The sequence below is a fragment of the Pseudomonas sp. HAR-UPW-AIA-41 genome (genome assembly GCF_002304225.1).
In the GTDB taxonomy this organism is placed as follows: domain Bacteria; phylum Pseudomonadota; class Gammaproteobacteria; order Pseudomonadales; family Pseudomonadaceae; genus Aquipseudomonas.
Genome location: NZ_NSLB01000002.1, coordinates 391959 through 614339, shown reverse-complemented (window position 1 = coordinate 614339; position 222381 = coordinate 391959). Strand labels below are relative to the sequence as shown.

Annotated in this window: 221 protein-coding genes, 1 other RNA gene and 1 pseudogene (1 of these 223 cut by a window edge); 132 read left to right on the top strand and 91 right to left on the bottom strand. The window is 62.6% G+C overall.

The annotated features are described in order from the left end of the window. A partial coding sequence (gene xseA, locus CK486_RS07205; RefSeq protein ID WP_095939599.1) for an exodeoxyribonuclease VII large subunit occupies positions 1-926 on the bottom strand: 926 nt, incomplete at its 3' end. 100 nt (positions 927-1026) lie between these two features. On the opposite strand from xseA, the gene CK486_RS07200 reads away from it, so the two are divergent. The 5 genes from CK486_RS07200 to tadA all read left to right on the top strand — a co-directional run bounded on the left by CK486_RS07200 (position 1027) and on the right by tadA (position 6793). Next, positions 1027-1575, top strand: a complete 549-nt coding sequence (locus CK486_RS07200; protein WP_095939598.1) for a sugar ABC transporter ATPase — start codon at positions 1027-1029, stop codon at positions 1573-1575. A 103-nt stretch (positions 1576-1678) separates the two neighbouring features. After that, positions 1679-3148: an IMP dehydrogenase gene (gene guaB, locus CK486_RS07195; protein ID WP_095939597.1), complete on the top strand. Its 1470-nt coding sequence runs from the start codon at positions 1679-1681 to the stop codon at positions 3146-3148. A 77-nt stretch (positions 3149-3225) separates the two neighbouring features. After that, complete coding sequence (guaA, locus tag CK486_RS07190) at positions 3226-4806, top strand: glutamine-hydrolyzing GMP synthase (protein ID WP_095939596.1); 1581 nt, start codon at positions 3226-3228, stop codon at positions 4804-4806. Positions 4807-4940: 134 nt separating this feature from the next. Continuing rightward, a complete protein-coding gene (locus tag CK486_RS07185; protein WP_095939595.1) occupies positions 4941-6311 on the top strand; it encodes a multicopper oxidase family protein in 1371 nt (456 codons plus the stop codon). Further along, positions 6311-6793, top strand: coding sequence for a tRNA adenosine(34) deaminase TadA (tadA, locus tag CK486_RS07180; protein WP_095939594.1), 483 nt, complete (start codon positions 6311-6313; stop codon positions 6791-6793). Before CK486_RS07185 ends, tadA begins: the two co-directional genes overlap by 1 nt. A 4-nt stretch (positions 6794-6797) precedes the next feature. Here tadA and CK486_RS18055 read toward each other — a convergent pair whose 3' ends face one another. The 6 genes from CK486_RS18055 to CK486_RS07155 form a co-directional block, all read right to left on the bottom strand. Next, positions 6798-6974: a hypothetical protein gene (locus tag CK486_RS18055; RefSeq protein WP_176481661.1), complete on the bottom strand. Its 177-nt coding sequence runs from the start codon at positions 6972-6974 to the stop codon at positions 6798-6800. Between the two features lie 191 nt (positions 6975-7165). Further along, positions 7166-8617, bottom strand: a complete 1452-nt coding sequence (gene pyk / locus CK486_RS07175) for a pyruvate kinase (protein WP_095939593.1) — start codon at positions 8615-8617, stop codon at positions 7166-7168. Positions 8618-8697: 80 nt separating this feature from the next. Then, on the bottom strand, positions 8698-9615 hold the full coding sequence (locus CK486_RS07170; RefSeq protein ID WP_095939592.1) for a universal stress protein: 918 nt from the start codon (positions 9613-9615) through the stop codon (positions 8698-8700). Positions 9616-9730: 115 nt separating this feature from the next. Then, positions 9731-10525 (bottom strand): tetratricopeptide repeat protein, encoded by a 795-nt coding sequence (locus tag CK486_RS07165; RefSeq protein WP_095939591.1) that lies wholly within the window; start codon positions 10523-10525, stop codon positions 9731-9733. A gap of 82 nt (positions 10526-10607) precedes the next feature. Next, a complete protein-coding gene (locus tag CK486_RS07160) occupies positions 10608-11561 on the bottom strand; it encodes a hypothetical protein (protein ID WP_095939590.1) in 954 nt (317 codons plus the stop codon). Positions 11562-11681: 120 nt separating this feature from the next. Then, positions 11682-12287, bottom strand: coding sequence for a TetR/AcrR family transcriptional regulator (locus CK486_RS07155; RefSeq protein ID WP_095939589.1), 606 nt, complete (start codon positions 12285-12287; stop codon positions 11682-11684). Between the two features lie 112 nt (positions 12288-12399). Between CK486_RS07155 and CK486_RS07150 the strand changes: the two genes are divergently transcribed. The 3 genes from CK486_RS07150 to CK486_RS07140 all read left to right on the top strand — a co-directional run bounded on the left by CK486_RS07150 (position 12400) and on the right by CK486_RS07140 (position 13675). Continuing rightward, positions 12400-12771, top strand: a complete 372-nt coding sequence (locus CK486_RS07150; RefSeq protein ID WP_095939588.1) for a tol-pal system YbgF family protein — start codon at positions 12400-12402, stop codon at positions 12769-12771. Positions 12772-12836: 65 nt separating this feature from the next. Beyond that, positions 12837-13259: a DUF4124 domain-containing protein gene (locus CK486_RS07145; protein ID WP_095939587.1), complete on the top strand. Its 423-nt coding sequence runs from the start codon at positions 12837-12839 to the stop codon at positions 13257-13259. Positions 13260-13318: 59 nt separating this feature from the next. Further along, the gene (locus CK486_RS07140; RefSeq protein WP_095939586.1) at positions 13319-13675 is read left to right on the top strand and encodes a PilZ domain-containing protein; all 357 of its coding nucleotides are present in this window, start codon (positions 13319-13321) and stop codon (positions 13673-13675) included. 60 nt (positions 13676-13735) lie between these two features. Here CK486_RS07140 and CK486_RS07135 read toward each other — a convergent pair whose 3' ends face one another. Further along, positions 13736-15856, bottom strand: a complete 2121-nt coding sequence (locus CK486_RS07135; protein WP_095939585.1) for a methyl-accepting chemotaxis protein — start codon at positions 15854-15856, stop codon at positions 13736-13738. Positions 15857-16027: 171 nt separating this feature from the next. Between CK486_RS07135 and CK486_RS07130 the strand changes: the two genes are divergently transcribed. Continuing rightward, positions 16028-16837 carry a M48 family metallopeptidase gene (locus CK486_RS07130; protein WP_095939584.1) on the top strand — a complete coding sequence of 270 codons (810 nt, stop codon included), beginning with the start codon at positions 16028-16030 and terminating at the stop codon, positions 16835-16837. Between the two features lie 35 nt (positions 16838-16872). On the opposite strand, the gene CK486_RS07125 is transcribed toward CK486_RS07130, so the two are convergent. From CK486_RS07125 to CK486_RS07110, 4 genes are all read right to left on the bottom strand, one after another. Beyond that, positions 16873-17316, bottom strand: a complete 444-nt coding sequence (locus CK486_RS07125; RefSeq protein ID WP_095939583.1) for a ketosteroid isomerase-related protein — start codon at positions 17314-17316, stop codon at positions 16873-16875. Positions 17317-17418: 102 nt separating this feature from the next. Then, complete coding sequence (locus tag CK486_RS07120) at positions 17419-18000, bottom strand: TMEM165/GDT1 family protein (RefSeq protein WP_095939582.1); 582 nt, start codon at positions 17998-18000, stop codon at positions 17419-17421. 241 nt (positions 18001-18241) lie between these two features. After that, positions 18242-19240, bottom strand: coding sequence for a class I SAM-dependent methyltransferase (locus tag CK486_RS07115; protein WP_095939581.1), 999 nt, complete (start codon positions 19238-19240; stop codon positions 18242-18244). 35 nt (positions 19241-19275) lie between these two features. Further along, positions 19276-20244 carry a 2-hydroxyacid dehydrogenase gene (locus CK486_RS07110; protein WP_095939580.1) on the bottom strand — a complete coding sequence of 323 codons (969 nt, stop codon included), beginning with the start codon at positions 20242-20244 and terminating at the stop codon, positions 19276-19278. 95 nt (positions 20245-20339) lie between these two features. On the opposite strand from CK486_RS07110, the gene CK486_RS07105 reads away from it, so the two are divergent. Further along, positions 20340-20966 carry a LysE family transporter gene (locus tag CK486_RS07105; protein ID WP_095939579.1) on the top strand — a complete coding sequence of 209 codons (627 nt, stop codon included), beginning with the start codon at positions 20340-20342 and terminating at the stop codon, positions 20964-20966. A 135-nt stretch (positions 20967-21101) separates the two neighbouring features. Then, the gene (locus CK486_RS07100; protein WP_095939578.1) at positions 21102-21386 is read left to right on the top strand and encodes a hypothetical protein; all 285 of its coding nucleotides are present in this window, start codon (positions 21102-21104) and stop codon (positions 21384-21386) included. Positions 21387-21471: 85 nt separating this feature from the next. On the opposite strand, the gene CK486_RS07095 is transcribed toward CK486_RS07100, so the two are convergent. Continuing rightward, complete coding sequence (locus tag CK486_RS07095) at positions 21472-22626, bottom strand: 1-acyl-sn-glycerol-3-phosphate acyltransferase (RefSeq protein WP_095939577.1); 1155 nt, start codon at positions 22624-22626, stop codon at positions 21472-21474. Positions 22627-22764: 138 nt separating this feature from the next. Between CK486_RS07095 and CK486_RS07090 the strand changes: the two genes are divergently transcribed. Then, entirely contained in the window at positions 22765-22947 is a 183-nt protein-coding gene (locus CK486_RS07090) for a CPXCG motif-containing cysteine-rich protein (RefSeq protein ID WP_095939576.1), read from the top strand. Further along, positions 22947-23207, top strand: a complete 261-nt coding sequence (locus CK486_RS07085; protein WP_095939626.1) for a putative signal transducing protein — start codon at positions 22947-22949, stop codon at positions 23205-23207. The genes CK486_RS07090 and CK486_RS07085 overlap by 1 nt, the downstream gene beginning before the upstream one ends. 36 nt (positions 23208-23243) lie before the next feature. On the opposite strand, the pseudogene CK486_RS07080 reads toward CK486_RS07085, so the two are convergent. From CK486_RS07080 to CK486_RS07050, 7 genes and pseudogenes are all read right to left on the bottom strand, one after another. Beyond that, a pseudogene (locus CK486_RS07080) lies at positions 23244-24560 on the bottom strand (DUF58 domain-containing protein); the annotation flags it as partial. 7 nt (positions 24561-24567) lie between these two features. Next, entirely contained in the window at positions 24568-25689 is a 1122-nt protein-coding gene (locus tag CK486_RS07075) for a MoxR family ATPase (RefSeq protein WP_095939575.1), read from the bottom strand. After that, the gene (locus CK486_RS07070) at positions 25686-26918 is read right to left on the bottom strand and encodes a DUF4350 domain-containing protein (RefSeq protein WP_095939574.1); all 1233 of its coding nucleotides are present in this window, start codon (positions 26916-26918) and stop codon (positions 25686-25688) included. Before CK486_RS07070 ends, CK486_RS07075 begins: the two co-directional genes overlap by 4 nt. Next, entirely contained in the window at positions 26915-28498 is a 1584-nt protein-coding gene (locus tag CK486_RS07065; protein WP_095939573.1) for a DUF4129 domain-containing protein, read from the bottom strand. Before CK486_RS07065 ends, CK486_RS07070 begins: the two co-directional genes overlap by 4 nt. Next, entirely contained in the window at positions 28485-29462 is a 978-nt protein-coding gene (locus tag CK486_RS07060) for a stage II sporulation protein M (RefSeq protein WP_095939572.1), read from the bottom strand. Before CK486_RS07060 ends, CK486_RS07065 begins: the two co-directional genes overlap by 14 nt. Beyond that, the gene (locus tag CK486_RS07055; RefSeq protein WP_095939571.1) at positions 29459-30178 is read right to left on the bottom strand and encodes an RDD family protein; all 720 of its coding nucleotides are present in this window, start codon (positions 30176-30178) and stop codon (positions 29459-29461) included. Before CK486_RS07055 ends, CK486_RS07060 begins: the two co-directional genes overlap by 4 nt. Before the next feature lie 78 nt (positions 30179-30256). Further along, positions 30257-31021 carry a hypothetical protein gene (locus tag CK486_RS07050; RefSeq protein WP_095939570.1) on the bottom strand — a complete coding sequence of 255 codons (765 nt, stop codon included), beginning with the start codon at positions 31019-31021 and terminating at the stop codon, positions 30257-30259. Positions 31022-31184: 163 nt separating this feature from the next. On the opposite strand from CK486_RS07050, the gene sbcB reads away from it, so the two are divergent. Next, on the top strand, positions 31185-32606 hold the full coding sequence (gene sbcB / locus CK486_RS07045; RefSeq protein ID WP_095939569.1) for an exodeoxyribonuclease I: 1422 nt from the start codon (positions 31185-31187) through the stop codon (positions 32604-32606). 57 nt (positions 32607-32663) lie between these two features. Here the strand turns inward: sbcB and mvaT are convergent, their stop codons facing one another. Continuing rightward, positions 32664-33038, bottom strand: coding sequence for a histone-like nucleoid-structuring protein MvaT (mvaT, locus tag CK486_RS07040; RefSeq protein ID WP_095939568.1), 375 nt, complete (start codon positions 33036-33038; stop codon positions 32664-32666). A gap of 220 nt (positions 33039-33258) precedes the next feature. Here mvaT and purU point away from each other — a divergent pair, with 220 nt between their 5' ends. Genes purU through CK486_RS07025 form a run of 3 tightly spaced genes read left to right on the top strand, consistent with a single transcriptional unit; the run spans position 33259 to position 34757 of the window. Continuing rightward, on the top strand, positions 33259-34110 hold the full coding sequence (purU, locus tag CK486_RS07035; RefSeq protein ID WP_095939567.1) for a formyltetrahydrofolate deformylase: 852 nt from the start codon (positions 33259-33261) through the stop codon (positions 34108-34110). Positions 34111-34140: 30 nt separating this feature from the next. Continuing rightward, on the top strand, positions 34141-34569 hold the full coding sequence (locus CK486_RS07030) for a CBS domain-containing protein (RefSeq protein WP_095939566.1): 429 nt from the start codon (positions 34141-34143) through the stop codon (positions 34567-34569). After that, on the top strand, positions 34569-34757 hold the full coding sequence (locus CK486_RS07025) for a hypothetical protein (protein WP_095939565.1): 189 nt from the start codon (positions 34569-34571) through the stop codon (positions 34755-34757). Before CK486_RS07030 ends, CK486_RS07025 begins: the two co-directional genes overlap by 1 nt. Here the strand turns inward: CK486_RS07025 and CK486_RS07020 are convergent, their stop codons facing one another. Both CK486_RS07020 and CK486_RS07015 read right to left on the bottom strand, forming a co-directional pair. Further along, entirely contained in the window at positions 34758-34973 is a 216-nt protein-coding gene (locus CK486_RS07020) for a TIGR02450 family Trp-rich protein (RefSeq protein ID WP_095939625.1), read from the bottom strand. Between the two features lie 8 nt (positions 34974-34981). After that, positions 34982-35965, bottom strand: a complete 984-nt coding sequence (locus CK486_RS07015; protein ID WP_095939564.1) for an NAD(P)/FAD-dependent oxidoreductase — start codon at positions 35963-35965, stop codon at positions 34982-34984. Between the two features lie 186 nt (positions 35966-36151). On the opposite strand from CK486_RS07015, the gene CK486_RS07010 reads away from it, so the two are divergent. After that, the gene (locus tag CK486_RS07010; protein ID WP_095939563.1) at positions 36152-37060 is read left to right on the top strand and encodes a TIGR01777 family oxidoreductase; all 909 of its coding nucleotides are present in this window, start codon (positions 36152-36154) and stop codon (positions 37058-37060) included. Between the two features lie 8 nt (positions 37061-37068). Further along, positions 37069-38094 (top strand): ferrochelatase, encoded by a 1026-nt coding sequence (gene hemH, locus CK486_RS07005; protein WP_095939562.1) that lies wholly within the window; start codon positions 37069-37071, stop codon positions 38092-38094. A gap of 15 nt (positions 38095-38109) precedes the next feature. On the opposite strand, the gene CK486_RS07000 is transcribed toward hemH, so the two are convergent. Both CK486_RS07000 and CK486_RS06995 read right to left on the bottom strand, forming a co-directional pair. Further along, a complete protein-coding gene (locus CK486_RS07000) occupies positions 38110-39651 on the bottom strand; it encodes an AmpG family muropeptide MFS transporter (RefSeq protein WP_095939561.1) in 1542 nt (513 codons plus the stop codon). 54 nt (positions 39652-39705) lie between these two features. Then, the gene (locus CK486_RS06995; RefSeq protein ID WP_095939560.1) at positions 39706-40080 is read right to left on the bottom strand and encodes an MGMT family protein; all 375 of its coding nucleotides are present in this window, start codon (positions 40078-40080) and stop codon (positions 39706-39708) included. On the opposite strand from CK486_RS06995, the gene CK486_RS06990 reads away from it, so the two are divergent. Further along, positions 40079-41071: a DUF481 domain-containing protein gene (locus CK486_RS06990; RefSeq protein WP_095939559.1), complete on the top strand. Its 993-nt coding sequence runs from the start codon at positions 40079-40081 to the stop codon at positions 41069-41071. The two genes, CK486_RS06995 and CK486_RS06990, sit on opposite strands and share 2 nt — an antisense overlap. A gap of 71 nt (positions 41072-41142) precedes the next feature. On the opposite strand, the gene CK486_RS06985 is transcribed toward CK486_RS06990, so the two are convergent. Continuing rightward, complete coding sequence (locus CK486_RS06985) at positions 41143-41901, bottom strand: SDR family oxidoreductase (protein ID WP_095939558.1); 759 nt, start codon at positions 41899-41901, stop codon at positions 41143-41145. A gap of 104 nt (positions 41902-42005) precedes the next feature. On the opposite strand from CK486_RS06985, the gene CK486_RS06980 reads away from it, so the two are divergent. From CK486_RS06980 to groL, 4 genes are all read left to right on the top strand, one after another. Beyond that, positions 42006-42737, top strand: a complete 732-nt coding sequence (locus tag CK486_RS06980) for a HugZ family protein (RefSeq protein WP_095939557.1) — start codon at positions 42006-42008, stop codon at positions 42735-42737. Between the two features lie 63 nt (positions 42738-42800). After that, positions 42801-43253, top strand: a complete 453-nt coding sequence (locus CK486_RS06975; RefSeq protein ID WP_095939556.1) for an FxsA family protein — start codon at positions 42801-42803, stop codon at positions 43251-43253. A 199-nt stretch (positions 43254-43452) separates the two neighbouring features. Continuing rightward, on the top strand, positions 43453-43746 hold the full coding sequence (locus CK486_RS06970) for a co-chaperone GroES (protein ID WP_095939555.1): 294 nt from the start codon (positions 43453-43455) through the stop codon (positions 43744-43746). 52 nt (positions 43747-43798) lie between these two features. After that, complete coding sequence (groL, locus tag CK486_RS06965) at positions 43799-45439, top strand: chaperonin GroEL (protein WP_095939554.1); 1641 nt, start codon at positions 43799-43801, stop codon at positions 45437-45439. A gap of 80 nt (positions 45440-45519) precedes the next feature. Here groL and CK486_RS06960 read toward each other — a convergent pair whose 3' ends face one another. The 3 genes from CK486_RS06960 to CK486_RS06950 form a co-directional block, all read right to left on the bottom strand. After that, positions 45520-46269: a phosphatase PAP2 family protein gene (locus tag CK486_RS06960; protein ID WP_095939553.1), complete on the bottom strand. Its 750-nt coding sequence runs from the start codon at positions 46267-46269 to the stop codon at positions 45520-45522. Beyond that, complete coding sequence (locus tag CK486_RS06955) at positions 46266-48260, bottom strand: LTA synthase family protein (protein WP_095939552.1); 1995 nt, start codon at positions 48258-48260, stop codon at positions 46266-46268. The genes CK486_RS06960 and CK486_RS06955 overlap by 4 nt, the downstream gene beginning before the upstream one ends. Before the next feature lie 167 nt (positions 48261-48427). Beyond that, on the bottom strand, positions 48428-48715 hold the full coding sequence (locus CK486_RS06950; RefSeq protein WP_095939551.1) for a PA4642 family protein: 288 nt from the start codon (positions 48713-48715) through the stop codon (positions 48428-48430). Between the two features lie 165 nt (positions 48716-48880). Between CK486_RS06950 and dauA the strand changes: the two genes are divergently transcribed. After that, positions 48881-50593, top strand: coding sequence for a C4-dicarboxylic acid transporter DauA (gene dauA, locus CK486_RS06945; RefSeq protein WP_095939624.1), 1713 nt, complete (start codon positions 48881-48883; stop codon positions 50591-50593). A gap of 31 nt (positions 50594-50624) precedes the next feature. Here the strand turns inward: dauA and CK486_RS06940 are convergent, their stop codons facing one another. Beyond that, a complete protein-coding gene (locus CK486_RS06940; protein ID WP_095939550.1) occupies positions 50625-51113 on the bottom strand; it encodes a WbuC family cupin fold metalloprotein in 489 nt (162 codons plus the stop codon). Next, the gene (locus tag CK486_RS06935) at positions 51114-51671 is read right to left on the bottom strand and encodes a hypoxanthine-guanine phosphoribosyltransferase (RefSeq protein ID WP_095939549.1); all 558 of its coding nucleotides are present in this window, start codon (positions 51669-51671) and stop codon (positions 51114-51116) included. Positions 51672-51899: 228 nt separating this feature from the next. Between CK486_RS06935 and upp the strand changes: the two genes are divergently transcribed. Together upp and CK486_RS06925 are read left to right on the top strand one after the other, a co-directional pair. Then, the gene (gene upp, locus CK486_RS06930) at positions 51900-52538 is read left to right on the top strand and encodes a uracil phosphoribosyltransferase (RefSeq protein WP_095939548.1); all 639 of its coding nucleotides are present in this window, start codon (positions 51900-51902) and stop codon (positions 52536-52538) included. Position 52539: 1 nt separating this feature from the next. Beyond that, positions 52540-53796 (top strand): uracil-xanthine permease family protein, encoded by a 1257-nt coding sequence (locus tag CK486_RS06925; protein WP_095939547.1) that lies wholly within the window; start codon positions 52540-52542, stop codon positions 53794-53796. Between the two features lie 58 nt (positions 53797-53854). Here CK486_RS06925 and CK486_RS06920 read toward each other — a convergent pair whose 3' ends face one another. Next, complete coding sequence (locus tag CK486_RS06920; RefSeq protein ID WP_095939546.1) at positions 53855-55030, bottom strand: acetyl-CoA C-acyltransferase; 1176 nt, start codon at positions 55028-55030, stop codon at positions 53855-53857. Between the two features lie 195 nt (positions 55031-55225). On the opposite strand from CK486_RS06920, the gene CK486_RS06915 reads away from it, so the two are divergent. The 3 genes from CK486_RS06915 to CK486_RS06905 all read left to right on the top strand — a co-directional run bounded on the left by CK486_RS06915 (position 55226) and on the right by CK486_RS06905 (position 60507). Next, positions 55226-56908, top strand: a complete 1683-nt coding sequence (locus CK486_RS06915; RefSeq protein ID WP_095939545.1) for a fatty acid--CoA ligase — start codon at positions 55226-55228, stop codon at positions 56906-56908. Between the two features lie 233 nt (positions 56909-57141). Next, a complete protein-coding gene (locus CK486_RS06910; RefSeq protein WP_095939544.1) occupies positions 57142-59100 on the top strand; it encodes a DUF1302 domain-containing protein in 1959 nt (652 codons plus the stop codon). 57 nt (positions 59101-59157) lie between these two features. Continuing rightward, a complete protein-coding gene (locus CK486_RS06905) occupies positions 59158-60507 on the top strand; it encodes a DUF1329 domain-containing protein (protein ID WP_371915489.1) in 1350 nt (449 codons plus the stop codon). A 404-nt stretch (positions 60508-60911) separates the two neighbouring features. Here the strand turns inward: CK486_RS06905 and CK486_RS06900 are convergent, their stop codons facing one another. The 4 genes from CK486_RS06900 to CK486_RS06885 form a co-directional block, all read right to left on the bottom strand. After that, positions 60912-61817, bottom strand: coding sequence for an acyltransferase (locus tag CK486_RS06900; protein WP_095939542.1), 906 nt, complete (start codon positions 61815-61817; stop codon positions 60912-60914). Between the two features lie 122 nt (positions 61818-61939). Next, complete coding sequence (gene pta, locus CK486_RS06895) at positions 61940-64030, bottom strand: phosphate acetyltransferase (RefSeq protein ID WP_095939541.1); 2091 nt, start codon at positions 64028-64030, stop codon at positions 61940-61942. Positions 64031-64047: 17 nt separating this feature from the next. Then, positions 64048-65235 carry an acetate kinase gene (locus CK486_RS06890; RefSeq protein WP_095939540.1) on the bottom strand — a complete coding sequence of 396 codons (1188 nt, stop codon included), beginning with the start codon at positions 65233-65235 and terminating at the stop codon, positions 64048-64050. After that, a complete protein-coding gene (locus tag CK486_RS06885) occupies positions 65235-65477 on the bottom strand; it encodes a DUF3565 domain-containing protein (RefSeq protein ID WP_256574378.1) in 243 nt (80 codons plus the stop codon). Before CK486_RS06885 ends, CK486_RS06890 begins: the two co-directional genes overlap by 1 nt. Positions 65478-65521: 44 nt before the next feature. On the opposite strand from CK486_RS06885, the gene CK486_RS06880 reads away from it, so the two are divergent. Both CK486_RS06880 and CK486_RS06875 read left to right on the top strand, forming a co-directional pair. Then, positions 65522-66007, top strand: coding sequence for a peptidylprolyl isomerase (locus tag CK486_RS06880; RefSeq protein ID WP_095939538.1), 486 nt, complete (start codon positions 65522-65524; stop codon positions 66005-66007). 85 nt (positions 66008-66092) lie between these two features. Then, a complete protein-coding gene (locus tag CK486_RS06875) occupies positions 66093-66581 on the top strand; it encodes a glutathione peroxidase (protein WP_095939537.1) in 489 nt (162 codons plus the stop codon). An 18-nt stretch (positions 66582-66599) separates the two neighbouring features. Here CK486_RS06875 and CK486_RS06870 read toward each other — a convergent pair whose 3' ends face one another. Next, positions 66600-67472 carry a helix-turn-helix domain-containing protein gene (locus tag CK486_RS06870; protein ID WP_095939536.1) on the bottom strand — a complete coding sequence of 291 codons (873 nt, stop codon included), beginning with the start codon at positions 67470-67472 and terminating at the stop codon, positions 66600-66602. A 139-nt stretch (positions 67473-67611) separates the two neighbouring features. Here CK486_RS06870 and CK486_RS06865 point away from each other — a divergent pair, with 139 nt between their 5' ends. Beyond that, positions 67612-68511 (top strand): DMT family transporter, encoded by a 900-nt coding sequence (locus tag CK486_RS06865; RefSeq protein ID WP_095939535.1) that lies wholly within the window; start codon positions 67612-67614, stop codon positions 68509-68511. Here the strand turns inward: CK486_RS06865 and CK486_RS06860 are convergent. The 3 genes from CK486_RS06860 to yaaA all read right to left on the bottom strand — a co-directional run bounded on the left by CK486_RS06860 (position 68499) and on the right by yaaA (position 70596). Then, positions 68499-68891 (bottom strand): ABZJ_00895 family protein, encoded by a 393-nt coding sequence (locus tag CK486_RS06860; protein ID WP_095939534.1) that lies wholly within the window; start codon positions 68889-68891, stop codon positions 68499-68501. The genes CK486_RS06865 and CK486_RS06860 overlap by 13 nt on opposite strands. After that, on the bottom strand, positions 68888-69724 hold the full coding sequence (locus CK486_RS06855; protein WP_095939533.1) for an SDR family oxidoreductase: 837 nt from the start codon (positions 69722-69724) through the stop codon (positions 68888-68890). The genes CK486_RS06860 and CK486_RS06855 overlap by 4 nt, the downstream gene beginning before the upstream one ends. Positions 69725-69816: 92 nt before the next feature. Beyond that, positions 69817-70596 (bottom strand): peroxide stress protein YaaA, encoded by a 780-nt coding sequence (gene yaaA / locus CK486_RS06850; RefSeq protein ID WP_095939532.1) that lies wholly within the window; start codon positions 70594-70596, stop codon positions 69817-69819. Between the two features lie 474 nt (positions 70597-71070). On the opposite strand from yaaA, the gene CK486_RS06845 reads away from it, so the two are divergent. The 5 genes from CK486_RS06845 to moaE all read left to right on the top strand — a co-directional run bounded on the left by CK486_RS06845 (position 71071) and on the right by moaE (position 73903). After that, positions 71071-72462 carry a PhoH family protein gene (locus tag CK486_RS06845; protein ID WP_095939531.1) on the top strand — a complete coding sequence of 464 codons (1392 nt, stop codon included), beginning with the start codon at positions 71071-71073 and terminating at the stop codon, positions 72460-72462. A 119-nt stretch (positions 72463-72581) separates the two neighbouring features. Continuing rightward, on the top strand, positions 72582-73058 hold the full coding sequence (gene moaC, locus CK486_RS06840) for a cyclic pyranopterin monophosphate synthase MoaC (protein ID WP_095939530.1): 477 nt from the start codon (positions 72582-72584) through the stop codon (positions 73056-73058). Beyond that, a complete protein-coding gene (locus tag CK486_RS06835) occupies positions 73055-73303 on the top strand; it encodes a MoaD/ThiS family protein (protein ID WP_095939529.1) in 249 nt (82 codons plus the stop codon). Before moaC ends, CK486_RS06835 begins: the two co-directional genes overlap by 4 nt. 62 nt (positions 73304-73365) lie before the next feature. Further along, a non-coding RNA gene (locus CK486_RS06830) (sX9 sRNA) lies at positions 73366-73441 on the top strand. Between the two features lie 6 nt (positions 73442-73447). Beyond that, positions 73448-73903, top strand: coding sequence for a molybdopterin synthase catalytic subunit MoaE (gene moaE, locus CK486_RS06825; RefSeq protein ID WP_095939528.1), 456 nt, complete (start codon positions 73448-73450; stop codon positions 73901-73903). A gap of 12 nt (positions 73904-73915) precedes the next feature. On the opposite strand, the gene CK486_RS06820 is transcribed toward moaE, so the two are convergent. After that, entirely contained in the window at positions 73916-75127 is a 1212-nt protein-coding gene (locus CK486_RS06820) for a CaiB/BaiF CoA transferase family protein (RefSeq protein ID WP_371915482.1), read from the bottom strand. Between the two features lie 85 nt (positions 75128-75212). On the opposite strand from CK486_RS06820, the gene CK486_RS06815 reads away from it, so the two are divergent. The 3 genes from CK486_RS06815 to CK486_RS06805 all read left to right on the top strand — a co-directional run bounded on the left by CK486_RS06815 (position 75213) and on the right by CK486_RS06805 (position 78418). Further along, the gene (locus CK486_RS06815; RefSeq protein ID WP_095939526.1) at positions 75213-75752 is read left to right on the top strand and encodes a YaeQ family protein; all 540 of its coding nucleotides are present in this window, start codon (positions 75213-75215) and stop codon (positions 75750-75752) included. A gap of 77 nt (positions 75753-75829) precedes the next feature. Beyond that, entirely contained in the window at positions 75830-77545 is a 1716-nt protein-coding gene (gene recJ / locus CK486_RS06810) for a single-stranded-DNA-specific exonuclease RecJ (protein ID WP_095939525.1), read from the top strand. Positions 77546-77629: 84 nt separating this feature from the next. Beyond that, entirely contained in the window at positions 77630-78418 is a 789-nt protein-coding gene (locus CK486_RS06805; protein ID WP_095939524.1) for a hypothetical protein, read from the top strand. A 3-nt stretch (positions 78419-78421) separates the two neighbouring features. Here the strand turns inward: CK486_RS06805 and CK486_RS06800 are convergent, their stop codons facing one another. Beyond that, positions 78422-79117, bottom strand: a complete 696-nt coding sequence (locus CK486_RS06800; protein WP_256574375.1) for a transglutaminase-like cysteine peptidase — start codon at positions 79115-79117, stop codon at positions 78422-78424. Positions 79118-79388: 271 nt separating this feature from the next. Between CK486_RS06800 and prfB the strand changes: the two genes are divergently transcribed. The 8 genes from prfB to CK486_RS06760 all read left to right on the top strand — a co-directional run bounded on the left by prfB (position 79389) and on the right by CK486_RS06760 (position 86965). After that, positions 79389-80484 (top strand): peptide chain release factor 2 gene (prfB, locus tag CK486_RS06795; protein WP_095939523.1). Its coding sequence is split into 2 segments (ribosomal slippage): positions 79389-79460 and positions 79462-80484, totalling 1095 coding nucleotides; the frame shifts between segments, so codons are not numbered across the junction. Between the two features lie 78 nt (positions 80485-80562). Then, positions 80563-82065: a lysine--tRNA ligase gene (lysS, locus tag CK486_RS06790; RefSeq protein ID WP_095939522.1), complete on the top strand. Its 1503-nt coding sequence runs from the start codon at positions 80563-80565 to the stop codon at positions 82063-82065. A 150-nt stretch (positions 82066-82215) separates the two neighbouring features. Continuing rightward, on the top strand, positions 82216-82920 hold the full coding sequence (locus tag CK486_RS06785; RefSeq protein ID WP_095939521.1) for a TetR/AcrR family transcriptional regulator: 705 nt from the start codon (positions 82216-82218) through the stop codon (positions 82918-82920). A gap of 102 nt (positions 82921-83022) precedes the next feature. Then, positions 83023-83574 (top strand): hypothetical protein, encoded by a 552-nt coding sequence (locus CK486_RS06780; RefSeq protein ID WP_095939520.1) that lies wholly within the window; start codon positions 83023-83025, stop codon positions 83572-83574. 7 nt (positions 83575-83581) lie between these two features. Then, the gene (locus tag CK486_RS06775; RefSeq protein ID WP_095939519.1) at positions 83582-84871 is read left to right on the top strand and encodes a flavohemoglobin expression-modulating QEGLA motif protein; all 1290 of its coding nucleotides are present in this window, start codon (positions 83582-83584) and stop codon (positions 84869-84871) included. Between the two features lie 112 nt (positions 84872-84983). After that, a complete protein-coding gene (locus tag CK486_RS06770; RefSeq protein ID WP_095939518.1) occupies positions 84984-85730 on the top strand; it encodes a TIGR00266 family protein in 747 nt (248 codons plus the stop codon). Next, positions 85730-86611: an alpha/beta hydrolase gene (locus CK486_RS06765; protein WP_095939517.1), complete on the top strand. Its 882-nt coding sequence runs from the start codon at positions 85730-85732 to the stop codon at positions 86609-86611. Before CK486_RS06770 ends, CK486_RS06765 begins: the two co-directional genes overlap by 1 nt. Positions 86612-86635: 24 nt before the next feature. Further along, positions 86636-86965 (top strand): hypothetical protein, encoded by a 330-nt coding sequence (locus tag CK486_RS06760; protein WP_095939516.1) that lies wholly within the window; start codon positions 86636-86638, stop codon positions 86963-86965. A 4-nt stretch (positions 86966-86969) separates the two neighbouring features. Here the strand turns inward: CK486_RS06760 and CK486_RS06755 are convergent, their stop codons facing one another. Then, positions 86970-87302 carry a pilin assembly protein gene (locus CK486_RS06755; protein WP_095939515.1) on the bottom strand — a complete coding sequence of 111 codons (333 nt, stop codon included), beginning with the start codon at positions 87300-87302 and terminating at the stop codon, positions 86970-86972. A gap of 139 nt (positions 87303-87441) precedes the next feature. Between CK486_RS06755 and ppc the strand changes: the two genes are divergently transcribed. The 5 genes from ppc to CK486_RS06730 all read left to right on the top strand — a co-directional run bounded on the left by ppc (position 87442) and on the right by CK486_RS06730 (position 93002). Beyond that, the gene (gene ppc / locus CK486_RS06750) at positions 87442-90078 is read left to right on the top strand and encodes a phosphoenolpyruvate carboxylase (RefSeq protein ID WP_095939514.1); all 2637 of its coding nucleotides are present in this window, start codon (positions 87442-87444) and stop codon (positions 90076-90078) included. Positions 90079-90240: 162 nt separating this feature from the next. Continuing rightward, complete coding sequence (gene adk / locus CK486_RS06745) at positions 90241-90888, top strand: adenylate kinase (RefSeq protein ID WP_095939513.1); 648 nt, start codon at positions 90241-90243, stop codon at positions 90886-90888. Positions 90889-91026: 138 nt separating this feature from the next. After that, entirely contained in the window at positions 91027-91710 is a 684-nt protein-coding gene (tsaB, locus tag CK486_RS06740; RefSeq protein ID WP_095939512.1) for a tRNA (adenosine(37)-N6)-threonylcarbamoyltransferase complex dimerization subunit type 1 TsaB, read from the top strand. A 93-nt stretch (positions 91711-91803) separates the two neighbouring features. Beyond that, entirely contained in the window at positions 91804-92145 is a 342-nt protein-coding gene (locus CK486_RS06735) for a hypothetical protein (RefSeq protein WP_095939511.1), read from the top strand. Then, positions 92145-93002 carry a DUF72 domain-containing protein gene (locus CK486_RS06730; RefSeq protein ID WP_095939510.1) on the top strand — a complete coding sequence of 286 codons (858 nt, stop codon included), beginning with the start codon at positions 92145-92147 and terminating at the stop codon, positions 93000-93002. The genes CK486_RS06735 and CK486_RS06730 overlap by 1 nt, the downstream gene beginning before the upstream one ends. Before the next feature lie 18 nt (positions 93003-93020). Here the strand turns inward: CK486_RS06730 and CK486_RS06725 are convergent, their stop codons facing one another. Next, positions 93021-93797 (bottom strand): hypothetical protein, encoded by a 777-nt coding sequence (locus CK486_RS06725; RefSeq protein WP_141248890.1) that lies wholly within the window; start codon positions 93795-93797, stop codon positions 93021-93023. 132 nt (positions 93798-93929) lie between these two features. Here CK486_RS06725 and CK486_RS06720 point away from each other — a divergent pair, with 132 nt between their 5' ends. Next, a complete protein-coding gene (locus tag CK486_RS06720; RefSeq protein WP_371915488.1) occupies positions 93930-94676 on the top strand; it encodes a class I SAM-dependent methyltransferase in 747 nt (248 codons plus the stop codon). Here the strand turns inward: CK486_RS06720 and CK486_RS06715 are convergent, their stop codons facing one another. After that, complete coding sequence (locus tag CK486_RS06715) at positions 94677-95318, bottom strand: TetR/AcrR family transcriptional regulator (protein WP_095939508.1); 642 nt, start codon at positions 95316-95318, stop codon at positions 94677-94679. It abuts the gene before it with no gap. Positions 95319-95410: 92 nt separating this feature from the next. On the opposite strand from CK486_RS06715, the gene CK486_RS06710 reads away from it, so the two are divergent. Together CK486_RS06710 and CK486_RS06705 are read left to right on the top strand one after the other, a co-directional pair. After that, positions 95411-96514, top strand: coding sequence for an efflux RND transporter periplasmic adaptor subunit (locus tag CK486_RS06710; RefSeq protein ID WP_095939507.1), 1104 nt, complete (start codon positions 95411-95413; stop codon positions 96512-96514). Between the two features lie 5 nt (positions 96515-96519). Continuing rightward, the gene (locus tag CK486_RS06705) at positions 96520-99582 is read left to right on the top strand and encodes an efflux RND transporter permease subunit (protein ID WP_095939506.1); all 3063 of its coding nucleotides are present in this window, start codon (positions 96520-96522) and stop codon (positions 99580-99582) included. 53 nt (positions 99583-99635) lie between these two features. Here CK486_RS06705 and CK486_RS06700 read toward each other — a convergent pair whose 3' ends face one another. Genes CK486_RS06700 through plsB form a run of 3 tightly spaced genes read right to left on the bottom strand, consistent with a single transcriptional unit; the run spans position 99636 to position 103297 of the window. Next, entirely contained in the window at positions 99636-100313 is a 678-nt protein-coding gene (locus CK486_RS06700) for a DUF4197 domain-containing protein (RefSeq protein ID WP_095939505.1), read from the bottom strand. A gap of 29 nt (positions 100314-100342) precedes the next feature. Next, the gene (locus tag CK486_RS06695; protein WP_095939504.1) at positions 100343-100747 is read right to left on the bottom strand and encodes a YbaY family lipoprotein; all 405 of its coding nucleotides are present in this window, start codon (positions 100745-100747) and stop codon (positions 100343-100345) included. A 60-nt stretch (positions 100748-100807) separates the two neighbouring features. After that, on the bottom strand, positions 100808-103297 hold the full coding sequence (plsB, locus tag CK486_RS06690) for a glycerol-3-phosphate 1-O-acyltransferase PlsB (protein WP_095939503.1): 2490 nt from the start codon (positions 103295-103297) through the stop codon (positions 100808-100810). Positions 103298-103528: 231 nt separating this feature from the next. On the opposite strand from plsB, the gene CK486_RS06685 reads away from it, so the two are divergent. The 4 genes from CK486_RS06685 (at position 103529) to CK486_RS06670 (ending at position 107496) form a co-directional block, all read left to right on the top strand. Continuing rightward, positions 103529-104452 (top strand): ABC transporter ATP-binding protein, encoded by a 924-nt coding sequence (locus CK486_RS06685; RefSeq protein ID WP_095939502.1) that lies wholly within the window; start codon positions 103529-103531, stop codon positions 104450-104452. After that, a complete protein-coding gene (locus CK486_RS06680; RefSeq protein ID WP_095939501.1) occupies positions 104449-105183 on the top strand; it encodes an ABC transporter permease subunit in 735 nt (244 codons plus the stop codon). The genes CK486_RS06685 and CK486_RS06680 overlap by 4 nt, the downstream gene beginning before the upstream one ends. Positions 105184-105185: 2 nt before the next feature. Next, on the top strand, positions 105186-107015 hold the full coding sequence (locus tag CK486_RS06675; protein ID WP_095939500.1) for a Gldg family protein: 1830 nt from the start codon (positions 105186-105188) through the stop codon (positions 107013-107015). A 271-nt stretch (positions 107016-107286) separates the two neighbouring features. Beyond that, on the top strand, positions 107287-107496 hold the full coding sequence (locus tag CK486_RS06670; RefSeq protein ID WP_095939499.1) for a cold-shock protein: 210 nt from the start codon (positions 107287-107289) through the stop codon (positions 107494-107496). A 54-nt stretch (positions 107497-107550) separates the two neighbouring features. Here CK486_RS06670 and CK486_RS06665 read toward each other — a convergent pair whose 3' ends face one another. From CK486_RS06665 to CK486_RS06640, 6 genes are all read right to left on the bottom strand, one after another. Next, entirely contained in the window at positions 107551-108630 is a 1080-nt protein-coding gene (locus CK486_RS06665) for an NAD(P)-dependent alcohol dehydrogenase (protein ID WP_095939498.1), read from the bottom strand. Positions 108631-108787: 157 nt separating this feature from the next. Further along, positions 108788-109159, bottom strand: coding sequence for a hypothetical protein (locus CK486_RS06660; protein WP_095939497.1), 372 nt, complete (start codon positions 109157-109159; stop codon positions 108788-108790). Between the two features lie 3 nt (positions 109160-109162). After that, positions 109163-109987 carry a putative RNA methyltransferase gene (locus CK486_RS06655; protein WP_095939496.1) on the bottom strand — a complete coding sequence of 275 codons (825 nt, stop codon included), beginning with the start codon at positions 109985-109987 and terminating at the stop codon, positions 109163-109165. After that, on the bottom strand, positions 109984-111135 hold the full coding sequence (gene dapE, locus CK486_RS06650) for a succinyl-diaminopimelate desuccinylase (RefSeq protein WP_095939495.1): 1152 nt from the start codon (positions 111133-111135) through the stop codon (positions 109984-109986). Before dapE ends, CK486_RS06655 begins: the two co-directional genes overlap by 4 nt. Before the next feature lie 107 nt (positions 111136-111242). Next, positions 111243-113816 (bottom strand): glycosyltransferase, encoded by a 2574-nt coding sequence (locus CK486_RS06645; protein WP_095939494.1) that lies wholly within the window; start codon positions 113814-113816, stop codon positions 111243-111245. Positions 113817-113935: 119 nt separating this feature from the next. After that, positions 113936-115090, bottom strand: a complete 1155-nt coding sequence (locus CK486_RS06640; protein WP_095939493.1) for an iron-containing alcohol dehydrogenase — start codon at positions 115088-115090, stop codon at positions 113936-113938. 132 nt (positions 115091-115222) lie between these two features. On the opposite strand from CK486_RS06640, the gene tcdA reads away from it, so the two are divergent. Beyond that, positions 115223-116032, top strand: a complete 810-nt coding sequence (gene tcdA, locus CK486_RS06635; protein ID WP_095939492.1) for a tRNA cyclic N6-threonylcarbamoyladenosine(37) synthase TcdA — start codon at positions 115223-115225, stop codon at positions 116030-116032. Here the strand turns inward: tcdA and CK486_RS06630 are convergent. The 7 genes from CK486_RS06630 to map all read right to left on the bottom strand — a co-directional run bounded on the left by CK486_RS06630 (position 116029) and on the right by map (position 123982). Next, on the bottom strand, positions 116029-116433 hold the full coding sequence (locus tag CK486_RS06630; protein WP_095939491.1) for a SufE family protein: 405 nt from the start codon (positions 116431-116433) through the stop codon (positions 116029-116031). The two genes, tcdA and CK486_RS06630, sit on opposite strands and share 4 nt — an antisense overlap. After that, a complete protein-coding gene (locus CK486_RS06625) occupies positions 116430-117635 on the bottom strand; it encodes an aminotransferase class V-fold PLP-dependent enzyme (protein ID WP_095939490.1) in 1206 nt (401 codons plus the stop codon). The genes CK486_RS06630 and CK486_RS06625 overlap by 4 nt, the downstream gene beginning before the upstream one ends. Before the next feature lie 221 nt (positions 117636-117856). Further along, on the bottom strand, positions 117857-118894 hold the full coding sequence (gene dapD, locus CK486_RS06620; RefSeq protein ID WP_095939489.1) for a 2,3,4,5-tetrahydropyridine-2,6-dicarboxylate N-succinyltransferase: 1038 nt from the start codon (positions 118892-118894) through the stop codon (positions 117857-117859). A 28-nt stretch (positions 118895-118922) separates the two neighbouring features. Beyond that, the gene (locus tag CK486_RS06615) at positions 118923-119270 is read right to left on the bottom strand and encodes an ArsC family reductase (protein ID WP_095939488.1); all 348 of its coding nucleotides are present in this window, start codon (positions 119268-119270) and stop codon (positions 118923-118925) included. Then, positions 119267-120469 carry a succinyldiaminopimelate transaminase gene (gene dapC / locus CK486_RS06610; RefSeq protein WP_095939487.1) on the bottom strand — a complete coding sequence of 401 codons (1203 nt, stop codon included), beginning with the start codon at positions 120467-120469 and terminating at the stop codon, positions 119267-119269. Before dapC ends, CK486_RS06615 begins: the two co-directional genes overlap by 4 nt. Before the next feature lie 21 nt (positions 120470-120490). Then, positions 120491-123190 (bottom strand): [protein-PII] uridylyltransferase, encoded by a 2700-nt coding sequence (locus CK486_RS06605; RefSeq protein WP_095939486.1) that lies wholly within the window; start codon positions 123188-123190, stop codon positions 120491-120493. A 9-nt stretch (positions 123191-123199) separates the two neighbouring features. Continuing rightward, positions 123200-123982 (bottom strand): type I methionyl aminopeptidase, encoded by a 783-nt coding sequence (gene map / locus CK486_RS06600; RefSeq protein ID WP_095939485.1) that lies wholly within the window; start codon positions 123980-123982, stop codon positions 123200-123202. Positions 123983-124258: 276 nt separating this feature from the next. On the opposite strand from map, the gene rpsB reads away from it, so the two are divergent. From rpsB to ispD, 23 genes are all read left to right on the top strand, one after another. Beyond that, on the top strand, positions 124259-124999 hold the full coding sequence (gene rpsB, locus CK486_RS06595) for a 30S ribosomal protein S2 (protein ID WP_095939484.1): 741 nt from the start codon (positions 124259-124261) through the stop codon (positions 124997-124999). A gap of 129 nt (positions 125000-125128) precedes the next feature. Further along, the gene (gene tsf / locus CK486_RS06590; protein WP_095939483.1) at positions 125129-125998 is read left to right on the top strand and encodes a translation elongation factor Ts; all 870 of its coding nucleotides are present in this window, start codon (positions 125129-125131) and stop codon (positions 125996-125998) included. 180 nt (positions 125999-126178) lie between these two features. After that, a complete protein-coding gene (gene pyrH / locus CK486_RS06585; protein WP_095939482.1) occupies positions 126179-126922 on the top strand; it encodes a UMP kinase in 744 nt (247 codons plus the stop codon). After that, positions 126919-127476, top strand: a complete 558-nt coding sequence (frr, locus tag CK486_RS06580; RefSeq protein WP_095939481.1) for a ribosome recycling factor — start codon at positions 126919-126921, stop codon at positions 127474-127476. Before pyrH ends, frr begins: the two co-directional genes overlap by 4 nt. A gap of 14 nt (positions 127477-127490) precedes the next feature. Continuing rightward, positions 127491-128252 (top strand): polyprenyl diphosphate synthase, encoded by a 762-nt coding sequence (uppS, locus tag CK486_RS06575; RefSeq protein WP_095939480.1) that lies wholly within the window; start codon positions 127491-127493, stop codon positions 128250-128252. Further along, positions 128246-129061, top strand: a complete 816-nt coding sequence (locus CK486_RS06570; protein ID WP_095939479.1) for a phosphatidate cytidylyltransferase — start codon at positions 128246-128248, stop codon at positions 129059-129061. Before uppS ends, CK486_RS06570 begins: the two co-directional genes overlap by 7 nt. Continuing rightward, positions 129058-130245, top strand: coding sequence for a 1-deoxy-D-xylulose-5-phosphate reductoisomerase (ispC, locus tag CK486_RS06565; RefSeq protein ID WP_176481660.1), 1188 nt, complete (start codon positions 129058-129060; stop codon positions 130243-130245). Before CK486_RS06570 ends, ispC begins: the two co-directional genes overlap by 4 nt. 14 nt (positions 130246-130259) lie before the next feature. Continuing rightward, on the top strand, positions 130260-131612 hold the full coding sequence (rseP, locus tag CK486_RS06560) for a sigma E protease regulator RseP (protein ID WP_095939478.1): 1353 nt from the start codon (positions 130260-130262) through the stop codon (positions 131610-131612). Positions 131613-131688: 76 nt separating this feature from the next. Continuing rightward, positions 131689-134073 carry an outer membrane protein assembly factor BamA gene (bamA, locus tag CK486_RS06555; protein WP_095939477.1) on the top strand — a complete coding sequence of 795 codons (2385 nt, stop codon included), beginning with the start codon at positions 131689-131691 and terminating at the stop codon, positions 134071-134073. Between the two features lie 45 nt (positions 134074-134118). Further along, positions 134119-134622: an OmpH family outer membrane protein gene (locus CK486_RS06550; RefSeq protein WP_095939476.1), complete on the top strand. Its 504-nt coding sequence runs from the start codon at positions 134119-134121 to the stop codon at positions 134620-134622. A gap of 2 nt (positions 134623-134624) precedes the next feature. Further along, positions 134625-135683: a UDP-3-O-(3-hydroxymyristoyl)glucosamine N-acyltransferase gene (lpxD, locus tag CK486_RS06545; protein ID WP_371915481.1), complete on the top strand. Its 1059-nt coding sequence runs from the start codon at positions 134625-134627 to the stop codon at positions 135681-135683. A gap of 46 nt (positions 135684-135729) precedes the next feature. Continuing rightward, positions 135730-136170 (top strand): 3-hydroxyacyl-ACP dehydratase FabZ, encoded by a 441-nt coding sequence (fabZ, locus tag CK486_RS06540; protein WP_095939475.1) that lies wholly within the window; start codon positions 135730-135732, stop codon positions 136168-136170. After that, on the top strand, positions 136167-136943 hold the full coding sequence (gene lpxA / locus CK486_RS06535) for an acyl-ACP--UDP-N-acetylglucosamine O-acyltransferase (protein ID WP_095939474.1): 777 nt from the start codon (positions 136167-136169) through the stop codon (positions 136941-136943). The genes fabZ and lpxA overlap by 4 nt, the downstream gene beginning before the upstream one ends. A 7-nt stretch (positions 136944-136950) precedes the next feature. After that, positions 136951-138078 (top strand): lipid-A-disaccharide synthase, encoded by a 1128-nt coding sequence (gene lpxB / locus CK486_RS06530; protein ID WP_095939473.1) that lies wholly within the window; start codon positions 136951-136953, stop codon positions 138076-138078. Next, a complete protein-coding gene (rnhB, locus tag CK486_RS06525; protein WP_095939472.1) occupies positions 138078-138680 on the top strand; it encodes a ribonuclease HII in 603 nt (200 codons plus the stop codon). The genes lpxB and rnhB overlap by 1 nt, the downstream gene beginning before the upstream one ends. Before the next feature lie 69 nt (positions 138681-138749). Further along, complete coding sequence (dnaE, locus tag CK486_RS06520; protein ID WP_095939471.1) at positions 138750-142271, top strand: DNA polymerase III subunit alpha; 3522 nt, start codon at positions 138750-138752, stop codon at positions 142269-142271. A 118-nt stretch (positions 142272-142389) separates the two neighbouring features. Beyond that, positions 142390-143340 carry an acetyl-CoA carboxylase carboxyltransferase subunit alpha gene (locus tag CK486_RS06515; protein WP_095939470.1) on the top strand — a complete coding sequence of 317 codons (951 nt, stop codon included), beginning with the start codon at positions 142390-142392 and terminating at the stop codon, positions 143338-143340. Positions 143341-143398: 58 nt separating this feature from the next. Then, positions 143399-144718, top strand: coding sequence for a tRNA lysidine(34) synthetase TilS (gene tilS / locus CK486_RS06510; protein ID WP_095939469.1), 1320 nt, complete (start codon positions 143399-143401; stop codon positions 144716-144718). Positions 144719-144873: 155 nt separating this feature from the next. After that, positions 144874-146502, top strand: coding sequence for a CTP synthase (locus CK486_RS06505; protein ID WP_095939468.1), 1629 nt, complete (start codon positions 144874-144876; stop codon positions 146500-146502). Positions 146503-146512: 10 nt separating this feature from the next. Next, on the top strand, positions 146513-147358 hold the full coding sequence (kdsA, locus tag CK486_RS06500; protein WP_095939467.1) for a 3-deoxy-8-phosphooctulonate synthase: 846 nt from the start codon (positions 146513-146515) through the stop codon (positions 147356-147358). Between the two features lie 43 nt (positions 147359-147401). Beyond that, positions 147402-148691, top strand: coding sequence for a phosphopyruvate hydratase (gene eno / locus CK486_RS06495; RefSeq protein WP_095939466.1), 1290 nt, complete (start codon positions 147402-147404; stop codon positions 148689-148691). 187 nt (positions 148692-148878) lie between these two features. Beyond that, complete coding sequence (gene ftsB / locus CK486_RS06490) at positions 148879-149160, top strand: cell division protein FtsB (protein WP_095939465.1); 282 nt, start codon at positions 148879-148881, stop codon at positions 149158-149160. Then, positions 149157-149867 carry a 2-C-methyl-D-erythritol 4-phosphate cytidylyltransferase gene (gene ispD, locus CK486_RS06485; protein WP_095939464.1) on the top strand — a complete coding sequence of 237 codons (711 nt, stop codon included), beginning with the start codon at positions 149157-149159 and terminating at the stop codon, positions 149865-149867. The genes ftsB and ispD overlap by 4 nt, the downstream gene beginning before the upstream one ends. Positions 149868-149869: 2 nt before the next feature. On the opposite strand, the gene CK486_RS06480 is transcribed toward ispD, so the two are convergent. After that, on the bottom strand, positions 149870-150763 hold the full coding sequence (locus CK486_RS06480; RefSeq protein WP_095939463.1) for a LysR family transcriptional regulator: 894 nt from the start codon (positions 150761-150763) through the stop codon (positions 149870-149872). Between the two features lie 105 nt (positions 150764-150868). On the opposite strand from CK486_RS06480, the gene CK486_RS06475 reads away from it, so the two are divergent. The 8 genes from CK486_RS06475 to rpoS all read left to right on the top strand — a co-directional run bounded on the left by CK486_RS06475 (position 150869) and on the right by rpoS (position 157856). Further along, the gene (locus CK486_RS06475) at positions 150869-151981 is read left to right on the top strand and encodes an S-(hydroxymethyl)glutathione dehydrogenase/class III alcohol dehydrogenase (RefSeq protein WP_095939462.1); all 1113 of its coding nucleotides are present in this window, start codon (positions 150869-150871) and stop codon (positions 151979-151981) included. 9 nt (positions 151982-151990) lie between these two features. Then, positions 151991-152836 carry an S-formylglutathione hydrolase gene (gene fghA / locus CK486_RS06470; RefSeq protein WP_095939461.1) on the top strand — a complete coding sequence of 282 codons (846 nt, stop codon included), beginning with the start codon at positions 151991-151993 and terminating at the stop codon, positions 152834-152836. 58 nt (positions 152837-152894) lie between these two features. Further along, positions 152895-153368 carry a 2-C-methyl-D-erythritol 2,4-cyclodiphosphate synthase gene (gene ispF, locus CK486_RS06465; RefSeq protein ID WP_095939621.1) on the top strand — a complete coding sequence of 158 codons (474 nt, stop codon included), beginning with the start codon at positions 152895-152897 and terminating at the stop codon, positions 153366-153368. Then, positions 153365-154423: a tRNA pseudouridine(13) synthase TruD gene (gene truD, locus CK486_RS06460; RefSeq protein ID WP_095939460.1), complete on the top strand. Its 1059-nt coding sequence runs from the start codon at positions 153365-153367 to the stop codon at positions 154421-154423. The genes ispF and truD overlap by 4 nt, the downstream gene beginning before the upstream one ends. After that, a complete protein-coding gene (surE, locus tag CK486_RS06455) occupies positions 154411-155160 on the top strand; it encodes a 5'/3'-nucleotidase SurE (protein WP_095939459.1) in 750 nt (249 codons plus the stop codon). Before truD ends, surE begins: the two co-directional genes overlap by 13 nt. Positions 155161-155198: 38 nt before the next feature. Continuing rightward, entirely contained in the window at positions 155199-155834 is a 636-nt protein-coding gene (locus tag CK486_RS06450) for a protein-L-isoaspartate(D-aspartate) O-methyltransferase (RefSeq protein ID WP_176481665.1), read from the top strand. Between the two features lie 95 nt (positions 155835-155929). Further along, positions 155930-156754 (top strand): peptidoglycan DD-metalloendopeptidase family protein, encoded by an 825-nt coding sequence (locus CK486_RS06445; RefSeq protein ID WP_371915487.1) that lies wholly within the window; start codon positions 155930-155932, stop codon positions 156752-156754. A gap of 100 nt (positions 156755-156854) precedes the next feature. Continuing rightward, positions 156855-157856, top strand: a complete 1002-nt coding sequence (rpoS, locus tag CK486_RS06440) for an RNA polymerase sigma factor RpoS (RefSeq protein WP_095939457.1) — start codon at positions 156855-156857, stop codon at positions 157854-157856. 118 nt (positions 157857-157974) lie between these two features. On the opposite strand, the gene CK486_RS06435 is transcribed toward rpoS, so the two are convergent. Next, the gene (locus CK486_RS06435) at positions 157975-159498 is read right to left on the bottom strand and encodes a fumarate hydratase (protein WP_095939456.1); all 1524 of its coding nucleotides are present in this window, start codon (positions 159496-159498) and stop codon (positions 157975-157977) included. Positions 159499-159681: 183 nt separating this feature from the next. Between CK486_RS06435 and CK486_RS06430 the strand changes: the two genes are divergently transcribed. After that, positions 159682-160632, top strand: a complete 951-nt coding sequence (locus CK486_RS06430; RefSeq protein WP_095939455.1) for an iron-sulfur-binding ferredoxin reductase — start codon at positions 159682-159684, stop codon at positions 160630-160632. After that, a complete protein-coding gene (locus CK486_RS06425) occupies positions 160632-161402 on the top strand; it encodes an enoyl-CoA hydratase (RefSeq protein WP_095939454.1) in 771 nt (256 codons plus the stop codon). The genes CK486_RS06430 and CK486_RS06425 overlap by 1 nt, the downstream gene beginning before the upstream one ends. Positions 161403-161413: 11 nt before the next feature. Here CK486_RS06425 and mltF read toward each other — a convergent pair whose 3' ends face one another. Continuing rightward, positions 161414-162868 (bottom strand): membrane-bound lytic murein transglycosylase MltF, encoded by a 1455-nt coding sequence (gene mltF / locus CK486_RS06420; protein WP_095939453.1) that lies wholly within the window; start codon positions 162866-162868, stop codon positions 161414-161416. Positions 162869-163083: 215 nt separating this feature from the next. Here mltF and purL point away from each other — a divergent pair, with 215 nt between their 5' ends. The 3 genes from purL to CK486_RS06405 all read left to right on the top strand — a co-directional run bounded on the left by purL (position 163084) and on the right by CK486_RS06405 (position 167756). Further along, a complete protein-coding gene (gene purL, locus CK486_RS06415) occupies positions 163084-166980 on the top strand; it encodes a phosphoribosylformylglycinamidine synthase (protein ID WP_095939452.1) in 3897 nt (1298 codons plus the stop codon). Next, positions 166916-167281: a CDGSH iron-sulfur domain-containing protein gene (locus tag CK486_RS06410; protein WP_371915480.1), complete on the top strand. Its 366-nt coding sequence runs from the start codon at positions 166916-166918 to the stop codon at positions 167279-167281. Before purL ends, CK486_RS06410 begins: the two co-directional genes overlap by 65 nt. Before the next feature lie 157 nt (positions 167282-167438). Further along, positions 167439-167756, top strand: a complete 318-nt coding sequence (locus CK486_RS06405; protein ID WP_095939450.1) for a YqfO family protein — start codon at positions 167439-167441, stop codon at positions 167754-167756. 58 nt (positions 167757-167814) lie between these two features. On the opposite strand, the gene CK486_RS06400 is transcribed toward CK486_RS06405, so the two are convergent. The 3 genes from CK486_RS06400 to CK486_RS06390 all read right to left on the bottom strand — a co-directional run bounded on the left by CK486_RS06400 (position 167815) and on the right by CK486_RS06390 (position 169261). Beyond that, complete coding sequence (locus CK486_RS06400) at positions 167815-168318, bottom strand: murein L,D-transpeptidase family protein (protein ID WP_095939449.1); 504 nt, start codon at positions 168316-168318, stop codon at positions 167815-167817. 36 nt (positions 168319-168354) lie between these two features. After that, entirely contained in the window at positions 168355-168909 is a 555-nt protein-coding gene (locus tag CK486_RS06395; protein ID WP_095939448.1) for an NUDIX hydrolase, read from the bottom strand. Between the two features lie 79 nt (positions 168910-168988). Continuing rightward, positions 168989-169261, bottom strand: coding sequence for a hypothetical protein (locus tag CK486_RS06390; protein ID WP_095939447.1), 273 nt, complete (start codon positions 169259-169261; stop codon positions 168989-168991). A 157-nt stretch (positions 169262-169418) separates the two neighbouring features. On the opposite strand from CK486_RS06390, the gene CK486_RS06385 reads away from it, so the two are divergent. From CK486_RS06385 to CK486_RS06365, 5 genes are read left to right on the top strand one after another with little or no spacing between them, the layout of a single operon-like run. Next, on the top strand, positions 169419-170021 hold the full coding sequence (locus tag CK486_RS06385) for a CoA pyrophosphatase (protein ID WP_095939446.1): 603 nt from the start codon (positions 169419-169421) through the stop codon (positions 170019-170021). Between the two features lie 22 nt (positions 170022-170043). Continuing rightward, a complete protein-coding gene (locus CK486_RS06380) occupies positions 170044-170565 on the top strand; it encodes a gamma carbonic anhydrase family protein (RefSeq protein ID WP_095939445.1) in 522 nt (173 codons plus the stop codon). Beyond that, on the top strand, positions 170562-170759 hold the full coding sequence (locus CK486_RS06375; protein ID WP_095939444.1) for a DUF1289 domain-containing protein: 198 nt from the start codon (positions 170562-170564) through the stop codon (positions 170757-170759). Before CK486_RS06380 ends, CK486_RS06375 begins: the two co-directional genes overlap by 4 nt. 30 nt (positions 170760-170789) lie before the next feature. Beyond that, positions 170790-171971 carry a formate-dependent phosphoribosylglycinamide formyltransferase gene (gene purT / locus CK486_RS06370; RefSeq protein ID WP_095939443.1) on the top strand — a complete coding sequence of 394 codons (1182 nt, stop codon included), beginning with the start codon at positions 170790-170792 and terminating at the stop codon, positions 171969-171971. After that, on the top strand, positions 171968-172708 hold the full coding sequence (locus CK486_RS06365; RefSeq protein ID WP_095939442.1) for an SGNH/GDSL hydrolase family protein: 741 nt from the start codon (positions 171968-171970) through the stop codon (positions 172706-172708). Before purT ends, CK486_RS06365 begins: the two co-directional genes overlap by 4 nt. Before the next feature lie 12 nt (positions 172709-172720). Here CK486_RS06365 and CK486_RS06360 read toward each other — a convergent pair whose 3' ends face one another. Then, on the bottom strand, positions 172721-173521 hold the full coding sequence (locus CK486_RS06360; RefSeq protein WP_095939441.1) for an inner membrane protein YpjD: 801 nt from the start codon (positions 173519-173521) through the stop codon (positions 172721-172723). Positions 173522-173662: 141 nt separating this feature from the next. Between CK486_RS06360 and ffh the strand changes: the two genes are divergently transcribed. The 6 genes from ffh (at position 173663) to CK486_RS06330 (ending at position 177703) form a co-directional block, all read left to right on the top strand. Further along, positions 173663-175039, top strand: a complete 1377-nt coding sequence (ffh, locus tag CK486_RS06355; RefSeq protein WP_095939440.1) for a signal recognition particle protein — start codon at positions 173663-173665, stop codon at positions 175037-175039. A gap of 161 nt (positions 175040-175200) precedes the next feature. Continuing rightward, on the top strand, positions 175201-175446 hold the full coding sequence (rpsP, locus tag CK486_RS06350) for a 30S ribosomal protein S16 (protein ID WP_095939439.1): 246 nt from the start codon (positions 175201-175203) through the stop codon (positions 175444-175446). A gap of 3 nt (positions 175447-175449) precedes the next feature. Then, positions 175450-175986, top strand: a complete 537-nt coding sequence (rimM, locus tag CK486_RS06345; protein ID WP_095939438.1) for a ribosome maturation factor RimM — start codon at positions 175450-175452, stop codon at positions 175984-175986. 5 nt (positions 175987-175991) lie between these two features. Further along, positions 175992-176735: a tRNA (guanosine(37)-N1)-methyltransferase TrmD gene (gene trmD, locus CK486_RS06340; protein WP_095939437.1), complete on the top strand. Its 744-nt coding sequence runs from the start codon at positions 175992-175994 to the stop codon at positions 176733-176735. A 41-nt stretch (positions 176736-176776) separates the two neighbouring features. Then, complete coding sequence (rplS, locus tag CK486_RS06335) at positions 176777-177127, top strand: 50S ribosomal protein L19 (protein ID WP_095939436.1); 351 nt, start codon at positions 176777-176779, stop codon at positions 177125-177127. A gap of 147 nt (positions 177128-177274) precedes the next feature. After that, positions 177275-177703: an acyl-CoA thioesterase gene (locus CK486_RS06330; RefSeq protein ID WP_095939435.1), complete on the top strand. Its 429-nt coding sequence runs from the start codon at positions 177275-177277 to the stop codon at positions 177701-177703. Between the two features lie 53 nt (positions 177704-177756). Here CK486_RS06330 and CK486_RS06325 read toward each other — a convergent pair whose 3' ends face one another. Then, positions 177757-178437, bottom strand: a complete 681-nt coding sequence (locus CK486_RS06325; RefSeq protein WP_095939434.1) for a hypothetical protein — start codon at positions 178435-178437, stop codon at positions 177757-177759. Between the two features lie 232 nt (positions 178438-178669). Here CK486_RS06325 and xerD point away from each other — a divergent pair, with 232 nt between their 5' ends. The 4 genes from xerD to thrC all read left to right on the top strand — a co-directional run bounded on the left by xerD (position 178670) and on the right by thrC (position 183237). Next, on the top strand, positions 178670-179566 hold the full coding sequence (gene xerD, locus CK486_RS06320; protein ID WP_095939433.1) for a site-specific tyrosine recombinase XerD: 897 nt from the start codon (positions 178670-178672) through the stop codon (positions 179564-179566). Positions 179567-179659: 93 nt separating this feature from the next. Beyond that, positions 179660-180394 (top strand): DsbC family protein, encoded by a 735-nt coding sequence (locus CK486_RS06315; RefSeq protein ID WP_095939432.1) that lies wholly within the window; start codon positions 179660-179662, stop codon positions 180392-180394. A gap of 114 nt (positions 180395-180508) precedes the next feature. Further along, on the top strand, positions 180509-181813 hold the full coding sequence (locus CK486_RS06310) for a homoserine dehydrogenase (protein WP_095939619.1): 1305 nt from the start codon (positions 180509-180511) through the stop codon (positions 181811-181813). Between the two features lie 14 nt (positions 181814-181827). After that, positions 181828-183237, top strand: coding sequence for a threonine synthase (thrC, locus tag CK486_RS06305; RefSeq protein WP_095939431.1), 1410 nt, complete (start codon positions 181828-181830; stop codon positions 183235-183237). Between the two features lie 65 nt (positions 183238-183302). On the opposite strand, the gene CK486_RS06300 is transcribed toward thrC, so the two are convergent. Further along, positions 183303-184253, bottom strand: coding sequence for a GlxA family transcriptional regulator (locus CK486_RS06300; RefSeq protein WP_095939430.1), 951 nt, complete (start codon positions 184251-184253; stop codon positions 183303-183305). 115 nt (positions 184254-184368) lie between these two features. Between CK486_RS06300 and CK486_RS06295 the strand changes: the two genes are divergently transcribed. From CK486_RS06295 to CK486_RS06285, 3 genes are all read left to right on the top strand, one after another. Continuing rightward, complete coding sequence (locus tag CK486_RS06295; protein ID WP_095939429.1) at positions 184369-184845, top strand: nuclear transport factor 2 family protein; 477 nt, start codon at positions 184369-184371, stop codon at positions 184843-184845. A gap of 60 nt (positions 184846-184905) precedes the next feature. After that, the gene (locus tag CK486_RS06290; RefSeq protein ID WP_095939428.1) at positions 184906-185223 is read left to right on the top strand and encodes a GIY-YIG nuclease family protein; all 318 of its coding nucleotides are present in this window, start codon (positions 184906-184908) and stop codon (positions 185221-185223) included. Positions 185224-185294: 71 nt separating this feature from the next. Then, complete coding sequence (locus tag CK486_RS06285) at positions 185295-186230, top strand: glutathione S-transferase family protein (RefSeq protein WP_095939427.1); 936 nt, start codon at positions 185295-185297, stop codon at positions 186228-186230. Here CK486_RS06285 and CK486_RS06280 read toward each other — a convergent pair whose 3' ends face one another. The 6 genes from CK486_RS06280 to CK486_RS06255 all read right to left on the bottom strand — a co-directional run bounded on the left by CK486_RS06280 (position 186231) and on the right by CK486_RS06255 (position 191914). Next, complete coding sequence (locus CK486_RS06280) at positions 186231-187061, bottom strand: DUF4344 domain-containing metallopeptidase (protein ID WP_095939426.1); 831 nt, start codon at positions 187059-187061, stop codon at positions 186231-186233. Then, positions 187058-187876, bottom strand: coding sequence for a hypothetical protein (locus CK486_RS06275; protein ID WP_176481664.1), 819 nt, complete (start codon positions 187874-187876; stop codon positions 187058-187060). The genes CK486_RS06280 and CK486_RS06275 overlap by 4 nt, the downstream gene beginning before the upstream one ends. Positions 187877-187907: 31 nt before the next feature. Beyond that, positions 187908-188915 carry a nucleoid-associated protein YejK gene (gene yejK, locus CK486_RS06270; RefSeq protein ID WP_095939424.1) on the bottom strand — a complete coding sequence of 336 codons (1008 nt, stop codon included), beginning with the start codon at positions 188913-188915 and terminating at the stop codon, positions 187908-187910. A gap of 39 nt (positions 188916-188954) precedes the next feature. Further along, positions 188955-189839 (bottom strand): hypothetical protein, encoded by an 885-nt coding sequence (locus CK486_RS06265; protein ID WP_141248889.1) that lies wholly within the window; start codon positions 189837-189839, stop codon positions 188955-188957. Positions 189840-189876: 37 nt separating this feature from the next. Beyond that, positions 189877-191430 carry a glycosyl hydrolase family 17 protein gene (locus tag CK486_RS06260; RefSeq protein WP_095939422.1) on the bottom strand — a complete coding sequence of 518 codons (1554 nt, stop codon included), beginning with the start codon at positions 191428-191430 and terminating at the stop codon, positions 189877-189879. Between the two features lie 259 nt (positions 191431-191689). Continuing rightward, the gene (locus CK486_RS06255) at positions 191690-191914 is read right to left on the bottom strand and encodes a DUF2061 domain-containing protein (protein ID WP_095939421.1); all 225 of its coding nucleotides are present in this window, start codon (positions 191912-191914) and stop codon (positions 191690-191692) included. 175 nt (positions 191915-192089) lie between these two features. On the opposite strand from CK486_RS06255, the gene CK486_RS06250 reads away from it, so the two are divergent. The 7 genes from CK486_RS06250 (at position 192090) to CK486_RS06220 (ending at position 199358) form a co-directional block, all read left to right on the top strand. Beyond that, positions 192090-193331, top strand: a complete 1242-nt coding sequence (locus CK486_RS06250) for an HD-GYP domain-containing protein (RefSeq protein ID WP_095939420.1) — start codon at positions 192090-192092, stop codon at positions 193329-193331. A 210-nt stretch (positions 193332-193541) separates the two neighbouring features. After that, entirely contained in the window at positions 193542-193853 is a 312-nt protein-coding gene (locus CK486_RS06245; RefSeq protein ID WP_095939419.1) for a DUF485 domain-containing protein, read from the top strand. After that, on the top strand, positions 193850-195508 hold the full coding sequence (locus tag CK486_RS06240) for a cation acetate symporter (RefSeq protein ID WP_095939418.1): 1659 nt from the start codon (positions 193850-193852) through the stop codon (positions 195506-195508). Before CK486_RS06245 ends, CK486_RS06240 begins: the two co-directional genes overlap by 4 nt. A gap of 116 nt (positions 195509-195624) precedes the next feature. Beyond that, entirely contained in the window at positions 195625-197523 is a 1899-nt protein-coding gene (locus CK486_RS06235) for a bifunctional diguanylate cyclase/phosphodiesterase (RefSeq protein WP_095939417.1), read from the top strand. 99 nt (positions 197524-197622) lie between these two features. After that, the gene (locus tag CK486_RS06230; protein WP_095939416.1) at positions 197623-198432 is read left to right on the top strand and encodes an SDR family oxidoreductase; all 810 of its coding nucleotides are present in this window, start codon (positions 197623-197625) and stop codon (positions 198430-198432) included. 168 nt (positions 198433-198600) lie between these two features. After that, entirely contained in the window at positions 198601-199029 is a 429-nt protein-coding gene (locus CK486_RS06225; RefSeq protein WP_095939415.1) for a hypothetical protein, read from the top strand. Further along, the gene (locus CK486_RS06220) at positions 199026-199358 is read left to right on the top strand and encodes a YnfA family protein (RefSeq protein ID WP_095939414.1); all 333 of its coding nucleotides are present in this window, start codon (positions 199026-199028) and stop codon (positions 199356-199358) included. Before CK486_RS06225 ends, CK486_RS06220 begins: the two co-directional genes overlap by 4 nt. Here CK486_RS06220 and CK486_RS06215 read toward each other — a convergent pair. The 5 genes from CK486_RS06215 to CK486_RS06195 form a co-directional block, all read right to left on the bottom strand. Further along, positions 199343-199597 carry a YheU family protein gene (locus tag CK486_RS06215; RefSeq protein ID WP_095939413.1) on the bottom strand — a complete coding sequence of 85 codons (255 nt, stop codon included), beginning with the start codon at positions 199595-199597 and terminating at the stop codon, positions 199343-199345. The two genes, CK486_RS06220 and CK486_RS06215, sit on opposite strands and share 16 nt — an antisense overlap. Before the next feature lie 39 nt (positions 199598-199636). Continuing rightward, positions 199637-202381 (bottom strand): hybrid sensor histidine kinase/response regulator, encoded by a 2745-nt coding sequence (locus tag CK486_RS06210; protein ID WP_095939412.1) that lies wholly within the window; start codon positions 202379-202381, stop codon positions 199637-199639. A 105-nt stretch (positions 202382-202486) separates the two neighbouring features. Then, positions 202487-203041: a peptidylprolyl isomerase gene (locus CK486_RS06205; RefSeq protein WP_095939411.1), complete on the bottom strand. Its 555-nt coding sequence runs from the start codon at positions 203039-203041 to the stop codon at positions 202487-202489. 10 nt (positions 203042-203051) lie between these two features. Next, on the bottom strand, positions 203052-203846 hold the full coding sequence (locus CK486_RS06200) for an alpha/beta fold hydrolase (RefSeq protein WP_095939410.1): 795 nt from the start codon (positions 203844-203846) through the stop codon (positions 203052-203054). A 9-nt stretch (positions 203847-203855) separates the two neighbouring features. Next, complete coding sequence (locus CK486_RS06195; RefSeq protein WP_095939409.1) at positions 203856-204776, bottom strand: LysR family transcriptional regulator; 921 nt, start codon at positions 204774-204776, stop codon at positions 203856-203858. Between the two features lie 74 nt (positions 204777-204850). Between CK486_RS06195 and CK486_RS06190 the strand changes: the two genes are divergently transcribed. From CK486_RS06190 to rarD, 3 genes are all read left to right on the top strand, one after another. Next, the gene (locus tag CK486_RS06190; protein ID WP_095939408.1) at positions 204851-205174 is read left to right on the top strand and encodes a 3-phosphoglycerate kinase; all 324 of its coding nucleotides are present in this window, start codon (positions 204851-204853) and stop codon (positions 205172-205174) included. A 112-nt stretch (positions 205175-205286) separates the two neighbouring features. Then, positions 205287-205886, top strand: a complete 600-nt coding sequence (locus CK486_RS06185; RefSeq protein ID WP_095939407.1) for an FMN-dependent NADH-azoreductase — start codon at positions 205287-205289, stop codon at positions 205884-205886. A gap of 162 nt (positions 205887-206048) precedes the next feature. Further along, entirely contained in the window at positions 206049-206948 is a 900-nt protein-coding gene (gene rarD / locus CK486_RS06180) for an EamA family transporter RarD (RefSeq protein ID WP_095939406.1), read from the top strand. A gap of 3 nt (positions 206949-206951) precedes the next feature. On the opposite strand, the gene CK486_RS06175 is transcribed toward rarD, so the two are convergent. Both CK486_RS06175 and CK486_RS06170 read right to left on the bottom strand, forming a co-directional pair. Next, positions 206952-208676, bottom strand: a complete 1725-nt coding sequence (locus CK486_RS06175) for a GspE/PulE family protein (RefSeq protein ID WP_095939405.1) — start codon at positions 208674-208676, stop codon at positions 206952-206954. Positions 208677-208771: 95 nt separating this feature from the next. Next, entirely contained in the window at positions 208772-209245 is a 474-nt protein-coding gene (locus tag CK486_RS06170; RefSeq protein WP_095939404.1) for an anti-virulence regulator CigR family protein, read from the bottom strand. A gap of 136 nt (positions 209246-209381) precedes the next feature. Between CK486_RS06170 and CK486_RS06165 the strand changes: the two genes are divergently transcribed. Beyond that, entirely contained in the window at positions 209382-210728 is a 1347-nt protein-coding gene (locus CK486_RS06165; protein ID WP_095939618.1) for a DEAD/DEAH box helicase, read from the top strand. A 75-nt stretch (positions 210729-210803) separates the two neighbouring features. Here CK486_RS06165 and CK486_RS06160 read toward each other — a convergent pair whose 3' ends face one another. Then, a complete protein-coding gene (locus CK486_RS06160) occupies positions 210804-211784 on the bottom strand; it encodes a zinc-dependent alcohol dehydrogenase family protein (RefSeq protein WP_095939403.1) in 981 nt (326 codons plus the stop codon). A 109-nt stretch (positions 211785-211893) separates the two neighbouring features. Between CK486_RS06160 and CK486_RS06155 the strand changes: the two genes are divergently transcribed. After that, positions 211894-212619 (top strand): ABC transporter substrate-binding protein, encoded by a 726-nt coding sequence (locus tag CK486_RS06155; protein ID WP_095939402.1) that lies wholly within the window; start codon positions 211894-211896, stop codon positions 212617-212619. 123 nt (positions 212620-212742) lie between these two features. After that, positions 212743-214032 (top strand): phospholipase, encoded by a 1290-nt coding sequence (locus CK486_RS06150; RefSeq protein WP_095939401.1) that lies wholly within the window; start codon positions 212743-212745, stop codon positions 214030-214032. A gap of 9 nt (positions 214033-214041) precedes the next feature. Here the strand turns inward: CK486_RS06150 and CK486_RS06145 are convergent, their stop codons facing one another. After that, entirely contained in the window at positions 214042-214494 is a 453-nt protein-coding gene (locus CK486_RS06145; RefSeq protein WP_095939400.1) for a hotdog fold domain-containing protein, read from the bottom strand. An 81-nt stretch (positions 214495-214575) separates the two neighbouring features. Here CK486_RS06145 and CK486_RS06140 point away from each other — a divergent pair, with 81 nt between their 5' ends. Beyond that, entirely contained in the window at positions 214576-215196 is a 621-nt protein-coding gene (locus CK486_RS06140; protein ID WP_095939399.1) for a TetR/AcrR family transcriptional regulator, read from the top strand. Here the strand turns inward: CK486_RS06140 and CK486_RS06135 are convergent. From CK486_RS06135 to CK486_RS06120, 4 genes are all read right to left on the bottom strand, one after another. Beyond that, positions 215153-216226, bottom strand: a complete 1074-nt coding sequence (locus tag CK486_RS06135) for a GGDEF domain-containing protein (RefSeq protein ID WP_141248888.1) — start codon at positions 216224-216226, stop codon at positions 215153-215155. The two genes, CK486_RS06140 and CK486_RS06135, sit on opposite strands and share 44 nt — an antisense overlap. A gap of 301 nt (positions 216227-216527) precedes the next feature. Further along, positions 216528-219068, bottom strand: a complete 2541-nt coding sequence (locus CK486_RS06130; protein ID WP_095939397.1) for a penicillin acylase family protein — start codon at positions 219066-219068, stop codon at positions 216528-216530. Between the two features lie 124 nt (positions 219069-219192). Beyond that, positions 219193-219390: an SEC-C metal-binding domain-containing protein gene (locus tag CK486_RS06125; protein WP_095939396.1), complete on the bottom strand. Its 198-nt coding sequence runs from the start codon at positions 219388-219390 to the stop codon at positions 219193-219195. A gap of 5 nt (positions 219391-219395) precedes the next feature. Next, positions 219396-219893 (bottom strand): LEA type 2 family protein, encoded by a 498-nt coding sequence (locus CK486_RS06120; RefSeq protein ID WP_095939395.1) that lies wholly within the window; start codon positions 219891-219893, stop codon positions 219396-219398. Between the two features lie 179 nt (positions 219894-220072). On the opposite strand from CK486_RS06120, the gene CK486_RS06115 reads away from it, so the two are divergent. Then, complete coding sequence (locus CK486_RS06115; protein ID WP_095939394.1) at positions 220073-220636, top strand: hypothetical protein; 564 nt, start codon at positions 220073-220075, stop codon at positions 220634-220636. Between the two features lie 10 nt (positions 220637-220646). Here CK486_RS06115 and CK486_RS06110 read toward each other — a convergent pair whose 3' ends face one another. Beyond that, positions 220647-221123: a YchJ family protein gene (locus CK486_RS06110; RefSeq protein ID WP_095939393.1), complete on the bottom strand. Its 477-nt coding sequence runs from the start codon at positions 221121-221123 to the stop codon at positions 220647-220649. Between the two features lies 1 nt (position 221124). Then, the gene (locus CK486_RS06105) at positions 221125-221622 is read right to left on the bottom strand and encodes a DUF6231 family protein (RefSeq protein ID WP_095939392.1); all 498 of its coding nucleotides are present in this window, start codon (positions 221620-221622) and stop codon (positions 221125-221127) included. 127 nt (positions 221623-221749) lie between these two features. Between CK486_RS06105 and CK486_RS06100 the strand changes: the two genes are divergently transcribed. Continuing rightward, positions 221750-222381, top strand: partial view of an OmpA family protein gene (locus tag CK486_RS06100; protein WP_095939391.1) — the 5' portion only. 61 nt of this gene lie beyond the right edge of the window; only the first 632 of its 693 coding nucleotides appear in the window; it begins with the start codon at positions 221750-221752; its stop codon lies off the right edge, out of view.

Genomic DNA, 222381 nt, shown 5'->3' with positions numbered 1-222381 from the left:
CGCAGGCGGCGGGTCAGACCGTCCAGGCGCAGGCGCTGGTGGGCGAGCGTGTTCTGGATGCGCAGGATCAGCCGGCGGCGCAGGCTGTCCAGGCGCCGCTGCAGGTCGGAGCTGTCCGGCGCCAGCAGCTCGGCGGCGGCCGAGGGCGTGGGCGCACGCACGTCGGCGACAAAGTCGCTGATCGACACGTCCGTCTCATGGCCCACGGCGCTGACGATGGGGGTGACGCAGGCCGCCACGGCGCGGGCCACGGATTCTTCGTTGAAGCACCAGAGGTCTTCCAGCGAGCCGCCACCGCGGGCCAGGATCAGGGCGTCTAAGCCCTGGCGGTCGGCCAGCTCAAGCGCGCGCACAATCTGCGCGGTGGCCTCGCGGCCCTGCACGGCGGTGGGGATCAGGGTCAGCGCCACCTGCGGCGCGCGGCGGCGGAACACGCTGATGATGTCGCGGATCACTGCGCCGGTCGGTGAGCTGATGATGCCGATGCGTTGCGGGTGGGCGGGCAGGGGAATCTTCTGCTCGGCGCTGAACAGCCCTTCGCCGGCCAGCTTTTCCTTCAGTGCCTCGAAGGCCAGGCGCAGGGCGCCATCGCCGGCCGGCTCCACCATGTCGAGAATCAGCTGGTAGTCGCCGCGCCCCTCGAACAGCGAGACCTTGCCACGCACCTTCACCGCCAGGCCGTCGCGCAGGGCCTGACGCACCCGCGTGGCGTTCTGCCGGAACAGCGCGCAGCGCACCTGCGCCTGGCTGTCCTTGAGGGTGAAGTACAGATGGCCGGAGGCGGGCTTGGCCAGATTGGAAATTTCGCCCTCGACCCAGACCTGGGCGAACACGTCTTCCAGCAGCAGGCGTGCGCGCCCGTTGAGCTGGCTGACGCTGAGCACGTCGCGGTCGAGGTTGAGGCGCTGGAAGGGGTCTTTGATCATGCCGGCATCATAGCGGTTTGCCCGGCGCGGCCAAAGCCGCGACTGACGCTGCGCTGCCGGGCGATTAAACTGACGTCATTCTTTTTGCAGCATGACGGCCATGAGCGAGCAGCAGAGCATCATCGTTCCGCAGATTTCCACCTTCCCGGATGCCGAAGGCAAGGCGCGCCAGGTGCTGCGCTGGTTGCACAAACGCCAGCTGGTGGCAGCGGAACTGACTACCTGCGGGCGTCTGGGTAACCGCATGGCCTATGCCATCGCAGAAGGTGCCCGGCAGCTGCCGCATGCAGAGCGCCTGCCGTACGGCCACCCGTGCAACGGTCTTGAGGTTGTTACCAAGCGCTGTATCTACACGCCCACGCGGGCGTTTCTCGAAGAGGCCGGGTGTCCGCAGTGCCGCCAGGAGATTGGTGAGGCCCTGTTCGACAGCCTGGAGGAGTGGATGCCGCAGCAGACCGATACCTTTGTCTGTCCGGAGTGCGGCTTCGAGGACGATATCAACGGCTTCCTCTTTCTCCAGCCCTGCGGCTTTTCCAATCTGGCCTTTATCTTCAACAACTGGCCGGCCAAATGTTTCAGCCCGGCCCTGCTGGCCGAGTTCGCCCGGCGCCTGGGCTATCCGGTGCGTCTGGTGACGGTGGATTGCTAGCAACGGATAAACATCGGCAACCGCTGGCGTGTTGCCATTGAGCGAAGGCGGGGCGCTGGGTATAATGCCGCGCTTCTTATTTTTCCCGCTTGGGAGCCCCGCCATGCTGCGTATCAGCCAAGAAGCACTGACCTTCGACGATGTTCTCCTGATCCCCGGTTATTCCGAGGTCCTGCCGAAAGACGTCAGCCTGAAAACCCGTCTGACCCGTGGCATCGAGCTCAACATTCCGCTGCTCTCTGCCGCCATGGATACCGTTACCGAAGCCCGTCTGGCCATTGCCATGGCCCAGGAAGGCGGCATCGGCATCATCCACAAGAACATGACCATCGAGCAGCAGGCTGCCGAGGTGCGCAAGGTCAAGAAGTTCGAGGCCGGTGTGGTCACCGACCCGATCACCATTGATGCCGACGCCACCGTGCGCGACCTGTTCGAGCTGACCCGCCAGAACAACATCTCCGGTGTACCGGTGCTGTCCGATGGCGACCTGGTCGGCATCGTCACCTCCCGTGACGTGCGTTTCGAGAGCCGGCTGGACGCCAAGGTGCGCGAAGTGATGACGCCCAAAGAGCGTCTGGTCACCGTCGCCGAAGGCGCCGACAAGGACACCGTGCGTGCCCTGCTGCACAAGCACCGTATCGAGCGCGTACTGATCGTCGACGACGCCTTCACCCTCAAGGGCATGATGACCGTCAACGACATCGAGAAGGCCAAGGCCTACCCGCTGGCCAGCAAGGACGAGCAGGGCCGCCTGCGCGTCGGCGCCGCCGTCGGTACCGGTGCCGATACCGGTGACCGCGTTGCCGCACTGGTAGCGGCCGGCGTTGACGTGATCATCGTTGACACCGCTCACGGCCACTCCAAGGGCGTGATCGACCGCGTGCGCTGGGTCAAGCAGAACTTCCCGCAGGTGCAGGTCATCGGCGGCAACATCGCCACTGGCGACGCGGCCCGTGCTCTGGCTGAGGCCGGCGCAGACGGCGTGAAGGTCGGTATCGGCCCGGGCTCCATCTGCACCACCCGTATCGTTGCCGGCGTCGGCGTGCCGCAGATCAGTGCCGTGGCCAATGTGGCTGCCGCGCTGGAAGGGACCGGCGTACCGCTGATTGCCGACGGTGGCATCCGTTTCTCCGGCGACCTGTCCAAGGCCATCGCTGCCGGCGCTTCCGCGGTGATGATCGGCTCCATGCTGGCCGGTACCGAAGAAGCACCGGGTGAGGTCGAGCTGTTCCAGGGCCGTTCCTACAAGGCCTACCGCGGCATGGGCTCGCTGGGCGCCATGGCTCAGGCTCAGGGTTCTTCCGACCGTTACTTCCAGGACTCCTCGGCCGGTGCCGAGAAGCTGGTGCCGGAAGGCATCGAAGGCCGCGTGCCGTACAAGGGCGCGATGAGCGCCATCGTGCACCAGCTGATGGGTGGCCTGCGTGCTTCCATGGGCTACACCGGTTGCGCCACCGTTGACGAGATGCGCAGCAAGCCGCAGTTCGTGCGCATCACCGGCGCCGGTATGGCCGAGTCGCACGTGCACGATGTGCAGATCACCAAGGAAGCCCCGAACTACCGCGTGGGCTAAGGTCCATTGCATTGACTCGACACGGGGCTGACTGATCAGCCCCGTGTCATTTGTGAATTCCGCTACGAGAGACGGCCATGGCCCATCATGACATTCACGCCCACCGCATCCTGATTCTGGATTTCGGTTCCCAGTACACCCAGCTGATCGCCCGCCGCGTGCGCGAGATCGGTGTGTATTGCGAGATCCACCCGTTCGACATGGACGATGCGGCCATTCGCGCCTTCGCCCCGCGCGGCATCATCCTCGCCGGTGGCCCTGAGTCGGTGCATGAGGCCGGCAGCCCGCGCGCGCCGCAGGCGGTGTTCGATCTGGGCATCCCGCTGTTCGGTATCTGCTATGGCATGCAGACCATGGCCGAGCAACTGGGCGGCAAGGTGGAAGGTTCCAACCTGCGTGAGTTCGGTTATGCCCGCGTCGATGTGGTCGGCAAGGCCCGCCTGCTCGACGGCATCGAAGACCATGTGGACGCCGACGGCGTGCTGGGTCTGGACGTGTGGATGAGCCACGGCGACAAGGTCACTGCCATGCCCGCCGGCTTCCACATCCTTGCCAGCACCCCGAGCTGCCCGATCGCCGCCATGGCTGATGACAGCCGCGCCTACTACGGCGTGCAGTTCCACCCTGAGGTGACCCACACCAAGCAGGGCGGTCGCATCCTCTCCCGTTTCATTCTGGATATTTGCGGCTGCGAAGCGCTGTGGACTCCGGCCAACATCGTCGAAGACGCCATCGCCACCGTGCGTGCCCAGGTGGGCAACTCCAAGGTGCTGCTGGGCCTGTCCGGCGGCGTGGATTCCTCGGTGGTTGCGGCGCTGCTGCACCGCGCCATTGGCGACCAGCTGACCTGCGTGTTCGTCGACAACGGCCTGCTGCGCCATCAGGAAGGCGATCAGGTGATGGCCATGTTCGCCGAGAACATGGGCGTCAAGGTGATCCGCGCCAACGCCGAGGAGCTGTTCCTCGGTCGTCTGGCCGGCGTTGCCGATCCGGAAGAGAAGCGCAAGATCATTGGTCGCACCTTCATCGAGGTGTTCGATGACGAGGCCACCAAACTCAAGGACGTGAAGTTCCTCGCCCAGGGCACCATCTACCCGGATGTGATCGAGTCGGCCGGCGCCAAGACCGGCAAGGCCCACGTGATCAAGTCCCACCACAACGTCGGTGGTCTGCCGGAGGACATGCAGTTCTCCCTGGTCGAGCCGCTGCGCGAGCTGTTCAAGGACGAGGTGCGCAAGATCGGTCTGGAGCTGGGTCTGCCCTACGACATGGTCTACCGCCACCCGTTCCCGGGCCCTGGCCTGGGCGTGCGCATCCTCGGCGAAGTGAAGAAGGAATACGCCGACCTGCTGCGTCTGGCCGACCACATCTTCATCGAAGAGCTGCGCAACTTCGACTGGTACCACAAGACCAGCCAGGCTTTCGTGGTGTTCCAGCCGGTGAAATCGGTTGGCGTGGTCGGCGACGGCCGTCGCTACGCCTGGGTCGTCGCCCTGCGCGCCGTGGAAACCATCGACTTCATGACCGCACGCTGGGCGCACCTGCCCTACGAGCTGCTGGAGAAGGTGTCCAACCGCATCATCAACGAGATCGAAGGCATCTCCCGCGTCACCTACGACGTGTCGAGCAAGCCGCCGGCGACCATCGAGTGGGAGTAATCCCGCTTAACGGTTGAACCGCCACAAGGGCAGCGCAAGCTGCCCTTGTCGTATGCGCCTGCGGCAATCTGCGACTCGTCGCCTTGCCTTGATAATGAGAAGATGTCGCAAATACTGTGTCGTTGGGGATGAGGATGGCATTTACCCGCAGGCAGATACTGGCCGGTCTGGCCGGGCTCGGTGTGGTTGGCCTCGGCGCCGGTGGCGTGCGCTACTGGCTGGGCCGCCCGGAGAATGTGGCCAGCCATGACTATGAGCTGATCGCGGCGCCGCTGGATGTCGAGCTGGTGCCGGGGCACAGGACTACGGCCTGGGCCTATGGCGGTCAGGTGCCGGGCCTTGAATTGCGCTGTCGCCAGGGCGAGCGCCTGCGCGTGCGCTTCATCAACAGGCTGGACGTGCCCACCACCATTCACTGGCATGGTATCCGCCTGCCCATCGAGATGGATGGCGTGCCCTATGTATCGCAGGCGCCGGTATTGCCGGGCGAGTTCTTCGATTACAACTTCATCTGCCCGGACGCCGGCAGCTACTGGTATCACCCGCATACCGCCAGCGCAGAACAGCTCGGTCGCGGGCTGGTTGGCCCGCTGATCGTCGAGGAGGCTGAGGCCAGTGGCTTTTCCCACGAGCGTACGCTGTGCCTGAAAACCTGGGCGGTGGACGGGGAGGGGGCCTTTACCCCGTTCAGCGTGCCGCGCGAAGCGGCCCGTGGCGGCACGCCGGGGCGCCTGTCGAGCATCAATGGCCAGCACAATCCGCGAATCGCCCTGCCGGCCGGTCAGATTGTGCGTCTGCGTCTGCTCAATCTGGACAGCACCATCACCTACCGTCTGAACCTGCCGGGTGCCGAAGTGCGCATCTATGCGCTGGACGGCAACCCCATCCCGCCGCGCCCGCTGGGCAAGGAGTACTGGCTGGGGCCAGGCATGCGTATTGATCTGGCGCTTCGCGTGCCGGCCGCAGGCCATGAGCTGTCCCTGCGCAATGGGCCGCTGCGTCTGGCGACCCTGGTTGGCGATGCCTCGTCGTCTGCTGGCGCTGACTGGCCCGCCGCGCTGCCGGCCAACCCAGTTGCCGAGCCGGACCTCGAAAGTGCGCAGACGCTGAAGTTCAATTTCGAGTGGGCGGCGATGCTCTCGGAGAACATCGAGCAGGGCGCCGCTTACAAACTCTGGCAGATCAATGGCCAGGCCTGGGACATTCAGGACAAGGGCTGTGCCGACAGGCCCATTGCCACGCTGAAGCTCGGTGGGCACTACATCTTCGAGCTGCGCAACCTGACCCAGTACCAGCATCCGATCCACCTGCACGGCATGACCTTCAAGGTGCTGGATTCCGACCGACGCTCGATCGAGCCGTACTTCACCGACACCTACCTGCTGGGCAAGAACGAGACGGCGCGCATCGCTTTTGTCGCCGATAATCCGGGGGTGTGGATGTTCCACTGCCATGTGATCGATCACATGGAAACCGGCCTCATGGCCGCCATTGCGGTGGTGTAATGCGTAAACCCATGATCATCGACCGCTCGCGCGACGAGCACTTCATGCAGCTGGCGCTGGAGCAGGCCAAGCTGGGCGCGCTGCGTGGCGAGGTGCCGGTGGGTGCGGTGGTGGTTCATGAGGGGGAGGTGGTTGGCAGCGGCTTCAACTGCCCTATCTCGACCAGCGACCCCAGCGCCCACGCCGAGATGGTCGCCATCCGCGCGGCCGCAGCCAAACTCGACAATTACCGCCTGCCAGGCAGCACCCTGTACGTGACCCTGGAGCCCTGCAGCATGTGCGCCGGGCTGATCGTGCATTCGCGCATCGCCCGGGTTGTCTTTGGAACGACTGAGCCCAAGGCCGGGGTCGCGGTCAGCCGTGGGCAGTTTTTCCAGCAGGACTTCCTCAATCATCGTGTGCTGATTGAGGGGGGCGTACTGGCAGAGGTCTGTAGCAGTCTGCTCAGCGACTTCTTCAGGGCGCGCCGTCAGAAGGCATGAGAGTTCAGGCCAGTTCAACAACCTCAACCTCATCGTCACACAGCAGCATGCCACAAGAGTAACGCAGGGTGCGCTCGCCATAGCGGATCAGCAGCGGGTCCCGAGTCATGATGTAAGCGCCGTTCTGCAGGAGCAGATCCACATATGCGCGCAGGGCGAGAAATTGTCGATGTTCGCTCATGGGCTGTGCGCTCACATGCGTCAATAGGCCATGTGCTTCCGGGCGGGTTCGTCTCCGCGATGTCCTGATCTCTCCTGCGGTAACCATAGCGCGACTGGATCTGCCAGTGCATTTCACCGACTGGCGGTCGCTTCATGTATTCCAATCGCATAAAAAACCCGCCAGTTGGCGGGTTTTAGAGGCAGTTTTACTTAGACCATTGGATCGCCGACGTGCAGGATCTTCATGGTGTTGGTGCCACCGGTGCCGTGGTAGCTGTCTCCCTTGGTCAGGATCACCCAGTCACCCGGCTCGACCACGCCACGCTTTAGCAGCTCGTCCACCGCCGCTTGGCTGACCTTATCTGCCGGAAGGGTGGCAGGGTCGAATGGCACGGTGTAGACGCCGCGGAACAGCGCCACGCGGGCTTGTGCCTCGCGGTGCGGGGTGAAGGCGTAGATCGGAATCGACGAACGGATGCGCGACATGATCAGCGGGCTGTAGCCGCTTTCGGTCAGGCTGATGATCGCTTTCACGCCCGGGAAATGGTTGGCGGTGTACATGGTGGCCAGGGCCACGCTCTCGTCACAGCGCTCGAAGGTCCGGCCAATGCGGTGGCTGGATTTCTGGCTGATCGGGTGCTTTTCAGCGCCCAGGCAGACACGGGCCATGGCCTGTACGGCTTCCACCGGGTACTCGCCGGCGGCACTTTCGGCCGAGAGCATCACCGCGTCGGTGTAGTCCAGCGCGGCGTTGGCCACGTCGGAGACTTCGGCGCGGGTCGGCATCGGGCTGTGGATCATCGATTCCATCATCTGCGTGGCGGTAATCACCGCTTTGTTCAGACGGCGGGCGTGAGCGATGATTTTTTTCTGGATGCCGACCAGCTCGGCATCGCCGACCTCCACGCCTAGATCGCCACGGGCCACCATGACGGCATCGCTGGCGCGGATCAGGCCGTCCAAGGTGGCGTCGTCGGCCACCGCTTCGGCGCGCTCGATCTTCGCCACCAGCCAGGCGCTGCTGCCGGCTTCATCGCGCAGGCGGCGGGCCAGCTGCATGTCGGCGGCATCGCGCGGGAAGGACACGGCCAGGTAGTCCAGCTCCATCTCGGCGGCCAGCTTGATGTCAGCCATGTCTTTTTCGGTCAGGGCCGGTGCGGTCAGGCCTCCACCACGACGGTTGATGCCCTTGTTGTCGGACAGCGGGCCGCCGATGGTCACGCGGCAGTGCAGTTCATCGGCACCCTTGAGCTCAACCTGCATGACCACGCGGCCGTCGTCCAGCAGTAGCTCGTCGCCGACATTGCAGTCCTGGATCAGTGCCGGGTAGTCGATGCCGACCACCTGCTGATTGCCGGCGGTGCGCGAGTGGCTGGAGGACAGGCGGAACAGGTCGCCTTCCTTCAGCTCGATGCGCTTGCCTTCGAACTTGGCGATGCGGATCTTCGGCCCCTGCAGGTCGCCGAGCAGGGCCACATGACGACCGTGCTTGGCGGCCAGATCGCGCACCAGTTGGGCGCGGGCCTTGTGGTCTTCCGCTGAGCCGTGGGAGAAGTTAAGACGGGCCACGTCGATGCCGGCGAGAATCAGCTGCTCGAGGACCTCCGGTGAACTGCTGGCTGGGCCGAGGGTGGCGACGATCTTGGTACGGCGGAACGACATGCTTGGGCTTCCCGATCTTGAAGGATGCGAGAGGCTACTACGGGCTTTGGCTGTAGTCATGCACGGCCTTCACTACCTGCTCAAACCTCGGCAAAGGCCGGTGGTTTCATCACCAGCAGATCGCAATCCACGGCTTCCAGCACGCGTTCGGCGGTGTGGCCGATTAGGGCGCTGTCGAGCTGGCTGCGCGAGACTGCACCCATCACCAGCAGATCGATGTGCTGGGTGCTGACGAATTCGGGAATCACCTGCTCGGCAAAGCCGCTGAGCAGGTGGGTGCTGGCCGGTGCCAGGTTGTAGTGGCTGCACAGGTTGATGAGTGCTTCGCGGTGGGCCTTTTCGGTCTGCGCGACATAGCCGGGGTAGTCGATCACCAGCTCGGCGTCGAACATTAGGCTGTGCGGCAGCGGGGCGAAACAATGCACGTAGCTGGCTTCGAGGCCGAGTTTTTCGCTCAGCTCGCGACTGGCCAGGATCAGTTCATGCTCCAGCGCGGCGGGCTTGTCGGCGCTGTGGGTGGGGTCGAGGGCGGCACACAGGCGTTTGGGCTGCTGGCCTTCGCGCTGAACCAGCCAAACCGGTACCGGGCAGTGGCGCAGCAACTGCCAGCTGGAGTTGCCCAGCAGGAGACGGCTGAGCAGGCCATGATGGCGTGCCGATTTGAGTACCAGATCGGGCTGCAGCTGCTCGACCCGCTCCAGCACATGGCTGACCAGGGTTTGCCCCCAGCGCAGGCAGCAACTGACGTTCAGGCCTTCATCGCGCAGTGGCGCGGCCAACTGCTCCAGGCGTTCCTGCAACTGCTTGAGATACGTGTCGCGTGCCTGCAGGGCTATTTCCGGCGCCAGCAGCAGTGTCTGCTCGAACCCCGGGTGATGCTCGGCCAGCAGTAGCTCGATGGCTGCGCCGGTTTGCTGGGCCAGCCAGCGGGCGCGCAGCAAGGCAGGTTGTTCTTCGCGGTGCGGGGTGATGACGACCAGTAGCTGGCGCAGTTGCATGGGGGCGTTCTCCTTGATCCTTTGCCAAGAGTGCAGCCCGCAGGCACACCGGCGTGTTGATCCGGGTCAGGAGAAGGCTGCGCCGCTCAGCATAGCGCGGCGCAGCGGGCTGCGGTTACTGGCTGTTGAGCCCGGCATTGAGGTGGCGTGAGGCCTTGCCGGCCAGATCGCTGTCGGGGAACTGCACCAGCAGGCGCCGCAGGTAGCCGATGCCCTTGTCGCGGTTGCGTTGCGGATTGTCCGGTGCCAGGTACATCAGACCGAGCTGGTACAGCGCTTTTTCCTTGATGTCCTTCGGTACGCCCGGATCGGCCACGGCCAGCATGTACAGCTGCTCGGCTTCACCGACTCGGTCCTTGAGTACGGCACGGCGCGACAGCAGGGTCATGTCCGGATCAAGGCTGGGCTTGTACAGGTCGAGAGTCTGTTGTGGCTTCCAGTTCGCCAGCAGTTCGCGGGAGTTCTTCTGCACCGGTTCTTCTGCTCGCTTGCGCAGCATGATGATGCGCGCTTCGGCGCGTGTGGCGGCCTGGGTCTGGGGGAATTCGTTGAGCACCTGATAGAGGTAGTTCAGCGCCTTGGTGTCGTTGCGCTGATCGTTGTAGCGGCTCATATAAATCAGGCCAATCTGGTACAGGGCAATTGCCCGCACTTCGTTGCTCAGCTTGCTGTCGTGATAGCCGGCCAGGTAGGTCTCTTCTGCCTGTTCGCTGTGGGCATCGCGGATGGCCATGGCGCTGAAGGTCAGCAGATCGCCTTCGTCCTCGATGGCGGCGACCATGCGGTTGTTCTTCATGGTCTTGTAGTCCACCACTTCGTGCGTGGCGACCTGAGCAATGAACAGCGGGGTGGTTGGCGAGCAGCCGGCGAGCAGGGTCAGGGCCAGCAGACAGAGGCAGGCGTTGCGCATGGAAGCTCCGGGGCAGGTAATCGGCCGCCCGAGTCTAGCAGTCGGGCGAACCTTGCGGTCCGCCCGGTGAATCGATCCCAACCTAGGTTGGCTGGGCCCCCTGCAGGTATGTGGCCGAGGTCGACTGGGAAAGCATTAGCGGTCGCAGGATGGCGTGCAGCGGCTTGCCGGGACGCAGAAGCCAGGCACAGACAGTCAGACCGCAGGCCAGCCCCAGTGGGTAGGCAAGTAGATGCAGGCCCAGGTTTTGCGGCGCGTAGAAACCTTCATGCCAGATCACCGCACCGGCGCCGAGTAGTTCGGCCCAGGTAGCTACGGCGATGGCGCAGAGCGCGGCGCCGCCTAGGCCGATGACGAAGACACCAGCCAGATAACTGCTGATGATCTTGCCCAGGCCGGGTGCTGTGAGACCTTGTGCACGGGCATCGCCCTGCAGCCAGCGGACGAACAGCCAGATGAAGGGAGGGATAAGCCAGAGGCCATCCGTCAGCAGGGTGGTGATCACACTGGCGCTGTTCTCGGTCGTGCTGAAGTTCAGGGCGAAATGCGTGATGGCGGCCAGTGTGCCGTTGTCCGTCGCCGCACCGGGCGTCCAGGCTGGACTGCCAGCGAGTAGGTCGCGATCGTAGAGGAATCGGTCGTAACCCAGGCCGTCCCAGCCATAGAGCAGAATAAAGAACATGCCGAAATAGCCTGCGATCCAGTTCAGCTGGGCGGCCAGTTCGCCGCCTTGCTTGATCAGTTTCAGACCGACCCAGAAACCCAGCATGCCCTGCGTAATGTTAGTGATGCCGAAGGCCAGGATCAGCCAGATAGGGATGTCTGAAAGGTCTTGAGCAGCTTGCATTGTCTCCCAGCTGGGATGTCGCAATAGCAGCAGTAGCCCTGTGGGTGCCCAAAACAGGCTGAGGAAAATCAGGGTTGAGGCCCAGAACTGGCTGTCCAGGGGATTTTCACGGCGGGCCAGTTGGCGCCCGCAGGCCACGGCCAGGCTGGCTCCCCAGGCGTAACCCCAGAACACATCGACTTGCACCATTATTGTTGTTCTCCGCAGTAAGTAATGGGTGCCACCTGACGTGGCATTAAAAGAATGACATGTCATTCCGTTTTTGCTTGCAGAGCCAAAGTTGGGCAGTTGCTGGTGAGTAGGAATTGATTAGCGGGCTAGGCCCAGTAGCATCAGTGGTACGCCCTGCTCGATCCAGCGTCGGGCCATGGCGTTTGGATCTTCACTGAAACAGATCTCTCGGATGCCTTCGAGTATCACTGCATTGATGGCGCGGGCGGCAATCTCGCTGTCGTTTTCCCGCAGGAAACCCTTGGCTTGTCCATTGTCCAGGTAGGCGCGTGTCAGACGTGCGAGGCTGCCCATGGCTACATGAAAGCGCTGCTGCAGCTCGGGGTCTACTGCAGGCGTTTCGAACAGAAGTATGCGTCCACGCCTGGGGTCAGCGGCGAACAGGCTGAACATGCCGCCAGCAATACGGAAAAGTTGCTCTCGGTAGGCAGCCAGGCTGTCTGTGGTTGGTGGCTCACCACGCATTACATCAGCCAGTTGAGCCGTGGTTTCGGCAATCAGTGCATCGAAGATTGCCCGCTTGCTGGCAAAGTAGCGGTAGCAGGTGCCATGACCAATGCCCAAAAGCTGGGCGATGTCAGCGATACCGGCGGCGTGATAGCCCTTCGTGGCAAACACCTCCAGAGCGGCGGCGAGGATATCCTGGCGGCGCTGGTCGGCACGCTGTTGGCGGGCGCTGGTCATGGCGATGCTCGTTGGGGCGGGGAGTCGATTGTGCCCGGCTTTTAAGGTGAGTGCAGCCCTACTTCAGCTTTGTGCACTGGAGTCGATACAGGATTATTCGGAGGATTTTCCCATGCGCATGATTTCACTGATTCTTAGCCTGACGCTGCTGGCAGGATGCAGCCGCATTACCGCCGATTACCACCTTGATAGTGCTTACAAGGCTTATGAGAAGGGTGAGTGTGGCCGGGCGCTGCTTGAGTTATCGCAGGCGGAGCGCAACATCCGTTCCAGACCATACTTGCAGCCGGAGATTTCCCTGTTGCGTGGCCAGTGTCTGGAGCGTGACAAGCTTTATGTCGATGCCGCGCAGACCTACCGCTTCGTGCTGCAGAACTATCCGCGCAGCGAGTATGCCTTCCGTGCGCAGGCCCGTCTGGATACGTTGGAGCAACTGGGTCATCTGCGCGAACCTGCGGCTAAGCCTGTAGCGATCGGTCTCTAGTGGTTTGATTCGCGATGACCATGCGAGTCGTGGCGGGTTAGGCTGAAGACCTGACAGGAGGTCTTATGCGCACTCTATTGTTTCTTCTCATGCTGCCGGCGCTGGCGTCCGCGCAGATCTACCGCTGGACCGACGAGCACGGTCAGGTGCATTTCTCGGAAAAACCTCAGGCGCCAAGTGCTGAGCAGGTCGAGGTTCGTCCTCAAGTAGTGGAGCGCGATGCGGCTACCCGGGCCCGCGAAGAACGCTTGGAAAAATTGCACTCTGCGCGCCGTGCCGAACAGCAGCAGGCTGCTGAAAAAAGCGCGAAGTTGCGTGCTGAGCAGGAACAGCAATGCTCGCACCTGCGCAAGCGTCTTGCGCAATTGGAGGAGGGCGGGCGCTTCTATCGCCGTGGCGTGGATGGCAGCACGGAGTACGTTAGCGATGCTGAGGTTGTAGCCACGCGCGACCAGCTACGCGGCCAAGTGGCTGCCGCTTGTCCATAAGTTTGGCTGCTGGCTAATTGCCAGCCATACTGAGAGTTCACACTTCTTGTCAGGTTGCTATGAAAAGCCAGCGTCGCATTGAGCGCCATCAGCTGCCGTATTACCTGAAGGTCTTCAACCGTATTACCGATAAGCCAATGGGCTATATCGGTAATATCTCATTGGATGGCCTCATGTTGATTAGCCAGTTGCCGATGTTGGTTGGCGCACGTTTTGAAATGCGTCTGAAGATTCCGGGTACGGATGGTGTGCATGTCATCGACTTTGCTGCCACCTGCCAATGGTCCCGTGAGGATGTCACTCCCGGCAGTTATGACTCGGGCTTTGCCCTGGTCGCGCCGCCAGTGGAGTTCGTAGAATTGGTCGATGCGTTGCGCTTCTATTTCAGCTTCCACCATCTTGCAGCATCAGCCTGATTTATAGTTTTTCAGCGCAACAAAAAGGCCCCTTGCGGGGCCTTTTTGCATTTGCGTGTTTCAGACCTTGAACTGATTGATCAGTCGGCGCTGCTGTTCGGCCAGCTTGGTCAGTTCCGAGCTGGCGGCGCTGGCCTCGTCGGCGCCGCCGGCCACTTCCTGAGCCACCATGCCGATATTGGTGACGTTGCGGTTGATGTCCTCGGCTACCGCACTTTGCTCTTCGGCGGCGGTGGCGATATGGGTGTTCATCTCGCTGATTACCGATACGGCTTGCGTGATGGTCTCCAGAGCCTCGGCCGCCTGACGCGCATGCTGCACGCTGTCGTCGGTCTTCTCCTGGCTTTCCTGCATCACCTTCACCACTTCGCGGGTGCCGTGTTGCAGTTGCTGGATCATGGTCTGGATTTCTTCGGTGGCCTGCTGGGTCTTTTGCGCCAGGTTGCGCACCTCGTCGGCCACCACGGCAAAGCCGCGGCCCTGTTCGCCTGCGCGGGCCGCCTCGATGGCGGCGTTTAGCGCCAGCAGGTTGGTTTGCTCGGCAATACCGCGAATGGCGACAAGAATGGCGTTGATGTTTTCACTGTCCTTGGCCAGGTTCTGCACCACACCCACCGCACGGCCAATTTCGCTGGCCAGGCCGGCAATGGAGGCTGCCGTGCTGTGCACCACCTGCTTACCATGGTTGGCGGCGGCATCGGCGTTGTTGGCGGCATCGGCTGCATGGGTGGCGCTGCGCGATACTTCCTGGGCTGTGGCCGACATTTCCTGCACGGCCGTGGCCACTTGTTCGATTTCCGAGAGCTGGCGCTGAACACCCTGATTGGTGCGAATGGCGATATCGGCAGTATTTTCCGAAGAGTCACTGACCTTCTGTACGGAGGCCACTACCTGGCTGATCATGGTCTGTAGCTTGCCGAGGAAGGTGTTGAAGCCGCTGGCAATTGAGCCCAGCTCGTCGGCGCGGGACACCTCCAGCCTATGCGTGAGGTCACCCTCGCCCTTGGCAATGTCATCCAGCATATGGACCATTTCCTTGAGCGGCTTGGCGATGCCATAACCCACGAGCCAGATAATCAGCAGACCGATGGCTGCAATGGTGAGCCCGACCAGCATCATGCCTAGAGTACTGTCACGGCTTTGGCTGGCCAGTTCACTCTGCAGTTGTTGGAGATCTGCCATCACGGCGGCAACCGGCAGGCGCAACAGCAATACCCAGCGAGTACTACTACCGGCGACGTCAAAAGGCAGGTAAAGCTCTATGTGGCCAGCCTGCTCGTCTGTATCAATCAATGGCTCTGTGCCGTTGAGCTTTCCAAGGTTGGCCTTTTCGTTGGTGTCCAGTACCCGGTCTGCGGGTTCGCCGAGCATCTTGCTGTCTTTTGTGTAGGCGACCAGTCGCTGCTTGGCGGAGATCAGCATCATGTCGCCGGCCCCATCATAGAGGCTCTTGTTGGCGTTGATGAGAAACTCCTGAATGAAACCCAGGGCCAGGCTATTGCCTACGCTGCCTTTGAACTCGCCATTCACCAGAACAGGGGCGTTGAAGGAGGCTACCAGTACTTTCTTGCCACCGTAGTCATAAGAGCCAGGATCGGTCATGCAGGGCTGCTTGGTTTCTCGAGGGCAGAGGTAATACTCGCCTTCACGAATGCCAGTAGGCAGCAACTTCTGGCTTTCAAGCTGAGAGGCCTGCAAGGGTTCAAGCTTTATGGCATTACCATCGCGATACCACCAAGGCATAAACCGGCCAGTCTCGTCATAGCCGTTTTCTTTCTGGTTTTTGTAGAGGTCATCATCCTGATCGAAGGCATTAGGTTCCCAGCCAATATAGAAGTCGATGAGCTTCGGGTTCTGGCGCAGGTAATCACCTGTGAGGGCTGAGAGCTCTTCGCGACTCATGCTAAGTCCCTGACCGAGCATTGCGTTGGTATTGGCGAGAGCTTTGGACATGGCCATGGGGTACTCGAACTCACGCTGCAAGCGCCCTACCTGCCCTTCAGCGAGAGTTATCAGACGTTCCTTGATCAGGTGGTCAAGCAGTGTGCCAGTACGCTCCTGCACCAATGCCTGGGTACGGCTAGTGGACATCAGCGAGTACAGCACCAGGGCGATGACCACCGCTAGGATGCTGGCGCCAGCAAGAACGGCTACGGAAAACTGAATCGATCGGAACTTCATGGTGACTCCGCAAGTCGCAGGTAGGCCTGTTTCCGTGATGTCGGCCAGGATGGCAATTTCCTTAATCTCTTACTTAGCAAAGATGCAGATCGTGCGACACGCAAGCTCAGCTTGATGGGGTTTGCGCGCTTGCCTAGGATTGCTGGCCTCATGTGGCCAAGGAGTGATGCAATGAGTGGTGTGTGGCGTATGGCTCTGGTGGCGTCTCTGGTCACCCTTAGCGCCTGTCAGGCGGTGAATACCACCCAGGGTGGCGCGGTGGGTGTCGACCGCAAGCAGTACATGTTCAGCATGGTGTCGACCGAGCAGGTCAACCAGCAGTATGCCCAGGCGTACCGGCAGACGGTGCAGAAGGCCGCCAGCGAGGGCGTGCTGGAACGTGGCACGGCCGACAGCCGGCGCCTGAATGCGATTGCCCAGCGCCTGATTGCTCAGGCACCGGTGTTTCGGGCCGATGCCGCGCAGTGGCAGTGGGAAGTCAATCTGGTCGACAGCCCGGAGTTGAACGCCAACTGTGGCCCAGGCGGCAAGATCATTTTCTACAGCGGCCTGATCGACAAACTGAGGCTGAGTGACGATGAAATCGCTGCCGTGATGGGGCACGAGATTGCCCACGCCTTGCGTGAGCACGGCCGCGAAGCGATGTCCAAGGCTTATGGTGTGCAGATGGCCACCCAACTGGGCGGCGCTCTCGGTTTTGGCGATGCCATGCAGGTGGCCAACGTCGGGGTCGAGTACCTGATGACCCTGCCCAACAGTCGCGGCAATGAGAACGAGGCCGACCTGATCGGCCTCGAACTGGCAGCACGCGCCGGCTACGACCCGAACGCGGCGATCAGTCTGTGGCAGAAGATGGCGCAAGCCAACGCGGGGGCGCCGCCCGAGTTCATGAGCACGCACCCGTCATCCAGCTCGCGTATCAGTGCCCTGCAGGCGGCTATTCCAAAGGTGATGCCGCTGTATCAGCAGGCGCGTCGCTGAGAGTGGCCCGGCAGCTCAGGCTGCCGGGCGCTTCCTCAAGGCAGGGCTTTCTCGGCGAAGGGGCGGGTTTCCAGTCCCAGCTGGCTGCGGAAGCTTTCCATATCAAACATGGTGCAGATTTCCTGTATTTCGCCCACCGAATTGAGCGTCCAGAAGGCCATGGCCGAGATGCTCAGCACCCGGTCACTGGCCGGGTAGCCCAGCGCCGGTTTTTCCAGGGTGCCGATCAGGGTGCTCCAGGTGACCACCTTGTTGCCTTCGGCCAGACACTCCTCAACCACAACTTCCAGGTCGGGCATGGCGCTGCGGATTTCCTCGACCATGGCGCAGTAGTCGCTGCCGTTCAGCGGACGGCCCATGAACGAGCTTTTGTAGAGGAAATCCTTGCTGTGCAGGCGTTCGGCCAGGGCTAGGCGGCCCTTGTTCCATGACAGGTCGATATGCTGGCGTACGGTGCGTTTCATGTCATCCAGTGACATTTGCAGCTCCTTGCTGAGGCGAATTAATACTGAACCTCAGATCTTAGCAGTCCTTGTGGGGAGCAGTGCACCCGGGCAAAGGTTTTGCCCGGGTGCTTCACATCACAGCGCGACAATGCCCATCGCCTGGCAGGCGGCATAGACCGCCAGACCGGCAAAGCACAGGGCGGCCAGGCGGTGGATCAGGGTCATGGGCAGACGATCAGCGGCGAAGTGTCCGGCCAGTACCACCGGCACGTTGGCGATCAGCATGCCCAGCGTGGTGCCTGCGACTACCATCGCCAGTTGCTGGTATTGCGCGGCCAGCATGACCGTGGCGATTTGCGTCTTGTCGCCCATCTCGGCAAGGAAGAAGGCAATCAGGGTGGTGACGAACGGGCCGTAGCGCTTGAGCTTGGACTCCTCATCATCGTCGAGCTTGTCCGGGATAAGGGTCCAGACCGCTACGGCGGCAAAGCTGGCGGCGAGAATCCAGCTGAGGGTGGTCTGGCTGAACAGACCGGCGACCCAGTGGCCGACGGCGCCGGCAGCGAAGTGGTTGGCCAGGGTGGCGATGACGATGCCCCAGATGATCGGCCAGGGGCGGCGGAAGCGGGCAGCCAGGACCAGTGCGAGCAATTGCGTCTTGTCGCCGATTTCGGCGAGCGCAACGATACCGGTGGAAACGGCGAAGGATTCGAGCATCGGGGATTCCTCAGGGGCGGGTTCGACGACTGGCTATGACACGTACTACCTTCCCGCCCCGGGTGAGGTGTGCGTGTCATAGGTCTTGTCAAACCACAGGCCTGGATCAGGCCGGAGGTCGCAGGCGCCATGCTCTGTGGAGCAAGTGTGTTGACGCGTGCCGGGTGAGCGGGCGCTCACGGGAGACTACTCCCCTAGGACGCGCGCATTGTGCCTTTGCCTGTTCTTTATGGCAAGCCACTCAGCCTTTGCGGGCACGGTAGATGCGAAAACCCTCGGCTTCGGCCAGAGTCTGGCAGGTGCCCAGGTGTTCTTCGATCAGCGGCGGGTAGCGCAGGAAACTGTTGGCTACGATACGCAGTTCACCGCCCGGCAGCAGGTGGCGGGCGGCCTCGCGCAGCAGGGTTTCACTGGCGGCATAGCTGGTGTGCACGCCGCTGTGGAACGGCGGGTTGGTGATGATGGCGCTGAGCCCGCCGGGCGCGCCGTGAATACCATCGCTGGCCAGTACTTCCGCCTCCAGACCGTTGGCAGCCAGGGTCAGGCGGCTGGCTGCCAGAGCGAAGGCGTCGACATCCAGCAGGGTCAGCTGGCTCTGCGGGTAGCGCCGCTTGAGCACGCTGCCGAGGATGCCGGCACCGCTGCCGAAATCCAGCAGATGGCCTGTTGGCAGGTTGTTCAGATGCTCCAGCAGCAGAGCGGTGCCGCGATCCAGGCGACCATGGCTGAACACGCCGGGCAGGGTGATCACTTCCAGTGGGCCGTCACTCAGCGGCAGGCTGATGCGCTCGGCCAGTTGTTCCAGTTGTGGTACGGCGGGCGCGTTGTCGACCTGTACCTGCCAGAGCTGGCAGTGGCGGGCACTGTCGAGCTTGCGTGGCTTACCGAAACGCTGCAGCTGCTTGGCGGCCCGCTCGATGCCGGCACGTTTTTCACCGACCAGATAAAGCAGGGCGCCGGGCAGGCGCGCGGCTAGGCTGTCGAGCAGGTAGTCGGTCAGCTCGCGGGATTTCGGCAGGAACAGCACGGCGCTGGCAAAGGAACTGGCCGGCGCTGTGGTGCCAAACTCGCTGCGCCCGGCAAAGCGCTGTTCAAGCCCGGCCTGCTCGCCGGCATGCCAGCTCCAGCCATGGGCGGCGGGCAACTTGCCGAGCAGATCATCGGCCGGCAAACCAGCGAGCAGAACCGGGCCCTGAAACAGTTCGGCCTGACGCAGCAACACTTCGCTTCGCGGATCCATGGGCGCTCCTGAAAAAGGCGACAAGGCTAACCGGATCAGCCCGGCGTGACCACCCGCCGGGGCTGCCCGGCGAAGAAAGCGGTGGCGTTTTCGGCCAGTTGCCCGACGATGCGCTGCCGGGCTTCGCGGCTGCCCCAGGCCGAGTGCGGGGTAATCAGCAGATTCGGAATGTCTCCGGCCAGCAGTGGGTTGTCGGTCGTGGGCGGCTCGACGCTCAGCACATCCAGCGCGGCCGCGCCCAGTCGTCCTTCGCGCAGGGCATCGGCCACGGCCTGTTCGTCGAGCAGGGCGCCTCGGGCAGTGTTGATCAGCCATGCATGCGGCGGCAGCAGGTCGAGGTGCTGACGGTTGATCAGTTGCGCGGTGGCCGGTGTCAGCGGGCAATGCAGGGACAGCACGTCCAGCTGCGGCAGTAGCTCGCTCAGCGGCAATCGATCGGACCGCGGCGGCCGCCCGGGTAGCTGGCCCAGCAGCACGCGCATGCCGAAGGCTTCGGCCAGCCGCGCCACGGCGCTGCCCAGCTCGCCGGCGCCGAGAATGCCGAGAGTCTTGCCGCTGAGTTCGCTGATGGGGAAGTCCAGCAGGCAGAACTGGCTGGCCTGCTGCCAGCGCCCGGCCTGCACCGCGTGGTGATAATCGGGCAGCCGGGTGGCCAGAGCCAGCATGAGCATCAGCGTGTGCTGGGCGACCGAGGGCGTGCCGTAGCCCTGGCTGTTGCACACGGTAATGCCGAGGCGCTGTGCGGCGTGCAGGTCGACATTGTTGGTGCCGGTGGCGGCCACCAGAATTAGTTTGAGGTCCGGCAGAGCCGCCAGGGTTTCGGCAGTCAGCGGCACTTTGTTGCTGATGGCCACCTGTGCGCCCTGCAGGCGTTCGACTACCTGTCCGGCATGGCTGGCGTCGTGCGGGGTCAGGCCGGTGAAGGCCTGCTGCAGTGGGGTCAGATCGAGATCCCCCAGATCGAGAGAAGCGCAGTCGAGAAAGACGGCATGACGACTGTTCATGGGTAGCTGTACCTGTTGTGGGACGCCCGCAGAGGGTAAGGTGGCGAGCCTAACAAAGTCCTGTGTAGTGAGTCCCGAAGTCTGGCGGAGGTGGTATGTACTGGACGGAATTTCTGACGGTGGCCCTGATTCACCTGCTGGCGGTGGCCAGTCCGGGGCCGGATTTTGCCGTGGTGCTCAAGGAAAGTGTCGCCCATGGCCGGCGCGCCGGGTTGTTCACGGCCTGGGGCGTGGGCACGGGGATTCTCCTGCACGTGGCCTACTCGCTGCTGGGCATAGGTCTGCTGGTATCGCAGTCGGTGCTGCTGTTCAACCTGCTCAAGTACCTGGCGGCGGCGTATCTGGTGTACATCGGCATCCGCGCCTTGCGCGCGAGGCCAGCGCCCGAATTGGCGCTGCCTGAGGCCGATGGCGTGCTGCGTACGGCGCGGGCGGCCTTCGTCTCCGGTTTTGTTACCAATGGCCTGAATCCCAAGGCCACGCTGTTCTTCCTCTCGCTGTTTACCGTGGTGATCAATCCGCACACGCCGCTGACGGTACAGGCAGGATATGGACTGTATCTGGCCGTGGCCACGGCGCTGTGGTTCACCCTGGTGGCCCTGCTGTTCAGTCATGACCGCGTGCGCCGTGGTTTTGCAAGGCTGGGGCACTGGTTCGACCGGTTGATGGGCGGTGTGCTGTTGCTGCTCGGGGTCAAGATCGCCTTCAGCGAGCTGCGCTGAAGGCCGTGCGTTCGTCGGAATGGCCATACAACCTGTACGCGAATCGGTAGACTGCGCCGCCATTGAGAGGTCGCCGGGTGATGCCGGTGATGCAGTCGTGACGGTTGGGTGCGTAACGCCCCGGTGGAGGTTGTGATGTCGCTGCAGGCGTTGTATCTGAGCTGTCTGGCCCATCCGGCGCAGGCACTCAACAGTCTGGCCCTGTTCTTTGCCATTGCCGGCAGCTGGTTGCTACTGGCTACCCGGATGCGCGAGCAGCGCGCGCAGGCCCGCCTGAGTGCCGCCGGTGCCCTCGAAGACATTGAGGACGATGGCGAACTGGACGACGCGACGCTGCGGCTCAACCGTTTCTTCAACCGGTTCGGCCTGGTGGCGCTGAGCGGCGCGCTGTGCCTGTCCTGGTACAGCACTCTTCTCTGAGCTAAAGCTCGGTAAGCAAAAACGGCGAACCCAGGTTCGCCGTTTTGCATTTCAGGCCGGCCTGTTTCAGGCGGCCGGTTGGCCATCAGGCCTGAAGCAGCCGGTAGTGATTGGCTACCGGTCTGGCGTACTGGCCGATCAGATAGGGCTGATCTTCCGGCGGGCAGGCCTGCAGGCGTTGCTGCCACTGCTGCTGCGCTGTGGTCAGCTCCGCAGCGTTGAACAAATCCTCGGCACGGGGCACCGCCAGTGAGCTGTCGCGTTCCGCCCACTGGGCATAGGCCAGGTAGTGCACCGGGAACAGCCGGTAGCTGGCGAGAATCTGTGCATCCACCGCGAGTGCCAGTTGCTTGGCATCGGCGCTGGGCTGGCGGATTTCACTGCCGAAGCTCACGTGCACGCGGCCTTTGTGACCGGTGATGCCCAGGGCGATGCTGAGGTCGTCCTCGCCTTCGGCCTTCTGGTAGTCACCCGTCTCGGCGCGAATGCGCAGCTCGCGGGCCTTGGCCAGATCGCAGGGGTCGTATTCGTAGCTGATCGATACCGGAATCAGGTGCAGCTCGGCCAGAGCCTGCTCGAATGGCTGCTCCTTGTTGGCCATGTGGAACATCTTGAGGATGGCCGAGTCGGTGCGGTCGTCGCCGTCCTTGGCCCGGCCTTCGGCCTGGGCAATCCACACGGACTGCTGCTCGTTGCGGATCGAGTGGTTGATGTAGGCCGATAGCAGTTGATAAGCGGCCAGTTTCTCGCGCCTTCCGCTGACCGAACGCTGCACGATGAAGCTCTTGTTGAGGCGCATCAGGTCGCCGACGAAGGGCTTCTGCAGCAGGTTGTCACCGATGGCGATGCGCGGCGTCGGCTGGCCGGCATGGTACAGCGCATAGTTGACGAAGGCCGGGTCCATCACGATGTCGCGGTGATTGGCGATGTACAGGTAGGGGCGGCCACTCTGCAGCTGTTCCAGACCGGAGTAGCTGATGCCGTCGCTGGCGCGCTCGATCACGCGGTCGACATAGGGCTCCAGTTTGCTCTGCAGGTCATCGACACTGTTGATGCCGGCGACTTCTCGGCGCAGCCGATGGGCTATAACAGGTTTCAGCAGCCAGCCCAGCGGGCCGGCCAGGCGCGGGAAGCGAAAGCGCAGCAAGGTCTGCAGAAAGGCTGGGTCAGCCAGCAGGCGGGCCAGTACGGCGGCTACTTCGTCATCGCGGTAAGGACGGATGGATTCGAAATCGACCATCGGGATCTCATGTTATGCCGGAAGAAGGGCGCCCCTTGGGGCTGCCGGGTACATCAGTTGACCGCCGATTATAGGCGCAAGTCACACCTGAATCGGTTGGCGTTTTGTCGCGGTGGCGGGGGATTCTCGGAGGCTATGATGCTGGAAACTGAGTGCTATCAGTGTCCCTATTGCGGTGAGCAGGTCGAGGCGCTGCTGGATCTGTCCGCCGGTGAACAGTGCTACTACGAGGACTGTCCGGTGTGCTGCCGGCCGATTCTGTTCCAGCTGTGGACTGACGGCCAGAGCTGGCAGCTGCAGGTACGCCGGGAGGATGACTGATGCAGCGCATTTACGAGCCGCAGGATCTGCTGGAGGCCGAGCTGCTGTGCGCCATGCTGGGCAGTGAGGGCGTCGAGGTGCATCTGGTCGGGCGTGATCTGCTCGGTGCGGTCGGCGAACTGCCGGTGGGCGGTCTGCTCGGGCTGCTGGTGGACGATGCCGAGGCCGATCGGGCCCGGCAACTGATCGTCAGCTACAACAGCGCCTCGCCGCTGCCCGGCGAGGTACCGCTGCAGGGGCCGGATGTGCTGATCTGCTGAGGCTGCTATCCCTGCTAGAGCGTCAAAGGACGCCGGCTTTTTCCACGCCAGATACTGGCTCACCAGCTGCGGCCCCAGCTCGCCGGGGCGGGCGTCGAGCACCGGCAGATTGTGCGCCTGCAGGCGTTCGTGCAGGGCGTCGCGGGCCTGCAGGTAGTCGAGGGTGCCGCAGTAGCCGATGGCATCCTGATAATTCTGTACCGGTTGCTGGCGCAGCCGGTCGAGGACCTCTTCACGCAGGCTGGTGATCAGCAGGCGGTGCTGTCGGGCGATGCGCTTGCAGGCACCGAGCAGCTCGCTGTCATCCTCGTCGCGCAGGTTGGTCACCAGCACCACCAGGGCGCGGCGGCGCTGCCGGGCCAGCAACTGGTCGACGGCGGCGGCATAGTCGGCCGGGCGTTGGGTGCTCTGCAGGTCGTACACGCCGTTGAGCAGATGGCCGATCTGGGCCTGGCCCTTGGCCGGGGCAATGAAACGCGGCTGGTCGCTGGCGAAGGTTGCCAGCCCCACCGCATCGCCCTGGCGCAGCGCGACATAGGCCAGCAGCAGGCAGGCGTTGAGGGCGTGGTCGAAATGAGCCAGATCACCATCCTGGCTGCGCATGCGCCGGCCGCAGTCGAGCAGGAAGATGATCTGCTGGTCCCGCTCGTCCTGATACTCGCGGGCGATTGGCGTACGTTTGCGGGCAGTGGCCTTCCAATCGATCTGGCGCAGGGTGTCGCCATCGCGGAACTCGCGCAGCTGGTGAAACTCCAGACCCAGGCCGCGGCGTGGCCGCTGGCGCACACCGAGCTGGCTGAGCCAGTCGTCCACTGCCATCAGCTGACCGCCGTAGACGCGGGCAAAGTCCGGGTAAACGCGGGTTTCACCGCTTATCGGCAGGTAACGCCGGGCCTGCCACAGGCCGAGCGGGCTGGGCAGCAGCAATTCGCAGCGCTGGAACAGGAAATGACCGCGGCGGGTCGGGCGCAGGCGGTAACCGCACTCGGTGTGTTCGCCCGGGTGCAGGGCAATGCGCTGCGGCAGGGCGTCGAACTGCATGCCGGCCGGCACATGATCGAACAGCTCGATGGCCAGCGGCCGCTCGAAGCGGTGATGCAGGGTCAGACGCACTTCGCTCCAGCGGCCCAGCGGCAGGTTACCCGGCAGCTGACGCCGCACCTCGGGAGTCGGCAGGCGCCGTAGCCACAGGGCGTCCACGCCGGCAATCGCCAGCAGGCACAGCAGCAGGCCCCAGCTCAGGGCGTGCAGTTGGCGCGGGTAGCCAATAGCCAGCGCCTCCAGGGTGCCAAGACCGATGGCCAGGGCGAACTGGATGGCGAGCAGAGCGAGCAGCAGACGCGAGGGTTTCATCCGGGGCTTACATCCGTGGCGCCGGAATCTGTTCGATCAGCTGTTGCAGCACCTGATCCACCGACAGGCCTTCGATATCCAGCTCCGGTGCCAGGCGCACGCGGTGGCGCAGCACCGCCAGGGCGCAGGCCTTGACGTCATCCGGAATGACGAAGTCGCCGCCGCGCAGCAGGGCGCGGGCGCGGGCACCACGCACCAGTGCGATGGAAGCGCGTGGCCCGGCGCCTAGGGCCAGGCCCGGCCAGGTGCGGGTGGCGCGGGCCAGACGCACGGCGTAGTCGAGCACCTGCTGGTCGCAGGCCAGTTCGCTGGCGATCTTCTGCAGGGCCAGCACGTCGCGTGGCTGCAACAGGGTGCGCAGGCTGGCCACCTCCAGCATGTCGGCCTTGGCCGAGCGGGTGACCTGACGCACCAGCTCCAGCTCTTCGTCGGCTTCCGGGTAGTCCATGCGCAGCTTGAGCATGAAACGGTCGAGCTCGGCTTCCGGCAGCGGGTAGGTGCCTTCCTGCTCGATGGGGTTCTGCGTCGCCAGTACCAGGAAGGGTTGCGGCACCGGCAGCGGGCGGCCCTCCAGAGTGACCTGGCGCTCCTGCATCACTTCCAGCAGGGCGGCCTGGGTCTTGGCCGGCGCGCGGTTGATTTCGTCGGCCAGCAGCAGGTGGGTGAATACCGGGCCCTTGCGCAGTTTGAACTGCTCGCTGGCCAGGTCATACACGGCGTGACCGGTGACGTCGCTGGGCATCAGGTCGGGGGTGAACTGGATGCGCGCGAACTCGCCGCCAAAGCACTTGGCCAGGGCTCTGACCAGCAGCGTCTTGCCCAGTCCGGGAACGCCTTCAAGGAGCACATGGCCGCCGGCCAGCAGGGCGGTGAGTACATCGTCGATCACCGCGCTCTGGCCGACCACTGCCTTCTTCAGCTCCAGGCGCAGGGCCTGGGCCAACTGACTGGCGCGTTGGCGCTGGGCATTGCCGGCGCTCACCGCCGCTGCCGGAGTCGCCTGGGCTGCCGGCGCTGGTGCAGGCGCAGGTGCTGCCGGAGCGGCAGGGGGCGTCGTGTCGGCGCTGTCGGCTACCGGCGTGGCGGCGGGCTCTTCGGCGACAGGTTGTGGCTGGATATCTTCGCTCATAGGGCATTCCTGAGGGTTTGCAGGTGCGCGACCTGGCGGGTGAATTCACTGGCGGAGCGTTGTGTCGGCTGTGCCGGCCGCATGGCCTTGGCCACGGCGCTGGCGGGCAGGCGTGTCAGTTGTCCCAGTACACGCCATTGTTCGGCCACCGGCAGGCGTTCGAAGCCGGGATGGCGGCGCCGTGCGCGGCGCTGAATGTCGCGTTGCAGGCTTTGCAGCAGGTGGGCCTGACCATGGTGGCGGAGCAGGAAGGCGGCGCTGGCGCGCAGATGCTCTTCCAGTTGGCGGCGGCTGCGGCTGGCAACTTCGGCCAGAGGGCCGTGGCGCAGGCCGACATGCCAGAGACCGAAGAGGATCAGCAGGGCCAGTGTGGCCAGCGCCAGCGGAAAGTTGCGCAGCAGCAGGCTGAGCAGGTCGTCGCGGTCGGCGCGGTAAAGCAGCGTCACGGCGGTGTCCTGGGTCAGGTACCAGAGCAGCCAGGCATGGTCGTACTCGCCGATTTCGTCGTTCTGCCACAGCCAGGCATCGGTCAGGACGGTGACCAGACCGTCGCCGTGGCTGAGCTGCAGCATGTGTGTGGCGCCGTCGCTGTTGGCCCAGGCGTGAGCGCGGTTCTGGCTGTCGTACAGGTGGAAGTCGGTATCGAAGTCCAGGTAGGCCGGCGCTTTTTCGTTTTCCAGATAGAGCTTGGTCAGTTGCGGGTAGTCATGCTCCGGTGAGCGTGCCGGCTTGCGCAGGCGCTGGCGAGGCACAGCTTGCTGGGCATCTTCAGCATCTTCAGCGCTCTCGCTGTCGTCCTGCTGATCGAGGTCTTCGCTGAGCAACTGCTGGATGCCGAGCTGGTCGAGCATCAGGTCACCGCTGCGCTGCTTGTCTTCGTCCCAGATTTCCTCGGCAACGAAGATCAGGTGCCCGCCCTTGGCTGTCCACTCCAGCACGCGCCTGCTTTGTCCGGGCGTCATGCGGTTACGGCTGCCCAGCATAATGAGGGTGTGACCGTTACTGGGCAGGGTTTTCAACTCGTCCAGGCCATCGGCGCGCTGCACTTGCAGCTTCTGCTGACGGAGGAACAGTTCCGCGGCCAGATAGGGGTTGGCCCGTGCCTCCGGGGCGGGGCCGTGATTGATCAGCTTGTCGTAGGGCTGCAGCTGTTGCAGCAGGTAGATGACAAGCAGGCCGCCGCCAAGCAACAGTGCGCAGCCGAGAATGAACAGCGCACGGCGACTCATGGGCGAGCCTCCGCATGGGGGAACAGCCGGCGCCAGGCATCGCACAGGGCAGGTTTGAGTTTGGCCGGCGGCAGACGGTGGCCGTAGGCCAGGTTCTGCCAGTGCCGAGTCAGTACGCTGCTGAACTGGCTGAGGGCATCCTGCTCAAGCCCCTGGATGAGCTGCAGCACTTCGCCTTCGGTGTGCGAGCTTTTCAGGGGCAGGCGGAACTCATGCAGCAGGCGTGACAGCAGGGCACGGTAGAGCAATCCCAGGGCTTCGCGAGGCTGGCTGTCCCACAGCGCTTCGACACTGCTGGCGACATCCGCCGGCAGACTTTCCGGCGCCACTTCCAGACCGAACAGCTGCGTGGGTGCCACTTCGCGATGGCGGCGGGGCAGATTAAGGCGGCCGGCAAAGGTCTGCAGCCATTCACGGTAGCGCCACAGCAGCAGCGCCATGATAAGCAGCAGCGCTGACCAGAGCAGCACTTCAAAGATCAGCGCGATGGTATCCAGGCTGTCCCAGAGCTTCACCAGCTTGGCGAATGCTTCCAGCAGTTCCATAAAGGCCTTGGCATCACCCTCGCTTTCAGGCTTGTCCGGCGCTTCTTCGCCAAAGCGCCACTCGGTGACGGTTTCCCGGTGGCTGAAGGGCGGCTGATCGAGCAGTTGGGTAATGGCCTGGTTGGCGGCCTGGCTGGTCAGCGGCTGATTGAGCAGGCGCTCGGCATTGGGGCCGAAGCTGTCCAGACGCGGCACCGGGCATTGCCTGCTTTCGGCGGCCATGGCGGTTTGCGGCAGCTGGCTGAGCAGCAGGCCGCAGCCGAGCAGCAGGGCATAGGCCACGCCGGTCAGGCGCTGGCGCAGGCGGCGGAATACCAGCTCGATGTCCCAGGCTTCCAGAGCGGTGCGTCGGTTGAGGTAGAGGGTGAAGCCACAGGCCACGTAGATCGGTTCCCAGACCACCAGCACCAGGGCATAGAGCAGGTTGCTCAGATGCTCCAGCCACAGACCCTCGCCATCGTCGGGGGCGATCAGTTGTTTCCAGTCCAGGTCGATCTGCAGTTGCTGCGGAATCAGCAGGTAGAGCAGGGCCAGCAGGCCGAGGGTCAGCGCGCTTTCGATATGCACGCCAACCACCGTGAGCCAGGTGGCGGCACTGCCATCGCGCTGACCGAGGACGATCAGGCGCTGGCTGCGTGCCTTGCCGCCGAGACCTTCGAGCTGCAGGACCGGCAGGTCGAAACTGCGCGTCGGGCTGAAGCGGCGCCAGGTCAGGCTGGCCAGCAGTTGCGGGCGCAGCAGGCGGGGCATAGCGCGCAGGCTGGCCTTGAGCCCTGGCGTATCGCCAAACAGGGCGTGAGAGAGGATGTGCAGGGGCAGGCGCTCGTACAGCGGTTTCAGCCACCAGAACAGAAACAGTGCCCAGCTGGGGTGTTGCCACAGCATCAGGCTGAGCAGCGCAAACAGCGGCAGGGTCAGCATTGCCCAGCTGGCCATCAGCAGTGGCGCATGCCGGCGCGCCAGCAGGGTGCCGAGGTCGAGCGCCTCCCAGGCGCTGCGCGGGCGGATGGCGACGCTGGCGTCAGTCAGGCGCATGCTGACGCCCCGCAAAGATGCAGTAGCTGGCCACCAGCAGCCACAGGGCTGCGCCCACCACCAGTTTGACCTGGGCGCTGGTGTAGGTCATCGATGACCAGTAGGCCTCGATGAAGGCGGCAATCAGCAGGAACAGGATCACTCCGGCGACCAGCTTCACCGCTTCTGTGGCGGCCAGACGCAGGGCTTCGCTGCGGCTGTGCCGGCCGGGGGCGAGCAGCGCCCAGCCCAGCTGGAGACCGGCGGCTCCGGCGAAGGTGATGGCGGTCAGCTCAAAGGCACCATGACCGATGACGAACGACCAGAAGGTCGAGCCGTAGCCGATTTCGCTCAGGTGACCGGCCACGGCGCCGATCATCAGACCGTTGAAAAACAGGAAGAACAAGCTGCCCAGACCGAACAGCAGGCCGCTGGCGAAGGTCTGAAAGGCGATGCCTATGTTGTTCATGATGTAGAAGCCGAACATCTGCCAGTCATCGCCGGAGTTGCGTTCGCTGAAGTGGCCGAGTCGGCGGGCTTCCGGGTCATACATCGACTCCATCTGCTCGACCTGCTCCGGGTCAACCACGCTGTAGACCAGTTCGGGGAACAGATAGACCAGCACGCCCATGCCGATCAGGCTGCCGTAGAACAGCAGGCTGGCCACGGCGATGCTGCGCCACTGCTGGCGGATGGTCTGCGGCAGACCATTGAAGAGGAAGGCCAGCAACTGGCCGCCCAGGTGGCTGTGCTGACGATAGAGCTGCTGGTGACCGCGCTGGGCCAGTTGCTGCAGGCGCTCGATCAGGTGGCTGCTGTAGCCGCGTTCCTGAGCCAGAGCCAGGTGCTGGCAGACACGGCGGTATTCCGCGCAGTAACTGTTCTGTCCCTGATCTTCGGTCTTGCGCCGCTCCAGTTGCAGCAGGCGCTGCTCGAACTGGACCCAGTCATCCTGCCATTGCTGTTCGAACTGCTGCTGTTTCATGACGCCCCCAGCAAGCCGCGGGCGATGCCATTGAGGCGTGCCTCGGCCTGTTCCGGCAGCACTTGCAACGGTTCGGCCAGGAGGCCGGCAAGTTCTTCACGGCGCGCCTGAGAGAGGCTGCCGGCGCGTTCGGCAAAGGCCAGGATGGCGCGTTGCTCCTGCAGATCAAGGCGCATCGGTGGGCGCTCGGGTTCGGCATCCGGCAGATTGGGCCGGGGTTCGGCCTGTTCGCGATACACCACCAGGGTGCCGGCGGCGATATCGCCCAGGCGTTTGAAGGCAGGGTGGGCCAGGCTGCTCAGCAGACCCAGACAGTAGGCAAAGGGCAGCATGTCGACGAAGCGCAGCAGGTTGCGCAGCAGTGATGTGCCCCAACTGATGGGGGTGCCGTCGTCATGTACCACGCGTAGGCCGAGCATTTGCTTGCCGGGCGAGCGCCCCTGATTGAGCACCTCGAACAGCACCATGTACCACCAGTTGACCAGAAACATCACGATCAGCAGCAGGCCATTGCCAAGGTTGCCCAGCAGGCTCAGCACCAGACCGAGCACCAGCAGCAGGGCGCCACGGATGAGCAGGTCGAGGGTGAAGGCCAGTGCGCGCGGGATGACGCCGGCCGGACGCAACAGCAGGTCGATACCTTCCGGGGTTTCCACGTGATGGCGGTTGTCCAGCAACATGGAGGTGGGCAGCGTGGGCGGAAGGGAAGGCGACATGGGCACTGCTTTTGGCGAAAACCCGATGCTAGCCAGCCGCGGGCGGGAGGACAAGCGGGCCTTGCGGCCCGCCGGCGATTAGTTGGAGAGTGGCAGCACGCCGAAGATGGTGCGGTACAGCACGCCGATGGTCACGATCATCAGTGGCAGGGTCCAGATCAGGCCGATGCCAAGCGGGATCATGCTCAGCAGCATGATCAGCATGAGCACAAAGAACAGGCCGAAGACCTTGAACCAGTGCTGGCTGATGGCCTTGCGCGAGGCTTCCAGCGCCTGCCAGGGCGACAGGCCGCGCTCGACCACCAGCGGGATGGCCAGCAGGTAGGCAATGCTCAGGTAGATACCGGGGATCAGTAGCAGAAGCATGCCCAAGTACACCAGCAGAGTCATGACCAGTGCGGTGATGATCAGCGGTACGGCGCGGCCGAAGTGGCTGAAAATCTCGTTGAAACTCAGTGGCTGGCCCGCGGCACGGCGAATGCCGATCATCATCAGACCGGCCATGAAGGGGTAGGTCAGTACCGTGATCACCAGAGTGCTGACGATCTGGCTGGTGATCATCATGCCCATACTGTCTTCTCCGCCTGCCAGGCCGAGCAGGGCTGTACCCATGCCAAGGACGAAGGCAATGACGAACATGGCGATGTAGAAGACGATGAAACCGCCCAGGATGATGCCCTTGGTACCTTTGAGCAGTCCCCAGGACTCGCTGATCAGGCCGCCGATGCTGAAGTCATAACCACGGCTGAGCGCTTCTTCGATGCTCGGTACCTGGCTGTTGTGCTGTTCCTGCAGGGCGCTGCTGGGAGCGGCGTAAGGGTTTTGCGCGAGGGTGTCGCTCATGATGACCATCCTTGGTTGAGGGAAGCCTGCATGCTAGTGGCGGCTTGCCGGCGTCGGCAAGTGCTGTTCACGGGTTTGTGCATCCGGTCAGGTTTAGGTGCGGGTTATGCGGCCTGCTAGACTGCCGCCTCGCCGCCCAGGTCTCGGGCCATAAGGAGCCACTGTGACTGCAAGTCTGTTCTGGTACGACTTTGAAACCACCGGGATCAACCCCCGCTGCGACCGGCCGATGCAGGTAGCCGGCATTCGTACCGATGAGAATCTCAATGAAATCGGCGAGCCGCTGAATCTCTACTGCCGCTTATCTCCAGACATCCTGCCCCATCCGCAGGCCTGCCTGGTCACCGGGATCGGCCCGCAGGTGATTGCCGAGCGCGGCCTGCCGGAGGCCGAGTTCATGGCCCGTCTGCATGCCGAGATGGTGGTGCCGGGAACCTGCACGGCCGGTTACAACAGCCTGCGCTTTGATGATGAGGTGACGCGCTACAGCCTCTACCGCAACTTCTACGATCCCTATGGTCGTGAGTGGCAGGGTGGTAACAGTCGCTGGGATCTGATCGATCTGCTGCGCTGTGCTTATGCGCTTCGCCCCGAGGGTATCGAATGGCCGCTGGTCGATGGCCGTGTCAGCCTGCGTCTGGAGCTGCTGACCCAGGCCAATGGCCTGGAGCATGGCCAGGCCCACGATGCGCTGTCCGATGTGCGCGCCACCATTGCCCTGGCGCGGCTGGTGCGTGAGCGGCAACCCAAGCTGTATGACTTCATCTACAAGCTGCGCAGCAAGCATGAGGTGCAGAAGCAGATTCGCCTGCTGGAGCCGCTGGTGCATGTGTCCGGTCGCTTTGCCGGCGAGCGCAGTTATCTGTCGGTCGTGCTGCCGCTGGCCTGGCATCCGACCAACCGCAATGCCCTGATCGTCTGTGATCTGCAGGCTGATCCCGCGCCGCTGCTGGAACTCGATGGTGAGGCGTTGCGCCAGCGCCTGTATACCCGGCGTGATGATCTGGCGGTAGGCGAGTTGCCGGTGCCGCTGAAGCTGGTGCATATCAACCGCTGTCCGGTGCTGGCGCCCCTCTCTGTCCTGCGCGAGCAGGATCAGCAGCGACTGGCGTTGGATATGGCGCTTTATCAGCAGCGTCGTGAACTGCTGCGTGAGCAGCAGGCGATATGGCTGGACAAGTTACCGCAGGTATATGCCGGTAGTGAGTTTGCTGCCAGTGAAGATCCCGAACAGCAACTCTATGACGGTTTTATTGGCGACCGTGACCGTCGTTTGTGTGAGCGTGTGCGTCAGGCCAGTGCCGAGCAGTTGGCCAGCGAAGTCTGGCCTTTCGGTGATGTGCGTTTACCGGAGCTATTGTTCCGTTATCGTGCGCGTAACTTTCCCCACACCCTGAGTGCGGCGGAGAGTGAACAGTGGCGGCAGTTCTGCCTGGCTCGTCTGCAGCAACCAGAGTTGGGTGCACCCTTGCTCTATGCCGAATTTGAACAGACAGTCGAAAAACTCTGGGCGGACTGTGCTCCGGAGCAACAGCAGTTATTGGCAGCCTGGCGCGAGTATGCCCGGCAATTGGTTTCTGCCTGATTTATTAGCAGGCATAAAAAACGCCAGCATAGGCTGGCGTTTTGCTGCGGCGGTGAATTAACCCAGCAGGGTCATCCAGCCTTCCACGGTGTCATTGCCCCACTTGGCTTTCCACTCTTTCAGAGTCTTGTGATTGCCGCCTTTGGTTTCAATCACTTCGCCAGTGTTGGGGTTTTTGTATTGCTTGACCTTGCGTGCGCGCTTGCTGCCAGTTGCCTTAGCGGCGCGCGGCGCCTTGCTGCTGCGGGATTCCGGGTCGAGCAGGGCGATAATGTCGCGCAGCGACTTCTGGTATTCAGCCATCAGGCCACGCAGTTTGCCTTCAAACTCCAGTTCTTTTTGCAGTTTGTCGTCTTGCGACAGGCTCTTCAGACGCTCTTGCAGTTCTTTGATGGCTTCTTCGGTAGCGCGGTATTCATTGATCAGCGACATGTATGCACCTAATGATTAGATGGAGGGTGGTCAAGTGTTATGCATGGTAGTCAGGCTTTAGTGCTCTGTAAATTCCTTACATCAACTTTTATAGAGCTCGCATGAAGTTAATGTCGTATTAACAGAAATTAATGTTGCAGGAATTATCCGAGAACGGTGCTGCACAAAATTCCGGGGCTGGCTAGAATGGCCGCCTTGCTGATGAGTCTGGAGTTTGTGCATGCGCACTTTTCGTTTGGTGATTGCCTGTCCTGATCGCGTGGGTATTGTCGCCAAGGTCAGTAACTTTCTTGCCACCTATAACGGCTGGATTACCGAGGCCAGTCATCACTCGGATAATCAGAGTGGCTGGTTCTTCATGCGTCACGAAATTCGTGCTGACTCGCTGCCGTTCGATCTGGATGGTTTTCGACAGGCCTTTGCACCGATTGCCAAGGAGTTCGCCATGCAGTGGCGGGTGACCGATTCGGCGGTACAGAAGCGCGTGGTGCTGATGGCCAGCAAGGAATCGCACTGCCTGGCTGACCTGCTGCACCGCTGGCACAGTGGTGAGCTGGATTGCGAGATTCCCTGCGTGATCTCCAACCATAACGACCTGCGCAGCATGGTCGAGTGGCATGGCATCCCGTATTTCCATGTTCCGGTTGATCCGCAGAACAAGCAGCCGGCCTTCGACGAGGTCAGTCGTCTGATCGGCGAGCATGCCGCCGATTGTGTGGTGCTGGCGCGTTACATGCAGATTCTCCCGCCGTCACTGTGTCGCGACTATGCGCAGCGTGTCATCAACATTCACCACAGCTTCCTGCCGTCCTTCGTCGGTGCCAAGCCCTATCACCAGGCTTCGTTGCGCGGGGTCAAGCTGATCGGTGCCACCTGTCACTATGTGACCGATGAGCTGGACGCCGGGCCGATCATCGAGCAGGACGTGGTGCGTGTGACCCATCGCGACAGCATCGAGGATATGGTTCGTCTGGGTAAGGACGTCGAGAAAATGGCGCTGTCGCGTGGCCTGCGCTATCACTTGGAGGATCGTGTGCTGGTACACGATAACAAGACGGTGGTGTTCGACTGACGCCGGCCCGTTTCTACGTGGAGGTGCATCATGCTCAAGTCGCTCAAGGTCCGGGACTATATGTCGACCCATTTGCCGACCTTACGCGCCGAGCAGGATGTTTTCGTGGCGGTGGATCGTATGCTCGATCATCGCACCTCTGGGCTGGCGGTACTGGATTCGCACGGTTGTTTGATCGGCTATCTGTCTGACGGTGATTGTCTGCGTGCGATTCTGACAGGCCTCTATCACGAGGAGGCGGGCGGCCAGGTTGGTAGTTGTATGACGGTCGAGGTCGAGACCGTTTCGGCGCAAAGCAGCATTCTCGATGTGGCTGAACGCTTTAGTCGCCAGCATCGCCGCCGCCTACCGGTGCTTGAGGATGGGCGCTATGTCGGCGAGATCAGCCGGCATGATGTGTTGCGGGCAATGCGCCAGTTTGCCGAGCATGACCGCCATCAACCGGATGTCGTGTACTGATGGCCGGCCCTCTGGACAAGGCCGCTGCACAGGCGCCTGCCACCCTGGGGGAGGGATGTCTGAGCCGTTATGATCTGGATGCGCTGAACGCCGGGGCCGGCACCGAGTTCAGCGATGCGGCTGAACTCTGGCGGCAACTGCAGGCTCAGGAAGAGCCCATGCAGGTTCCGTCACCGAAGCAGGACTGATCACTTCCAGCCGATTTGCCAGCGTTCGCTGTCGCGTAAATCACGCCAGTCAATCAGCTCGCTGCGCCGGCTCAGCACCGCCTGCAATTCCACCTGCAGCAGTTCACCTTCCTCGCTACGCAGCAGCTCGCAGACCAGAAAGTGCTTTTCGCGGTTCTGCGGCTGGCGCGCGGTCCATTTGGAGAGCAGCAGCTTTTCCGGATTGAAGCGGTTGATGGTCGTTTTCACCGTTGCTCCAGCAACTTGCGTGCGGCCTCCTGGCCGCTCAGCCAGGCACCTTCGACACGGCCGGATAGGCACCAGTCCCCGCAGGCATATATCCCCAGATCGCTGTCGGCCAGGGCGCCCCACTCATGGGCCTGAGTCGGGCGGGCATAGAGCCAGCGATGGGCGAGACTCAGGCTGGGGGCGGGTACCGCGCAGCCGATCAGTTCGGCAAAGGCGCCGCGCAGTTGATCAACCACCGCCTCCTTGCTGCTGTCGACATGCTGGCGCGTCCAGCCGCTGGTGGCGTGCAGGACCCAGCAATCCAGCGGGTGCTGGCGGCCGGGCTTGCTGTTGTTGCGCGCCAGCCACTGCAGCGGGCTGTCTTCGACAAAGCAGGCCTGTAACGGGGTTTCCAGTGGCTGGGCAAAGCCAAGCGCCACGGCCCAGGTCGGTTCCATCGGCACGCTGGCGGCAACCGCCGCCAGCTTGGGCGCGGCGCTCAGCAGGGTACTGGCCTGTGGGGCCGGTGTGGCCACTATCACATGGCTGAAGGGGCCGTGGTTGTTGCCTTCGGTGTCCAGCAGGGTCCAGTGCTGCTCGCCGCGGAATACCTCGCTGATGCGGCAGCTGAAGTGGACCTGATGACCGCCCAGCAGGGCACGGGTCAGGGCGCTCATCCGCGGCGTGGCCGTCCAGCGCTCCTGCTCGTCAGCGGACAGCGCGAGCGCTCCGTTGCGCGATTGATACAGCGCGGGGTGCCAGCTATCGACCCAGCCGTGCTGACGCCACTGCTGCACGGCTTCGGCGAAGCGACGGTCGCGGGCGGTGAAATACTGTGCACCCAGATCAAGCGAGCCGGCATCGCTGCGCTTGCTGGCCATGCGTCCGCCGCTGCCGCGGCTCTTGTCGAAAAGCACGACCGGCAAGCCAGCTGCACTCAGGGCCTGAGCCGCTGACAGCCCGGCAATTCCGGTGCCGATGATGGCGATTGGGGTGTTCATGAATGACCTCGCAATCTGTCGTCCAAGCGAATTGTTTAGACGCTACCTGTACAATTCGTATTTAATGTACAGGAATTTGCGGCTCAGGTGGCTGCCTTCCAGTAATGACGCCGTCGTGCCTGGCAAGAGACACAGGGGCGTCAATACTCAGACTAGTGCCAGTTCACGCCATGCGAGGAGGATGCCATGCATATCTTGCTGACCGGTGGTAGCGGGTTGATTGGCCGGGCGCTGTGCCGTCACTGGCTGGCGGCCGGCCATCGTCTGACGGTGTGGAGTCGCACGCCTGAGCGTATCCCGGCGCTGTGCGGCAGTGCGGTGCGCGGGATTGCCGAGCTGCGTGAACTGGATCAGGACGTGCCGGATACGGTGGTCAACCTGGCCGGAGCGCCGATTGCCGACCGGCCCTGGACGCGCAAACGTAAGGCGTTGCTGTGGGCCAGCCGGATTCAGCTGACCGAGCAACTGCTGGCCTGGCTGGAGGCTCTGCCGCAGCGGCCGCAGGTTCTGCTGTCAGGCTCGGCGGTGGGGTGGTACGGCGATGGTGGCGAGCGGGAGCTGGATGAGCAGCATTCACCAGTCAGCGAGGACTTCGCCAGCCAGCTCTGTGGGGCCTGGGAGGAAACCGCGTTGCGGGCTGAAGCGCTGGGCCTGCGCGTGGTGCTGCTGCGAACCGGTCTGGTGCTGGCGGCCGACGGCGGTTTCCTGCAGCGCCTGCTGCCGCCGTTTCGCCTTGGCCTAGGCGGGCCGATCGGATCGGGCCGGCAGTGGATGCCATGGATACATCTGCAGGATGAAATCGCCCTGATCGATTTTCTCTTGCACCACCCGCAGGCGCGCGGTCCTTATAATGCCTGCGCGCCGCAGCTGGTACGTAACAAGGCTTTTGCCCAGGCACTGGGGCATGTGTTGCACCGTCCGGCCGTCCTGCCACTGCCGGGTTTGCTTCTGCGTGTCGGCTTGGGCGAGTTGTCGGTGCTGCTGCTGGGGGGGCAGCGCGCGGTGCCGCGGCGCCTGCTGGAAGCGGGCTTCAGGTTTTCGTTTGCCGATCTGGACAGTGCCCTGGATGATCTCCTCGGGCCATCACTGAATTAGGAAATTGCATGACTCAACAGGCGTTGTTGCTGGTCAATCTGGGTTCGCCGGCTTCCACCGAGGTGGCCGATGTGAGGCGCTACCTCAACCAGTTCCTGATGGATCCCTATGTCATTGATCTGCCTTGGCCGGTGCGCCGTCTGCTGGTGTCGCTGATTCTGATCAAGCGCCCGGCGGCCTCGGCCCATGCCTACCAGTCGATCTGGTGGGAGGAGGGCTCGCCGCTGGTAGTGCTCAGCCGCCAGCTGTGCGAAGCGATCAAACCGCACTGGTCGCAGGGCCCGGTGGAGCTGGCGATGCGCTATGGCGAGCCGTCCATTGAGTCGAGCCTCAAGCGCCTGGCTGTCCAGGGTATTCGCCAGGTGACCTTTGCTCCCCTGTACCCACAGTTTGCCGACAGCACCACGACCACGGCGCTGGTGGAGGCACAGCGGGTGATTGCTGCGCACCAGTTACCCCTGGAACTGTCCATCGTTGCGCCGTTCTACGACCAGCCGGAGTATCTGGATGCGCTGGCCGAGAGCGCGCGTCCCTATCTGCAGCAGGGGTTCGATCACTTGCTGATGAGCTATCACGGTCTGCCGGAGCGCCATCTGCACAAGACCGATCTCACGGGCAGTCATTGCCTGAAGGGCGCCGACTGTTGCCAGAAAGCCACGGGGGCAGTGCTGGACAGCTGCTACCGGGCCCAGTGCTACCGGGTCAGTGAGGGTTTTGCAGAGCGCACGGGGCTGGCGCCTCAGCAGTGGTCGGTGGCGTTCCAGTCACGCCTGGGACGGGCCAAGTGGATCGAGCCCTATACCGAGGCGCGTCTGGACGAGCTGGCCGCGCAGGGCGTCAAGAAACTGCTGGTGATGTGTCCGGCGTTTGTTGCCGACTGCATCGAGACTCTGGAAGAAATCGGTCAGCGCGGCAAGGAGCAGTTCGTTGCCGCGGGTGGTGAGGATCTGGTGCTTGTGCCCTGTCTGAATACCCATGAGTCATGGGTCAGGGCTCTGGCCGCGATCTGTAAGCGGGCCCCGCAGCCGGCCTGAGTCAGGGATCAGACGTTAGGCGCTGTGCTCGCCATTACTGGCGGGTGCAGCGGGTTCGGGAGCAGCTTCGGCCGGCTGGCGCCACTGCCAGAGAATCAGCAGCAGGGTCGGGATGCCGAGCAGTGCGGTGACCATGAAGAACTGGCTGTAGCCGAGTTTTTCCACCATGGCACCGGAGTAGCCGCCAATCAGACGCGGCAGCAGCAACATGATGGAGCTGAGCAGGGCGTACTGGGTGGCAGAGAACTTCAGACTGGTCAGGCTCGACAGGTAGGCGACGAAAGCCGCCGTGGCCAGACCGGAGCTGAAGTTGTCGCAGCCGATGGTGAGCACCAGCATGTCGACGTTGGCGCCCATGCCCGCCATCAGCGCAAACAGGATATTGGTGGCTGCCGAAGCCACGCCGCCGATGAACAGGATCGGCAGGATACCGAAGCGCACGATCAGCACGCCGCCCAGACCGGCGCCGAACAGGGTCATGAGCAGGCCAAACAGCTTGCTGATGCTGGCGATCTGTTCCTTGGTGTAGCCCAGGTCGATATAGAAGACGTTGGCCATCACGCCCATCACGGTGTCGGACAGGCGGTAGGTGGCGATCAGCCCGAGCAACGCCAGCGCCTGCCAGCGATAGCGCACCACAAAGTCGTTGACCGGAGTGAGTACCGGGGCCAGGCCGCGACGGCCGAGGCTGGACAGGCACAGGGCGGTCAGTATCCCGTACAGCAGGGCGCGCAGGAAGGCGCGGTCTTCCAGCAGCAGTTGCTGAAGGTCGAAGTCGCTGCTGAACAGCTCGCTGCGCAGTAGCTGGGTGAAGAAGGCCGGCAGAGAGACCAGCAGGATGATCAGTACCAGCACCGATACCAGTTGGTGGGTCAGGCCGTAGCGGGCGGCGGCGCGCTGGGTACGCAGGGAAACTGCCGGCTCGCGCATCCACAGGCAGGTCAGCAGACCGGGCAGCATCAACAGGGCAAACAGCGCGTAAGTGCCAGCCCAGGCGCCATAGGAGTAATTGCTGCCGGTGGAGCCGAACCAGCCCGCGAAATAGAGCGCGCCGGCTGTGGCCAGCAGGGCGGAAACCCGGTAGCCCGCCATATAGCTGGCGGCGAGGGCGGCTTGATGGGTGTCGTCGGCGATTTCCAGGCGGTAGGCATCGACCGCGATGTCCTGAGTGGCCGAGGCGAAGGCCACCACCACGGCCACGGCAATCAGCCAGGACAGGTGTTCAAGCGGATCAATCAGGGCCATACCCAGCAGGCCGCCGGCTACCAGCACCTGCGAAAGGATCAACCATGAACGGCGGCGCCCCAGACGGCCGAGCACCGGGAGCCGCCACTGGTCGAGCATGGGCGACCAGACCCATTTGAAGGCATAGGCCAGGCCAATCAGGCTGGCGTAGCCAATGGTCTGATGCGACACGCCGGCTTCGCGCAGCCATACCGAGAGGGTGGAAAACACCAGCATGTACGGCAGGCCCGCAGCGAAGCCCAGAATGAGCAGCACCAGAGTGGCCGGGTTGGCATAGGTGGCGAGGGCGGCGCGCCAGGAACGACGGGGCATGGGATTCACGGGCCAGCGGCAGAACAAAGGGCGCACTCTAACCGCTGGGGATACTCAGCGCCACCCGTGGCGACGCATGTCCACCCGTTCGTTGTGGATGCTCACACCTTCATCCCTGAGGCGGGCGCGCTGCTCGTCTCCGGCAGGGCTGCCAGCCGGCAGGCTCAGCCGGCCACCGGCCGCGACCACGCGATGCCAGGGCAGGGTTGTGTCTTCGGGCAGTTGGCTGAGGGTGCGGCCGACCCAGCGAGCCGCTCTGCCCAGTCCGGCGCGAGCCGCCAGTTCGCCGTAGCTGGTGACCTGGCCCGCCGGAATTTGTGCAAGAGCCAGATACAGCGCGTCGCGGCGCTGGGCGGTGCTTGCTGTCACCGTGGTGGCGAGGGCATCCTTGCGCGCTGAAATTTTGCTGGAATCGTGGTCGATAAGCATGCGTGGAATTCTGTTGTTGCTGGGCTTGTGTCTCTCGGGAGCGCTGTGGGCCGACACCGTGTGGTTGGATAACGGCGACCGTCTGACCGGCAAGATCGTGCTGATGGACGGCGGCAAGCTGGTACTGAAAACCCGTTATGCCGGGCAGGTGACCATCGACTGGAAGGATATTGACACGCTGCGCTCGGAAAAACCGCTACTGGTCAAACGCAACCTCACCGAAACCCTGGTCAGCGAACGCCTGGAGGCGGCAGGTTCGGGCATGGTCCGGGTGGTCAATGGCAAGGAAGTGGTCATGCCACTGGCAGAGGTTCATCAGTTGATTCCGCCGCGCCCGCTGCTTGAGGACCGGGTCTGGGAGGGTAACCTGGATGCCAAGCTTGATCTGGAGCGCAACGAGGACGAAACCGACGAGTTCAAAATCAAGGGCGATACGCGGATCAGCCACGGCCTGTGGCGCCATGTGGCCAGTGGTCAGCTGGAGCATGAGACCAAGAATGGCGCAAAGAAGGACGACAACTGGGAAGTCGAATACGACCTCGACCGCTTCATTACGGATAACTGGTACTGGCGGACCAGCTATGACCAGCAAGAGGATGAATTTGAGGATATCTACCGGCAGCAGCTTTACGGCGCGGGCCCCGGTTATCGCTTCTGGGACAACGAGCTGGGGCGTTTCGAGCTGATTGGCCAGTTCAACCGGGCCAAGCTGGACTCGCGCTTTGGTGATGCGGCCTTTGATTTGTGGTCGGCCGAGATGGACTACAAGCGCCTGCTGTGGGGAACACGTGTCGAGTTCTACAGCAAGGCTGAGCTGCAGGTGCCAACCATTGAGGTAATCGACTACATCATCGATGCCGAAGCGGGTCTGCGTTACCGGGTCAACGAATGGGCCAGGCTGTCATTGCTCTATGAGCTGGATCAGTTGCGCGGGCTGGGGCAGACCCAGTCGGAGCGGCGTTACCTCATCGGTCTGGGGGTGGGCTGGTAATTTCGGTCATGAAAAGCCGAGCATGAAAAAGCCCCGCCTGAGCGGGGCTTTTTCATGCTGACAGGCTGCCGTTACAGGCGCAGGCCGCCGTCCAGCTCCAGGATGCGACCGGTGTAGTAGTCGTTCTCGAGGATGTAGGCCACCGAGTGGGCGATCTCGGCCGGCTTGCCCATGCGGCGCAGCGGGATGCCGGCGGTCATCTTCTCCAGAGCTTCCGGCTTCATGCTGCCGGTCATCTCGGTTTCGATGAAGCCCGGAGCAACACCGGCGACGCGGATGCCGTAGCGTGCCAGCTCCTTGGCCCAGACCACGGTGTCGGCGGCTACGCCGGCCTTGGCCGCGGAGTAGTTGGCCTGACCCATGTTGCCGGCGCGGGAGATGGAGGAGATGTTGATAATGGCGCCCTGATTCTTCAGCTCGATCATCTTGGCCGCCACTTCGCGGGTGCAGAGGAACACGCCGGTCAGGTTCACGTCGATCACCGACTGCCACTGGGCCAGGCTCATCTTGCTGATTTCGCCGTCCTTGACCTTGATGGTCAGACCGTCGCGCAGAATACCGGCATTGTTGACCAGGCCGTTGATGGCGCCGAAGTCGGCGGCGACCTGAGCAACCATGTGGGTTACCTGCTCTTCGTTGGCTACGTTGCACAGGTAGGCACGGGCATCGCCACCGGCGGCCTTGCAGGCGGCTACGGCTTCGTCGAGTTTTTCCTGATTGAGGTCAACCAGCGCCAGCTTGGCGCCCTTGGCGGCCAGGTATTCGCCCATGGCGCGGCCGAGACCCTGGCAACCACCGGTGATGATGATGACTTTATCTTTCAATTGCATGGTTAAATCCCCCACAAACATCTACGAAGAGCCTTGCCGGTGTCCGTGGATAATCAGGCGAACACCCGTCCGTTTATGACGGATTCTGGTCAAGGAGTCACAAGGTGAGCATTAAGCCGGCCAAGCATGCCCGAGAATTGCTGCTCAAGGAATACCGCGGCGTGCTCTCGACCCATTCCAAGGCCATGCCGGGTTTCCCTTTCGGATCGGTGGTGCCCTATTGCCTGGACGCGCAAGGCTGCCCGCTGATCCTGATCAGCCGCATCGCCCAGCACACCCATAACCTGCAGCAGGATGCCAAGTGTTCGTTGCTGGTCGGCGAGCGCGGTGCTGCCGATGTGCAGGCCGCCGGGCGTCTGACTCTGTTGGCCGAAGCGCGGAAGCTGACGGATGAGGCAGCCATCGAGGCTGCCGCTGCACGTTATTACCGCTTTTTTCCGCAGTCGCGTGACTACCACCGCGCCCATGACTTCGACTTCTGGCGGCTTGAACCGGTGCGCTGGCGCTTTATCGGTGGCTTTGGGGCGATTCACTGGCTGGAGCAGGTGGCCCTGGCCAATCCCTTTGCCGGAGAGAGCGAGGCGAGCATGGTCGAGCATATGAATGCTGATCACGCTGCCGCGCTGGCCCATTACGTGGCCCTGGCCAGCTTGCCGATGGATCAACCGGCCGAGCTGGTCGGTATCGACAGTGAAGGTTTCCACCTGCGGATCGGGGAATCGTTGTACTGGCTGCCCTTCGCAACATCCTGCAATAGCCCGCTGGAAGTGCGCCAGGCCTTGGTAGCACTGGCCCGCGCCGAAGTCTGGCCGACCGGCGGCGCTGTCGAGGGTTGAACTTCGTCGGTGCTGCCGCCATCTGCTGAATACCGCTAGCCGTTGTGGCCCAAGGAAATCCTGATGCGCTTCTTTCTTTTTCTGCTGTTGCTGTTCCCGGTCATCGAACTGGCCGTGCTGATTCAGGTGGGTAGTGCCATTGGCGTACTGCCGACCCTGCTGCTGGTCATAGGTACGGCCATTCTCGGCAGCGTGCTGCTGCGCGTAGCGGGCCTGGCTACAGCCTGGCGTGCCCGAGAGCGTCTGGCGCGTGGCGAGCTGCCTGAGCAGGAAATGCTCGAGGGGCTGCTGATTGCTGTCGGCGGCGGTCTGCTGCTGTTGCCGGGCTTCATCAGTGATGCCTTCGGCCTGCTGTGCCTGCTGCCTGTCACCCGGCGCCTGCTGATCGGCAACCTGCGCCAGCGCATGATTGCCCAGGCCGAGCGTCAGCGTGCCTTCTTCGATGATCCGCAGGCGCGTTACGGACAGACCCGGCCGAACGTGATCGAAGGCGAGTTTCAGCGCCGGGACGACTGAGCACTGTGCGAAATTTTTTTCGCTTTGCCCTTGAAATGCCTTCATGCGCCCTTATGTAGCTGTCACCGCAAGGTTTCTGCCATGTCGGCAGATCAGACTTCTGCGGTAGGCATTGCCTGCCGCTCCCGGCCCAGCCGGACTTTACTAACCCGCCGGTGCAGGCACCGGCCGTTTAACCACCTCCAAGGAGAGATCGACAATGAAGCTTCGTCCTCTGCATGACCGCGTCGTGATTCGTCGCAGCGAAGAAGAAACCAAAACCGCTGGTGGCATCGTGCTGCCGGGTTCCGCTGCCGAGAAGCCGAATCAGGGTGAAGTCGTTGCTGTTGGCACCGGTCGCGTGCTGGACAACGGCGAAGTCCGTCCGATGGCCGTCAAGGTCGGTGACAAAGTGGTGTTTGGCCCGTACTCCGGCAGCAACACCATCAAGGTTGATGGCGAAGACCTGCTGGTAATGGCCGAGAACGAAATTCTCGCTGTTCTGGAAGCCTAAGCGCCTCCCGCTCCGTTTCCTGACTTAACGAATTCCATAGAGGTTCAAGAACATGGCTGCTAAAGAAGTCAAATTTGGCGATTCCGCTCGCAAGAAGATGCTGGTTGGCGTGAACATCCTGGCTGACGCCGTTAAAGCCACCCTCGGCCCGAAAGGCCGTAACGTGGTGCTGGACAAGAGCTTCGGTGCTCCGACCATCACCAAGGACGGCGTGTCCGTGGCCAAGGAAATCGAACTGAAAGACAAGTTCGAGAACATGGGCGCCCAACTGGTCAAAGACGTGGCCTCCAAGGCCAACGATGCTGCCGGTGACGGCACCACCACCGCCACCGTACTGGCCCAGGCCATCGTCAACGAAGGTCTGAAGTCGGTCGCTGCCGGCATGAACCCGATGGATCTGAAGCGCGGTATCGACAAGGCTACCGTTGCCATCGTTGCCCAGATCAAGGAACTGGCCAAGCCGTGCGCTGACACCAAGGCCATTGCTCAGGTCGGCACCATCTCCGCCAACTCCGACAGCTCCATCGGCGACATCATTGCCGAAGCCATGGAAAAAGTCGGCAAGGAAGGCGTGATCACCGTTGAAGAAGGCTCGGGCCTGGAAAACGAACTGTCCGTCGTAGAAGGCATGCAGTTCGACCGCGGCTACCTGTCCCCGTACTTCATCAACAAGCCGGACACCATGGTGGCCGAGCTCGACGGCCCGCTGATCCTGCTGGTCGACAAGAAGATCTCCAACATCCGCGAAATGCTGCCGGTGCTGGAAGCCGTTGCCAAAGCCGGCCGTCCGCTGTTGATCGTGGCTGAAGACGTGGAAGGCGAAGCCCTGGCCACTCTGGTGGTCAACAACATGCGCGGCATCGTCAAAGTTGCCGCCGTCAAGGCTCCGGGCTTCGGCGACCGCCGCAAGGCCATGCTGCAGGACATCGCCATCCTCACCGGCGGTACCGTGATCAGCGAAGAAGTCGGCCTGTCCCTGGAAGGTGCCGGTCTGGAGCATCTGGGCAACGCCAAGCGCGTGGTCATCAACAAGGAAAACACCACCATCATCGACGGTGCCGGCCAGCAGGCTGACATCGAAGCCCGCGTGGCGCAGATCCGCAAGCAGGTTGAAGAAACCTCTTCCGACTACGACAAAGAGAAGCTGCAAGAGCGTCTGGCCAAGCTGGCCGGCGGTGTTGCCGTGATCAAGGTTGGCGCTGCCACCGAAGTTGAGATGAAAGAGAAGAAAGCCCGCGTTGAAGACGCCCTGCACGCGACCCGCGCAGCCGTTGAAGAAGGCGTGGTACCTGGCGGTGGTGTGGCTCTGGTGCGTGCCCTGCAGGCTATCGACAGCCTGAAAGGCGACAACGAAGACCAGAACGTCGGTATCGCTCTGCTGCGCCGTGCCGTTGAAGCTCCGCTGCGCCAGATCGTGGCCAACGCCGGTGGCGAGCCGAGCGTGGTGGTCGACAAGGTCAAGCAGGGTTCGGGCAACTTCGGCTTCAACGCCGCGACCGATACCTATGGCGACATGATCGAGATGGGTATCCTCGATCCGGCCAAGGTAACCCGCACTGCACTGCAGGCCGCGGCTTCCATCGGTGGTCTGATGATCACCACCGAAGCCATGGTTGCCGAGATCGTGGAAGACAAGCCGGCTGCCGGCATGCCTGACATGGGCGGCATGGGCGGCATGGGCGGCATGATGTAAGCCACCCGGCACCCGTTGTAACGAAAAAGCCCCGCCAAGTGCGGGGCTTTTTCATGGGCACTGTTTGGCCCTGTGCTGTATCAGGGTAGTTGCGGGGTACTCAGAGCAACGGCTGGGGCCGTTTGGCTAAGCACTGGGCGGCGGTACAGCAGCAGGTGGTAGCAGCCGAGACAGATCAGCCAGCAGAACACGGCAGTCCACAGATTGTGTGAGAGGAAATGTGCGCCCTGAATCATGCGTGACAGGGAAAACACTCCGCCCAGCAGCAGTGCGCTGACCAGTGCGGCACGGGCACGGTGTGGCTGACGGTCGCGCCAGACGAAGAAGAAGGCAAACAGGGTAAAGCCGGCGGCGGCATGACCGCCCGGCCAGCAGCGGCCACCGTTCTCGACTGCCGGAGCACGTGGGCCGAGCAACTCGCTGAACTGCTCCACGCCGCCGAACTCGCTGAGACTCCAAGGGCAGTGCATGCGCGTGAGGCTCTTCAACGGATTGACGAAGCTGGTGGATAGCGCCATGGCCAGTACCAGATAGCCCAGCCGACGGCGCCAGGGGCGCAGGCGTTGCAGGCACAGGCTGCCGAGAAAACCGGCAATCACCAGTACGCCGATGACGATCACCAGCTGTTTGGCCCTGTCATGCAGCCAGTCCTCGATAAAGGCGCTGTGGCGGCCGATAAATCCGTCACCCGGAACATAGAACAGTTCTGCCAGAGCAAAGTCCAGCCGGGTGAAGGCGGGTAAGAGCATCAGCAGTCCCAGGCCAATGGGCAGGCCGATAAATACCCAGCGGTTATAGGGGCGACTGGTTGCGTGGCAGGACTGACTCATGAGCGGGCCTTGGTGCAATGCGTCTGATTGCCTGGGCAGTGCTGGGTTATGTGCTGGTCCGGTGGACTTCCCTGCCAGCTCAGCAGGTGCTGGCGAAAGGCATGACTGGCGGCCTGAAAGTAGCCGATATCACGTTGTAGCAGAGGATCGCTGCGGTCCACGCGGCGCTCAATGCTTTTGCCCAGAGCATCGTCGTGGCGGCGCATGCCCTGGCGCGGGCTGAGAATGGCCAGATCCTTGCCGTCGAACAGCCCGAGGTGCTGGTAGTTGCCGATCAGGACACGTGGCTGCAGCTGACTGGCCTGCAACAGGTTACGGCCGTAGAAGGTCGAGACGTAATCCTGATTGAGTAGGCCGAGCAGTGTCGGTGCCAGGTCGATCTGGCTGGCCAGCTGTGCATCCTCCCGCGCGGCAATGTACTGCGGGGCATAGATGAACAGCGGGATGTGGTAGTTGGCCACCGGCAGGTCTTCGCTCCCTGCGCTGCCGGCACAGTGATCGGCGATGAAGACGAACAGCGTGTCGTTGAACCAGGGCTTCTGCCTGGCCTTGGCGAGGAAGTCGCCGATGGCCCAGTCGGTATATTTCACCGCGCCTTCGCGGCCGTCTCCCGAGGGAATGTCGATGCGCCCGTCCGGGTAGGTATAGGGGCGGTGATTGGAGGTCGTCATCAGCTGCAGCAGGAACGGCTTGCCGGCGGCGTGGTCGGCATCCGCCAGCTTCAGCGTCTGCTCGTACAGATCCTCATCGGCCATGCCCCAGGCATTCTTGAAGTGGATCTCGGACTCCTCGACGTTGCTCTGGTCGACGACCCGGTAGCCGTTACCGCGAAAGAAGGCGCCCATGTTGTCGAAGTAGCTGCGCCCGCCGTAGACGAACACACTGTCATAGCCTTTGGCGCTGAGCTGCTGGCCGAGGCTGGCATAACCACTTTCTCGGCCGATGCGCTTGACGATGGAGCGCCCGGGGGTGGGCGGGATGGCCAGGGTGATGGCTTCAAGACCACGGTCGGTCCGGGTGCCAGTGGCATAGAGGTTGGTGAAGGTCAGGCTTTCGCGGCGCAGCTGGTCCAGGTTGGGCGTCAGGCCGCGGCTGTCGCCAAAGCTGCCGAGGTACTTGGCCGAGAGACTTTCAATGGTGACCAGCACGATATTCAGCGGGCGCGGCTGGCCGGGGTTGTCGATATCTCGGCGGATATCCAGCGGGTCTGTGCTGAGGAAACGGCTGTTGGGCTCGGCCACTTCGGCGCGCAGCTGGCGGCCAGCCTCATCTGCCGGCAGGCTGCTGTAGAACTGATCGTAATCCAGCTCGTTGTTACGGAAGGCAGCGAAAAACTGGTAGGGGCCGTTGCTCGCCAGCTCGTGCTGGTAGGTATTGCCGCCCTGGCCCCGGGGTATCTCCTGATCCAGAAACAGCAGGGCGCTTGTAGCCATGCCGGCCAGCAAGGCGATGCTGCGCAGGCGTGCGCCGCGTGATGCACCAGGCGCCTGAAGAATGGCCTGCAGCGGTTTGTGCAGGGCCCAGGTCAGGCTGGCGCTGAGCAGAGCCAGCAGGGTCAGCAGGCTGTTCACGGGATAGGACTCGCGAATGTTCTGGATCACCTCGTCGGAGTAGACCAGGTAGTCCACGGCAATGAAGTTGAAGCGAACGCCGAACTCATCCCAGAACAGCCACTCCGCCACAGCGCTGAACAGCATGACGAAGATCGTGACGCCCAGCAGAGCCTGCAGCCACAGCTGGTGGCCGCGTCGTTGCCACAGCCGGGCCGGGCATAGCGCCAGATACAGCCCCAGTGGCAGCAGTGCGTAGCTGAGAAAGGCCAGGTCATAGAGCAGGCCGATGCCGAACAGGCGCAGAACATCGCCGGCACTGGCGCTGGCTTCTGGCCAGTGGGTGAGCAGCAACAGGCTGCGGCTCAAAAAGAAAACCGTCAGCCACAGGCCGCCGATGAGTAGCAGGTAACGGGCAGAAGCGTTGCGCAGGGCGGGCATGATCAATTCCGCGATCGATGAGGATGGCGGAATTGTCCTAGGCCGGACGTCGGTTACTCGTGAAGAAAATGTGGAAAAAACGTCAAAGCGGTGCTTTTTTTACCGACGCGAAGGGCAGAAACAGACAACCCGGCCGGAGCCGGGTTGTCGGGTGTTGCGCGTTTGTATCAGGCGCGGGCGGCGTTGATCACTTCAATGTAGGGCTCTGCCAGGCGCTGATTCTGTATCAGCGCGACGAAGTCTTCGCCTTTGGCATTGCGGGCATTGAGGTCATAGCCGGCGGCTTTGAAAAAGCCGAGGAAGCGCTCGAAGTCGTCGATGCGCAGGCCGCGGTAGGCCTTGATCAGTTTGTGCAGGGACGGAGGCGTGTCGTCGGCCGGTTCGACGGTCAGAAACAGCTGGATCGCCTCGTCACTGATCTCTTCGCCGATGACCTGCTTCTTGTCTTTACGCATTGCCCATTTCTCCACGGCTAGCACGTTTTGGCCGCGCACTTTACCACGACCAAGGTCGAAGGCGGCAGCCTGCCCGCGCCGGAGCGTGGCTCTTATACTGGCGGCACGGCCAAGGAGAGTGAAGTGAGCAAGCAGCGAGTTGTGAACCGGTTGCGGGCAGGGCGCATGTTGCCACCGCTGTTTTCCGCCTGGCGTCAGTGCTGGCGTGCCGGGTACTCCATGCGCCACCTGCGTGGTGATCTGACGGCCGGGCTGACGGTGGGCATCATCGCCATTCCGCTGGCCATGGCGCTGGCGATTGCCGTGGGGGTGCCGCCGCAGCATGGCCTGTATACCGTGCTGGTGGCCGCGCCGCTGATCGCCCTGTGCGGCGGCTCGCGCTTCAACATCAGCGGCCCGACTGCGGCCTTTGTCGTCATCCTCCTGCCGATTACCCAGCAGCATGGCATTGGTGGGCTGCTGCTGTGCAGCATGTTGGCCGGGATGATTCTGATTGCCCTTGGCTGGGCGAGGGCAGGGCGGCTGATCGAGTTCATCCCTTATCCGGTGACGCTGGGCTTTACCGCCGGTATCGGCGTGGTCATCGCCATTTTGCAGATCAAGGATTTCTTCGGCCTCAGCGTGCCGGCCAGCTCGGCTCATGTGCTGGATCAGCTGGGGCTGCTGTGGCAGGCGCTGCCAAGCCTGCAGCCGGGCGATAGCCTGGTGGCGCTGGCCACGCTGGCGGTTCTGTTGCTCTGGCCGCGCCTGGTGCCGAAGGTGCCGGGGCATCTGGTGGCCCTGTTGGCGGGCTGTCTGCTGGGGCTCTGGCTGGACCGGCTGGGGCTACCGGTGGCAACCCTGGGGGAGCGGTTCAGCTACAGCCTGGGCGGAGAGAATCTGCCGGGCATTCCGCCGTTCCTGCCGTCCTTTGCCTGGCCCTGGCAGCTGGCCAATGCCCAGGGGCAGCCGATCGGCCTGTCGTTTGAGCTGGTGCGCCAGTTGCTGCCTTCAGCCCTGGCGATAGCCATGCTTGGCGCGATCGAATCGCTGCTCTGCGCTGTGGTTGCCGACGGTATGGCCGACAGCAAGCATGATCCCAATGCCGAGCTGGTCGGGCAGGGCATCGGTAATCTGCTGGCCCCGTTGCTGGGGGCCATTACCGCCACGGCAGCCATTGCCCGCACGGCAGCCAGTGTGCGCGCCGGGGCCTTTTCTCCGCTGGCGGCCATGGTGCATGCCGGTGTGGTGCTGCTGGCCATGCTGGTGCTGGCGCCCTGGTTCAGTTACCTGCCGATGTCGGCCCTGGCGGCGCTGCTGCTGATGGTGGCGTGGAACATGAGCGAGCCGGCGCATGTCTGGCACACCCTGCGCATTGCCCCGCGTCATGACGTACTGGTGCTGCTGGTCTGCCTGCTGCTGACCGTGTTGTTCGACATGGTCCTGGCGGTCGGGGTGGGTCTGCTGCTGGCGGCGGGCCTGTTTATCAAACGCATGAGCGAGCTGACCGATACTGCTGCGCTGACAGGGGCCTCGCATGGGGCGCTGGTCGATCTGCCGCCGCAGGTGGCGGTGTACGCGATTCGCGGGCCGCTGTTCTTTGGTGCGGCGGAGAAGGCGCTGAGCGTGCTGCGCCGCTTCAATCCCGAGGTGCGCGTGGTGATTGTCGAGATGAGTGCGGTGCCGCTGCTGGATATGACTGCGCTGGCAGCGCTGGAAAACGTTTTGCGTGACTACCGCGCCCGTGGGATTGCCCTGATCCTCTGCGGCCCGTCCTCGCGGGTGCGGCTGAAATTGCGCCGCGCCGGTATTCTGCGGTCGCAGCGGCAATTGGCCTATGTGCGTGATCTGCCGCAGGCCCGCGCCAGGGCATTGCGCTGGCTGGGCGAGGCGAGTTGAGCAGATATCTGAACCGAGGGTTGCAGAGCGCTTAGCGGGCGGTTTGATCGTCGAAGCAGGCACGCATCCAGTCGCGGTAACTGGCCGCTTCCGCAGAACCTTCGGCGGGCGCCCAACTGGCGAATTCGCCATCGCCCAGTGGCCGGTAGGGACCGGCCTTGCACTCGAACAGCACGGCGTCAGGGCTCAGCACCACCAGAGCGTGGAACTGGCCGGGCGCCAGGTCCACGCCACTGCATTCACCACCGGCCTGCAGCACCCGTGTCGCTTCAAGGTCGCCCTGCTCGCTGAACAGCAGCAGGCCGAAGCGGCCCTGCAGGGCAATCAGGGTTTCCGCTTTGTCGGCGCTCAGGTGGCGGTGCGGCGGGATGTAGGTGTCCGGCTGCATGCCCACCAGCATGCGGTGGCAGGGCTCGCTCATCTCATGCAGGTTGTGGTGCTGGCGTTGCCGGGGGCTGACGCCAGCGGCCTGGGTCAGTTCGGCAAACAGGGCCTGGTCGAGAAAGCGCGTGCTGGCCACTTACAGGCCCTTGACTGCGTAGATCCCGGCGGCATTGCGCCAGTAACCCTTGTAGTCCATGCCGTAACCGAAGATGAAACGGTCTTCGCAGGGTAGGCCGACATAGTCTGCCTTGAGGTCCGGGCGGGCCTTGCGGTCGTGGGTCTTGTCGATCAGTACCGCGGTGTGCACGGCGCTGGCGCCGGCATGCTTGCAGAAGTCGATGATGGCGGCCAGGGTGTGGCCTTCGTCGAGGATGTCATCGATGATCAGCACTTCGCGGTCGATGAACGACACTTCCGGCTTGGCCTTCCAGAACAGCTCGCCGCCAGTGGTTTCACTGCGGTAGCGGGTGGCGTGCAGGTAGGAAAGTTCCAGCGGGAAATCCAGCAAAGGCAGCAGCTTGCCGGCGAAGATCAGGCCGCCGTTCATCACGCAGAACACCACCGGGTTGCGCTCGGCCAGCTCGCCGTTGATGGCTTTGGCGACCTGGGTGATCGCCGTTTCGACCTGATCGTTGCTGTACAGGCAGTCGGCTTCGGCCATTACCTGGCGGATGTGGGCGAGATCGGCGGACATGGCAGGTTCTCCTGATGGAAGGGCGCGGCTTGACCGAGCCGTCAATAAAAGGCGGCAAAGGTACTGATATGGCCGGTTGGCGGCAAGCTCCGTGTGTCCGAAGGCTGCCCGAAACGGGTAGAATCCTGACGCCTTGATCAGCTTGTGTGTCGAACCGTATCGCCGGCCGCTCTGATGGCATAGCCAGTGCTTTAATCAAACGCAACTTTTCCCGTCGGAGAACCTGCCATGCCCGTGCGCGAAATTCGCCACCCTCTGATCCGCCACAAACTGGGGCTGATGCGCCGTGCCGATATCAGCACCAAGAACTTTCGCGAGCTGGCCCAGGAGGTCGGTGCGTTGCTGACCTACGAAGCCACGGCTGACCTGCCGCTGGAGTCGTACGAGATTACCGGCTGGGCCGGCCCGGTGGCTGTCGAGAAGATTGCCGGCAAGAAGATCACCGTGGTGCCCATCCTGCGTGCGGGTATCGGCATGCTCGATGGTGTGCTCAGCCTGATTCCGGGGGCCAAGGTCAGTGCCGTGGGTGTAGCGCGCAATGAAGAAACCCTGCAGGCCCATACCTATCTGGAGAAGCTGGCACCGGAGATCGACGAGCGCCTGGCGCTGATCATCGACCCCATGCTGGCCACTGGCGGCTCCATGGTGGCGACCATCGACCTGCTGAAGAAGGCTGGCTGCAGGGAAATCCGCGCCATGGTGCTGGTGGCCGCCCCCGAGGGCATTGCCGCAGTCGAGGCCGCGCACCCGGATGTGATGCTGTTTACCGCTTCGGTCGATCAGGGACTGAACGAGCACGGTTATATCCTCCCGGGCCTGGGCGATGCCGGTGACAAGATTTTCGGCACCCAGCAGAAGGATGCCTGAGATGCAGTCAGCAGACGGTTTCAATGATCCACTCTGGCGCCAACTGCTGTCTGGGGCGCAGATGCTGTTTGTGGCCTTCGGCGCCCTGGTGCTGATGCCGCTGATTACCGGCATGGACCCGAACGTGGCGCTGTTTACCGCCGGTGTCGGCACTTTGCTGTTCCAGTCGGTGACCGGGCGTCAGGTGCCGGTGTTCCTGGCCTCGAGCTTTGCCTTTATCGCGCCGATCATCGCTGCCAAGGCCAGCTTCGGCCTGCCGGCGGTGTTGGGCGGTGTGGTCGCTGCTGGTCTTGTGTATGTACTGCTCGGCGGGCTGGTCAAGCTCAAGGGGCCGGCCTTCATCGACCGCTTGCTGCCGCCGGTGGTGATCGCTCCGGTGATCATTTCCATTGGTCTGGCGCTGTCACCGGTGGCGGTGAACATGGCCATGGGCAAGTCCGGCGATGGCGCGGCGCAACTGGTGCCCTACAGCACGGCCATGCTGATTTCCATGCCGGCGCTGATCACCACCGTGCTGGTGGCTGTGCTGGGCAAGGGGATTTTCCGGCTGGTGCCGATTCTGGCCGGTATTGCCGTGGGCTGCACCCTGGCGCTGTTGCTGGGTGTGATCGACACGGCGGCAATTGCGGCCGCGCCCTGGCTGGCGCTGCCCAACTTCGTCGCGCCCGAGCTGCACTGGGGGGCGATTCTTTACATGTTGCCGGTAGCGCTGGCTCCGGCCATCGAGCATATCGGCGGCGTGGTGGCTGTAGGGGGCGTGACCGGCAAGAACTACCTCAAGCAGCCGGGGCTGCACCGCACGCTGCTGGGTGATGGTCTGGCCACCTCGGCCGCCGGTCTGTTCGGCGGGCCGCCCAATACCACCTATGCCGAAGTGACCGGGGCGGTCATGCTGACCAAGAACTACAACCCGAAGATCATGACCTGGGCGGCGCTGTTTGCCATCGGTCTGGCCTTCGTCGGCAAGTTCGGCGCGGCGCTGCAGAGCATTCCGGTGCCGGTGATGGGCGGCATTCTCTGTCTGCTGTTCGGCTCAATCGCCGTGGTGGGGCTCAATACCCTGATCCGTCATCAGGTGGACCTGTCCGAGGCACGCAACCTGATCATCGTCTCGGTGACGCTGGTGTTCGGCATCGGCGGCATGGTCATCGGCGGGCAGGAGTTCGCCCTGTCGGGGATTTCCCTCTGTGCGCTGGCGGCACTGTTGCTGAACGGTTTGCTGCCGGGTGGCAATGCCTGGAAACGGGCGCAGGAGTAAATGTTCGCTAAATGAAAAAGCCCGGCCGAAGCCGGGCTTTTTTGTACTCAGTCGGGCGTCAGATCAGCTCGATGGCCACCGCAGTGGCTTCGCCGCCACCGATGCACAGCGAGGCTACGCCGCGCTTGCCGCCGGTGTTCTTCAGGGCGTGGATCAGGGTCAGGATGATCCGCGAGCCGGTGGAGCCGACCGGGTGGCCCTGGGCGCAGGCGCCGCCGTAGACGTTGACCTTGGCGTGATCCAGACCGTGCTCACGCATGGCCAGCATGGTAACCATGGCAAAGGCTTCGTTGATCTCGAACAGGTCGACCTCGTCCTTGTTCCAGCCGGTCTTCTTGAGCAGGTTCGTCATGGCGCCGATCGGGGCGATGGTGAACTCGCTCGGGTCCTGGCTCTGGGTGGCGTGGCCGACGATACGTGCCAGCGGCTTGAGGCCGCGCTTGGCTGCTTCTTCGGCAGTCATCAGCACCAGGGCGCTGGCACCGTCGGAGATGGAGCTGGCGTTGGCTGCGGTGATGGTGCCATCCTTGCGGAAGGCCGGACGCAGGGTCGGGATCTTGTCCAGGTTGGCGGTCAGCGGCTGCTCGTCGTCCTTGACCACCACCTCGCCCTTGCGGCTGGTGACGGTGACAGGGACGATTTCGGCGTTCAGGGCGCCGCTCTGGATGGCATTCTGGGCGCGCTTGAGCGATTCGATGGCGTAGGCGTCCATCTCCTCACGGGTGATGCCGTACTTGTCAGCAGTTTCCTGGGCGAAGGACCCCATCAGGCGGCCGGTGCGGGCATCTTCCAGACCGTCGAGGAACATGTGGTCCTTGATCTCGCCGTGGCCCATGCGCAGGCCGGTACGGGCTTTTTCGATGATGTAGGGGGCGTTGGACATACTTTCCATGCCGCCGGCGACCATCACGCTGTTGCTGCCGGCCTTGAGCAGGTCGTGCGCCAGCATCACGGCCTTCATGCCCGAACCGCACAGCTTGTTGATGGTGGTGCAGCCGGTGGCGGCTGGCAGGCCGGCATTCAGCGATGCCTGGCGGGCCGGACCCTGCTTGAGGCCGGCCGGCAGCACGCAGCCCATGATCACTTCTTCCACATCGGCACCGGCAATGCCGGCGCGGGCCACGGCCTCACGAATGGCGATGGCGCCCAGGTCAACGGCGGATACGCCGGACAGGCTGCCCTGGAAACCGCCCATGGGGGTGCGGGCGCCGCTGACGATAACGATATCGGACATCTGAAATTCCTCGACGGGTGACAGGCCGTGACTGGCCGGATAAGCCGATTCTACCGTGTGACCGGATAACACCAAAGAGTCACGCCGCAAATCATCCTTTGGGGCGATGGATGAGGCGGTTCAAGGCTCTAGAGTGCGCTTCAGTGCCATTCATCACCCGTGCAGTCCATAACTAGAAACCTCACAGGTATCGCCATGCTCAAGACCAAGATCCTTCCCGCCGCCGACAACGCCTACCAGTACCCGCTGCTGATCAAGCGTCTGTTGATGTCCGGGGCGCGCTACGAGAAGACCCGCGAGATCGTTTACCGCGATCAGCTGCGCTACAGCTACGCCACCTTCAACGAGCGTGTGGCGCGCCTGGCCAACGTGCTAAGTGCGGCCGGGGTGAAGGCGGGGGATACCGTGGCGGTGATGGACTGGGACAGCCACCGCTATCTGGAATGCATGTTTGCCATTCCCATGCTCGGCGCCGTGCTGCACACCATCAATATCCGCCTGTCGCCGGATCAGATTCTCTACACCATGAACCACGCCGAAGATAAGTTCGTGCTGGTCAACAGCGAGTTCGTGCCGCTGTACAAGGGCATTGAGGGCCACCTGACTACGGTGGAGAAAACCCTTCTGCTCACTGACACCGCGGACAAGACGGCCGAGCTGCCCAATCTGGTCGGCGAGTACGAGAGTCTGCTGGCAGGCGCCAGTCCGAGCTATGACTTCCCCGACTTCGATGAGAACTCGGTGGCCACCACCTTCTACACCACCGGCACCACCGGCAATCCCAAGGGTGTTTACTTCACCCATCGTCAGCTGGTGCTGCACACCCTGTCGATGGCCACTGTGGTCGGCAGCCTGGACAGCATCCGCCTGATGGGCACCGATGATGTCTACATGCCCATCACCCCGATGTTCCATGTACATGCTTGGGGCATGCCGTACGTGGCCACCATGCTGGGTATCAAGCAGGTGTACCCGGGGCGTTACGATCCGGAACTGCTGGTCAAACTGTGGCGTGACGAGAAGGTGACGTTCTCCCATTGCGTGCCGACCATCCTGCAGATGGTGATGAATGCCAAGGCGGCCGAGGGTGTGGATTTCGGTGGCTGGAAGCTGATCATCGGCGGCAGCGCTTTGAACAGTTCGCTCTACAAGGCGGCCAAGGCGCGCGGTATCCAGCTGACCGCGGCCTACGGCATGTCCGAGACCTGTCCGCTGATTTCCTGTGCGCACATGAACGAAGAGTTGCTGGCCGGCAACGAGGACGAGCGCATCACCTACCGCATCAAGGCCGGCGTGCCGGTACCGCTGGTGGATGCTGCGATCATGGATGCCAATGGCCAGATGCTGCCGGTGGATGGCGAGACTCAGGGCGAACTGGTATTGCGCGCGCCTTGGCTGACGCAAGGCTATTTCCGTGAGCCGCAGAAAGGCGCCGAACTCTGGGAGCACGGCTGGATGCACACCGGTGACGTCGCCACCCTCGACACCATGGGCTTTATCGATATCCGCGACCGTATCAAGGATGTGATCAAGACCGGTGGCGAGTGGATTTCCTCGCTGGAGCTGGAAGACCTGATCAGTCGCCATCCGGCAGTGAAGGAAGTGGCGGTGGTCGGCATCGCCGATCCGCAGTGGGGCGAACGTCCGTTTGCCCTGCTGGTGCTGCGTGATGGTCAGGCGCTGGATGCCAAAGGACTGAAGGAGCACCTCAAGCCTTTCGTCGAGGAAGGGCATATCAACAAGTGGGCGATACCCACTCAGATTGCCGTTGTTACCGATATTCCCAAGACCAGTGTCGGCAAGCTGGACAAGAAGCGCATCCGCGTGGATATCGGCCAGTGGCAGGCGGCTAATAGCCCGTTTTTGTCCACGCTGTAAGCGGCCTGCGGGGTAATCGCAGCGAGAACTTGCAGGTCATGCAGCGCTTGGCCTGCTAATTGCGTGATTCAAACGATTGTCTGAAGTTCGGCAGGGGAGCGTTACCGGCGCGAGTGCCCGGCTCAGACAGGCTGGTGGGTTGAAATCATACTTTTGGGGGATCAGGCGGCTGGCACTGCTGGCTATAGTCCGTCCCACATCCATAACAACAAGCAACACATGGAGTAGCGTCGATGACTGCAATCAAACAGACCTGGCGTCTGGCCAAGCTGCCGCTGGCCGTAAGCCTGGCTTCCACCCTGGCCGCACCGGCCTTCGCGGTAACCTTCAACGTAGGCGAAATTGAAGGCTCTTTCGATTCTTCGATGTCGGTAGGCGCCAGCTGGTCGATGCGCGATGCTGATCCAGATTTGATTGGCAAGAACAACGGTGGCGATGGCCTTTCGCAGACCTCCGACGATGCTCACTTGAACTTCAAGCGCAATGAGACTTTCTCGAAGATCTTCAAAGGTATCCACGATCTGGAGCTCAAGTACGGCGACAGCGGCGTATTTGTCCGCGGTAAGTACTGGTATGACTTCGAGCTGAAGGATGAGAGCCGTCCATTCAAGGATATCGACGACAGCAACCGCAAGCAGGCCGCTCAGGCCTCCGGTGCTGAAATCCTCGACGCCTTCGTCTATCACAACTATGCCATCGCCGAGCAGCCGGGCTCCGTACGTCTGGGCAAACAGGTGGTCAGCTGGGGTGAGAGCACCTTTATTCAGAACAGCATCAACGCGATCAACCCGATCGATGTGGCCGCCTTCCGCCGTCCTGGTGCCGAAATCAAGGAAGGTCTGATTCCGGTCAATATGTTCTATGTGTCCCAGAGCTTGACCGACAACCTATCCGCCGAAGCCTTCTATCAGCTGGAGTGGGATCAGACCGTGGTGGATAACTGCGGCACCTTCTTTGCTCAGGCAGATATTGCGGCAGATGGTTGTACCCAGAATTTGAATGTGTTGAGTCCTGCACCGTTGGCGCTGCTGCAGAATCCTTTGCTGGGACCAGGCTTAAGGGCTTTGGGGGTCAACTTCAGCGGTACTTCTGAGGGTGTCATGGTTCCGCGTAGTGGGGATCGTGATGCGCGTGATAGCGGTCAGTTCGGCTTGGCACTTCGCTATTTTGCTGAGCAGTTGGACACCGAGTTTGGTGCCTATGCAATGAACTATCACAGTCGTGCGCCTATTTTCAGTGCTCAGGCTGGTCCGCAAGCAAAATACCTACAGACAGCCGGCGCCATTGGTGCTCCGGGTGGCGGCTTCGATATCACTGATGCCTGTATTGCTGCTGTTGGGGCTGGTGGAGCTGCTGCCTGTACTCAGGGTGTGGCTTTCTCGAATATTGCGGCTGCAAGTAATTATTTCATGGAGTATCCGGAGGATATTCGCCTTTATGGTCTGAGCTTCTCCACGACATTGCCTACCGGCACTGCATGGTCGGGTGAAGTCAGTTATCGCCCCAATGCTCCGGTACAGTTGAACTCGACGGATATTCTGTATGCCGGTCTGCGTGGTCTGGCTCAATTCGGGGGTGGTTTGGCTGCAACGAATTTCTTCTCGATTCTCGGCCCAACCAACCCTGCACAGGTTCCCGGCTCTACTGTGCATGGCTATAACCGCAAGGAAATTACCCAGTTCCAGACTACCTTTACCCATTTCTTCGATCAGGTTATGGGCGCTTCGCGTCTGACTCTGGTGGGAGAGGCTGGTGTGACTCACATTGGCGGGCTGGAGGACACTTCCAAAGCTCGCTATGGTCGTGACCCGATCTTTGGTCCTGGCCCGATGGGGGTCGCCGGTGTTTGCCAGGCTCTCAACGGGGCAGGAGAAAATCAGGGCAAGTACTGTGAAGATGACGGCTTTGCCACCAGCACTTCCTGGGGATACCGTGCTCGCGCCATTCTGGACTACAACGACGTATTTGCCGGTGTAAACCTCAAGCCGAGTGTGTCTTGGTCGCATGACGTCGACGGTTATGGCCCTAACGGCCTGTTCAACGAAGGCGCCAAGGCGGTCAGTTTCGGTGTCGATGCCGACTACCTGAACACCTACACAGCCAGTCTGTCTTACACCGATTTCTTCGGTGGTAAGTACAACACCCTGATCGACCGCGACTTCCTGGCGCTAAGCCTCGGCGTCAGCTTCTAAGCACACGGAACGTACTGAATTAAGGAATTGCTACAGATGAAAATTCACAAGCAATTGATGCAAGCCTCCGGCGCTCTGGCGCTGAGTCTGCTGGCGACCAGCGTGATGGCGGCGGTTTCGGCTGATGAAGCGGCCAAGCTGGGTACTACCCTGACTCCGATCGGTGCCGAGAAGGCCGGTAATGCCGATGGCTCCATTCCGGAGTGGACTGGCGGTCTGCCGACCAATGCCGGTGCTGTGGATGCCAAGGGCTTTCTGGCTGATCCGTTTGCCAGCGAGCAGCCGAAGTTCACCATCACCGCGCAGAACGTTGCCCAGTACAAGGACAAGCTGACCCCCGGTCAGCAGGCTATGTTTCAGCGTTACCCGGACACCTTCAAGATGCCGGTCTACCCGACCCATCGCACCGCGACTGTTCCGGCCAGTGTTCTGGAAGCCACCAAGAAGAACGCCACCAATACCAAACTGGTAGAAGGTGGTAACGGTCTGGAAAACTTTGAAGTAGCCAACCCGTTCCCGATTCCGCAGAACGGTCTGGAAGCGATCTGGAACCACATCACCCGCTACCGTGGCGGCAGTGTGCAGCGTCTGGTGACTCAGGCCACTCCACAGCAGAACGGTTCCTACTCGCTGGTGTACTTCCAGGACGAGTTCACCTTCCGTACCAACCTGACCGACTACAACCCGGCTCAGGCAAGCAACGTGCTGTTCTACTTCAAGCAGCAGGTGACGGCGCCTTCGCGTCTGGCAGGTAACGTTCTGCTGGTGCACGAAACCTTGAACCAGGTGAAGGAACCGCGTCTGGCGTGGCTGTACAACGCCGGTCAGCGCCGCGTGCGCCGCGCTCCGCAGGTGTCCTATGACGGCCCGGGTACTGCTTCCGATGGTCTGCGCACTTCCGACAACTTCGACATGTACAACGGTGCTCCGGACCGTTACGAGTGGAAGTTGAACGGCAAGAAGGAAATCTACATTCCTTACAACAGCTACAAGCTGGACTCGCCGTCCCTCAAGTACGACGACATCATCAAAGCTGGTCACATCAATCAGGACCTGACTCGTTACGAGCTGCACCGCGTGTGGCACGTGACTGCGACCCTGAAAGCCGGCGAGCGTCACATCTACGCCAAGCGTGACTTCTACCTGGATGAAGACACCTGGCAAGCTGCTGCCATCGATCATTACGACGGTCGTGGCACTCTGTGGCGCGTAGCTGAAGCCCACTCGCAGTACTACTACAACAAGCAAGTACCGTGGTACACCCTCGAGTCGCTGAATGACCTGCTGTCCGGTCGTTACCTGGCTCTGGGTATGAAGAACGAAGAGAAACAGTCTTATAACTTTGATTACAAGGCTGCTTCCTCCGACTTCACCCCGGCTGCTCTGCGTCAGGCTGGCGTGCGTTAATTAGCCAGCAGGCGGCTCTCAAGGCCGCCTGTTCCAGTCTTAGGGAGCTTGCTCCAGCCAAAAGGCCCGCATCGTGAGATGCGGGCCTTTTTGTTATGCGCTTGGGTTGTGTAACACCGGACTTATGTCGGTAAAGCTGTCCGCAGCTGGGTGCTTTGGGAAGGCCAGCGATGCAAATTGTTCCGAAAAGCTATTGGTCATTTGGATTGAGGAACGATGCGGCCAAGCCAAACGACGCTAGCTGCCAAGCTGGAGGGCTTCGCTGAGCTCAGCGTCAGCCAGCAGCTGTCGTGAATTATGGTGCAGCCTTGGCAACTCGATATTGGCTTATGTCTGCGCTGCGACTTTGGTGACGTGAGGCGAGGGGGCAGCCGCCGCGCCAGAGCGTCGGCTGCCGGGGAGGATCAGGTGGAGGGGAACTGCTGCTTCAGGGCCTCGAGTTGGGCATCCTTCTGCTCCCACAGCTGATTGACCCACTGCTGGAATTCCAGGCGATAGGCATCGTCCTGGTCGTAGTTCTTACCGATAAAGCTGGTCGGAATGGCCATTTTCTCGAAACGTACCACCACGCTTTTGACCTGGCCGCTCAGCAGATCCCAGAAGCTCGGGCGGCCCTGGGGATAGTGGATGGTGACATTCACCAGCGCATGCAGTTGCTCACCCATGGCATCCAGCACAAAGGCGATACCGCCGGCCTTGGGCTTGAGCAGATGCTGGAACGGTGAGTTCTGCTGCTGATGCTTGCTTGGCGTGAAGCGGGTGCCTTCAAGGAAGTTGAATACCGAGACTGGGTTGGTCTTGTAGCGCTCGCAGGCTTTGCGTGTGGTGGCCAGGTCCTGGCCGCGCTTTTCCGGATACTTGGCGAGGTATTCCTTGCTGTAGCGCTTCATGAACGGGAATTCCAGCGCCCACCAGCACAGCCCGATCACCGGAACCCAGATCAGTTCCTGCTTGAGGAAGAACTTGAGCAGGGGCATGCGCCGGTTGAGCAGGTACTGCAGAGCGAGGATGTCCACCCAGCTCTGGTGGTTGCTGGTCACCAGGTAGGAGTGACGCATGTCCAGACCTTCCATGCCCTGAACGTCCCAGCGGGTCGGGTAGACCAGGTTCATCCAGAATTTGTTGACGCTGATCCAGCTCTCGCCAATGCCGTGCATTACATAGCGCAGCAGACGTTGGATGGCCGGAATGGGCAGGAGCAGCTTGAGCAGTGCGACGGCGAAAAGCGGGCCGCAGTGAGCCAGGGTGTTGAGGGCCAGCATGAGGCCGGCGAGGACCCCGCGCAGCGGGGCAGGCAGGAAGCTGAGCATGAGTGAAACAGGTCTCCAAGTGGCTGAGGCGGTGTTGCCGGAGTCTTGAATGGTTAGGTTAACAGTTGTGCACTGAGCTGTAAGCCCCGCCGCCTGCGTGACTTGGCGGTCGGCGGAGCATTTCAGTGTGTGCTGTCGGCCTGGATGGCCGTCAGAGCAATGGTGAAAACGATATCGTCCACCAGCGCTCCCCGCGACAAGTCGTTAACGGGTTTGCGCAGCCCTTGCAGCATGGGGCCGACGCTGATGCACTCGGCGCTGCGCTGCACGGCCTTGTAGGTGGTGTTGCCGGTGTTCAGGTCTGGGAACACGAACACCGTGGCGCGGCCGGCCACCGGACTGTTCGGCGCCTTTTGCCGACCCACGCTCTCGATGGCCGCCGCGTCGTACTGCAGCGGGCCGTCGATGGCCAGCGCTGGGTTGCGCTCGCGGGCAATGCGCGTCGCATTGCGCACCTTCTCGACTTCTTCTCCGCTGCCGGAGTCGCCGGTGGAGTAGCTGATCATGGCCACCCGCGGCGTTACGCCGAAGGCCTGGGCCGATGCCGCACTCTGCAGGGCGATCTCCGCCAGCTCCTCGGCATTCGGGTCGGGGTTCACGGCGCAGTCGCCATAGACCAGAACCTGCTCTGGCAGCAGCATGAAGAACACCGACGACACCAGGTTGTAGCCCGGTGCGGTCTTGATCAGCTGCAGGGCTGGGCGGATGGTATTGGCCGTGGTGTGGATGGCGCCGGAGACCAGGCCGTCCACCTCATCGAGTGCCAGCATCATCGTGCCCAGTACCACGGTGTCTTCCAGCTGTGCGCTGGCCATGGGGGCGTTGAGGCCCTTGCCTTTGCGCAGCTCGACCATGGGTTCGACATAGCGACCGCGGATCACGTCCGGGTCGAGGATTTCCAGTCCGGCGGGCAGTTCGATGCCCTGCGCCTTGGCCACGTTGTGCACATCTTCCGGCTTGGCCAGCAACACGCAGCGGGCAATGCCGCGCGCCTGACAGATGGCAGCAGCCTGTACGGTGCGCGGCTCGCTGCCTTCGGGCAGAACGATGCGCTTATTGGCGGCCTGAGCACGTTGTACCAGCTGGTAGCGGAATGCCGGCGGTGACAGGCGCAGTTCGCGCGGTGTGCCGCAGCGGCTGCGCAGCCAGGGCAGGTCGACCTGGCTGGCGACGAACTCGGTCACCCGTTCGGCCCGCTCGCGGTCGTCGATGGGGATTTCCTTGTTCATCCGGTTGAGGTTGGTGGCCGTGTCATACGAGCCGGTGGCTACCGTCAGCACGGGCAGGCCACTGGCCAGGGCGCCGCGGCAGAGCTCCATGATCCGTGGGTCCGGCGGGAAGTCGCTGCACAGCAGCAGGCCGGCCAGAGGGACGCCGTTCATGGCGGCCAGGCTGGCGGCGAGGATGATGTCGTCCCGGTCACCGGGGGTGACCACCAGTACGCCAGGCTTGAGCAGGTGCACACTGTTGGGCACGGCCCGTGCGCATAGCACGATGCGCTCCACCCGGCGCTGTTCGTAATCGCCGGCGTTGAGTACTTCGGCATGCAGCAGGTCGGCGACGTCGCGGGTGCGCGGCGCGTTCAGTGCCTCCTGCCAGGGAATGCAGCCGAGCAGGCGGAAGTCATCGTTCTTGAGCAGCGAGGAGTGTTCGCGCAGCTCCTGCACGAAGGCCTCGGTGCCCCCGGCATGGCGCACCTTGTTGATAATCACGCCCAGCACCTTGGGGGCCTGGGGGCCGCCGAACATCTGGGCCTGAATCTCGATGCGGTCGGCCAGCTCGGTCAGGGTCTCCTGCTCGGGGGCGGAAACCAGAATGATCTCGGCATCCAGGCTGCGCGCCAGATGCACGTTGACCCGGGCGGCGTAGCTGGCCTGGCGGGTCGGCACCATGCCTTCGACGATAACCACATCCTTGTCGGCGGCGACCTGTTGGAACTGGCTGACAACTTTCTCCAGCAGTTCATCCAGCTCGCCGTCGCCGAGCATGTGCTCGACCTCGCTGAGCGGCAGCGGTGCCGGTGCGCACAGACCATGGGTGCGCGCCACCAGTTCGCTGGAGCGCTCAGGCCCCAAGTCGCCAGGGTGCAGCTGGGCCACCGGTTTGTAGAAACCGACGCGCAGGCCGGCCTGTTGCAGGGCGCGGATCAGCCCCAGGCTGATCGACGTCAGACCGACACCGAAACCGGTGGGGGCGATGAAAAAGGTATGCACGCTAACTCCTTGGCGTTTCAGTTCGGCAGCAGGGCGAGGGTGTCGAGGGCGATCTGCCGTTCCTCATTGGTCGGTACCACCAGTATGCGTGGGTGGCCCTCGGCCTCAATGGCGCCGCTGACACCGCGCACGCAGCGGGCATTGGCATCCGGGTCGAGTCTCAGATTAAGCAGTTGCAGGTGGGCGACCGTCTTGCTGCGGATCAATGCCGAGTTTTCACCGATGCCGCCGGTGAACAGCAGGCCGTCCAGACGTGGCAGGGCGCAGGCCATGGCCGCCAGCGATTTGGCCAGGCGGTAGCAGAACACCTCGATGGCCAGGGTCGCGCCGGCATGTCCCTGCTCGCGGGCCTGCTCGAGGCTGCGCATGTCGTTGGACAGGCCGGAAAGCCCCTTGAGGCCGCTTTCATGATTGAGCAGTTTGTCGATGCGCGGCAGATCCCAGCCCAGCGTGCGGGCCAGATGACCATGCAGGTTGGGGTCGACGTCGCCGCTGCGGGTGCCCATCACCAGCCCTTCCAGCGGCGTCAGGCCCATGCTGGTGTCGCGGCTCTGGCCGTTGACCACTGCGCAGGTCGAGCAGCCGTTGCCGAGGTGGGCCACCAGCCAGCAGCTGTCGTCATAGGCCAGGCCGGCCATCTCGGCCGCGCGCTGGCTGACGTAGCGGTGGCTGGTGCCGTGGAAACCATAGCGGCGGATGCCCTGTTCGCGGTACAGCGACTCGGGCAGGGCATAGCGGAAGGCATGTTCCGGCAGACTCTGGTGGAAGGCCGTGTCGAAGACCGCCACCTGCGGTAGCTCGGGGAACACTGCCAGGGCCGCTTCGATTCCCTGCAGGTTGGCCGGGTTGTGCAGTGGCGCAAGTACGGCCGCGCTGCCGATGGCTTCAAGCACCGCGCCATCGATGCGGCAGGCGCTGGTGAACTGCTCGCCGCCGTGTACCACGCGGTGGCCAATGCCATGCAGGGCGCCTCCCGCGGCCTGTTGCACCCGTGGCAGCAGTTGGGCGAGGGCGGTCCGGTGGTCGGCGCCGGGAATCATCAGGCTGTCCTTGGCATCGCCTTGCTGCCAGCGCAGCTCGGCTTCGGGGCTGCCGAGACGTTCGGCCAGCCCCTGCAGGGTGGCTGTGCCGTGGTCCTCATTGATCAGGGCAAACTTGATCGACGAGCTGCCGCAGTTGATTACCAGAATATTGCGACTGGCCATCAGGCCTCCTTGTCAGATGATTGGGCGCACCAGCCGCAGGCAAAGGGCTGGCCGATACTGGCCTGGCGTTGCTGGGCGTCCAGAACCCAGGCGCGGTTCTGCCAGGGCGGCTGATGGCGCTGGTGCTGAGTATGCCCGCAAGACAGCTCGGCTACCCAGTGGCCGTCTTCATCCTGATGCCAGCCGAGTAGCCGGCTGAGCTTCCGTCCGTCTGTGTTCGGGTCGCTTTCGCCCGGTCGCAGCGCTACACTGCGGGCTCTTTTTTCTCTATCCAAAGGTTTCAACCATGCAGATTGCGGCCAACAAGGCGGTTTCCATCGACTATACCCTGACCAACGATGCCGGTGAGGTGATCGACAGCTCCGCTGGTGGCGCGCCGCTGGTGTACCTGCACGGTGCCCGCAACATCATCGCCGGTCTGGAGAAGGCGCTGGAAGGCAAGCAGGTTGGCGATGAGCTGGACGTGGCCGTTGAGCCGGAAGAAGCCTACGGCGAGTACAGCGCCGAGCTGGTTGCCGTGCTCAACCGCAGCATGTTCGAAGGCGTGGATGAGCTGGAAATCGGCATGCAGTTCCATGCCTCCGGCCCGGATGGCGGCATGCAGATCGTGACCATCCGTGATCTGGAAGGCGACGACGTGACTGTCGACGGCAACCACCCCCTGGCGGGTCAGCGCCTGAACTTCAAGGTCAAGGTTGTTGCCGTGCGTGAAGCCAGTGCCGAAGAAATCGCCCATGGCCACATCCATGGCGAAGGTGGTCACCACCACTGATGGGTTTGGCCTTTTGCTAGGCTGATAAGAAAAGGCGCCCGCTGGGCGCCTTTTCCGTCCCGGTTGTTTTCACAAGGAGTGACTCATGAGCATGTTTCATGAACTGATCCTGCAAGGCCTGGATGGCCAGGAGCTGCCGCTGGCTCCGCTGGCAGGTCAGGTGGTACTGGTGGTCAACGTGGCCTCCAAGTGTGGTCTGACCCCGCAGTACACCGGTCTGGAAGCGCTCTACCAGCGCTACCGTGCCCGTGGTTTCAGCGTGCTGGGGCTGCCGTGCAATCAGTTTGCCGGGCAGGAGCCTGGCAGCGAAGCGGAGATCGCCCAGTTCTGTAGCCTGAATTACGGCGTGACCTTCCCCATGAGCGCCAAGCTCGAGGTCAACGGTCCGGAGCGCCACCAGCTCTACACCCTGCTGGCCGGTGAGGGCGCCGAGTTTCCCGGTGATATCACCTGGAACTTCGAGAAGTTTTTGCTGGGGCCGGATGGCCGCGTGCTGGCGCGCTTTTCGCCGCGCACGGCGCCTGATGATGCCGCGCTGCTGCAAGCCATTGAAGGTGCGCTGGACAAGCTCTGAGCCGCTCTCTCTAGTGGCTTAGTCCCGCCTGGCGGCGCGGTACTGGCTCGGTGTTGCACCGAAGTGCTGACGGAAGCGGTTGCTGAAGTGACTGGCACTGGCAAAGCCACAGGTCAGGGCAATATCACCCAGTTCCAGAGCGCTGCCGGCCAGCAGTTCGGTCGCCCGCTGCAGGCGGCGCATTAGCACGTAGCGGTGCGGCGGCAGACCGAAGCTGACGGTAAACATGCGGGCGAAGTGATAGCCCGACAGCGCTGCCTGCTCGGCCAGCTCGGTTAGCCCCAGCGGCTTTTCCAGATGTGCCTCGATATATTCCTGCAAACGGCGTCGCGTCTGTGGCGCCAGCCCCCCTTTGAGCTGCAGTCCGTCTTTGCGGCCGACCTGGGTCAGTAGTGCCTGATCGAGGATGGCCTGACCGAGGCTGCTGCACAGCAGGCGCTCGCCCGGTTCCTGCCAGTCGAGCAGTGCCAGCTGGCGAAAACGGCTGGCCTGCTGTGGGTCTTCGATAAAGGTGCGTTCCTGCAGCTGCAGTTCGCGCGGCTCGCGGTCGAGCAACTGCACGGCGCCGAGGGCAAACGGCTGCGGGCTCACATACAGGTGGACAAAGCGCAGTTCGCCGTTCACCACCCAGGCCGACTGGTGCTCGGCCGGCAGGATGCACAACCGCTGCGGCGCGCCTTTGAGTTGTGGCAGGTCGCGGCGAAAGGTGCCGTAGCCGCCTTCCAGATAACAGCCAAAGGTGTGGTGTCCGGGCGCGTTGTACTGGGTGGCGTCATGGGCATTGCGCCACTGCGCCAGTGCCATTCCGTCGGCCAGCTGTACGCAGCGCTCCAGTTGCGCGCGTGAGCGGCGGAGCGCCTGAAAGACCTGGTGTTGCAGTGACTGACTCATGCCGGCCTGCCCGAAAGAGACTGGCTTGCATGCTAACCCTAGGCGCCGCCGGCTCCCAGTCTCCGGCATGCAAATGCGCAAGATTGTGCAAACGTCGCCCGGCGGCAGGCGAGACACTTAAGGCTCTGAGGAGGCCTGCATGAATCTGTTTCTCTACCTGCTGACCGTGCTGATCTGGGGCACCACCTGGATCGCCATCACCTGGCAATTGGGGCTGGTGCCGCCGGAGGTGTCGATCGTCTACCGCTTCGCCCTGGCCGCACTGGTGCTGTTTGCCGGTCTGCTCGTCAGTGGGCGCCTGCAACGTCTCGACCGGCGCGCACAGGGCCTGTGTCTGGCGCAGGGCTTGTGCCTGTTCTGTGTCAACTTTGTCTGTTTCTACCATGCCAGTCAGTGGATCCCCAGCGGCCTGATCGCCGTGGTGTTTTCCACCGCCACCCTGTGGAATGCGCTGAATGCCCGCCTTTTTTTCGGCCAGCGCCTGGCGCTCAATGTGCTCGCGGGCGGGGGCTGTGGTCTGCTCGGCCTGGCCTTGCTGTTCTGGCCGGAACTGATCGGCCATGACGCCTCGCCTCAGACCTGGCTGGGGCTCGGGTTGGCTTTGCTTGGCACCTTGAGTTTTTCCGTCGGCAATCTGCTTTCCAGCCTGCAGCAGAAAGCCGGCTGGCGACCGCTGAGTACCAACGCCTACGGCATGCTCTATGGCGCTCTGCTGCTGGCAGGCTATTGCCTCGTGCAGGGCGTGCCCTTTGTCTTCGACGGCAGCCTGCGTTATGTCGGGGCCTTGCTCTACCTGGCCATTCCCGGCTCGGTGATCGGCTTTACCGCTTACCTGACGCTGGTCGGTCGCCTCGGGCCGGAGAAGGCGGCCTATTGCACGGTGCTGTTTCCGCTGGTGGCGCTGAATATCTCGGCCTGGCTGGAGGGCTATCAGTGGACGGCGCCGGCGTTGACCGGTCTCGTGCTGGTGATGCTGGGCAACTGGCTGGTGTTCCGCAAGCCGCGTACACCGCTGGTCAAAACTGCTCAGCCGGTCTGAGGCAGCCAGTGGCGGATCAGCCTGGGCGTGAAGCACAGCGCCAGCAGGGTCGGATAGCTCAGGGCGTGCAGGACAAACAGCAGCTGGCCCATGTGGCCCGGTTCGTCCTTTAGCATCATCAGGCCGAACAGGCCGAGGTAGAGCAACCCCAGAATCAGACCGTAAAGGCCGACCAGACGCCAGCGCTCGGCCAGTGTCGGAAGGCGCTTCTCCCGGCGGGCGAAGATCAGGCTGACTCCCAGTGCCACCAGTGTGGCCACCAGCAGGGTGGCGCTGACGCCGCCGAGCTTGAGCAGCGCGCGCACCAGCAGATTGAGCAGCATGACGGCGAGCACGGCGCCGCCGGCGTAGTAGCGCAGGGCGAGGGGAGCGCTGTTCATGGCGCCAGCTGCCGGTTGAGGCCGAAGCGTTTCATCAGCACCTTCTCCAGCAGTGCCTTGGGCAACAGGGCGGTCAGTAGCGGCAAGGCCCGGCTGCCATTGCCGATGCGCAGCAGGCGCGGGCGCTTGCGTTGTTGCACGGCGGCCAGCAGTACGGCGGCGAACTCGCTTGCAGGAGTCGGATGGTCCTGTGAGGCATTGGCGCGGGCGCGGATGCCCTCGCGCAGCGGCCACCAGGCCGAGCTTTCGGCGATCAGCGCTTCGGCTTCGCGGCTGGCGTTGCTGCCGAAACTGGATGCGATGGCACCCGGCTGCACCTCCATCACTTCGATGGCAAAGGGCGCTAGCTCCATGCGCAGGGCGTCGGAGAGAGCGTGCACCGCAGCCTTGGAGGCGCAATAGGCACCGGCGAATGGGGTGACCATGACGCCCGAGACACTGCCGATATTCACCACCAGGCCACGACTGGCGCGCAGCAATGGGAAGCAGGCGCGGGTCAGTTCGATGAGGCTGAAGACATTGGTTTCGAACTGCCGGCGCAGGGCCTCGGCGCCGCCGTCCAGCAGCGGGCCCATGGCGCCGTAGCCGGCATTGTTGATCAGCACATCCAGGCGTCCGACCTCCTGCTCCAGCCGTGCGCTGGCGCGCTGTACGGCAGCGGCATCGTTGACGTCCAGCTCAACCGCGACAAAACCGGCGGCGCTGAGCGTGGCCAGATCCTGCGCCTTGCGCGCGCAGGCCCACACGCGGTAACCCGCGGCCTGAAAGGCATCGGCGAGTGCGCGGCCGATGCCGCTGGAGCATCCGGTGATAAAGGCGACGGGCTGACTCATGGGAACTCCTTGTCTGAGAGAGGCGCTGATCGTACGGCTGCATCCTAACGGGCGGATCGGCGGTTGTACTGGCCGGCAAGGCCAACAGCCTGTCAGTCCTGCGGCTGGTCGCGCAGAAAGACCAGGCTGTCCGGCTTGGACTGCTCGGCGCTGTAGCGATAGCCCTGGTAGTCGAATGCCTTAAGGTCATCGGGGTTGCTCAGGCGTTCCTTGATCACGTAGCGGGCCATCAGGCCGCGGGCCTTCTTGGCATAGAAGCTGATGATCTTGTACTGGCCGTTTTTCAGGTCCTTGAACTCGGTATCGATTATCCGGGCGTTGAGGGTCTTGCGCTTGACCGCCGAGAAGTACTCGTTGGAGGCGAGGTTGAGCAGGATGTTGTCACCCTGCTCGGCCATGGCTTCGTTAAGCCACTGGCTGATGCGCTCGCCCCAGAATTCGTAGAGGTTCTTGCCGCGGGCGTTGCTCAGCTTGGTGCCCATTTCCAGCCGGTAGGGTTGCATCAGGTCCAGTGGCCGCAGCACACCGTAGAGGCCGGAGAGCATGCGCAGGTGGCGCTGGGCAAAGTCGAAGTCCGCCTCGTTGAAATCCTCGGCGTTGAGGCCGGTGTACACATCGCCCTTGAAGGCCAGCAGCGCCTGCTTGGCGTTGGCCGGGGTGAACTCCGGAGTCCAGCTGCCATAACGGGCAGCGTTGAGGCCGGCGAGCTTGTCGGACAGGTCCATCAGTTCACTGATCTGCGCCGGGCTCAGTTCGCGCAGGCGCTCGATCAGTTCGCTGGCCTGTCCCAGGTGCGCTGGCAGGGTAAAGCGCGGTGTTACCGGCGGGGTGTCGTAGTCAAGCGTCTTGGCGGGGGAAATCACCAGCAGCATCAGTCGGTCTCCTCTGGACGAGTGGCGATTGTAGTGGTGGCCGGGGGATGGACTCCACCTATGAAGCCGATTGGTGATTCCGGCTGGCGGTAGCGGGGACTGTGCGTCAGGGCGTCTGCGGAGAAGGGGGAAGCGGGACTTTGAAGGTGGCATTACAGCGGGGAGGACTTCCGACTTTAACGACGCAAGGGGGCGCCGCCAAGCGCTATCGGTCAGCTGATGAAAAAAAGCCGGCGGGCCTGAAAAAGACGTTTTTTCTTCATCATTAATGCGTTATTAACAAAGCTAGACCGCCGAAACCTGCATCACAGGTGGCGCGTTTTTCTCGCCTTCTGTGTGCATGGCCGGATAGCACATCCGGTGGGTGGCCTCCCCTGGTGGAGCGCCCTTGGGACGTTTCACCATCCAGTCCAATGAGCTGCTGCCGAGTGGCCGTGGTGCCCCGGACAGCGGTCCTGCAGAGGTGATCGCGATATGGTTGACCATGGACGTTCCAATCCCGGCAAACCGATCCTCTACGTGCTCGACACCAATGTGCTGATTCACGACCCGAATGCCTTGCTGAATTTTCAGGAGCATCACGTGGTCATTCCGATGACCGTGCTGGAGGAACTGGACAAGCTCAAGACCGGCAAGCACACCGTGGCTGCCGAGTGCCGTCAGGCCATCCGCCTGATCGATCAGGTGCTCGGTGGCGCCTCGCCGGAAGAGGTGGAAAGCGGCGTGCCCATCAGTCGCGGCAAGAGCGCGGCCAAGGGCAGCCTGTCGATCCTGATGAACAAGCGTGCCGAGCCGATCACCTGGCTGCCGGAAGACCTCAACGACAACAAGATCATCAACCAGCTGGTGGACCTGCGCAGCCGTCATCCGGGTACCGATGTGGTGCTGGTGACCAAGGACATCAACATGCGCCTGAAGGCGCGCGCCTGCGGCATCTTCGCCGAGGACTACCACACCGACCAGCTGGTGGACGACGTGGCCCTGCTGTCGCGCGGCTACCACACGCTCACGGGCTCGTTCTGGGATAGGGTGAGCAAGGTCGAGACCCGCCAGGGCCACGGCCGTACCTGGCACATGGTGCCGCGCAGCAGTGAGCTGCCGGTGGTGCACATGAATGAATTCATCATCGACGGTCAGGGCTTCGTGGGCTGGGTCAAGGGTGTCACGGACAAGGAGCTGACCATCCTCGACATGCATCAGGAGCCGCTGCTGCATCAGGAGGCCTGGGGACTCAGGCCGCGCGACATCTATCAGTCGCTGGCGCTGTATGCGCTGCTCGATCCGGACATTCACCTGGTCAACCTGTCCGGTGCCGCCGGTTCCGGCAAGACCATCCTGGCGCTGGCTGCTGCCATCGAGCAGACCATGGTCAGCAAACGCTACCGGCGCATCATCGCCACCCGCAGTGTGCAGGGCCTGGATGAGGACATCGGTTTCCTGCCCGGTACCGAGGCGGAGAAGATGGAGCCCTGGCTCGGTGCCATCACCGACAACCTGGAGGCGCTGCATTCGGATGATGAGTCGACCCATGGCAGTGTCGACTACATCCTGCAGAAGGTGCCGCTGCAGTTTAAGTCGCTCAACTACATCCGCGGGCGCAGCTTCCAGCAGAGTCTGATCCTGATCGACGAGTGCCAGAACCTCACCCCGCACCAGATGAAAACCATCATCACCCGCGCCGGCAGCGGCTCCAAGGTGGTCTGCCTGGGCAACCTGGCGCAGATCGATACTCCCTACCTCTCAGCGACCAGCTCCGGTCTGACCTACCTCACCGAACGCTTCAAGGACTTCCCGCACGGTGTGCACATCACCCTGCAAGGGGTGCCGCGCTCTGTGCTGGCCGAGTACGCCGAAGCGCACATGTAAGCCAGCCGGCCGGGCGCACGCAGCGCCCGGCCGCTTTGTCTGATGGGCCATCATTCAGGCCTGCTCACCGCGTGGGCGCGGGTTACAATCGGCTCACCTCTCTTGTTGTGGATACTGCTGTGCTGACCCATCTCGATGCCCAGGGCCGGGCGAATATGGTCGATGTGACCGAGAAGGCCGTGACCGCCCGTGAAGCCACTGCCGAGGCGTGCGTGCGCATGCTGCCGGCAACCCTGCAACTGATTCAGGACGGCGGTCATCCCAAAGGGGATGTGTTTGCCGTGGCGCGGATTGCCGGTATTCAGGCGGCGAAGAAAACCCATGAACTGATTCCGCTGTGCCATCCGTTGCTGCTGACCAGCGTCAAGGTCGAGCTGCAGGCCGAGGGCAGCGACACCGTACGCATTCGCGCCACTTGCCGGCTGGCCGGACAGACCGGCGTAGAGATGGAGGCGCTGACGGCCGCCAGCGTCGCCGCACTGACCATCTACGACATGTGCAAGGCGGTCGACCGCGGCATGACCATCGAGGGCGTGCGTCTGCTGGAAAAGCAGGGCGGCAAGAGCGGCCACTACCGGCGCGAGGAGCAGGCATGATCCATGTGCAGTACTTCGCCCGTTACCGCGAGACGCTGGGTATCGGCGGCGAGCAGTTGGCCTGGCAGGCGGGACTGGCGACCCTGGAGGCACTGCGCGAGCACCTGCTGGCGCGCGGCGGCGTCTGGGCCGTGCTGGCCGAGCAGAACCTGATGTGCGCACGCAATCAGGAACTCTGTGGGCTGGACACCGAACTGGCCGATGGCGATGAGGTGGCCTTCTTCCCCACCGTTACCGGCGGCTGAAAAATTATCCTGAAAGCTACTGCGCGTGTGTGATCTCGAGTTGGGCGGTGCTCGGAATCCTCATGTACTAGCTGTACATTCCGGTTCCTATGCTCCGTCCGCCCCGAGCTGACACCCGCTCGCTACGCTTTGAGGACAATTTTGATGAGCATTCGAGTTCAGGTCGAAACCTTCGATGCCGGTGCCGAGCTCAATCGTCTGCACGCGGCCAATCTGGGCATTGGTGCGGTGGTCAGCTTCGTCGGCTACGTGCGTGATTTCAATGATGGCCAGCCGGTGGCCGGCATGCTGCTTGAGCACTATCCAGGCATGACCGAGAAGGCACTGGCGAAGATCGAGGCCGAGGCCCGCGAGCGCTGGCCGTTGCTGACGGTGGAGATCATCCACCGGGTCGGGGCGCTGGAGCCGGGCGAGCCCATCGTTTTTGTCGGCACCAGCAGCGCCCATCGTCAGGCCGCGTTCGACGCCTGCACCTTCATCATGGATTACCTCAAGACCCGTGCGCCGTTCTGGAAGAAGGAACAGACGCCCGAGGGCGAGCGCTGGGTCGAGGGGCGCGGCAGTGACCAGCAGGCCGCGCAGCGCTGGGAGAAGTCCTGAGGCGTCGCCCGGTCAGATCGCGCCGCTGTTTCTGAGAGCGGCGATCTGCTCGGTGGAATAGCCAAGCCGGCCCAGCACCTGATCGTTGTGCTCGCCCAGTTTGGGCCCCGTCCATTCCACACCGCCCGGCGTTTCCGACAGTTTGGGTACTATGCCCGGCATCTTGAACGGTTTGCCGTCCGGCAGTTTGGCGGCGAGGAACATCTCGCGGGCGAGGAATTGCGGGTCGGCGAACATGTCTTCGGCCGAGTAGATGCGACTGGCCGGCACCTCGGCCCGCAGCAGCGTGGCTTCAACCTCGGCCAGCGGCAGGCTGCCGGCCCAGCGGTCGATAATGCCGTACAGCTCATCGCGACGGGCATCGCGGCCGGCGTTGTCGGCGAGGTCAGGTGCATCGGCCAGATCGTCCCGGCCAATCGCCCGCATGAAGCGCTGGAAGATGGCATCGCCATTGGCGCCGATCTGGATATGTTTGCCGTCGGCGCAGGTGTGGATGGAGGAGGGCGTGATGCCGGGCATGATGTTGCCGGTTCTTTCCCGTATGAATCCGAACACGTCGAACTCCGGCACCATGGACTCCATCATGGCGAAAATCGCCTCGTACAGCGCCACGTCCACCACCTGGCCCTGGCCGCCGTTGACCTCGCGATGGCGCAGCGCCATCAACGCGCCAATCACGCCCCAGAGGGCGGCGATGGAGTCGCCGATGCTGATGCCGGTGCGCACCGGCGGGCGGTCCTCGAAGCCGGTGATGTAACGCAGACCGCCCATGGACTCGCCCACCGCGCCGAAGCCCGGCTGGTCTTTCAGCGGGCCGCTCTGGCCGAAGCCGGACAGGCGCACCATCACCAGCTTCGGGTTCAGTGCGTGCAGCACATCCCAGCCCAGTCCGAGTTTTTCCAGCACGCCGGGGCGGAAGTTCTCGATCAGGATGTCGGCCTCGGCGAGCAGCTTCTTCAGTACCTCGCGGCCTTCGTCATGCTTGAGGTTGAGGGTGATCGACTGCTTGTTGCGCGCCTGCACGAACCACCACAGCGAGGTGCCTTCGTACAGCTTGCGCCACTTGCGCAGCGGGTCGCCGCCATCGGGTGACTCCACCTTGACCACCTCGGCGCCGAATTCGGCGCAGATGCGCGAGGCAAAGGGGCCGGCGATCAGTGTGCCGAGTTCGACCACTTTCAGGCCGGCGAGAGGTTTGCTGGGCGGAGACATACGGGCTTCCATCAGTCTGGCAATGGCCGCGACTCTAACCCGCAGGCGGCCTATCGGGTAGACTGGCGGCCTTTTTCGCCAGCCAAGAAGTCTGCCCATGGCCCTGCAAGCCACGCCCTATAAAGTCGAACTGAACCTCACCGACCTTGACCGCAGTGTTTACGAGAACCTGCGTTTCACCGTGGCCAAACACCCGTCGGAGACCGAGGAGCGTCTGGCCGTGCGCCTGATCGCTTACGCCCTGTTCTATCACGAGCAACTGGCTTTCGGCCGCGGCCTGTCCGATGTCGACGAGCCGGCGCTGTGGGAGAAAAGCCTGGACGACCGCGTGCTGCACTGGATCGAAGTCGGTCAGCCGGATGCCGAGCGCATCACCTGGTGCTCGCGGCGTACCGAGAAGTTCAGCCTGGTGGCCTACGGCAACCTGCGGGTGTGGCAGACCAAGGTGCTCGACACCGTGCGCAGCCTGAAGAACATCAATGTGGTCGGCGTCGAGCAGGAGGGGCTGGCTGACCTGGCCCGCGATCTGCCGCGCTCGATCAGCTGGAGCGTGATGATCAGTGATGGCGAGCTCTTTGTGACCGACGAACGTGGTCAGCACGAGATTCGCCTGGAGTGGCTGGCCGGCGCGCGCTGAGCCCTGTTGTTCCTTCGTGGCCGCCAGCCCCAAGGTGGCCGCCTGATTTGCCTCGCCAGCTCAAGACCCGGATTGCCATGCGTATCGAAAATCGCCCCTTGCCTGCCACCTTGCCCCAGCTGGGCGATCTGCCGCCGCTGCTGACCCGTCTGTATGCCGCCCGAGGTGTGCAGTCGATTGAGGAGCTCGACAAGGGGCTGGCCCGGCTGATTCCGTACCGTCAGCTCAAGGGGATCGAGGCTGCGGTGGCGCTGCTGGTCGAGGCGCTGGAGCAGTGTCAGCGCATCCTCTTTGTCGGTGACTTCGACGCCGATGGCGCTACCGCCAGCTCGGTTGGCGTGCTGGGGCTGCGCATGCTTGGAGCGGCCCATGTTGATTATCTGGTGCCCAACCGCTTCGAGTATGGCTATGGCCTGACCCCGGAGATCGTTGCCGTGGCGCTGCAGCGCCAGCCGGATCTGCTGGTCACCGTGGACAACGGCATTTCCAGTGTCGAAGGCGTGGCGGCAGCCAAGGCGGCCGGGCTCAAGGTGCTGGTCACCGACCATCACCTGCCGGGTGCTGAGCTTCCGGTAGCCGATGCCATCGTCAACCCGAACCAGCCTGGCTGCGAGTTTCCCAGCAAGTCGCTGGCCGGGGTCGGGGTGATCTTCTATGTGCTGCTGGCACTGCGCGCGCGGCTGCGCGAGCTGGACTGGTTTGCTCGTACAGGCCTTGCCGAGCCCAATCTTGCCGAACTACTGGATCTGGTGGCGCTGGGCAGCGTGGCCGACGTGGTGCCGCTGGATGCCAATAACCGCATTTTGGTGCATCAGGGCCTGGCGCGTATTCGCAAGGGATTTGCCCGGCCGGGGCTGAAGGCCATCCTGGAAGTCGCCGGCAAGCAGGCGGCGCGGATTTCCTCGACCGATCTCGGCTTTATTCTCGGTCCGCGGCTGAACGCGGCGGGCCGCTTGGATGACATGAGTCTGGGCATCGAATGTCTGCTGACGGACGATGCGGCGCTGGCCGCCGACATGGCCCAGCAGCTGGATGCGCTGAATCAGGACCGCAAGGCCATCGAGCAGGGCATGCAGCGCGAGGCGCTGGCCCAGCTCAAGGACCTGCCGCTGGACAGCCTGCCGTTCGGCCTGTGCCTGTTCGAGCCGGACTGGCATCAGGGGGTGATCGGTATCCTCGCTTCGCGCCTCAAGGAGCGCTATCACCGCCCGACCATCGCCTTCGCCGATGCGGGGGATGGGCTGCTAAAGGGCTCGGCGCGCTCGATTGCCGGTTTCCATATCCGTGATGCGCTGGACGCGGTGGCCGCCCGCCATCCGGGTCTGATCAGCAAGTTCGGCGGGCATGCCATGGCCGCCGGTCTGTCATTGCCGCAGGAGCACTTCGGCGCCTTTGCCGCGGCCTTCGATGCCGAGGTGCGCCGTCAGTTGCAGGAAGAGGATCTGGCCGGAAGATTGCTGTCTGATGGTCAGCTCGCGGTCGAGGAGTTCAATCTGGAGCTGGCCCGGGCGCTGCGCCATGCCGGGCCCTGGGGCCAGCATTTCCCCGAGCCGCTGTTCCACGGCGTGTTTCAGATCGTCCAGCAGCGCCTGGTCGGTGAAAAGCACCTCAAGCTGACGCTCAGGACCGAATGCGGTAGCCAGACGCTCGATGGCATTGCCTTCAATATCGATCGTGAGCAGTGGCCCAACCCGACGGTGCGCTGGGTCGAGCTGGCCTACAAGCTCGATCTCAACGAGTTTCGCGGGCAGGAAAGCGTGCAGTTGCTGGTGATGCACCTGCAGCCCGGCTGATAGTTTGGTGTAGACCAAATAGGCCTTTGTTTGTGGCAAGCTTGTCCGTCATCGCCTTGGTGCGTTAACGGATAGGGAGCCCGCATGCTGGTCAAGTTCAGTCAAACGCTGTCGTTGATTCTTTTAACTCTCTTGCTGAGTGAGGCGCGAGCCGATGGTGAGGCGCCATTGCGTGCACTGCAGCAGGCGGAGTTGGCCATGTTTCGCGCGGGTACAGATCTGTTCGTGCATCGCGGCGAAGATCGCAGCGCTCCCCAGGCTGCGCTAGTCGAGGCAGATCTCGGTGTGCTGCAGGCAAGCCTTGTCGAGCTCCAGGGTGTACCTGAAGTGCAGGCCCAGCTAGCGGAGCTGATGCCGCTGCAGCAGCGTTTCAGTCAGCGGGTTCGCGAAACCTTGGCCTACGATCCGCTGGATCCTGACTTGCCATGGGAATTCAACTTTGAATTCAGCAAGGTGCAGCGTGAGTTGTGGATGGCGCTGCAAGACCTTCGCGTCAGCTTATTGCAGGTTCAGAAAACGCCTCTCACAACGGATCAGCTGGCTTTATTGGAGCTTCCCTGCAAGGTTCAGGCATTGGCTGAACGCTATGTGGCGCGGGCCTATATTGGTGACATCGAAACTCTGGCGGATCAGCAGCAGTTGTACATCAATCAGGATCTTGATCAGTTGGCGCATGGGATTGATAGCGCGCTGGCAGACCTGGGCGCGCGACTGATCGCAGCGGATCAGCAAGCCAAGCTGAAGCAGGTGAGTATTCGCTGGAAGTTTATTTATGGGCCGTTGCGGGATTACTCAAAGGATATGGCGCCGTTGATGGTTGAGCGCCATTCCCGTGAGATCGTGAAGCAGTTGGGTGAGTTGCAGGCGATTTGAGATTCAGCTGCGGGGTGGCTGAGGGATGCTTAGAGAGCCATCGCTCAGGGCGCGTTCGCGGACTTCGCTCCAGAAGACAATCTGGTTGCTGTCGCTCTTGGCTTTACGCTGGGGCGAGCTGGCGAGGTAGATGCCCTGATCGTTGAAGGCGTAGACCGGTAGCAGGTCGCGCCGTGCCGAGGCTGGCTCGATGCTGTCCTGCAGGCTGTCCAGCAGTTGCGGCTGACTGGTGCCGGGGGCGTAGTAGGCCAGCACCATGTGCGCTTGGTTGTGTTTGAGGTCCTTGACGTACGTCAGGCGCAGGCGTTCGCTGGGAATGCCCATCTGGGTCAGGCCAAAGAACTTGGCAATGGCGTAGTCTTCGCAGTCTCCTTGGCCTCGACTCAGGGCTTCGCTCGGCGTGGCCCAGTAGTCCTTGCTTTGCCACACCTGTTGATCGCTGGCGTAGGTCAGGGCGCGATTGATAAAACGATTGACCTGCTCAAGCTTCTGCTGCTCATCCAGCCCCTGACCATGTTTGATCAGGTTATGCCAGCTGTCTAAACGTCCTGATGCAATGGATTGTTCCAGGTCGATTTGCCCATTGCCGGCATGAGCCAGCTTGCCGCCATCGGGTAGAGCAAAAACAATCGCCATCACCAGAGGCAGGTAGTGCCGGTGACGTCGAGCGGGTTTGCATGTGTGCTTCGATGCGGTCAAGACTGCAGCCCTGTTATCGTTATGTCGGGACTCGACCCAGGCGCGCTGGCCTGAATGTCAAATTTTTAGCAGTTTGTTCCTTGGCGCCAGTGCTGATTGCAAGAAGTGTGCGCAACTCGCCAAAAAGCGCTGTGCGATTTGAGTGGGGTGCAGTCAGTGCGTCCGGGCGACGCAAGGTGCTGTCAGGGCGTGTGCTGCGGCTGCCAGGTGCTGGCAACTTCGGTATACTCGCGGGCTTTTCACAAAGTTTTGCCTGAGAGCGCTGCCCGCCATGGAAATCAATCCGATCCTCAACAGCATCAAGGACCTGTCCGAACGCACCCAGACCATTCGGGGGTATCTTTGACTACGATCACAAGCATGATCGTCTGGTCGAAGTAAACCGCGAGCTGGAAGACGCCAGCGTCTGGAACAAGCCCGAGTACGCGCAGAGCCTGGGCCGCGAGCGCGCGATGCTGGCGCAGATCGTCGAAACCATCGATGACCTGACCGGCAGCCTGGCTGATTCCCGCGACCTGCTGGAAATGGCCGCCGAAGAGAACGATGAAGGTGCTGTGAACGACATCGTTGCCGAAGTCGAGCGCCTGCGCGAAATCCTCGAGAAGCTGGAGTTCCGCCGCATGTTCAGCGGCGAGATGGATCAGAACAACTGCTACCTGGACATCCAGGCCGGTTCCGGCGGCACCGAGGCTCAGGACTGGGCCAACATCCTGCTGCGCATGTACCTGCGCTGGGCCGACAAGCGCGGCTTCGACGCCGAGATCGTCGAACTGTCCGAGGGCGAAGTGGCCGGCATCAAGAGTGCCACCGTGCATGTGCGCGGCGAATATGCCTTCGGCTGGTTGCGCACCGAGATCGGCGTGCACCGTCTGGTGCGCAAGAGTCCGTTCGACTCCGGTAACCGTCGCCACACCTCGTTCTCTGCGGTGTTCGCCTCGCCGGAAATCGATGACAACATCGATATCGAGATCAACCCGGCCGATCTGCGCATCGACACCTATCGCTCCTCAGGTGCCGGTGGTCAGCACGTTAACACCACCGACTCGGCAGTGCGGATCACCCACGTGCCGACCAATACTGTGGTGAGCTGCCAGAACCAGCGCTCCCAGCACGCCAACAAGGACACCGCCATGAAGATGCTGCGGGCCAAGTTGTACGAGCTGGAAATGATGAAGCGCAACGCGGCGGCCCAGGCTCTGGAAGAAACCAAGTCGGACATCGGCTGGGGGCACCAGATCCGTTCCTACGTGCTCGATGACTCGCGCATCAAGGATCTGCGTACTGGCGTCGAACGTAGTGATTGCCAGAAGGTGCTCGATGGCGACCTCGATGGCTACCTCGAGGCCAGCCTGAAACAGGGCCTGTGATACGCACACGCGGTGGTGGGCACTGACCCGCTGCCGCCAGTAACCTTTCTGATTTTGACGCCAGGCAGATAGACCACCATGAGCGAACAACCGCTGAACGAGCACGCGATCCACGAGGAAGAGAACAAGCTGATTGCCCAGCGCAAGGAAAAACTTGCCGCCGTGCGCGAGCAGGGCAATGCCTTCCCCAATGACTTCCGTCGTGACAACTACTGCGCCGACCTGCAGAAGACCTACGCCGACAAGACCAAGGAAGAGCTGGAAGCTGCAGCCATTCCGGTCAAGGTTGCCGGTCGCCTGATGCTCAACCGCGGCGCGTTCATGGTCCTGCAGGACATGACCGGTCGCATTCAGGTCTACGTCAACCGCAAGACCCTGCCGGCCGAGACGCTGGAAGCGGTGAAAACCTGGGACCTGGGCGATATCCTCGCCGCCGAAGGCACCCTGGCCCGTTCCGGCAAGGGCGATCTGTACGTGGAAATGACCAACGTGCGCCTGCTGACCAAGTCGCTGCGCCCGCTGCCGGACAAGTTCCACGGCCTGACCGATACCGAGCAGCGCTACCGTCAGCGCTATGTCGACCTGATCATGAACGAGGAGGTGCGCGAGACCTTCCGCGTGCGTTCCCAGGTGATCGCCCATATTCGTCAGTTCCTCCGCGAGCGTGATTTCCTCGAAGTGGAAACGCCGATGCTGCAGACCATTCCGGGTGGTGCCGCGGCCAAGCCGTTCGAGACCCACCACAACGCGCTGGACATGCCGATGTTCCTGCGTATTGCCCCGGAGCTGTACCTCAAGCGTCTTGTGGTCGGTGGTTTCGAGCGTGTCTTCGAGATCAACCGCAACTTCCGTAACGAGGGCGTGTCGACCCGGCACAACCCCGAGTTCACCATGCTCGAGTTCTACCAGGCGTATGCCGATTACGAAGACAACATGGACCTGACCGAGGAGCTGTTCCGCGAACTGGCTCAGGCCGTGCTGGGCACCACCGATGTGCCCTATGGCGACAAGGTGTTCCACTTCGGCGAGCCTTTTGCGCGTCTGTCGGTGTTCGACTCGATCCTCAAGTACAACCCGGACATCACCGCCGAAGACCTCAACGATGTCGAGAAGGCCCGTGCCATCGCCAAGAAGGCCGGTGCCAAGCTGCTTGGCCATGAGGGCCTGGGCAAGCTGCAGGTGATGATTTTCGAGGAACTGGTCGAGCACAAGCTGGAGCAGCCGCACTTCATTACCGAGTACCCCTTCGAGGTGTCGCCGCTGGCGCGTCGTAACGACAAGAACCCGAACGTCACCGATCGTTTCGAGCTGTTCATCGGCGGTCGCGAAATTGCCAACGCCTACTCCGAGCTCAACGATGCCGAAGACCAGGCCGAACGCTTCCATGCCCAGGTGGCTGACAAGGATGCCGGCGACGACGAAGCCATGCATTTTGATGCCGACTTCGTGCGGGCCCTGGAATACGGCATGCCGCCAACCGCCGGTGAGGGCATCGGTATCGACCGTCTGGTCATGCTGCTGACCAATTCGCCGTCGATCCGCGACGTGATTCTGTTCCCGCACATGCGCCCGGAAGTCTGAATCGACTGATGCAGAAGCCGCCTTCGGGCGGCTTTTTCTTGCCGGAAATGTGAGCTTACATAGCGCCAGTGTCACTGTTTGCTAGGTTTGAGATACAAGCGGTGCTTTTAGCACTGATGTACAAATGAGGTTCCCGTGTCTCCCAAGTCCATGAATCAACCCGAGACGGCCGCCCAGGTAGCCAGTGCGGTTGCCGAGAGTGTCCAGTATCAGGGCCGTAAGGCCAGCCGGCAGGGCAGTGAACTGCGCCGTCAGAATATTCTCGAAGCCGCCCTGCGCCTGATCGTGCGCGACGGCGTGCGTGCCGTGCGGCACCGGGCGGTGGCGGCCGAAGCGGATGTGCCGCTGTCTGCCACCACCTATTACTTCAAGGACATTAATGACCTGATCACCGACGCCTTCGCGCTTTTCGTCGAACGCAGTGCCGAAGGGCAGGCCAGGTTCTGGGGCAGCATGGAGGAAGAGCTGCAGCGCATGGCCGAGCGCCTCAAACGTGATGTCAAGGAGCGCCGGGCGGTGACCGATGAGATGGTCGAGCTGGCCATCCTCTATGTTCAGCGCCAGCTGCAGGACAACCGCGAGCAACTGCTGGCCGAGCAGGCCTTCCGTCAGGAGGCCCTGCTCAATCCCGGTCTGCGCGAACTGGCTCTTGCGCACCGGCAGATTCTTTCCCAGGGGGCCGCGCACTTTTTCTCGGTGCTGGGCTCGGTGGAGCCCGAGGGTGATGCCACACTGTTGACGGCATTGATTCTGCAGATGGAATATCAGGGACTGCTGGATGGCGTGGAGCAGCTGGATGTGGCTGCCATGCGCATGCAACTGCGCCGTTATCTGTACCTGGCCATGGGGCTTTGATGGCGATCTGACATAATTCTGTTACATGTCCAGACTAGGGTGTGCGGTTTTCTGCTGTCGGGCTCACAGGCGCCTGACGGCTTTCATCACAAGGAGAGCGTAATGAAAGTCTGGCGTGTACTGGTCGCCTTGTCCTTCCTGCTGCTGAGTGGTTGCCTGGTCAGCTTCAAGGACCCCATTCCGCCGAATGAGGCCGCGCCCATTCCGCTGTTGGGTGAGTGGACGCGCACCGATGAGTGGGGCGATCAGCTGTTCCTCGATATCACCCGCGCCGGCAACAATCAGTACAAGGCGCTGGCCTATGTCGGCAGCCCGGAAAACCTCAAGAGCCATGAGGAGTATGGCTTTACTGTTGTCCATCACGGGCGTCGTTGGTACCTCTCGGCCGGCCTGCCCAAGGTGCTGGGCGGCAATTTTGCCATCGCGGGCTTCGAGCTGACCAAAGACGGCGAGCTGGTGCTGTACAACCTCGATGTCGACCGCATTCTGCAGGAACTGGAGGCCGGTGGTCTGCAGGGCGAAGTGGTGGACACCCCGCACGGTGACGGCGCGCTGATCAACAGCTCGCTGGAGCAGGTGTTGGGCTACCTGGATGACCCGGCCAATTCCGACGTATTCGTCGAAGTGGCGCGCTACCAGCGCGCCGGCGAGTGAGGCTGCGATGACCCGGCGCAAGACCAGCGAGGATTATCACCAGATCATTCGCGCCCTGTCCGACCGTATCGTCGCCGCGCAGACGCCAATCCGCGTGCTGGATGCGATCAAGTGGGATGACGGTGTGCGTCAGGCCTTCATCCGTGGCAAGGGACGGAAGATGCCGGTGGTCGACCGTGCCTATTACGAAGGCCGGCCGCTGGCCTTCGATTCGGCCGCGAAGAAGCTGGAATTCCAGAATATCGAGCGCGATATCACCCGCCAGCTCGGTCAGTTCAACCCGGTCGGGCAGATCATGCGGCGCATGTGCAAGGAATACCGCATGGTGATCCGCATGCTCGAGGCACGCGGCACCGAGGATTTCGGCCTGATCTCTCAGGAGCTTTACGGCGCGGCCTCGGATGCCTTCCATGCCGGTGATCCGACCCTGGCTGATCTGGGCCTGATGCTATCGGACTACCTGAACAACATCGCCAACCGCGGCGACCTCAAGGATGAAGCCAAGACTCTCACTGCACCGCAGGCCGTCGAATTGCTGCAGGCGCGGCTGGCCGGAGTGTTCGGTGACGAGACTGTGCGCGTGTTCCCGTCCGACGGCATCGTGGCGGATGCGGCGGCCGGCGCCGACTACATCAAGATCCGCCAGGACGCTATGTTCAATGAGCGGGACGTGCGCGCGCTGGAAGTGCATGAAGGTCTGGTGCATGTTGGTACCACGCTCAACGGACTGAATCAGCCGATCTGTACCTTTCTGGCCAAGGGGCCGCCCTCGTCAACCGTTACCCAGGAGGGGCTGGCGATCCTGATGGAGGTGATTGCCTTTGCCTCCTACCCGACCCGCCTGCGCAAGCTGACCAACCGCACCCGTGCCATCCATATGGCCGAGGAGGGCGCCGATTTCCTGCAGGTGTACGAGTTCTACCGCGAGCAGGGCTTCACCCTTGAGGACAGCTACAGCAACGCCAGCCGTGCCTTCCGTGGTTCGTTGCCGAACGGGCTGCCCTTCACCAAGGACCTGTCCTACCTCAAGGGCTTCATCCTGATCTACAACTACATCCAGCTGGCGGTGCGCAAGGGCAAGCTGGAGCAGATCCCCCTGCTGTTCTGCGGCAAGACCACCCTGGAAGACATGCGCACCCTGCGTCAGCTGGTCGACGAGGGGCTGGTGGCGCCACCCAAGTACCTGCCGCCGCAGTTTCGCGACCTCAACGCGCTGTCGGCCTGGATGTGTTTCTCCAACTTCCTCAACCACCTCAGCCTGGATCGCATCGAAGCGGACTACGCGAATATTCTCTGACTCGGGTCGGGCTTCGCTGCGCTCTACTGCAACCTGCAGGCCTGTAACGAGTCGTAGGTTGGGTTGAGTCGCGCCGCGACGAAGCCCAACGCCGCCAGCCAAGGAGCCCAGCATGCCCAGCCATCAACTCGACTACGAAATCCTCGGCGCATCGGCGCAGACCGTGGAAATCATCCTCGACCCCGGCGAGACGGTGATCGCCGAGGCCGGTGTGATGAATTACATGACCGAGGGCATCCGTTTCGAAGCGCGTATGGGCGACGGTTCCGAGGGCGGGGTACTGGGCAAACTATGGGGCATGGGCAAACGCCTGATGACCGGTGAATCGCTGTTCATGACCCATTTCAGCAATGCCGGTGCCGGGCGTGCGCGGGTCGGTTTTGCCGCTCCCTATCCTGGCAGCGTGGTGCCGGTCATGCTCAGCGAGGTTGGTGGTTCGCTGATCTGTCAGAAAGATGCGTTTCTCTGCGCCGCCTATGGCACGCAGATCGGCATCAGTTTCAACAAGCGTATTGGTGCCGGCTTCTTCGGTGGTGAGGGTTTTATCCTGCAGAAACTCGAAGGCGACGGACTGGCCTTTGTGCATGCCGGTGGCACGGTGATCCGCAAGGAACTGAACAACGAGACCCTTCGTCTGGATACCGGCTGTCTGGTGGCTTTCACCAGTGGCATCGACTACGACATCGGCCTGGCCGGTGGCCTCAAGAGCATGCTGTTCGGCGGCGAGGGCATCCTTCTGGCCACGCTCAAGGGCACCGGCACGGTATGGATCCAGAGCCTGCCGTTTTCCCGTCTGGCCGAGCGTATCTACGACGCTACCGTCAAGGCGCGTGAGGAAGTCCGCGCCGGCGGCCAGTAATGCGTGCGCTGCTTCTGGCGGCTCTGTTGCTGGTGCAGGGCTGCAGCAGCCTGCTGTTTTACCCGCAGCCTGGCCTGCCCATCACACCGGCCAAGGCGGGCCTCGCCTATCGCGATATCTCGCTGACGGCTGCCGACGGTACGCGCCTGCATGCCTGGTGGCTGCCGGCCAAGGCCGGCGTGCCGGTGAAGGGTACCGTGCTGCACCTGCATGGCAATGGCGGCAATCTGGCCTGGCACCTTGGGGGCAGTTACTGGTTGCCGGAACAGGGCTACCAGGTGCTGCTGCTGGATTACCGCGGCTATGGTCTGTCCGCCGGCGAGCCAGACCTGCCGGCGGTGTATGAGGACATCGAGGCCGCTTTTGCCTGGCTTGAAAAGGCGCCGGACGTGCAGGGCAAGCCGCTGGTGGTGCTCGGGCAGAGTCTGGGCGGGGCTTTGGCCTGCCACTACCTGGCGGAGCATCCGCAGCGCCGGGCCCAGGTTCAGGCGCTGGTACTCGATGGCGTGCCGGCCAGTTACCGGGGCGTGGCCCGGCACATGCTGGCGGGCAGCTGGCTGACCTGGCCGCTGCAGGCGCCGCTGGCCGCACTGGTGCCGGATGATGACAGCGCCCTGCAGGCCATGCCGCAGCTTGAGGGGTTGCCCAAACTGATCTACCACAGCCTGGATGATCAGGTGGTGCCTCTTGCCAACGGCGTGCAGCTGTATCAGGCTGCGCCACCGCCACGGGTGCTCCAGCCGACCCGTGGTGAGCATGTGCAGACCTTCAACGAGCCCGTGTGGCGTGAAGTGCTGCTGCGCTTTCTCGATGACCCGCACGGTTTCACTGGCTTGCGGCGTCTGGCAGAAGCGCCCGCACCCGAGAATCCCCAGCCCTGAAAACCTTTATGCAGTAAGAACGCCATGAGCCAAGAACGCGATGTTATTCCCCTGATCCTTACCGGCCTGGGCACCATTGTGGTGACCGTGCTGACCCTCTGGTACTACGGCTATGTGCATTTCGCCAAGGAGGAGGATGCTCTGCTGCTGGCCGACTTCACCATGCTCAAGAGCATTCCGGGTGAGGACTACAAACTATCCCTGAAGCCGGCCAAGCAGGTCGCCCAGTGCATCGACGGCGTACTGGTGCTGTTTGATACCGAGCAGAAGGGCCTTTCCGGCGTGCTGGTCGATAACCGCAAGCAGGCCGTGCGTTGCGCCGGGCAGGAAGTGCCGCAGGCGGTCAAACCCTGAGCCGTTAGCCGCCGTTCTCGCGCATGGCCTGCCGGTGCTTGTGGGGCAGCGCGAGAAAGCGCGGTGTGGCGCCAATGTCCTCGTATTGCGGATCGCCCTGTTCGTCGATGGCGATCACCCGGCTGCCCTTGACATAGGGGAAGCTCGCCGCCAGTTCCTCCAGCGCCGCCCCCACCAGTTCGCCCAGTAGCTCCTCGGCGCTGCGCAGCGGATACATCTCCGTCAGTGCCGCCAGGCGCGCACTGGCCTCCGGGTCCAGACGCAGCTGATAGCGTGTGGGCGCCAGTTGTTCGGTGGCATGGCTCTGCCAGTGCCGGGCAAGTTCGCGAATCTTCATATATACCTCGATACAGGCCTTTCTCAGCGCAGGCTGCTTGTTTGCGCGGGGCTGTATTACCAGCCTAGTTCGCCCTATGGCGGCAGGCGGGCGGACTGACCAGCGTGCTGGCTTGTCGTTATCAGCGAGGTGATGACTCATGGCGGAAATCGATCCACGCTTGCGCGAGGATGTGCACCTGTTGGGCGAGTTGCTCGGTGAGGCCATTGCAACCCAGTTCGGCGCCGAGTTCGTGGCCGAAATCGAGCGCATCCGCAAGGGCGCCAAGGCTGCCCGGCGTGGTTCGAGCGAGGGCAGCGAGCAGCTGCACAGCAGTCTGGCCAATTTGGAAGAGGACGAACTGCTGCCGGTGGCCCGGGCCTTCGGTCAGTTCCTCAACCTGGCCAATATCGCCGAGCAGCACCACAGCATTCGCCGCCGCCGTGCGCAGGACCCGCTGCCCTTTCCGAACCGTGCGCTGGGTGAGCTGCTGCAGCGCCTGTTGACGGGCGGGCACAGTGCTGAGGCCCTGGCCCGGCAGCTCGCCCGGCTGGATATCGAGCTGGTGCTGACCGCCCATCCCACCGAGGTGGCGCGGCGTACGCTGATCCAGAAATACGATGGCATTGCCGCCGCCCTGGCTGACAAGGATCACGCCGATCTTTTGCCCGATGAACGCGAGCAGCTCCTGCAGCGCCTGCGTCGGCTGATTGCCGAGGCTTGGCATACCGACGAGATTCGCCGCAGCCGACCGACACCGGTGGATGAAGCCAAGTGGGGCTTTGCGGTGATCGAGCATTCGCTGTGGCAGGCGCTGCCAGACTTTCTCCGCCATGTAGACGGGCAGTTGCAGGCCGCCACCGGCTTGCGCCTGCCCCTGTCCGCCGCGCCGGTACGTTTTGCCAGCTGGATGGGTGGTGACCGCGACGGCAATCCGAATGTCACGGCGACGGTGACCCGCGAGGTGTTGCTGCTGGCGCGCTGGATGGCGGCCGATCTGTATCTGCGTGATATCGAACAGCTGGCGGCTGATCTCTCGATGCAGGCAGCGAGCAAGGAGTTGCGGGCGCTCAGCGAGGAGTCTGCCGAGCCCTATCGCTTTGTGCTAAAACAGCTGCGCGAGCGTCTGCGTGCCACCCGGCGCTGGGCCGAGCAGGCGCTGGAGCATGATGTGGCACCGGGGCCACTGGTGCTGGTCGACAATCTTGAACTGCTGGAGCCGCTGGAGCTGTGTTACCACTCGCTGCATGAGTGCGGTCTGGGTGTGATCGCCGAAGGCAATTTGCTCGATACCATTCGCCGGGCGGCTACCTTTGGTCTGTTTCTGCAGCGTCTGGATATTCGTCAGGACTCCAGCCGGCATGCGGCGGCCCTGGACGAAATCACCGACTATCTGGGGCTGGGACATTACACCGAGTGGGATGAGCCCACCCGGGTGGCTTTTCTCCAGCGCGAACTGGACAGCCGCCGGCCGCTGTTGCCGTCAACCCATCGGCCCTCCGCGGACACCGCCGAAGTGCTGGCGACCTGTCGTGTGGTGGCGCAGGCGCCGGCGGCCAGCATCGGTTCCTACGTGATCTCCATGGCGGGCGCCGCTTCCGATGTGCTGGCGGTACAACTGCTGCTGAAAGAGGCCGGCGTGCAGCGTTCGCTGCGGGTGGTGCCGCTGTTCGAGACGCTGGCCGATCTGGACAATGCTGCGCCGACGCTGATGCAGCTGCTGGCATTGCCGGGCTATCGCGCCCGCCTGCAGGGGCCGCAGGAAGTGATGATCGGTTATTCCGATTCGGCCAAGGATGCCGGTACCACGGCGGCCGCCTGGGCTCAGTACCGGGCGCAGGAGCGGCTGGTGGCCATCTGCGCCGCCGAGGGCATCGAGTTGCTGCTGTTTCACGGGCGTGGCGGCTCTATCGGTCGCGGTGGTGCGCCGGCCCATGCGGCGATTCTGTCGCAGCCGCCGGGCTCGGTGGCCGGTCGCTTCCGCACCACCGAGCAGGGCGAGATGATTCGCTTCAAGTTCGGCCTGCCGGCACTGGCCGAGCAGAACCTCAATCTGTACCTGGCGGCCGTGCTGGAGGCGACACTGCTGCCGCCTCCGGCGCCCCAACCCGCATGGCGCGAAGCCATGGACCGTCTGGCGGCCGATGGCGTTGCGGCTTACCGCGCGGTGGTGCGTGAGCATCCGCAGTTCGTCGAGTATTTCCGTCAGGCCACGCCCGAGCAGGAGCTGGGTCGTCTGCCGCTGGGCAGCCGGCCGGCCAAGCGCCGCGAGGGGGGCGTGGATAGCCTGCGGGCTATTCCGTGGATCTTCGCCTGGACCCAGACGCGCCTGATGCTGCCGGCCTGGCTGGGTTGGGAAACGGCCTTGCAGCAGGCGCTGGCCCGCGGTGAGCAGGCGCTGCTGAGCGAGATGCGCGCGCACTGGCCGTTCTTCCGTACCCGCATCGATATGCTGGAGATGGTGCTGGCCAAGGCCGACGCCGGTATTGCCGGCCTATACGACCTGCGCCTGGTGAGTGATGAGCTGCGACCGCTGGGGCAACATCTTCGCGACTTATTGTCGCAGTCGGTGGCTGTGGTGCTGGGTCTGACTGGTCAGTCGCAGCTGCTTTCGCACAGTCCGGAGACGCGCGAATCGATCAGTGTGCGTGATGCTTATCTGGATCCGCTGCATCTGCTGCAAGTCGAGCTGCTGGCCCGTTCCAGAGCCTTCGCCGGTACTGTGCCGGCGTCGCTGGAGCAGGCGTTGCTGGTCTCGGTGGCGGGCATTGCGGCAGGGCTGCGCAATACCGGCTAGGCTGGCACAGATGCGACTTTCGGCGGCTTGTCTGGCCACCGGGTGCTGTGTATGGTGGTCACCTTTTTTCAGCAATGCGACATGCGCCGCTGAACCTATTTCCGCAGATTGGCCCGCCGCGGCGAATCTCACCCCGATTTACACCAGCTTGAGGAGTTAGACATGCGCGTGATCCTGCTCGGGGCGCCCGGTGCCGGCAAAGGTACCCAGGCTCGCTTCATTACCGAGAAGTTCGGCATTCCGCAGATTTCCACGGGCGACATGCTGCGCGCAGCGGTCAAGGCCGGCACTCCGCTGGGCCTGCAGGTCAAAGACGTGATGGCCAGCGGTGGTCTGGTTTCCGATGACCTGATCATTGCCCTGATCAAGGAACGCCTGACCCAGCCGGATTGCGCTAACGGTTTCCTGTTCGACGGTTTCCCGCGCACCATTCCTCAGGCAGAAGCCCTGCAGCAGGCCGGTGTGGCACTGGATGCGGTGCTGGAAATCGCCGTGGAAGACGAGGAAATCGTTCAGCGTATTTCCGGCCGTCGCGTTCATGAGGCCTCCGGTCGTGTCTACCACGTCATCCACAACGCACCGAAAGTGGCTGGCAAGGATGATGTGACTGGTGAAGACCTGATCCAGCGTCCGGACGACAGCGAAGAAACCGTGCGCAAGCGTCTGGCGCTCTACCATGAGCAGACCAAGCCGCTGGTCGACTTCTACTCCAAGCTGTCTGCCGCCACTGGCTCGCCCAAGTGCAGCAAGGTGGAAGGTGTGGGTTCGGTGGAAGAAATCACTGCCAAGGTACTGGCCGCGCTCAGCTGAGTTCGCCCGTGCTTCAGCCAACGGCCCGCTTGCGGGCCGTTGGCGTTTCCGCGTGGCGGATAATCCCGCCAAACAGCCGGCTTGCCGGGTTAAAATCGGCGCCTTTCCCTGCCGCTGCCCCGATATGAGCACTTTCACATGACCACTCTGCTGGCCCTGGATACCGCCACCGAAGCCTGTTCCGTTGCCCTGTTGCATGACGGGCGCGTGTACAGCCATTACGAGGTGATTCCACGCCTGCATGCCCAGCGCCTGCTGCCAATGATCCAGCAACTGCTCGGTGAGGCCGGTGTTGCCCTGAGTGCGCTGGATGGCATCGCCTTCGGCCGCGGGCCGGGTGCCTTCACCGGCGTGCGCATTGCCATCGGTGTGGTTCAGGGCCTGGCGTTTGCCCTCGAGCGTCCGGTACTGCCGATCTCCGATCTGGCTGTACTGGCGCAGCGTGCCCACCGCGAACAGGGCGCTGAACGCGTGGCGGTAGCCATCGATGCGCGGATGGATGAGGTCTACTGGGGCTGCTACGCCCTGGATGAGGGGGAAATGCGTCTGTGTGGCACTGAGGCGGTACTGCTTCCCGAGCGCGCCGAGCTGCCGCGTCAGGCGCAGCCGGCTGACTGGTTTGCCGCCGGAACCGGCTGGGGCACCTTTGCCGGTCGCCTGCCGCAAGGGCTGGCCGGTAGTGCACCAGCTCTGCTGCCGCATGCCGAGGATCTGCTGGCGCTGGCACTGCCGGCCTGGCGGCGTGGCGAGGCGGTGGCGGCCGAGCAGGCTCAGCCGGTTTACTTGCGTGATAATGTGGCGACGCCCAAGGCGCCGCGCTAGGCCTGTGAGGTTGGCCGGCTGTCATCTGCCGATTGTCAGTCGTGCGTGCCTTGACTAGATTTTCCTGACCACCCCGAGGTTGTTATAACCGTCATGCGTATCGACTCGCCACTGCAAGGCTACAGCGCCGAACGCAGCCCCCGTCCCGGGGCGGCGAGTACGGCCCTGCGCGAGAGTCAGCGCGAGGTGGAGCTGCGCGGCGATGTACCGGCCAGTCCGTCCGCCAGTCAGGGTTTCGAGGCACTCCCGCAGCCCCGTAAGGTGCAGGCCAGCACTGCCGGCAGTGAGAACCTGCCCGCGCGCAGCCAGGCTTATGCCTACCAGCAGCCGGTTGGCGGCCGGGTAGGCCAGGCGCTGGCCAGTTACACCAGCACCGCCAATCTGGTACGCGATACCGATGCGCCGGAAGTGCTCGGGCTCGATCTGTACGCCTGATGCTGCCGTATTTTCTTGGCTGCCCGTCGTGGAGCGAGGCCGCCTGGCGCGGTTCGCTGTATCCCGCCGACATGCCGGCAGCGGCGAGCCTGGCGACCTACTGTCAGGTCTTCAATGCGGTCGAGGGCAACACCACCTTCTATGCCCGCCCGGCGCCGGCGACCCTGTCGCGCTGGGCCGGGCAGATGCCTGCGCACTTTCATTTCTGCGCCAAGCTACCGCGCGAGATCAGTCACAGCCTGAGCCTGTTCGAGCAGGACGCAGCTCTTGCCGATTTCCTGCAATTGCTTGCGCCGCTGGGCGAACGGGTGGCTCCGTTGTGGCTGCAACTGCCGGCCAGTTTCGGTCCTTCACGTCTGAGCGAGCTGGCGTACTTGCTGGAGCAGCTGGGCGCCCGGCCGGTGGCGGTCGAGGTGCGCCATGCGCAGTTCTTCGACCGTGGCGAGTCCGAGCGAGCGCTTAACCGGCTGCTGCTGGAGCGCGGCGTCGAGCGTATCTGTCTGGATTCACGGGCGCTGTTCAGTTGCACGGATGACAGTCCGGCCATCCGCCATGCCCAGAGCAAGAAGCCGCGCCTGCCGCTGCGCCCGGCGGCATTCAGCGAGTTCCCCCAGTTGCGCTTCATCGGCCATCCGCTGCTGGAGGCCAGTCTGCCGTTTCTGCAGCCCTGGCTGGACAAGGTCGCGCAGTGGATAGAGGCGGACAAGCAGCCACACGTGTTCCTGCATACCCCGGATAACCACCGCGCCCCGGAACTGGCCTGCCTGTTTCATCGGCAGCTGCAGCAGCGCTTGCCGGGCCTGGTGGATTTGCCCGAGCTGCCGGGAGCGCGGCAAGATCAGCTGGCGCTGCTATAGCCGTCGGCTAAGTGCCTGCTAGCGCTGGGCCAGCAACAGGTCGGCAGCCAGCCCCTGGCGGCCGTCGCTGAAATTGAAACTGCCCAGTTGGGCGATGCGGTCGTAGGCGCCCAGCGCCAGGTCGGTGTCGCGGCTGTTCAGGCTGATACTGCTGACCCCCGCCTGTTGCAGACTGATCTGCTGCTGTTGGCCGCCCTGGCTGAAACGCAGCAGGCTGAGGCGGCTGAACACCGCATCCAGTTGGTCGATCTGGCCGTCGCGGTTGTCGTCGTAGCGGGCCAGTTCGGCAAAGCCGTTGGCGGCGCCGTTCTGGTCACCGAACAGCTCGCGGCCGTCGTCGATGCGGCCGTTGCCATTGCGGTCGAGGGCGAGCAGGGCATCGTCGCCAGCCGGGGCGCTGATCCGATCGCGGCGTCCATCGGCATCCAGATCGAAGCTCACAGCGTCCAGAAGACCACGGGTGCGCAGGCCGTTGCTGGCCAGGTCGAGCACCAGCGGGTCGCTCTGCTTGGGCGGCTCGCTGCTGACATTCAGCTCCAGAGAGCGTTGCTCCAGGGTTTGTTCTGCCCGCACCACTGCCTCGGTGGCGGCGGCCGGCAGTTCTCCGTCCAGACTGACGCTGGCCGCCTCGGCGCTTTCGACGGCGACGGGCTCCACCGGCTCGGCATCCGGCATCAGGGTACGGCGCAAGATCTGGTAGTCGATAGATTCGGCAACGGCCTGATCCAGGCTGCTCTGCAGGTCGCGCGCCGGACTTGCCTGGGTGCTGCGCGGGGCGTGAGTGACATCAAACATGGCGTGTCCTGCTGGTGGCTCTGGCACAATTGCGCCGCATTGGTCTGGTCATCGGCTGGGCATGGCTTTTTTTGAGTGTTTTTTGAGCAGATGGCAGAGATGAGCGACGAACGGCAGGCGGCTTCGCTGCGCATGGATTCCCTGGCGCCCCAGCACGATCAGGCGGCCCGGCAATGGGCGCTGCGCCTGGGGCTGAGACTGCAGGGCGAGGCCGATTTCGCCCTGCAGCTGGGCGAGGCCGGCCTGCAGCTACTGGAACTCGGCCCTGGGGCGCCGGGTCCGGTACGGGTGGACTTTGTCGAGGGCGCGGTGGCACACCGGCGCCAGTTTGGCGGTGGCAGTGGGCAGATGATCGCCAAGGCCGTGGGGGTGCAGTCCGGTGTGCGGCCGGCGGTGCTGGATGCCACGGCCGGTCTCGGTCGCGATGCCTTCGTGCTGGCCAGTCTGGGCTGCGAGATGACTCTGATCGAGCGCCAACCGCTGATCGCCGCCCTGCTCGAAGACGGCCTGGCCCGCGCTCAGCGTGATGCCGAGGTGGCGCCGATTGCCGCGCGCATGCGCCTGTTGTGCGGCAATGCCATCGCGCTGATGCAGCAGTGGCAGGGCGAGGCGCCGCAGGTGATCTACCTTGACCCCATGTTTCCCCATCGCGACAAGAGCGCGCTGGTGAAGAAGGAGATGCGCCTGTTCCGGCCCTTTGTCGGTGATGATCTGGATGCCCCGGAGTTACTGTCGGCCGCCCTGCAACTGGCCAGCCACCGGGTGGTGGTCAAGCGCCCGCGCAAGGCGCCGGCCATCGAAGGCAGCAAGCCGGGCTATGTGCTGGAGGGTAAATCCAGTCGTTACGACATCTACCCGAAGAAGGCGCTCAAGGCCTGATCAGGGGCCGGTGCGGTAAGCGCGCAGGAACAGCTGCACAACCTCGGCCACATGGCTGGCCTCTTCCTCGGCGGTCGGTGCGTTGCAGCAGCCCACCAGCAGGCGGAAATTGCAGCCGCCCTTGAGCAGGCTGAGGAAGTGCTCGGCGGCGTTGTGTGGGTTGTCGATGCGCAACTTGCCCTGACTGTCGGCCTTGCGCAGCAGGCCTTCGAGTTCATGCAGCACGCGCTGCGGGCCGGCGTTGAAGAACAGCTGGCCGAGAGTCGGGTCGGTGGTGGCCAGGGTCACCATGACCCGCAGCAGCTCGATGGATTCGCGGCTGTTGACCAGCTGTACGAAGCCGCGACCGATATTCAGCAGCACCTTTTCCAGTGACGCGCCGTCCGGCAGGTCGAAGAACAGCTCGGGCAGCTGCTCCTCGCACTTGGACTTCACCGCGGCCGAGAACAGCGTCTCCTTGTCGGTGAAGTGGTTGTACACCGTCAGCTTGGAAACCCCGGCTTCAGCGGCGATGGCGTCCATACTGCTGCCTTCATAGCCATTGCGCATGAACAGGGTTTTTGCCGCTTCGAGGATGGCCAATCGCTTGGCTTGATCCTTCGGACGACCCGGGCCGGTACTCGGCAATCTTTTGTCAGACATTTTCTAGGAAATACTGGACTGGTGAGTTTGCTATTTTTACTATACCCGGCAGTATAAATATTCAAAACCTTGTTTGTGAAAAGGTCACCATCATGTTGCGTCGAGCCTTGCCTGTTGCCCTGCCGTTTCTCCTGATTGCCAGTCTGACCGCCTGTGGCGGCGGCGATAAAGTCGAGCCCCCTGCACGTCCGGCGCTGGTGGTGCAGCCGATTCCGGCAGGGGATGCGGTGGACACCTACCCGGGCGAGGTGCGTGCGCGGCTGGAGCCGGAACTGGCTTTCCGCATTGCCGGCAAGATCAGCAAGCGTCTGGTCGAAGTGGGCGAGCGCGTGAAGAAGGACCAGCCGCTGGCCGAGCTGGACCCCGAGGACGTCCGTCTGCAGCTGGAGGCCATCCGTGCGCAGGTCGCCGCCGCTGAGGCCAACCTGCAACTGGTGCGTGCCGAGCGCGACCGTTACAAGACGCTGCTGGCCCGGCAGATGGTCAGCCGCTCGCAGTATGACAATGCCGAAAACCTCTACCGCGCCGGCGAGGCACGCCTAAAGCAGGTCAGGGCCGAATACAACGTTGCCAGTAATCAGGCCGGTTATGCCGTGCTGCGCGCCTCGCAGAATGGCGTGATTGCTGCTCGCAAGGCCGAGGTCGGTCAGGTAGTGGCTGCCGGTCAGCAGGTGTTCACCCTGGCCGCCGATGGTGACCGCGAGGTGGTGATCAGCCTGCCGGAGCATGCCATCGAGCGCTTCAAGATCGGCCAGGTGGTAGCGGTTGAACTCTGGTCGCAGCCGGGCAAGCGCTATGCTGGGCTGGTTCGTGAACTGTCGCCTGCCGCTGACCCGTTGTCGCGGACCTTCGCTGCCCGTGTCGCCTTCAGCGAGGCCAAGGTACCGGCCGAGCTGGGCCAGAGCGCGCGGGTGTTCATCCGCTCCGGTGAACATGTGCCGCTGTCGGTGCCGCTGTCGGCGCTGACCGCCGAGAAGGGCCAGCCCTACGTCTGGGTGGTGGATCCGAAAACCTCCAGTCTCAAGCGCGTGATGGTGAAGGTCGGAGCCTATGGCGAAGAGCGCGTGCCGGTGCTGGAAGGTCTGAGCCCAGGCGACTGGGTGGTCGCCGCCGGTGTCCAGGTGCTGCGTGAAGGGCAGAAGGTGCGTCCGGTTGACCGCGACAACCGCAACGTCCAACTGGTTGCCGGGGAGTAAGGCTCGTGGGCTTCAACCTTTCCGCCTGGGCGCTCAAAAACCGCCAGATCGTCCTGTACCTCATGATCCTCCTGGGCATCATCGGGGCCATTTCCTATACCAAGCTGGGCCAGAGCGAAGACCCGCCCTTTACCTTCAAGGCCATGGTGATCAAGACCAACTGGCCGGGCGCCAGTGCCGAGGAAGTCTCGCGGCAGATCACCGAACGCATCGAGAAGAAGCTGATGGAGACCGGCGACTTCGACAAGATCGTCTCCTTCTCCCGTCCGGGTGAGTCCCAGGTGACCTTCATCGCCCGTGACTCGATGCACTCCAACGAGATTCCGGACCTCTGGTATCAGGTGCGCAAGAAGGTCAGCGACATCCGCCATACCTTGCCTCAGGGTATCCAGGGGCCGTTCTTCAATGACGAATTCGGCACCACCTTCGGCAATATCTACGCTCTCACCGGCGAAGGTTTCGACTATGCGGTGATGAAGGACTACGCCGACCGGGTGCAGCTGCAGCTGCAGCGGGTCAAGGACGTCGGCAAGGTCGAGCTGATTGGCTTGCAGGACGAGAAGGTGTGGATCGAGCTGTCCAACGTCAAGGCGGCCACTCTCGGTCTGCCCATGGCGGCGGTGCAGAAGGCGCTGGAGGAGCAGAACGCGGTGGCGTCTGCCGGCTTCTTCGAAACTCCCTCGGACCGCGTGCGGCTGCGGGTGAGTGGCAGCTTCAAGACCGTCGAGGAAATCCGCGAGTTCCCCATCCGCGTCGGTGACCGCACCTTCCGTCTGGCCGATGTGGCCGAGGTGAGCCGCAGCTTCAACGATCCGCCCGCGCCGCGCATGCGCTTCATGGGCCAGGATGCCATCGGCATTGCCGTGTCGATGAAGACCGGCGGCGACATTCTGGTGCTGGGTGAAGCCCTGGAAGCCGAGTTCGCCCGCCTGCAGGAAAACCTGCCGGCCGGTCTGCAGCTGCGCAAGGTTTCCGACCAGCCGGCGGCGGTGAAAACCGGTGTTGGCGAGTTTGTCCGCGTGCTCACTGAAGCCCTGATCATCGTGCTGCTGGTGAGCTTCTTCTCCCTGGGCATGCGCACCGGTCTGGTGGTGGCGCTGTCGATTCCGCTGGTGCTGGCGATGACTTTTGCCGCCATGCATTACTTCGGCATCGGTCTGCACAAGATATCCCTGGGCGCGCTGGTGCTGGCGCTGGGCCTGCTGGTGGACGACGCGATCATTGCCGTGGAGATGATGGCAATCAAGATGGAGCAGGGCTACGACCGCCTCAAGGCGGCCAGTTATGCCTGGACCAGCACGGCCTTCCCCATGCTCACCGGCACCCTGATTACCGCCGCCGGCTTCCTGCCGATTGCCACCGCGCAGTCCGGCACCGGCGAGTACACCCGCTCGATCTTCCAGGTAGTGACCATTGCCCTGGTGGTGTCGTGGATCGCTGCCGTGGTCTTCGTTCCCTATCTGGGGGACCGCCTGCTGCCGGATCTGGCCAAGCTGCACGCGGCCAAGCACGGTCATGGTCAGGACCCTTACGGCACGCCGTTCTACCGCCGCGTGCGCGAGGTCGTGGAGTGGTGCGTGCGCCGTCGCCGTCTGGTGATCATGCTCACCGTGGGGGCTTTCATTGCCTCGGTGCTGCTGTTCCGCTTCGTGCCGCAACAGTTCTTCCCGGCTTCCGGGCGTCTGGAGATCATGGTCGACCTCAAACTCAATGAGGGCGCCTCGCTCAAGGCCACCGAGGCTCAGGTGGCGCGCCTGGAGAAAATGCTCCAGGAGCATGAGGGTATCGACAACTACGTGGCCTACGTGGGAACCGGTTCGCCGCGCTTCTACCTGCCGCTAGACCAGCAGTTGCCGGCCGCCAGCTTTGCCCAGTTCGTGGTGCTGACCAAGAGCATCAAGGACCGTGAAGCGGTGCGCGAGTGGCTGATCGGCGTGATGGGCGAGCAGTTCCCGAGCTTGCGTTCGCGGGTGTCGCGTCTGGAGAACGGCCCGCCCGTGGGCTATCCGGTGCAGTTCCGTGTGTCCGGCGAGCACATCGATGAAGTCCGCGCGCTGGCCCGTCAGGTGGCCGACAAGGTGCGTGACAACCCTCATGTGGTGAACGTGCACCTGGACTGGGAAGAGCCGAGCAAGGTGGTGCGTCTGAACATCGATCAGGACCGTGCCCGCGCCCTGGGCGTGAGCACCGCCAACCTGTCGCAGTTCCTGCAGAGCTCGCTTTCCGGTCAGGTGGTCAGCCAGTTCCGTGAAGGTAACGAACTGATCGACATCCAGTTGCGCGGCACCGTGCGCGAGCGTCAGGAGCTGGGCCTGCTGCCGAGCCTGGCGGTGCCGACCGATAACGGCAAGAGTGTGGCGCTGTCGCAGGTGGCCACTCTCGAGTACGGCTTCGAGGAAGGCATCATCTGGCACCGCAATCGTCTGCCCAATGTGACGGTGCGCGCCGATATCTACGACAAGGCGCTGCCGGCCAGTGTGGTGCAGCAGATCATGCCGACCCTAGAGCCGATCCGCGCCCAGCTGCCGGATGGCTACCTGCTGGACGTCGGCGGCACCGTGGAGGATTCGTCGCGTGGACAGAAATCCGTCAATGCCGGTGTACCGCTGTTCATCGTGGTGGTGCTGACGCTGCTGATGCTGCAGCTCAAGAGCTTCTCGCGCACGGCCATGGTGTTCGTCACCGCGCCGCTGGGCCTGATCGGCGTGACCCTGTTCCTCCTGGTGTTCCAGCAGCCGTTCGGCTTTGTGGCCATGCTCGGCACCATCGCCCTGGCGGGGATGATCATGCGCAACTCGGTGATTCTGGTCGACCAGATCGAGCAGGATATCGCCAGCGGTCTGGATCGCTGGCACGCCATCATCGAAGCCACCGTGCGGCGTTTCCGCCCGATCGTGCTGACCGCTCTGGCCGCCGTGCTGGCGATGATCCCGCTGTCGCGCAGCGTGTTCTTCGGCCCGATGGCAGTGGCCATCATGGGTGGCCTGATCGTCGCTACTGCACTGACCCTGCTGTTCCTGCCGGCGCTCTATGCGGCGTGGTTCCGGGTCAAGGAAGTGGAGCGCTGATCGCTCCGGCATAAAAAAGCCCGGCCTAGGCCGGGCTTTTTTATGGGTAGCGCTTACAGCGCGCCAAATACCTTCTTGGCCAGGCTGGTAGCGGCGCCGGCCGGGTTTTCACGGATGCCGGCCTCCTGCTCGGCGATGATCGCAAACAGGCCGTTCAGCGCCTGCTCGGTGACATAGCCTTCGACATTGGCGCTCTTGGCATCGAGCACGCCGAGGCTGGCGGCCTGGCCGGCGAGGGCGTTGTATTGCTGGGCGACGCCGACCTTGGCGGTAGCCTGCTTGACGATGGGCAGGAACTTGGCGCGGATCTGCTCGCGGCTGGTCTTGTTCAGGTACTGGGTGGCGGCATCATTCGGGCCGCTGAGGATGCCCTTGGCGTCCTGCACGCTCATCTGTTTGACCGCGTCGATGAGGATGGCCTGGGCCTGCGGCACGGCCGCCTCGGCAGCCAGGTTCATGCTGGTTTCCAGCTGTTCGACCTGCTTGCCCATACCCATCATCTTCAGGGCGCTGGTGGCCTGGCCGAGCTTGCCGGGCAGCTCGATGCGCACATCCGGGTCGTTGCTGAAACCGCCGGGTTTGCCCAGTTGCTGCACGGCGAGTTTGGCGCCCTGGCTGAGGGCATCCTTGAGGCCGCCGGTGGCGTCCTGCTGGCTGAGATCGGCCAGCGACAGGGCGTGGCTGGCGCCGGCAAACAGCAGGCCGGCGGCGAGGAGAGTGAGTTTGCGCATGACGATTCCTTCGAGGTGGCAGTAAGGGGTTAGCGAGCCGGGTCGAGCCTGATGCGCAGCGGTTGATCGCTGCCGTCGAGCTTGACGCCGTAATGCTGGGTGCTGATGAACAGCTGGCGGCCATCCAGCTCGATCCGCGCGCTGACGCTGTAACGGTGGCGTGGGTCAACCTGCTGCGGGTTGTAGTCGAGCCGGAAGGGCAGAGGCACCTGGCCGTTCACCGGCCCCTGCTGGCGGGCCAGCTCGATGGAGGGAGCATCGGCCAGGGCAACGTCCTGCAGGGTGACGCTCAGCACGGCCTGCGGTGGCAGGGCCATGCGCTGCAGGTAGAACACCTCGCCTGTGACGCTGGCGGTGGGCGCCTGGCTGGCGCAGGCACTGAGCAGGCCGGCGGCCAGCAAGGGGGCGGCAAAGAAAGCGAGCAGACGGTTCATCGGGCATCCTTGTTGGGGTGTGCCGGATTGGACCGGCTTCACCCCGACAAAGTGCCACAGTCAGTCGTTTTTGGCAGCCTGTTCGGCAGGCCCTTCCACCGTGACCTGCTGGATCGACAGGCGCACTTCGGCCGGCAGCACGCGCTGCGCGGCGCCTTCGACCAGCTCGCCCAGCCCTTCGTGGTAGCCGAGCTTGCCGGCTTCGTCCTGGGCAAGCACCTTCTGCTCCAGCAGGCTCTGGATGAAGTGGCGGAACAGGCTCTTGTCGAAGAACTCCGGCGCGTTCAGGCCATGCAGGATCGACAGGCGCTGGGCCATGACCGTGCACAGATTTTCCAGCTCCTCGGCGCTCAGCTGGTTCTGCCCCTGCTTGAGCAGCAGGGCGATGGCCATGTAGAAGCGCTGCAGGGTCTGCACGATGGTGTTGGACAGCAGGCTGAGCAGGACAAACTGTCGCGAGCTGAGCTCCGGGCGCACGTAGCTGTCGCCGTCGCGGGTCAGCAGGCCCAGTTCGACGAAGCTGGCCAGCCACTGATCGACCACGCCATCGAGTTCTTCCAGCTTCCAGCGCATGAACAGCTCGGACTGCAGGTACGGATACAGGGCGCGGGTAAAGCGCAGCAGCTGGGTCCGGCTGATCCGCGCGGTGTTGTGGAAGAAGCTCGCCAGCAGCGCCGGCAGGGCGAAGATGTGCAGGATGTTGTTGCGGTAGTAGGTCATCAGCACCGCGTTCTGCTCGTCCAGATAGAGGATGCGGCCGAGGGCATCCTGCTGTTCGGAGACCAGCTTGAGACTCTTCACATATTCGATCAGTTCGGCCGCGTTGCCCTGTGGCAGGGTGGCATAGGGCGAGTAGGGCACCTGGCGCAGCAGGGCGAGGAACAGGTCGAGAACGCGCAGCAGGGCCTGTTCGTCCAGCGCCAGGCGGCTGGTGGAAAGCAGGGCCAGGGCCACCAGGTTGGCCGGATTGACCGCCGCAGCGTCGTTGAGGTGGCGGGCCACTTCGTCGGCCAGGCGGTTGCTGGCCTGGCTCAGCCAGGCCGGGCGGGCCATCGGGTCGGCCTGCGGTGTGCGCCAGTCCGGTTGTTCGCGGTCGAGGAATTCGGCCAGCTTGATCGGCTCGCCGAAATTCACCGAGACCTTGCCAAAACGCTGCTTGAGGGCGCTGAGCACCTTGAACAGATCCAGCAGCGACTCCTTCTTCTTGGTCGCGCCGCGCAGTTCGCCGAGGTAGGTGCGGCCTTCGAATACGCGCTCGTAACCGATGTAGACGGGCACGAAGACGATCGGCAGGCGCGAGTCGCGGGCAAAGCTGCGCAGGGTGATGGCCAGCATGCCGGTCTTGGGCTGCAGCATGCGCCCGGTGCGCGAACGGCCACCCTCGACGAAATACTCCACCGGGAAACCACGGGTGAAGAGGGTGTGCAGGTATTCGTTGAATACCGCGGTGTAAAGCGGGTTGCCTTTGAAGGTGCGGCGCATGAAGAAGGCACCGCCGCGGCGCAGGATGCCGCCGACAATCGGCATGTTGAGGTTGATCCCGGCGGCGATGTGCGGCGGGGTCAGGCCATTGGTGAACAGCAGGTAGGACAGCACCAGATAGTCGATGTGGCTGCGGTGGCAGGGCACATAGATGACCTCATGGCCGTGCGCGGCTTCCTGCACACCGGCAATGTTGTTGACCTGGATGCCCTCGTAGAGCTTGTTCCAGAACCAGGAGAGAACGACCTCAAGGAAGCGGATTACCGGGTAGGAATAGTCCGAGGCGATCTCGTTGGCGTACTTGAGCGCCAGGGCTTCGGCTTTGGCCTGATCCAGCTTGGGTTCGCGGGTCAGCTCCTCGGCAATTGCCGCCTTCACGCCCGGCGCATGCACCAGACCCTTGACCAGGGTGCGGCGGTGCGAGAGGTCGGGGCCGATCACCGCCGTCTTCTGGTTGCGGAAGTGCACCCGCAGAATGCGCTGGACCATGCGCAGGGTGCGCTCGCCGTCCTTCTTCTGGTCGACCAGTTCGCGCAGTTGGATGGGCTCGGCGAACTGCACGCGGGTCTTGCGGCCCAGCACCAGAATGCGGAACAGCTTGCGCAGACGCCCGGTCACGCCCCAGCTGTCGGCGAACAGCAGCTTCCACGGGCTCGATTCGCTGTCCGGCGACAGGCCCCAGAACACGCTGACCGGGATGATCTGCGCCTCGGCCTCGCTGTTCAGCTCCAGCGACTGCACCAGACGCTGCAGGGTCGGCGAGATGCCGCGCTTGTCCTGACCGCCGAACCAGCCGGGGGCCGGAGTCAGGTAGAAGAAGGCCATGGGCTCTTCGCGGCCGCTGATCGGCATCGGCAGTACTGGGCGTGGCAGGCCGGCCTTGCGGCACTCGGCATCGACCACCGCCAGGTCGCTGGCCGAAGGCTGCTGCAGCACGTAGAACACCGGTCGGGCCGGGTCGATCTTCAGCGTGAAGGACGACTGGTTGATGGTTTCGGAACGCACAAAGGGCGCCATCAGGCGGCGCAGGGTACCGAAGGCAAGGCGACGAAGCGGGGAGCGGGTCATACGAATTCTGATCTGGATAGCCGAAGCTCAGGGGCGCTAAGTGTGCCGGATTCGCCGCTTGCCCGCAAAACGCAGCTAACTGTCTGAATTTACGGTTTTCTTTTGCAACTTTTACAGGCTGCAAGTGTCTTGCATAGCCGCCGCCCGTGCTCATATAGTCCGGCGGCGTTGAATCCCAGGTCGCGCGGCCATGCAGGCGGTGCGGCGGGTTATCCGGAGTGGCGAGAGACCATGATCGAAATAACAAATCTGACCAAGCGATTTGCTCAGCACACTGCGGTGGACAGCCTGTCCTTCCGCGTCGAGCGCGGCGAGGTGCTGGGCTTCCTCGGCCCCAACGGCGCCGGCAAGTCCACCACCATGAAAATGCTCACCGGCTTCCTGGCCCCGACTTCCGGCAGCGCCAGCGTGCTCGGCTTCGATATCCAGAAACAGACCCTCAAGGCTCAGCAGCAGATCGGTTATCTGCCTGAAGGCGCGCCCTGCTATGGCGACATGACGGTCCGCGGCTTCCTCGAATTCATCGCCGAGGTCCGTGGTTTCCGCGGTGCCGAGAAGCGCGAGAAGGTGCTCAGCGCGGCGGCCAAGGTCGAGCTGGAAGCGGTGCTGGAACAGAGCATCGAGACCCTGTCCAAGGGCTTCAAGCGCCGTGTCGGTCTGGCCCAGGCGATCCTCCATGATCCGCAGGTACTGATTCTCGACGAGCCGACCGACGGCCTGGACCCGAACCAGAAACATCAGGTTCGCCAGCTGATCCAGGGCCTGGCCAAGGACAAGATCGTCATCATCTCCACCCATATCCTCGAGGAAGTCTCGGCCGTCTGCACCCGCGCGGTGATCATTGCTGGCGGCAAACTGGTGGCCGACGGCACGCCGTTCGAGCTGGAAAGCCGTTCGCGTTACCACCAGGCGGTGACCCTGGTCGGTGCCGATGCTCTCGACGAAGCGGCGCTGGCTGCACTGCCGGGCGTGGCAGGGGTCGAGCGCAACGAGCGCGAGCACAGCCTGACCGTGCTGGCCCAGCCGGGCGCGGTGATCTTCAGCGCGGTCAACGAGCTGATCCGCGAGCGCGGCTGGTCGATCAAGGAGCTGGACGTCGAACGCGGACGTCTGGATGAAGTGTTCCGCACGCTGACCCGGGGAGCGGCGCAATGAAACAGTTGTCGGTGATCTTCAAGCGCGAGCTGGGCAGTTACTTCGCCACTCCGCTGGCTTATGTGTTTATCGTGATCTTCCTGGTGCTTTCCGGGGTGTTCACCTTCTATCTGGGCGGCTTCTTCGAGCGTAACCAGGCCGATCTGCAGCCGTTCTTCAACTTCCACCCCTGGCTCTACCTGTTCCTGGTGCCGGCCATTGCCATGCGCCTGTGGGCGGAGGAGCGCAAGTCCGGCTCCATCGAGCTGCTGATGACCCTGCCGATCACCCGCTTCGAAGCGGTTACCGGCAAGTTCCTCGCTGCCTGGGTGTTCGCCGGCATTGCGCTGCTGCTGACCTTCCCGATGATCATCACGGTCAACTACCTCGGTCAGCCGGACAACGGCGCCATCTTCACCGGTTATCTGGGCAGCTGGCTGATGGCCGGCGGTTTCCTGGCCATCGGTTCGTGCATGTCGGCGCTGGCCAAGAACCAGGTGATTGCCTTCATCCTCGCCGTGGTGGTGAGCTTCCTGTTCATCGTCAGCGGCTTCCCGCTGGTGCTGGATGCCTTCAGCGCCTGGGCACCGCAACTGGTGCTGGATGCGATTGCCTCGCTGAGCTTCCTGACCCGCTTCGAAGCCATCAGCAAGGGCGTGATCGACCTGCGCGACCTGCTGTATTTCGTCACCCTGATTGCCGCCTGGCTGGCTGCCACCGCGGTGGTGGTTGATCTGAAGAAGGCTGACTGACCATGAAGAAACTGATGTATTCCAGTGCCGGGCTGCTGCTGATCGCCCTGGCCTTTCTTGCCTTCAACAGCTTCAGCGCGCTGACCCTGACCGGCGCGCGTCTGGACCTGACCGAGCAGAAGCTCTACACCATCTCCGACGGCACCAAACAGATTCTTGGCGAACTGAAGGAACCGGTGGAGCTGTACTTCTTCTATTCGGACAAGACCGCCCGTGATCTGGTAGGCCTGCGCAACTACGCCAAGCGCGTGGAAGAACTGCTCAAGGCCTACGAACAGGTGGCCGACGGCAAGCTGAAGCTGCATATCGTCGACCCCGAGCCGTTCTCCGAGGACGAGGACAAGGCCGCCGAGTTCGGTCTGCAGGCGATTCCGCTGCGTGAAGGCGGCGACTCGATCTACTTCGGTCTGGCCGGTACCAATGCGGCCAAGGACAGCCAGATCATCCCGTTCTTCCAGCTCGATCAGGAGGAGTTCCTCGAGTACGAGCTGAGCCGCCTGATTCAGGGCCTGGCCAATCCGCAGCGGCCGGTGGTCGGTCTGCTCTCGGGTCTGCAGGTCAATGGCGGCTTCGACATGATGCAGCGCCAGCCGACCCCGCCGTGGATGGTGATGGAGCAGATCCGTCAGCTGTTCAAGGTTGAGACTCTCAAGGCCGATATCGACCAGATTCCGGAGAAAGTCTCGGTGCTGCTGCTGATTCATCCCAAGCACTTGCCCGAGCAGACGCTGTACGCCATCGATCAGTTCGTTCTGCGTGGCGGCAAGCTGCTGGCCTTCGTCGACCCGTTCAGCGAAGCCGACACCGGCATGGGCATGCCGGGCGAGGCGCCGGACAAGGCTTCCGATCTGGAGCCGCTGTTCAAGGCCTGGGGCCTGCGTCTGGTGCCGGGCAAGGTGCTGGGCGACCACTCCTACGCCATGTCCGTGGGCATTGGTCAGGAGCAGCGCCCGGTGCGCCACGTGGCCTGGCTAAACCTGCCCAAGCGTGCTCTGGACCAGAGTGACGTGATCACCAGCGCGCTGGAAAACGTCACCCTGGCCACACCGGGTATTCTGGAACCGCTGGAAGGTGCCAAGACCAAGCTGGTGCCGCTGCTGCAGAGCTCTGAATACGCCATGCCCTTTGACGCCAACCGCTTTGGCATGCTGGCCAACCCGGAAGAACTGCTGCGCGACCTCAACCCGACGGGTGAGCGCTATACCCTGGCGGCCCGAATCAGCGGCCCGGCGGCTTCGGCCTTCCCCGAGGGCATCGAGGGTCGCAAGGATGGTCTGAAGCAGGCCGACGGCATCAACGTGGTGGTGGTGGCCGATACCGACCTGCTGACCGACCGCATGTGGGTGCAGGTGCAGGACTTCTTTGGTCAGCGTCTGCCGCAGCCCTGGGCGGACAACGCCGGCCTGGCGATCAACGCGCTGGATAACCTGTCCGGCAGCGAGGCCCTGATCAGCGTGCGTTCGCGTGGTCGCTTCACCCGTCCGTTCGAGGTGGTGGAGAACCTGCAGCGCGAGGCCGAGGTGAAGTTCCGCGAGAGCGAGGAAGTGCTGCAGAAGCGCCTGGCCGACACCGAGCAGAAACTGGCCGAACTGCAGAAGAATGACGATCCGGCCAAGAGCCTGGAGCTGACGCCCGAGCAGCAGGCCACCCTGCAGCAGTTCGTGCAGGAGAAGCTGCGCATCCGCAAGGAGCTGCGTGAGGTGCGTTACCAGCTCAATGCCGATATCGAGGAGCTGGGCCGTGTGCTCAAGCTGGCCAACGTGGCGCTGGTACCGTTGCTGCTGACCTTCGGCGTGTTGCTGCTGTGGCTGTGGCGCCGTCGCCGCGCTTAAGCCGGCAACGTGCCTGAGAAAAGGGGCGAAGATGCAAATCTTCGCCCCTTTTCTTTGCCTGGCAGAAAAACCTGCAGGCCACGCCAGCTGTGCTCTTGGCGGTTTTTGCAGGGGCTTTTCAGCGGGCTGCTGCTCTCCCTATACTCGGCCTGCGACACCGCTGGCTAGCTGTGCTGGCGATCGGAGGACAACAACAAGAATGCTTTTGCCCCGTGGCTCCGGGCTATCCGGGCGAGGCAGAACCTGATCAATTTCGTAGTGGAGATGGCCAATGGCTGAGCGTGAAGTCGGCACCGTGAAATGGTTCAACGATGCCAAGGGGTACGGGTTTATCCAGCGCAGTACCGGTGCCGATGTGTTCGTGCACTTCCGCGCGATTCGCGGGGACGGTCACCGCACGCTGAACGAAGGCCAGCAGGTCGAGTTCGCCGTGACCGAAGGCCAGAAGGGCCTGCAGGCCGAAGACGTGGCCAAGCTCTGAGCCATTGCCAGCTCCAGAAAAAGCCCCGCTGTGCGGGGCTTTTTTATTGCGGAATCAGGCAAAGGGCTTGATCGCCACCTTGAGCACGCCGTCGCGCTGGCGGGCGAACAGGTCATAGGCGTCGACGATATTGTCCAGCGCGAACTGGTGGGTCACCAGCGAGCCGAGGTCGACGCGCCCGGAGGCGACGATGTTGATCAGGCGGCGCATGCGCTCCTTGCCGCCGGGGCAGAGCGAGGTGACGATCTTGTTGTCGCCCAGACCTGCGTGGAAGGCGCCCAGCGGAATGGTCAGGTCGCTGGAATAGACGCCCAAGCTGGAAAGGGTGCCGCCTGGCTTGAGCACGCGCAGGGCGTTCTCGAAGGTGCTCTGCAGGCCGAGTGCCTCGATGGCGGCATCCACACCGCGGCCGCCGGTCAGGCGAAGGATTTCCTCGACCACGTCGACCTTGTTGAAGTTGAGGGTAACGTCGGCGCCCATTTGCCGGGCGATCTCCAGGCGCGCATCAACGCCGTCGATGGCGATGATGTTGCTGGCGCCGCGCAGCTTCGCGCCGGCGGTGGCGCACAGGCCGATCGGGCCTTGGGCAAATACCGCGACGACGTCGCCGATCTTGATGTTGGCGGCCTCGGCTCCGGCAAAACCGGTGGACATGATGTCCGGGCACATCAGCACCTGTTCGTCGCTCAGGGCATCCGGCACGGGCGCCAGGTTGGCCTGAGCATCCGGTACCAGCACGTATTCGGCCTGGGTGCCGTCGATGGTGTTGCCGAAGCGCCAGCCACCCATCGGCTTGTAGCCGTGGCAGCTGCAACCGCCGTCCTGGGCCGGATGGCCGTCCTGACAGGCGTAGGAGGTGAAGCTGGGGCAGATGGCGCCGGCAATGACGCGCTGGCCTTCCTGATAGCCCTGCACGTTACTGCCGAGTTTTTCGATGATGCCCACCGGCTCATGGCCCACGGTCAGGCCGGTGGCCACCGGGTATTCACCCTTGAGGATGTGCACATCGGTACCGCAGATGGTGGTTGTGGTGATGCGCAGCAGGGCGTCGTTGGGGCCGACCGGCGGGATCGGCTTGTCCACCAGTTCGATGCGGCCGGGGGCAATGAAGGCGGCGGCTTTCATCATGGTCATGGCGAGCTCCCTGTTCTGGCCGGCCATAGGCTCGGCATCGGCATCGGCATCGGCATCGGCATAGCCCAGCGGTGACTGGGCAGTCTGCTGATGATGCGCGGCCTTAGCGCAGGCAGGCCTGATTCAGGTCAAGGGAGCAGCGGTGACTGGCGTGGGGTCAGGCGGTGCGCCAGGTGATCTCGCTGACGCCTTCGCTGGTGACGCGCAGCCATCGGTCGGCGGCTTCGTCGCTTTCGTCCTCGTCCCAGCCGCCGATGGCGCAGCGCACTTCCACGCCAAGGGCGGCGCAGGCCGCCTCGGCGCAGTCACGGTCGGTGGCCCAGGGGGTGGCATCGCTCTCCAGCAGCAGGCTGTGCCACTTGCCCACGGCTTTCGGCAGCCAGGTGACGGGAATCCCGCCGGCTCTGGTCTTGAAGGTCTGGCCACGTGGTTGCCATTCGCCGCAGTCACCCAGAGCCGCGGTCAGCCAGGCGCTGATGGCGTCCAGCTCGGCGTCCTTGAGGTAAATCTCGATATCGGGTTGGCGCATGGCTCAGTCCTGGGCGGGGGAGGAGGTGTTGACGATCCAATCGTAGCGTACCGCGACCGTGACTTCGAAGGCCTTGGCCAGCACCTGTTCGCGGCGTTCGGCATTCACCCGCCAGCCGTGCGGGGTCATCGACAGCAGATCTTCGCGGGCCTGGCGGCTGTCCAGTGGCAGGCGGAAGCTCAGTTGTTCACTGTGGGCCAGGCTGAGTCCGGGGGGCAGGTCGGCCAGGTGCTTGTCGTCCTGATACTCGCGCACCTCGTCATAGAGCTTTTCACGCAGCTCCAGCAGGTGGTCGCGTGCTGGCCCCAGACGCAGGATGCCGCCGCCTGTGCGCAGCACGCGGGTAGCCTCGTTCCAGTCGATGGGGCTGAAAACGCTGGCGATCAGGTCCAGACTGGCCGTTTCCAGCGGCAGGCGGGCCATGCTGGCGACCATCCAGGTCAGCTGTGGAGCCAGGCGTGCGGCGCGCTTGACCGCTTCCTTGGAAATATCCAGCGCGTAGCCCTCGGCATCGGGCAGGGCCTGAGCCAGACGGGCACTGTAGAAACCTTCGCCGCAGCCGATGTCGAGCCAGGCGCCTGGGGTGCGCTCGCCGGCAAGTTCGGCCAGCCGCTCGGCCAGTGGCGCGTAGTGGCCGGCACCGAGAAAGCGCCGGCGTGCTTCGACCATGGCGGCGTTGTCGCCCGGGTCCAGGCTCTTCTTGTGCTGTACCGGCAGCAGGTTGTAGTAGCCCTGGCGCGCGCGGTCGAAGCTGTGCCGGTTGGCGCAGGCCAGGCCGTTATCGGCGCTGGCGAGCGGTGCCTGGCAGATCGGACAGATCAGACTCATGCGAGCAGTTTCACCAGGGTCTGGTAGTAGATCTCGGTCAGCAGGTCGAGGTCGCTGGCCAGGATGCGCTCGTTGATCTGGTGGATGGTGGCGTTGACCGGGCCCAGCTCGACCACCTGGGTGCCCAGGGTGGCGATAAAGCGGCCGTCCGATGTGCCGCCGGAAGTCGAAGGCTCGGTCTCGCGGCCGGTGACGGCCTTGATACTGGCGGCTACGGCGTCGAGCAGTTCGCCCGGCTGGGTCAGGAAGGGCAGGCCGGACAGGGCCCAGTCCAGGCTGTAGTCCAGTCCGTGCTTGTCGAGGATGGCGGTGACGCGCTGCTGCAGACCTTCGACGGTGGACTCGGTGGAGAAGCGGAAGTTGAACACCGCCTTCAGTTCACCCGGAATCACGTTGGTGGCGCCGGTGCCGGAATTGAGGTTGGACACCTGGAAGCTGGTCGGCGGGAAGTAGGCGTTGCCGTTGTCCCAGTGCTCGGCGGCGAGTTCGGCCAGAGCCGGCGCGGCCAGGTGGATCGGGTTCTTCGCCAGGTGCGGGTAGGCCACGTGGCCCTGTTTGCCGCGTACGGTCAGGGTGCAGCCCAGCGAGCCGCGGCGGCCGTTCTTGACCACGTCGCCGACCAAGGTAGTGCTGGACGGCTCACCGACAATGCACCAGTCCAGACGCTCGTTGCGCTCGCGCAGGCGCTCGACCACCGCCTTGGTGCCGTGCTGGGCCGGGCCTTCCTCGTCGCTGGTGATCAGAAAGGCGATGGCGCCCTTGTGGTCCGGATGGTCGGCGACGAAGCGCTCCACCGCGATGATCATCGATGCCAGGCTGCCCTTCATGTCTGCCGCGCCGCGGCCGCAGAGCATGCCGTCGGCATCGATGCGCACGTCGAACGGCTGGTACTGCCAAGATTCCAGCGGGCCGGTCGGTACCACGTCGGTATGGCCGGCAAAGCACAGCACCGGACCGTCAGTGCCCAAAGTGCCGCTGCGCTTGGCCCAGAAGTTCTCCACTTCCTCGATGCGCATGCGTTCGACGGCAAAGCCGGCGTCGCCCAGGCGGCGCATCATCAGCTCCTGGCAGCCTTCGTCCACGGGGGTTACCGAGGGACGGCGAATCAGGTCGCAGGCCAGCTCCAGGGTCGGGGAAAGAGTGGTCATGGAGAAGCTCCGGGTGAAAAGAACGGCGGAAAAAGGGCGGATATCTTAAAGCAAAACGGCGGCGCAGGGTCTGTGGACGCCGGGCCGCCGTTGTGCGCTGCAGTGGCTTACTGCGGGGCAGCTGGCTTGGGCATCGACGACAGCAGGGCCATGATCAGCGCGGCCAGGTAGGGCAGCGACTGCACCAGCAGCATGCCGACCCAGAACTTCACGTCCGGGCTGGGGAAGCCCTGCACCACGCTGATACCGAAGGCCGAGCCCCACAGCAGCAGCATGATGAACACCTCTTCGCGGGCCTCGGCCAGGGCCACCAGGATGCCGTGGTTGCTGGCCATCTTCGGCGTGCGGAAGAACGGGATGGTCTTGGTGAACGCACCGTACAGCACGGCCTTGGCGATGGTGTGCGACAGCGCCAGACCGGCGATGGCCGCCTGGAAGGAGCGCACCAGGTCCACGCCTACCGCACGGCGGTAGAGGAACATGATCTTGCCGAACTTGAAGAAGAACAGCGCCAGCGGCGGGATGGCGAAGATCATCAGCGGCGGGTCGACCCGCTGCGGCACGATGATCATGCCGGCGGACCAGAGCAGGGCGCCGATGGTGAAGAAGATGTTCAGGCCATCGGCAATCCACGGCAGCCAGCCGGCGATGAAGTGATAGCGCTGGCCCTGGGTCAGCTGACTGTCCTTGCCGAGGAACAGGCTGCGGGCGTGGCCCTTCATGATCTGGATGGCGCCGTAGGCCCAGCGGAAGCGCTGCTTCTTGTAGTCGATGAAGGTGTCCGGCATCAGGCCGCGGCCATAGCTCTGGTGGGCGTAGGCGGCCGAGTAGCCGTGTTCGAACACGCGCAGACCCAGTTCGGCGTCCTCGCAGATGGTCCAGTCGGCCCACTTCAGCTGATCCATCACGCTGCGGCGGATCATGGTCATGGTGCCGTGCTGGATGATCGCGTCACGGTCGTTGCGGGTGACCATGCCGATGTGGAAGAAGCCCTTGTACTCGGCGTAGCAGAGCTTCTTGAAGGCGCTCTCGTCGCCGTCGCGGTAGTCCTGTGGCGACTGCACCACGGCGATTTTCGGGTCGCTGAAGTGCGGCACCATGTGCTTGAGCCAGTTGCGGTCGACGCAGTAGTCGGAGTCGATCACCGCCACCACTTCGGCGTCCGGCGCGGTGTGCGGCAGGATGTAGTTCAGCGCGCCGCCCTTGAAGCCTTCGATCGGTGCCACGTGGAAGAAGCGGAAGCGCGGGCCGAGCTCGGCGCAGTAGGCTTCCACCGGCTGCCATACGGCCGGGTCCTTGGTGTTGTTGTCGATGATGATGACTTCGTAATCCGGGTAGTCCAGCGCAGCGAGGGCGTCGAGGGTCTGTTTGACCATCTCCGGCGGCTCGTTGTAGCAGGGCACATGGATCGACACCTTGGGCCGGTAGGTGCTGTCGCTAACCACTGGCAGGAAGGCGCGGCGGCGCTGGCGGGTCCAGGCGGTTTCGGCCAGCTCGTGGGCCTCGGTGAGCAGGACGATGAAGACGCCCAGAGCACCGATACCCAGCAGCACGCCAACCAGGGTGCTGAACCAGGTGCTGTACTGCTGGCTGTAGTCGTAGGCGATCCACACCAGCGCGGTGCCGCCGGCGAAGGCCACGAAGGTGAGGAAGGTGCGGCCACGCTGACGCAGGGCCGAGCCGTCGATCAGCATCAGGGCCAGAGCCAGCAGCGCCATGACTACCGAGGCGATGGCCAGCAGGCGCCATTGCGGGATGGCGACGATCGGTCCCTCGAAGGCGAACTTGGGCTGCCGCTCGAGGTTGTACACGCCCCAGTAGGCGCCCACCGAGCCTTCCTCGCTGGCCTTCCACGGCTGGTCGAAGGCTTCGATGACGAAGTAGTTGTAGCCCTTGGCGTTCAGGGTGTTGACCAGGGTGCGCAGGTAGATGGCCTGTTCGGCCTGGTCGGCCTCGGCGCCGCCGCGGGTGCGGCCGTTGCTCGGCCAGCCCACTTCCGCCAGCAACAGGGGCTTTTTCGGGAACAGCTTGCGCATCTCCCGGGCACGATCGAGGACGAACTGGGTCGAGTCCTCCATCGGTATGAACTCCCAGTAGGGCAGCACGTGGGCGGCGATCAGGTCGACGTGTTTGCCCAGCTCCGGGTACTTGTCCCAGATGTGCCACTGCTCGGCGGTGGTGACCGGTACCTTGACCGCGGCGCGCACCCGGTCCAGGTAACCCATCAGCTCCTCGGGCTCGACTTCCTCACGGAACAGCGATTCGTTGCCGACGATCACCCGCACCACGCTGCGCGAGCTGTTGGCCAGTTCGATGGCCTTGGCGATCTCGCGCTCGTTGCGCTCGATGTCCGGGCTGATCCACACGCCCAGGCTCACGCGTAGGCCGAATTCCTCGGCAAGACGCGGGATGTCGGCCAGGGTGCCTTCCACCGAGTAGGTACGGATGTTGTCGGTGCGCTCGCTGAGCAGCTCCAGGTCGCTGCGGATCTGTTCCGGGGTCGGGTAGCGGTTTTCCTGTGGGCTCTGCCCGATACGGAAGGGCGAGAAGGAGAAACCGGAGATCTGCTCCGGCCAGTCGGGGGCGGAGACAGGACGGTTGTAAAGAGCCCAGAGACCGGTGAACAACGCGGCAACTGCCACGAAAACCACCAGATTGAGACCAAGTTTGCGCGATGACATAGGCGATCAGGGTTCCGCACGGAGGAACAGGGAAGCGCCGGCGGATGCCGGTCGGCGCGCATCCTACCCCGCGCCAACCGGGCTGTACAGCGCCGTCCAACCGGCGCTGCGGGGCATGTTCAGAGGGCCCGCAGTAGAATCCGCTCGCTGCAGGCCAGGTCGATCTCGCGCTGCTCGCCGAGGGCCGTCATGCCGTGGCGTTCCAGCTGTGCCAGCACCTGCGGCACCGCCTCGGCATCCAGACCGTGCCCGCTCAGGCGGGTTGGCAGGCCCATCTGTTCGAAGAAGGCACGGGTAGCGGCAATCGCCGCATCGATGCGGGCGTCCTCGTCGCCGGCGCGGATGTCCCAGACCCGCTCGGCGAACTGCAACAGCTTGGCGCGCTTGGCTTCACGGCGCTCGGCCAGCAGGGCCGGCAGCACCACGGCCAGGGTCTGGGCATGGTCGATGTGATACAGAGCCGTCAGCTCGTGACCGATCATGTGGGTGGCCCAGTCCTGCGGTACACCACAGCCGAGCAGGCCGTTGAGGGCCTGGGTAGCACACCACATGAGGTTGGCGCGCACGGCATAGTCCTGCGGGTTGGCCAGGGCCTTGGGGCCTTCCTCGATCAGGGTGCGCAGCAGGCCTTCGGCGTAGCGGTCCTGCAGGGGCGCCTCGGCCGGGTAGGTGAGGTACTGCTCGGTGGTATGGACGAAGGCATCGACCACGCCATTGCCGATCTGCCGGGGCGGCAGGCTGTAGGTGGTGGTGGGGTCGAGGATGGCAAAACGCGGATACAGCAGGGGGCTGGAGAACGGCAGCTTCTGCTGGCGCTCGACATGGGTGACCACGCCGTGGGGGTTGCTCTCCGAGCCGGTGGCAGCGAGGGTCAGCACACAGCCCATGGGCACGGCGGCCTTGGGCTTGCTGCCGCTGAGCAGATCGAAGGGCTCGCCGGGGTAGGCCAGGGCGGCGGCAATGAATTTGCTGCCGTCGATGACCGAGCCGCCACCGACGGCCAGAATGAAGTCGCACTGCTCGCTGCGGGCCTGGGCCACGGCGCGCAGCAGGGTGTCGTACTGCGGGTTGGCCTCGATGCCGGCAAAACGGCTGAAGTGATACCCGGCCAGGGCCTGCTCGACCTGGTCCCAGATACCGTTGCTGAAGATGCTGCCACCGCCGTGGGTCACCAGTACGCGGCTGCCCGCCGGGATCTCGCGGGCCAGCTGCTTGCCGATCTGCCCCTCGCCAAAATGAATGCGGGTGGGGTTGTAGAAGGAAAAGTTGCGCATGGCCGGCTGCTCCTGAGGGTCGCCACTGTTGTTATCGGGCCACTATATAGTGGCTGCCGCAAAGTGGTGCCGCGATTGCCGCTACGCATGGCGGATCATTCATAATGTGCGCCTGCTTCGCAAGGGGATGGCATGAGTACCGATGATCAGCGTTTTGGCGGCATTGCCCGTCTGTATGGCCGCGATGGCCTGGCCCGCCTGCAGGCGGCGCATGTGGCCGTGGTGGGTATAGGCGGTGTGGGCAGCTGGGCGGCCGAGGCGCTGGCACGTTCCGGGGTGGGCGAGATTTCCCTGTTCGACCTGGATGATGTGTGCATCACCAACACCAATCGTCAGGTGCATGCCATCGAGGGCGCGGTGGGCAAGGCCAAGGTCGAGGTGATGGCCGAGCGCATCCGTGCCATCAACCCGGCCTGTGTGGTGCACGCAGTGGCGGACTTCGTCACCCGCGAAACCATGGCCGAGTACATCACCGAGCAGCTCGATGCGGTGATCGACTGCATCGACAGCGTGGCGGCCAAGGCCGCGCTGATTGCCTGGTGCAAGCGGCGCAAGATTCAGATCGTCACCACCGGCGGTGCGGGTGGGCAGATCGATCCGACCCAGATCCAGGTCACCGACCTCAACAAGACTTTCAATGATCCCCTGGCGGCCAAGGTGCGCAGCACCCTGCGCCGGGATTACAACTTCTCGCGCACGCCGGGACGGCACTACAGCGTGCCCTGCGTGTTTTCCACCGAACAGCTGCGTTACCCCAAGCCCGACGGTTCGGTGTGCCAGGCCAAGGGCTTTGTCGGCGAGGGGGTCAAACTCGACTGCGCCGGCGGCTTCGGCGCGGTGATGATGGTTACGGCCAGCTTCGGCATGGCGGCAGCGGCCAAGACTATCGATAAACTGGTGGCCGGCGCGCGCCGTCCGGCGGAGCGTCAGTCCGCGAACTAGCGGGCGAGGGTGATCATCCGCTGCAGCACGGAATTCAGGCCATTGCTGCGCGACGGCGAGAGCTGACGGCCAAGTCCTAGTTCGGTAAACCAGGTCGGCAGGTCAAGCTTGGCCAGCTCCGAGGCGGGGAGACCGTTGACCCGCACAAGCAGTACGGCCAGCAGCCCCCGCAACAGCCTTGCGTCGCTGGTCGCGCGAAATGCCAGAGACGGGGTGCATTGATCGGCCACCAGCCAGACCTGGCTCTCACAGCCTTCGACCCGGTTGTTATCGTTGCGCTCTGCTTCCTGTAGGGGAGCCAGGCGCTCGCCCCACTGCATCAGCAGGCGCGCGCGCTGCTCCCAGCCGGCGCAGGCAGCGAAGGCCTCCCGTGCCTGCCCGGCGGCGTCCGGCAGGCTCATCGCAGCAACTCCAGCGCTTGGTCAAGGGCGGCAAACAGGCGCTGCAGGTCGTCTCCGTCGTTGTACAAGCCCAGCGAAACCCGCGTGGCGCCGCTCAGGCCCAGCTGTTTGAGCAGGGGCATGGCGCAGTGATGGCCGGTGCGTACGCACACACCCTGTTCGCTGAGCAGATGGGCCAGATCGCTGCCGTGCACGCCGTCTAGGGTGAAGCTGGCCAGGGCCAGTTGTGGACTGCCCAGCAGGCGCAGGCCGGGGATCTGGCTCAGGCCGGCGAGCAGGGCATCGTGCAGGGTCTGTTCATGAGCGCTCACCGCGACCGGGTCGAGGCGGCTCAGGTAATCCAGCGCAGCGCCCAGCGCCAGAACGCTGCCAATGGCCGGTGTGCCGGCCTCGAAGCCCAGAGGCAGCGGACGGAAGCGGGCCTGTTGATAATCGCAGTCGAGCACCATCTCACCACCGAACTGCCAGGGCTGCAGGTGCTGGGCTGCGGCGCTTCTGGCGTAGAGCACGCCGCAGCCCTCACTGCTGTAGAGCTTGTGGGCGGAAAAGACATAGAAATCGCAGCTCAGTGCCTGCACATCCGGGCGCTGGTGCACGGCCCCCTGTGCACCATCCACCAGTGTCAGGGCACCCTGCTGGCGGGCCAGTGCCAGCAACTCGTCGACGGGTGTCCAGGCGCCCAGCACGTTGGACAGCTGGCTCACGGCCAGCAAACGGGTACGCGGGCCGATCAGTTGGCGTGCCTGCGTAAGATCGATCTGCCCGTGTTCGTCCAGCGGCAGCACCACAAGGGTAAGACCGCGTCGCCGGGCCAGCTGCTGCCAGGGCAGCAGGTTGGCGTGGTGCTCCAGGGCGCTGATGACGATCTCGTCGCCTGCCTGGAAGTGGTTCTCCAGCCCATAGGCAAGCAGGTTGATCGCCTCGGTGGTGCCGCGGGTGAAGATGATCTCCTGGCTCCCGGCAGCATTTAGCCAGCTGGCCGCATTGCTGCGTACGGCCTCGAAGGCGCGGGTGGCGCGGTCGCCGGGCAGGTGCTGGGCGCGGTGCACGTTGGCGGCGCCGCCGGCGTAGTAGGCCTGTAGAGCGTCGAGTACGGCCTGTGGCTTCTGCGCGGTGGCGGCGCTGTCGAGATAGGTCTGCCCCTCGGCCGCGAGGGCAAGGATGCCGGGAAAGTCGGCGCGCCAGGGGGAGGTCAGTTGCATGGGCTTCAAGGTCTCAGGCGGTGGGCTTGAGTATAAATAGACAGGCCGGGCATCAGCCCGGCCTGTCATTTCAAAGGTTAAAAACGGGAAATGAAGCGTCGCGAGCGACGGCCAGGCTAGGCGGAGGCAGGCGAGGGCGCGGAGTTTACTGAGTGTAAATGAGCAGCCCGAGCCTGCTTCCAACGCAGCATGGCCTAGCGCAGCAGCTTCAGACCAGTTTTTCAGTTGTGGGCGTGCAGGGCCTCGTTCAGCTCGATGGCGCTCTTGTTGGTCTTGCACTCCACCGCACCGGTCTGCGAGTTGCGGCGGAACAGCAGGTCCGGCTGGCCGGCCAGATCACGGGCCTTGACCACCTTGACCAGAGCATTCTGGTCATCGAGCAGGGCAACCTTGGTGCCGGCGGTGATATACAGGCCGGATTCCACGGTATTGCGATCGCCCAGCGGAATGCCGATGCCGGCGTTGGCGCCGATAAGGCAGCCTTCACCCACGCTGATGATGATGTTGCCGCCGCCGGACAGGGTGCCCATGGTCGAGCAGCCGCCGCCCAGGTCAGAGCCCTTGCCGACGAACACGCCGGCCGAGATACGGCCCTCGATCATGCCCGGGCCCTGGGTGCCGGCGTTGAAGTTGATGAAGCCCTCGTGCATCACGGTGGTGCCTTCGCCCACGTAGGCGCCCAGACGGACACGGGCGGCATCGGCGATACGCACGCCGCTCGGCACCACGTAGTCGGTCATCTTCGGGAACTTGTCCACCGAGAACACTTCCAGCAGCTCGCCACGCAGACGGGCACGCAACTGGCGTTCACCCAGCTCGGCGAGATCGACTGCGCCCTGGCTGGTCCAGGCCACGTTCGGCAGCAGCGGGAAGATACCGGCCAGGCTCAGACCATGCGGCTTGACCAGGCGATGGGACAGCAGGTGCAGCTTGAGGTAGGCCTCGGGAGTGCTGGACAGCTCCTTGTCTTCGGCAATCAGAGTGACCACCAGCGGCTTGTGGCTCTGGGTCATGCATTCCAGAACGGCGGCCTGCTCGATGAAACCGGCAGCCTGTACGGCTTCAGCCAGGCCGGCGACGGTGCCGATGTCCATGCTGATGGCCTGGTTGCCACCTTGATAGTTGATCTTGCTGGTGACGGCATGGACCAGCTCGGCCGGCGGGTTGAGCAGCGGCTGCGGGTAGTACACCTCGAGCCACTGGCCCTGCTGGTTCTGGGTGCCGATGCCGAAGGCCAGGGCGAACAGTTGCTGTGACATGGAGAGCTCCTTGGGTCTTTAAATCGGATCAGGCCAGGGCCTGGGCATACAGCTCGGGCTTGAAGCCGAGCAGGGTGCGCTCGCCCAGATCGAGGACCGGGCGCTTGATCATGGAAGGCTGGGCCAGCATCAGGGCAATGGCCTTGGCCTGGTCGAGGTCCTGCTTGTCTGCCTCGTCGAGCTTGCGGAAGGTGGTGCCGGCGCGGTTGAGGACCTTGTCCCAGCCGTGTTCGTCACACCACTTCTGCAGGCTGGCGGCGTCGATGGCGCTGACCTTGTAGTCGTGGAAGGCGTAGCTCACACCATGCTCGTCGAGCCAGGTGCGCGCCTTTTTCATGGTGTCGCAGGCCTTGATGCCGTACAGCGTGCTGCTCATGCCGGTTGCCCCTGAATGAAACGGCGGATGCGCTCGGCGGCTTCGATGCACTCGGCCAGCGGCGCGACCAGCGCCATGCGGATGCGTCCGGCACCCGGATTCAGGCCGTTCACCTCACGCGACAGGTACGAGCCGGGGACCACGGTGACGTGCTGCTGGGCGAACAGCTCGCGGGTGAACTGGGCGTCATCGGTCGGTGTGCGGGCCCATAGGTAGAAGCTGCCATCCGGGCGCTGCACATCCATAACTGGCGCCAGGATATCCAGCACGGCATCGTACTTGGCGCGGTACTGATCTCGGTTTTCACGCACGTGGGCTTCGTCGTTCCAGGCTGCGACGCTGGCCAGCTGGGTTTGCACCGGCATGGCGCAGCCGTGGTAGGTGCGGTAGAGCAGGAAGGCCTTGAGGATGTCGGCGTCGCCAGCCACGAAGCCCGAACGCAGGCCGGGCAGGTTGGAGCGCTTGGACAGGCTGTGGAACACCACGCAGCGCTTGAAGTCCTGGCGGCCCAGTTCGGCGCAGGCGGTCAGCAGGCCAGGCGGCGGGTTGTCTTCGTCGAAGTACAGCTCGCTGTAACACTCGTCGGCCGCGATCACGAAGTCGTAACGGTCGGCCAGGGCAATCAGCTTCTTCAGCGTATCCAGCGGCGTCAGCGCGCCGGTGGGGTTGCCCGGCGAACAGAGAAAGAGGATCTGGGTGCGTTGCCAGATTTCTTCCGGTACGGCGTCATAATCCGGATTGAAGCCGTCCTCGGCCAGGCACGGCAGGTAGTGCGGGGTGGCGCCGGCCAGCAGGGCCGCGCCCTCGTAGATCTGATAGAACGGGTTGGGCGACAGTACCAGGGCGTCATCTGTGCGGTTGACCACGGCCTGGGTGAAGGCGAACAGCGCCTCGCGGGTGCCATTGACCGGCAGCACATGGCGGGCGGCATCCAGCCAGCCGGCCGGCACACCGAAGCGGCGTTCGCACCAGCCGGTAATGGCTTCACGCAGTGCCGGCAGGCCCAGGGTGGTGGGGTACACGGCGAGCTGGTCAAGGTTGTCGGCCAGAGCCTTGGCGACGAAGGCCGGCGACTTGTGCTTGGGCTCGCCGATGGACAGAGCAATCGGCTTTAGCTGCGCCGGCGGCTGGGCGCTGGCGAGCAGGGTGCGCAGCTTCTCGAACGGGTAAGGCTGCAGCTGGTCAAGGGCGCGGTTCATGCAAACTCCGGAAAAGCAAAGCTAGAAGGTCAGGCGGCTGGGGCCGCTGTCCTGGGCGGATGGTGCCAGCTGTTCGACGATGGCGTCCTGCAGCTTCTGGCACAGGGCCGGGTCAGCCAGCGGCTGGCCGTGGTTGTCGGTGATGAAGAACACGTCTTCCACGCGCTCGCCGAGGGTGGCGATCTTGGCGTTCTGCAGCGACAGGTCGAAGTCGAGGAAGATTTTGCCAATCCGCGCCAGCAGGCCCGGACGGTCTGGCGCAGTGATTTCCAGAATGGTCACCGGGCGCTGGGCATCGTTGTGAATGCTGACCTGCGGGGCAAATGCAAAGTGCTTGAGCTGTCGGGGGACGCGGCGCTGGATGATGTTCGAGTATTCCTCGGGGCTCTTCAGTGCGTCGACCAGCCCGTGGCGGATTTCCTGCGTGCGCTGCGGGTTGTCCCCAATCCTGCCGCCCTCGGCGTCGAGCACCACGTAGGTGTCGAGGGTGAACTGGCTGGTCGAGGTGATGATCCGTGCGTCCTGAATGCTCAGGTTGAGCTGGTCCATGGCTGCCACGGTTACGGCGAAGAAATCGTGCTGGTCGGGCGCATAGATGAAGATCTGCGTGGCGCCTTCGAACTCGCGCTGGGTGGTTTCGCGGATCAGCACCAACGGGTCCTTGCCGGCCGGGTGCTGCAGGATCGCGTCGGTATGCCAGGCCACATCGCTGGAAGTGTGGCGCAGGAAGTAGTCATCACCCAGCTGCGACCACAGCTGCTCGGCATCATCCTGATCGATGCCGCTGCGCACCAGCACATCGAGTGCGGCGACCTGGGTCTGGCGGATCTGCTCTTCACGATCCACCGGGTTTTCCAGGCCGCGACGCAGTGCGCTTTTGGTCTCGGTGTAGAGCTGACGCAGCAGGCTGGCCCGCCAGGAGTTCCAAAGGCTGGGGTTGGTGGCATTGATGTCGGCCACGGTCAGCACGTAAAGATAGTCGAGGCGGGTCTGGTCGCCGACCAGTTGGGCGAATTCGTGGATAACCTGCGGGTCGGAGAGATCCTTGCGCTGGGCGGTTGTCGACATGACCAGATGGTTTTTCACCAGCCACACCACCAGACGGCTGTCCCAGGCCGGCAGCTTGTGCCGCTCGCAGAACTGCTCGGCGTCGACTGCGCCCAGCTCTGAGTGGTCGCCGCCGCGGCCCTTTCCGATGTCGTGGTACAGGCCGGCGAGGTAGATCAGCTCCGGCTTGGGCAGGTGGGCGATGACCTTGCTGGCCAGTGGGAACTTCTCGCTCACGCCCGGCTTGCCCAGCTTGCGCAGGTGCTTGATCAGATTGAGGGTATGCGCGTCGACGGTGAAGATGTGGAACAGGTCGTGCTGCATCTGCCCGACGATCAGGCCGAACTCCGGCAGGTAGCGGCCGAGGATGCCGTAGCGGTTCATCCGCCGCAGGTTGCGGTGGATGCCCTCGTGGCACTTGAACAGCTCGATGAACAGGCTGGTGTTGCGGATATCCTGACGGAACTTGTCGTCGATCAGCTGGCGTGAGTCGCGCAGCAGGCGGATGGTGTCGGCGCGGGCGCCCTTGATTTCCGGATGCTGGGCCATCAGCACGAACATTTCGAGGATGGCGAACGGGCTGCGCTTGAACACGCTGGCGCTGGTGACTTCCAGGTAGCCGTCACGAACCCGGAAGCGGCTGTTGAGCGGCGTCAGGGTGCCGTTCTCGTCATGCCGCAGTATCACTTCCTCGAAGTGCTGGAGAATCAGGTCGGACAGTTCCGAAACGGCCATGACCACGCGGTAGTACTTCTGCATGAAGTGCTCGACCGCCAGCTTGCCGTCGCTGTCTTCATAACCCAGCAGCACAGCAATCTTGCGCTGGTGATCGAACAGCAGGCGGTCCTCGGCGCGACCAGCCAGCATGTGCAGGGCGTAGCGCACCTTCCAGAGGAATTCCTGGCTGCTGGCGAGCATCTGCAGTTCGCTGTCGATCAGAAAATCCGGGCCGTCGAGGGCGGTGATGCTGTGCCGGCCGAAGTGGCGGCGGGCCACCCAGAGAATGGTCTGGATGTCGCGCAGGCCGCCGGGGGAACCTTTCACATTGGGTTCGAGGTTGTACTCGGTGTCGTTGTACTTGCCGTGGCGTGCGCGCTGCTCGTCGCGCTTGGCCAGGAAGAAGTGCTTGCTGGGCCACATCTGATCCGGCGCGGTCACCGCCAGCATGCGCTGACGCAGCGACTCGGGGCCTGCGATGGTGCGGCTTTCCATCAGGTTGGTGATCACCGTCAGGTCGGCGCGGGCCTCGTCGGCGCATTCGGCCACCGAGCGCACGCTCTGGCCAACTTCCAGGCCGATATCCCAGAGCAGGGTGAGAAAGCCCTCGATGGGCGAGCGGAACAGCTCCTGGTCCTCGTTCGCCATGAGTAGCAGCAGGTCGATGTCCGAGTGCGGGTGCAGCTCGCCACGGCCATAACCACCGACGGCCACCAGCGCAATATCCGCCTCCTTGCTCCAGTCGAACTGTTTCCAGGCCTCGGCGAGGATCTGGTCGACGAACCAGGCGCGGTCTTCGATCAGGCGGCGGATCTCGCGGCCGCTGCGAAAGCGCTCGTCGAGCACTTCGCGGGCGTGGCGAATGGCCTTCTTGAAGGCGGCAATCGGCGATGCCTTGAGCGCCAGTTCCGCCTGGAACTGGCCGCGGTCGAACAGTTCGGGATCAACCTGCGGCATGCCGGTTCCTTATGCGTTGGTGCGCGGGAAGCTTTCGTCGCTGCGCAGGGTCAGGACTTCGAAGCCGTCGGCGGTGACCAGAATGGTGTGTTCCCACTGTGCCGAGAGCTTGCGGTCCTTGGTGATGGCGGTCCAGCCGTCGCCGAGCAGGCGGGTTTCCGCGCGGCCCTGATTGATCATCGGCTCGATGGTGAAGGTCATGCCTTCTTTCAGTTCCATGCCAGTGCCGGCCTTGCCGTAGTGCAGAACCTGCGGCTCTTCATGGAATACGGCGCCAATGCCATGGCCGCAGTATTCGCGTACGACGGAGTAGCCGTTCTTCTCGGCGTGCTTCTGGATCACTTCGCCAATGTCACCCAGACGGGTGCCGGGCTTGACCAGCTCGATGCCCTTATAGAGGCACTCCTGGGTGATGCGGCAGAGCTTTTCGGCCCATTCCAGAGGCTTGCCAACGATGAACATCTTGCTGGTGTCGCCGTGGTAGCCGTCTTTGATCACGGTGATGTCGATATTGATGATGTCGCCATCTTTCAGCGGTTTGTCGTTGGGGATGCCGTGACAGACCACGTGGTTGATCGAGGTGCAGATCGACTTGGGGAAGCCTTTGTAGTTGAGCGGGGCGGGGATGGCCTGCTGCACGTTGACGATGTAGTCATGGCAGATGCGATCCAGTTCCTCGGTGGTGACCCCGGGCTTGACGTGCTCGCCGATCATGATCAGCACTTCACCCGCCAGCCGGCCGGCAACGCGCATTTTTTCGATTTCGTCGGGCGTCTTGAAGGTGACGGTCATGCTGGCTCTCTCATGCTGGCTTTTTATGGGCGCGCATGGCGCCAGGCAAATAGGGAAAGGGCGCGATTCTAACAGACCGTGGCGGCCCGGCCACCCCGGTGTATGACACATGGCGGGTTTTGTTTGGGCGTTGGTTGTGATATAAAGCGCCGCGCTTTTCCGGCAGTGCCGGTTCAGCCACTAACCCACACATGCGTCGACACGGTGACCTGGGTGCCCTTCGGGGTTGGTCATTGGGGCGCATGGAGGCCTAACCCGACTTATTGAGGAAGAGAAATGTCCCAAGTCACTATGCGCGATATGCTGAAGGCCGGTGTGCACTTCGGCCACCAGACCCGTTACTGGAACCCGAAAATGGGCAAGTACATTTTCGGCGCGCGCAACAAGATTCACATCGTCAACCTGGAAAAGACCCTGCCGATGTTCAACGAAGCTCAGGCTTTCGTTGAGAAGCTGGCTGCCGGCAAGAACAAGATTCTGTTCGTTGGTACCAAGCGTTCCGCTGGCAAGATCGTTCGCGAAGAAGCTACCCGTTGTGGTATGCCGTTCGTCGATCACCGCTGGTTGGGCGGCATGCTGACCAACTACAAGACCATTCGTCAGTCGATCAAGCGTCTGCGTGACCTGGAAGTTCAATCCCAGGACGGCACCTTCGCCAAGCTGACCAAGAAAGAAGCTCTGATGCGTACCCGTGATCTGGAAAAACTGGATCGCAGCCTGGGTGGTATCAAGGACATGGGCGGTCTGCCGGACGCTCTGTTCGTGATCGACGTTGACCACGAGCGCATTGCCATCACCGAAGCCAACAAGCTGGGCATCCCGGTTATCGGCGTTGTCGATACCAACAGCAGCCCGGAAGGCGTTGACTACATCATCCCGGGTAACGACGACGCCATTCGCGCCGTTCAGCTGTACCTGGGCGCCATGGCTGACGCCGTGATCCGTGGTCGCAGCAACGCCGCCGGCGGCGCCGACGAGTTCGTCGAAGCGTCTGCTGACGAGGCCGCTGAAGGCTGATACCGGACTGTCATCAGACTCCGGTAAGCAAGAAGGGGGCTAGGCCCCCTTTTTGCCAACTTTGAATTGCATGATCGGCTTGCCACGGCGGGCCGATGGTTTGACAACCACTTCGAGAGGATTGTGAGCATGGCAGAAATCACTGCAGCCCTGGTTAAAGAACTGCGCGAGCGCACCGGCCTGGGCATGATGGAGTGCAAGAAGGCACTGGTCGCCGCTGAAGGCGATATCGAGAAGGCCATTGACGACATGCGCGCTGCTGGCGCCATCAAGGCTGCCAAGAAGGCTGGCAACATTGCCGCCGAAGGCTCCATCGCCGTCAAGATCGCTGCCGACGGCAAAGCCGGCATGATCATCGAAGTCAACTCGCAGACCGACTTCCTGGCTCTGCAGGACGACTTCAAAGGCTTCGTGGCTGCCAGCCTGGACAAGGCTTTCGCTGAAAACCTGACCGATGCAGCCCCGCTGATCGAAGCTCAGGAAGAAGCCCGTCTGGCTCTGGTTTCCAAGTGCGGTGAGAACGTCAACATCCGTCGTCTGACCCGCGTTGAGGGTGATGTTGTGGGCTCCTACCTGCACGGTCACCGCATCGGCGTGCTGGTTGTTCTGAAAGGTGGCAACGCTGAACTGGCTCGTGACATCGCCATGCACGTAGCTGCCAGCAACCCGGCTGTTCTGAGCCCGGCTGACGTTTCCGAAGAGCTGGTCGCCAAAGAGAAAGAAATCTTCCTGCAGCTGAACGCTGACAAGATCGCCGGCAAGCCGGAAAACATTGTTGAGAACATGGTCAAAGGCCGTATCAACAAGTTCCTGGCCGAAGCCAGCCTGGTCGAGCAGCCGTTCGTCAAGGATCCGGAAGTCAAGGTTGGTGATCTGGCCAAGAAAGCCGGTGCCGAAATCGTTTCCTTCGTTCGTTACGAAGTGGGCGAGGGCATCGAGAAGGCCGAAGTCGACTTCGCTGCCGAAGTCGCTGCGCAGGTTGCTGCTTCCCAGCAGTAAGCGGCGCTTGCGGTAAAACGAAGAGGTCGCCCGCTCACGCGCGCGACCTCTTTGTCGAAATGGAGAGGGAAAACGGCTTCTCCCGGCAGGTGGCACTTCCTGCCGCTAGTCTGGTCCAACAGGCTGTCGTCATCGGCGCACCGGCGCCGCACAAATTCTAACGCCGCAGGAGAGATAGGCATGGCTCAGCAACTCGGTGGTCGCCAAGCGCGCTACAAACGCATTCTTCTCAAACTTAGCGGCGAGGCCCTGATGGGCACCGAGGAGTTCGGTATCGATCCCAAGGTGCTTGATCGCATGGCGCTGGAAGTCGGCCAACTGGTCGGTATCGGCGTGCAGGTAGGTCTGGTGATCGGCGGTGGCAATCTGTTCCGTGGTGCGGCGCTGTCGGCCGCCGGCATGGACCGTGTTACCGGTGATCACATGGGCATGCTGGCCACCGTGATGAATGCACTGGCCATGCGCGATGCCCTGGAGCGCTCGAACATCCCCGCCACCGTCATGTCGGCCATCTCCATGGTGGGTGTGACCGATCACTATGATCGCCGCAAGGCCATGCGCCATCTGAAGACGGGCGAGGTGGTGATCTTCGCCGCCGGCACCGGCAACCCGTTCTTCACGACCGACTCTGCCGCCTGTCTGCGGGCCATCGAGATCGATGCCGATCTGGTACTCAAAGCCACCAAGGTTGATGGCGTGTACACTGCCGATCCGTTCAAGGATCCCAATGCGGAAAAATTCGAGCGCCTGACCTATGACGAGGTGCTGGATCGCAAGCTGGGTGTAATGGATCTGACGGCCATCTGCCTGTGCCGCGACCACAAGATGCCACTGCGCGTCTTCAACATGAACAAGCCCGGCGCACTGCTCAACATCGTGGTGGGTGGCGCCGAAGGAACCCTGATCGAGGAGGAAGCACAATGATCAACGAGATCAAGAAAGACGCTCAGGAGCGCATGGTTAAGTCTCTGGAGTCGCTGGGCCGCAACCTGGCCTCCATTCGTACCGGTCGCGCGCATCCCAGTATTCTGGATAGCGTGAAGGTTCCTGCTTATGGCAGCGAGATGCCGCTGAATCAGGTGGCGGCGATCACCGTCGAAGATGCCCGTACCCTGAAGATCGTGGCGCACGACAAGACCCTGAGCGCGGCGATCGAAAAAGCCATCATGACCTCCGATCTCGGTCTGAACCCGAGCAGTGCCGGCGCCACTATCCGTGTGCCGATGCCGGCCCTGACCGAAGAAACCCGTCGTGGCTATACCAAGCAGGCGCGCGGCGTTGCCGAGGATGCCAAGGTAGCGGTGCGCAACGTGCGCCGTGATGCGCTGGCCGAGCTGAAGAAGCTGTCCAAGGACAAGGAAATCAGCGAAGACGAAGAGCGTCGCGCGGCCGATGAAGTACAGAAGCTGACCGACAAGTTCGTTGCCGAAGTCGACAAAGCGCTGGAAGCCAAAGAAACCGACCTGATGGCGGTTTGACGGCAGGCGAGGTCATGGACAAGACGCAGAAAAAGTCCGCGGCAATTGTGCCGCGGCATGTTGCCATCATCATGGATGGCAACAATCGCTGGGCGAAGAAGCGTCTGCTGCCAGGTGTGGCCGGGCACAAGGCGGGTGTGGATGCCGTGCGCGCTGTTATTGAGGTGTGCGCAGAGGCCGGCGTTGAAGTGCTGACCCTGTTCGCCTTCTCCAGTGAGAACTGGCAGCGTCCGGCGGACGAGGTCAGTGCCTTGATGGAGCTGTTCCTCGGAGCGCTGCGTCGTGAAGTGCGCAAGCTGGATGAAAATGGCATTCGGCTACGCATTATCGGTGACCGCTCCCGCTTCCATCCTGAGTTGCAGGCGGCGATGGCTGATGCTGAGTCGGCAACCGCCGGTCACTCCCGCTTTGTGCTGCAGGTGGCAGCCAATTACGGTGGGCAGTGGGATATTGTGCAGGCCAGTCAACAGCTGGCACGCCGGGTGGCGAATGGAGAGTTAGCGGTCGAATCCATCGATGCTCATGCGCTGGAACATTGCCTGTCCACGGCGGGTCAGCCGTTGCCGGATCTGTGCATTCGCACGGGTGGTGAACACCGCATCAGCAATTTTCTGCTCTGGCAGCTGGCCTATGCCGAGCTGTATTTCTCCGACCTGTTCTGGCCGGATTTCAAGCACGAAGCCATGCGCAAGGCGCTGGCCGACTTTTCTACCCGCCAGCGTCGCTTTGGCAAGACCAGCGAGCAGGTGGAGGCCGAGGCGCGTTCTCAATGCTGAAACAACGAATCATCACGGCACTGGTGCTGCTGCCCATCGCTCTCGGCGGTTTTTTTCTGCTTGATGGCGGCTGGTTTGCGCTGTTCATTGGTGCAGTGGTCAGCCTTGGGGCCTGGGAATGGGCGCGGCTGGCAGGTTTTGCCGCGCAGTCTGTGCGTGTGGGCTACGCCACACTGGTGGCGGGGTTGCTCTGGCTGCTGTATCAGCTGCCGTCGCTGGCGCCTGCGGTGCTGGGGCTGGCGCTGCTCTGGTGGCTGGTTGCGCTGGTGTTGGTGGTGGGGTACCCGCAGACCAGTCGTTTCTGGAGCGGTTCCTGGCAGCGTGTTGTGATCGGTTTGCTCTTGCTGCTGCCGGCCTGGCAGGGCTTGGTGCTGTTCAAACAGTGGCCGCAGGGCAACTGGCTGATTCTGGCCGTGATGGTACTGGTCTGGGGTGCCGATATCGGCGCCTATTTCGCCGGCAAGGCTTTTGGTAAGCGCAAGCTGGCACCGCAGGTCAGTCCGGGTAAAAGCTGGGAAGGTTTCTATGGCGGCATGACCGCCAGTGTGCTGATCACCCTGGGGGTGGCAATCTACCAGGGGTGGTCTTCGTTCGATGTCGTGCTGGCAGTGCTTGGTGCGGCTGTGGTGGTGGCTTTTTCGGTGCTGGGCGATCTCAACGAGAGCATGTTCAAGCGCCAGGCCGGGATCAAGGACAGCAGCAATCTGCTACCTGGGCATGGCGGTATCCTTGATCGGATCGACAGTCTGACCGCAGCGATTCCGGTGTTTGCTAGTCTGTTGTGGCTGGCCGGGTGGGCTGCGCAGTGAGTGCCGAGCTGATTACGGTTCTGGGGGCGACCGGTTCTATCGGGCGCAGTACCCTGGATGTTCTGGCCCGCCATCCCGAGCGCTATCGGGTATTTGCCCTCAGCGGCTATTCGCGCCTGGCAGAGCTGGAGCAGCTCTGTCTGCAGTATCGCCCGCAGTTTGCCGTGGTGGCTGATGAGGTTGCAGCAGCTGTGCTGCGCGACGGCTTGCGCTCGGCAGGTCTGGCGACCGACGTGCTGGTCGGGGAGCAGGGCTTGTGCGATGTGGCGTCCCATGCGGATGTCGATGTCGTGATGGCGGCGATTGTCGGTGCGGCAGGGCTTTTGCCCACTCTGGCAGCCGTGCGCGCGGGGAAGAAAGTCCTGCTGGCCAACAAGGAGGCTCTGGTGATGTCCGGGGCCTTGTTCATGCAGGCCGTGCGCGACAGCGGGGCGCAGTTGTTGCCGATCGACAGCGAGCACAATGCGATCTTTCAGTGCCTGCCGATGGATTTTGCTGATGGCCTGGAGCAGGTCGGTGTGCGGCGCATTCTGCTGACTGCCTCGGGTGGGCCTTTCCGCGAGCTGCCGCTGGAACAACTGGCCAACGTGACTCCGGAGCAGGCCTGCGCGCATCCCAACTGGTCGATGGGGCGCAAGATCTCCGTGGATTCGGCGACCATGATGAACAAGGGACTGGAGCTGATCGAGGCCTGCTGGTTGTTCGATGCGCGACCGGAGCAGGTCGAGGTCGTCATTCATCCGCAAAGCGTCATTCATTCGCTGGTCGACTATATCGATGGTTCGGTACTGGCGCAGCTGGGTAATCCGGATATGCGTACGCCGATTGCTCATGCGCTGGCCTGGCCCGAGCGAGTTTCGTCCGGTGTTTCTCCGCTGGACCTGTTCCGGGTCGGTCGCCTGGATTTCCAGGAGCCTGATCTGCAGCGTTTTGCCTGCCTGAGGTTGGCGCGCCAGGCCGCTGAGGCCGGTGGCAGCGCGGCGGCAGTGCTCAATGCCGCAAACGAGATTGCCGTAGAAGCATTTCTGCAGCGCCGCATCGGTTTTACCCAGATTGCTCAGCTCAACGAGGCTGTATTGAACTCACTGCCGGCCGCTTCGGTCGAAAGCCTGGAGGCAGTGCTGGCGGCTGATCACTCTGCCCGTGAGTCGGCGCAACAGTGGTTGACTCGGTATTCCGGTTGAGTGGCGGAGGCAACATGAGCGGGCTCTACATGCTGTTCGGCACCCTGATTGCCTTAGGTGTGCTGGTAACTATTCACGAGTTCGGCCACTTTTGGGTGGCACGGCGTTGTGGGGTAAAGGTGCTGCGCTTCTCGGTCGGTTTCGGGGCACCTCTGCTGCGCTGGCATGATCGACAGGGCACCGAGTTTGTTGTCGCCGCCATTCCGCTGGGCGGCTATGTGAAGATGCTCGATGAGCGTGAGGGTGATGTGCCCGAAGCGCTGCTTGCTGAGGCCTTCAACCGCAAAAGTGTGCGGCAGCGCATTGCCATTGTCGCGGCCGGTCCCCTCGCTAATTTCTTGCTGGCTATCCTGTTTTTCTGGGTGCTTGCCCTGCTGGGTAGTCAGCAGGCGCGGCCAGTGATTGGCACCCTGTTGCCGGGTGGCCTTGCGGAGCAGGCGGGTTTGCAGGTGGGGCAGGAAATCCTGGCTGTGGATGGTGAGGCAACCCCTGGCTGGGCTGCCGTCAGCCTGCAGTTGATCCATCGTCTGGGTGAGACTGGTGAGTTGGTACTGCGCGTGCGTGAGACGGGTAGTAGTCTGGAATCCGATGTCAGTCTGCCGCTGCGTGACTGGCAGAAGGGTGTCGATGAGCCGGATCCTCTGGCTGCGTTGGGGCTGAAACCCTGGCGTCCGCAGATCCCCCCCGTGCTGGCTGATCTTGAGCCTCAAGGGCCTGCAGCCCTGGCTGGGCTTCGGGCTGGCGACCGTATTGTTGCCTTCAATGATCAGCCAGTTTCCGACTGGATGGCGCTGGTGGAATGGGTGCGGGCACGGCCGGGGCAAACGGTTGAGGTGCGTTATCAGCGCGACGGACTGGAGCAGGCAGTGTCGGTGACGCTGGCCGAACAGGAGGCCGCTGGCGAGCGGGTTGGTTTCTTCGGCTCGCGAGTGCAGGGCTTCGAGTGGCCGCCCGAGATGCTGCATGAGGTCAGTTATGGTCCGCTGGAGGCGGTGCCCGAAGCGCTGCGACGAACCTGGGCAATGACCAGCATGACGCTGGTTTCGATCAAGAAAATGCTGGTAGGTGAGCTTTCGGTAAAAAACTTGAGCGGGCCAGTAACCATTGCTAAAGTGGCGGGCGCTTCGGCTGAGTCCGGTTTTGCGGAGTTCCTGAACTTTCTTGCATTGCTGAGTATCAGTCTGGGTGTGTTGAATCTGTTGCCGATCCCGGTGCTGGATGGGGGGCACCTGATGTTTTATCTGGCCGAGTGGGTGCGTGGACGCCCCCTGCCGGAACGGGTGCAAGTCTGGGGGATGCAAGTCGGTATCAGTCTGGTGGTTGGGGTCATGTTGTTGGCCTTGTTCAACGATCTGAGCCGCCTGTAAGGCACAAACGAATTTCCAGTCTGCCGCTTTCGAGCGGCAGATTCTTTATTTGCTAGTTGGAACAAGAAAGGACTTCATGAAACGTCTGCTCCTGCCTGCGGCGCTCTCCGCGTTGATGATCGCCGAAGTTCACGCCGAGTCCTTCACCATCTCCGATATTCGTGTCAACGGGCTGCAGCGGGTCTCTGCCGGCAGCGTGTTTGGTGCCTTGCCGCTCAACGTTGGCGAGCGCGTCGATGATCGCAGCCTGGTCAGCGCCACCCGTGCCTTGTTCAAGACCGGTTTCTTTCAGGATATTCAGCTTGGCCGCGACGGTGACACTCTGGTTGTGACTGTTGTGGAGCGCCCTTCGATTTCCTCTATCGAAATCGAAGGCAACAAGGCGATTACCACTGAAGACCTGCTCAAGGGTCTGAATCAGTCTGGCCTCGAAGAAGGTGAGATTTTCCAGCGAGCCACTCTGGAAGGCGTGCGTAACGAATTGCAGCGCCAGTATGTTTCGCAAGGTCGCTATTCGGCGGAAATCGAAGCAGAAGTGATTCCGCAGCCGCGCAACCGTGTGGCGCTGAAAATCAATGTGAATGAAGGAACGGTTGCAGCTATCCAGCACATCAACGTGGTGGGTAATACCGTTTTCTCCGATGAAGATCTGGTTGATCTGTTCGAGCTGAAGACCAGCAACTGGCTGTCGTTCTTCAAGAACGATGACAAGTATGCCCGCGAGAAGCTGTCCGGTGACCTGGAGCGCCTGCGTTCCTACTACCTGGATCGTGGTTATATCAATATGGATATTTCCTCGACTCAGGTCTCCATCACTCCGGACAAGAAGCACGTCTACATCACGGTCAACGTCGACGAAGGCGAGAAGTACAAGGTCAGCGCAGTCAAACTGTCCGGTGACCTCAAGGTGCCGGAAGAGGACATCAAGTCGCTGCTGCTGGTCAAAGAAGGCCAGGTGTTCTCCCGTAAGATCATGACCACCACTTCGGAGCTGATCACCCGTCGTCTGGGTAACGAGGGTTACACCTTCGCCAACGTCAATGGTGTGCCGCAGGCCAATGATGATGACAACACGGTTGCCATCACCTTCGTGGTCGATCCAGGCAAGCGTGCCTACGTCAATCGCATCAACTTCCGCGGCAATACCAAGTCTGAAGACGAGGTGCTGCGCCGCGAAATGCGTCAGATGGAAGGTGGCTGGGCTTCGACTTACCTGATTGACCAGTCCAAGACCCGCCTTGAGCGTCTTGGTTACTTCAAGGAAGTGAACGTCGAAACTCCGGCTGTGCCTGGCACCGATGATCAGGTTGACGTGAATTACAGCGTGGAAGAGCAGCCTTCTGGCTCAATCACCGCCAGCGTCGGCTTCGCCCAGAACGCCGGTCTGATTCTCGGTGGCTCGATCAGCCAGAACAACTTCCTCGGTACGGGCAACAAGGTCAGCCTCGGTCTTACCCGTAGCGAATACCAGACTGCCTACAGCTTTGGCTTTGTCGACCCCTACTGGACAGTTGATGGCGTGAGTCTTGGCTACAACGCTTTCTACCGCACAACTGACTACGATGAGCTGGATACTGATGTGTCTAGCTATGCTGTAGATAGCTACGGTGCAGGCATGAGCATTGGTTATCCTCTCAGCGAGATTTCTCGTCTGAACTTTGGCTTAACAGTGCAACAGGACGACATCAGTACCGGCAGTTATACCGTCGATGAAATCGTGAAATTCATCGACCAGGAAGGCGACAGCTATTTGAACTTTAAGGCCTCTGTCGGTTGGTCTGAGTCGACGCTGAACAAGGGGGTGCTGGCCACCCGTGGGTATTCGCAGAGCCTGATTCTGGAAAGCACGGTCCCGGGTAGTGACCTGTCGTTCTACAAGCTCGACTACCGTGGCCAGCGTTTCTTCCCGCTGACTCAGAGCACGGCTTTCCGGTTCCATGCTGAGCTGGGGTATGGCGATAGCTATGGCTCTACCAGTGAGCTCCCGTTCTACGAGCATTACTATGCAGGCGGTTTCAACTCGGTCCGTGGTTTTGAGGACTCCAGTCTGGGGCCGCGCAGTACACCCAGCAGGGTGGTTGATCCGGTCACAGGTAATGTCATCAGTGGCCCGGATAAGTACGGTCGCTATACCGATCCTGACCAAGATCCGCTCCCATTTGGTGGCAATGTACTGGTGCAGGGTGGTGTCGAGTACCTGTTCCCGCTGCCGTTCATCAAGGACCAGCGTCAGCTAAGGACCGTGCTGTTCTATGACGTCGGTAATGTCTTTGATACCAGCTGTGGTCAGCAGCCTGACTGCCAGAATATCGACGTTGGTGAGTTGGCCATGTCGGTCGGCGCTGGTCTGACTTGGATCACAGCGATGGGGCCGCTGAGCTTCAGTCTGGCAATGCCAGTCAAAAAGCCGGACGACTCGGACACTCAGGTCTTCCAGTTCTCTCTCGGCCAGACTTTCTAAGTGTGTTCGGTTTATTACAACAAAAGTGTTTTGCAGGAGTGCATTGTGCGTAAGTTGACTCAAGTGGTTTTGTTCACCGCGGCCATGCTGGCCACCCCGGCATTCGCCGAAATGCGCATCGCGGTCCTGAACTATCAGATGGCGCTGCTCGAGTCTGATGCAGCTAAGAAGTACGCCGTGGATGCCGAGAAGAAGTTTGGCCCGCAGCTCAGCAAGCTTAAAACGCTCGAGTCGAGCGCCAAGAGTATTCAGGATCGCCTGGTCAAGGGTGGCGAGAAGATGCAGCAGGCCGAGCGCGAGCGTCTTGAGCTGGAGTTCAAGCAGAAGGCGCGTGACTTCCAGTTCCAGTCCAAGGAACTTAACGAAGCCAAGGCAATTTCCGACCGTGACATGCTCAAACAGCTCAAGCCAAAACTGGACAAGGCTGTTGAGGAAGTGATCAAGAAGGGTGGTTTTGACCTGGTGCTGGAGCGTGGCGCAGTCGTCGACGTGAAGCCACAGTTCGATATCACCCGCCAAGTCATCGAGCGCATGAATCAGCTGCGTTGATCATGGCTGCTCCGGTGTTCACGCTCGGCCAACTGGCCGAGCAGCTTGGCGCCTCCCTGCGTGGTGCCAGCGATATCCAGGTGCGGGGTCTGGCTTCATTGCAAGAGGCCGAGCCTGATCAGTTGAGCTTCCTGGCCAATCCGCAGTACCGCAAGTACCTTGCTGCATGCAAGGCGGCTGCTGTGCTGTTGACCGAGACTGATGCCGAGGGTTATGCCGGTAACGCGCTGATCGTGGCTAATCCCTACTTGGCCTACGCGCGTCTGTCCCATCTTTTTGATCGCAAACCGCAGGTCGCTGCCGGTATTCATCCTACCGCAGTGATTGCTGCCACCGCTCAAGTCGATCTCAGTGCGTCCATCGGCGCCTATGCCGTTATTGAGGATGCCGCCGTAATCGGGCCGCGTGTCACTGTGGGGGCGCATTGCGTGATCGGTGCCCGTAGCTCGATCGCGGCTGACGGCTGGCTGGCCCCGCGCGTCACCCTGTATCACGACGTGTGCATTGGCGAGCGAGTTGTGATTCAGTCGGGTGCTGTGCTGGGTGGTGAGGGTTTCGGTTTCGCCAATGAGAAGGGTGTGTGGCAGAAGATTGCCCAGATCGGTGGTGTGACCATCGGTGACGATGTTGAGATTGGCGCCAACACCACCATCGACCGTGGTGCACTCGCCGATACGCAGATTGGCAATGGTGTGAAGCTGGATAACCAGATCATGATTGCGCACAACGTGCAGGTCGGTGATCACACCGCCATGGCTGGTTGTGCCGGCATCTCGGGCAGTACCAAGATCGGCAAGCACTGCATGATCGCTGGTGGCGTTGGCATGGTTGGACACATTGAAGTCTGCGATAACGTCTTCGTTACCGGCATGACCATGGTGACTCGCTCGATTACCGAGCCGGGTGCCTATTCCTCCGGAACAGCCATGCAGACGGCTGCAGACTGGAAGAAGAGTGCTGCGCGCATTCGTCAGCTCGATGATATGGCCAAGCGTCTGAAACAGCTGGAAAATCGTCTGGCTGCAGTGACCCCGAACGGTGACGCCTCATCTGATGCCTGATAAGCGCCAGATGGCTTTCCTTTTCTGATACAGGCTCTCCCCGATCATGATGGACATCAACGAAATTCGCGAATACCTGCCGCACCGCTATCCATTCCTGCTGGTGGATCGGGTGTCCGAGCTGGATGTTGAAGGCAAGCGCATTCGCGCCTACAAGAATGTCAGCATCAACGAGCCTTTCTTCAATGGGCACTTTCCCCAGCATCCCATCATGCCGGGCGTGCTGATCGTAGAAGCCATGGCACAGGCTGCCGGTATCCTCGGCTTCAAGATGATGAACGTGAAGCCAGCCGATGGAACCCTCTATTATTTCGTGGGCTCCGATAAGCTACGCTTCCGCTCGCCGGTGACTCCGGGTGATCAACTGGTCCTGGAGGCCAGCTTCATCAGCGCCAAGCGCAGCATCTGGAAATTTGCCTGTCAGGCCACTGTCGATGGCAAGGAAGTCTGTTCGGCCGAAATCATCTGTGCGGAACGCAAACTATGAGTTTGATTGACCCTCGTGCCATCATCGATCCGTCGGCCAAACTGGCGGATGACGTTCAGGTCGGCCCCTGGTCGATTATCGGGCCTGATGTGGAGATCGGCGAGGGTACCGTGGTTGGCCCTCATGTGATTATCAAAGGGCCGACTGTTATTGGTAAGCACAACCGCATCTATCAGTTTTCCTCGGTAGGTGAGGATACCCCTGACCTCAAGTACAAGGGTGAGCCGACCCGCCTGGTGATTGGCGATCACAATGTGATTCGCGAAGGCGTGACCATTCACCGTGGTACGGTCCAGGACCGTAGCGAAACCACGATTGGCGACCACAACCTGCTGATGGCCTATGTCCATGTGGGCCATGACAGCGTGATTGCCAATCACTGCATTCTGGTCAACAACACGGCGCTGGCCGGGCATGTCTGGGTGGATGACTGGGCGATTCTGTCCGGCTTTACCCTGGTTCATCAGTTCTGCCGTATCGGCGCCCACAGCTTTTCCGGCATGGGCACCGCAATCGGTAAGGATGTGCCGGCGTACGTTACCGTCTTTGGTAACCCGGCCGAGGCACGCAGCATGAACTTCGAGGGCATGCGCCGCCGGGGCTTCTCTGCCGAGGCGATTGCCGCCCTGCGTCGCGCTTACAAGATCGTCTACCGCCAGGGGCTGACCGTCGAGCAGGCTATGGCCGAGATGGCCGAGTCGGCTACCGAGTTCCCAGAGGTAGCGGTATTCCGCGATTCGATTCTGGCCTCTACCCGCGGCATCACTCGCTGAGTCTTTCATGAGCAAATTGCGTGTTGCGCTGGTCGCGGGCGAAGCGTCCGGCGATATCCTGGGTGCTGGCCTGATGCAGGCCTTGCGCGAGCGGCATGCCGAGATCGAGTTCATCGGCGTCGGTGGTCCGTTGATGGAGGCTCAGGGGCTGCGCTCCTATTTCCCGATGGAGCGTCTCTCGGTGATGGGGCTGGTCGAGGTGCTCGGCCGCCTGCCTGAGTTGTTGGCACGGCGTAAGCGCCTGATTCGCACCCTGATCGAGCAGAAACCCGATGTGTTCATTGGCATCGATGCGCCGGATTTCACCCTCAACATTGAACTGAAGTTGCGTCAGGCAGGCATCCGCACGGTGCACTATGTCAGCCCGTCCGTCTGGGCCTGGCGGCAGAAGCGCGTGCTGAAGATTCGCCAAGGCTGCGACCTGATGCTCTGTCTGTTTCCCTTCGAGGCACAGTTCTATCTGGAGCATCAGGTGCCGGTGCGTTTTGTCGGTCATCCACTGGCCAACAGCATTCCCATGCAGGCTGACAAGCAGGCCGCGCGTCAGGCGCTTGGGCTGGATGCCGAGGATTGCGTGGTCGCGCTGATGCCGGGTAGTCGTGGTGGAGAAGTGGCCAAGCTGGGCGCCTTGTTCCTCGACGCCGCCGAGCGCCTGCGCAGTCTCCGTCCGGGTGTGCGTTTCGTACTGCCCTGTGCCAATGCCGAGCGTCGCAGGCAGATCGAGGAACTGCTCAGTGGGCGCAACTTGCCGCTGTTGCTGCTCGATGGCCGCTCCCATGAGGCGCTGGCAGCCTGCGATGCAGTGCTGATCGCGTCGGGGACGGCGACGCTTGAAGCCTTGCTGTTCAAGCGGCCGATGGTGGTGGCTTACCGGGTAGCCAATCTGACGTACCGCATCCTGCGTCGCCTGGTGACCAGTCCGTACGTTTCGCTGCCCAACCTGCTGGCCGGGCGCATGCTGGTGCCGGAGTTGCTGCAGGAGGCCGCCACGCCTGATGCACTGGCTGAAACCATGGCGACCCTGCTGCTGGATGGTGCCGCGCAGACGCGGGGCTTCGACACCATTCATCGCGCCCTGCGTCAGGATGCTTCGGCTCAGGCGGCCGATGCTGTGCTGCAACTGGTGCGTGGCTGATGCAGCTGGGACTGGATTTCACCCTGGTCGAGGAGCTGGTGGCAGGGGTGGACGAGGTCGGTCGCGGCCCGCTCTGTGGTCCTGTGGTTACCGCCGCCGTGATTCTCGACCCGGCACGACCGATTCTCGGCCTCAATGATTCGAAAAAACTGAGCGAAGCCCGGCGTGATAAGTTGTTCGACGAGATACGCGAGAAGGCGCTGGCCTGGTGCATCGCCCGTGCCGAGGTGGAAGAAATCGACCGCTTGAATATCCTGCATGCCACCATGCTGGCCATGCAGCGGGCGGTAGAGGGGTTGTCGGTAACGCCGCGTCTGGCGCTGATCGATGGCAACCGCTGCCCGAAACTGGCCGTGCCGAGCGCGCCGGTGGTCAAGGGTGACAGCCAGGTGCCGGCCATTGCGGCTGCCTCGATTCTGGCCAAGGTCAGCCGTGACCGTGAAATGGCCGAGCTCGATGTTCTCTATCCCGGTTACGGAATTGCCGGGCACAAGGGCTATCCCACTGCGGTGCATCTGGAGGCCCTGCGCCGTCTGGGCGCCACGCCGATTCACCGGCGCTCGTTCGGTCCGGTGCGTCAGGTGCTGGAAGGCGGCGAATAGCGTCGTGTCGTTTCCCCGCGAGGCCCGGTACAATCCGGGCCTTGTCGTTTTACCCAGCAAGGGCTGCTCATGACCGTCTCCTTCGTTCACCTCCGGCTGCACAGTGAATTCTCCTTGGTGGATGGTCTGGTTCGGGTCAAACCCTTGATCAAGGCGGTGGCGGCGGCGGGCATGCCGGCGGTCGCCATTACCGATCAGAGCAACATGTGCTCGCTGGTGAAGTTCTACAAAGCCGCCATGGGGGGCGGGATCAAGCCCATTTGCGGTGCCGATATCTGGCTGGCCAGCAACAGCGAAGATGGCCCGCTGACCCGCATGACATTGCTGGCGATGAATGGCCAGGGCTATCGCAATCTCACCGAACTGGTGTCCCGAGGCTGGACCGAAGGACAGAGCAATGATTTGGTGATCATCCAGCGTGACTGGGTGAAGGAAGCGGCCGAGGGGCTGATCGCCCTGTCCGGTGCCAAAGAGGGCGAGATCGGTCTGGCCCTGCTGGGGGGCGATCAGGCCCTGGCCGAGAGTCTGCTGGCCGAGTGGCAGGCAGTGTTTCCCGATCGCTTCTACCTGGAACTGCAGCGCACCAGTCGCGTGGGTGACGAAGAGCACGTACATGCGGCCGTGGCGCTGGCGGAACGCTGTGGCGCCGCCCTGGTCGCGACCAACGATGTGCGCTTTCTCAAGCAGGGCGACTTCGAGGCCCACGAGACCCGCGTGTGCATCGGTGAGGGGCGCACGCTGGATGACCCGCGCCGGCCGCGTCATTACTCCGATCAGCAGTACCTCAAGTCGCCGGCTGAGATGACCGAGCTATTCAGCGACATTCCCGAGGCACTGGAAAATACCGTGGAAATTGCCAAGCGCTGCAATATCGATGTGCAGCTGGGCAAATACTTCCTCCCGGATTTCCCCACGCCCAACGGCATGAATATCGACGATTACCTGCGCCATGCCTCCTATGAAGGGCTGGAAGAGCGCCTGCAGGTATTGCTGCCCAAGGACACGCCGGATTACGAGGCGAAGCGGCAGGTCTATGTCGATCGGCTGGAGTTCGAGCTGGGCACCATCATCCAGATGGGCTTTCCCGGCTACTTCCTGATCGTGATGGACTTCATCAAGTGGGCGAAGAACAACGGCGTGCCGGTCGGTCCTGGCCGTGGTTCGGGCGCCGGTTCGCTGGTCGCCTACGTGCTGAAGATCACCGACCTCGATCCGCTGGCCTATGACCTGCTGTTCGAGCGCTTCCTCAATCCTGAGCGGATTTCCATGCCCGACTTCGACGTCGACTTCTGCATGGACGGCCGCGACAGGGTCATCGACTATGTGGCCGAGGCCTACGGGCGCAATGCCGTCAGCCAGATCATCACCTTCGGCACCATGGCGGCCAAAGCGGTGGTCCGCGACGTGGCGCGGGTGCAGGGCAAGTCCTATGGGCTGGCCGACCGTCTGTCGAAGATGATTCCCTTCGAAGTCGGCATGACCCTGGAAAAGGCGTACGAGATGGAGGAGCCGCTGCGCGACTTCCTCAAGACCGACGAGGAGGCTGCGGAAATCTGGGAGATGTCGCTCAAGCTCGAGGGCATCTGTCGCGGTACCGGCAAGCACGCGGGGGGCGTGGTAATCGCGCCGACCAAGCTGACCGACTTCTCGCCGATCGCCTGCGATGAGGAAGGTGGCGGTCTGGTCACCCAGTTCGACAAGGACGATGTGGAAGCAGCCGGTCTGGTCAAGTTCGACTTCCTCGGTCTGCGCACCCTGACAATCATCAAGTGGGCGATGGAGACCATCAACCGCGAACAGGCCAAGCAGGGCCTGCCGGATCTGAACATCGACTTCATCCCGCTGGATGACAAGCCGACCTACCAGATGCTGCAGAAGGCGGAAACCACTGCGGTGTTCCAGCTGGAGTCGCGCGGCATGAAGGAGCTGATCAAAAAGCTCAAGCCGGACTGTCTGGAAGACCTCATCGCTCTGGTGGCGTTGTTCCGCCCTGGTCCGCTGCAGTCAGGCATGGTGGACGACTTCATCAACCGCAAGCACGGTCGTGCCGAAGTGTCCTACCCACACCCGGACTACCAGTACGCGGGTCTGGAGCCGGTGCTCAAGCCGACCTACGGCATCATCCTGTATCAGGAACAGGTGATGCAGATTGCCCAGGTGATGGCCGGCTACACCCTCGGCGGTGCGGACATGCTGCGCCGCGCCATGGGCAAGAAGAAGCCCGAGGAGATGGCCAAGCAGCGCGGGGGCTTCATCGAAGGCTGTGCCAATAACGGTATCGATGCTGATCTGGCAGGTAACATCTTCGATCTGGTGGAAAAGTTTGCCGGTTACGGCTTCAACAAATCCCACTCGGCCGCCTATGGTCTGGTTTCCTACCAGACGGCCTGGCTCAAGGCGCACTATCCGGCGCCGTTCATGGCCGCCGTGCTCTCGGCGGATATGCACAACACCGACAAGGTGGTGATCCTCATCGAGGAGTGTCGCAGCATGAAGCTGCGCCTCGATGCGCCGGACGTGAATACCTCCGAGTTCAAGTTCACCGTCAACGACGACGGCCGCATTGTCTACGGCCTTGGCGCGATCAAGGGCGTTGGCGAGGGGCCGGTGGAGGCGATCTGCGAGAGCAGGGCCGAGGGCGGTCCCTTCAAGGATCTGTTCGATTTCTGCGCTCGGGTCGACCTCAAGCGCATCAACAAACGCACGCTGGAGGCGCTGATTCGCTCCGGCGCGCTGGATCGTCTGGGGCCGCATTATCAGGATGAGCTCAAGGCCTACCAGGCGACGGTCAATCTCAATCGTGCCGTGTTGCTGGCGGCGATGGAGGAGGCCATTGCCGCGGCCGAGCAGACGGCGCGCAGCCATGACAGCGGGCACATGGACCTGTTTGGCGGGGTGTTTGCCGAGCCGGAGGCCGATGTGTACGCCAATCACCGGCGTACCCGCGAGTGGACGCTCAAGGAGCGCTTGCGCGGCGAGAAGGAAACGCTTGGCCTGTACCTGACCGGGCATCCGATCGACGAGTACGAAGGCGAGGTGCGGCGTTTTGCCCGCCAGCGCATCATTGATCTGAAACCGGCGCGTGATACCCAGACCGTTGCCGGTCTGATCGTCAACCTGCGGGTGATGAAGAACAAGAAGGGCGACAAGATGGGCTTCGTCACCCTTGACGACCGTTCCGGACGTATCGAGGCGTCGCTGTTTGCCGATGCGTTTGCCAGTAATCAGGCGTTACTGCAGAACGATGCGCTGGTGGTGATCGAGGGCGAGGTCAGTCAGGATGACTTTTCCGGCGGCCTGCGCCTGCGCGCCAAGCGCGTCATGGGGCTGGAGGAAGCCCGCACGGCGCTGGCCGAGAGCCTGCGCGTGCGTGTCACGCAGGAAGCGCTTAAGGCTGATCGCCTGCGCTGGCTGGGGGAACTGCTCGGCAAGCACAAGGGTGCCTGTCCGCTCAGCCTGGATTACTCCGGCAGCGAGGCCAAGGCCCTGCTGCAGCTGGGTGAGCAGTGGCGGATCGATCCGGCCGACAATCTGATTCAGGCGTTGCGTGACCAGTTCGGCAAAGACAACGTCTTTTTGCACTACCGCTAGGTCAGGGACGAGAGTCCCGGCCCTGCTCGACCGCATGCGCACGATCCCTTAAGGTAGTTACCTCAAGCTCGTGCGCGACACGGACAGGGCTTCACCGCCCACAGCCAGACGGATGCTTATGAACCCGAATTTCCTCGATTTCGAACAGCCGATTGCCGAACTGCAAGCCAAGATCGAAGAGCTGCGCCTGGTCGGCAATGACAACGCGCTGAATATCAGTGACGAGATCGCCCGTCTCGAAGACAAGAGTCGCAGTCTGACCAAGAGCATCTTCGACAACCTGAGCAGCTGGCAGATTGCCCAGTTGGCCCGGCATCCGCGTCGCCCCTATACCCTCGATTACATCGACCTGATCTTCACTGAATTCGACGAGCTGCACGGTGACCGGCATTTCTCCGACGATGCCGCCATTGTCGGTGGTATTGCCCGTCTGGAAGACCAGCCCGTGATGGTTATCGGCCACCAGAAGGGCCGTGAGGTGCGTGAGAAGGTTCGCCGCAACTTCGGCATGCCGCGACCGGAAGGCTACCGCAAGGCCTGCCGCCTGATGGAAATGGCCGAGCGTTTCAAACTGCCGATCCTCACCTTCATCGACACACCGGGTGCTTATCCGGGCATCGATGCCGAGGAACGCAACCAGAGCGAGGCGATTGCCTGGAACCTGCGGGTGATGTCGCGCCTGAAGACGCCGATCATCGCCACCGTGGTGGGTGAGGGCGGCTCTGGTGGTGCGCTGGCCATTGGTGTCTGTGATCGACTGAACATGCTGCAGTACTCCACCTATTCGGTGATCTCGCCGGAAGGTTGTGCCTCGATTCTGTGGAAAACTGCGGAAAAAGCCCCGGATGCGGCTGAGGCCATGGGAATCACGGCCGAGCGTCTGAAGGGGCTGGGCATCGTTGACAAGGTGGTCAGCGAGCCGCTTGGCGGCGCGCATCGTGATCCGCAGGCGATGGCCGATGCATTGCGCAAGGAGTTGCTGGCGCAGCTCAAGGTGCTGAACAAGCTCGATAGCGCCGATCTGCTGGCGCGTCGTTACGAGCGCCTGATGAGCTACGGCGTGGCTTGATCGCTTTGAGTTTCAACACAACGGGCCTGCGGGCCCGTTGTTGTTTTAAGCTTGGCCAATGAACCGTCTCGAACAATCCTTGCTGTCCATCCTGCAGCCCTGGCGTCAGGCGCCGGGCTGGCTGCTGGCCTTCTCCGGTGGGCTGGACTCCACGGTGCTGCTGCATCTGCTGGCTGGCTTGCGCCGCCATCACGTTTTGCCGCCGCTGCGGGCGTTGCATGTCAGTCATGGCCTTCAGGCTGTGGCGGCGCAGTGGCCGGAACATTGCGCGGCAGTGTGCGCGCAGCTCGGCGTGCCGTTCCGGTCGGTTGCTGTGCAGGTGGCGGAAGGCGCGAGCATTGAACAGGCTGCCCGTCAGGCCCGCTATGCGGCACTGGCCGCGGAATTGGCCCCAGGTGAGGTGCTGCTGACGGCCCAGCATGGCGATGATCAGGTGGAAACCGTACTTTTTCGCCTGCTGAGAGGCGCCGGTGTGCGCGGACTGGCAGGCATGCCGGTGCAGCGTGCGTTCGCGGGTGGTCATTTGCTGCGTCCTTTGCTCGGCTGTACGCGCGGCGAGCTGGAGTGCTATGCCCGTGAGCATCAACTGCGCTGGGTGGATGATCCGAGCAATGCCGATACCCGCCTGAGTCGCAACCACCTGCGTCATGCCGTGTTGCCTCCTTTGCGCGAGCATTGGCCGGCGCTGGATGCCAATCTGCAGCGCTCGGCGCGTCAGCTTCGCGAGGCGGATGAATTGCTCGGTGAGCTTGCCGAGCAGGATCTTGCGCCTGCCAGAGTTGCTTTTGAGTTGCCCTGGCGGACGTTGCCGTCGCTCCTGCTCGGCCCTTTGCGTGATCTCAGCGAGGCTCGTCAGCGCAATGCCCTGCGCCATTTTCTCGCGCCGCTGACCTTGCTGCCGGATGAACGGCACTGGGCCGGCTGGTGTTCGCTGCGCGATGCGCAGGCGGGTGCTCAGCCAATCTGGCGCCTGCATGGCGGGGAACTGCATCGATCTGACGAACGGTTGTGGTGGCTGAGCGGGGATTGGCTGCGAGCGCCCGCCGCCGGAGTTTCTTGGGAGAGTCCGCAGTCGGTGCTGGTGTTGCCGGGCAACGGCCGGCTGCGCTGGTCGGGGGAAGCTCCAGTCGGACCGTTACGTGTGACCTATCGCCGGGGTGGCGAGAGTCTGGTCCACCCTCTGCGAGGCCGGCGTGACCTCAAGCGTCTGCTCAACGAGGCGCGCATCCCGGTCTTTGTCCGTGATCGCCTGCCGCTGGTTTACGCCGGTGCGGAACTGCTGGCCGTGGCTGCATTGCCGGGTTATGACCGTGTGAGCGGGGAGGGGGCGCAACTGCTGTGGGAGCCTCCGACGAGTGACGTGGGTTTGAGCTGGTAGGGGCTTTCCGGTAGACTACGCTCCCGTCTTATGTTGCTCCCGCTGAACCCTCAGGTCAGTGGGTGTTTTCAATTGCGAGCTGCATCGCAATCGGGGCCCGCCCCACGCTTTTCCCCGGCGGCCTATCGCCTAAACACAGACTTCTAGGGTTTTTCATGACGCGCTACATCTTCGTCACGGGTGGTGTTGTTTCTTCTTTGGGGAAAGGCATCGCCTCTGCTTCCCTGGCGGCGATCCTGGAGGCGCGGGGCCTGAAGGTCACCATGCTCAAGCTCGATCCGTACATCAACGTCGATCCGGGCACCATGAGTCCGTTCCAGCACGGTGAAGTGTTCGTCACCCACGACGGTGCCGAGACCGACCTCGACCTCGGTCACTACGAGCGCTTCATCCGCACCACCATGACCCAGAACAACAACTTCACCACCGGTCGTGTGTACGCCGATGTGCTGCGCAAAGAGCGCCGGGGTGACTATCTGGGTGCGACCATTCAGGTGATTCCGCACATCACCGACGAGATCAAACGCCGCATCATCAAGGGCGCCGGCGATGCCGACGTGGCCATGGTCGAGATCGGTGGCACCGTGGGTGACATCGAGTCTCAACCTTTCCTCGAGGCGATCCGTCAGCTGCGTGTCGAAGTGGGTGCCAAGCGCGCCATGCTGATGCACCTGACCCTGGTGCCGTACATCGCCACCGCCGGTGAGACCAAGACCAAGCCGACTCAGCACTCGGTCAAGGAGCTGCGCTCCATCGGTCTGCAGCCGGACGTGCTGATCTGCCGCTCCGACCATGAAATCGACCTGTCCTCGCGCCGCAAGATTGCCCTGTTCACCAACGTGGAAGAGCGTGCGGTGATCGGCCTGGAAGACGTTGACACCATCTACAAGATTCCGTCGGTACTGCACGCCCAGGGCCTGGATGACTTCGTTGTCGAGCGCTTCGGCCTGCAATGCCAGCCGGCCGACCTCTCCGAGTGGGACCGCGTGGTGGATGCCAAGCTCCATCCGGAGAAGGAAGTCACCATCGCCATGGTCGGCAAGTACATGGAGCTGCTGGATGCCTACAAGTCGCTGATCGAAGCGATGAGTCATGCCGGCATCCAGAACCGCACCAAGGTCAACCTGCGCTATATCGATTCCGAAGACATCGAGAATCAGGGCACCGACCTGCTCGCCGGTGTCGATGCCATTCTCGTCCCGGGCGGCTTCGGTCTGCGTGGCGTGGAAGGCAAGATCCGCACCGTGCAGTACGCCCGCGAGAACAAGATTCCTTACCTGGGCATCTGCCTGGGGATGCAGGTGGCGGTTATCGAATATGCCCGCAACGTGCTGGGTTGGGCCGATGCCAACTCCACCGAGTTCGATACCAGCAGCCAGCATCCGGTTGTCGGTCTGATCACCGAGTGGCAGGACGTTACCGGCGCCGTGGAAACCCGCGACGAGGGCTCTGATCTGGGCGGCACCATGCGTCTCGGCGCTCAGGACTGCCAGCTGATGGCCGGCACCCACGTGCGCGAGTGCTATGGCAAGGACGTGATCGTTGAGCGTCACCGTCACCGCTACGAGGTCAACAACAACCTGCTGCCGCAGTTGCAGCAGGCTGGCCTTCAGGTCACTGGCCGTTCTGCCGATGGCGCGCTGGTCGAGGTGGTCGAGGCTCCGGATCATCCGTGGTTCGTGGCCTGCCAGTTCCACCCTGAATTCACGTCTACCCCGCGCGATGGTCATCCGCTGTTCAGTGGCTTCGTCAAGGCTGCGCTGAAGCAAGCCGGCAAGGCATAAGGCGCAGGTCATGGCACAGAAGATCATCAAGGTCGGCAATATCGAGATTGCCAACGACAAGCCGCTGGTGCTGTTCGGCGGCATCAATGTTCTCGAATCGCGCGACCTGGCCATGCGGGCCTGTGAGGAATACGTGCGGGTGACCGACAAGCTCGGCATCCCCTACGTGTTCAAGGCCAGTTTCGACAAGGCCAACCGCTCCTCGATCACGTCCTTCCGTGGCCCGGGCCTGGATGAGGGCATGAAAATCTTCGAGGATGTGAAGAAGACCTTCGGTGTGCCGGTGATTACCGACGTGCACGAGCCCTATCAGGCGGCTCCGGTGGCAGAGGTTTGCGACATCATCCAGCTGCCGGCCTTCCTCTCGCGGCAGACCGACCTGGTGGTGGCCATGGCCAAGACCGGCGCGGTGATCAACATCAAGAAGGCTCAGTTCCTCGCTCCGCAGGAGATGAAGCACATCCTCAAAAAGTGCGAGGAGGCCGGTAACGACCAATTGATCCTCTGCGAGCGTGGCTCGTCCTTCGGTTACAACAATCTGGTAGTCGACATGCTGGGCTTTGGCATCATGAAGTCCTTCGAGTACCCGGTATTCTTCGACGTGACCCATGCCCTGCAGATGCCGGGCGGTCGCGCCGATTCTGCAGGCGGTCGTCGTGCTCAGGTCACCGACCTGGCCAAGGCCGGTCTCAGTCAGGGTTTGGCGGGCCTGTTCCTCGAAGCCCATCCGGATCCGGACAACGCCAAGTGTGACGGCCCCTGCGCCCTGCGCCTGGACAAGCTGGAACCCTTCCTCACCCAGCTCAAGCAGCTGGATGATCTGGTCAAGAGCTTTGCGCCGATCGAAACCGCGTAACGCATTCGACTGACGCATATTTCAACTGTTGGAGCTAACAAGAATGGCAAAGATCGTCGACATCAAGGGCCGTGAGGTTCTCGACTCCCGTGGCAACCCCACCGTAGAAGCCGATGTAATCCTCGACAACGGCATCATCGGCAGCGCCTGTGCGCCGTCCGGTGCTTCCACCGGTTCGCGCGAAGCGCTGGAACTGCGTGATGGCGACAAGAGCCGTTACCTGGGCAAGGGCGTGCTGAAGGCCGTGGCCAACATCAATGGCCCGATCCGTGACCTGCTGCTGGGCAAAGACGCCCGCGAGCAGAAGGCTCTCGACCTGGCCATGATTGACCTGGACGGTACCGAGAACAAAGGCAAGCTGGGCGCCAACGCCATCCTCGCCGTGTCCCTGGCCGCTGCCAAGGCTGCTGCTCAGGCCAAAGGTGTGCCGCTGTACGCTCACATCGCCGACCTGAACGGCACCCCGGGTGTTTACTCGATGCCGGTGCCGATGATGAACATCATCAACGGCGGCGAGCATGCCGACAACAACGTCGATATCCAGGAGTTCATGGTTCAGCCGGTTGGCGCCAAGAACTTCGCCGACGCCCTGCGCATGGGCGCCGAGATCTTCCATCACCTGAAAGCCGTGCTGAAGGCCCGTGGCCTGAACACCGCCGTGGGTGACGAGGGTGGCTTCGCGCCGAACCTGGCTTCCAACGAAGACGCCCTGGCTGCCATCGCCGAGGCCGTGGCCAATGCCGGCTACAAGCTGGGCGAGGACATCACCCTGGCTCTGGACTGTGCATCGAGCGAGTTCTTCAAAGATGGTCAGTACGACCTGGAAGGCGAAGGCAAGGTGTTCAGCGCCGAAGGTTTTGCCGACTACCTGGCCGGTCTGACCCAGCGCTATCCGATCATCTCCATCGAAGACGGCATGGACGAGTCCGACTGGGCTGGCTGGAAAGTCCTAACCGACAAGATCGGTGACAAGGTGCAGCTGGTCGGTGACGACCTGTTCGTGACCAACACCAAGATCCTCAAGCGCGGTATCGAAGAGAAGATCGGCAACTCGATTCTGATCAAGTTCAACCAGATCGGCTCGCTGACCGAGACTCTGGAGGCCATCCAGATGGCCAAGGCCGCCGGCTTCACCGCCGTGATCTCGCACCGCTCCGGTGAGACCGAGGACAGCACTATCGCCGATCTCGCCGTAGGTACCGCTGCCGGTCAGATCAAGACCGGCTCCCTGTGCCGTTCCGACCGCGTGTCCAAGTACAACCAGCTGCTGCGTATCGAAGAGCAGTTGGCTGGCAAAGCTCCGTACAAGGGCCGCGCCGAGTTCCGCGGCTGAAAACTGCTGCTCTCGGTCAGGCGTTGTTGAAATCGGCTTCGGCATGCTCATTTACTCTATGTAAACTCCGCTGCCTCAACCGATTTCGCCTAGCCTGACCGTCGCTCGCGATGTTTTCAGTAGGCGGGCAGGAAATGGTAAAAAGGGCAGCGCAAGCTGCCCTTTTCATATGGATATTACTGCTGCGATGCCTAAAGCCCCGTATTGGCTGTTCGTTCTCCTGGTCCTGATCCTTGCCGGTCTGCAGTATCGCCTGTGGGTTGGTGATGGCAGTCTGGCTCAGGTGCAGGCGCTGCAGCAGCAGATTGCAGAGCAACAGGCCGAGAATGAGCAGTTGCTGGAGCGCAATCGCATCCTCGAGGCTGAAGTGCTTGAGCTCAAGCAGGGTACGGAAACCGTCGAGGAGCGTGCCCGTCACGAGCTGGGCATGGTTAAAGAGGGCGAGACCCTCTATCAGCTGGCCGAATGAGCGCTGTGACTTTGCCATCGTTCTGGGTGGTGATTCCGGCTGCCGGTATCGGTTCGCGCATGCGCGCCGACCGTCCCAAGCAATACCTGGCACTGGCCGGCAAGACCATTCTCGAACATACCCTCTCCTGTTTTCTCGACCACCCCGGCCTCAGGGGGCTGGTGGTTTGTCTGGCCGAGGATGATCCCTACTGGCCGCAGTTACCGGTGGCGCGTGACCCGCGTATCCAGCGCGCCAGTGGTGGTGCCGAGCGTGCCGACTCGGTGCTCAGTGGTTTGCAGCGCCTCAATGAGTTGGGCGCGGCGGCTGATGACTGGGTGCTGGTGCACGATGCTGCGCGGCCCAATCTGGCTCGTTCCGATCTCGACCTGTTGCTCGCAGAGCTGGCTGACGATGCCGTAGGTGGCCTGCTGGCCGTGCCGGCGCGCGATACGCTCAAGCGCGCTGGCGTGGATGGGCGAGTTCGCGAAACGGTCGATCGCAGCGTGATCTGGCAGGCCTATACGCCGCAGATGTTTCATCTCGGTGCGCTGCAACGAGCCCTGGCTGATGCGCTGGTGGCCGGCGTGGCGATCACCGATGAGGCTTCGGCGCTGGAATGGGCGGGGCAGGCGCCGCGTCTGATCGAGGGGCGCGCCGATAATCTCAAGGTCACTCGCCCGGAAGACCTCGACTGGCTGCGCCGGCGCTGGGCCGACAAGCGCTGAGGCTAGTGGCCGGTATATTCAGGCCGCTCCGATAGCCGTGTTTTCAGGTGATCGACCAGCAGGCGTACCTTGGGCGACAGGTGGCGCTGTTGTGGATACAGCGCCCAGACCGCGGTATGCGGTGGCCGGTGCTGGGGCAGCAGGTCGATCAGTCGCCCGTCGCTCAAAGGGCTACGCACATAGTAATCCGGCAGCTGGCACAGGCCGAATCCACGCAAAGCTGCATCCAGTACCGCCTCGCCGCTGTTGCAGCGCCAGTTGCCCTGCACCCGCAGGGCCAGTTCGCGGCCATCCTGCTGGAAACTCCATTGCTCGCTGCTGCCGACCAGGCAATTGTGTCGCGTCAGTTCCGACAGGGAGTGCGGGCGTCCATAGCGCTGCAGGTAGCCAGGTGCCGCACACAGGTGCATGACCCGTGGCGCCAGGCGGGTAGCCACCAGACGAGAGTCCTGCAGACGCCCCAGGCGGATGGCCAGGTCCATGCCGTTCTGTAGCAGATCAAGGGTCTGGTTGCTCAGTTCGATCTCTACCCGTAACTGGTCATGATTGGCCATGAACTCGTTGACCAGTGGCACGATGAAGCGCTCGCCGTAAGCCACGGCGCAAGTCATGCGCAAGAGTCCCTTGGGTTCGCCAGCCAGATCGCCGACGGCGCGCAGGGCTTCCTCTCGGGCATCCTGCAGGCGCCGGCAGTGATGGAGAAAGGTCTGTCCGGCCTCCGTCAGGCTGACCTTGCGCGTACTGCGATAGAACAGGCGGGTTTGCAGACGCTCCTCCAGCTGGGCAACCTGTCGACTCACCTGAGAGTTGGACAACCCCAGGCGCTTGGCGGCGGCGCTGAACTGGCCACATTCGGCCACGGCGACGAATTCATCCAGGCCTTCCCAGCGATTCATTGATTATCCCTGTGTGGCAATAATGTTTTGCTTGGGTCTGGATTATTCATCAATTTTGCTTGATCTACACTTGCGGCCACTTTTGAACTGTCTGGAGTGCCGCTCATGATCAAGTCCCGTGCTGCCGTTGCCTTTGCCCCCAACCAGCCGCTGCAGATCGTCGAGGTTGATGTGGCGCCACCCAGGGCCGGTGAAGTCCTGGTGCGCATCGTGGCTACCGGTGTCTGCCATACCGATGCCTACACCCTGTCCGGCGAGGACAGTGAAGGGGTGTTTCCCTGCATTCTCGGGCATGAGGGCGGTGGTATTGTCGAGGCGGTAGGCGAGGGCGTGACCTCGCTGGCGGTGGGGGACCATGTGATCCCGCTGTACACCGCTGAATGCCGCCAGTGCAAGTTCTGCACCTCGGGTAAAACCAACCTGTGCCAGGCCGTACGCGCCACTCAGGGCAAGGGGCTGATGCCCGACGGCACTACGCGCTTCTCGTACAACGGTCAGCCGATCTATCACTACATGGGCTGCTCGACCTTTTCCGAGTACACCGTGCTGCCGGAAATCTCCCTGGCCAAGATTCCCCAGGAGGCGCCGCTGGAAAAGGTCTGCCTGCTCGGGTGCGGGGTGACTACCGGCATTGGTGCCGTGCTCAATACCGCCAAGGTCACCGAGGGTTCTACTGTGGCGATTTTCGGCCTGGGCGGCATCGGTCTGGCGGCCATCATCGGCGCCAAGATGGCCAAGGCCGGGCGCATCATCGCCATCGACATCAACCCGGCCAAGTTCGCGATTGCCAGCGAGCTGGGTGCTACCGATCTGGTCAATCCGAATGATTTCGATAAGCCGATTCAGGATGTCATCGTCGAGATGACCGACGGTGGCGTCGATTACAGCTTTGAGTGCGTTGGCAACGTCAAACTGATGCGCGCGGCACTGGAGTGTTGCCACAAGGGCTGGGGCGAGTCGATCATCATCGGTGTGGCCGGTGCAGGGCAGGAAATCAGCACCCGGCCATTCCAGCTGGTTACCGGGCGGGTCTGGCGCGGTTCGGCATTCGGTGGGGTGAAGGGGCGTACCGAGCTGCCGGGTTATGTGGAGAAGGCGCAGAAGGGCGAAATCCCGCTGGATACCTTCATCACCCATAACCTGCCGCTGGACGAGATCAACCAGGCTTTCGATCTTATGCATGAAGGCAAGAGCATCCGTACCGTCATCCACTTCTGAGGTGCGGCCATGACCCTGGAGAATTTGTCCTGCCAAAAGAGTTTTGGCGGCTGGCACAAGCGCTACCGGCACCGCTCCAGCGTGCTGGGTTGCGACATGATGTTTGCCGTGTACCTGCCGCCGCAGGCCGAGGAAGGCTGGCACTTGCCGGTGCTGTACTGGCTGTCGGGGCTGACCTGTACCGACGAGAACTTCATGCAGAAGGCCGGTGCCCAGCGCCTGGCCGCCGAGCTGGGCATCGTCATCGTCGCGCCGGATACCAGTCCGCGCGGGGGCGAGGTCCCGGACGATCCTGACGGCGCCTGGGACTTCGGCCTGGGTGCCGGTTTCTACCTGAATGCCAGCGAGCAGCCCTGGTCGCGCCATTACCGCATGCATGACTACGTGGTGCATGAGCTGCCGGCGCTGATCGAGGCCAACTTCCCGGTGTCCGACCGTCGCGGCATCAGCGGGCACTCCATGGGCGGCCATGGGGCGCTGGTGTGTGCGCTGCGCAATCCCGGACGCTACCGATCGGTTTCAGCCTTTGCTCCGATCAGCAACCCGATGGACTGTCCGTGGGGGGAGAAGGCGTTTTCCCGCTACCTGGGTGAGGATCGGACTCGCTGGCGTGAGTGGGATGCCTGTGCATTGCTGGCCTCGGCCAGAGAACGCCTGCCGCTGCTGATCGATCAGGGCGATCGGGATGACTTTCTCGACACCCAGCTCAAGCCCCAGGCCTTGCAGCAGGCGGCGCAGGCGGCCGGTCATCCGTTAATGCTGCGTCTGCAACCGGGCTATGACCACAGCTATTACTTCATTGCCAGTTTCATCGACGATCATCTGCGTCACCATGCCGAGCAGTTGAACGACTGAGACGGGTAAAGCGGTTAGAATCAGGCCCTTACTGACAAGGGCCTGATTCATGACCTCGATGCGTATTGGCCACGGCTACGATGTTCACCGTTTCTGCGAGGGGGCGTTCATTACCCTCGGCGGCGTGAAAATTCCCCACAAGTTCGGCCTGCTGGCCCACTCCGACGGCGATGTGCTGCTGCATGCGCTCAGTGATGCGCTGCTCGGCGCCGCAGCGCTCGGCGACATCGGCAGGCATTTTCCCGATACCGATCCCGCCTTCAAGGGCGCCGACAGCCGTGTGTTGCTGCGTCATGTACTGGGACTCATTCAGGCCAAGGGCTATGTCGTCGGCAATGTCGATGCCACCATCGTGGCGCAGGCGCCGAAGATGGCACCGCATATCGAAACCATGCGCGCGTGCATCGCCGAGGACCTGCTGATCGAACTGGATCAGGTCAACGTCAAGGCCACCACTACCGAGAAACTGGGTTTCACGGGGCGTGAAGAAGGCATCGCGGTGCATGCGGTCGCGCTGCTGGTGCGCCCATGACTGAGCTTGAGCTGCTGGGCCCGCGCGCCCATGGCGAGCCCTGTGGGCGCGCGGTACTGAAAGCCACGGCCGAAGACTTTCAGGTCGACGAGGTGCTGGATATCCCGCTGTCCGGCCAGGGCGAACACCTCTGGCTGTGGGTGGAAAAGCGTGGCCTGAACACCGAAGAGGCGGCCCGCCGTCTGGCCCGCGCCGCCGGCGTGTCGCAACGCAATATCAGCTATGCAGGACTCAAGGACCGCCAGGCCCTGACCCGGCAATGGTTCAGCCTGCACCTGCCGGGCAAGAGCGATCCCGATCTGTCCGCTGCCGAGGGACCAACGTTGGGTATCCTCAAGGCCGTGCGTCATTCACGCAAGCTGCAGCGCGGTGCCCACGCGGCCAACGGCTTTACCCTGCGCCTGACTCAGCTGCAGGCGGACAAGGCCTTGCTGGAGCAGCGCCTGGAACAGATCAGGGCGAAGGGCATTCCCAACTACTATGGCCTGCAGCGCTTTGGCCATAACGGCGGCAATGTGCTCGAGGCCCGTCAGTATGCCGCGCGTGGCGAGCTGCCCGAGCAACGCAATCTGCGCTCGCGTCTGCTGTCGGCGGCGCGCAGCTACCTCTTCAATCAGGCGCTGGCGGCGCGGGTTGCCGACTCCAGCTGGGATCGTGCACAGGTAGGCGATCTGCTGGCGTTCACCGACAGTCGCAGTTTCTTTCCGGCCGGTGAGGCTGAGTGCAGCGATCCGCGTCTGGATATTCTCGATCTGCATCCGACCGGCCCGCTGTGGGGCGAGGGCGCCAGTAGCGCTGAGGGTGCCGCGCAGGCTCTGGAGCAGCGCATTGCCGCTGCCGAGCCTGAGTTGGTTGACTGGTTGGTCAGGGCGGGCATGGCGCACGAACGGCGTATCCTGCGCCTCCCCATTGGCAGCCTGGCATGGCATTATCCCGAGCCTGATATTTTGCAACTGGCATTCGTTCTGCCGGCCGGATGTTTCGCCACCGCTCTGGTGCGTGAACTTGTCGATCTGGTGCCGGCGGGGCAGACGGACAATCCATGCGAATTCTGATTTCCAACGATGACGGGGTGAATGCACCGGGTATCGCCGCGCTGCACGGTGCACTGGCCGATTACGCCGAGTGTGTGGTGATTGCGCCTGAGCAGGACAAAAGCGGCGCCAGCAGTTCGCTGACCTTGGATCGTCCGCTGCATCCGAGCACGCTGAGCAACGGCTTTATCAGCCTCAACGGCACGCCGACCGATTGTGTGCACCTGGGGCTCAATGGGTTATTGCCAGAGCTGCCGCATATGGTGGTGTCCGGCATTAACCTCGGCGCCAACCTGGGTGATGACGTGCTGTATTCGGGCACCGTGGCGGCGGCGCTGGAAGGGCGCTTTCTTGATCTGCCGGCATTTGCCTTCTCGCTGATCTCGCGCCAGCCGGACAACCTGCCGACGGCCGCCTATTTCGCCCGCAAGCTGGTCGAAGGGCATGACAAGCTAGACCTGCCACCGCGCACCGTACTCAACATCAATGTGCCCAACCTGCCGCTGGATAAAATCCGTGGCGTGCAGCTGACCCGCCTCGGCCATCGTTCCCGTGCCGCGGCACCGGTCAAGGTGGTCAATCCGCGCGGCAAGGAAGGCTACTGGATCTCGGTGGCCGGGGATGCCGAGGACGGCGGGCCAGGTACCGATTTTCATGCGGTGATGCAGGGCTATGTGTCGATCACGCCACTGCAGCTGGACCGTACCTTTCACGAGGCCTTCAGCGGGCTGGCCAATGGGCTGGAGGGGCTGTTCTGATGCGTGGCAACGATCACCTGCAGCGCCACGGCATCGGTATGACCTCGCAGCGTACCCGCGAGCGTCTGATCGAGCGCCTGTATGAAGAGGGGCTGTCCAACCCGCATGTGCTGGAAGTCATTCGCCGCACGCCCCGCCACCTGTTTGTCGACGAGGCGCTGGCGCACCGGGCCTATGAAGACACGGCGTTGCCGATCGGCCACAACCAGACCATTTCCCAGCCCTATATCGTGGGTCGCATGACCGAGCTGCTGCTGGCAGCCGGCCCATTGGACAAGGTGCTGGAAATCGGCACGGGCTGCGGCTACCAGACTGCGGTGCTGGCCCAGCTGGTTGAGCGGGTATTTACTGTCGAGCGTATCCAGGCCCTGCAGGATCGCGCCAAGGAGCGACTGGCCGAGCTCAATCTGCGCAATGTGGTGTATCGCTGGGGAGACGGCTGGGAAGGCTGGTCGGCGCTGGCACCCTATAACGGCATCATTGTGACTGCCGCAGCAGCCGATGTTCCCCAGGCGCTGCTTGATCAGCTGGCTATTGGTGGCCGTCTGGTGATTCCGGTAGGCGCTGGCGACGAGCAGGAGCTGCTGCTGATTGTGCGTGAAGAGGACGGCTTCAGCCGGCATGTGCTGGATGCCGTGCGTTTTGTGCCGTTGCTGCAAGGCCCATTGCTCTGAGTCCGTGGGTCGCGGGCTGACAGGCAAACAGAAAAATAATGAATGGAAGGGGAGCGCTCTTGGCACTCAGTGTAGCGATGCATCAGACGCGGCCGATGGGCCACATGGGCCTGGCGGCAGTGGCGACGCTCGTTCTTGTGCTGACCGGCTGCAGTAGTCAGCAGAGCGGCTCGGCTCAGGTCATTGATGGGCAGCACAGTGCCCCCGTGCGGCAGCCGGCTACTGGTGGTCAGTACATCGTGCAGCGTGGCGATACCCTGTACTCCATTGCCTTCCGTTTCGGTTGGGACTGGAAGGCCTTGGCTGCGCGCAACCAGATCGGCGCACCTTATGTCATTCGGCCTGGTCAGGTCATCCGCTTCGATCAGGCAGGCGGTCAAGTGCCGGTGGTCGCAAAAACACTTCCGCCTGTCGGGAATGCCAAGCCTGTCGCAATCCCACCGCCCGTTCGTCCGGTGACGCCGGTAGTTGCGCCTGTGATCACAAATACACCGGCAAAAGCCCCGATCCAGACGGTTCCGCCAGCGAATGTGCCACTGCAGAAGTCAGCCAGCGGGTGGGTATGGCCTGCCAGCGGGGCTCTCATCGGCCGTTATTCCTCAAACGGCAGTTTGAATAAAGGAATTGATATAGCCGGAAACTTGGGCCAGCCTGTTTTGGCTGCGTCTAGCGGATCAGTGGTGTATGCCGGCAGTGGATTGAGGGGCTACGGCGAGCTGGTGATCATCAAGCACAGCGATACCTACGTGAGTGCCTACGGACATAACCGCAGGCTATTGGTTCGGGAGGGCCAGCAGGTCAAGGTTGGGCAAGCCATTGCTGAAATGGGCTCAACAGGTACTGATCGCGTGAAGCTGCACTTCGAAATCCGCCGTCAGGGTAAGCCTGTAGATCCGTTGCAATACCTGCCCAAGCGCTGATCGCTGGGTCTTGTCGTCCGCGTAGGTCGGTCGAGCTTCACTGGGGCGTGGATAGCCTGAAGTGTGCTCGCAATCGGATTCAGTACGGGATGGCAAGACCATGGCTGTGAATAAGAATAAAGAAGCGCCGGATTTTGATGTCGAAGATGATGTTCTGCTGTTGGAGCAGGACATTGAACTGGATGACGCCGATGAGATCGCCGAAGTCGGTGCGGTCAAAGGCAAGAGCAGTGCCGCTCTCAAACAGCACAAGTACATCGACTACACCCGCGCGCTTGACGCGACTCAGCTGTACCTCAATGAAATCGGTTTTTCCCCGCTGCTGACGCCTGAAGAGGAAGTCCATTTTGCCCGCCTGGCGCAAAAGGGCGATCCGGCCGGGCGCAAGCGCATGATCGAGAGCAACCTGCGCCTCGTGGTGAAGATTGCCCGGCGCTATGTCAACCGTGGCCTGACCCTGCTGGATCTGATCGAAGAGGGCAACCTGGGCCTGATTCGCGCCGTCGAGAAATTCGACCCCGAGCGCGGCTTCCGCTTCTCCACGTACGCGACCTGGTGGATTCGTCAGACCATCGAACGCGCCATCATGAACCAGACGCGCACCATCCGTTTGCCGATTCATGTGGTCAAGGAGCTCAACGTTTATCTGCGTGCCGCTCGTGAACTGACGCAGAAGCTCGACCATGAGCCGTCCCCTGAAGAAATTGCCCACCTGCTGGAGAAACCGGTCGGTGAGGTCAAGCGCATGCTGGGTCTCAACGAGCGTGTATCGTCTGTGGACGTTTCCCTCGGCCCGGATTCGGACAAGACCCTCCTGGATACCCTGACCGACGACCGCCCGACCGACCCCTGTGAGCTGCTGCAGGATGATGACCTGAGCCAGAGCATCGATCAGTGGTTGTCGGATCTCTCGGAGAAGCAGCGCGAGGTGGTTGTACGCCGCTTCGGTCTGCGCGGCCATGAGAGCTGCACGCTGGAGGAAGTCGGTCAGGAAATCGGTCTGACCCGCGAGCGCGTACGGCAGATTCAGGTCGAAGCGCTCAAGCGCCTGCGTGAGATTTTCGAGATGAACGGCCTGTCTGGCGAGTCGCTGTTCCAGTAACGCTGTTCGCCGATACGAAGCCCCGCTGCGGCGGGGCTTTGCATTTCTGCTTGGCAGAAATGACGAGCAAGAAAAAGCCCGGCATTTAGCCGGGCTTTTCTGCACTGAAGGCGTGCGCTTACTTAACTTCGACGGCCAGGCTGTCGTGGATCTTCTTCTGCCAGATCGCCGGGCCGGTGATGTGCACCGACTCGCCCTTGGTGTCGACTGCCACGGTAACCGGCATGTCCTTCACCTCGAACTCGTAGATCGCTTCCATGCCCAGCTCGGCGAAGGCCAGAACCTTGGACTTCTTGATCGCCTGGGCTACCAGGTAGGCAGCGCCGCCGACGGCCATCAGGTACACGGCCTTGTTGTCGCGGATTGCTTCGATGGCGATCGGGCCGCGCTCGGACTTGCCGATCATGCCCAGCAAACCGGTGCTTTCGAGGATCTGGCGGGTGAACTTGTCCATGCGGGTAGCGGTGGTCGGGCCGGCCGGGCCAACCACTTCGTCACCGACCGGATCGACCGGGCCGACGTAGTAGATGAAGCGGCCTTTCAGATCGACCGGCAGCTCTTCGCCTTTGTTCAGCATGTCGACCATGCGCTTGTGCGCGGCGTCGCGGCCGGTGAGCATCTTGCCGTTGAGCAGGATGGTCTCGCCAGGCTTCCAGCTCTGCACTTCTTCCGGGGTGATGGTGTCCAGATTCACCCGGCGCGCGCTCGGGCCTGCTTCCCAGACGATTTCCGGGTAGGCGGACAGGTCTGGTGCTTCCAGGACTGCCGGGCCGGAACCGTCGAGCACGAAGTGGGCGTGACGGGTGGCAGCGCAGTTGGGGATCATGCACACCGGCAGGGAAGCGGCGTGGGTCGGGTAGTCCATGATCTTCACGTCGAGCACGGTGGTCAGGCCGCCAAGGCCCTGGGCACCGATGCCCAGCTGGTTGACCTTGTCGAACAGCTCCAGACGCAGCTCCTCGATGCGGTTCTGCGGGCCGCGGGCCTTCAGCTCGTGGATGTCGATGTGCTCCATCAGCACTTCCTTGGCCATCACCGCGGCCTTCTCGGCGGTGCCGCCGATGCCGATGCCGAGCATGCCCGGCGGGCACCAGCCGGCGCCCATCTCCGGTACGGTCTTGAGTACCCAGTCGACGATCGAGTCGGACGGGTTCAGCATGGCCATCTTCGACTTGTTCTCGGAGCCGCCGCCCTTGGCCGCGACGTCCACTTCCACCTTGTCGCCGGGAACGATGGAGTAGTGGATTACTGCCGGGGTGTTGTCCTTGGTGTTCTTGCGGGCACCGGCCGGGTCGGCCAGGATCGAGGCGCGCAGGACGTTCTCCGGCAGGTTGTAGGCGCGGCGCACGCCTTCGTTGATCATGTCGTCGACGCTCATGGTGGCGCCGTCCCAGCGCACGTCCATGCCGACCTTGATGAACACGGTGACGATGCCGGTGTCCTGACAGATCGGGCGGTGGCCGGTGGCGCACATGCGCGAGTTGATGAGGATCTGCGCCATGGAATCGCGCGCGGCCGGCGACTCTTCCTTCAGGTAGGCCTCGTGCATGGCCTGGATGAAGTCGACGGGGTGGTAATAGGAGATGAACTGCAGGGCGTCTGCAACGCTCTGGATCAGGTCATCCTGCTTGATCACGGTCATGGGGCGCGCTCCTTTATCTGGGCAGGAACTTTGAAGGGTGCCAGTCGTTGGCTGGCACGCAGGAAAAACGGGCGCGGCAGTATAACGCGCCGACCTGGCAGGGCATACCTTGGACGCAGAAGCGGTGTGCGTGCCGTTGATTCTTTATAGTGCCCGGCAAACCGGAGCAGGTGAGGTCAGGCAATGCCGCAGTTGAGCGTGGCGGGACAACAATTCGAAGTGGCATTGGGCAGCAACCTGCTGGATGCCCTCAAGGTGAACGGTATTGCCGTGCCGAGCAGTTGTCGGGCGGGGAGCTGTCAGGTTTGCCAGGTGCGTTGTGTGGCGGGGCAGTTGCACGACGCTCAGCCGCAGGCATTGCCTGCCGAGCGTTATGCCGAGGGCTGGCGGCTGGCCTGTCAGTGTCGGGTAGAGGGTGATGTACAGCTGGAGGTCTTTGATCCCGAGCGCGAGGGCATGCAGGCCACTGTGGTCGGACATGACTGGCTGACGTCGGATGTGCTGCGTCTGCGTCTGTTGCCAGAGCGTGTGCTGCGCTATCAGGCTGGTCAGCATCTGCAGCTGTGTGCCGGCCCCGAGCTGCTGCGTCCCTACTCGCTGGCCAGCCTGCCTAACGAAGATCACTGGCTGGAATTTCATGTGCAGTGCCGGACGCAGGGCGCGTTCTCCGATTTTGCGCGGCAGCTGCAGCTGGGCAGTACCCTGCGTCTGGGTGCTGTGCAGGGCGGCAGCCTGCATTACGACCCTGACTGGCAGTCGCGTCCGCTGCTTCTGATGGCTTCAGGCACTGGCCTGGCGCCGCTCTATGGCGTGTTGCGGGAGGCTCTGCGTCAGGGGCACACGGCGCCGATACGACTGTGTCATGTGGCTCATGACACACAGGGGCATTACCTGCGCAACGACTTGCTGGCGCTGGCCGAGGCTCATCCTCAGCTTGCGTTGGAGTTTGTTGTCGCGGCCGAGCTGCCCGCCTTTTTGGCGCAATTCCGCCTTGTTGAGCGTCGCAGCATCGCCTTAGTCTGCGCGCACCCGGTCAGGGTGGGGGCGTTTGCCAAGTGTCTGTATCTGGCCGGCTTGCCGCGAGCCCGGGTGTTCGCCGATGTGTTTGTCAGTGCCAATGAGCAGGGGGAGTGATGGATTCGGTGCAGGTGAGTATGGAAGCCGGGGTGATGACCCTGCGCATGAACCGGGCGGACAAGAAGAATGCCCTGACCCGGGCCATGTACAGCCGCATGGCTGAAGCCCTGCGTGAGGCCGATGCCGAGCGCTCTGTGCGTGCGGTGCTTATCACCGGCAGCGAGCAGTGCTTTACCAGTGGCAATGATGTGGCCGACTTTCTGCAGGCGCCGCCGTCCGGGATGGACAGCCCGGTGTTTCAGTTCATGCAGGCATTGTTCGAACTGCAAAAGCCGGTCATTGCCGGAGTGGCCGGGCCGGCAGTGGGCATCGGCACCACGCTGCTGCTGCATTGCGATCTGGTTTATGTCAGCCGCGATGCGGTGCTGAAAATGCCCTTCGTCAATCTGGGGCTGTGTCCCGAGTTCGGCTCCAGCCTGATCCTGCCGCGGTTGCTCGGGCCGGCGCGGGCCAGCGAGTTGCTGCTGCTCGGCGAGAGCTTCAGTGGCGAGCAGGCGGCGCAGTGGGGAATTGCCACGGCAGCGCTGGAAGACGGCGCCACGGCACTGGCCAGGGCGGCCTCTGCGGCTCAGCGTTTTACCCAGCTGGCGCCCTCGGCAGTGGCAGACAGCAAGCGCCTGATGCGGACACCGGGGCGTGAGGAGTTGCGCCAGGCGATTCAGGCCGAGGGTGATCTGTTCATTCAGCGTCTGCGCTCGCCCGAGGCTCTGGAAGCGCTGTCGGCCTTCATGCAGCGGCGTCAGCCGGATTTCTCGCGCTTCAACTGACACGCGCGTGATTACGGGCGCGGCGCGTCTGCCGGTACGGTCTTATCCACTGCCGGCAGGTGCAGGCTGCGCTCGGTCAGGCGGGTGCCCTCCAGCTGTGGCTGGGTCACCCAGTTGAGAATGTCGTAGTAGCGCCGCACGTTCTGCACAAAATGCACGGTCTCGCCGCCGCGGGCATAGCCGTAGCGGGTTTTGCTGTACCACTGCTTCTGCGACAGGCGTGGCAGCATCTGTTTCACATCCAGCCACTTGTTCGGGTCCAGCCCCTCGGCCTTGGCCAGTTTGCGTGCGTCCGAGAGGTGGGCGATACCGATGTTGTAGGCGGCCAGGGCGAACCAAGTGCGGTCAGGCTCGGTCATGTCTTCGGTGAGGTTGGCGTGCAAGGTGGCGAAATACTTGGCGCCCCCTTCGATGCTCTGTCGCGGGTCCAGGCGGTTGGCGATGCCCATGGCCTGGGCGGTTTCCTGGGTCAGCATCATCAGACCGCGCACACCGGTCTTGGAGGTGGCGTCGGGTACCCACATGGATTCCTGATAGCCGATGGCGGCGAGCAGCCGCCAGTCCAGCTGATGTTTCTGGGCGCTGCGCTTGAAGTGTTGCTCATAGCGGCTCAGACGCTGCTGCAGGTGTTGGGCAAAGGTGTAGGCGCCGACATAGCTGAGCAGATCGACATGGCCATAGTAGCGTTGGCGCAACCGTTCCAGGGTGCCATCCTCGGCGGCCTGTTTGAGGAAGGCGTTGACCTCGTCGCGCAGGCTGCTGTCATCGCTCAGCGGCATGGCCCACGCCAGGCCCTGCGGCTCGCCGAAGTCGAAGGCCACGCGCACGTTGGCGAAGTACACCTGATTCATCGCCAGTTCGTTGGAGTCGATCAGGGTGATGTCGATCTGACCTTCATTAAGCAGACGCAGCAGGTCGACCACCTCCACCGAATCGGACTCTTCCCAGCGCAGCTCCGGCAGTTCGGCCTGCAGTTGCCGGAGTGCCTCGGCGTGGCTGCTGCCCTTGAGCACCAGAATATGCTTGCCAACCAGTTCGCTGGGTTGGGTCGGGCGTGGGCGGCCGTTGCGATAGACCACCTGGGTGTTGGTCGGCAGGTAGCTGTCGCTAAACTGTACCTGCTGGCGGCGCTGATCGCTGGGTGTCAGGCCGGCGGCAGCCAGTGCCGGGCCATTGGGTTGCTGCAGGCGTTGATAGAGATCGTCGAGGTGATCGGCGGTTTCCATCTGCAGGCGCACGCCAAGACGGTCGGCCAGGCGCCGGGCCAGTTCGTATTCGAAGCCGGCCTCACCGGAGCGATCCTGAAAATAGGTGGTCGGGCTGTTGCGGGTGACCACGCGCAGCACGCCGTCCTCCTGAATGCGCTCGATGGTGGTGGGCTCTTTACAGGCCGCGAGCAGCAGGAGAATACCGGTCGCCAGTAGCCGGCAGGCATGGCGCATGCGTAATGCAAGATAGGCGAACATCGCAGCAGTATACGCAAAGGCCCTGTCGGGCCATATCTCGACAGCCTCCCTCATCTCTGTTATCCGGGCGTTGTGGCGACAGGTGGCAGGCCGACTGATTGCCAAGCGTGTATCGCGGGTGCCCGGCGCCGGCGCTTTAGGCTAGAATGCACGGCCTCTGTGGGTCACCAATTGGTCGACCCCCACCGTCATCGTCTCCAGAGGCTGTTCTGACAATGCTCATCCTGCGCGGCGCTCCCGCCCTTTCCGCCTTCCGTCACGGCAAACTGCTCGACCAACTGACCCAGGTTGCCCCTGGCGTTACCGGGCTGTACGCCGAGTTTGCCCACTTCGCCGATGTGACCGGGCAGCTCCTGGCCGAAGAGGAGCAGGTGCTGGCGCGCCTGCTCAAGTACGGTCCGAGCGTACCGGTGCAGGAGCCTTCGGGTCGTCTGTTTCTGGTGGTGCCGCGCTTTGGCACCATTTCGCCCTGGGCGAGCAAGGCCAGCGATATCGCGCGCAACTGCGGTCTGGCCAAGATCCAGCGCCTGGAGCGCGGTATTGCCTATTACGTCAGTGGCGAGCTGAGCGAGGCCGAGGCGAGCGCCGTTGCCTCCCGTCTGCATGACCGCATGACCCAGCTGGTACTGGGCGCGCTGGAAGAGGCCGCACCACTGTTCAGCCATGCCCAGCCCAAGCCGCTGACGGCCGTGGATGTGCTCGGCGGCGGTCGCGCTGCGCTGGAAAAGGCCAACGTCGAACTGGGTCTGGCGCTGGCCGAAGACGAGATCGATTATCTGGTACAGAGCTTCGCCGAGCTGGGGCGCAATCCCCATGACGTCGAGCTGATGATGTTTGCTCAGGCCAACTCCGAACACTGCCGGCACAAGATCTTCAATGCCAGCTGGGATATCGACGGTCAGGCTCAGGACAAGTCGCTGTTCGGCATGATCAAGAACACCTACCAGATGCATGGCGAGGGTGTGCTGTCGGCCTACAAGGACAACGCCGCGGTGATCGTCGGCAACGTTGCCGGGCGCTTCTACCCGAATCCCGAGACCCGCGAATACGCCGCGTCTCAGGAGCCGGTGCATATCCTGATGAAGGTCGAGACGCACAACCACCCGACCGCCATCGCGCCATTCCCCGGCGCTTCCACCGGTTCCGGTGGCGAGATCCGCGACGAGGGTGCTACCGGTCGTGGCGCCAAGCCCAAGGCCGGTCTGGTCGGCTTCACCGTTTCCAACCTGCAGATTCCGGGTTTTGTGCAGCCGTGGGAAAAGCCTTACGGCAAACCGGAGCGCATCGTCAGCGCGCTGGACATCATGGTTGAAGGCCCGCTGGGTGGCGCGGCGTTCAACAACGAGTTCGGCCGTCCGGCGCTGACCGGCTATTTCCGTACCTTCGAACAGTCCGTGGCGACCCCGCGCGGCGAGGAAGTGCGGGGCTACCACAAGCCGATCATGCTGGCCGGTGGCATGGGCAACATCCGTGAGGAGCATGTGCAGAAGGGCGAGATTTCGGTCGGTGCCAAACTGATCGTGCTCGGCGGTCCGGCCATGCTGATCGGTCTGGGCGGAGGTGCTGCCTCGTCGATGGCCACCGGTGCCAGCTCGGCTGACCTGGATTTCGCTTCGGTACAGCGCGACAACCCTGAAATGGAGCGTCGCTGTCAGGAAGTCATCGACCGCTGCTGGCAACTGGGCGAGCAGAACCCGATCAAGTTCATTCACGACGTCGGCGCCGGCGGTATCTCCAACGCCTTGCCGGAGCTGATCAACGACGGTGGTCGTGGTGGTCGTTTCGAACTGCGTAATGTGCCCAACGATGAGCCGGGCATGGCACCACTGGAAATCTGGTGCAACGAGTCGCAGGAACGTTACGTGCTGAGCGTGGATGCCGCCGACTTCGAGCGTTTCAAGGCCATCTGCGAGCGTGAGCGTTGCCCGTTTGCCGTGGTCGGCGAGGCCACCGAAGAGCTGCAACTGACCGTTACCGACAGCCATTTCGGCAATAAGCCGGTGGATATGCCGCTCAACGTACTGCTCGGCAAAACGCCGCGCATGCACCGCAGCGCTGTGCGTGAAGAAGCGCTGGGCGACGGGTTCAATGCCGCGCAGATCGATCTGAGCGATGCCATCAGCCGTGTTCTGCATCACCCGGCAGTGGCCAGCAAGAACTTCCTGATCACCATCGGCGACCGCACCATTACCGGTCTGGTGGCGCGTGATCAGATGGTCGGCCCGTGGCAGGTGCCGGTGGCCGACTGCGCCGTGACCGCCACCAGCTTCGACGTCTACACCGGTGAAGCCATGGCCATGGGGGAGCGCACGCCGATGGCGCTGCTCGACGCCGCCGCCTCCGGGCGCATGGCCATTGGTGAAACCCTGACCAACCTGGCAGCCTCCAGCATTGCCCAGCTGTCCGACATCAAGCTGTCGGCCAACTGGATGGCCGCTGCCGGCCACCCGGGTGAAGACGCGCGCCTGTACGACACCGTGAAGGCGGTGGGCATGGAGCTGTGCCCGGCGCTGGGTATCACCATTCCGGTCGGCAAGGACTCCATGTCCATGAAGACCCGCTGGCAGGATGAGCAGGGCGAGAAGAGCGTGACCTCGCCGCTGTCGCTGATCGTGTCAGGCTTCGCCCCGGTCACCGATATTCGCAAGACCCTGACCCCGCAACTGCGTCTGGACAAGGGCGAGACCGATCTGATCCTGATTGATCTCGGTCGCGGTCAGAACCGCCTGGGCGCTTCGATTCTGGCTCAGGTCTATGGCCAGCTTGGCCGCCAGGTGCCGGATGTCGATGATGCTGAGGACCTCAAGGCCTTCTTCGCCGTGATCCAGGGCCTGAATGCCGATGGCAAGCTGCTCGCCTATCACGACCGCTCCGACGGCGGCCTGCTGGCCACGGCGGTGGAAATGGCGTTCGCCGGTCACTGCGGCCTGAATCTCAACCTCGATGCACTGGCCGATGATGCGGCGGAAGCGGCGGCGGTACTGTTCAACGAGGAACTGGGTGCACTGATTCAGGTGCATCAGGACGACAGCGAAGAAGTGCTGGCGCAGTTCAGTGCGGCGGGCCTGGGTGACTGCGTGGCCGTGCTCGGTCAGCCGGTCAATGGCGACGAGGTACTGTTGACCCTCAATGGTCAGCAGCTGTTCAGCGGCTCGCGCCGTGTGCTGCAGCGTACCTGGAGCGAGACCAGCTACCAGATCCAGCGTCTGCGCGATAACGCCGTGTGCGCCGATCAGGAATTTGACAATCTGCTTGACGAAGACAATCCGGGCTTGTCGGTCAAGCTGTCGTTCGACGTCAATCAGGACATCGCCGCGCCCTACATCAAGAGTGGTGTGCGTCCGCAGGTTGCCATCCTGCGCGAGCAGGGCGTCAACGGTCAGGTCGAGATGGCAGCCGCTTTCGACCGTGCCGGCTTCCGCGCCATCGACGTGCACATGAGCGATATCCTCGCCGGCCGCGTCAGTCTGGAAGAGTTCAAGGGCCTGGTAGCCTGTGGTGGCTTCTCCTACGGCGACGTGCTGGGCGCCGGCGAGGGCTGGGCCAAGTCGGTGCTGTTCAATAACCGCGCCCGCGATGCCTTCCAGGCGTTCTTCGAGCGCAAGGACAGCTTTGCCCTTGGCGTGTGCAACGGCTGTCAGATGATGAGCAACCTGCACGAGCTGATTCCGGGTAGCGAGGCCTGGCCGCACTTCGTGCGCAACCGCTCGGAGCAGTTCGAGGCGCGTGTGGCCATGGTTCAGGTGCAGGAGTCGGCGTCGATCTTCCTGCGAGGTATGGCCGGCTCGCGCCTGCCGATTGCCATTGCCCACGGTGAGGGGCATGCCGAGTTCGAGAGCGAGGAAGCTCTGCTCGAGGCTGATCTGTCCGGCACCGTGGCCATGCGCTTTATCGATAACCATGGCAAGGTCACTGAAACCTACCCGGCCAACCCCAACGGTTCGCCGCGCGGTATCACCGGCCTGTGCAACCGTGACGGTCGCGTGACCATCATGATGCCGCACCCGGAGCGCGTTTTCCGTGCCGTGCAGAACTCCTGGCGCCCGGATGAGTGGCAGGAAGACGGCGGCTGGATGCGCATGTTCCGCAACGCGCGGGTCTGGGTCGAGTAAGTCGCGTGGGGCGGTGGGTATGAGCGATTCCCAGCCGCCCCTGCTTCCCGAGGTGCGCCCGGTCGAGCCGGGCGATCACCTTTCGCTGTGCACCTGCGGGCGCTCGTCCGCGCTTCCCGATTGTAATCAGGCATGTGCCGCCGCCCTTCAGTTCAGGGCAGACAAGGCGCGCTTGCTGCTACTCTGCCGCTGCGGGCGTTCGGCCCGGTTGCCCTACTGTGATGGTAGTCATGCGCCGCCGGCTACTGGCTGGCGGGCCCGCTGGCGCCGTTTCACCGGCCGTGACGGCGCATCTCGCTGACGCTCGCCGGGCATTCCTGTGAGCTGGCTCTCAGCCGGCTTAAGTCCCTCTTAAGGCAAAGTGCCAGCATCTGTGGCAGGATTCTTCCAAGGTTTGCGCCTGGCCGCCCGCTAGGGGCTGACCGCGCGGTTGAGCAATCAGCATCTTGGAGGGGTGGATGTACAAACTCAGCTTCTATGTGCCGGAAACCCACGTCGAGGCAGTTAAATCCGCCGTGTTTGCTGCGGGTGGCGGGCGAATCGGTCAGTACGACAGTTGCTGCTGGCAGGTGCTGGGGCAGGGGCAGTTCCGTCCGCTGGAAGGTAGCGATCCGTTTATTGGGGCGGTCGGTGCTGTTGAGCAGGTCAGCGAGTGGAAGGTAGAGCTGGTGGTCGCCGATGAGCTGATCCATGCCGTGGTCAAGGCGCTGAAGGGGAGTCATCCCTACCAGACTCCGGCCTTTGAGGTTTGGCGTCTGTCTGATCTGCAGTTCTGAGTATTCGGTTATGAAAAAGGCGCCTGCGGGCGCCTTTTTCGTTGTGGGGCTGAATAGCTCAGGGGCGAATCTCGATCAGCGTGCCGTCCTTGACCAGATTCCACACCTCACGCATGTCGGCGTTTTTCATGGCGATGCAGCCCTCGGTCCAGTCCAGGGTGCTGAAGTACCACTCGGGATACTCCTCATCAATCGGGGTGCCGTGAATCATGATCATGCCACCCGGCGGAACGCCTTTGGCGCGCGCCTTGGCCGCGTCACGGGCATTGGGGTAGGAAATGTGCATGGACAGGTTGAATTTATCGCTGGTTTTGCGCCAGTCGATCCAATAAAAACCCTCCGGTGTGCGCTGGTCACCTTCGCGTATCTTCGGCCCTTCGGGCTGCTTGCCCAGCGAGACACGATAGGACTTGAGCACCTTGCCATGCTGGATCAGCTGCAACGTACGCTCTGACTTGATCACCAGCACCTTGTCGATGCGGGTGCCGGACAGCGTCGGGCTGGCGCTGGCGTTGGAGAACGCGGTGAAGAAAACACACAAAGCAGCTAGCAACCAACGCATGTGACGCAATTTCCCTGAAGCTGGGACCGCAAAAGGTCAGGATTTCTTGTAGGTCGCCGAGAGTGGCGCGATGGCCTCGTTGCGCAGCGGGAACACCTGCTGCACCCGGTCGGCGAAGTAGCATTCTAGAGTGCGGCCGATCGTGGGGAAAGCTAACTCTGACCAGGGGATCTCATGCTGCTGGAAAAGCCGTACCTCCAGACTCTCTTCGCCCGCGGCAAAGTCGAGGTCACGCAGCTGTGCGAGAAACAGCATGTACACCTGGCTGATGTGCGGCAGGTCGAAGAGGGTGTACAGGCGCAGGTTGTCCACGCGCGCGCAGGCTTCTTCCAGGGTTTCCCGCGCGGCGGCCTGTTCCAGGGTTTCACCGTTCTCCATGAACCCGGCCGGCAGCGTCCAGAAACCGCGGCGTGGCTCGATGGCGCGGCGGCAGAGTAGCACCTGTTCGCCCCACACCGGCAAGCAGCCGGCAACGATACGCGGGTTCTGGTAATGCACCGTGGCGCAGCGCTCGCAGACATGGCGCGGGCGGTTGTCGCCTGCGGGGATGCGCTGGCTGATGGGGCCGCCGCACTGGCTGCAGAATTTCATCGGGGCTCCTTGGAATGGCCATGCTGCGCACAGGGCAGCCGATGGCCTACTTTATCCCACGGAACGCTGGTTGAAAGCCTTAACTGCTGAGCCGGATATGGTCGTAAATGCCGGTGATCTGGCGAAAATCGACAATCAGCGTGTGTACCGAGTTGCTGTAGGTGTCGTGCAGGTGGAACTTGAAGCGTTTCTGTTCGCCGCCCTGCAGGAATCGATCGTATTCGCGGCTCAGTTCGCGCACGTCACCGCCTTTGTCCTTGCTCCAGGTGGCGTTGAACGGGCCTAGCATGGCGCCGCCCTGCAGGCAGATAGTCACCACATGATTGGTCAGGGCATCTTCGGGGATTTGCATGATCGGCTACTCCGCAGCGTGATGAGATCAGTCTAGTGCAGCGCCGGGTAGCGGGAGCCAACCTTTGCCGGGTGCGTGAGTTTGGCTGAATCGGGGCCTTGGGCGATGCGGGTGATCGTGCAATCATTTACCCATGACTGTCTGTCCGAGAACCATCATGCTGGATGAACTGCTCCGCCGTGTGCAGGGCTATCAACCGCAACAGCTGACCCTGGCCAGCAATTTCCCCGAGGCTGCGGTGCTGGTGCCGATCACGCGTAGCGATGAACCTGAACTGGTGCTGACGCTGCGCGCCCATGGCCTTTCCACCCACAGCGGAGAAGTGGCGTTTCCCGGCGGCCGTCGCGACGACACCGATGTCGATCTGGTGATGACGGCCCTGCGTGAAGCTGAAGAGGAGATTGGTCTGGCGCCCGGTCTGGTGGAAGTGCTCGGCCCGCTCAGCAGTCTGGTATCGCGGCATGGCATCAAGGTCACGCCGATCGTCGGGCTGGTGCCGGACTACGTCGAGTACCGGCCCAATGATGGCGAGATCGCCCAGGTGTTCAGCGTGCCGCTGGCCTTTTTCCGCGAAGACCCGCGTGAGATGACCCATCGCATCGACTACCTCGGGCGCAGCTGGTACGTGCCCAGTTACCGCTATGGCGACTTCAAGATCTGGGGGCTGACGGCGATCATGGTGGTTGAGCTGGTCAACCTGCTGTTCGATGCGGGCATTGCGCTCAACGAGCCACCGGAACACTTTATCAGGCTCAGTTGAGCTGGGTTGTGGAGAACAAAGGATGAAATACCGTCTGGGGCAGTCGCGTGTCGAGGCCCATCCCGAAAGCTGGATCGCGCCGAATGCCACTCTGGTGGGCAAGGTTCGTCTGGAGGCCGGCGCCAGTGTCTGGTTTGGCGCGGTACTGCGCGGTGACAACGAGCTGATCCATATCGGCGAGCACAGCAACGTGCAGGATGGCACGGTGATGCACACCGACATGGGCTTTCCGCTGACCCTTGGCAAGGGCGTGACCATCGGCCACAACGCGATGCTGCATGGCTGCACGGTCGGCGACTACAGCCTGGTCGGCATCAACGCGGTGATTCTTAATGGCGCCAAGATCGGCAAGAACTGCATCATCGGCGCCAATGCACTGATTGCCGAGGGCAAGGAAATTCCCGATGGCAGCCTGGTGATGGGCTCGCCGGGCAAGGTGGTGCGGGAATTGTCCGAGGCGCAGAAGAAGATGCTGGAGGGCAGCGCCGCCCACTATGTGCATAACGCCCAGCGCTATGCGCGCGACCTGGCGCTGGACGAATGAATAAAGAAACGCCCGTCCCCTCGCCCTGCGTGCATGTCTGCGCGCTGGACGAGCAGGATATTTGCCTCGGCTGCCAGCGCACGGCGGCTGAGATCACCCGCTGGGGCCGCATGGACAATAACGAGCGCCGCGAAGTACTCGCGCGTTGTCATGAGCGTGCCCGCCAGCAGGGTTTGCTGCATCCCGCCGGTTGAATCTGTTGCCTATCTGATTGAGGAAATGCCATGAGTCGCATTGGAACGCCGTTGTCCGCCACGGCAACCCGCGTGTTGTTCTGCGGGGCCGGGGAGCTGGGCAAGGAAGTGGTCATCGAGTTGCAGCGACTGGGCTGTGAGGTGATTGCCGTGGATCGCTATGCCGATGCCCCGGCCATGCAGGTGGCACACCGCAGTCATGTGCTCAACATGCTCGATGGCGATGCTCTGCGTGCGGTAATCCTCAAGGAGCAGCCGCACTTCATCGTGCCGGAGATCGAGGCAATTGCCACCGATACTCTGGTTGAGCTGGAGGCCGAAGGCTTTACGGTGATACCGACGGCCCGCGCTGCCCAGCTGACTATGAATCGTGAGGGTATCCGTCGCCTGGCCGCCGAGGAGCTGGGTTTGCCGACGTCGCCCTATCGCTTTGCCGACACCTTTGGCGATTACGTCGAGGCGGTGAAGGCCGTGGGTTATCCCTGCGTGGTCAAACCGATCATGAGTTCATCCGGCAAGGGGCAGAGCCTGTTGCGTGGCGAGTCCGAGCTGGAGGCCGCCTGGGACTATGCCCAGGAAGGCGGTCGTGCCGGCAAGGGGCGGGTCATTGTCGAGGGCTTCATCGATTTCGATTACGAGATCACCCTGCTTACCGTGCGTCATATCGGCGGCACCAGTTTCTGCGCGCCGGTCGGCCATCGCCAGGTCAAGGGCGATTACCACGAGTCATGGCAGCCGCAGGCCATGAGCGCCAGAGCGCAGGCCGAATCCGAGCGCATTGCGCTGGCCGTGACCGAGGCGCTGGGCGGCCGCGGGCTGTTTGGCGTCGAATTGTTCGTCAAGGGCGATCAGGTGTGGTTCAGCGAAGTCTCGCCGCGTCCGCACGATACGGGGCTGGTGACCCTGATCTCCCAGGATCTGTCCGAGTTTGCCCTGCATGCGCGGGCCATTCTCGGTCTGCCGATTCCGCAGATCCGCCAGCAGGGGCCGTCGGCGTCTGCAGTGATTCTGGTGGAGGGCAGTTCCGATCAGGTCAGCTTCGGCAATCTCGGGGCGGCGCTGGCCGAGCCGGATACCGCGCTGCGCCTTTTCGGCAAGCCGGAAGTCAGCGGGCAGCGGCGCATGGGGGTGGCGCTGGCGCGGGCGGAAGATGTCGCGGCGGCGCGTGCCAAGGCGACTCGCGCGGCCGCCGAGGTTGAGATCGAGTTGTGAGTCGGCGCGCCAGTCTGGGCTGGTGGCTGCAGTTCATCGCTCTGCTGCCGGTGTTACTGCCGCAGGCGCTGCGCACGCGCCGGCATGCCCTGCGTCTGCCGCCTGCGGCAGGCCCGCAGCAGGGGCTGGCGGGTGCCGGGTGGGGTGGGACTCCGCTGCGTTTGTTGCTGCTCGGTGAGTCGACCGTGGCGGGGGTTGGTGTCGAGGTGCAGCAGGTGGCGCTCAGTGGTCAGTTGGCCGAGTCGCTGGCGCAGCAGCTGCAGCGGCCGGTGCAGTGGCGGGCGCTGGGCGTCAATGGCATTACCGCTATCGAGGCCTGTGAGCAGTTGCTGCCACAGGCTGATGAGGCGGTTGATCTGGCGTTGCTGGTATTCGGCGTCAACGACACCACCCATTTCAGTGCGCGTCGCGCCTGGCAGCGGGCGTTGAGTGAGCTGGCCGAGCATTTTGTCCGGCAGGGGGCGCAGGTGGCTTTTACCGCCGTGCCGCCTATCCAGCATTTCACCGCATTGCCACCCCTGTTGCGGCGGGTGCTGGGTGCGCGGGCGCGCCTGCTCGATGGCGATCTTCGCCAGTTGGCGCAGGCGCGTGAGCATGCTTATTGCGCGCTGGATCTGCAGTTTGCCGACGAGTACCTGGCTGCGGATGGCTACCATCCGTCTGCCCGTGGCTATGCCGTATGGGGTCAGGCACTGGCCGAGCGCCTCGAGCGGGCGGGTGTCATAGCCCGTCGTTAAGGCGGGCTCAGCTCAAATGTGCAGGATAAATTCGCGGACCAGCTTGCTGCCGAAGTAAGCCAGCATCAACAGCAGGAAGCCGGCCAGGGTCCAGCGGATTGCGGTATGGCCGCGCCAGCCGAGCTGATGGCGGCCCCAGAGCAGTACGGCAAATACCACCCAGGCAAAGCAGGAGAGGATGGTCTTGTGCGCCAGATGCTGGCCAAACAGGTTGTCTACGTAGATCCAGCCGGAAAGCAGCGACAGCGACAACAACAGCCAGCCGGCCAGCAGAAAGCTGAACAGCAGGCTTTCCATGGTCTGTAGCGGCGGGAAGTTGCGGATCAGGCCGGAAGGGTGCTTGTGCTTGAGTTGATGATCCTGAATCAGCAGCAGCAGTGACTGGAAGACGGCCAGGGTCAGCAGGCCATAGGCCGTGATCGACAGCAGAATGTGCGCGAGGATGCCGCCTTGCTCGTTGATCGGCTGGCTTGTGCCGGTGGGCGCCCACTGGGCCAGCAGCGTGGTCAGGGCGCCCAGCGGAAACAGCAGAAGGAACAGGTTGCTCACCGGCATGCGCAGGTTGGCCAGCAGGGTGATGCCGATAACGCTCGCTGCAATCAGGCTGGCGGCATTGAAAAAGTCGAGGGTCAGGCCGTTGCCGCCAAGCAGCTGCTGTTGCAGAGCGGTGCTCTGGGCCAGCAGTGCCAGCAGGCCAAGACCACCTAGCAGGCGCTGATTGGGAGTCTGGCGGCGCTTGAAGGCAATTCCCTGGTGAGTGCTGGCGGCCAGATAGAGGAGGGCGGCGAGCAGGCTGGGCAGCAATGCAGTCATAAATCCTTGGGCGTGCGTGCGCTTGAAGGCGCTGAGTTTGGCACACAAGGGTGGCCCACGAAAGACCAAGGGCGGTGTTGGCCGGCGCGCCTCTTGGGTATACTCCGCGGTCTGCCGCAAGCCATCCCCTGAAGGATCGTCATGTTCGAGAATCTAACCGATCGCCTGTCCCAGACGCTGCGCCATGTCACCGGCAAGGCCAAGCTGAGCGAAGACAACATCAAGGACACCCTGCGCGAAGTGCGCATGGCCTTGCTGGAGGCAGACGTTGCCCTGCCGGTGGTCAAGGACTTCGTCAACAAGGTCAAGGAGCGTGCGGTCGGCACCGAGGTCTCGAAGAGCCTGACGCCGGGGCAGGCTTTCGTGAAGATTGTCCAGGCCGAGCTGGAAGCCATGATGGGCTCGGCCAACGAAGACCTTGCGCTGAATGCTGCGCCGCCGGCGGTGATCCTAATGGCTGGTCTGCAGGGGGCGGGTAAGACCACCACGGCGGGCAAGCTGGCGCGCTTCCTGAAGGAGCGCAAGAAAAAGACCGTGATGGTGGTTTCGGCTGACGTGTACCGCCCGGCGGCCATCAAGCAACTGGAAACCCTGGCCAATGACATTGGCGTGACCTTCTTCCCTTCCGATGTCACGCAGAAACCGGTGGCGATTGCCGAGGCGGCGATCCGTGAGGCCAAGCTCAAGTTCATCGATGTGGTGATTGTCGACACCGCCGGCCGACTGCATGTCGATGCCGAGATGATGGACGAGATCAAGCTGGTCCATGCGGCCGTCAAACCGGTGGAAACCTTGTTCGTGGTCGATGCCATGACCGGTCAGGATGCCGCCAATACGGCCAAGGCCTTCAATGATGCGCTGCCGCTGACCGGTGTGGTGCTGACCAAGGTCGATGGTGATGCCCGTGGCGGTGCGGCACTGTCCGTGCGCGCCATCACCGGCAAGCCGATCAAGTTCCTCGGCATGGGCGAGAAGACCGAAGCGCTGGATCCGTTCCATCCGGATCGCGTGGCTTCGCGCATCCTCGGCATGGGCGATGTGCTCAGTCTGATCGAGCAGGCCGAGCAGACCCTGGATCGTGAAAAGGCTGAAAAGCTGGCCAAGAAGATCAAGAAGGGTAAAGGCTTCGATCTGGAAGACTTCCGCGATCAGCTGCAGCAGATGAAAAACATGGGTGGTCTCGGTGGTCTGATGGACAAGTTGCCATCGATCGGCGGGGTCAACCTGGCGCAGATGGGTGGTGCGCAGAGTGCCGCCGAGAAGCAGTTCAAGCAGATGGAAGCCATCATCAATTCGATGACGCCGGCCGAGCGGCGTGATCCCGATATCATCAGTGGTTCGCGCAAGCGCCGCATCGCCATGGGCTCAGGTACCCAGGTGCAGGACATCGGCCGGCTGATCAAACAGCACAAGCAGATGCAGAAGATGATGAAGAAGTTCACCTCCAAAGGCGGTATGGCCAAGCTAATGCGGGGCATGGGCGGCATGCTGCCGGGCGGGGGGATGCCCAAACTCTGATTGCCAGCGCCGGCACCGCGCATATCCGGGGTGGTGCCGATAAGCGGTGGGAAAAAGAGATTTGCAATTGCCCGGATAATCCTTAGAATATGCGGCCTTTCGGGCCATGTGCCCAGCGTGCATATTCATTTTGCAAGCACCGACTACAGGAACGAAGTTCAATGGTAACCATCCGTCTTGCTCGTGGCGGCTCCAAAAAGCGCCCCTTCTACCACCTGACCGTGACCAACAGCCGCAATGCGCGCGATGGTCGCTTCAATGAGCGCGTGGGTTTCTTCAACCCGGTTGCTTCGGGTGCTGAAGTCAAGCTTTCCGTCAATCAGGAGCGCGTCAACTACTGGCTGAGCCAGGGCGCCCAGCCGTCCGAGCGCGTTGCCCAACTGCTCAAGGAAGCGGCCAAGGCCTAATCCATGCAGCAGTCGCCGACACCCGCCGAGGACCTCGTTGTTCTTGGCAAGATCGTTTCGGTGTTCGGCATCAGGGGCGAGGTGAAGGTTTATTCCTTCACGGAACCGCTTGATAACCTGCTGGACTACCGCCGCTGGACGCTACGGCGTGACGGCGAAAGCAAGCAGGTCGAGGTTGTCAGTGGGCGTTTGCATGGCAAAGTGCTCACCGCCAAGCTCAAGGGTCTCGACGATCGCGAAGTGGCCCGTACCTACGCCGGTTATGAGATCTGTGTGCCGCGCAGCTTGCTGCCGGAACTGGATCAGGGCGAGTACTACTGGTATCAGCTGGAAGGTTTGATGGTCATTGATCAGCAGGGGCAATTGCTCGGCAAGATCGACCATCTGCTGGAAACCGGTGCCAACGATGTCATGGTGGTCAAGCCGTGTGTCGGCAGTCTGGATGATCGTGAACGCCTGTTGCCCTATATCGAGCAATGCGTGTTGTCGATTGATCTGGCCGCTGGCGAGATGCGGGTCGATTGGGATGCGGACTTCTGAAGCATATGCATGTTTCAGTCATCAGCATTTTTCCGGAAATGTTCGCTGCCATCAGCGAGTACGGAATAACCAGCCGCGCGGTGAAGCAGGGGCTCCTTGAGCTGCGCTGCTGGAATCCGCGGGATTTCACCGATGACCGTCATCAGACGGTGGATGATCGCCCCTTCGGTGGCGGCCCCGGCATGGTGATGAAGATTCAACCGCTGGAACGTGCACTGGCTGCGGCCAGGCAGGTTGCCGGTGAGGGCGCCAAGGTGATCTACCTGTCGCCGCAAGGGCAAACGCTGAAGCAGGCGTCCGTGCGGGAGCTGGTAAGGGAACAGTCACTGATCCTGATTGCCGGACGCTACGAAGGCATTGATGAGCGTTTCATTGAAACGCATGTTGATGAGGAATGGTCGATTGGCGATTACGTCCTGTCCGGCGGTGAGCTGCCGGCCATGGTGCTGATCGATGCGGTAACGCGTTTGCTGCCCGGTGCATTGGGCCACGCGGACTCCGCCGAGGAGGACTCGTTTACCGATGGCCTGCTCGATTGCCCGCACTACACCCGACCCGAGGTGTATGAAGGCAAGCGTGTTCCTGATGTGCTGCTGAGCGGCAATCACGAACACATCCGGCGCTGGCGCCTGATGCAGTCCCTTGGTCGGACTCAGGAACGCCGTGCTGATCTTCTGGATTGCCGCTCGCTTTCTGGAGAAGAGACAAAGCTGCTGGCGGAGTATTTCCGTCAGCGGGACGATAGTTAACGTATCGATGGCAAACCGCTGGTTTGTCTTAGGAGCACAGCATGACCAACAAGATCATTCAGCAGCTCGAAGCTGAACAGATGAACAAAGAGATTCCGGCTTTCGCCCCGGGCGACACCGTAATCGTGCAGGTTAAAGTGAAGGAAGGCGACCGTTCGCGTCTGCAGGCCTTCGAAGGCGTGGTAATCGCCAAGCGCAACCGTGGTCTGAACAGTGCTTTCACTGTGCGCAAGATCTCCAACGGTGTTGGCGTTGAGCGTACCTTCCAGACCTACTCGCCGCTGGTTGACAGCCTGAGCGTCAAGCGTCGCGGTGACGTGCGCAAGGCCAAGCTGTACTACCTCCGCGAGCTGTCCGGCAAGGCCGCACGCATCAAGGAGAAGCTGGTTTAATCCGCTTCCCTTTCGAAAAAAGCAGCCTGCGGGCTGCTTTTTTTATGTCTGTATCAATTCCGCATTTGAACCGATTCGCTATTGGCGAGCCGCAGCAAGCATGGCGGCGCGCCCGTGGCGGCTGTAGTCATTTCAGGTAGTAATGGCATGACCCCAAGAGAGCTGGAAATCCAGCGGCGCACGGCGCTGTCGGAAAGTCGCGTGACCAAGACGGTGTTTCCGTTTACCACCAACCATCACAACACCCTGTTCGGCGGTACCGCGCTGGCCTGGATGGATGAGGTGTCGTTCATTGCGGCGACTCGCTTCTGCCGTTTGCCGCTGGTGACAGTTTCCAGCGATCGCATCGACTTCAAGCATGCCATTGCTGCCGGCTCCATTGTGGAACTGGTGGGGCGAGTAATCGCTGTTGGCCGAACCAGCCTCAAGGTCGAGGTTGAGGTGTTTGTCGAAAGCATGTCGCAGGATGGCCGGGAGAAGGCAATCAGCGGTGTGTTCAGTTTTGTGGCCATTGGCGATGACAACAAGCCGATTCCCGTTCTGCCGGACTACCCGCCGAATGATGCGGGTGCTTGAGGTCGGATGAAACAAAAAAGGCGCCTGAAGGCGCCTTTTTCATGGGGCATGCTTTACGGGCGTATCTTGATGGTCAGCGAGGCCTGTGACAGGTCGATGTCCTGAATGCTCAGGCTGCCGAAGCTCTGGTTGCTGGGGGCTCCGGCGACACGGATGTTGTCGAAGCGCATTTCGCCGACGGAGCTGGGCAGGCGTACGTTGATCGAGCCATCCGGGTTGATGGTTGAGGTCATTTTGCTGGTGTCGTAGACCACGTTGCTCACGCTGGTTTCCGCTTGCAGGTTATCCAGTACCGGCATCACCAGTTTTGCCAGGCCTTGCAGGGTTCCGAGGCCGTCGCCGTCTTTGGCGGTGAGGAACAGTTGCTGCAGCGTCTCGTCAAGGCCTTGAGCGCTGACACCGCTGAGCTCGTCATCGCTGAGCGGCTGCATGCCCTTGTGCTCCAGATTGGCGGTGATGGCGGTAGGCGGTTGCAGGCGGCCTATGTCCGCGCTGGCCATCTGGAACGGGCTGAGCAGGGCGGCGACCAGTGTGGCGGTCAGACGCAGATTCGTCTGTTTGCGCAGTGCTTTCTGCAGTTGTTTCTCGGTGACCAGGCCTTGCTCAATCAGGATCTCGCCAAGGCGCTTTTTGCTGGTCAGCTGCAGCTGGATGGCGGCATCCAGCTGTTTGGAAGTGATCAGATTCTTGTTGATCAGAATCTGACCGAGGCGCGAGTGCTGTTGATTGGACATGATCAATGGGCCGCAGATTGTAATGGCAGGATGGAATCATCGCCTGCACAGCAATGGTCGTCACCCATCCTAGGATAGGTGGGCAACGGCTCTTGTCACATTTAGACCAGTGAGTGCGTCGGGCGGTAACGTGTTTTCTTCAGGTGTGGCGATAGGTGTCGCGGCGGCTGCGCAATTGCTGGTGAGGGTGGGCTGTGAAAGACTGCGCGCTTCTGATTCTTGACGAGCGGCAATGAGCGCCTGCGAACACCCCCTTATCGATGAGTACCTCGACAGTCTCTGGCTGGAGAAGGGGCTCTCGCAACACAGCCGGGTTGCATACCGCAGTGACCTGGAACAGCTGCACCACTGGCTGCAGGATTCGGGTGTGTCACTCGAACACGCTGGCCGGGAGGTATTGCTTGATCACCTGTCCTGGCGGCTGCAGGCGGGTTACCAGGCGCGTTCCACGGCCCGCTTTCTCTCGGCCCTGCGTGGCTTCTATCGCTATCTGTTGCGACAGGGGCAGATTACCGAAGACCCGACTCTGCAGGTGGCGATGCCAAAGATCGGACGGCCGCTGCCCAAGTCGCTGTCCGAAGCGGATGTCGAGGCATTACTGGCCGCGCCTGATATTGCCGAACCGCTGGGCTTGCGTGATCGCTGCATGCTTGAGGTGCTGTATGCCTGTGGTTTACGTGTGACAGAGCTGGTGTCGCTGACCTTGGAACAGCTCAATCCACGTCAGGGTGTCCTGAGAGTCTTCGGTAAGGGCAGCAAGGAGCGTCTGGTGCCACTGGGCGAGGAGGCGCTGCTCTGGCTGGAGCGCTATCTGCAGGAGGGCAGGCCGCTGTTGCTCAAAGGGGCACCGAGTGACGTGCTGTTTCCCAGTTTGCGGGGCGAGCAGATGACGCGGCAAACCTTCTGGCACCGCATCAAGCTGCACGCACGCACGGCGCTGATCCAGGCGCCGCTGTCACCGCATACCTTGCGCCATGCCTTTGCCACTCATCTGCTCAACCATGGCGCCGATCTTCGCGTGGTGCAGATGCTGCTGGGGCACAGTGATCTGTCGACCACGCAAATCTATACCCATGTGGCCAAGGCGCGTCTGCAGGCACTGCATGCGCAGCATCACCCCCGCGGTTGAGTCTGTCATCAGCTGCAAACATCCGTTCGGCCCGCTTCGCCTGACGGCGCGGGCTTCTGTGGTAGGCTGCGACGTCCATTCAAGGAGTGTTTCATGCGTGTATCTCGTCTTTTTGCCGGCCTGACCCTTGCTCTGGCCGCTGCCGTTGCCAAGGCCGCCGATCCGGATCAGGCCATTCGCAAGACCCTCACGTCCATTCAGCCTGATCTGCCGATCGAGGCGATTGCCGAGAGTGCCATGCCGGGGCTGTACCAGGTTCAGCTCAAGGGTGGGCGCCTGCTCTACGCCAGCCCGGACGGGCAGTACATCCTGCAGGGCGACTTGTACCGTGTACGGGATGGCAAAGCGCAGAATCTGACCGAGCAGCATGCCAGCAAGGAAATTGGGGCCATGCTGGCCAAGGTGCCCGCCAGCGAAATGGTGGTGTTCCCGGCCAAGGGTGAGACCAAGACGCATATCACGGTGTTTACCGATACCGACTGCGGTTACTGCCAGAAACTGCACTCGGAAGTCCCGGAGCTGAATCGTCGTGGTGTCGAAGTGCGCTATCTGGCGTTCCCGCGTCAGGGTGAGGGCAGTCATGGTCATCAGACGCTGGTCAGTGTCTGGTGTGCCAAGGATCGTCAGGCGGCGATGGATCTGGCCAAGGCGCGCAAGGAGGTACCGGCAGCCACCTGTGATAACCCGGTGATGAAGCAATATGCGCTGGGTCAGGAAATCGGGGTTACCGGCACTCCGGCCATCGTGCTGGCCAACGGGCAACTGATTCCGGGTTATCAGCCTGCCCCGCAGCTGGCCAAACTGGCGATCGAAGCCAGCGCTAAATAAGCCGCGCCGAAGCGGCCATTTGACAGTAAAATGGCCGGCTTCGTAATGTGCAGTCCTTTTAATCGGCCGGGCATTGCCCGGCCGCTTCGTGCAGAGATGATGGGGAGTTTCAGCGTGAAACCGGTCAAAGTAGGCATCTGTGGGCTTGGTACCGTCGGTGGCGGTACCTTCAATGTACTCAAACGCAATGCCGAGGAGATTGCCCGCCGTGCCGGGCGTGGCATTGAAGTCGCCCAGATTGCCGCGCGTGACACCAACCCGAAGTGCGATACCAGCGGTACCCCCATTACCGCCGACGTCTTCGATCTGGTGAACAACCCGGAAATCGACATCATCATCGAACTGATCGGTGGTTACACCATCGCCCGTGATCTGGTGATGAAGGCCATCGAGAACGGCAAGCATGTGGTCACCGCCAACAAGGCGCTGATTGCAGTACACGGCAACGAGATTTTCGCCAAGGCCCGTGAGAAAGGCGTCATCGTGGCCTTCGAGGCGGCCGTAGCCGGTGGCATCCCGGTGATCAAGGCTATCCGCGAGGGCCTGGCGGCCAACCGCATCAACTGGCTGGCCGGCATCATCAACGGCACCGGTAACTTCATCCTCACCGAGATGCGTGAGAAGGGCCGTGCCTTCGCCGACGTGCTGAAAGAAGCGCAGGCGCTGGGCTATGCCGAAGCCGATCCGACCTTTGACGTAGAAGGTATCGATGCTGCCCACAAGCTGACCATCCTGGCCTCCATCGCTTTCGGTATTCCGCTGCAGTTCGACAAGGCCTACACCGAGGGCATCACCAAGCTCACCAGTGCCGACGTCAACTACGCCGAAGCGCTGGGCTACCGCATCAAGCACCTGGGTGTGGCCCGTCGCACCGAGGCCGGCATTGAGCTGCGCGTGCACCCGACCCTGATCCCGGCCGACCGCCTGATCGCCAACGTCAACGGCGTGATGAACGCGGTGATGGTCAATGGCGACGCCGTCGGCAGCACCCTGTACTACGGCGCCGGTGCCGGCATGGAGCCGACCGCTTCTGCCGTGGTGGCCGATGTGATCGATGTGGTTCGTGCGCTGACCACCGATCCGCAGAACCGCGTGCCGCACCTGGCCTTCCAGGCCGATCTGCTGTCCGATCATCCGATCCTGCCGATCGCCGAGTGCCAGAGCGCCTACTACCTGCGCATCCAGGTACAGGACCGTCCGGGCGTGCTGGCCAAGGTGGCGACCATCCTCTCCGAGCGTGGCATCAACATCGAGTCGATCATGCAGAAGGAAGCCGAGGAGCAGGACGGTCTGGTGCCGCTGATTCTCCTCACCCACCGTGTGACCGAACAATCCATGAACGACGCGATCAACGCGCTGGAAGCCCTGACCGACGTGTCCGGCCCGGTCATGCGTATCCGCGTCGAGCACCTGAATTAAGAAGGGCGAGCACCATGCGTTATATCAGTACCCGCGGTCAGGCGCCGGCCCTGAACTTTGAAGACGTGCTGCTGGCTGGCCTCGCCAGCGACGGCGGCCTCTACGTGCCGGAAAACCTGCCGCGCTTCACGGTGGAAGAGATCGCCTCCTGGGCCGATCTGCCGTACCACGAGCTGGCTTTCCGGGTGATGCGCCCGTTCGTGGCCGGTTCCATCGCCGATGCCGATTTCAAGAAGATTCTCGAAGAGACCTACGGCGTGTTCGCGCACAAGGCCGTAGCGCCGCTGCGTCAGCTGGACACCAATGAGTGGGTGCTCGAGCTGTTCCACGGCCCGACCCTGGCGTTCAAGGATTTCGCCCTGCAACTGCTGGGTCGCCTGCTCGACCACGTGCTGGCCAAGCGCAACGAGCGTGTGGTGATCATGGGCGCCACCTCCGGTGACACCGGCTCGGCGGCCATCGAAGGCTGCAAGGCCTGCGACAACGTCGATATCTTCATCATGCACCCGCACAACCGTGTGTCCGAGGTGCAGCGCCGGCAGATGACCACCATCCTCGGCGACAACATCCACAACATCGCCATCGAAGGCAACTTCGATGACTGCCAGGAGATGGTCAAGGCCAGCTTCGCCGATCAGGGTTTCCTCAAGGGCACCCGTCTGGTGGCGGTCAACTCGATCAACTGGGCGCGGATCATGGCCCAGATCGTTTACTACTTCCATGCGGCCCTGCAGCTGGGCGGCCCGGCGCGTTCCGTGGCGTTCTCGGTACCGACCGGCAACTTTGGCGACATCTTCGCCGGTTACCTGGCGCGCAACATGGGCCTGCCGATCAGTCAGCTGATCGTGGCGACCAACCGCAACGACATCCTGCACCGTTTCATGAGCGGCAATCAGTACGTCAAGGAAACCCTGCATCCGACCCTGTCGCCGTCCATGGACATCATGGTGTCCTCGAACTTCGAGCGCCTGCTGTTCGACCTGCACGGCCGCAACGGTGCCGCCATCGCCAGCTTGATGGAGACCTTCAAGCAGGGCGGTGGTTTCAGCGTCGAACAGGATCGCTGGACCGAAGCACGCAAGCTGTTCGATTCGCTGGCCGTCAGCGATGAACAGACCTGCGAGACCATCGCTCAGGTATACCAGGAGTGTGGCGAGCTGCTCGACCCGCACACTGCCATCGGCGTGCGCGCCGCCCGTGAGTGCCGCCGCAGCCTGAGCATCCCGATGGTGACCCTCGGCACCGCGCATCCGGTCAAGTTCCCGGAAGCGGTGGAGAAGGCCGGCATCGACGCGGTTCCGGCGCTGCCGCCGCACCTTGCCGACCTGTTCCAGCGCGAGGAGCGCTGCACTGTGCTGGCCAACGACCTGAAGACCGTGCAGCAGTTCGTCGCCGCCCATGGCAACCGTGGCAAGCCGCTGTAAGTCTTGAGGTAATGCCAAAAAGGCCAGTCCCCGTCAGGTGACTGGCCTTTTTGTTTTTGGACGGATCAGGGCGCCAGTACGCGGCGACGGTAGGCGCCGGGCGTTTCCCCGCACAGCTGTTTGAACAGGCGGGCGAAGGTGGCGCGGTCCTGATAGCCCACGCTCAGCGCGATCTGCTCCAGTGATTGCTGCGGCTGGCGAAGAGCGCTCTGCGCCGCGACGATGCGCAGGCGTTGCAGGTAGTCGTTGGGCGTCAGACCGGTGGCTGCCTTGAAGCGCCGCAGCAGGGTGCGGGTCGAGCAGTGCAGGCGGGCGGCCAGCGTTTCCAGGTCGATGCTCTCGGCATGTCGGCGTTGCAGCCAGCGCAGCAGGTCGAGCAGCGCGGGATCATCCTGGCGCGGGGTGGGCAGCAGGGGCTGAAAGCGCGTCTGCTCGCCACGCTGCCGGTCCACCACCAGCGCCGCTGCGGCCTGCTCGGCCAGCCAGGGGCCGGCATGCTGGCTGATCAGGTGCAGGCACAGATCGAGTCCGGCCTGCGCGCCACCAGAGGTGAAGCGTTGCTGGTGCTGGCAATGCAGGTGCTGCACCTGCAGGCGCACTCTGGGATAACGCTGCCGAAACTGACTGGCCAGGGCCCAGTGCGTGGTGGCCGTGCCGTCGTCGAGCTGCCCGGCTTCGGCCAGGAGGAAGGCGCTGCTGCACAGGCTGGCCAGGCTCTGGCTGGCTGGACGCCGGGCCAGCCAGTCGAGCAGCGTCTGGTTATCGGTTAGCGTGCGGGCGATATCGCTGCCGGTGGCCGGTAACAGCAGCAGGTCGGCGCTCTCGGCCAGTGTCAGATCACCGTCCACGTCGATGCGTGCGTAGGGCAGCTGAACCGCCTGGCCATCGCGGCTGCAGCGGCTGAGGCGAAAAAGAGGTTCGCCGGCCAGATGGTTGGCCAGGCCGAAACAGTCATGGGCCTGGCTGAGGCTGGACACCACGGTCTGCGGGCAGACATACAGGCTGATATGCAGCACGGCGTATCCCAGAAGCTATGATTTGGCGAATATCAACACAAAGTTGTCTTTAACGCCAATCGAGGTGCCGGGCGGCATCGACCATACTCCTGCTCACCCCACACAGGAGCCTGCCATGAACCACGCCAATGCCGAACTGATTCGCCGTTTCTACACGGCCTTCCAACAGCTGGATGCCGAATCCATGGCGGCCTGCTACACCGGGGATGTGCACTTCCGTGACCCGGCTTTCGGTGAGCTGCACGGGCGCGAGGCCGCTGACATGTGGCGCATGCTGTGCCAGCGGGCCAAGGATTTCTCGCTGACCTTCGATGGCATCACGGCTGATGACCAGCGCGGTACGGCGCACTGGGTGGCGACCTACACCTTTACCCAGACGGGGCGCACGGTGGTCAACGATATCCATGCCGAGTTCGTTTTCCGCGACGGGCGGATTGCCAGGCACTATGACCACTTCGACTTGTGGCGCTGGACCCGTCAGGCGCTTGGCTTCAAGGGCCTGTTGCTGGGCTGGCTACCGGCCGTGCAGGGTGCGGTGCACCGGCAGGCACGTCAGGGGCTGGCTGCCTGGCAGCGCGCGCAGCAGGGGTAGGGCTGGAGCAAGGGGCGCGGATCGTCTACCGTGGCCACCTCTTCCTGCAGGTGAGTCCCCGTGTCCGTTGCCGATTGTCCAGTCGCCGAGTCGCCAGAGGCCAAACCCTGGTACGTCTATCTGGTGCGTGCCGCCAATGGCGCGTTGTACTGCGGTATCAGTGATGATCCGCAGCGGCGCTTCCGGCAGCACCAGAGCGGCAAGGGTGCCCGTTTCTTTCACTCCAGCCCGGCGCAGGCGCTGGTGTATGTCGAGTCCTGTGCCGGCAAGGGCGCGGCGCTGCGTCGCGAGCGGGCGATCAAGCGCCTGGCCAAACCGGCCAAGGAGTTGCTGGTGCAGGGCTGCATGCAGCCGGCTGATGACACGCTATCAAGCTGACGCCGTGGCGGTAGGCCATTGCCAGGACTGGCGGTAAGCTGCGCTTTTCCCTGGCCGACACGGAGCCTGTCATGCACGAACTGATACTGCACCACTACGACGCCTCGCCCTTTGCCGAGAAGGCTCGCCTGATGCTCGGTTTCAAGCAGTTGTCGTGGCGTTCGGTGGATATCCCGCGGATCATGCCCAAGCCGGATCTGATGGCGTTGACCGGTGGCTACCGCAAGACCCCGGTGCTGCAGGTCGGTGCCGATATCTATTGCGACACCGCGCTGATTGCCCGCCGCCTGGAGGCCGAAAAGGCCACGCCCAGCCTGTTTCCCGAGGGGCAGGAGTTTGTGGTGGCCAGTTTTGCCCAGTGGGCGGACTCGGTCGTGTTCCAGCATGCCGTGAGTCTGGTGTTCCAGCCCGAGTCCATGGCCGTGCGCCTGGGCAAGCTGCCCGCCGAGGTGGTCAAGGCGTTCATGGCCGATCGTGCCGGATTGTTTTCCGGCGGTTCTGCCAGCCGTTTGCCGGCCGAGCAGGCGCAGCATAACTGGCCGGGGCTGATGCAGCGGCTGGAGCTGCAACTGCAGCGCGAGGACGGCGAGTTCCTGTTCGGCAATGCGTCCATCGCCGATTTTGCCCTGGCGCATCCGCTGTGGTTCCTCAAGGGTACGCCGGTGACCGCGCCGCTGGTGGATAACTACCCGGCGGTGGCGGCCTGGCTGGCCCGCGTGTTGGCCTTCGGGCACGGTTCGAGCAGTGTCATGAGTGCGGCCGAGGCCATCGAGATTGCCCGTGTGGCCACGCCGGCAGCGCTGCCGGAAGAAGCCTTCGGCGATGCCAATGGCCTGCAGCCTGGCCAGCAGGTGGCGGTGTCTGCCACGGACTACGGTGTTGATCCGGTGGAGGGCGAGTTGCTCTTCGCCGGTCGCGAGGAACTGATCGTGGCACGTGATGACGAGCGCGCCGGGCGTGTGCATGTGCACTTCCCGCGCCTGGGCTTCAAGATCGAAGCGCGCTGATCAGGGGCGGGCGGGTTGCTGCCGGCGCAAGGCCGGCAGTTGCCGGGCCAGCTCACGGAAATAGCTGAGGCGTTCGTAGCACAGCGTCAGCTCGCCGCTGATGGCGTTGTACCAGGCATCGGGCGAGCCGCAGCTGGTCATGCGCAGCGTCAGGTCGCGGGGCAGGTCGAAGTCGTGACTGGCCTTGGCCGCCACCGCTTCCAGCTCTCCCGAAGCCTTGATGGTAGCGAGCATCTGCGTACCGTTCTCGACGCTGTCAGAGGGGGCTTCATAGACCACCTGAATACGGTGGCGCACCGGTTGCCCGTGCGGCTTGCGAAAGTGCCGGATCAGCCAGGTCACGGCATGGTGGGCCTGCTGGTATTCCTCGGGGCAGTAGAAGGCCCGCTCTTCGGGCAGGCCGGTGGCCTCGATGATCCACTCCAGCTGTTTGGGATCACTGCCATAGGCCATGCAGGCAATATTGTAGAAGCGCTGCTCATCCAGACCGTGACTATCCCAGGCCGGCACCTCTTCGCCTGGCTGTTTGGGGCGCTGCCATTCCAGGCGCCAGTAGTCGGCGACGTCCACCAGCTTGGCGTAGAAGTCGGCATCGCGCTGGCGCTCATAGAGCAGAAACAGGCCCATGAAACCGAGCTGATCGGCCGCGTCTTCCTCGCGGCCGAGTACGGGCAGCTTGAGTTCGCTGATCAGCAGGTGGCCCATTTCATGGAGCAGGGTGAACTCGGCGTTGGCGCTGATGAAGCGCAGTTCCTCGTCATTCAGATCGGGGTGGCTGGCCGTGCTCGAGCCGCAGGCAAGCAGCAGTGCCAACAGCCAGATCCGTTTCATGCGCCCAGCTCCAGATCCTGAGCAGTGAAGGGCGCCGGACGCTCCGGCCAGGTCAGTTGCAGGCGTTCGAACTCGCGGGCCAGCAGGCTCGCCAACAGCAGGTCGCGCTGCCAGCGGTGTTCGGCGGGAATCACGTACCAAGGCGCCGCGGCGCTGTGGCTGTGCTGCAGCACTTCGGCCCATTCCTGCTGGCGCACCTGGAATTGCTGCCAGGCGGTGAGGTCGCTGGCCTTGAGCTTCCAGCGCTTGCTGGGCAACTCCAGGCGCCGGCGCAGGCGCAGGGTCTGCTCTTCGTGGGAAATGTGCAGGTAGCACTTGAGCAGGTGGATGCGCTGCCCGGCCAGCTGCTGTTCCAGTTGGGCAATGCGCTGCTCGCGCACGGGCAGATCCGCAAGGCTGCACAGACCGTCACGCCGGTCGCTGGTCAGGCCCTCGTAATAGCTGCGGTTGAACACGCCAAGCAGACCCGGTGCGGGCAGGCGCGCCTGGTAGCGGGCGAGAAAGTCGCGCTGGTTCTCCGCCGCATCGGGCTCCTGAAAGCTGCTGATCTGCAGGGCCTGCGGGTTGCAGGCGCTGAGCACCCGGTGGATCACGCCGTCCTTGCCGGAGCAGTCCGGCCCCTGCAGCAGCAGGAGCACGGCATCGTGGCGGTTGGCCCAGAGCATGGTCTGCTGCTCGGCCAGCCAGGGCTTGAGCGCGGCCAGCTGGGCCTTGGCGGCATGCTTGTCGTCGATCAGGTAGCGCGAGGGGCTCTTGCCGAAGGGGGCCTGCGGCTGGCACAGGCAGTCGTCGAGCAGGTCATCGGCCAGGCGCAGCATCGGCGTTCTCCCCTCGGTTGACAGGCGCTCAGTCCTTGCGGCGCTTGAGCTGATCCTTCAACTGTGTCGGTACTTGGCGAATGATCAGCATGTCGCGCGCTTCGTCGTACTCTATCTTCGAGCCTAGCAGGTGCGCCTCGAAACTGATCGACAGACCTTCGGCGCGCCCGGTAAAGCGGCGGAACTGGTTGAGGGTGCGCTTGTCCGCCGGAAACTCCGGGGCCATGCCGTAATCCTTGTTGCGGATGTGCTCATAGAAGGCGCGCGGACGGTCTTCGTCGATCAGTCCGGACAGCTCGTCGAGGGTGATCGGCTCGCCCAGCTTGGCCTGGCTGGTGGCGTAGTCGACCAGGGCTTCGGTCTTGGCGCGGGCCTGTTCTTCGGCCAGGTCCTCGCTCTCGACGAAGTCGCTGAAGGCCTTGAGCAGGGTGCGGGTCTCGCTCGGCGCATCCACGCCTTCCTGGCAGCCGATGAAGTCGCGGAAGTAATCCGAGACCTTCTTGCCGTTTTTGCCCCGGATGAAGGAGATGTACTGCTTGGAGTTGGGGTTGTTCTGCCACTCCGACAGGTTGATGCGCGCGGCCAGGTGCAGCTGCGACAGGTCCAGATGCTTGGCCGGCGCCACGTCCAGCGCCTCGGTGACCGTCACCCCTTCACTGTGGTGGAGCAGGGCGATGGCCAGGTAGTCCGTCATGCCCTGCTGGTAATGGGCAAACAGCACATGGCCGCCGGTGGACAGGTTGGATTCCTCCATCAGCTTCTGCAGCTGGGCCACGGCCTGCTGGCTGAAAGCGGTGAAGTCCTGCTCGGCTGCCAGATAACTCTTCAGCCAGCCGCTGAACGGGTAGGCGCCGGATTCCTCGTGGAACAGGCCCCAGGCCTTGCCCTGCTTGGCGTTGTAGCTCTCGTTGAGGTCGGCCAGAAGGTTTTCCATGGCCTGGCTGCTGGCCAGTTCGGAGTCGCGTGCATGCAGCACGGCAGGGCTGCCGTCGGGCTTCTTGTCGATCAGGTGGACGATGCAGTGGCGGATCGGCATGGGCGGCTCGCAGTGTTCATTCGTAAAGCCGGCAGTTTATCAGGGCGTCAGCGCTGGTGGGGGGCACTGCTCGGTCAGGCAACGGGCCTCAACCCAGCCGACGTTGGCTGGCAGGGGAGCATGGACGCTCAGGGGCGCACTGCCTTCCTCGACCCGGATCAGTTTCCACTCTTGGCCCTGAGCATCTCGCAGGCTTTTTAGCGGGAATACTTGTGCTCCGGGCATGTACAGTCTGCTGATGTTGCCGAATGCGGCCGCGTTATAGAACTGGCTGAGATCGGGGTTGTAGTGGTTGTCTAGCTGCGGAGCAAGCCTCAGGGTCAGATGTCCGAGGGCGGTTATCGAGTGGCGCGCAGGCAACGGGTCACCGCCACCCTGCAGGTGTTTGGGCACCCAGGCCTGCTCATGGGCCAGTTCATAGCGATCCATTGGGTCGCCGCAGCAACCGCTGCGCAACGTGAGCAGCTGCGGGGCTTTTGCAGGTTTCGCGAACAGCAGCTCATCTGCACGTTGGGTAACCAGCCCGTTGGGAAAGCCTCGGGGGTCGCTCTTCCAGAACACGGTTAGCTCGCCCTCGCGGCAGTAAGCCGAGCCACTGTAGAGCAGGTCGGCTGTTCCGTCGGTGTCCAAGTCAAGGCGTCTGATAGTTGCCCGAGGATGCTCCTCCAGCAGGGCACGGTTGATAAAGGAGCAATCGGGCGATTCGAGGCTGTCCGCGGCCGGCACTTGCTCGAGCAGATGTTTGCGCAGCAGCCAGCCGTTGTTGTCCAGCCAGTTGTCATCGACTACTGGAAGGCTGGAAATAGCCTGCCACTCACGGGCCTGCGGAAACAGCAGCAGCGCCATGGCCAGTTGCTCGTCAGTAGCCGCAGTAGCAGTGTTAAGTCCGCTGCCGAGCAACCCTATCCAGAACCAGTGGCGCATTCGCATCATCCTTGAGTGAGGGTGTTTGTCTGGCGAACTACACGCGACTTCTGCTCAGGCTGCGCCATAGTGCGCCACAGAGCAGTGTGCTGGTGATAGCCCAGCCAATGGCCTGCCAGTTGCTCAGGGTTTCCTGGTACAGCTGGGGCACGATACCCGCGCCGATCAGGGCAGCCAGCAGGGTGACTTCGCGGCGCGGTACGCACACCGGAGCCAGCAGGTAGACCACCGCCGGCAGCAGTAGGGCGGCGCTGGGGAAGCTGCGGTAGCGGGCATCGAACACCAGGCCCAGCATCAGTACGGCACCGGCAAAACCGGCGCCCAGCAGCCACCAGTGACCACGGGCCTGCAGCCAGGCATGGACGGTGGCGCGCCAGCCCTGACGACTGCCAAGGCCCAGCGCCGCATGGGCCAGCACCAGCAGGTTGAGTCCTGTCAGCAGCGCGGCCCACAGCCATTCGCCGGCAAAGCGGCTGGTGATGCCGGCCAGTTCCAGCCAGAGCGCCGTGCAGGCGGCGCCCAGGGCGGCCGTTACTGGCAGCAGCAGAGCATTGCGGGTGGTGCCGGGATTGCCGGCCAGCAGCAGGCTGGCGCCGAACAGCGCCAGCGACAGAGCCAGCCATTGCTGCCAGTGCGGCAGGTTGGACACCGGGCCGGCGAGCACGCCCTTGTCCTGGCGATCGGCATCGAACAGGCCCCAGTAGCCACCGACGGCGCCTTCGCTTTCGCGTTTCCACGGCTGGTCAAAGGCTTCGATCAGGTTGTAGTGCCAGCCATTCTGCTCGGCGATATGCACGAAACCGCGGATGAAGCGGGCTTCGTTGACCCGGCTGGGCAGGGCGGTTTCGCGCTGGCGGCCTTCGCTGGGCCAGCCGGTTTCGCCGATGAAGATGTCCTTGGGAGCGAACTTGCTGCCGAAGACCTGGCGGATCTGCGCCACGTGGGCAAGGGCGGCATCGATGCCGCGCGGATCATCTTCCCAGTAGGGCAGCAGGTGGATGGTGAGGAAGTCCACGGCCGGGGCGACTTCCGGGTACTGCAGCCAGAACTCCCAGACATCGGCATAGGTCACCGGTTGCTCGACGCCGGCCTTGACCTGTTCGATCAGGCTGACCAGCTGGGCACCGGTGACTTCCTTGCGCAGCAGCGCCTCGTTGCCGACGATCACCGAGGTGACCACGTCGGGGTTGGCGTTGGCGGCCTTGATCAGGGCATCGATTTCCAGCTGGGTGTCGACCGGGTTGCTGCTGACCCAGGCGCCGAGCATCAGCTTCAGGCCGTGCTTGCGGGCCAGCTCGGGGATGGCCTCCAACCCGGTCATGGAATAGGTGCGCACGCACTCGAAACGGGTGGCCAGCAGGGCGAGGTCCGCGTCCATGCGCTCGGGACGCAGCACGAAGGGCTGGTCGAAGGGCGACTGGTCCTTGTCGAACGGGCTGTAGGAGGCGCATTGCAGCTTGTGCGTCGGTGTCGCCGCGTCGGCCAGGTGGACCGGTTGACCGATCCACAGCCACAGGCCGGCGAGGGCAAACAGGGCCAGCAAGGTGCTGAACAGGAAGGGAAGCAGGGGGAAACGGCGAGTCTGAGTCATGGCGGTCAGGCGTCAGTCCAACGAAGCCGCGCATCTTAGCGGATTTCCCGCTGGTCGGACGCTCAGAACCTCTTCAAAGTCCGCTGCGCGTCGGCCATGCTGCGTTGAAGTCGGGCTCAGAATGCTCATTTACACCCCGTAAACTCGGCTCTGGCTTCCTGCTTCGCTCTACCGCCTACATCCCTGTAGGCGTGCGCTTTCTCACCCGATGGTCGTTGCGCCTTGCCTTGCTCTAGCTCGCGAGACTTTGAAGAGGTTCTCAGGCGTGATGATGCAGCCAGGCGTGGCGCGGAATCTGGCTGGCCTGCTGCTTCTTGCGCTCCACGCGCTGCCAGATCTTTTCGTGGAAGAAGAACGCGACCGAGTTGCACAGCGGCTCGACGGCGGCCACCAGGCCGCCCACGGTCACGCTGCCGGTCAGGGCATAGGCTACGCCGAAGGCGATGCAGAAGTGCATGACGGTGAAGGTGATGGTCTTGAGCATGATGGCGTGCCTCAGGTGAGAATCATTCCTTGTTGGCAAGCCTAGTCAGCCTGAAACCTCCCGTGAAATCGCTGCTGTGCATCGTGTCTATAGTGTCAGGCAATCATGGTTATATTTGGTGGTGGCGTATTACCATCATGTAGGCGCGGCCCCATATTTTCCGCGGAGTATTTTTATGGCGGATTCCGGCACAGCCGACCGCATCAGAATTCCCGTCGAGCAGTTGACGCTTGGCATGTATGTCTGCGAACTCGACCGGCCCTGGCAGGAAACTCCTTTTCTGTTCCAGGGATTTCGTATTCGTCATCCGCAGGAGATAGTCCTGCTTGGTGAGGTTTGTCAGTTCGTCTGGGTTGATGCCAAACGCTCTGTTGGCCTGCAACAGCAAGTCAGTGAAAACCTGCTGTCTGTGGCGGCGGAACATCTTCAGCCGGTTGTGGCCAAGGTCGATTTCGGTCAGGAAATACAGGCGGCTGAACCGGCTTTCCATGCTGCGCGCGAGCACTCGCTGCGACTACTGGAGGCTGCTCGTCTGGGGCATGAGCTTGACGTGAAGCAGGTCAAGGTCGTGGTCAAGGAGTGTGTCGAAAGCATGCTGCGCAACCCCGGTGCGATGCTCTGGCTGGCTCGAATCAAGAACAGCGATGAGTACACCGCCGAGCATTGTCTGCGAGTGGCGATTTTCTCCATTGCTCTGGGGCGTGAGCTGGGGTTGCGGCAAGCCGAGCTGGAGCATCTGGGGATGTGCGGCATGCTCCATGATGTGGGGAAAATCAAAGTCCCCAGCGCCATTCTCAACAAGCCGGGCGCGTTGACAGAAGAAGAGCTGCTGATCATGCAAAGCCATGCGGTCGAGGGGCGCAAGTTGCTGATGAGCAATCAGCAGGTGACCCCGGCAGCGGTGGACGTGGCTTTTTCCCACCACGAGCGCCTGGATGGCCGTGGCTATCCGCGCGGTCTGGATGCGGCGCGTATTCCCTTTTTTGCCAAGATCGTGGCGGTGGTAGATGCCTACGATGCGATCAACAGTGACCGCCCCTACAGCAAGGGCAAGTCCAGCCTCGAGGCGCTGCGCATTCTGTTCGAAGCGCGGGGGACGCATTTCGACGAGGACATGGTCAAGCTGTTCGTGCGGCGTGTGGGGATCTATCCGCCGGGAGAGATTGTCGAGATGAGCAACGGCGAGGTAGGCATCATCATCGGCTGTTCGCCCTTGAGCAAACTCAAGCCCAAACTGCTGCTGGTGCTGGACGAGCACAAGCAGCCGCGTGCAGAGCGGGTGATTAACCTGCAAGAGGCGGTGACGGATGCCCGAGGGCGGCCATACCGTGTCAAAGAGGTGTATCCAAGTGGGGCATTCGGCATCGACATCGAGGTTTATCGGCGTAAGGGACTGGTGATTCCCGATAATCTTTAGTCGACTGCTGGTGGTTTGATTCGGGTATGCCGTTTCTGCGGCGTGCGTTGCGCCTGGCCCGGTCTGCCCTGATGCTCGGCTGGAGTGCGTAGATGTATGCCTGCGACTTTGGTCGAGGAGGGCACTGATCTACGACTAAGGTCGTCTGTCGCCCATATCTGGTCGTCCTAGAGTGGACTCACAGCACTTGAGCTGCGGAGGACTCTAACAATGAACGACCCCATCTATGAGCGGATTCAATCCAATCCGCGCTTCCAGGAACTGGTGGCCAAGCGAGATCGTTTCGCCTGGCTGCTGTCGCTGATCATGCTGGGCCTGTATTTGGCCTTCATCCTGCTGATCGCCTTCGAACCGCAACTGCTTGGCACCCGCATCAGTCCGGACAGCCCGACCACCTGGGGTATTCCCCTGGGAATCGGCCTGATTCTCTCGGCCTTCGTGCTGACGGGTATCTACGTCAAGCGTGCCAACGGCGAGTTCGATGCCATGAACCAGAGCATCCTGGAGGAGGTTCAGAAATGATCGCCCGCATCCTTTCCACCCTGGGCCTGCTGGCCCTGGCGCCGACCCTCTGGGCGGCCGGTGCCATTGAAGGCGAAGTGCAGCGCCAACCGCTGAATATTTCCGCCATCCTGATGTTCGTGGTCTTCGTCGGCGCCACCTTGTGCATCACCTACTGGGCGGCCAAGCGCAACACCTCGGCAGCCGATTACTACACCGCTGGCGGCAGCATCACCGGCTTCCAGAACGGCCTGGCGATCGCCGGCGACTACATGTCGGCAGCCTCCTTCCTGGGGATTTCCGCGCTGGTGTTCGCTTCCGGCTATGACGGCCTGATCTACTCGATCGGCTTCCTGGTCGGCTGGCCGGTGATTCTCTTCCTGATCGCCGAGCGCCTGCGCAACTTGGGCAAGTTTACTTTCGCCGATGTGGCCAGCTACCGCCTCAAGCAGAAGGAAATCCGCACCTTGTCGGCCTGTGGGTCGCTGGTAGTGGTGGCCTTCTACCTGATCGCGCAGATGGTTGGTGCCGGCAAGCTGATCGAGCTGCTGTTCGGCCTGAACTACCACGTGGCAGTGATTCTGGTCGGCATCCTGATGGTCTGCTACGTGCTGTTCGGCGGCATGCTGGCCACCACCTGGGTACAGATCATCAAGGCCGTACTGCTGCTGTCCGGTGCGTCCTTCATGGCGCTGATGGTGCTCAAGCACGTCAACTTCGACTTTGCCCAGCTGTTCTCCGAGGCTATTGCTGCGCATCCGAAGGGTGAGGCCATCATGAGCCCCGGCGGTCTGGTCAAGGACCCGATCTCGGCCATCTCCCTGGGCCTGGCGCTGATGTTCGGTACCGCTGGTCTGCCGCATATCCTGATGCGCTTCTTCACCGTCTCCGACGCCAAGGAAGCCCGCAAATCGGTGTTCTACGCCACCGGCTTCATCGGCTACTTCTACATCCTGACCTTCATTATCGGCTTCGGCGCCATTCTGCTGGTGGGCACCAACCCAGCCTTCAAGGATGCCAGTGGTGTGCTACTCGGCGGCAACAACATGGCGGCTATCCACCTGGCCAATGCGGTGGGCGGCAGCCTGTTCCTGGGCTTCATCTCGGCCGTGGCCTTCGCCACAATCCTGGCGGTGGTCGCCGGTCTGACCCTGGCTGGCGCCTCGGCGGTGTCCCACGACCTGTACGCCAGTGTGATCAAGAAGGGCAAGGCCAGCGACAAGGATGAGCTGCGCGTGTCGAAGATCACCACCCTGTGCCTGGGTGTGCTGGCCATCGGCCTCGGCATCCTGTTCGAGAAGCAGAACATCGCCTTCATGGTGGGTCTGGCTTTCTCCATCGCTGCCAGCTGCAACTTCCCGGTGCTGTTCCTCTCCATGTACTGGAAGAAACTGACCACTCGTGGTGCGCTGATCGGTGGAGCGCTGGGCCTGATTACCGCCGTGGCCCTGATGATCCTCGGCCCGACCGTGTGGGTGCAGGTGCTGGGCAATGCCCAGGCTGTGTTCCCCTACGAGTACCCGGCGCTGTTCTCCATGGCGATCGCCTTTGCCGGCATCTGGTTCTTCTCGGTTACCGACAAGTCGACTGCCGCCGACGAAGAACGTGCCCGCTTCATTCCGCAGTTCGTGCGTTCGCAGACCGGCCTTGGTGCCAGCGGCGCCGTGGCTCACTGAAGCGTTCCGCAGCCAGACCACTCCAGCCGCCCTTCGGGGCGGCTTTTTTTTTGCGGCGCCTGTCAGGCTATAGTTGCTGTCACGGGCGAGAGTCCGGTCACGGAGAGCAGGGCCCGATGAATTCGCCGCAACCGCCCCTCGAGGATCATCTGGTCAGTCACCGCCAGCTACAGGTACGGCGTATCGAACAGATCTGCCAGCTGTTGCTGGTCTGTCTGCCATTCATGGCACTCACCAATATTCAGGTTGAACGCCGCCATGTTCTGCTGATCATAGTGTCCGGATGGCTGCTGGTCGGAGTGAGTCTCTGGTTGAGCCGGATCGGCCGCCATGAGCCGGCGCGTCAGTTGCTGATTCTGTCGATGTTCGCCTTGGCTTCCTTGGCCATGTGGTTCGATCAGGGGCCCTACAACGGTGTTTTGTTGGGCTACGGGGCGATTCTGGTGATTGCTGGCATGCTCGCGCGCATGCGCCTGTTGTTTGCTCTGCTGTTCTTGATGTTGGCTTGGCTCGGCTGGCTCAACTATGCAGAGATCAGCGGACTACGTACCTTCGAGGTGCAACCACTGGGGCTGCGACGCTTTATTAACTCTGCGGTATTCCTCTCGGTCATCGCCTGCACCGTGTGGTGGCTGGCCAGTGATCTGCGCAGTCTGCTGGCACGCCTGCGCGCGGAGAACCGCCGGGTTCGCGAGTCGGAGGTGAGTCTGGCCTACCAGGCCCAGCACGATGCTCTGACTGGCCTGCCCAATCGCCTGCTGGCGCGTGATCGTCTTGAACAGGCTCTGCAGCAGGCGCACCGGGCCGGCCGCCAGGTAGCACTGCTGTATCTGGATCTCGACAATTTCAAGGCGGTCAATGACTCCTTCGGTCATGCCCAGGGTGACGAGCTGTTGCGGGAAGTGGCCGCGCGCTTGCGCGCCAGCGTGCGCGAAACCGATACGGTCTGCCGTTTGGGTGGTGATGAGTTCCTTCTGGTGCTGGCCGAGCTGGAGCACAGCGAAGGGGCCGTGAAGGTGGCACGCAAAATCCAGGCAAATCTGAGCGCGCCTCTTCAACTGGGCGAGGTGGCGCTCAATTGCAGTTGTTCGATTGGCATTGCGCTTTATCCGGGCGACGGTGACTGTTTTGCCAGTCTCAGCCAGCATGCCGATATGGCCATGTACGAGGCTAAGGCCGCCGGTCGTCGCACCTTCCGTTTCTTCGATGCGCAGATGAATGCCAGTCAGGCCGCGCAGATGCAACTTGATGCAGGGCTGCGCGGCGCCTTGCAGCACGAGCAGTTCGTCCTGCACTACCAGCCGGTGGTTGATCTGCAGACCGGCCAGCTTCGCGGTGCCGAGGCGCTGCTGCGCTGGAATTCCCCGGAGCAGGGGCTGCGCGGACCGGAAACCTTCATCGGCTATGCCGAACGCAGTGGGCTTATCGTCGAGATCGGCGAGTGGGTGATCGATCAGGCCTGCGCCCAGCTCGCTGCCTGGCAGGCACAGGGACTGCCGCGGCTGGTGCTGGCGGTGAACCTGTCGCCGGTGCAGTTCCGCCGGGGCAACCTGGACCGTGTGGTGTCAACTGCTCTGCAGCGTCATGCAGTGCCGCCATCCTGCCTGGAGCTGGAACTGACCGAGTCGGTTCTGCTGCAGGACAGTCGCGATTTCGCCGAGTTGCTGACACGCCTCAAGCGTTTGGGCGTGAGCCTGTCGATCGACGACTTCGGCACCGGCTACTCCAACCTGTCCTACCTGCAGCGTTTCAAGGTCGACCGCCTGAAGATCGACCGCTCCTTCGTCGGCAGCCTGTCCAGCGATCATTCCGCTCGTGCCATCGTCTCGGCCATTGCCGGTATGGCTGACAGCCTCGGTCTGCAGACCACCGCCGAGGGCATCGAGGACCGTGAGGTGCTGGCGCTGCTCAGTCAGCTCGGCTGCAGTCAGGGGCAGGGCTACCTGTTTGCCCGGCCGCTGCCGGTGGAAGCTTTCATCGAGTTCGCGAGAACTCAGGCTCGCCCCCCGGTCTGACTCGCTGAGCGGTCATTCAGTAGCCTGATGAAGGCTGTGGCTACCTCCGGGGCTGGCTAGACTGGCCCCATCTTGCTGTTCACCGATGGAGCCCTTCTCATGCAAAACCGCATTATGATCACTGGCGCAGGCTCTGGCCTGGGCCGCGAGCTGGCCCTGCGCTGGGCGCGCGAAGGCAGTCAGCTGGCGCTGGCCGATGTCAACGAAGCCGGTCTGGCCGAAACCCTCAGCCTGGTCCGCGAAGCCGGCGGTGATGGCTTTACCCAGCGCTGCGATGTGCGGGACTACAGCCAGCTCACTGCGCTGGCTCAGGCCTGCGAGGAGCGTCTGGGTGGTATTGATGTGGCCATCAACAATGCCGGTGTGGCCTCCGGCGGCTTCTTCAACGAACTGTCGCTGGAAGACTGGGACTGGCAGATCGCGATCAACCTGATGGGCGTGGTCAAGGGCTGCAAGGCCTTCCTGCCGCTGCTGCAGAAGAGCCACGGCAAGATCATCAACATCGCCTCCATGGCGGCGCTGATGCAGGGCCCGGCGATGAGCAACTACAACGTGGCTAAGGCCGGTGTGGTGGCGTTGTCCGAGAGCCTGCTGATCGAACTGCGCGATCAGCAGGTCGGCGTGCATGTGGTCTGCCCGTCGTTCTTCCAGACCAATCTGTTGGACTCCTTCCGTGGCCCGACCCCGGCCATGAAGCAACAGGTCGGCAAGTTGCTGGAAAGTTCGCCGATCAGCGCCGCCGATATCGCCGACTATGTCTATGCCGAAGTGGCCAAGGGCAGTTTCATGATTCTGCCCCACGAGCAGGGGCGCATGGCCTGGGCGCTGAAGCAGAAGAACCCGCAGCTGCTGTACGACGAAATGGCCAACATGGCCGCGAAGATGCGCAGCAAGACCCAACCGGCCTGAGCCGTCCCCCCCCCCGGCTGGCCGCTGCGCGCTTGTGTGAGTGCGCAGCGGCTCTGGGCCGGTCTTTCTGCCGGCCTTTGCGCGCCTTACCGTGCAGTTGCCACGGCGTTCCTTTCCAGTGGCCGGCGCCTGTGTTAGAAGGCAGCCTGGTTTTTCTGGAGTCTTTGCGTGGAATCGGAATCTCTGGTCTACGGCTGCATCCGCGACTGGCCCTCCCAGGATGCGGGCGAGCAGCGTCTGCGCCGCAGCATCAACCGCCGGGTACTGGCCAGCCTGCCCGCGGGAGATGCCTGGCCGTTCATTGGGCGCGACATGTTCTCCTGCTGTCAGGAGGAGGGCGCCGGCCTGTTCCAGACCCAGATGATCCATTTCGGTGCCAGCTACAGGGCGGTCGAGTACGAATGGGCGTTGTGGGTGGCCGAGTTCGAGGCCCTGCTCAAGCGTCTGTACTGGGCCAGCGCGGTGGTGCATCTGGAAACCGAGCTGAACGGCACTCACACCTTCCGCTGGGAGAGCGAGCGCGGTTTTCACAGCCCCAATGAAGACGATCTGCGCGTGCGCTGCACCTGGGAGCACGAGAGCGAGCTGAGGCGGTGAGCAGTTACCTGTGGTTCGCCCTGGCGGCGTTCTTCGAGATCGCCGGTTGCTACAGCTTCTGGTTGTGGCTGCGCCTGGACCGCTCCATCTGGTGGTGCCTGCCGGGTCTGATCAGCCTGCTGCTGTTTTCTCTGTTGCTGACCCGGGCCGAGGCTGCGTTCGCCGGGCGCGCCTACGCCGCCTACGGTGGTGTGTACGTGGTGGCGGCGCTGGTCTGGCTGGCACTGGTGGAGCGGCAGAAGCCGCTGCTCAGTGACTGGCTGGGCGTGGCCCTGTGCCTGCTCGGTGCGGCCGTTCTGCTGCTGGGGCCGCGCTACTCGGCGCCCTGACCGGCTTGCAGGTCTTCCAGCCACTCGCGTGGCACTTCGCTGCTGAGCAGCAACTGGCACTGCTGATGCTCGCTGTCGAAGGCAATCACGGCCTCGCGGCGCTTCAGCGCCTGCTGCACGCGCGCCACCCGGGTAGTCAGCGGCGTGTCGTCGCCGTTGTCGGTGCCTTCTCGGGTGACGAAGTCCTCGATCAGGCGTTGCAGGGTGTCGGCTTCGAGCATCTGGTAAGGGATCAGCATGCGGCAGTCTCGGCGGTGCGGCGACGCAGGGTGCCTGAGTCAGGCACCGCTGTCGAGGTAGCGGTCGAGGGTGGCATACAGCTGCACACGATCGACTGGTTTGCCGAGAAACTCGTTCATACCGGCGCGCTGACCTTCCTCGCGATGCTCGTCAAAGATGTGCGCGGTCAGTGCGATTACCGGTACTGGCAGCAGGCCTTGCTGCTTCTCGAAATGGCGAATCTGACGGGTGGCCTCGAAACCATCCATTTCCGGCATTTCGCAGTCCATCAGAATCAGTTGATACCGCTGCGGCGCGCGGCGGAACTCTTCAACGGCGTTTAGGCCGTTGGTGACGAGGCGAACCTGATAGCCGCGCTTGCCGAGAAACCCCTGGATGACCAGTTGGTTGACCGGGTTGTCTTCGGCAACCAGCACGCAGGGTGCAGGGCCGCAGGTCGGGGGCAGTTCGCGTGGTGTCATCTGCAACACTTGGGCGGTGGGACGATAAAGCTCCTGCAGGGCTTGTCGCAGCGGGGTAATGGCTACCGGCTGGGCCAGGTTGGTAATGCTCAGGGTCATGCCAGTCTGGTTGGGACGGCAGTGCTCCGGTGGACACAGAAGGAGGACCTTTTGGCCCTTGCCAAGCTGTGAGCGCAGGCCGTCCAGTGCCTGTTGTGGACCACCTGGCCAGGGAGCCATGACGATGAGTAGCGGCGGTTGGCGGTAGCTGTGCATGGCGCTGTTGAGTTGCTCGGGAGTACGGCAAAGCTCAGTCTGCAGCCCCCAGCGTTGCAACAGGTGGGAGAGATGTTGCAGGCCGTCGCTGTCGAGCGAAGCCAGCACGGCATGCTGGCCGTTGAGCAGGTCACACAGCTCATCACGTTCTGTTTGGTCGGAGGGGCTGAGGGCAATGTCGAAGCTGAACCGGGTGCCCTGGCCAAGGGTGCTCTGCACCTCGATATGGCCGCCCATCATTTCCACCAGATCCTTGCTGATAGCCAGGCCGAGACCGGTTCCACCATAGCGACGGGTAGTGCTGGAGTCAGCTTGGGCAAAGGATTTGAATAGCGTTTCCAAGGCTTCCGGGCGGATACCGATGCCACTGTCGCTAACAACGATTTGCAGCCGTGGTGCCTGTCCAGGTAACTCCAGTACTCGGGCCGTGAGGCTGACCTGGCCCTCGGCGGTGAATTTCAGGGCATTGCCAAGCAGGTTCATCAACACCTGTTTCAGGCGGGTCGGATCACCGTGTATGTAGCGTGGCACACCATGTTCCATGCTCAGGTAAAGGCGCAGGCGCTTGTCCAGCGCCTGGGCGGTGAACAGGCTGAAGGTTTCCGAGAGCAACTGTTCCAGGTCGATCTGTATTTCTTCCAGCGCCATCTTGCCGGACTCGATGCGCGCGTAGTCGAGGATGTCGTTGATCACCGTCATCAGTGCCGAGCCGGAACTGGCAATGGTGTCGACATAGAAGCGCTGGCTGCGATCAAGCGGGGTTTCCTTGAGCAGTTGCAGCATGCCCAGTACCCCGTTGAGTGGGGTACGGATCTCGTGGCTCATCTTGGCCAGGAAGCGGCTCTTGGCTTCGCTCTCGACCACGGCCTGTTCTGCTTCTCTGCGTGAGCGGAAGCCTTCTTCCTTAAGGGTATTGATGCGATCGGCAAGGCCAATGGAGAGTGTGATCAGTTCAATTGTGACGCCCGTCTTCACGGCCGAAGCGCCGAAACTGCCGAACAGTTCCAGACCGAGTGAACCCGTGGTCACCGCAATGAATGAGAACAGCAGAATGCCCCAGGCAAAAATGTAATAGGAGCCAAAGCGCTGACCACGGCGCCAGACATGGATACCGACCAGAAGCAGCAGCAGCGAGTTGGAGAGTACCGTGAGGCTCGCCAGGATATTCCAGGCTTGCAGGCCGATCAGTGGTCCTCCAAGGAAGATGACCAGAATGAGCAGCATCATCAGTCGCAGGGCACGATCCAGTTGCGGAAAATGTTCCGGGGTCTGCAGGAAGTGGCGGCTGAACTGAGTGGCGGCCAGGCAATGTGCATACATGACGATGTAGATGCTCACTGACTGCAGGGCGACGTGTTCGGGCAATAGCTTGAACAGCATGCCATCGAAGCAGGCAGCGAACAGGGCGATGTTGGCGCTGTACACCAGGTACCAGAAATAGGCGCGTTCGCGCAGCACCAGAAACAGGAACAGGTTGTAGCAGAACATGGCAAAGACGACGCCATAGAAGGCACCGTTCAATCCCATGAGATTTTCCTGTTCGGCGGCGCTGGCGCCACTGGTGGCAAACACCAGCGGTACGAAGACCGTGCTGGTGGTTTCGATGCGCAGCAACAGGATGCTGTTGCCAGGTTGTAGTTCCGTGGGGAACCAGAAGTTGCGTACCTGTACCGGACGGCTGGAGAACGCCTGGCGATCGCCACTGCGCTGCTTCAGCCGACTGCCGTCAGGGTTTATCAGCGTCAGCTGGATATCGTCCAGCAGTGGATAGTTGATCTCGAAAAAGCCACGAAGCTCATGGGGTAGGCGGTTATCGAGATGGACCTTGAACCACCAGACGGCGTTGTTCTTGCCCAGATTGGCGTGATCCTTGACTACTTCGGTGAACGCGCTGTCAGGTTGTGCCAGTACATCCTCAAGACTCAGCTTGCCTCCGTCGTCGCGCAGGTAGCCCATCTGTGGGCCAAGCGGCAAGCGTACGTCGTTGCGATCCAGCACGGCACTGGGCAGGGCCCACAGTGGGGCGCTCATAAGGCACAGCAGGAAAGCCAGGAGCAGGCGCGGCATGCAGCGGTCTCGGTGAGGTACGGCGACAAGGCCCTGCTGATCGCCGCGCCGGAGCAAAGCGCAGCAGGGTCCTACAACAGTCTAGTGCAGGCTCTGAGGCAGTGCTCAGAGACGGCTGGCGGCCTGGATCAGTACCGGTTCGCGCGGCACGTTCTGGTGCATGCCACGGTTGCCGGTGGGCACCTGGGCAATCTTGTCGAGCACATCAAGGCCACGCACGACCTTGCCGAACACCGCGTAGCCGGCGCTGCTGCCGCTGCGGTTGAGGAAGTCGTTGTCCTTGTGGTTGATGAAGAACTGGCTGGTGGCCGAATCCGGATCATTGGTGCGGGCCATGGCGATGCTGCCACGCTCGTTGGCCAGGCCGTTGTCGGCTTCGTTCTTGATCGGGGCGCGGGTTTCCTTCTGCTGCATGTCGGCGGTGAAACCACCACCCTGGATCATGAAGTTGGGGATTACGCGGTGGAACACGGTGCCGTTGTAGTAGCCGGCATCGACGTAGCCGAGGAAGTTGGCCACGGTGACCGGTGCCTTGGCGTCGTCCAGTTCCAGTTCGATCTCGCCCATCGAGGTGGTCAGCAGTACGTGCGGCTTTTCTGTAGCGAGCAGCTGGCCGCTGAGCAGCAGGGTGCAGGCCGTCATCATGAGGTGTTTGAGCATGGTGTTTTCCTTAGGCAGGTTGGGCGTGGCTGCGGATGAACTCCAGCAGGGTCTGGTTGAATCGTTCGGGTTGGTCCAGCGGCGTGGCGTGGCGCGAGTCTTCGATCACCACCAGGCGGGCGTCGGGCAGTTCGCGTACGTAGGCTTCCTTGAGGCTGACCGGCGTGTAGTCGCGGTCGGCGGTGACCACCAGGGTCGGGCAGTTGATGCGTGCCAGACGCTCACGCACACCCCAGCCGATGATGGCATCCAGGCTGGCGAGGTAGGCGCGTTTGTCGTTTTCCGGCCAGCGCTGTTCGATCTTGCGCCGCAGATCGGCCTGTTCCGGTTTGGGAAAGAGCAGTTTGCCCAGCGCCCTGGCAATGGTGTCGAGGCTGAGCAGACGTGACAGCAGCCAGCGCTTGCCGATTTCCACGCAGTCACGCAGCGAGTGGGGTTTGACCTCGGGACCGCTGTTGACGATGGTCAGGCTGCGCAGCAGGTCGGGGCGGTCGACGCCGAGCTGAAAGCCGATCATGCCGCCCATGCTGATGCCGACCAGATGCACCTGCTGCAGCCCCAGATGCTCGATCAGCGCGGCGACATCGGCGGCGAAGGTGGCGATCCGGTAGCGCTGGCGCGGTTTGTCGGACTGGCCGTGGCCGCGCACATCCAGGGCAATCACCCGGTAGTGCTGGCGCAGTACGGGGATCTGGTATTCCCAGTCGCGGATGCTTGAGCCCAGGCCGTGAACCAGCAGCAGTGGTTCGCCCTGACCATATTCTTCGTAGTGCAGCTGGCAGTTCTGGTGGGTGAAGTAGGGCATGGGCTGTCCTTAGCGTTGGGGAGCGGCATAGGCTGCATTCAGCGGCACGGCGTCGAAGGTGGTCAAGAGGTCGACCAGAATCTGCGTGGCCGGGCCCAGCGGTTTGCTCTTGTTGGCGTACAGGTAGAAACGCGGGTGGCGGATGGCGCCCTGTTGCAGGGGCAGAATTTTCAGCAGCCCCTCGTTCAGCTCGCGTTCGATCAGGTGCCGCGGCAGCCAGGCAAAGCCCAGGCCGCTGGCAACGAAGGTGGCGGCCGTGGCCAGGCTGCCGACCGTCCAGCGCTGTTCGGCACCGAGCCAGCCGACATCGCGTGGCTGGGTGCGCCCGCTGTCGCGGATCACCACCTGCAGCTGGGTTTCCAGATCCTGAAAGGTCAGTTCTCGCTGCAGGCGGTGCAGGGCGTGGTCGTGGTGGGCGACCGGGAGAAATTCCACGGCTTCCAGCTCGCGGCCCAGGTAGCCGGCAATCGACAGGCTGCTGATGGCCAGATCGGTGGAGCCTTCCAGCAGCACTTCCTCAACCCCGGAGAGCACTTCCTCGCGCAGCTTGATGCGGCAGCCGCGGCTTTGCGGCATGAAGGCCGCGAGGGCCTGCAGCAGGCGTGCGGTGGGGTAGGCGGCGTCCACAACCAGGCGCACCTCGGCTTCCCAGCCCTGTTCCATGTGCAGGGCCAGTTCCTCCAGCTGGCTGGCCTGATTGACCAGTGGTCGCGAGCGGCGCAGCAGCACCTCTCCGGCCTCGGTCAGCACGGCCTTGCGTCCTTCGATGCGCAGCAGCGGCACTCCGAGCTGCTCCTGCATGCGCGCCACGGTGTAGCTGACCGAGGACTGCGAGCGGTGCAGCACCTCGGCGGCCTGGGCAAAGCCGCCATGGTCGACCACGGCCTGCAGGGTACGCCACTGGTCCAGCGTTACGCGGGGAGCCTTCATCTTGCTTCTCCATGGGCGCTGGTAATGCCGCCCCAGTACTTTTAATCTGGCGCCCTCGTTCAAGGAGCCGCCCGATGAAATCCGTCTGTCTTGCCCTGTTGTGCCTGCTGCCCGGTGTCGCCCTGGCTTATCCCATTGAAGTGGACAAGCAGATGAACGGTGCCGAAGTGTCCTATCAGACCATCGAAATCGACCATGACATGGCGGCCCTGGCGCTCTACAACCTTGGCGACAGCGCAGCGCAGTGCACGGCGGTGTTCCGCAACGGCCCGGAGGCCGGACGCACGCGCAAGGCCGTGCTGCCGGCCCGCGGCGAGGCCAATCTGACGGTCAAGTTCAAACGCAGTGTGATTCGCCTGCGGATCAAGCTGACCTGTCACCTCGCTGACAGCAAGTGACATGATTAATCGAATTTGGTGATCTTTTAAAGCGGATTTTTGCGCTTTTTTATCGATCAGCTGCTGGGCAAACTGGGCCCCATCGACACACACCACCCCGATGGAGCCCACCATGTCGCGTCTTCTCGTTGTTGAAAGCAGTGCCCGTCAGCAGGGCTCGATTTCCCGCCAGCTCACCGCCGAATTTCTCCAGCGCTGGCAGGCCAGCCATCCGGCCGATCAGATCGTCCAGCGCGATCTGGCCAGCACGGTTTTGCCGCACCTGGATACCGACCTGCTGGGCGGCTGGATGAAATCGGCTGCCGAGCAGACCCCCGCCGAGCAGGCGGCCCTGGCCCGTTCCAACGAACTGACCGAGGAGCTGCTGGCTGCCGATGTGCTGGTGCTGGCCGCGCCGATGTACAACTTCGGCATCCCCAGCACCCTGAAAGCCTGGCTGGACCATGTGCTGCGCGCCGGGGTGACCTTCAAATACACCGAGACCGGCCCGCAGGGACTGCTCAGTGGCAAGCGTGCCATCGTCCTGACGGCCCGTGGTGGAGTGTACGCTGGCGGCCCGCTGGATCATCAGGAACCCTATCTGCGTCAGGCGCTTGCTTTTATCGGCATTCATGACGTGCAGTTCATCCATGCCGAAGGCCTGAACATGGGGGATGAGTTCCAGCAGCGCGGCCTGGCAGCGGCGCGCCAGGCCATTGCCGAGGTTGTCTGAAGCTCTCCTGCGGCCGGCTGCTCCGCCGGTCGCCCTGTCGGGGTCAGAACCCCGAGCCTGCCGGTCTGTGTAAACAGGCCGGTTTTTTTACGTCTGCTGTGTTAAAAATACTGCACGCATTGTGCTGGGATTCTGCCCGGCCGACGGTGGCCGGAGGTTGTTGTGAAGTTGTCGGGTCAAGGGGTGGCGCTGTCGCTGGCCTCATCGTTCATGTTTGCCCTGATGCCGGGCTATGTGCGCTGGCTGGCGCCGCTCGATGCCGTGCAGATTTTCGCCCAGCGCGTGCTCTGGTCGATCCCGGCGGTGCTTCTGCTGGTGCTGCTGATGCGCCAGTGGCCGGTGCTGCTGGCTGCTTTTCGGCGTCTGCGGCATGAGCCGCTGTTGTGTCTGGCGCTGCCACTGTCGGCGGCAATGATGGGGGTGCAGTGGGGCATCTTTCTCTGGGCGCCGCTGACCGGGCACATGCTGGACGTCTCGCTGGGCTATTTCCTCCTGCCGCTGGCCATGGTGCTGGTCGGCCGCCTGTTCTATGGCGAGCGCCTGCGTCCGCTGCAGAAGGTGGCGGTGGGCTGTGCCCTGCTGGGCGTGGCGCATGAGTTATGGCTGACCGGTGCCTTTTCCTGGGTCACCCTGGTCTCCGCGCTGGGCTATCCGCCGTATTTCATGCTGCGCCGCTGGATGCGCCTGGATGCCTTGTCCGGCTTCATTCTGGAAATGCTGGTGCTGGCGCCGCTGGCGATCGGCCTGATTCTTTTCCTGGGGCAGACCGATCTGCTGCAGCAGGCGCCGCAGCTGACCTGGCTGCTGCCGGGGCTGGGGCTGTTCAGTGCCCTGGCGTTTGGCGCCATGATGGCTGCCAGTCGCCTGTTGCCGCTGGGGCTATTCGGCATTCTCAGCTATGTCGAGCCGGTGTTGCTGTTCGCCGCTTCGGTGCTGTTTCTCGGTGAAACATTCGATCCGGCACAGCTGCTGACCTATCTGCCGATCTGGCTGGCGGTGCTGCTCACCGGTTGGGATAGCGCGCGCCTGCTGCGTAAGCAGGCGCGCTACGGCACCAGCTGAGGGCTATTCGAGGCGCACGCGATAGACCTCCGCCAGCGAAATCTGTTTGTTGCGTGCCAGTTGCAGGGCGCTTTGTGTCAGGGGGCGCATGCCGTCGGCAATCGCTTGCTGCTCGATTTTCTGGGCCTCTACCGACGGCTCGATCATGGCACGCAGCGCGGGCGTTACTTCCAGCAGCTCATAAGCCGCGACCCGGCCAGAGATTCCCTTGCCGTGACAGTGTGGACAGCCCTTGCCGATGTAAAAAAGTTCGTCCGCCTTCAATCCCAGCGCGTTGCGGACGTGCTCGGGCACATTCTCTTCGACCAGGCAGTGCGGGCAGTTACGTCGTACCAGACGCTGAGCCAGCACGCCGAGCAGACTGGCATTGAGCAGATAGGGGGCGATACCGATTTCCAGCAGGCGGGTGACCGTGGCCGCGGCACTGTTGGTGTGCAGTGTGGACAGCACCAGGTGGCCGGTGAGGGCACTCTCGGCTGCCATCAGGGCGGTTTCCTGGTCGCGGATCTCGCCGACCATGATCACATCCGGGTCATGGCGCAGGATGTGGCGCAGGGCGCGGGCGAAGGTGTAGCCGATCGCCGGTTTGACCTGGATCTGGCGGATACCGTCGATCTGGTATTCCACCGGGTCTTCCACGGTGATGATGTTCACACCGCTGGCCTTGATGGTGTTCAGGGCTGCGTAGAGGGTGGTGCTCTTGCCCGAGCCCGTAGGGCCGGTGACCAGCAGGATGCCCTGGTTGTGGCTGATCAGGTTGCGGAAGCGCGAGACGTCCTGCTCGCTGAAACCGATCTGATCGAGGCTTTTCATGCTCTGCTGGGTATCGAGAATCCGGATGACTACGCTTTCACCATGCACCGTGGGCATGATCGACAGGCGCAGGTCGATGGTGCGATCACCGAGATGGACCATGTGTCGGCCATCCTGGGGCAGGCGGTGCTCGGCGATGTTCATCCCGCCGATGATCTTGATGCGGCTGACAATTGCTGGGAGGTGGGCACGTTTGACTTTGCGCAGTTCCTGCAAGAGTCCGTCAATTCGCAGCAGCACACTGACATCATGTTCGCCAGGGCGCAGGTGGATATCGGAGGCGCGCCGGCTGATCGCCTCTTCCAGCAGGTTTTCAACAAAACGGACGGTCGGTTTGTCTTCGGCTAGTTGCTTGATGCGGTGCAAGCTTAGCGGTTGCTCGTCGATTTCATTTTCCGGCAGCTGGTCAGCGGCTGCGCAGGCATACAGGTGGTTGACGGTTTCCTCAATGGCTCCTGGCGTGGCCATTACGGCTTCCACCGGTTTGCCGGTAACGAACCCCAGCAGATGCAGCAGTTCGCTGTGTGTTGGGTCGGGCGTGGCGATGATCAGGCGTTCCCCTTCCAGCATCAGAGGGACCACCAGGTAGCGCCTTGCCATCCCCTCAGGGATAAGGCTGATACAGTTCTGGTCGAAATCGAAGTCTTCCAGATCAATACGCGGGATGCCCAGTTGCTCGGCGACCGTGAGCGCCAAACGCTCGGGGCTGATCATTTTCATCTCCAGCAGGATCTGCCCGAGACGACCTTTATCCGGGTGCTCGTGCTGATAGCTCAGTGCCCGTTCCAGCTGTGCCGAGGTAATCACTCCACTTTCCAACAGCAGGATTCCCAGGCTGGTGTGGTGGGGGTTGCCACAGCGATGCTGACGAAGCCACTCACGCAGCTCGGTACTGGTTTTCAGTTGCACAGTCATTACTTGCGAACTCCCGGGACATTGACTGTTTCAGTATGAGCGCTGGTGGCCAGTGGCTATCTGCTACAGGTCAATTCCGAGTGGGCTTGTGCCACTCATCGCAGGATGTCGCGCAGCACTTCGCGCACGATTGTCGTACCGACCTCTACCAGTACGGCGTCGGTGCCGTACTGGCGCCACTCGTAGCCGGGGTAGTAGGGCAGTTGGCGGGCCAGGGTCGGGTCGATCTGCTTGGCAATACCAGGTGGCAGCGGTTTGCCTCTCGCGAGGTTCTTGGCAATACCCGGCGGTAGTGCTTTGGCCGGTGTTGGGCTTTGATAACCACGCAGAATACGTTCGATTTCACTCAGGTCTGCCTGGTAATCGTTGTGATAGTCACGCTGGTACTCCTGGGCGTGCTTGCCTCCGGTATCGCTCTTATCCAAGGCGCTTTGGTTGTTGTGCTTCTGACTGTGCTGTTGCCCTTTGCTGGCTTGGCCGTGGTTCTTGTCGTTGTTTGGGGCGGCTTGCAGACAGAGGCTCAGTGCCAGTGCGCTGGTACCTAGCAGGAGAGTGCGGGTGTTTACCATGTTGGCCTCCGGGTAGTGGTCTAGGGAGCTAGCAATTGCCAGTTTAGGCTCGGCTGCGTGCAGTAAAAGGGGCGATTTGCTGCGCTAACCGTTACCCTATGCAGCTGATTTCCCGTTTTTCACCGAGGTGCCCGCCGTGTTTGCCCAATTTGCCCTGCATGAACGCCTGCTCAAAGCCGTGGCTGAGCTCAATTTCACCGAGCCCACGCCTGTGCAGCAGACGGCGATTCCGCCGGCCCTGGAGGGCCGCGATCTGCAGGTGACCGCGCAGACCGGCAGTGGCAAGACGGCGGCCTTCGTGCTGCCGCTGCTCAACCGACTGCTCGGCGACGGCGCGTCACGGGCCCGCAGTGACGTGCGTTCGCTGATCCTGCTGCCGACCCGCGAACTGGCCCAGCAGACCCTCAAGGAAGTGGAGCGTTTTTCCCAGTTCACCTTCCTCAAGTCCGGCCTGATCACTGGGGGGGAGGATTTCAAGGTGCAGGCCGCCCTCCTGCGCAAATGTCCGGATGTGCTGATAGCCACCCCGGGGCGTTTGCTGGAGCACCTGAATGCCGGCCATCTCAAGCTTGATCAGGTTGAGGTGCTGGTGCTGGACGAAGCCGACCGCATGCTCGACATGGGCTTTGCCGAAGATGTCACTCGCCTGGCCAACGAGTGCGCGCAGCGCCAGCAGACCATGCTGTTCTCTGCCACCAACGGCGGCAGCGGCCTGCGCGAGATGGTCTCCAGCGTGCTGCGTGAGCCGCTGCACCTGCAGGTCAACCGCGTCAGTCAGCTCAATGAGGGCACGCGTCAGCAAATCATCACGGCTGACGACAACGACCACAAGGAGCGCCTCGTCGAGTGGTTGCTGGCCAATGAGACGTATCAGAAGGCGATCATCTTCACCAATACCCGTGCCCAGGCCGACCGCCTCTATGGTCATCTGGTGGCCAGCCAGCACAAGGTGTTCATTCTGCATGGCGACAAGGATCACAAGGAGCGCAAGCAGGCCATCGAGCGCATGAAGCAGGGCGGCGCGAAGATTCTGGTGGCCACCGATGTGGCGGCTCGTGGTCTGGATGTCGAAGGTCTGGATCTGGTGATCAACTTCGATCTGCCGCGCTCGGGTGACGAGTATGTGCACCGTATCGGTCGTACAGGCCGTGCTGGCGCTGATGGGCTGGCCATCTCGCTGATCTGCCATGGCGACTGGAACCTGATGTCGAGCATCGAGCGCTACCTCAAGCAGCGTTTCGAGCGCCGCAACATCCAGGGGCTCAAGGCTCACTACCAGGGGCCGAAGAAGCTCAAGGCCTCGGGCAAGGCCGCTGGCGTGAAGAAGAAAAAGACCGACAAGAAGGATGGCAAGAAGACTGTCGGCAAGGCTCCTGCGCGGCGCAAGCCGAGTGCCGACAAGGCCAAGTCTTCCGGCCCGAGCCTGGTCGGCAACTCCGACGGCACCGCTCCGCTGAAGCGGCGCAAGCCGGCGGCCGAGTAATCACGGCCGGAAAACGGTGATTCCGGGAAGCAAAAAGGGCGCCTTCGGGCGCCCTTTTTCATGCCACCATCACGCTTATTTCGGCACGACGAGGATTTTGCCGTCGCGCTCGCCGGCCGCAGCGGCGGCTACCGCCTGCTGGATCTCGCTGACATCGTAAGTGGCGCCGATGCGGGTCTTCAGTTTGCCCTGGGCAATCAGTCCGATCAGCTCGCCAAACACCTGCATCTGCTCGGTCTGGCTGGCCTTCTGGAACCATTTGGCCAGCCAGAAACCGCGCAGGGTCACGTCGCGGAAGACAAACGAACTGGGCGTGACCTGGCACGGCTCACCACTCATGCGGCCGTAGTTAACCAGCACACCTTCTTCGGCGAGGCATTGCGCCAGGTGGTCAGTGGACTGACCGGCCACGGCATCGATACCCAGCTTGATGGTGGCGCCACCCGTGGCCTCTCGCACGCGCTTGTGCAGATCGCGGCCATCGACCAGCACCACATCGCCGCCCTCGGCCTTGACGGCATCGATGGCGGACTCGCGGCGCACTACGTTGACCGTCTTCAGACCGCGGATTTTCGCCAGCTGAATCAGGTAGCTGCCGACGCCGGAGTTGGCGGCGTTCTGGATGACCCAGTCGCCAGGCTTGAGGTCAACAAACTCGCGCAGCATCAGATAAGCGGTTGGCGGGTTGACGGTGAGCATGGCCAGTTGCAGCGGGTCGGCTTCCGGCAGCGGGATCAACTGCTTGGCCTGGACCTGCAGGTGGCTGCGCCAGGTGCCGCAACCGACCGGCAGCAGCACCATCTGGCCTGGTTTGAGGCCTTCGACGTCAGCGCCTACTGCTTCCACGCGGCCTACGCCCTCGTTGCCGCCAATGGCCGGCAGTGGAGGCAGCATGCCGTATTCACCGGTGAGGGTGAGTACGTCGGAGGGGTTGATCGGGGCCGCCAGCACTTTTACCCGCGCTTCGCCGGCACCGAGTTCCGGCAAGTCGAAGGGCACGGCGGCGATGACGTCCTGCGGCACCGGGCCGCGTTGCTGGTATTCGGCTTTCAACATGATGGAGCTCCACAAACTGGGTTGCACAGGAGGCATCAGTCTAGACTGATGCAGCCGGTGGCAGCGCTATTGCCAACTATACGGCGCAGTGATGACGGGGGCGGTTTCTATGCGGTGGTGCTGGCTGCTGGTGTGGTTTGCAGGTCTGCAGGTGAGCTGGAGCGCGGAGCAGCTGCGTGTTGGTTTTGGCCTGAACAAACCGCCCTATATCTTCGAGGGGCTGCAGCGCGGTATCGAGTACGAAATCGTCGCCGCTGCAGTCAGTGAAGCAGGGTGGCAGATTGATCCCGTGTATGCCCCGCAGGAGCGCCTGCACCTGCTTCTGGCCCGGGGTGAAATTGATGCGATCACCACGACTAACGAACGTAGCGGGGTCCGGGCCTTCTACTCACAGCCCTATATTCACTACCAAAATATGGTGGGAGCCCTAGCTTCTCGGCATCTGTCGATCCGTCAGGTTTCTGACCTGGGTAGTTTTTCGGTCAGTGCTTACCAGCGCGCCCGCTATCTGCTCGGTCCGGAGTTCCAGCAGATGGCTGATAACAATCCGCGCTACCACGAGGAGGCTCAGCAGCTTGGGCGTAACCGCCTTTTGTTCAGTGGGCGCACCGATCTGGTAGTAGCCGAGCGCAATATCTTCGAGTACCTCAGTCGCGAGGTCGCCGATCAGGTCGATATCACCCAGGCGGTGGACTGGTTCGACATCTTTCCGCCCACGCCTTATCAGGTCGGTTTTATCCGTGCCGAGCAGCGTGACCGTTTTGATCAGGCACTGCTGCGGGTGCAGCAGCGTGGCGAGGATCAGCGCATACGCTTGCGCTATCTGCCGCAGTAACGGCGTGATTGGTGAGTGGCCATGTCCGCAGTGGACAGTGTTCAGACGGCGCATGGCTGGTAGGCTGCAGAGCTACAGTGGCCGTCGTTGTGAGCATGGCCGGATGTCTGCCTGGAGTTTGTGATGAAACTGCTGTCTGCCTGTTGTGCTGTTCTGTTCTTACTGCCTTTTCAGGCTCAGGCGTGGTCCAACCACTCGATGGGCAGCAGTCTGGCGTTGGCACCTTTGCCGGGCATGAGCGACGAGTCGATTGAAGTTGAGTCGTTAGAGCGTTTTTTGACCGCCGAAGAACAGGAACTGCAGGTCCTGCTGGATGAGCAGGAAGCATTTGCCAGGGCTCATTTCGACGGTTATCCGGAGCGTCCTGACAGCCTGCGCTGGCAGCCTGGCGCTCCGGATAGAAAGTCTGCTTTTCTGCAGGCGCTACGGATTAACCCGGAGATTCGTCTTGCCTACTTTATCCAGGCCTTGCCTGGCGTATTGCCGGGGCAGCGTCAGCGCCTGGAGGCCTCGGCCGTTACCGTGTCACGCCAGCTGAGTATGTGGAATGACTGGCGCTTTTACGGCGTCAGTGAGGGCGAAAAACTGAGTCCTCTGGCCATCACCAGCACGGCTGCGGACGAGCCGGACTACGGCCACGACATCAATCTCTTCAGTGACAATCCGGGCAAAGTGGGTGCGCTCTACAATTTCGGCCCCCAGCCCTTTGGCGATGCCCGATTCGAATACTCGTCGCAGGCACCTTTTCATATTGGCTATTACCACGAGAGCCCGCTGGTATTTGCGGCCGGGCCTTTCCTCACCCGTACCTACCCGCAGTGGCGTGCCTATCAGTACTTCGGGCTGGCACGCTTTGCCTTCGAGCAAGGCCATCCCTACTGGGGCTATCGCTTCCTTGGTTGGGGGCTGCACTACATTCAGGACCTGACTCAGCCGTACCACTCCACCGTGTTGCCGGGGGAGACCACGGCAGGTCTGATCTGGACGGCCGCCAAGGCGCTGGCGGGCTTCCCAGAAGATAAGCAGGCTGCCATTGAGCGAGTGGCGACCCGGCATACCGAAGTCGAGAAATACCAGTTGCGCTGGCTGCGCAGCGAACTGGCGACTGGCGATGCTCAGCGGCCGTTGCTCATGTCATACATCAATCAGGGTAAAGATGCTCAGTACCCGGCGTTTGACTACCGCTATCTGCGCGATACGGTGGCTTATGAGTCTCGTCAGCAGGCTGATCAGTTTGATGCCCTGATTGGTAAGTGGCTGGTCGAGCAGCCGACTCCCGGTGATTTCAGCAAGGGGAATCAGCAGGCTGCGCCCAAACCCGATGCTCAGTTACAGCAATTGATCATCGAGTTGATTGGCCACTTTGGTGCTCACACGCGCAATGCGGTCAGAGCTGTAAGCCCTCAACCCTGAGGGCAATGATCAACCGTGCTTTAGGTTCATGCGGATCTGAGCTCGGAATACCAGTTCCGCTGAGGTGTCGCGAACCTCGACTGGCACTATCACTTCCCCGGTGGTGGTCCAGTCGATGTGCTGGCCGTCGGCCACCGCGACGAGGTCGGTTTTAGCCTTTTTCAGGTATTCAACGGTCATGCCCGCCGGTATCCAGCGGCTGCCGCGCGGGATGGACACGTCCGTGCACATCCCTCCGGCCAGCTCGGCCATGTTGCACATGGCAATGGCGTGTACGGTCTGCAGATGATTCTGCACCGCCCGGCGTTTCTTCATGGTGACTTCCGCTCTGCCTGGTTGTAACACCCGGATCTGCGGGCGGATGCTGGCAAAGTAGGGGGCTGTCCAGCACACTGCGCGGCTGAAAAGCCAGAGTCCGGCGGGGAATCGGCGGGCGAAGTTAAACGCTTTGAGTGCATTCATGGCGATAGCTCGGTGTTGTGGTTGGCTGACGCGGCCAAGAATGTCAGCTATTAGAATATTATTCTAGTTTTGGGTGCAGGTATGACGGCTGTCCAGTCGAAAAGCCGGGGGCGCAAGCGCCAGATCATCGACGCGGCGCTGCGTTGCTTCAGTGAGCATGGTGTGTCGGGGACAACCATCGACATGATCCGTGAGGCCAGTGCCACCAGTGTGGGGAGTCTCTACCACCACTTTGGCAACAAGGAGGCCATCGCCGCAGCGGTGTTCATCGAGGGCATGCGTGACTTCGCCTTGCAGGTAGCCAGCCGGCTGGACTCGGCTAACGGCGCGGAAGAGGGGATCAAGGCGCTGGTCGCGGCAAATGTGGAGTGGATCAGCGCCAATCCGGATTGGGCGCGCTTCTGCTTCCATCACCGGGCGCAGGTACGTCACGAGGACGCGACTGAGCGGTTGCGCGGTGATCAGCAGCTGTTCCAGGAGCGCTTGCATGACTGGTTTGCACCTTACAGAGGAGCCTTGCGCGACTTGCCGATCGAGGTATTTGCCGCTTTGGTGGTAGGCCCGACGCATGACTATGCGCGTCATTGGCTAGCCGGGCGCATAACCACACCGCTCCTTGAACAGTTGGATACTTTTGCTGAGGCTGCCTGGCGTTCGGTCAGGACAGAGGCGGAGAGCTCAAGTCCGGTGCTGATGGGGTGAAGTAGAAGTGTTCGACCCTGTTACGTCCTGCCCGCTTGGCTCTGTACAACGCTTGGTCGGCAGCCAGGTAGAGAGGGCTCAGGTCTGTCTGGCAGCCAGGGGCTAAGCAAGCCAAGCCGACGCTGGCGGTGATCCTCAGTCGCCCGTTATCGACATCAATGGCACTGTGCTCTATCAGTCCGCGTAACTTTTCAGCGGTTTGCTGGGCCTGAGGCAGATCGGTTTCGGGCAGCAGAATGATGAACTCTTCGCCGCCAAGTCGTCCGATGGTGTCGCAGTTGCGGGTGTGTTCGCTGAGCAGGCGGGCAACATGGCGAATCACTGCATCTCCGGCGGGATGGCCAAAGTTATCGTTGATGGCCTTGAAGTGATCGAGATCCAGCATGAGCAGGCTGAGCGGCGCTGGATGCCGGTTCACCCGTGACAACTCGTTTTCCGTGAGACGCTCGAACTCGCGGCGGTTGAACAGTCCGGTCAGGGTGTCGTGGGTGGCCTGAAATTGCAGTTGGCGGGTGCGTGCCTTGAGTGTTTCGCGTTGACGCAAGAGCACCTTGCGCAACTGCTGTTCGCGCAGAAAATTGCGATAAAGAATCCACGACACCAGCAGGCCGCTGGCGCAGGCGGTGATGCTGTTCATGGTGCTGCTGAGCCTTTGAGCTGGGCTGGGTGACAGTTCGTTGATGATGAGCAGGCTGATGAACAGTGCGCTGCTGAAAAGAGCAAAAGCTGTGAGCGGCCGCAAATACAGCAGTAGGGCAGTGATACTACAGGCGGTGACCAGTGGCGTTACCCCCTGAATCACAAGTTGATCAAAGGCCGTCAGCATCAGGCCTACTGCTAGTACTAGTGTCGCCGTCAGGATACTCAGCAGCTCGACTGCCTCGCTCTGATTGTCCAAGTGGCGCAGGCGAAGGGTGAGTCCGCCGATCAACAGTGAAAGCAGCAGAATGGCGGGGTGTACGAGCAGGGATATTTCGCGCCAGCGTGCTTCTCTGGCTGATCCCTGGGCGTCCAGCAGCCAGAACAGCACTATCTGGCTTAGGCTCAGGAGCACTCCGAACAGCGCGAGAAAGTACAGGCGCTTGAGGTTTTCCTGCTGCACGCGCGCGCGCCAGGTGTTGTCGAGTTCACGCAACTTGAGCAGTCGGGTAAGCAGTGGTTTGCGCAAGAGAGCCAATCCGCCGGGTGTGCCTTAAAACGCTAGCTCACAACGGCGGAAAATGACGGGCAAAAAGAAAGGGCGCCCGAGAGCGCCCTGAAGATATGGAGTAAGTCCGTTAACTCTGAGTAACCCGGCAGCAGTAAGTTCAGCGCCGGGCGACGAGTGGTCATCAGCGCCCTGGCATCAGGGTCAGGCGCGTGCTGCCGTAGGCGCGCTCGAGGTTTTTCGACTGGAACGGGAAGCTCATGTACTGGCCCTTGAGCCAAGCGTCGATGCCGTCGGCGTAGTGCGGGCTTGCCGGGTTACCGGACTGGCCGGTGCTGTTCAGGCCGATCAGCGGCTCCTCACGGCTGAAGTCGACAACGATGCGCATGGCCGGAATCAGCCAGGTGTCGAAGTCCTTGCCCCAGTGGTAGGCCGACACATTCAGCGTGGAGTGGTCGCCTCCGGCGGCGTAGGGCCCGCGGTCCAGATAATCGCGGATGGCATTGATGCCGGCACGCTCGCTGGCACTCATGTAGGGCGCCATCTGCGTGGTTTCGGTGGCGAAGTTGTACTGGTGCAGCTTGCCCCATTGCCATGTGGCCGGATTGCTGCCCATGGCCTGGCGCGCATAAGCCTGGGCCGCGGCCAGGCTGCGGGCGAGGATGACCGGCTTGTCTTCCTTCTGTGGTGTGCGCTGGTCGTCCCAGAACGGGCTGTCGAGCTGGCCAAGCAGGTGATCGGCCTGTGCCGAGTAGGACAGATTGGCGGTTTCCACCAGCGCCTCCCAGGCCGGCGTGCCGTCGGCGCCAAGTTCATCCTGGAAGATCGCCCGGGCACTTTCGTGGAGGAAGGCACCGTAGAGCACGGCGTCAGCCGAGGTGGCCGTCAGGCGGCCATTGAAACGCAGCAGGCTCTGCAGGCTGCGTTCGGCGTCCTGGCGCTCGGCAGCGGGCAGCGATTTGATCGCGCTCTGCAGCGCCGGTTGCATGGCCGGGTCCTGGAGCATGGCCTTGAGTTTGGGCATGAACGGCGACTGCTGGTCGTACTGCATGGCAATCATGCTTTTCTGATCCTGCTTGCCATTGCCTGCCATTTGCGCAATGCGCTCGGCACGCTCTGGGTAATACCAGGAGTTGGACATCTGCACGCCATAACCGCTGGGAGCAGTGCGGTGGTTGGCTGTGCCGAGCCAGCCCTGTGCCGGGTCCTGATCATAGGGATGGAGCATCGGGTCGGCGTAGCCATCCCAGTCGTAGCGGCTGTCCCAGCCGGGGGAGGGCAGCAGGCCACGGCCGGCGCGGCGGTTCGGGTAGCGCCCGGTCACCTGCCAGGCGATGTGCTGGGCATCGGCATAGACCATGTTCAGGCCCATGGCACGGATGGCCCGGGTCGACTCATGGGCTTCGTCGACCGACTGGGCGCGGGACAGCTTGAAGAAGGCGTCCAGCGACTGGTCGGCTTCGAACTGGGTGGTCTGCAGGGCAATGCCCAGACCGCTCTGCAGCTGCATTGGCTGCAGCATGTGCTTGCGCTCGCCCAGCACGCTGTTGAGCAGCGGGCCGTGACGGGTCTCGAACAGGGTTTCGCGGACTGGCCGCTCCCCCTTTATAAAGAAGGTTTCCTGGCGGGCCGTGGCCGGCAGCCACTTGCCGTCGGCCAGATACAGCAGGCGGCTGCCTTCGCGACGGACTTTTTCGAGGAACAGGTCCTGGTTATCGGCCATGACCATGGTCATGCCCCAGGCCAGCTTGCCGTTGAAACCGGCCACCACCGCCGGTACCCCGGCCACCGAGACGCCGGCGGCCTGATAGCGCGGCGAGCGTACATGGATGAAGTTCCACACCGAGGGCATGGCAATCGGCAGGTGCGTGTCGTTGGCCAGCAGGCTCTTGCCGTAACGCGCCTGCTCTGGCGCGATGGCCCAGTTGTTCGAGGCGGCCACGCCGAGCATGTTGAGCGCGGCGATCTGCTGGCTGGCCTGACCGATCTGGCTGAGGCCTTGCAGTTGACCTGTCAGGCTCAGGCCCTTGAGTTTCTCGGCCTCATCGAAGGGCAAGGGTTCGTCCGGGTAGATCGGGCTGAGCCAGGCGAGTTTGTCGGCACCCACTTTCTGCGCCAGAACCAGCGAGGCAATTTCCTCCTGCAGGTTCACCGCTAGGCCGAAGTTGAGCAGGCAGAAGATCAGCACCGAATCCTGCGGCTTCCAGTAGGCCGGCCGGTAACCGGACTCGGCCAGGTCCATCGGCAGTTTGTCCTGGTAGCGGTACAGGTAGGCGTTGACCCCTCGGGCATAGACCTCGAAGAACTTCTTCAGCTGCGGTGAGGCATTGCGATAGAGCACCTCGGCACTTTTCTTCAGATTGACCGCGCGCATGAAACGGTCGATATCCAGTGCCCCGGGTCCCGCCATCTCGGCCAGGCGCCCCTCGGCCATCAGGCGCATGCCGACCATCTGGCTGAGGCGGTCACTGGCGTGCACGTAGCCGATGGCAAACAGGGTGTCGTGGAAGTTGCTGGCCTCGATCAGCGGCATGCCCAGTTCGTTACGGCGAATGCTGACGTTCTGCGCCAGTCCCTTGACCGCCACGCTGCCGCGATCCGGGTGCAGGCTGCTGGCATAACGGCCGTTAAGGAAAGACTGACAGCCACTGATGCCGAGCATGCTGACCAGCAGGGCGCTGGTGGCGGTGAGGGCAAAAGGACGGGAGATCAGGCGCAAAGCCATCACGGGCTCCTGGGGCATGGAAAAGTGGGGCGGAAGAGGTTGTGGCTACCTTAGTGAGGCTGGCCGGGCGCTGCAAGGATGTCTGACTGGTGAAAGGCCCATCTTCGGATGGGCCGGGGCGGCGTCAGGCGCCGTGGCACTTCTTGAATTTCTTGCTGCTGCCACAGGGGCAGGGATCATTGCGGCCGACATCCTTCAGCGGATTGCGAGTCGGTTCGGCCGGGCCATGGTTGCAGTGCGGGCCATGCACGTGGCCGTGATCATGATGATGGTCGTGATCGTGGTTGCAGTCTGGGCCGTGAACATGGGGTTGCTGGTTCATGGGAGTCACTCCGGGATGTAGTTGCCCGGAATTATCTCGCCTTCGCGCTGCACGTGCACGCTCTTGCCAAACATCAGCCCGGTTTCGACTTCGCCGGAGAGCTGATAACGGATCGGCTGATCCGGCCGCTCAAGCATCTTCACTACCCGTTTGACGTGTCGCCAGAGGTTGGTGTTCACCGGCACCTTGAAGGTTTCACGGCCATGAGCAGGTACGGTGAACCAGGTGCTGGTCTGGCCCTCGGCCAGCTTGATGTTGTTCAGGCTGACGTTGTAGCTCAGGCCGCGGATGGGCAGGCTGAAGTTGTTGGGGTTTTCGATGCGGAAATGCAGCATGAAGCGCTGTTCAAGCAGCTTGGCCTTGATGATGTCGACCTTGACCAGATGCACCTTGGGCGCGGTGAAATCGGCAGTGAACCAGGTAGAACAGCCATTGAGTGCCAATAGCAGGCCCAACAGGATCAGTCGGCTTATTATTGTTATCAGTTTTGCCTGTTGCCGCATGCGGTTACTCCACCAGATGGCCCAGTGTAACAAGCAAGCGCTTGGCTGCAATCGGTTGTAGACGGAAAAAAACCTGCGCCATACTGTCAGGCCAAGAGCGTGCCAGAGTGCTGGACGTAGACGCGTTTGCCCGCCAGCGGCGCGCGAGGCTAGCGCGTCAATTTGACAGGAGTGTGACCATGAGCCGTTACGAGATTGCCTTTTCCGGGCAGATCCAGCCCGGTGCGGACCTGGAGCAGGTCAAGGCCAATCTGGCCCGTCTGTTTCAGGCTGATGCGCAGCGCATTGCCCTGCTGTTTTCCGGCCGGCGCATGGTCATCAAGAACAATCTCGATCCGGCTGCTGCGGAAAAGTACCGCATTACTCTGGAGCGGGCCGGCGCGGTGGTCGATGTGCTGGATATGGACTTGCCCATCGAAAATATCGAACTGGCACCCCCTCCAGCAGAGCCGGCTGCGCCCAGCACGTCGGCGGCTTCTGCACCAGGGGCGGTGAGTGCCAGTGGCGGACGGCTGCAAGTGGCGCCGCGTGATGAATACATGGCTGCTTTCATCGATGTGGATGCGCCGGACTTCGGTCTGGCTCCGGTAGGCGCCGATCTGCAGGATCAGCCGGCCGAGCCGATGGCACCGGCGGTCGATCTCAGTCAGTTCAGTCTGGCGCCTGTGGGTAGCGACATTGGGCAGGCCAAGCCTGAACCGGCGGCTCCGCCACCGGACACCTCGCACCTCAAGGTGCTTTGAGCGCCAGGCATCAGCCCGGCAAAAACTCACTGCAGCACTTCTTGAATTTCTTCCCGCTGCTACAGGGGCAGGGGTCGTTGCGACCGTATTTGCCCGGAACAGTCGGGTCGATAAAGAACCAGCGGCCTGCCACTTCGACGAAGGCCGAGTTTTCCCGGTGGCTGTGCTCACCTTGCGCATCGAGCCACCGGGCGGTGAAGGTGACACGGGAATGCCGGGGTTGGCCGGGCAGCTCTTCATGCTGTTCCACCGTAAGCCCTAGCCATTGGCTTTCACGACTCCACTGTTCAATGGCCGGACGATCCAGTCCTGCCTGCTGGGCCGGCAGTGTGGTGCTGACCAGATAGTCGATTTCACCCAGCACGTAGGCGCAGTAGCGCGAGCGCATCAGTGCCGCGGCGTTGGCGGCATTCTCACCCCTGTGCAGTGGCGCGCAGCAGTGTTCGTAGCTCAGGCCGGAGCTGCAGGGGCAGTTTGACGGAGTCATCTCACCACCAGTATTTGCCGAAGTTTTCCGGGTTGGCCCAGAACTTGGCATTCAGCCAGTCCGGCACCTGCTTGTAGCTGAGAAGGTCGTAGGTGAACAGGCGCAGGGTCTGCTGCTCTCGCTGGAAACACTCGCTGGCCTGAAGAGCCAGGGCAAAGAAGTCGGTTTCCTGCCACTGACAGGCGGTCAGGTCGGCCAGAACTGCCAGTCGGTTGCTGTTTAGGTTGCGAATACCGCCGAGCAGCTCCAGTCCTTCTCGTTTGGACAGATGCTCCAGGCAGTCCACCACCAGCGCCAGGTCATAACGCTTGGCTGCCAGCTCGGCGTTGAGAGGCGCGGTTTGACTGTGGTCAATACGGCAATCCGGATGAGCCTCTACAAAGGCTTTGACGGCAGGCATTTCGCTGGCGCCCAGCACCAGCAGGCTGCGAGGTTGATAGCGGTCCAGCAGGGCGGCCAGGGCTTGCTGTGGGGTGCGTGAAGAAGTGGCGATAGTCATGGGCGTCCCTTTTTTCGATCAGGAAGCCTAACGTGACGTTATCGTACTGACTAGATTTGACGGATTTTAAAAGTAGCGTCTTTAATTCCAAAATCGGGATAAACCGATTCATCGAGGAGAGTCAACAATGAGCATGGTAAGGACTGCAGTACCCCTGATTCTGGTTAGCGGCCTGTTGAGTGGTTGTGCCGGTCTGGTTGAAAGTGACTGGCCGACCTGTGCCGCTGTTGGTGGTGTGGGTGGTGCCGCACTGGGTGCTATCGAAAGTGCTCAGTGGGCAGCTGGTGGTCTGGGCGTCGGCGCCATCACCGGTGCCGCCTATTGCTGGGTACACGGTGATGCTGATGGTGACGGCGTGGTCAACAAGCTCGACAAGTGCCCGGGCACGCCGAAGGGCACCAAGGTCGATGCCGATGGCTGCCCGGTGCAGGAAGAAGCACCGGCACCGGCGCCTGTGGCTGAAGCCGCCGAGCCAGTACGTGTTGAGCTGGATGTGAAGTTCGACTTCGACAAGGCCGTGGTCAAGCCGGAAAGCCAGGCCGACATCAAGGCCCTGGCCGACTTCATGAGCCAGTACCCGCAGACCACCGCCACTGTTGAAGGTCACACCGACTCCGTGGGCACCGATGCCTACAACCAGTCGCTCTCCGAGAAGCGTGCCGGTGCGGTGCGTGACGTGCTGGTCAACCAGTACGGTGTGGGTGGCGATCGCCTCAATGCCGTAGGTTATGGCGAGAGCCGTCCGGTTGCCGATAACGC

Bases quoted from the DNA above. Each gene is read 5' to 3' on its own strand.
- CK486_RS07200 (WP_095939598.1), top strand. From the start codon at position 1,027: ATGAGCGAGCAGCAGAGCATCATCGTTCCGCAGATTTCCACCTTCCCG.
- guaB (WP_095939597.1), top strand. From the start codon at position 1,679: ATGCTGCGTATCAGCCAAGAAGCACTGACCTTCGACGATGTTCTCCTG.
- guaA (WP_095939596.1), top strand. From the start codon at position 3,226: ATGGCCCATCATGACATTCACGCCCACCGCATCCTGATTCTGGATTTC.
- CK486_RS07185 (WP_095939595.1), top strand. From the start codon at position 4,941: ATGGCATTTACCCGCAGGCAGATACTGGCCGGTCTGGCCGGGCTCGGT.
- tadA (WP_095939594.1), top strand. From the start codon at position 6,311: ATGCGTAAACCCATGATCATCGACCGCTCGCGCGACGAGCACTTCATG.
- CK486_RS18055 (WP_176481661.1), bottom strand. From the start codon at position 6,974: ATGAGCGAACATCGACAATTTCTCGCCCTGCGCGCATATGTGGATCTG.
- pyk (WP_095939593.1), bottom strand. From the start codon at position 8,617: ATGTCGTTCCGCCGTACCAAGATCGTCGCCACCCTCGGCCCAGCCAGC.
- CK486_RS07170 (WP_095939592.1), bottom strand. From the start codon at position 9,615: ATGCAACTGCGCCAGCTACTGGTCGTCATCACCCCGCACCGCGAAGAA.
- CK486_RS07165 (WP_095939591.1), bottom strand. From the start codon at position 10,525: ATGCGCAACGCCTGCCTCTGTCTGCTGGCCCTGACCCTGCTCGCCGGC.
- CK486_RS07160 (WP_095939590.1), bottom strand. From the start codon at position 11,561: ATGGTGCAAGTCGATGTGTTCTGGGGTTACGCCTGGGGAGCCAGCCTG.
- CK486_RS07155 (WP_095939589.1), bottom strand. From the start codon at position 12,287: ATGACCAGCGCCCGCCAACAGCGTGCCGACCAGCGCCGCCAGGATATC.
- CK486_RS07150 (WP_095939588.1), top strand. From the start codon at position 12,400: ATGCGCATGATTTCACTGATTCTTAGCCTGACGCTGCTGGCAGGATGC.
- CK486_RS07145 (WP_095939587.1), top strand. From the start codon at position 12,837: ATGCGCACTCTATTGTTTCTTCTCATGCTGCCGGCGCTGGCGTCCGCG.
- CK486_RS07140 (WP_095939586.1), top strand. From the start codon at position 13,319: ATGAAAAGCCAGCGTCGCATTGAGCGCCATCAGCTGCCGTATTACCTG.
- CK486_RS07135 (WP_095939585.1), bottom strand. From the start codon at position 15,856: ATGAAGTTCCGATCGATTCAGTTTTCCGTAGCCGTTCTTGCTGGCGCC.
- CK486_RS07130 (WP_095939584.1), top strand. From the start codon at position 16,028: ATGAGTGGTGTGTGGCGTATGGCTCTGGTGGCGTCTCTGGTCACCCTT.
- CK486_RS07125 (WP_095939583.1), bottom strand. From the start codon at position 17,316: ATGTCACTGGATGACATGAAACGCACCGTACGCCAGCATATCGACCTG.
- CK486_RS07120 (WP_095939582.1), bottom strand. From the start codon at position 18,000: ATGCTCGAATCCTTCGCCGTTTCCACCGGTATCGTTGCGCTCGCCGAA.
- CK486_RS07115 (WP_095939581.1), bottom strand. From the start codon at position 19,240: ATGGATCCGCGAAGCGAAGTGTTGCTGCGTCAGGCCGAACTGTTTCAG.
- CK486_RS07110 (WP_095939580.1), bottom strand. From the start codon at position 20,244: ATGAACAGTCGTCATGCCGTCTTTCTCGACTGCGCTTCTCTCGATCTG.
- CK486_RS07105 (WP_095939579.1), top strand. From the start codon at position 20,340: ATGTACTGGACGGAATTTCTGACGGTGGCCCTGATTCACCTGCTGGCG.
- CK486_RS07100 (WP_095939578.1), top strand. From the start codon at position 21,102: ATGTCGCTGCAGGCGTTGTATCTGAGCTGTCTGGCCCATCCGGCGCAG.
- CK486_RS07095 (WP_095939577.1), bottom strand. From the start codon at position 22,626: ATGGTCGATTTCGAATCCATCCGTCCTTACCGCGATGACGAAGTAGCC.
- CK486_RS07090 (WP_095939576.1), top strand. From the start codon at position 22,765: ATGCTGGAAACTGAGTGCTATCAGTGTCCCTATTGCGGTGAGCAGGTC.
- CK486_RS07085 (WP_095939626.1), top strand. From the start codon at position 22,947: ATGCAGCGCATTTACGAGCCGCAGGATCTGCTGGAGGCCGAGCTGCTG.
- CK486_RS07075 (WP_095939575.1), bottom strand. From the start codon at position 25,689: ATGAGCGAAGATATCCAGCCACAACCTGTCGCCGAAGAGCCCGCCGCC.
- CK486_RS07070 (WP_095939574.1), bottom strand. From the start codon at position 26,918: ATGAGTCGCCGTGCGCTGTTCATTCTCGGCTGCGCACTGTTGCTTGGC.
- CK486_RS07065 (WP_095939573.1), bottom strand. From the start codon at position 28,498: ATGCGCCTGACTGACGCCAGCGTCGCCATCCGCCCGCGCAGCGCCTGG.
- CK486_RS07060 (WP_095939572.1), bottom strand. From the start codon at position 29,462: ATGAAACAGCAGCAGTTCGAACAGCAATGGCAGGATGACTGGGTCCAG.
- CK486_RS07055 (WP_095939571.1), bottom strand. From the start codon at position 30,178: ATGTCGCCTTCCCTTCCGCCCACGCTGCCCACCTCCATGTTGCTGGAC.
- CK486_RS07050 (WP_095939570.1), bottom strand. From the start codon at position 31,021: ATGAGCGACACCCTCGCGCAAAACCCTTACGCCGCTCCCAGCAGCGCC.
- mvaT (WP_095939568.1), bottom strand. From the start codon at position 33,038: ATGTCGCTGATCAATGAATACCGCGCTACCGAAGAAGCCATCAAAGAA.
- purU (WP_095939567.1), top strand. From the start codon at position 33,259: ATGCGCACTTTTCGTTTGGTGATTGCCTGTCCTGATCGCGTGGGTATT.
- CK486_RS07030 (WP_095939566.1), top strand. From the start codon at position 34,141: ATGCTCAAGTCGCTCAAGGTCCGGGACTATATGTCGACCCATTTGCCG.
- CK486_RS07025 (WP_095939565.1), top strand. From the start codon at position 34,569: ATGGCCGGCCCTCTGGACAAGGCCGCTGCACAGGCGCCTGCCACCCTG.
- CK486_RS07015 (WP_095939564.1), bottom strand. From the start codon at position 35,965: ATGAACACCCCAATCGCCATCATCGGCACCGGAATTGCCGGGCTGTCA.
- CK486_RS07010 (WP_095939563.1), top strand. From the start codon at position 36,152: ATGCATATCTTGCTGACCGGTGGTAGCGGGTTGATTGGCCGGGCGCTG.
- hemH (WP_095939562.1), top strand. From the start codon at position 37,069: ATGACTCAACAGGCGTTGTTGCTGGTCAATCTGGGTTCGCCGGCTTCC.
- CK486_RS07000 (WP_095939561.1), bottom strand. From the start codon at position 39,651: ATGCCCCGTCGTTCCTGGCGCGCCGCCCTCGCCACCTATGCCAACCCG.
- CK486_RS06990 (WP_095939559.1), top strand. From the start codon at position 40,079: ATGCGTGGAATTCTGTTGTTGCTGGGCTTGTGTCTCTCGGGAGCGCTG.
- CK486_RS06995 (WP_095939560.1), bottom strand. From the start codon at position 40,080: ATGCTTATCGACCACGATTCCAGCAAAATTTCAGCGCGCAAGGATGCC.
- CK486_RS06985 (WP_095939558.1), bottom strand. From the start codon at position 41,901: ATGCAATTGAAAGATAAAGTCATCATCATCACCGGTGGTTGCCAGGGT.
- CK486_RS06975 (WP_095939556.1), top strand. From the start codon at position 42,801: ATGCGCTTCTTTCTTTTTCTGCTGTTGCTGTTCCCGGTCATCGAACTG.
- CK486_RS06970 (WP_095939555.1), top strand. From the start codon at position 43,453: ATGAAGCTTCGTCCTCTGCATGACCGCGTCGTGATTCGTCGCAGCGAA.
- groL (WP_095939554.1), top strand. From the start codon at position 43,799: ATGGCTGCTAAAGAAGTCAAATTTGGCGATTCCGCTCGCAAGAAGATG.
- CK486_RS06960 (WP_095939553.1), bottom strand. From the start codon at position 46,269: ATGAGTCAGTCCTGCCACGCAACCAGTCGCCCCTATAACCGCTGGGTA.
- CK486_RS06955 (WP_095939552.1), bottom strand. From the start codon at position 48,260: ATGCCCGCCCTGCGCAACGCTTCTGCCCGTTACCTGCTACTCATCGGC.
- CK486_RS06950 (WP_095939551.1), bottom strand. From the start codon at position 48,715: ATGCGTAAAGACAAGAAGCAGGTCATCGGCGAAGAGATCAGTGACGAG.
- dauA (WP_095939624.1), top strand. From the start codon at position 48,881: ATGTTGCCACCGCTGTTTTCCGCCTGGCGTCAGTGCTGGCGTGCCGGG.
- CK486_RS06935 (WP_095939549.1), bottom strand. From the start codon at position 51,671: ATGTCCGCCGATCTCGCCCACATCCGCCAGGTAATGGCCGAAGCCGAC.
- upp (WP_095939548.1), top strand. From the start codon at position 51,900: ATGCCCGTGCGCGAAATTCGCCACCCTCTGATCCGCCACAAACTGGGG.
- CK486_RS06925 (WP_095939547.1), top strand. From the start codon at position 52,540: ATGCAGTCAGCAGACGGTTTCAATGATCCACTCTGGCGCCAACTGCTG.
- CK486_RS06920 (WP_095939546.1), bottom strand. From the start codon at position 55,030: ATGTCCGATATCGTTATCGTCAGCGGCGCCCGCACCCCCATGGGCGGT.
- CK486_RS06915 (WP_095939545.1), top strand. From the start codon at position 55,226: ATGCTCAAGACCAAGATCCTTCCCGCCGCCGACAACGCCTACCAGTAC.
- CK486_RS06910 (WP_095939544.1), top strand. From the start codon at position 57,142: ATGACTGCAATCAAACAGACCTGGCGTCTGGCCAAGCTGCCGCTGGCC.
- CK486_RS06905 (WP_371915489.1), top strand. From the start codon at position 59,158: ATGCAAGCCTCCGGCGCTCTGGCGCTGAGTCTGCTGGCGACCAGCGTG.
- CK486_RS06900 (WP_095939542.1), bottom strand. From the start codon at position 61,817: ATGCTCAGCTTCCTGCCTGCCCCGCTGCGCGGGGTCCTCGCCGGCCTC.
- CK486_RS06890 (WP_095939540.1), bottom strand. From the start codon at position 65,235: ATGGCCAGTCGCAATATTCTGGTAATCAACTGCGGCAGCTCGTCGATC.
- CK486_RS06880 (WP_095939538.1), top strand. From the start codon at position 65,522: ATGCAGATTGCGGCCAACAAGGCGGTTTCCATCGACTATACCCTGACC.
- CK486_RS06875 (WP_095939537.1), top strand. From the start codon at position 66,093: ATGAGCATGTTTCATGAACTGATCCTGCAAGGCCTGGATGGCCAGGAG.
- CK486_RS06870 (WP_095939536.1), bottom strand. From the start codon at position 67,472: ATGAGTCAGTCACTGCAACACCAGGTCTTTCAGGCGCTCCGCCGCTCA.
- CK486_RS06865 (WP_095939535.1), top strand. From the start codon at position 67,612: ATGAATCTGTTTCTCTACCTGCTGACCGTGCTGATCTGGGGCACCACC.
- CK486_RS06860 (WP_095939534.1), bottom strand. From the start codon at position 68,891: ATGAACAGCGCTCCCCTCGCCCTGCGCTACTACGCCGGCGGCGCCGTG.
- CK486_RS06855 (WP_095939533.1), bottom strand. From the start codon at position 69,724: ATGAGTCAGCCCGTCGCCTTTATCACCGGATGCTCCAGCGGCATCGGC.
- yaaA (WP_095939532.1), bottom strand. From the start codon at position 70,596: ATGCTGCTGGTGATTTCCCCCGCCAAGACGCTTGACTACGACACCCCG.
- CK486_RS06845 (WP_095939531.1), top strand. From the start codon at position 71,071: ATGGTTGACCATGGACGTTCCAATCCCGGCAAACCGATCCTCTACGTG.
- CK486_RS06835 (WP_095939529.1), top strand. From the start codon at position 73,055: ATGATCCATGTGCAGTACTTCGCCCGTTACCGCGAGACGCTGGGTATC.
- moaE (WP_095939528.1), top strand. From the start codon at position 73,448: ATGAGCATTCGAGTTCAGGTCGAAACCTTCGATGCCGGTGCCGAGCTC.
- CK486_RS06820 (WP_371915482.1), bottom strand. From the start codon at position 75,127: ATGGAAGCCCGTATGTCTCCGCCCAGCAAACCTCTCGCCGGCCTGAAA.
- CK486_RS06815 (WP_095939526.1), top strand. From the start codon at position 75,213: ATGGCCCTGCAAGCCACGCCCTATAAAGTCGAACTGAACCTCACCGAC.
- recJ (WP_095939525.1), top strand. From the start codon at position 75,830: ATGCGTATCGAAAATCGCCCCTTGCCTGCCACCTTGCCCCAGCTGGGC.
- CK486_RS06805 (WP_095939524.1), top strand. From the start codon at position 77,630: ATGCTGGTCAAGTTCAGTCAAACGCTGTCGTTGATTCTTTTAACTCTC.
- lysS (WP_095939522.1), top strand. From the start codon at position 80,563: ATGAGCGAACAACCGCTGAACGAGCACGCGATCCACGAGGAAGAGAAC.
- CK486_RS06785 (WP_095939521.1), top strand. From the start codon at position 82,216: ATGAATCAACCCGAGACGGCCGCCCAGGTAGCCAGTGCGGTTGCCGAG.
- CK486_RS06780 (WP_095939520.1), top strand. From the start codon at position 83,023: ATGAAAGTCTGGCGTGTACTGGTCGCCTTGTCCTTCCTGCTGCTGAGT.
- CK486_RS06775 (WP_095939519.1), top strand. From the start codon at position 83,582: ATGACCCGGCGCAAGACCAGCGAGGATTATCACCAGATCATTCGCGCC.
- CK486_RS06770 (WP_095939518.1), top strand. From the start codon at position 84,984: ATGCCCAGCCATCAACTCGACTACGAAATCCTCGGCGCATCGGCGCAG.
- CK486_RS06765 (WP_095939517.1), top strand. From the start codon at position 85,730: ATGCGTGCGCTGCTTCTGGCGGCTCTGTTGCTGGTGCAGGGCTGCAGC.
- CK486_RS06760 (WP_095939516.1), top strand. From the start codon at position 86,636: ATGAGCCAAGAACGCGATGTTATTCCCCTGATCCTTACCGGCCTGGGC.
- CK486_RS06755 (WP_095939515.1), bottom strand. From the start codon at position 87,302: ATGAAGATTCGCGAACTTGCCCGGCACTGGCAGAGCCATGCCACCGAA.
- ppc (WP_095939514.1), top strand. From the start codon at position 87,442: ATGGCGGAAATCGATCCACGCTTGCGCGAGGATGTGCACCTGTTGGGC.
- adk (WP_095939513.1), top strand. From the start codon at position 90,241: ATGCGCGTGATCCTGCTCGGGGCGCCCGGTGCCGGCAAAGGTACCCAG.
- tsaB (WP_095939512.1), top strand. From the start codon at position 91,027: ATGACCACTCTGCTGGCCCTGGATACCGCCACCGAAGCCTGTTCCGTT.
- CK486_RS06735 (WP_095939511.1), top strand. From the start codon at position 91,804: ATGCGTATCGACTCGCCACTGCAAGGCTACAGCGCCGAACGCAGCCCC.
- CK486_RS06730 (WP_095939510.1), top strand. From the start codon at position 92,145: ATGCTGCCGTATTTTCTTGGCTGCCCGTCGTGGAGCGAGGCCGCCTGG.
- CK486_RS06725 (WP_141248890.1), bottom strand. From the start codon at position 93,797: ATGTTTGATGTCACTCACGCCCCGCGCAGCACCCAGGCAAGTCCGGCG.
- CK486_RS06720 (WP_371915488.1), top strand. From the start codon at position 93,930: ATGGATTCCCTGGCGCCCCAGCACGATCAGGCGGCCCGGCAATGGGCG.
- CK486_RS06715 (WP_095939508.1), bottom strand. From the start codon at position 95,318: ATGTCTGACAAAAGATTGCCGAGTACCGGCCCGGGTCGTCCGAAGGAT.
- CK486_RS06710 (WP_095939507.1), top strand. From the start codon at position 95,411: ATGTTGCGTCGAGCCTTGCCTGTTGCCCTGCCGTTTCTCCTGATTGCC.
- CK486_RS06700 (WP_095939505.1), bottom strand. From the start codon at position 100,313: ATGCGCAAACTCACTCTCCTCGCCGCCGGCCTGCTGTTTGCCGGCGCC.
- CK486_RS06695 (WP_095939504.1), bottom strand. From the start codon at position 100,747: ATGAACCGTCTGCTCGCTTTCTTTGCCGCCCCCTTGCTGGCCGCCGGC.
- plsB (WP_095939503.1), bottom strand. From the start codon at position 103,297: ATGACCCGCTCCCCGCTTCGTCGCCTTGCCTTCGGTACCCTGCGCCGC.
- CK486_RS06685 (WP_095939502.1), top strand. From the start codon at position 103,529: ATGATCGAAATAACAAATCTGACCAAGCGATTTGCTCAGCACACTGCG.
- CK486_RS06680 (WP_095939501.1), top strand. From the start codon at position 104,449: ATGAAACAGTTGTCGGTGATCTTCAAGCGCGAGCTGGGCAGTTACTTC.
- CK486_RS06675 (WP_095939500.1), top strand. From the start codon at position 105,186: ATGAAGAAACTGATGTATTCCAGTGCCGGGCTGCTGCTGATCGCCCTG.
- CK486_RS06670 (WP_095939499.1), top strand. From the start codon at position 107,287: ATGGCTGAGCGTGAAGTCGGCACCGTGAAATGGTTCAACGATGCCAAG.
- CK486_RS06665 (WP_095939498.1), bottom strand. From the start codon at position 108,630: ATGACCATGATGAAAGCCGCCGCCTTCATTGCCCCCGGCCGCATCGAA.
- CK486_RS06660 (WP_095939497.1), bottom strand. From the start codon at position 109,159: ATGCGCCAACCCGATATCGAGATTTACCTCAAGGACGCCGAGCTGGAC.
- CK486_RS06655 (WP_095939496.1), bottom strand. From the start codon at position 109,987: ATGAGTCTGATCTGTCCGATCTGCCAGGCACCGCTCGCCAGCGCCGAT.
- dapE (WP_095939495.1), bottom strand. From the start codon at position 111,135: ATGACCACTCTTTCCCCGACCCTGGAGCTGGCCTGCGACCTGATTCGC.
- CK486_RS06645 (WP_095939494.1), bottom strand. From the start codon at position 113,816: ATGTCATCGCGCAAACTTGGTCTCAATCTGGTGGTTTTCGTGGCAGTT.
- CK486_RS06640 (WP_095939493.1), bottom strand. From the start codon at position 115,090: ATGCGCAACTTTTCCTTCTACAACCCCACCCGCATTCATTTTGGCGAG.
- tcdA (WP_095939492.1), top strand. From the start codon at position 115,223: ATGAGTACCGATGATCAGCGTTTTGGCGGCATTGCCCGTCTGTATGGC.
- CK486_RS06630 (WP_095939491.1), bottom strand. From the start codon at position 116,433: ATGAGCCTGCCGGACGCCGCCGGGCAGGCACGGGAGGCCTTCGCTGCC.
- CK486_RS06625 (WP_095939490.1), bottom strand. From the start codon at position 117,635: ATGCAACTGACCTCCCCCTGGCGCGCCGACTTTCCCGGCATCCTTGCC.
- dapD (WP_095939489.1), bottom strand. From the start codon at position 118,894: ATGTCACAGCAACTGTTCGCCCTGGCCTTCGGCATCGGCACCCAGAAC.
- CK486_RS06615 (WP_095939488.1), bottom strand. From the start codon at position 119,270: ATGAGCAGCACGCTGTACGGCATCAAGGCCTGCGACACCATGAAAAAG.
- dapC (WP_095939487.1), bottom strand. From the start codon at position 120,469: ATGAACCGCGCCCTTGACCAGCTGCAGCCTTACCCGTTCGAGAAGCTG.
- CK486_RS06605 (WP_095939486.1), bottom strand. From the start codon at position 123,190: ATGCCGCAGGTTGATCCCGAACTGTTCGACCGCGGCCAGTTCCAGGCG.
- map (WP_095939485.1), bottom strand. From the start codon at position 123,982: ATGACCGTCACCTTCAAGACGCCCGACGAAATCGAAAAAATGCGCGTT.
- rpsB (WP_095939484.1), top strand. From the start codon at position 124,259: ATGTCCCAAGTCACTATGCGCGATATGCTGAAGGCCGGTGTGCACTTC.
- tsf (WP_095939483.1), top strand. From the start codon at position 125,129: ATGGCAGAAATCACTGCAGCCCTGGTTAAAGAACTGCGCGAGCGCACC.
- pyrH (WP_095939482.1), top strand. From the start codon at position 126,179: ATGGCTCAGCAACTCGGTGGTCGCCAAGCGCGCTACAAACGCATTCTT.
- frr (WP_095939481.1), top strand. From the start codon at position 126,919: ATGATCAACGAGATCAAGAAAGACGCTCAGGAGCGCATGGTTAAGTCT.
- uppS (WP_095939480.1), top strand. From the start codon at position 127,491: ATGGACAAGACGCAGAAAAAGTCCGCGGCAATTGTGCCGCGGCATGTT.
- CK486_RS06570 (WP_095939479.1), top strand. From the start codon at position 128,246: ATGCTGAAACAACGAATCATCACGGCACTGGTGCTGCTGCCCATCGCT.
- rseP (WP_095939478.1), top strand. From the start codon at position 130,260: ATGAGCGGGCTCTACATGCTGTTCGGCACCCTGATTGCCTTAGGTGTG.
- bamA (WP_095939477.1), top strand. From the start codon at position 131,689: ATGAAACGTCTGCTCCTGCCTGCGGCGCTCTCCGCGTTGATGATCGCC.
- lpxD (WP_371915481.1), top strand. From the start codon at position 134,625: ATGGCTGCTCCGGTGTTCACGCTCGGCCAACTGGCCGAGCAGCTTGGC.
- fabZ (WP_095939475.1), top strand. From the start codon at position 135,730: ATGATGGACATCAACGAAATTCGCGAATACCTGCCGCACCGCTATCCA.
- lpxA (WP_095939474.1), top strand. From the start codon at position 136,167: ATGAGTTTGATTGACCCTCGTGCCATCATCGATCCGTCGGCCAAACTG.
- lpxB (WP_095939473.1), top strand. From the start codon at position 136,951: ATGAGCAAATTGCGTGTTGCGCTGGTCGCGGGCGAAGCGTCCGGCGAT.
- rnhB (WP_095939472.1), top strand. From the start codon at position 138,078: ATGCAGCTGGGACTGGATTTCACCCTGGTCGAGGAGCTGGTGGCAGGG.
- dnaE (WP_095939471.1), top strand. From the start codon at position 138,750: ATGACCGTCTCCTTCGTTCACCTCCGGCTGCACAGTGAATTCTCCTTG.
- CK486_RS06515 (WP_095939470.1), top strand. From the start codon at position 142,390: ATGAACCCGAATTTCCTCGATTTCGAACAGCCGATTGCCGAACTGCAA.
- tilS (WP_095939469.1), top strand. From the start codon at position 143,399: ATGAACCGTCTCGAACAATCCTTGCTGTCCATCCTGCAGCCCTGGCGT.
- CK486_RS06505 (WP_095939468.1), top strand. From the start codon at position 144,874: ATGACGCGCTACATCTTCGTCACGGGTGGTGTTGTTTCTTCTTTGGGG.
- kdsA (WP_095939467.1), top strand. From the start codon at position 146,513: ATGGCACAGAAGATCATCAAGGTCGGCAATATCGAGATTGCCAACGAC.
- eno (WP_095939466.1), top strand. From the start codon at position 147,402: ATGGCAAAGATCGTCGACATCAAGGGCCGTGAGGTTCTCGACTCCCGT.
- ftsB (WP_095939465.1), top strand. From the start codon at position 148,879: ATGCCTAAAGCCCCGTATTGGCTGTTCGTTCTCCTGGTCCTGATCCTT.
- ispD (WP_095939464.1), top strand. From the start codon at position 149,157: ATGAGCGCTGTGACTTTGCCATCGTTCTGGGTGGTGATTCCGGCTGCC.
- CK486_RS06480 (WP_095939463.1), bottom strand. From the start codon at position 150,763: ATGAATCGCTGGGAAGGCCTGGATGAATTCGTCGCCGTGGCCGAATGT.
- CK486_RS06475 (WP_095939462.1), top strand. From the start codon at position 150,869: ATGATCAAGTCCCGTGCTGCCGTTGCCTTTGCCCCCAACCAGCCGCTG.
- fghA (WP_095939461.1), top strand. From the start codon at position 151,991: ATGACCCTGGAGAATTTGTCCTGCCAAAAGAGTTTTGGCGGCTGGCAC.
- ispF (WP_095939621.1), top strand. From the start codon at position 152,895: ATGCGTATTGGCCACGGCTACGATGTTCACCGTTTCTGCGAGGGGGCG.
- truD (WP_095939460.1), top strand. From the start codon at position 153,365: ATGACTGAGCTTGAGCTGCTGGGCCCGCGCGCCCATGGCGAGCCCTGT.
- surE (WP_095939459.1), top strand. From the start codon at position 154,411: ATGCGAATTCTGATTTCCAACGATGACGGGGTGAATGCACCGGGTATC.
- CK486_RS06450 (WP_176481665.1), top strand. From the start codon at position 155,199: ATGACCTCGCAGCGTACCCGCGAGCGTCTGATCGAGCGCCTGTATGAA.
- CK486_RS06445 (WP_371915487.1), top strand. From the start codon at position 155,930: ATGGGCCACATGGGCCTGGCGGCAGTGGCGACGCTCGTTCTTGTGCTG.
- rpoS (WP_095939457.1), top strand. From the start codon at position 156,855: ATGGCTGTGAATAAGAATAAAGAAGCGCCGGATTTTGATGTCGAAGAT.
- CK486_RS06435 (WP_095939456.1), bottom strand. From the start codon at position 159,498: ATGACCGTGATCAAGCAGGATGACCTGATCCAGAGCGTTGCAGACGCC.
- CK486_RS06430 (WP_095939455.1), top strand. From the start codon at position 159,682: ATGCCGCAGTTGAGCGTGGCGGGACAACAATTCGAAGTGGCATTGGGC.
- CK486_RS06425 (WP_095939454.1), top strand. From the start codon at position 160,632: ATGGATTCGGTGCAGGTGAGTATGGAAGCCGGGGTGATGACCCTGCGC.
- mltF (WP_095939453.1), bottom strand. From the start codon at position 162,868: ATGTTCGCCTATCTTGCATTACGCATGCGCCATGCCTGCCGGCTACTG.
- purL (WP_095939452.1), top strand. From the start codon at position 163,084: ATGCTCATCCTGCGCGGCGCTCCCGCCCTTTCCGCCTTCCGTCACGGC.
- CK486_RS06410 (WP_371915480.1), top strand. From the start codon at position 166,916: ATGAGTGGCAGGAAGACGGCGGCTGGATGCGCATGTTCCGCAACGCGC.
- CK486_RS06405 (WP_095939450.1), top strand. From the start codon at position 167,439: ATGTACAAACTCAGCTTCTATGTGCCGGAAACCCACGTCGAGGCAGTT.
- CK486_RS06400 (WP_095939449.1), bottom strand. From the start codon at position 168,318: ATGCGTTGGTTGCTAGCTGCTTTGTGTGTTTTCTTCACCGCGTTCTCC.
- CK486_RS06395 (WP_095939448.1), bottom strand. From the start codon at position 168,909: ATGAAATTCTGCAGCCAGTGCGGCGGCCCCATCAGCCAGCGCATCCCC.
- CK486_RS06390 (WP_095939447.1), bottom strand. From the start codon at position 169,261: ATGCAAATCCCCGAAGATGCCCTGACCAATCATGTGGTGACTATCTGC.
- CK486_RS06385 (WP_095939446.1), top strand. From the start codon at position 169,419: ATGCTGGATGAACTGCTCCGCCGTGTGCAGGGCTATCAACCGCAACAG.
- CK486_RS06380 (WP_095939445.1), top strand. From the start codon at position 170,044: ATGAAATACCGTCTGGGGCAGTCGCGTGTCGAGGCCCATCCCGAAAGC.
- CK486_RS06375 (WP_095939444.1), top strand. From the start codon at position 170,562: ATGAATAAAGAAACGCCCGTCCCCTCGCCCTGCGTGCATGTCTGCGCG.
- purT (WP_095939443.1), top strand. From the start codon at position 170,790: ATGAGTCGCATTGGAACGCCGTTGTCCGCCACGGCAACCCGCGTGTTG.
- CK486_RS06360 (WP_095939441.1), bottom strand. From the start codon at position 173,521: ATGACTGCATTGCTGCCCAGCCTGCTCGCCGCCCTCCTCTATCTGGCC.
- ffh (WP_095939440.1), top strand. From the start codon at position 173,663: ATGTTCGAGAATCTAACCGATCGCCTGTCCCAGACGCTGCGCCATGTC.
- rpsP (WP_095939439.1), top strand. From the start codon at position 175,201: ATGGTAACCATCCGTCTTGCTCGTGGCGGCTCCAAAAAGCGCCCCTTC.
- rimM (WP_095939438.1), top strand. From the start codon at position 175,450: ATGCAGCAGTCGCCGACACCCGCCGAGGACCTCGTTGTTCTTGGCAAG.
- trmD (WP_095939437.1), top strand. From the start codon at position 175,992: ATGCATGTTTCAGTCATCAGCATTTTTCCGGAAATGTTCGCTGCCATC.
- rplS (WP_095939436.1), top strand. From the start codon at position 176,777: ATGACCAACAAGATCATTCAGCAGCTCGAAGCTGAACAGATGAACAAA.
- CK486_RS06330 (WP_095939435.1), top strand. From the start codon at position 177,275: ATGACCCCAAGAGAGCTGGAAATCCAGCGGCGCACGGCGCTGTCGGAA.
- CK486_RS06325 (WP_095939434.1), bottom strand. From the start codon at position 178,437: ATGTCCAATCAACAGCACTCGCGCCTCGGTCAGATTCTGATCAACAAG.
- xerD (WP_095939433.1), top strand. From the start codon at position 178,670: ATGAGCGCCTGCGAACACCCCCTTATCGATGAGTACCTCGACAGTCTC.
- CK486_RS06315 (WP_095939432.1), top strand. From the start codon at position 179,660: ATGCGTGTATCTCGTCTTTTTGCCGGCCTGACCCTTGCTCTGGCCGCT.
- thrC (WP_095939431.1), top strand. From the start codon at position 181,828: ATGCGTTATATCAGTACCCGCGGTCAGGCGCCGGCCCTGAACTTTGAA.
- CK486_RS06295 (WP_095939429.1), top strand. From the start codon at position 184,369: ATGAACCACGCCAATGCCGAACTGATTCGCCGTTTCTACACGGCCTTC.
- CK486_RS06285 (WP_095939427.1), top strand. From the start codon at position 185,295: ATGCACGAACTGATACTGCACCACTACGACGCCTCGCCCTTTGCCGAG.
- CK486_RS06280 (WP_095939426.1), bottom strand. From the start codon at position 187,061: ATGAAACGGATCTGGCTGTTGGCACTGCTGCTTGCCTGCGGCTCGAGC.
- yejK (WP_095939424.1), bottom strand. From the start codon at position 188,915: ATGCCGATCCGCCACTGCATCGTCCACCTGATCGACAAGAAGCCCGAC.
- CK486_RS06265 (WP_141248889.1), bottom strand. From the start codon at position 189,839: ATGCGCCACTGGTTCTGGATAGGGTTGCTCGGCAGCGGACTTAACACT.
- CK486_RS06260 (WP_095939422.1), bottom strand. From the start codon at position 191,430: ATGACTCAGACTCGCCGTTTCCCCCTGCTTCCCTTCCTGTTCAGCACC.
- CK486_RS06255 (WP_095939421.1), bottom strand. From the start codon at position 191,914: ATGCTCAAGACCATCACCTTCACCGTCATGCACTTCTGCATCGCCTTC.
- CK486_RS06250 (WP_095939420.1), top strand. From the start codon at position 192,090: ATGGCGGATTCCGGCACAGCCGACCGCATCAGAATTCCCGTCGAGCAG.
- CK486_RS06245 (WP_095939419.1), top strand. From the start codon at position 193,542: ATGAACGACCCCATCTATGAGCGGATTCAATCCAATCCGCGCTTCCAG.
- CK486_RS06240 (WP_095939418.1), top strand. From the start codon at position 193,850: ATGATCGCCCGCATCCTTTCCACCCTGGGCCTGCTGGCCCTGGCGCCG.
- CK486_RS06235 (WP_095939417.1), top strand. From the start codon at position 195,625: ATGAATTCGCCGCAACCGCCCCTCGAGGATCATCTGGTCAGTCACCGC.
- CK486_RS06230 (WP_095939416.1), top strand. From the start codon at position 197,623: ATGCAAAACCGCATTATGATCACTGGCGCAGGCTCTGGCCTGGGCCGC.
- CK486_RS06215 (WP_095939413.1), bottom strand. From the start codon at position 199,597: ATGCTGATCCCTTACCAGATGCTCGAAGCCGACACCCTGCAACGCCTG.
- CK486_RS06210 (WP_095939412.1), bottom strand. From the start codon at position 202,381: ATGCCGCGCCTGCTCCTGGCTTTCCTGCTGTGCCTTATGAGCGCCCCA.
- CK486_RS06205 (WP_095939411.1), bottom strand. From the start codon at position 203,041: ATGCTCAAACACCTCATGATGACGGCCTGCACCCTGCTGCTCAGCGGC.
- CK486_RS06200 (WP_095939410.1), bottom strand. From the start codon at position 203,846: ATGCCCTACTTCACCCACCAGAACTGCCAGCTGCACTACGAAGAATAT.
- CK486_RS06195 (WP_095939409.1), bottom strand. From the start codon at position 204,776: ATGAAGGCTCCCCGCGTAACGCTGGACCAGTGGCGTACCCTGCAGGCC.
- CK486_RS06190 (WP_095939408.1), top strand. From the start codon at position 204,851: ATGAAATCCGTCTGTCTTGCCCTGTTGTGCCTGCTGCCCGGTGTCGCC.
- CK486_RS06185 (WP_095939407.1), top strand. From the start codon at position 205,287: ATGTCGCGTCTTCTCGTTGTTGAAAGCAGTGCCCGTCAGCAGGGCTCG.
- CK486_RS06175 (WP_095939405.1), bottom strand. From the start codon at position 208,676: ATGACTGTGCAACTGAAAACCAGTACCGAGCTGCGTGAGTGGCTTCGT.
- CK486_RS06170 (WP_095939404.1), bottom strand. From the start codon at position 209,245: ATGGTAAACACCCGCACTCTCCTGCTAGGTACCAGCGCACTGGCACTG.
- CK486_RS06160 (WP_095939403.1), bottom strand. From the start codon at position 211,784: ATGTTGAAAGCCGAATACCAGCAACGCGGCCCGGTGCCGCAGGACGTC.
- CK486_RS06155 (WP_095939402.1), top strand. From the start codon at position 211,894: ATGCGGTGGTGCTGGCTGCTGGTGTGGTTTGCAGGTCTGCAGGTGAGC.
- CK486_RS06150 (WP_095939401.1), top strand. From the start codon at position 212,743: ATGAAACTGCTGTCTGCCTGTTGTGCTGTTCTGTTCTTACTGCCTTTT.
- CK486_RS06145 (WP_095939400.1), bottom strand. From the start codon at position 214,494: ATGAATGCACTCAAAGCGTTTAACTTCGCCCGCCGATTCCCCGCCGGA.
- CK486_RS06140 (WP_095939399.1), top strand. From the start codon at position 214,576: ATGACGGCTGTCCAGTCGAAAAGCCGGGGGCGCAAGCGCCAGATCATC.
- CK486_RS06130 (WP_095939397.1), bottom strand. From the start codon at position 219,068: ATGGCTTTGCGCCTGATCTCCCGTCCTTTTGCCCTCACCGCCACCAGC.
- CK486_RS06125 (WP_095939396.1), bottom strand. From the start codon at position 219,390: ATGAACCAGCAACCCCATGTTCACGGCCCAGACTGCAACCACGATCAC.
- CK486_RS06120 (WP_095939395.1), bottom strand. From the start codon at position 219,893: ATGCGGCAACAGGCAAAACTGATAACAATAATAAGCCGACTGATCCTG.
- CK486_RS06115 (WP_095939394.1), top strand. From the start codon at position 220,073: ATGAGCCGTTACGAGATTGCCTTTTCCGGGCAGATCCAGCCCGGTGCG.
- CK486_RS06110 (WP_095939393.1), bottom strand. From the start codon at position 221,123: ATGACTCCGTCAAACTGCCCCTGCAGCTCCGGCCTGAGCTACGAACAC.
- CK486_RS06105 (WP_095939392.1), bottom strand. From the start codon at position 221,622: ATGACTATCGCCACTTCTTCACGCACCCCACAGCAAGCCCTGGCCGCC.